The following is a 230,686-nucleotide window of genomic DNA, read 5'->3' on the forward strand; positions in this document are numbered from 1 at the left end:
GCGGTGCACGGGTACGATTCGCCCGCGCACGGCCCCGACGAGGACAACACGAACCTCCGGGGTGAGGACCGCTTCACCTTCACGCCGCGGCTGGTGCTGGGGCTGAAGGCGGCGTTCGGCAACCTGATTCCGCCGCCGCCCGCGCCGATCCTTCCGCCGCCGCCGCCGGTCATCGTCGATCAGACGCCGCCGCCGCCGCCGCCGGTCGCGAACCCCAACCGCGACATCCAGGTGTGCGTGGTCGAGGGTGGTGCGCTGCGCAACGTCACGGCGACGTACAACACGCAGACGTCCGACACCACGTACCAGGGCCGCCGCTTCAACGAGGCGTTCCCCGCCACCACCGGCTACGCCGGCGGCGCGACGTGGTACATCAACACCGAGCCGATCATGATCAACGGCCGGCGCTACGTGAAGTACGGCCTGCCGCGGGTGCTCGGTGTCACCGAGGTCACGCGCACGGCCGAGTATCAGGGTGTCAGCGTGTTCGCCGAGGCGGGCGCCACGGGCACTCCGGAAGTGGTGTACGTGCCGGTGCGGACGGGCTGCGAGTTCCAGCCGTACCAGCTCGAGGTGAAGGCCGGCGCGGTGCGCGGCGAGGAGTAATCCTCCCCCGCACGGCTCCAAACGGGAGGGGCGCCTACGGGCGCCCCTCCTTTTTTGTCGTACCCGGGCGCGGCTTCGCACTTGCATCTCCGGGGCGGGAACGCGGATCGGCAGGGCGCCGCGGGCTGCAACCCCACCATCCACCCGCTCACGATGAACAAGTGGCTCCGCATCGCACTCCTGGCGCTGGCCGCATGGGTCGTGCTTTCCATCGTCTTCAAGATCCTGAACGCCGTGATCCACCTGGTGGTGATCGGGGTGATCCTGTTCCTGGTGTACACGGCCATCCAGCGCGGCGGGATCGGCCGCGGGGTGCGCTGAGCACGCCCGGGCGGGGCCCGCGCAGGGGCACGGTGGAATCGCCGAGTCGCGCGGTGCCGCGGACGGCGATGCTCCTGGCGGGGCTGGCGCTGCTGGCGGGCGCGCCCGCCGCCGCGCAGGACACGACGGTGGTGGCCGGGCCGCGGTACGGCGCCGGCCCGCTCCATCGCACGCTCTGGGGCGGGGCCTACCGCGACCTGTGGACCACCCCCGTGCGCGTTCCCGTGCTGAACCCCGACACCTTCGCCGGCGGGCTGCGCGTGCTGGAGGCGGGGGGCGGCCTGGCGACCGAGTCGCTTCGCATGCGCGGCGCCGACGGGCGGGAGTACACGTTCCGCTCGGTAGACAAGACCCCCGAACGCGGCCTTCCCCCGGATCTGCGCGACGGGCCCGTCGAATCCATCGCGCAGGACCAGGTGGCCAACAAGCATCCCGCGGCCGCCCTGGTCGTCGAGCCGCTGCTGACCGCCGTGGGGCTGCTTCATCCCCGGCCGGCGCTGTACGTGATGCCCGCCCACCCCTTCCTGGGCGAGTTCCGGCGCTTCGCCGGGCGGCTGGGGCAGGTGGAGGTGCGGCCGGAAGACGCGGAGGAGGGGGGAACCGCGTTCGCCGGTGCGGACCGGGTGGTGGGAACGGAGCGGCTGCTGGAGCGGCTGGAAGAGTCGCCCGCCGAGCGGCTGGACGCGCGCGAGTACCTGACGGCGCGGCTGATGGACGTGCTGCTGGGCGACTGGGACCGGCACGCCGACCAGTGGCGGTGGGCCGGGTACCAGAGCGGAAACCGCTGGCGCTGGCGCACCGTGCCGCGCGACCGCGACAACGCGTTCAACGACAACCGGGGGCTGCTGCTGGCCCCGGTGCGCGCCGCCTTTCCGCAGCTGACCCGCTTCGGCCCGCGGTACGACGACGTGTTCGGCCTGGTGATCCACGCCTCGGACCTGGACCGGCGGCTGCTGTCGGAACTGGAGTGGCCGGCGTGGGACTCGGCCGCGCGCTTCATCCAGCAGCGGGTGACGGACGAGGCGATCGCCGGGGCCGTCCGCCGCATGCCCCCCGAGTACCAGCCGCTGAGCGCCCCCGGCCTCTCTGCCATCCTGCGGGCCCGGCGCGACAGCCTGCACTCTGCCGCGCGCAGCTTCTACGAGATCCTGGCGAGCGACGTCGACGTGCACGCCACCGACGAGGCCGAGCGCGCCGAGGTGGACCGGCGCGCCGACGGCTCGGTGGAGCTGCGCCTGTATCCCTCCCCCGGCTCGAACGCCCCCTATTTCCGCCGCCGCTTCCTCCCGGACGAGACGCGCGAGGTGCGCGTGTTCCTGCACGGCGGCGACGACCGTGCGTCGGCGCGGGGAACCGCGGCGGCGCGTTCCATCCAGGTGCGGCTGATCGGCGGCGGGGGCGACGACGTGCTCGCCGACTCGTCCAGCGCCGGGGCGCGGATGACGGTGCTTCACGACCATGGGGATGACGACCGGCTGCTGCGGGGTCAGGGGACGGCGGTCGACACGCGGGAGTACGATCCCGATCCCCCGCGGTCGATGTTCGGCAACCCGCCGGCGCCGCGCGACTGGGGCTCGTCCTTCGCCCCGGTGGCGCCCTGGGCGGGGTGGGTGACCAACGTGGGGCCCATCCTGGGCGCCGGCCCCGTGTGGACCCGCTACGGGTTCCGCCGCCAGCCCTACGCGCGTCAGGTGGCGGTGCGGGGGCTGTACGCGCCGCTGGAGAGCGGGGTGGGGGTGGAGGCGCTGGCCGACTTCCGCCGGACGTCGCTTCCCGGCACGGGCCTCCGCCTGCGGGCGGGTGCCCGGACCTTCGAGGTGATCCGCTTCCACGGACTGGGCAGCGGCTCGCCGGACGCCGAGGAGGTGGACTACGAGGCCGCCCACGACGAGCTGATCGCCGAGGCCGCGTCGTACGGCCGGATGGGGCGGCGCGCGTCGTACTCGCTGGGGCCGGTGGTGAGGTGGCGCGACCCGCGTGGCGGCCATCCCCTGCTGGCGGACGTCCGCGGCGGGGATGGACTGACGCAGGCGGGCGCGGCGGGGCACGTGGTGGTGGACGGGCGCGACACGCTCCCCGTCACCCATCGCGGCTGGTGGATGCGCGCCGGGGCCGCGGCCTACGGCGCCAACGTGGGCACCTTCGGCGGGGTGGACGCCGAGGCGCGGGCCTACCTGCCGCTGGGGCCCGGCCCCATCCTGGCGCTGCGGGCGGGGGGCGAGGTGATCGCCGGGCGGGTGCCCTTCCAGGAGGCGGCGTTCCTGGGGGGATACGGGTCGCTGCGGGGCTACCCCTTCCAGCGGTTCGCCGGCGACGCGGCCGTCTTCGGCACGGCCGAGCTGCGGCAGCCGCTGGGCCAGGTGCGGGTGCTGGTCCGCGGCCGGCTGGGCGTGTTCGGCTTCGGCGAGGCGGGGCGCGTGTACGTGGACGGCCACTCGCCGGGGGACTGGAACCCCTCGGTGGGCGGGGGGCTGTGGTTCGAATCGCTGGGCCGCGTGGCTACCGTGACGTGGGCGGTCGGGGACGGCACCCAGGTCTACGCCGGGCTCGGGCTGCCGTTCTAGGCGGCCGTGTCCGCTCCGGCCGATCCGCCCCCGGGCCGGAGCGGGGCGCCGCCCGCGTTCGGGAACGGCGCCCGCCATCGCGTGTACGCGTGCGGGGCTCCCCACGCCCGCGACATCCACCCCCGCGGAACCTGAATGGATCACTCCCGCCAAGACCTGCCCGACGACGCCCCCCGCCCGGCCCCGGCCCAGCCGCCCCGCGCGGCGGCCCAGGCCGAGCACGCCATGAGCACGGGGCGCTGGGTGTGGGAGTGGACCAAGGCCATCAGCACGGCCATCCTGCTCTTCCTGGCCGTGCGCACCTTTGCCGTGGAGGCCTTCAAGATCCCCACGGGGTCGATGGAGGGAACGCTGCTGATCGGCGACTTCCTGCTGGTGAACAAGGCCGTGTACGGGGCCGAGATTCCCCTGACGGACCGGCGCCTGCCGGCCTTCGCCGACCCCACCCGCGGCGACGTGGTGGTGTTCCTGCCCCCGCACGATCCCCACAAGAACTACGTCAAGCGCATCGTGGGGATGCCGGGCGACACGCTGGAGATGCGCCACAAGGTGCTGTACCGCAACGGCCAGCCGCAGGACGAGCCGTTCGCGCGGCACACCGACCCGCTGGGCGACCCGGCGGACCCGCGCATGGAGTGGCAGCTGGAGTTCCTGACCGATCCCGGCCAGACCTACCGCACCTACCGCCCCTCGCGCGACAACTGGGGCCCGCTCTGGGTTCCGCCCGGAAAGTTCTTTGCCCTGGGCGACAACCGCGACCGGTCGGAAGACTCTCGCTACTGGGGGTTCCTGGACGCCACGTCCATCAAGGGCCGTCCCATGTTCGTGTACTACTCGTTCCAGGACGACATCGCCGAGCAGTTCGACTGGCTGACCGGCGTTCGCTGGGCGCGCATCGGCGAGGTCATCCGCTAGGGGGCCGGCCGGCGTACCCTTCCCGTCACGTTCGACAAAAAGTTTCCCGGAGGGGTTGACAGTTTCGGGCCGCCTTTCCATGTTCCGTAGCAGCCCCGCGACCCCGCGGGACCGCACGCCTCTCCGCAGTGCCGCTCTCAAATGCGCGTTTCCCGGGCCCGCCCTCACGGCCCGCCGCTTCCGTCTCCCGGAGCACGCCGATGTCGTTCAGCCCCGCCAAGAAACTCCAGGCCGAATCCGAATCGCTGGACCAGTACCTCCGCGAGATCAGCGCCTTTCCGCTGATCGACCGCGACGAGGAGTGCCGGCTGGCGCGCCGCATTCGCGACGGCGAGCCCGACGCCATGGAAGGGCTGGTCCGCTCCAACCTGCGGTTCGTGGTGGCGGTGGCCAAGAAGTACCAGAACCAGGGCGTGTCGCTGGCCGACCTGATCAACGAGGGCAACATCGGGCTGATGCGCGCCGCGCGGAAGTTCGACGAGACCAAGGGCATCAAGTTCATCTCCTACGCCGTCTGGTGGATCCGCCAGGCCATCCTGCAGGCCCTGGCCGAGCAGTCGCGCATCGTGCGCGTGCCGCTGAGCCGCGCGGGGGCGGTGCACCGCATCGGCAAGCGCAGCTCGGCGCTCACGCAGGAGTTGGGGCGCGAGCCCACGCTGCAGGAGATCGCCTCGGAGCTGGAGGTGCCCGAGGACGAGATCAGCCACGCGCTGGCCATGTCGCAGGTGTACCTTTCACTCGACGCGCCCCTGGTGCCGGGCGAGGACGGCCAGCTGCTGGACTACCTGCAGGACAGCCTGTCGCCCGGGCCCGACGACGAGGTGTACGAATCGGCGCTCAAGCGCAGCATCGACGACGCGCTGGGCACGCTGACGGAGCGCGAGGCCAAGGTGCTGCGCCTGTACTTCGGGCTGGGCGACACCGACCCGATGACGCTGGAGCAGATCGGCGAAAACTTCGGCATCACGCGCGAGCGGGTGCGGCAGATCAAGGAAAAGGCGCTGCTCCGCCTTCGGCACCAGTCGCGCGCGCGGTTCCTGGAAACCTTCCTGGCCTGAGCGGCGGGCGCGGCGAGTTTGGGGCGGGGGCGCACCGGGGCGCGCCCCCGCCCTCGTTTTTCGTCCGCCGCCACGGGTTGACAGGACGCCGCGGATTGTGTATCGTAGCGGTCTGTCCCGACCACGCCACTCCGCCTCGGGCCGGTGCCGGAGGCGGGATTTTTGTCTGTCAAACAACCAGTCGCCGCCCGGATCAGCCCGAGTGCTCCCGGCGCGCAAGTGAGTACGATGAAGACGTATTCCGTTAAGGCGGGGGAAATCGAGCACAAGTGGTTCGTCGTCGACGCGGGGGGCAAGATCCTCGGCCGCGTGGCGACGGAGATCGCGCGAGTGCTGCGCGGCAAGCACAAGCCGATTTTCACCCCGCACCTGGACACCGGCGACTACGTCGTGGTCATCAACGCGGACAAGGTCCGGCTGAGCGGCAACAAGGCCGACCAGAAGACCTACTTCAAGCACACCGGCTACATGGGCGGGGAAAAGTTCATCCCCTTCCGTGAAATGCTGGACAAGCACCCCGAGCGGGTGATCGAGCTTGCGGTGAAGGGCATGCTGCCCAAGAACGCGCTGGGCAAGCAGCTTCGCAAGAAGCTGAAGGTGTACGCCGGCGCGGAGCATCCGCACCAGGCCCAGAATCCCGAGCCCCTCACTTTCTGACCATCATGGCGACGGAACAGTTCAACGCAGTCGGACGCCGCAAGACCTCGGTGGCGCGCGTGTACCTGCGTCCCGGAAGCGGCACGTGGGACGTCAACGGCCGCACGCTGGAGGCGCACCTGCCCCGCCACGTGCTGCGCCAGTCGGCCACCCGCCCGCTGGTGGCCACGCAGACCGAGGGCCAGTACGACGTGAAGGTGACGGTGGTGGGCGGCGGCGTCCGCGGCCAGGCCGACGCCATTCGCCTGGGAGTGGCCCGCGCGCTGCTCAAGATCAACGAGGACTTCCGCCGCACGCTGCGCGCCGAGGGCCTGCTGACCCGCGACCCGCGCGAGGTGGAGCGCAAGAAGCCCGGACGTCCGGGCGCCCGCAAGCGCTTCCAGTTCTCCAAGCGCTGATCGGGAGCGCCGGCATGCGGTGCCGGGGTGGCCATGGGCCGTCCCGGCACGCGCGTTTGCCGAAATCCCGGTTCATCAAGCACACCGCCCGACGCCCACGTCCGGGTGCCGCCCCGTAAGAGGAGCGGTCGGACGGGCGAACGACGGCGGTGGAAGCCCGGGCCCCGGGGTGGGGCCGCAGGGAAAACCGCATACCGTCAGGACGAAAACCGATGGCCGTACCCCAGATCCAGGAACTTCTCGAGGCCGGTGTCCATTTCGGGCACCAGACCAGCCGCTGGAACCCGAAGATGCGCAAGTTCATCTTCGCGGAGCGCAACGGCATCTACATCATCGACCTCAAGAAGACGGTCCGCCAGATCGAGCTTGCGCAGGAGCTGGTGCGCACCGTGGTTTCGCGCGGCGACCGCATCCTGTTCGTCTGCACCAAGAAGCAGCTGAAGGCCGTGGTGGAGAGCGTGGCCGAGCGCAGCGGCTCGTTCTACGTGACCGAGCGCTGGCTTGGCGGCATGCTCACCAACTTCACGACGGTCAAGAAGCAGATCCGCCGCCTCCGCGAACTGGAGCGCGGGGTGGACGAGGGCGCCTTCGAGCACTACACGAAGAAGGAGCGCCTGATGCTGGACCGGGAGCGCGAGCGCCTGGAGAAGTACCTGAACGGCGTGAAGGACATGGCCCGGCTTCCCGGCGCCCTGTTCGTGGTCGACAGCAAGCGCGAGCACATCGCCATCTCCGAGGCCCGCAAGCTGGGCATTCCGGTGATCGCCATCGCCGACACCAACGCCGACCCGGACCTGCTGACGGTGCCCATCGCGGGCAACGACGACGCCATCCGCTCGGTCGAGGTGATCAGCAACGCCCTCGCCGACGCCGTGATCGAGGCCCGCGCGGCCATGCCGGCCGACGACCGCCGGCGCGCCGAAGAGCCCGAGGCCACCACGTACAGCAGCGAGACGGGCGCCAGCCAGCCCGCCGACCGCGGCGACGACCGGGGCCAGAAGCGCCGCCCGCGCCGCAAGCGCCGGCCGCGCACCGACGCCATTGCCGGGGTGATCGGCGGGGGCTCCGACGAGGGCGGCGACGCCGAGTAGCCACCGCGCCGACGGCGGAAGGTTTGCAGGGGGCCCCGGCGCGCGTTTGCCGGCGCCCCCTTTTGTTTCCGCGCCGCGTGCGGCGCGTTTTGCCCGGCGGGGTTGCGCTCGCGCCCCGCAGGCCCGAAAATCCGGCGCCCCGGCTTTCGTCCGCGGGCCACTGACCTACACGACCAATCCTTCGGGACGGAAAGACGACGATGTCCAACGCGATCAGCGCACAGGCGGTCAAGGAGCTCCGCGACCGCACCGCGGCCGGGATGATGGAGTGCAAGAACGCGCTCATGGAGTCGGGCGGCGACATGGAGGCGGCCATCGACATCCTGCGCGCGCGCGGCGCGGCCAAGGCGGCCAAGCGCGCCGACCGCGAGGCCCGCGACGGCGTGATCGGCAGCTACATCCACATGGGCGGCAAGATCGGCGTGCTGGTGGAGGTGAACTGCGAGACCGACTTCGTGGCCAAGACCGACGCCTTCCAGCAGCTGGTGCGCGACGTGGCCATGCACATCGCCGCGGCCAACCCGGTGGCCATCCGCCGCGAGGACTTTCCCCAGGAGCTGGTGGAGCGCGAGCGCGGCGTGTACCGCGAGCAGATGCGCGAGTCGGGCAAGCCCGAGAAGATCTGGGACAAGATCGTGGACGGCAAGCTGGAGAAGTTCTTCGCCGACCAGGCGCTGCTGGAGCAGCCCTTCGTGAAGAACCCCGACCAGACGGTGGGGCAGCTGATCACCGAGGTGTCGGGGAAGACCGGCGAAAAGATCGACGTGCGCCGGTTCACCCGCTACGCGCTGGGCGAGTGATGGCCGACACCGGCGGGGCCGGGCAGGGCGGGGAGCTGTTCTACCGCCGCGTTCTCCTGAAGATTTCCGGCGAGGCGCTGGCCGGGGAGCAGAAGTTCGGCATCAGCCCGCCGGTGGTGGACCGCCTGGTGGAGGAGATCCGCGTGGTCCACGAGATGGGCGTCGCGCTGGGGCTGGTGGTGGGCGGCGGCAACATCGTCCGCGGCACCACCGCCAGCGCCGCGGGGATGGACCGGGTGAGCGCCGACTACATGGGCATGCTGGCCACGGTCATCAACGCCCTCGCCCTGCAGAACTCGCTGGAGCGCCGGGGCATCCACTCGCGCGTGCTGACGGCCATCCGCATGGAGCAGCTGGCCGAGCCGTACATCCGGCGCCGGGCCATCAGCCACCTGGAAAAAGGCCGCGTGGTGCTCTTTGCCGGCGGCACCGGCAACCCGTACTTTTCCACCGACACGGCGGCGGTGCTGCGCGGCATCGAGATGAACGCCGACGTGATCGTCAAGGCCACCAAGGTGGACGGCATCTACTCGGCGGACCCCAAGAAGGACTCGAGCGCCGAGTTCATCCCCGACATCACTTACATGCAGGCGCTTTCGCGCGAGCTGGGGGTGATGGACGCCGCGGCGCTGTCGCTGTGCAAGGACAACGACATTCCCATCGTGGTGCTGAACCTCGATGACGAGGGCGCGGTGGCCCGCCTGGTGCGCGGCGAGCGGATCGGCACGCTGGTTCACTCGTAGCCGCCGGCCTCCGCGCGGTTTTCACGAACTTTTGCATCCCCGGACGGACACGACATGTCGAGCCAGCAGAAAGCCAAGCAGCGGATGGAGGGCGCCCTGGAGGCGCTGCGCCGCGAGTTCGCCAACGTGCGCACCGGCAAGGCCAGCCCGGCGCTGCTGGACAGCGTGCGGGTGGAGGCGTACGGCTCGATGGTGCCGCTGAACCAGGTGGGCACGGTGAGCGCCCCGGAGCCGCGCATGCTGACGGTTCAACCCTGGGACAAGGGCCTCATCAAGAAGATCGAGTACGCCATCCGCGAGTCGGACATGGGGTACAACCCCTCCAACGACGGCAACCTGATCCGCGTGCCCGTGCCGGCGCTTACCGAGGAGCGGCGCAAGGAGTACGTGAAGCTGCTCCACAAGCTGGCCGAGGAGGGCCGCGTTTCCATCCGCCAGGTGCGCAAGGACGCGAACGACGAGGTCAAGGCGCGCCAGAAGAAGGAGGGGCTGTCGGAGGACGACATCCGCCGCGAGCAGGGCGAGGTGCAGAAGCTGACCGACCAGTACATCGCCAAGGTCGAGGAACTGCTGAAGCACAAGGAAGCCGACGTGATGGAGGTCTGATCCGGGTCCACGGACCGGGTTCGACGGCGGGGGCGCACGGGTGATCGTGCGCCCCCGTTTGCGTCGTGAGGCCCGGACGGTTGAACTGGCGCGCCGTCCGCACTATCGTGGGCTGTGATCAACCCTTGGCGGAACATTCTCGTCGGAGGCTGACATGGGCGCGATCCGCGCTGTGCGTAGTACCCTGATCGGCATCTTCGTTCTCTGCTTCGCCGCGCCGGCGGCGGGCCAGTCGGCCGATGGGCCGGACCCCAGGCCCTTGGGTGTCTCGATCACCGACACGGCCGCCTCGACGGGCTCACGCGTCTCGCTCCTCCCGTACGGATGCCTGACCTGCGACGTGTCTACGCGCTCACTCGCGCCGCCAATCCGCCACGAACTCGGTTCCGAGGCCCTGCCCAGGGGCGCGGCTCCGGTGATCGGGGGTGTGGTGGGCGCGGTCGTCGGATTCGTGGCGGTGCAGATCGCGTGCGCGGACCGGTTTTGCGAGATGGCCGAACTGGGTGGGATTCTCGGGGGCGCGGTCTTTGGCGTGGCGATCGGACACACCATCGCGGGCACGCTGCCGCCTTCGCCGAGGTGACGCGCTCGCGCGCAGGCTGATCTGATCCGCGGGTGGACGGGGGCGCACGGGTGATCGTGCGTCCCCGTCAGCATTTCCGCGCGCTTGCCGTTCGGTAGTTTCGCGGTCTATCCTGTCGTCCCGTGCGCCGCGATCCAGAGACACCTTCCACGCCTCCTGATGTCGATTTCCGTTCCGCCGATCTCCTCTCCCTCCGTGCCCACACCGGCGAACTCGGCGTTGCCGGTGGACGCCGGGGTGCCGGGGCTGGAGCCGTCGCGCATCATCGAGACGGTACGGGCGCTGGGCGACCGGGTGAGCGAACGATTTCCGGGCAGCGGGCTGTCGCGCCTGGCGCTGCAGATGCTGGGGATCGCGCAGCGGACGGTGGAGAACGTGCGCTGGGTGCAGGAGCCCATCCTGTGGGTGCGTGTCGCTGTGGGGCTGGTGATCCTGCTGCTGATGGCGCTGCTGGCAGGCATCGCCATGCGGCTGGACGTGCGCGCCGAGGGGGTGGGGACGCTGGACCTGCTGCAGGCCACGGAAGCCATCATCAACGAGTTGATCCTGCTGGGCGCGGCCGTCCTGTTCCTGGTCACCGTCGAGGGGCGGATCAAGCGGCGGCGCGCGCTGCAGGCGCTGCGGGAGCTTCGCGCGCTGGCGCACATCGTCGACATGCACCAGCTGACCAAGGACCCCGACCGCCACCTGCGCGGCAGCCCCGCCCAGGACACCCCGTCGTCGCCCACCCGCACGCTGACGCGGTTCGAATTGGCCCGGTACCTGGATTACTGCAGCGAGATGCTGGCGCTGAACAGCAAGCTGGCGGCGCTGTACGCGCAGACGCTGGACGACCCCGTGGTGCTGGCGGCGGTGGACGAGGTGGAAATGCTCACCACCGGCCTGTGCGCCAAGATCTGGCAGAAGCTGGTGATCGTGAACCAGGCGCCTCCCTGAGAGTGCGGGAGTGCGGGAGTGCGGGAGTGTGGGAGTGTGCGGGAGTGCGGAATGAGGCGAGACCCCGGGCGGCGCGGCCGTCCGGGGTCTCGTCGTCTCGTTCGTCGTCGTCAGGGGCGGGCGTCCGGCGCAAGCAGGAAGCGGGGATGCGCCATGCTGCGCACGAACGGGGGAACGGATTGCAGCCACGGCCCCGGTCCCTCGGCATCCAGCCGCGCGTCGGCGCTCACCAGCCGGCGGTGAAGCACGAGCGTGGGGAGCACGCGGTCGCCGCCCGGGCCGTGCTGCACGGCATCGCGCAGCACCACGAACGACTGGTCGCCGTGCAGCTTGGCGTGCAGCCCGTGCGACATCCCCGACAGCACGTGCCCCTCGGAGGTGCGGAACAGGTGGCACTCGGGGGTGTGGTTGCCAGGAAGGCGCCCGCGGTCTACCGAGGGGTTCGCCGTGCGGAAGTCGAACGCGTAGTCCACCGAGTCAACGTCCAGGAACATCGACCGGGGCGTCTCGCCGGCCTGCATCCGCGCCTGGAACTCGGGGATGGTTTCGTCAGCCGACGGCATCAGGAGCTCCACCAGGTGCGAGGGCCGCGCGATCCGCGACAGCCCCAGGTCCTTGGGCGGCGCGCACAGGTAGTGGCACAGCGACCGGCGCGCGTGCGGCTGCCCCGCGGCGGCCTGCCGGGCGAAGCGCACCGCGGACACCAGCAGGTGGGGGAGTCCCCGGACCCGTAGCCCGACCAGTTCCCAGAACGCGTCTTCCTCCTCGCGCACCAGGAAGAGCGAAGGCGACCCGGGTCGCGCGGCGGCGCCCTGCTCGCGGTGCTGTGCCAGGACGCGAAGCAGGGTGGCCACGTGCGCCAGGTGCCGTCCCCCCGGCGGAGGCGGCGCGGCGATGGCGGGCTGGTCGCGCACCAGCGTCAGGCGCGGTGGGGACAAGGTCACCTGCGCATGCGACGGAGGCGCGGACTTCACGGCGGCGGCGTACATGATGGGCATCCAGGCAGGGGAGGCGGGGCGTGTGGCCTCTCCCTGTGCGAGCCGGGTGCCGCGGCGGGACGATGACGTAAACCGTTGCTGGGGTACAGGTTGGTGGATTTTCGGCGCGTGATGGGCTTGCCGGTCTGCGTCCGGTTTCCGTACGGCGAATCCAGTGATCCGCCGAAACGCCGCGCCGTCCCTCCCTAATTCCGCCTGTCCGGATTCCGGACGCCGCTCGGAAGCGGGTCGGGCCCGAGGCGGGCACGCGTCAGTCGAACAATCCCATCTGCCCGGCCGGGCGGCCGGTGGAAGGCCGCCGCGGACAGGGGAGGCAGCTCTTCGGTGAGCCCCGACTTGCGGCAGGCCGTGGCGAACAGCGCCCCCATCTGCACCGCGAAGATTCCCTCGCCGCGCATTCGCCTCCATCCCGGACGAAAAGCCCAAGGCCTCTTGCGTGGGCGGGCGAAGCAGTGAACGCGGCCGTGCTCGCAGCCACGGTCCGGGTCCAGGCTGTCCATCGAACGGCACATCGGGTTGCAACGCGCTTCTTTCAACGGGTGGCGGCGATCCACGCCGCCGCCGCCACGGCGCGCGCGATCGCTGCGGCATATTCGGCGTCGATGGTGCGATCTGTGCTTCTGTGATACGCCCCGTTGCGGTCCAGCGGCTCCGGTTTATGCCCCGGACCTCCGAAGAAGTGCTCGGTCACGAGGCACGCCGGAACCCCGACCTGATGGAAGCTCGTGTGGTCGCTGCGGCCGTCTGCGGGGTCCCTTTCGTTCGCCGTCCCGATATGGACACGTGGAACGAGCGGACGTGGCCCTGCAAGGAGCGCCGCAGTCTTCTCTACCAGCTTCGCCAAGTCGTGCGAGCGCGACTGCACGTCCCCGTTCTGCCCCCCCGTGTAGCCGGCGTGCAGTTCGAAAACGGAGTTCTTGTCGCCGTCGTGCCCGATCATATCCATCTGGAATACCACCATGCCCAGCTTGTCGGTGTTTGCCAGGTTGTTCGCGTAGAACGCGCTCCCCTCCCGAGAGTACTCCTCGGCGTTGAACAGCACGAACCTGATCTCCCGATGGGGGACGCCGGTGCCGCTGAGTTCGAGGATCGCTCGCGCGGCGCAGAGCACGGCAGCCATGCCGCTGGCGTCGTCGTCGGCGCCGGGCGCATTGTCCTTCTGGGGGGTGTACCGCGGCTCGTGGATATCATCCACCATGGAATCGAGGTGAGCGCTCACGACGACGGTGCCTGTCCGGATGCCGGGGAGAGTCGCGGTTACGTTCCACAGGATGCCTGCGCTCTTGAATTCCTGGCGTTCGACCCGCAAACGGTTACCCGGCATCGCCTCGAGGGACGCCACCAAGGTCGAGACCGCGAGCGCGTTGTGCTTATGGCGGATGTGGCGGCTGTTGATCGTCTGGCCGTTGCCGAGTGTCCGTGCCCCGGAGTACAGGTCCACCTCTTCCTGCATCCGACGCGCCGTGATGTGAGTCTCGAAGACGCTCTTCCCTTCCAGTTCATGCGGGTCAGACAGCTCCCATTCGCGCGGGGAGAACAGCGCGGGAGCATCGGGCCCTGCGAGGTTTTGCGGGCCGAGGAGGGGCGCCCGCGAGGGGAGCAGCCGCAGGGCGTCGACGTGCCGCTCGAACAAGTCCTCGAGCGAGCCGCCCGCCGGCACCGCCACGAGTGTCCCTTCGCTGGTCGAGTCGACGGCGCCCCGCCCTTCGCGGCAACGCCGTGCAGCCCGAGCTTTGCGCGGTCGCGCCGCGCGCTCATGCTCGTCTTCCGGGAATACGAGGTGAAGGTCGGTGGACTGGGGCTCATCTTCCTCTCCGAGCCTGTCGACGGCGATGTCCTGCGCTCCGAGGGCGGTGGCCGTCGCGGCGTCGGCGATCGCGTAGAGGACCTGCGGCCGGTCGCCGAGACCCCCCGAGGCGTGCAAGGGGACGAGCGGGAACGCGCGGAGGCGCTCTCGCCAGCCGTCCTCCGCGCGGTGCGGCGGCCGGTGGATGCGGAGGTACCAGAGGGGCCCGGTCCCCCTCAGCACCGGAAGCGCGAGCTCCGGATGCGGAGCGGTCGGAAAGCCGGCGCCGCGCGCCAGGATGCGGTCGCTCGCGTTCACGCCGACGAACAGCCCCGGGCACGCGTCTCCTGTCTCCGACGTGCGCAGGCCCAGTGCGCGGGCGGCTGCGTCAGTCAGAAGGGGGGCCAGCCCGCCGGGCCCGGCGACGATCAGGCTGCTGTCGAGGTGCTCCATCAACCCCGCCGTTCGCAGCGCTGCCTCAACGGCGTCCGGCGGCAGTTCCGTCTCCATGACGATCCCGAGCCGTGCGCCCGCCCCCCGCAGGCTCTGCAGCGTGCGGCCGGTCTCCAGGTAGGGAATGACCTCCATGCCGCCGTCGGCCGAGGAGCCGAGCTTCACCAGGGCAAGCATGTTGCCCAGCTCGAAGAAGATCGTCGGGCAGAACGCAACGGGGTTCATGGGAAGATCCATGATGGACGGTGCGGAGTCCGGTGGGCCGCTGGCCGGGAGGGGCCCACCGGTACTCTGGATGCGGTCGGATCAGGTCTGCGGCACCGCCGTCGCCCGCGGCCCGATGCAGGAGGCATCGCTGCCGCCGGCGGCCGCCAGCTCGGCGTCGGCAGGGGCTTCTCCGGCCTCGGCGTGTTCACGGTGTTCTCCGCTCCCACCCGCTGTTTCGCCCGTGTCGGTTCCCTCGTACACGGGGATCGGACCGCCGAGCAGCGAATAGAAGGCGTTGAAATGAAGGGCATCCTTCTGCTCCGGAGGTCCTGGGATCCGCTCGACCGGCACCTTCGTCGGGATCTGCCTGTCCGGACTGTGGACGAGCCAGAGATGAATCTTCTTCGGACCGGACGGATAGCTGATCGGGTAGAGGGTCAGCGGATTGAAGCTGTGCGGATGGTTGCCGTTCAACCCGTCGAACACCAGCGTCAGCGAAGATCCCTTCACGTTCGGGATCGTCCAGTCGACCGCGACAGCCATGTGTTGGGCTGCCCTGTCGCCGATCCTCCACTGGACGCCCGAATCGCCGCCTGATACCGCACCCTTCCCCACCGTCACGCGGGAGACCACCATCCCGCCCGTCTCGAACTCGTCGAGCCACGGCCGCGGGACCTGGCCGATCTCAGGACGCGCCGAGCGCGATCCGACGAAGGTGCTCAGGTCGAAGACGGAGTACCGGTCCATCTCCGCCTGCAGGGTAGGGGTGAATGCGGCATCCGTGTCCACGTCGGAGAGGTCGAGCGCGCGGTTCTCCATCTCGATCCGTGTTGCGTGGTGCTTCCGCGGCGTCCCGTCGTCCACCGTACCCTCCTTTTCATGCCGGGCGTCGTAGAGCAGGCGCGCGAGGTGCGCATGGACATGGCCCGGCACGCCGTGGCCGCCCCCGCCGGTGCGAGGCATCAGTACGTGCAGTAGCTTCGCGCCGTCCTTGCGGACCAGATCGTCGACGAAGAGGCACAGCCCGGTGAAGGTGATGTGCAGGTCGAAGGTGCTCTGCTCTGCGGCCTTTCCCTCTGATGCTTCCAAGGCCTTGTCAGTGGGTCGGTCCATGGGGCTCTCCATGATGGTGAAGGGTAATCAGTTCCCGTCGTAGCGGAACCCGGCCCACGCGGCCGGGGACCGGAGCGCAGGATCGGTCGAGCTCAGCAGCTTGAGTTGGGCCGCACGCAACGCTCCCGGCGCGTCGTCGGAGCGGGCGTACTCTTCGTGAAAGGCCACCATCAGCTCCCGCGTCAGCTGATCGTCTACCCGCCAGAGGCTGCCCACCGTCCCCCCGGCCCCCGCGGCGAGCAGCGCGCTGGAGAACCCGGCGAACCCTCCCGACCGCCCGGCGTGCCCCCGGAGCGTCTGGCAGGCCGAGAGCACCACTAGGCGGACGTGCCGCAGGTCGACCGTTTCGAGCTCGGCTGCAGTCAGCTTTCCTGGGCCGCCGCGCTGCGCTGCCGTAACCAGATACGACTGCTCCGGCCGCTCGTCGTCGAACACCGCGTGTCCGGCGAAGTGGAGGATCCCGGCGCGCCCCAGCGCCCCCCGGAGAGCATTGTGGGTGGCCTTGTCGCGGGCGAGCACCTCCGCGTCCGGATAGAAGGCGCGGATCCAGCGAACCTCCTCGCCCGCACCCGGCAGCAGCCCCAGCTCCAAGTGCACCCGGCGGTCGAACGCGGGATCCGCCACCAACAGCGCCCGGAATGGTCTGCCACGGGGACGGCTGCTCTTGTCGCGCGTGCCGCCGCCAAAGCGGAGCGGACGATCCTGCACCAGGTAGCGCCCCCGAGCGGAGTCGTAGAGGGCCGCGAAGGGAACGCCCGCCAGTTCGCCTTCGGCAAGGAGCGCCAGCACCGTGCTGTCGGTTGCGAGCCGGTCCCGCACCGGCCGGATCAGCCGGTCGTACAGCTCCGTGAGATCAGGGCGGGCGGCGGCGTCCGCCCGCAGTTCCAGCAGCGAGCGAGCCCGCTCGGCGACCTGCGCCAGGTGCGCGCGGCTCACGGTGATGCGCGTGAGGCGGCGGCCTGCTTCGGTCGCGGTCGAGATCAGGAGCGTGTCGCCGATCAGCGCGTAGGCGACGGCGGCCTCGCGCCGTCGCCCCCACTCCCGCTCTCCCAGATCCACCGGGTCCTGTTCCGCGGACGAGGCGAACGAGGCGCGGCTCCGGTCCAGGTATGCCAGGGCCGCCGCGGTATCGCCTGCGGAAAGCCGCAACATGATCAGCCGGTCAAACATCGCCCGGCCGGCATCGAGCAGCGACGCACGGAGCGGCGCGCGCAGAATAGCGGCGCGCTGGCGCTCGATGACGCCCGCCGCACCGTCAAGGTCAGCCGTTGCCCCTGCCTCGTCACCGAGTGCCAGCCGCGCCTCGGCGCGCCCGAGAAGGGCGCGGAGCATCCGGATGGGGATCAGCGTGTCATTGCGGCGCTCCAACACGGAATCCAGCACCGCGGCCGATTGCGCGGGGGCATTGTGGCGCAGTGAGGCCGCCCGCGCGAGCCTCAAGTCCACGATGATCCAGGTCCGGATGAACTCCGGCTTGATCCTCTCCGCGAGGCCCTCACCCTCCTGGACGTCGGCGGCAGCCGCCGCGTCGTCGCCCAAGGCGCTGAGCACCTGCGCCCGCGCAAGTCGGGCCTCGGCCCTGTACAGCGGATGCCCGTTGCGCTCAGCCACGGCCACACGTTCGTCCTGAAACCGCTTGGAGGCCCGCACGAAGCCGTCTGTGGCTGCCGTCCTCGCAGCTACCGAGAGCAGGTTGCACTGCCACACGGACCGGCGGTAGGGCCTCAGGATCATCAGCGCTCGAAGGATTGCGACGTATCCCGCGGACGGTGCGCCAAGAGCGAAATGGACGTCTGCTTCGACGTACAGTGCGCCCCCCAGATGCTCCGTCTCCCCCGTTCTCTCAAGCAGTCGAACCGCTCCCTGAACTGCGTCAAGAGCGTCCTCCAGCCGCCCTGTACGGAGGAGAGTGGTCGCCATTGCTGCGCGGCCGCGGCCGGCGAGCGCCGCATGCCGAACCGTGTCGGCGCGCTCGGACAAGGACTCCAGGATTGCCTCCGCTTCCGCGAGGCGCCCATCGTACACCAGCGTTGCGGACCGGAACATCAGGGCCCAGTCGAGCAGAGGCGCCGACGGCGGGCGGAGCGCAAGCACAGCGGCGAACCTCGCGTCGGCGGCTTCGTAGTCTACGTCCAAAAATGCCTTGCGGCCCGCTGCGAATTCGTGGTGAGCTTGCGCGAGTGCCCGCGTGGCTGTCGAGGAGCTGGCGTGGGCGCGGATGGCCCGTACCGCATCGCCCAGCGTCGCATCACCCCCTCTGGTTTCGAGCTCCCCAGCCAGCGCCTCCGCGAGGCGGAGCGGTTCCTCCGCGCCTGCGGAGTCGTCGCGCAGGACGGCAGTTCCCCACGCGCCGAGCAGACGATCCCATCCGAGAAGCCGTGCCTCCTGCGGGGTCTGCGCCGCATACGCCGCCGCTGCGCTCTGTCCCGCATCCGCCGCCGGGAACTCCGGACGGGCGGGTGGCCGCTCCAGCGCGTGCACCCGCCGCCTCGCCTCCGCCGCCCACCCCGAAGTCGAATCCAGCATCAGGAACTCCCTCCAGGTATTCGCCGCCTGGTGGTCCAGGCCTAGTCGGTCCAGCGCAAGCCCGAGATTGAAGCGGGCGGCCGCGTTCCGCGGCTCAAGGGTGGCGGCGCGCTCGGCGGCTTCCGCGGCTTCGAGCAGATCCCTTGCATTCTGCGTTTGCTCGGCCCTCACAAGGTACGCGGCCGCGAGGTCCGCGAGCGCGGGTGCCGGGCGATCCGTCAGGGTTGCGACCGTCTGCAGGTATGTGATGGACCGTTGCAGAGAAATTCCCTCATCGTCCGCCCAGAGGACGTCAATCAGCGCGACGGCGTGCATTGCCTCGCGATCACCGGTTGACCGGATTGCCGCCAGAGCACGGCTCGTGATCGTGGTGACACGATCCGAGGACGGGTCCAGGCCGGTCGCGCAATCAGTACGCGAAATCAGCGCGTCCGGTGCGGTGCGCGGGATGCATGTCCCGTATCGGAGCGGCACCGACAGGAGAGGCTGGATCCGCCTCGCGATTCCGGCACGAGCGAGTTCATGCACGGGGCCACTGGTGTGGTTCCCTCCATCCGTCCACGGTTCGCAGGCGGATGTGCTCGTGCCCAACACCATGAAGATCGCGGCGTGCGCCGCTAGCCTGCGCGCGAGCGAGAGGCGGCGGGCCCAGCCGCGGATCGGGAGGCTGTCATGCATGTGAGTGTCCGCGTGCTGGACCCATGGGGAGGGGAGGAGGGGCAAGACATCAGGCGGCCGAGCCGATCCGCAGGAATCGACGGAGTTCCGGAGGCGATGCTTGCGGGTGTGACATGAGATCCGTATCCCCGCCGCACTTGCGGGAGAATCCTCCGAAGTCAGCCTCTCCGCCTTGCATCCCGACCGCCTGGAGCAACTCCGTCACCTCTGGGTGGAACCCCGCTCGCGTCAGGGCGTCTCGCCAGCTACCGAGCTGTGCAGATCCGTCCGACCGGTGAGGTATTCGCTTGGGGTGGAGAGATTCTGAAAGGCGGTGCAACGCCCGCCCGGGTTCATACACGCGCTTGTAGCATTGGTCCGAGGGCACGGCGCCGAGTGCGTGAAAGCGAGTGAGGTCCAACCTACTTCGCTCGCCGCTCCGCATCAACAGATCGGTGCTTCCAGCGAGCTTTTCCCGCTATGAAGTTGGGCAGCGTTCGAGCTTCCCGCCGGGCCGCGATCGGCAGAACGGCGTTCCGATACATCAAGAAAACGTGGGAACCAGGGTTTCGTGTTTTCGGGCCGGGCCAGTACTCCGCGCAGCCATCCCTGGACCCTCGAAATTGCCCCGCCGCACGGTCGTGCGGCTGCGAAATTGTGAGGGAGCAGCCGTGCTCGCAGGCGCGGGGCGGGTTCACCGTCGAACGGCACTTCGGGGCTGTCGTGTACGCGCGACATTGGCGCGCGGTTGGACGCGCGTCAGTTGAGAGGTCTGAACGCGGTCGACCAGGAACGGAAGCGCATCTCGCGCGAGTTGCACGCCGGGAGTGCTCATGCTTCAGATCGCCCCGAACAATCCGAGTTGCCCACGCGAATCGTGCGGCCGGTGGAAGGCGGCCGTGGACAGGGGAGGCAGCTCTTCCGTCAGCCCCGACTTGCGGCAGGCCGTGGCGAACAGCGCCCCCATCTGCACCGCGAAGATTCCCTCGCCCCGCATGCGCGTGCCCCACTGCGGATCGTACAGCTTGCCGCCGCGGATGGCGCGGATGCGGTTGAGCACCTTGTCCTTGCGATCCGGGAAGTGCGTGGCCAGCCAGGTTTCGAACAATTCCTTGAGCGCGAACGGCAGGCGCAGCGGGATGTATCCTGCGGCCGTGGCGCCTGCCTCCGCCGCGGCGGCGGCAATGGCCGGCATCTCGTGGTCCGTGAGCCCCGGGACGACGGGCGCGATCAGCACGCGCACGGGTATGCCGGCGGCGGAGAGCACGCGGATGGCCTCCAGCCGGCGCGCCGGAGTGCTGGCGCGCGGCTCCATCACCCGCTGCAGCTTTTCGTCGAGCGTGGTCACGGAGATGTTGACGACGCCGGCGCCGTACGACGCCAACTCGCCCAGCAGGTCGGCGTCGCGAGTGACCAGGTGGTTCTTGGTGACGATGCCCACCGGGTTGCGGAACTCGGCCAGCACCTCCAGGCACTGGCGGGTGATGCCCAGCTTGCGCTCCGCCGGCTGGTACGGGTCGGTGACGCCGCTGATGGCAATGGGCTGCGGCTTCCACCGGGGCGACTGCAGCTCCTTGCGCAGCAGCTCGGGCGCGTCGTGCTTCACCAGGATCTTCGTCTCGAAGTCCAGGCCCGACGAGAAGCCCAGGTACTCGTGCGTGGGCCGCGCGAAGCAGTACACGCAGCCGTGCTCGCAGCCGCGGTACGGGTTCACGCTGGCGTCGAACGGGATGTCGGGGCTGTCGTTGCGCGTGATGATGCCGCGCGTGTGATCGCGCATCAACTGCGTGCGCGGGCCGGGCTCGTCCGGGTCGAATGCCTCGTCGTCGGGGACGTACTCGGCCGATTCGAACCGGTTCTTGGGATTGTGCGCGGTGCCGCGCCCGCGGAGCTGAACCAGCTGCATCTCGGGACCCGTCCGGCTGGTGTGGGGGAGCTTCTTCCGCACACAATGTACACCGAACGGATGCCGAAAGCAATCCCCTGGCCACGTGCCCGCCATTGTGCTGGGGCGCGGCGCGCGTGAGTATCAGGACGCCGCCGGTTCCGTCCCACCCCCCTCGCCATCGATCGACATGGAAGCACTTTCCGCCGCCGCGCTGGGCCTGGTGCTGGCCGCCTGCGCGGGGCTGCGTGCCTTTCTTCCCATCTTCAGCGCCAGCGTGGCCGCCTGGATGTCGGAGATGCCGCTGCCGCCCGCGATGGAGTGGCTGGACCGGCCCCAGACGATGGTGATCTTCGGCGTCGCGACGCTGCTGGAGATTTTGGGCGACAAGGTGCCGCTGGTGGACCACGTGCTGGACTCGGTGCAGGTGGTGAGCAAGCCCGTGCTGGCCGCACTCGCCGCGACGCCGTTCCTGTACCAGGTGTCGCCGGAGTTCGCGGTGGGCATCGGCATCGTGCTGGGCGCTCCCCTGGCGCTGGGGGTGCACGGGGCCAAGGCGACGGCCCGCGTGGGAAGTACCGCGACCACGGGCGGGCTGGGGAACCCCGTGCTGAGCGTGCTGGAGGACATCGCGGCAGTGGCCGCGATCGTGCTCGCGTTCCTGGCGCCGCTGCTGGCGCTGGTGCTGGTGGCGGTGCTGCTCGTCGTCCTCTTCCGCTTCGCGCTCCGGATCCGCCGGTTGACGCGCCGCCAGCCGGGCTGATCCGCCCCGGTTCCGCATCGACGGAAGCCGCGGGCGCTCGGGATCGGCCCTTCCCCGGGCCCACCTCTTTTAGGCCTCCTGGTGCGTTCTACCCATGCCGGGCAGGGTGTCGGCGAGCAGATTCATCACACGCTCACACGACATCGGACAGAACCCGTACAGGAGATCGCCGGCCATGGTTGCGACGGACGTGCTGCCCCCCACCATCGCCGCCGCGCCGCGGCCGCTCCCCGCCTCGTGCGACTCCTGCGCCGACGCCGCGATGATCCGCGCGATGTACGACGCCTACGCGCGCCGCGACCTGCTGGACGTGTTCTCGTGCTTTGCGCCGGACGTCGTCATCCGCCAGAGCACGCACCTTCCCTGGGGCGGCACCTTCCGCGGGCTGGACGAGGCGCGTGGGTTCTTCGACACCCTGATGGAACACGTGGATTCGCGCTTCGAGATGCAGGCGGTGCTGCCCGCGGGGGAACGGGTGATCGTCAGCGGGCGCACGCGGGGGATTGCCCGGCGCACGGGCGCGGCGTTCGACCTGGGCGCCACGCACGTGTACGAGTTTCGCCGCGGGAAGGTGGTCCGCATGGAGTCGTACGTCGACACGCCGGGGATGATCGCGGTGCTGTGACGCCGTGGGTTGAGCGCGCGGCCCGAGTGCCCTATCTTTGGGGCGCGGGTCGGTAGCTCAGTTGGTAGAGCACTCGGCTTTTAACCGATTGGTCCTGGGTTCGAGTCCCAGCCGACCCATGTCGTTCCCGAACGCGTCTGCGGCAGAAAGGGCACCTCTTGCGGGGTGCCCTTTTCCGTGCTCCCGTTCACGGTCTCGCCGGAGTTCATCATCCCAATCGAAAATCCGATGCTTTCGTATCGTGCCGCCCTCGTCACCGCTCTCGCCGCATGGTTCGCCACGGCGGCGTGCGGCGAGCCGCCGACCCGGCGCCAGGACATTGCCATCCGCGGTGCCGGCGTTCCGCTCGCGGGCACCGTCGTGGGGCCGGCGGCGGGCGGGCGCCACCCCGCGGTGGTGCTGCTGCACGGCTCCGGTCCGGACGGCCGCGAGAATCCGTACTACGGGATGCTGGCCGACGCGTTCGTCCGGCGCGGGTTCGTGGTGCTGGTCTACGACAAGCGGGGGAGCGGTGGATCGGGCGGGGACTGGCGGCGCAGTCCGTTCAGCGCGGTCATCGACGACGCCGCGGCCGCCGCGCGGGAGCTTCGCCGGCACCCGTGGGTGGACTCGGGGCGCGTGGGCGTGTGGGGGGGAAGCGAGGGGGCGGTGATCGCGCCGGAGGTGGCGCTGCGCGAGGGGCTGGCGTTCGTGGCGATGCAGTCCGGGCCGGGGGTAACGTTCGCGGAGCAGAACCTTCACCAGACGAGCCTGCAGGTGCGCGCGATGACGGCGGACCCGGAGCAGCGGCGCGCCGCCATGCGCCTGCAGCGGCTGAAGCACCGCTACGCGCGGAGTGCCGAGGGGTGGGCGGAGTACCAGGCGGCGCTCCGCTCGGCGGCGGGGACCCCGTATGCCGGGCTGGCCGGGCCCACCTCGCCCGACGACTGGTGGTGGGGCTGGTATCGGACGAAGATGGACTACACCCCCGTTCCCGCGCTGGAGCGGCTGGGCGTTGCGGTGCTCGCGGTCTGGGGCGGCGAGGACGTCCTGGTGCCGGTGGAGGCGAGCCGGGCCGCCGTCGCAGCGGCGCGCAGCCGTGTGGACCATCCCGGCGACTCGCTCCTCGTCGTCGACGGCGCGGACCACGGGCTGCAGGTGAACGGGCTTCGCGGCGTGTTCCGGCGCGGGCTGCGCAACCGCCCCGTGAGCCTGGGGCTGACGGCGGACTGGGCGGCGCGCCAGGTGACGTACCCGCTCGTGCGCATGCAGGCGCCGGCTGGCGGTCCGCGCGCCGTTCCGCGGGTCGATGCCCTGGATTCCGCCGGGCCGGGGATGCGGGCGCGCGTCCCCGGCTCCCCCCCCTGAACCGAGCTAGTTGCCCGTCTTCGGCTCGGCGTGGAAGATCTTGTTCATGATCTTCCACTCGCCATCGATCTTCAGCAGGGTGAAGTAGTCCGTCAGGCGCGTCGTGGGATAGTCCAGGACGATCTTGGCCACCGCGGCGTTTCCGGTGACGTCCACGCTTTCGATCCACCGGCGGCGCTGCGCCTCGTCCGCCGCGGGACGGCCGCTGGTGCCCGCGATGTACTCCGCGCTGGTGCGCTGGGTCAGCTGCCCGTCGCGGATGAACATCATCTTCATGTCGGGGTGCATCACCGCCGCGAACTCCGAGCCCTGTCCCGTCGCGTGGCCGTTCAGGTAGTGCTGCAGCGCGGCGCGCACCTCCGCCTCCTCGGCCGACACGGCGCGGGCGGGAGCGGGATGGGCGGTGTGCGTCGTGTGCCCCGCGTGCGCGTGTGCGGGAGCCTGCGCGGCGGCGGGCGTGGCGATCACCGCCGCGGCGGCGGCAAGCATCAGCAGGTTCTTCATCGATCTCTCCTGTGGGATTCGCGCGCGGAAATGCGGCGCACCGCGGGGCGACAAGCCGTGCTGGAGACGATACAATCCAGGCGTCTCGTCTACAATGCGGCTGCGCCGCCCCGGCGATTAGCGTCCGGTTAGGGCTGATGCGATGTGGTGCATCACCCGGTTTGAATGCACCTCGCAGCCTGTCATCCTGAGGCCCAGGCGCGCCAAACCGGCCCGCACACGCCTCTGTGCGGGCCGAAGGATCCAGCCGCGGACGCGTAAAAGCCTGGGCGCGGCAGCGGGGCCACCGAAGCCGGGGCCTCGGCTGCCGTGGGGCCCTCACCCGGCCGCGCTGACACGCGTGCCACCCTCTCCCACAAACAGCGTGGGAGAGGGGGTACACTTCAGGCTGCGGTGCGCCTCGATGAGTGCGTCGCGACGGCCAGCGCCCCCCATCCCCAACCCTTCCCCCGCAAACTGCGCCGGGGGAAGGGAGCCAGTGTAGTGCTCCACCCAAGCCGGGGGACCCCACAGCCTGTCATCTTGAGGCCTAGGCGCGCCGAGCCGGCCCGCACACGCCTCTGTGGGGGCCGAAGGATCTAGCCGCGGCCACGTACAAGCCTGGGCGCGGGAGCGGTCATCGAAGCCGAGGCCTCGGGCTCCGTCAGCTTCCCGACCTCTGGTTCCGAGGATCTTCTGCATTGTAGGAAATCGCTCCTGCGCCGCGTATCTTTATCTTCCCCGCGTGTCTCCATCCACCCGCCGCCGCTTTCGAATCATGGCCGAACTTTTCGACAGGGACGAATTCTTCGATGCATTCGTGCAGGCCATGGGCAGGCCGCGCCGGCCGCTGGCGCTGCTGGGAGCCGGCACCAGCGTAGACGCCGGGTACCCGGACTGGAACGGGCTGCTGGCGGCCCTGAAGGAGAAGGCGAAGGGGATGATCCCCCACAAGCACGAAATCTTCGTAGAGAATCTGAAAGATCCCGCGTGGGAGGCGGAGGAGTACCGGCGCATCATCGGCGAAGATGCGTTCTGCGACGTGATCGGCTCGATGTTCTCGCCACGGGGTCAGGTCGGGAACGTGTTGCGGGTGATCTCGCAGATGGGGTTCCGGCACATCCTCACCACCAACTACGACTCGTGCATCGAGCAGGCGTTCAACAACCGGCTGCGAGTGGTGGAATGGACCCATGAGGCCGATCTTCGCGAGTTCTTCGTCGACCTTTCCGCAGACCCGGAGATCCCCTACCTGTTGTATCTGCACGGCCGCTACGACGATCCGGCCAAGGTGATCCTGACGGAAAGCTCGTACGCGGCGCGGTACGTGAGGTCCGACGAGGCACGGAGCAAGCTGCTCGCCTTGTTCCTCACCCAGCCGGTGGTGTTCATCGGGTTTTCCGTGACCGACCCCGACATCAACCACCTGATGCGGGAGGTGAACGCCAAGCTGGGCACGGGCAAGCCCCAGCACTTCGCGCTAATCGGATACGACCGTCCCGATGAGAAGGAGTTCATCCGCAATCGGTTCCAGGGCAAGTTCGGAATCGCGCCCGTGTTCTACCACATCACCAAGGGGCCGGGGAGCCACCGAGGGCTAGTGGACCTGCTCTCCGCCGTGCACCAGGTCATTCACGGACGGGCGCTTGAACTGGGCGCGGACGCGATCGATGTGGCGGCCGTGGCGGACCTGGCCGGCGCGGACGCGGTCGCGCCGCTACACGACCCGCTCGACCAGCAGAAGGGGCGGTGGGGCGGAAGGCCCGATCAGAATGGCCGCGTCCTGCGCGTGGCCAACGCCCAGCCGCATCCGCAGGGGGAGAAGCAGCTCGACGTGCTCGAATTCGATTTGATCGTCGAGGCGGAGTCCAAAGATGGCAAGCCGCTGGAAGGTGAAGTGACGTTCCACCTGCACCAGACCTTCCATCCATCCGTGTGGCCCGTCCCGGTGGAAGACGGCCGGGCAGTGCTCCGCGTCGACGAGGCGTATGGGGCGTTCACAGTAGGTGCCCAGACGGACGGCGGAGCGACCACGCTGGAGCTGGACCTGGCACACGAGGAATCCCTGCCGCAGTGGTTCCGCGAACGGTAGCCGGGGGTCTGCGCCAAGTACACGACGAAACCGCTCCGGGGCACCTGCCCCGGAGCGGTTTCGTCATGCCTGCGCTCTCGTCAGACCGCGGCGAGCGCCTGCTCCAGGTCGGCGATCAGGTCCTGCACGTCTTCCACGCCGCAGGAAAGCCGCACCAGGCCGTCGGTGAGGCCCATGGCGTAGCGGCGGTCGCGGGGGATGGACGCGTGCGTCATCTTCGCCGGATGGCCGATCAGGCTTTCCACCCCGCCCAGCGACTCGGCCAGCGCAAAGATGCGCACGCCGTTCACGAACGCCGCCGCGCGCTCCAGCGACCCCATCTCGATGCTGATCATTCCCGTGAACCCGCGCATCTGCCGACGGGCGAGCTCGTGCTGCGGGTGCGCGGGAAGCCCGGGGTAGTACACCTGCTCCACCTTGGCATGCGCATCCAGCCACTCCGCGATCTGCTGCCCGTTTGTGTTGTGAGCCGCCATGCGCAGGTGAATCGTCTTGGTGCCGCGCAGCGCCAGCCAGCAGTCCCACGGGCCGGGCACCGCGCCCGCCGCGTTCTGCAGAAAGCGCAGCCGGTCGTGCAGCTCGTCGCTGCGCACCACGATGATGCCGCCCACCATGTCGCTGTGCCCGTTGACGTACTTGGTCACCGAGTGCAGCACGATGTCGGCGCCCAGCTCCAGCGGGCGCTGGTTGTACGGCGACGCGAAGGTGTTGTCGACGCTCAGCAGCGCCCCCGCCGCCTTCGCGATCTCCGCCGCCTCGGCGATGTCGCTCAGCCGCATCATGGGGTTGGTGGGCGTTTCCAGGTGGATCAGCCGCGTGTTGGGCTTCACCGCCGCGCGCAGGGCCGCCGGATCGCTGCTGTCGACGAAGCTGAACTCGATGCCCAGCCGCGAGATCACCTTGTCGAACAGCCGGTAGGTGCCGCCGTACACCCCCTCGCCGCAGACCACGTGGTCGCCGGCGCTCAGCAGCTTCATCATCGTGTCGGTCGCCGCCAAGCCGGACGAGAACGCGATGCCATGCGCCCCGTTCTCCAGCGCGGCCACGTTGCGCTCGTACGCCTCGCGCGTGGGGTTGTGGGTGCGCGCGTACTCGTAGCCCAGGTGGCGCCCCAGCTCGGGCTGCACGTACGTGGACGTCTGGTACACCGGCATCATGATGGCGCCGGTGGTGGGGTCGGGCCGCTGGCCGGCGTGGATGGCGATGGTGCCCAGCCCCAGCCCCGCCATGTTCATCTCGTCTTTCATCGGTCTCGTGATCTCGTGTTGTCCAGACGCCGCGGCGGCGCCAACATAGCCCACGCCCGAAGCCGGCGGCAACCGCCCGTCCCTCTCCGCACAGACGGAACCAATCGTTCGGCGCGGCACGCGCTCTGCTGAACGACCGGACGTTGACGGAGCATTCTGGCGGAAGTATCGTCAGTGCAGAAGGAGAACGCAAGAATGGTAGACGACATCGACCGGCAGATCCTGGCCATTCTCCAGGACAACGCCCGCATCTCCAACGCCGAGATCGCGCGGCAGGTGGGGATGGCGCCCTCGGCCATCCTGGAGCGGATCCGCAAGCTGGAGGAGCGCGGGGTGATCGAGGGCTACACGGCCCGCATCAACCCCGAGGCGCTGGGGCTGAAGCTGACGGCGTACGTGTTCGTGCGCGCCGACGAGCGGGCCGGCGCCATCACCACCGCCGAGCGGCTGGCGCAGATTCCCGAGGTGCTGGAAGTGCACCACGTGGCGGGCGAGGACTGCTTTCTCACCAAGCTGCGGGTGGCGGGAACGCGCGAGCTGGGCGAGCTGCTGCGCGAGCGGTTCGGCGCCATCGACACCATCCGCTCCACCCGCTCCACCATCGTGATGGACACGGTGAAGGAGACCACGGCCATCCATCCGCCCCGCGCGGGAGGCCCCGCATGAGCGAGTCCCGGGCTCCCGCCATGGGGTGGGTGATCGCGGCCTTCGCCGCCGTGTACCTGCTGTGGGGCAGCACCTACCTGGCCATCCGTTTCGCCATCGAGACCCTTCCCCCGCTCCTGATGGCGGGGGTCCGATTCCTGCTTGCGGGCGGGGTGCTGTACGCATTCATGCGTTTGCGCGGGGAGCCCGCGCCCACGCGGCGGCACTGGACGAGCGCCGCCGTCATCGGGGCGCTGCTGCTGGTGTGCGGCAACGGCGGGGTGACGCTGGCCGAGCGCACGGTGCCCTCGGGGGTGGCGGCGCTGCTGGTGGCGATGGTGCCGCTGTGGATGGTGCTGCTGGAGTGGCTACGCCCGGGCGGCACGCGGCCCACGGGGCGGGTGGCGGCGGGGCTGACCGTGGGGTTCGCGGGGATGGTGATCCTGGTGGGCCCCTCGCAGCTGGCCGGCACCGGCGCGGTGGATTTCGGCGGGGCGGCGCTGGTGCTGTGCGCCTCGCTCGCCTGGTCCATCGGCTCCATCCATGCCCGCGGGGCCACGCTCCCGGCCAACGCCTTCGTGGCGACGGGGATGGAGATGCTGTGCGGCGGCGTGCTGCTGCTGGTGGCGGGCGCCGCGCGCGGCGAGCTGGCGGGGCTGAACCCGGCGGCGTTCACCGGCCGGTCGCTGGCGGCCCTGGCCTACCTGGTGGTGTTCGGCTCGCTGGTGGGCTTCAGCGCGTACATCTGGCTGCTGGGGGTCAGCTCGCCGGCGCGCGTGTCCACCTACGCCTACGTGAACCCGGTGGTGGCCGTGTTCCTGGGATGGGCGATGGCGGGCGAGGCGGTGACGGCGCGGGTGCTGGTCGCCGCGGCGGTGATCGTGGCGGCGGTGGCGGTGATCACCACCGGCCCGCGGCCGCGGGCCCAGCCGGGAGCCTTGGACAAGGACGCGGTCCCGCCGGGCGCGAAGACCGCTTCCAGGCGCCGCCGCCAGGCTGCTTGACGGCTTTGTTCGCGGGCGTGACATTGGCGCCCCCGCCGGGCTACGCCCCGGCGCTCCGACGACGTACCGCAAACCCGGGCTGCCCGTGATCGATACCTCCAACCTGATGGTGAGCGTCTCCGGCGTGCGGGGGCGCGTGGCCGAGGGGCTGACCCCCGAAGTGATCGCCCGCTTCGCGGCGGCGTTCGGCGCGTACGCCATCAAGCGCGGCCCGGGCAAGACGGTGGTGCTGGGCCGCGACTCGCGCGTGTCGGGCCCCATGTTCGCGCGGGCGGCCACGGCGGGGCTGCAGTCCGTGGGGTGCGACGTGGTGGACGTGGGTATCGCGCCCACCCCCACGGTGCAGCTGGCGGTGGAAGACCTGAAGGCGGCGGGGGGGCTGGCGGTGACGGCCAGCCACAACCCCATCGAGTGGAACGCGCTGAAGTTCATCGGCCCCACGGGGATGTTCCTGGACGCCGACGAAGGCGCCGAGATGCGCGCCTTCCTGGACGGCGAGATCCCCCGGGCCATCTGGAGCGACCTGGGCGGCTACAGCCAGGACGAGGGCGCGGTGGAGCGCCACCTGCAGCGCATCCTCGCCATTTCCTTCGTGGACGTGGAGCTCATTCGCTCGCGGAACTTCCACGTGGCGCTGGACTGCGTCCGCGGCGCGGGCGGCCGCATCTTTCCGCAGCTGCTGGAGGCGCTGGGGTGCCGGGTGAGCGCGATCAACATGGAAACGGACGGCCTCTTTCCGCGCGAGCCGGAGCCCGTGGCCGAGAACCTGGGCGAGCTGGAGGCGCTGGTTCGCTCCAGCGGCGCCGACCTGGGATTGGCGACGGACCCCGACGTGGACCGGCTCTCGCTGGTGTCGGGGGAGGGAAGCGCCATCGGCGAGGACTACACGCTGGCGCTGGCTTCCATGCTGGTGCTGCGCCACCGCCCGGGACCGCTGGTGACCAACCTGTCGACCAGCCGGGTGATGGACGACGTGGCCGAGCGCGCCGGCGTGCCTATCGTCCGCGCGGCGGTGGGCGAGATCAACGTGGCGCGCCGGATGCAAGCGGAGAACGCCACCATCGGCGGCGAGGGGAACGGCGGGGTGATCCTTCCCGACGTGCACCTGACGCGCGACGCGCCGGTGGCGGCCGCGCTGGTCCTTCAGCTGCTGGCCGAAACGGGGAAGCCCCTTCACCAGCTGGCGGCAGAGATCGGGCGGTACGAGATCGTCAAGGAAAAGGTGCCGCGCCCCGCGCAGCCGCTGGACGCCGTCTACGACGCGCTGGCGAAGCACTTTCCCGAGGCGCACGCCGACCGGCAGGACGGGCTGCGGCTTTCGTGGGCCGCGGAAAAGCGCTGGGCCCACCTGCGGCCGTCGGGGACGGAGCCCATCGTGCGCATCATCTGCGAGGCGCCCACGCGCGCGGATGCCTCGGCGCTGGTGGAAACGCTGCGGGCGGCGCTTCCCTGAACCGCGGGCAGCGGCGGGAACGAAAAGTGGGACGGCAACAACGGGCGGACGGTCGTTCACGGACGCCCCCGATCTGATCACACACGCGCGACCTGAAGAGCCATGTGCGGAATCGTCGGATACATCGGTGAGCAGCAGGTGACCCCCATGCTCATCCAGGGGCTGAAGCGGCTGGAGTACCGCGGCTACGACTCGGCCGGGATCGTCGTGTCGAACAACGGCCACCTGGAGGTGCGCAAGGAGGCCGGCAAGATCGCCGAGCTGGAGAAGCTGCTGGTGCAGGAGCCCGCCGAGGGCTGGTACGGCATCGGCCATACGCGCTGGGCCACGCACGGCCCGCCCACCACCCGCAACGCCCACCCGCACCTGTCGGAAAAGGGCGACTTCGCCGTGGTGCACAACGGCATCATCGAGAACGCCGGGACGCTGCGGAAGGTGCTGCAGGAGCGCGGGCACGTGTTCAGCTCCGAGACCGACACCGAGGTGCTGGTGCACCTGATCGAGGAGATCTACAACTCCGGCACCGGCCGCGCGGGCGAGTCGCTGGAGCGCGCCGTGGAAATCGCGCTCACCCAGGTGGAGGGCACCTACGGCATCGCCGTGGTGTCGACGCGCGACCCCGGCAAGATCGTCGCGGCCCGGCTGGGCAGCCCCCTGCTGATCGGCGTGGGCGAGAACGGCGAAACGTTCGTGGCCAGCGACGCGGCGGCGGTGATCGCCCACACGCGCGACGTCATCTACCTGGACGACGGCGACATGGCCACCATCACCAAGTCCGGGTACGTGGTCCATCGCCCCAAGCAGGGCCCGGTGGACCGCCCCGTGAACCGCGTGGACTGGGACCTCAGCGAGGTGGAGCGCGGCGGCTACGCGCACTTCATGCTCAAGGAGATCACGGAGCAGCCCACCACCCTGCGCGAAACCATGCGCGGGCGCCTGCTGGAGGACGAGGGCGCGGTGAAGCTGGGCGGCCTGACGGGGATGGACGACGAGCTTCGCGCGGCGACGCGCGTGGTGATCCTGGGCTGCGGCACCAGCTGGCACAGCGGGGTGATCGGCGAGTACCTGCTGGAGGACATCGCCCGCATTCCCACCGAGGTGGAGTACGCGTCGGAGTTCCGCTACCGCCGCGCCGTGGTGGAGCCGGGCACCATCGCCATCCCCATCTCGCAGTCGGGCGAAACGGCCGACACGCTGTGGGCCATGCGCGAGGCCAAGCAGCAGGGCGCCACCACGCTGGGCATCGTCAACGCGGTGGGCTCAACCATCGCGCGCGAAACCGACGCGGGCGTGTACCTGCACGCCGGCCCGGAGATCGGCGTGGCGTCGACCAAGGCTTTCACCAGCCAGGTGGTGGTGCTGGCCATGATCACCATTCACCTGGGCCGGCTGCGGGGCACGCTCAGCCAGTCGCGGGCGCGCGAGATCGTGCGCGCGCTGCGGCAGCTGCCGGAGCAGGTGTCGGAGATCCTGAAGACCGAGGAAGAGATCCGGAAGCTGGCCGAGCAGTACAAGGACAGCCGCAACTTCCTGTACCTGGGGCGCGGCTACAACTTCCCGGCGGCGCTGGAGGGGGCGCTCAAGCTCAAGGAGATCAGCTACATCCACGCCGAGGGCTACCCCGCGGCCGAGATGAAGCACGGGCCCATCGCGCTGATCGACGAGAACATGCCCGTGGTGGTCATCGCGCCCAAGGACGCGGTGTACGACAAGGTGCGCAGCAACATCGACGAGGTAAAGGCGCGCGGCGGCTGCATCATCGCCGTCGTCAGCCAGGACGACACCGAGCTGGAGGAGGTCGTCGACCACGTGATCCGCATCCCGCGCACGCACGACGCGCTGACGCCCATTTTGGCCAGCGTGCCGCTGCAGCTGCTGGCGTACCACATCGCCGTGCTGCGCGGCACCAACGTGGACCAGCCGCGGAACCTGGCGAAGAGCGTTACGGTGGAGTAAGGCTTAGACTGCCCAAACGGCAGGCGGCGGCGGCCCTGGCGCCGTCGTCGCATCGTCGGCGTATCGTCGCCGGCTCGTTGCGAAGACGCCGCCGCTCGCCAGAGCGGCGGCGTCTTGCGTTGTAGCTCGGATGCGGGGGCGCGTCAGTGGACGACCCGCTTCGCCTCCTCTACCGCCTCGAAGAGCTGATCGAAGGATTCCGTCACGAACAGCACGTCCTGAAAGCGGTCGATCTCGAAGTGCTGCTCCATCACCGCCTCCAGCGAGAAGGGCCGCCGGTCGCAGTTGGGTCCCAGCGCGTTCGCCGCCTCGCCGTGCGAGGAGATGAGGCCGCTGCCGTACACCTTTACCTCGCCATCCTCGCGCACCAGCCCGAACTCCACCGTAAACCAGAAGAGCCGCGCCATTCGGCGCATGCCCTCTTCCGACCGGACGCGCGCCGCCACCTGGCCGAACTCCTGGAGGAAGTTGGCGAAGACGGGGTCCGCGTGCAGCGGGACGTGGCCGAAGACGTCGTGGAAGATGTCGGGCTCCGGCAGGTAGTCCAGCTGGTCGCGGGGACGCACGGACACGGTGGTCGGAAAGCGGCGTTCCGCCAGCTGCCCGAAGAAGCTGCGAGCGGGAATGAAGCCCACCACCGGGACCGCCGCCCACCCGGTGAGCGCCGCCAGCCGGCGGTTCACGTCGTCCAGGTCGGGGACGGATTCGGCCTGCAGCCCGATCGCGGCCGCGCCCTCCAGGAAGACGCGGCTCCCCGTCCGCTGGAGATCGCGCATCCGCCGCGCGTACAGCAACTCCCAGACGTCGTGGTTCTCCGGGGTGTAGAGGTGCCAGTTCTGCTCCGTGAAGATCGATGGTTCGGCGGTGGCCAGCATGCTCTTCTCCTCTGTGGAAGGAAGGCGGATCGCGTGCGTCGGGGGCCGCGGGCGCGGCAACGCAGAGGGCGTCCGGGGTGCCCACATCATTTAGGACTGGATTTGGGAAGTAACCATGTCCGCGCAAAACGCGCAAGTCCCTCTCTTCCATTGTCACCAGGGGCGCGCTCAACAGCGGGATCGGGCCGAGCACGGGCCCGCGGCGGGCAGCGTACCGCCCGCCACCGGGGGACGCAGCAGGAACGCTGGTTCCGAGAGGGCTGCATTTCCAGACAGGACGATCCGTTCTCATGAGACCAGCCAACCGATCCAGTGATGGGAGTGGGCAGCCAAGGGCCAGGACGGGAACCAGGGGCCGGAACCCGGTGGTACGAAGGGGCGGGCAGGCAGCGGACGGCGTGCCTGCCCGCTTCCGGGTGTGACCTCCCCCATCGCCCGCGCAGGGCTCAACCCGCGGCGAAACGCGGTATCGCCGGAGCGCACCGGGCGCTTACTTTCCGCGCACGGCTTCCGGCTCGTCAGCTGCTCGGACGGCTTCGCCCCCCCGCGATCGTGAAGGCCGCGGCCGGGGCCGGTGCCGCCTCGTTCATCCCGCCCTTCCCGGGCTCCACCTGGATCTCCCTCATCGCTCATGCAAGCATCGACCGCCGGCCAGCGCGCATTCGTATCCTTCGCCGGGTGGCGCCCATTCGTACTGGTGCTGGGCGGGTGGAGTACCGTGGGAGTGCTTTACCTGGTGCAACAGGCGCTCGCGACAGGCCTGAGCGGGCCCATGGTGTTCCGGCGGCTCCTGGGGCCCTACACCGCCGCCGTCCTCACCCCGGCCGTGGTGTACCTTGCGCGCCGGTTTCCACTGGGAACCGGCCGCACCGGCCGAAACCTGGCGGTTCACGCGGCGGCCGGTGCCTCGATCAGTGTGGGCGCGCTCAGCATCATCTACCTGCTCGACGTGGCGGTGGGAGCCCTGGAACCGATTCCTCTCTCGCGGTGGCTGGCATCCACGTTTCACGAGGGACTCACGAACTACGTGGTGATCGTGGGCGCGGCACACCTGCTGGATGCCCGCCGGCTTTCCAGCGCGCACGCGGCGCGCGCCCACCAGGCGGAGTCGCTTCGCGAAGATTGGGCTGCGCGGCTGCGGGCACGGTTCAGGGCGGCCCTCCGCCGCGCCCGGAACCGCCAGGCCAGGGCACTGGCGGCCCGGCCTTCGGCTCCCGGGCACCTGATGCTGAAGCTTGCGGACCGTACCGTCTTCGTGTCACCCGCCGAGGTGCGCTGGATCCAGGCGGACGGCCATTACGTCCTCGTCCACACCACCGGGGGGCAGACGCACATGGTCCGTGAGACCCTGCGCGCCATGGAGGGGCGGCTGGGTCCCGCCGGGTTCGTTCGCATCCACAGGTCTACGCTGGTGAACCTGGAGCAGGTGCGGGAACTGCGCCCCTGGTTCGCCGGCGATTCGCTGGTGCTGCTGCGCGACGGAACAGAGCTGCGGATGAGCAGGCGGTACGGAGAACGGCTGCACCGGGTGCTGGGCGCCGCATAGCCGCCGCTCGCGCCACGCCCCCGGCCGGTCGCGCCGTATCGGCCGCCGGTGGCACCGAAGGCGTTGTCCGTCCGGGGTGCACGCGGCGAAACTTGGGGGCAGGGCCATCGAAATCTTCGCGGTCCCTTCCCGCCAAACGACGCGCACCGGTGCCAGATGCTCCGCTCTTCAAAATCTCGTTCGCTCGCCATCCTCGGGGCGGGCGCGCTCGCCGGGCTGGTGGCATCCGCCGCCTGCGCCCCGGGAGCGGCCACTCGGCCCGGCTTCGCGCCCTCCTCCCGCACCGGGCTCGAGGCGGCTCTCGACTCGGTGATCGTCGACGAGATGGCGCGATCGCACATCCCCGGCGCGGTGGTCGTCGTGGTGCGCGGCGGCGAGGTGTATCTCGGGAAGGGGTACGGCTACGCCGACCTGCGGGACAGCGTTCCCGTCGATCCCGAGCGAACGATTTTCCGCATCGGGTCGATCTCGAAGGTGTTCACGGCGACGGCGCTGGTGCAGCTGGCCGACCGCGGACGCCTTCGCCTGGACGAGGACGTGAACGCGTACCTGCCCGGATGGAAGGTCCCGGCGCCGTACGGCCGCCCGGTGACCTCCGAGCACCTGCTCGGCCATACGGCCGGCTTCGACGAGATCAGCCCCGGCCGCAAGGCAGCCCGCCCCCAGGACGTTCTTCCCCTCTCGCAATTCCTGCGAGAACGGCTGGTGCCGCGTTTCGCGCCAGGCGAGCACATCAGCTACTCCACCTACGGTATCGCGCTGGCGGGGCACCTGGTCGAGCAGGTATCCGGCGCCAGGCTGTCCGCCTACATGGAGCGGGAGATCTTCACGCCGCTCGGGATGCACGGGAGCAGCGTGGGCCTGGTGCCGGATGCGCTGCGCGGGGATGCGGCCGTGGGATACGCATACGGCCCGGGCGGGTACGCCCCTGAAGAGTGGGAGCACTTTCACACGTATCCCGCCTCGGACGTGAACGCCACAGGGGCCGACATGGCGAAGTTCATGATCGCCCACCTGCAGGGCGGGCGCTATGGCCGCGCACGCATCCTCTCGGATTCGGCCGCGGCCCGGATGCACCGCACCCACTTCCGAAACCATCCGCGGCTGCTCGGAACGGCGTACGGCTTCTTCGAGGCGCGCCTGAACGGGCACCCGGCCCTCTATCATTCCGGGAGCATGAACGGCTATGCCGCCTCCATGTGGCTGTGGCCGGAGCAGGGCACGGGGGTGTTCATCGCGGCAAACCGGGAAGTCGCCAGCCTGGAGCAGCGGGTGGTGCGCCGGGTCGCCGCGCGGATGCTGCCGCGGGTGGAGGGGCTGGAGACGGAGGACACCCCCTGGACCCGTCCGCGGGTGCGCGACGACGTGGGCCGGTTCGCCGGCCGCTACCGGTGGGACGCATGGTGCCATAGCTGCACCGGTGAACGGGGCTACGTTCCGCGGACGCTCGACGTCACCGTCGCCGACGACAGCACGATCGCGTTCTGGGGCGGTGAGTGGGGGCAGGTGGAACCGCTGCTGTTCCGGCTGATGAACGGGCAACTGGACTACGGTGAGCTGTACGTGGCCTTCCGCGCCGATTCCGCCGGGCGGATCGTGGGGATGGTCCAGGGCCCCTTCTGGCACGAGCGAGTGGCGGACGCGGGCGCCGCCGCGGTCCCGAGCGGGGACGTGCAGGTGGACGAGCGGGTTCTGGCCGCCTACACGGGAAGGTACAGGCTGCCCGATGGAATGGTGGTCACCGTCACCCGGGAGGGAGGCACGCTCTTCGGTGAAGCGCCCGGGTTGAGCCGCCTGGTGCTGCGGGCGCGGACGCCCACCGTGTTCGCGGCCCCGGAGCTGGAGGCGGAACTGGTCTTTTCCGCGAACACCGGCCAGCAGGCATCGCAGTTCCTGCTCCGGAGGGCCGGGCAGCCGGACGTCGTGGCACAGCGCATCGAGTGACCGGGGTGGGGCGATCCACGATGGATGCGGATGATAGGAGGGGACCGGCGCCGGCGCCGGCCCCCTCCTTTCGTACCAACCTCCTTCGGATCAGCGGACCCACGGAGCCGCCGCGCCGATCACCGCGCAGGGCGCCTCGGCCGGGGAGCGCTTGTGGATGAACGGTGGTTTCCCGACGGTGAGAAACCTTCCCCCTTGCCGTGGTTCGCAGTAGGATGCATCGTCCGTCCGCGGCGCCTCCCGACTCTCGCCCGCCCTCGCGGAAACCCCGTCCACAGGAACGACACCGATGAACCGAGCATCTCGTTGTATGGTGCTGCTGATTGCGGCGCTGGCCGGGCTCGCAGCACCCGATGCGGCATGGGCCCAGGTCACCACCGGCTCGCTCAGCGGCACGGTGACCTCGAGCGCCGGCGAGCCCGTGGCGGGCGCCAGCGTGACCGCCGTCCATCAGCCCTCCGGAACCCGGTACTCGGGCGCCACCCGGGCCGACGGACGGTTCCAGCTTCCGGGAATGCGCGTCGGCGGGCCGTACACCGTCACCGTGGCGCGCGTGGGGCTGGGCACGCAGAGCCGCCAGGGGATCACCGTGAACCTGGGTTCCACCACCGACCTTTCGTTCCGCATGGCGGAGGCGACCCTGGTCCTGGAAGAGGTGACGGTGCAGGGGCAGCGCGCGGGCGCGGTGTTCAGCCCCGACCGCACGGGGGCGGCGACGACGGTGGCGCGCGAGCAGATCGACGCCATGCCCACGGTCAGCCGCCGCATCGAGGACTTCGCGCGGCTGACGCCCCAGGCGAGCGGCGGGCTCTCGTTCGCGGGCACCGACAACCGGCTGAACAACATCACGGTCGACGGCTCGTACTTCAACAACTCGTTCGGGCTGGCGGGCGCGCCGGGGCAGCGGACGGGGGTGGCGCCCATCTCCCTGGACGCCATCGAGCAGGTGCAGGTGAACGTGGCGCCCTTCGACGTGCGCCAGGGCAACTTCGTCGGCGCGGGGGTGAACACCGTCACCCGCAGCGGCACCAACGAGCTGCACGGCGCGCTGCGGTTCGACTTCCGCGACGAGGGGCTGGTGGGCGACCAGGCCGGCGCCACCCCGTTCACGCCGGGCCAGTTCGACTTCCGGCAGTTCGGCGCCTGGCTCTCGGGCCCCATCGTCAAGAACCGCCTGTTCTTCTTCGTGAACCTGGAGCGCGAGTCGCTGACGGAGCCGGGCACCACCTTCCGGGCGAACACCGGGGCCGAGGCCGCCGAGGGGAGCACCACGCGCGTCTTGGAGTCGGACCTGACCGCCCTGAGCAGCTTCTTGGGCAGCAACTTCAACTACCAGACGGGCCCGTTCCAGGGCTATGAGCACGCGGTTCCCGGCACCCGGTTCCTGGCCAAGCTGGACTACAACATCAACGACGGAAACCGGCTCAGCCTGCGGTACAACCACCTGGATTCCGAGGCCGACGTCCTGCTTTCGAACTCGTCGTCGCTGGGCTTCGGAACCCGCCGCACCAACCTGAGCGCCCTGAACTTCCAGGGCTCCAACTACAGCATCAAGGAGAACATCCGCTCGCTGGTGGGGGAGTGGAACTCGCAGTTCCGGGGGAACTGGGCCAACAACATGATCCTGGGCTACACCTTCCAGGACGAGAGCCGCGGGACCACCGGCGAGCTGTTCCCCTTCGTCGACATCCTGAACGGGGGAAGCGTGTACACCTCGTTCGGTACGGAGCCCTTCACCCCCAACAACGAGCTTCGCTACAGCAGCCTGCAGTTTCAGAACAACGTCACCCGGTTCGGCACCTACCACACGCAGACCTTCGGGATCAGCGCCGAGCGGTACGAGTCGGAGAACGTGTTCTTCCCGGGGTCGCAGAGCGTGTACGTGTACAACTCGCTCGCCGACTTCTACGCCGACGCCAACGGCTACCTGGCCAACCCCAACCGCACCACGTCGCCGGTGACCCTGCGGCGCTTCCAGGTGCGCTGGGCCAACATCCCGGGGCAGGAAAAGCCGGTGCAGCCCCTGGAGGTGTTCTACACCGGGGCCTACGCCCAGAACGAGTGGCGCCCCAACGGTCGGTTCACCCTCACCACCGGGCTGCGCGTGGACATGCCGGTGTTCGGCAACACGGCGTACGCCAACGAGGCGGCCGACCTGCTGACCTTCCGTGACGAGAACGGCCAGGACGTGCGGTACAGCACGGGCAAGCTGCCGGACCCGGCGCCCCTGTTCTCGCCCCGCCTGGGCTTCAACTGGGACGTGCTGGGCACCCGCTCCACGCAGGTTCGCGGCGGTACCGGCGTGTTCACCGGGCGTCCGGCGTTCGTGTGGATCAGCAACCAGATCGGCACCACCGGCGTGCTGACGGGCTTCGAGCAGCTCGACAACACCACCGCCCGCCCGTTCAACCCCGATCCGAACACCTACAAGCCCAAGACCGTCACCGGCGCCCCGGCCTCGAGCTACGAGCTGGCGCTGACCGACCCCGACTTCCGCTTCCCGCAGGTGTGGCGCACCAACCTGGCCGTGGACCAGCGCCTTCCGCTGGGGCTGGTGGCCACGGTGGAATACCTGCACGGCCGCGACCTGAACGGCGTGTACTACATCAACGCCAACCTGGCGCCGGCCAACACCGCCTTCACCGGGCCCGACACCCGGCCGCGCTGGACGGCGGCCAGCGGCCGCTGCCCCACCGTTTCGGGCGGGTTCAACCGCCTGAACTGCAACGTGGCGAACGCGGTGGTGCTGAAGAACGGCGACGAGGGCCGGTCGTGGAACCTGTCGGCCTCGCTGGAGCGCCCCTTCGCGCGCGGGGTGTTCGCCAAGGTGGCGTACAGCTACGGCGAAGCCAAGAACACGGTGGACGCCGGCTCCATCGCGTTCGGGTCGTGGAACAACAACCCGCACGCGGGCGACCCCAACAACCCGGGGCTGGGCTTTTCGGCGAACTCGCCGGGGCACCGGGTGTTCGCGGCGCTGTCCGCGCGCCGCGACCTGTTCGGCTTCGGCGCGACCACGGTGTCGCTCTTCTGGGAGGGCCGCAACGGCGGCAACACCAGCTACGTGTACGGCGGCGACCTGAACGGCGACGGCGGCACCAGCAACGACCTGCTCTACGTGCCGCGCGACGCCTCGGAGATGAACTTCCAGCAGTACACGCAGACCGTGGGCTCCGGCTCGACCGCCAAGACGTTCACGTACACGGCCGCGCAGCAGGCCGAGGCCTTCGAGGCGTTCATCCAGCAGGACCGCTACCTGCGGGAGCACCGCGGCGAGTACGTGGAGCGCAACGCCGTGTTCCTGCCCATGGTGTACCGGATGGACTTTTCGGTGTCGCAGCAGCTCGCCTCGCGCATCGGCGGCCGGCGGCACGGCCTGGAGCTGCGCGCCGACGTGCTGAACTTCGCCAACCTGCTGAGCAGCGACTACGGGACGGGGTTCGCGTTCGTCACCACGCAGCCGGTGCTGCCGGCGGGGACCAACGCCGCGGGCCAGCCCCAGTTCCGCCTGCGGAACATCAACGGGGAGCTGATCACCGAAACGTTCACGCGGACCGCCGCGACCGCCGACGTATACCGCGTGCAGCTGGGCCTGCGGTACCTGTTCTAGGCGGCGGCCAGGACCATCGCGCAGAAACGCCGCCGCTCCCCGGAGCGGCGGCGTTTTGGCGTCCGCCCCGCGTCCAGCCAGGGAGGTTCATGCCCCTCTGGCACTGCACGTGCGCCAGTGGCACCCATGCGTTTCTCCCCCGGAACCCGGCCATGAGCGAAATCACGCCTCCCGAAGTGCTGCGAGCCTCGTCGGGAATCGAAGGGTTGGACCGAATTCTCGGCGGGGGCTATCCCGCCCACGAGATCTACCTGATCGAGGGGGAGCCCGGGACCGGCAAGTCGCTCGCGGGACTGCACTTCCTGCGGGCCGGCGCGGAGCGCGGCGAGAAGTGCCTGCTGATCACCATGAGCCAGAGCAGGGAGGTCATCGGCCGGCTGGCCGCGTCCCATGGCTGGACGCTGGAGGGAGTGGAGGTCTACGAGATTTCCCCGGACAACGTGGTCCCCGAGCTCGGCGCGGAGCAGGTGCTCTTCCATACGGCCGACGTGGAGCTGGGCGAGATGATGCAGTCCATCCGCTCGGTGATCGACGAGATCCAGCCGACCCGCGTGGTGTTCGACGCCGTTTCCGAGCTTCGCCTGCTTTCCAACGACGCGGGCCGCTACCAGCGCCAGCTGTTCATTCTCAAGGAGCTGTTCGCCAACCGGGGCGCGACGGTGCTGTTCCTGGACAACCACCCGGTGATGCCCGGCCACAGCGAGCTCCAGCACCTGGCCTTCGGCGTGATCCTCCTGAACCATACGCCCACCTCGTACGGCAACGAGCGCCGCCAGCTGCGCGTGCTGAAGGTGCGGGGGATCCGCTACGACGACGGCGTGCACGACTTCCGCATCTGCACGGGAGGGCTGAAGGTGTTCCCGCGGCTCCGGACCGGCGAACGGCTGCACAACGCCTGGCGGGCCCACGAGAGCGGCATCGAGGAGATCGACAAGATGCTGGGCGGCGGGCTGGCCGAGGGGAGCTCCACGCTCTTCCTGGGCCCGTCCGGCACGGGGAAGAGCTCCCTGGCCTCGCACTACGCCTTCGCGGCGGCGGAGCGGGGGGAGCGCTCCATCTTCTTCCTGTTCGACGAGCGCCCCGAAACGTTCATCCACCGGACGGAGGGGATCGGGATGAACATCCGCCCGCACCTGGACTCGGGGATGATCACCCTTCGCGAGATCGACACGGGCGAGGTGTCGCCGGGCGAGTTCGCGGACCTGGTGCGGTCGCAGGTGCAGGAGCGCGCGGTGCGGATGGTGGTCATCGACAGCCTGACCGGCTACATGAGCGCCATGCCCGACGAGCGGATGCTGATCACGCAGATGCACGAGCTGCTCACCTACCTGAGCAGCCAGACCGTGCTCTCCATTCTGATCGTGGCGCAGCACGGGGTGCTGGGGCCCACCCTCGGCGGCCCGGTGGATGTAAGCTACCTGGCCGACACGGTCCTCCTCCTGCGCCACTTCGAGGCGGACGGCGCCATCCGGCGGGCGATCAGCGTGTTCAAGAAGCGGTACGGCGGGCACGGTCACGGGATCCGCGAGTTCCAGATCACCCCCAACGGCATGGAAGTGGGCGAGCCCCTCACGGGCTTCCGGGGCGTGCTCTCGGGGAGCCCGTCGTTCGAGGGGCCGGATGCCACCCTGATGGACCTGGCCGATGCCCCACCCGCCAACTGAGGAGGCCCACCGCCTCGGGGCCACCCTCCAGGGCCTGGGGGCGAACCCGGACTTCGGCGCGCCCGGGTTCCGCATCCTGGTCTTCGCCCCGGTGGGCCGCACCGCGGAGCTGGCGAAGCAGGCGCTGGGGCGGGCCGGGTTCGCCTGCACCGTGTGCGCGGCGATGGACGAGTTCTGCGCGGCGTTCCGGGAGGGCGCGGGCGCGGCGCTGCTGGTGGAGGAGGCGCTCTCCTCGGCCGCCTCGGTGCGGCTGCTGGTGGATGCGCTCACCGAGCAGCCGGTGTGGTCCGACTGCCCCGTGCAGGTGTTCGTGGCGAACTCGGAGAAGCCCTCGCCTCCCCTCGCCACCCTGGCGCGGCTCTGCGCCGGGCGGAGCGTGCTGCTCCTGGACCGCCCCGTGACTCCCGGCTCGCTGATCTCCGTGATGCGGGCGGCGCTCCAGAACCGCGCCCGCCAGTACGCGCTGCGCGACCTGCTGGCCCAGTACGACGAGGCCCGCGCCGAGGCAGACTCGGCCAACCGCGCGAAGGGGGAGTTCCTTTCGGTGATGAGCCACGAGCTGAGGACGCCGCTCAACGCCATCGGCGGCTACACCGAGCTGATCGAGATGGGAATCCGCGGGCCCGTGACCCCGGAGCAGCGGACGGACCTGGAACGCATCCGGATGAGCCAGAAGCACCTGCTGGGGCTGGTGAACGAGGTGCTCAACTACACCAAGCTGGAGACGGGCACCGTGGAGTACGACATCGCCGACGTTCCCGTGCGGGAGGCGTTCGCTTCCGCGGAGGCGCTGGTGATGCCGCAGGCGAGGGCGAAGGGGCTGGAGCTGGTCATCGGCGAAACCGAGCGCGCGATGGCCGTACGCGCGGATGCCGACAAGCTGCGGCAGATCCTGGTGAACCTGCTGACCAACGCGGTGAAGTTCACCCATCCCAAGGGCCGGATCTACCTCGATTGCGAGCGCGAAGGGGAGTGCATCTGCTTCACCGTCCGCGACACGGGGATCGGCATTCCCGAAGACCGGCTCGCGGCGGTGTTCGAGCCGTTCGTGCAGGTGCGCTCCGACCTCACGCGCACCCAGGAGGGAACCGGGCTGGGGCTCGCCATCAGCCGCCAGCTGGCGCGCGGGATGGGGGGCAACCTCGTGGTGGTGAGCGCGCCCGGCGTGGGAAGCACCTTCACCCTGAAGCTTCCCGCCTGACGACGATCACACCACGCCCACGCCCTGGCGTGCCCGCGCGCCACGCCGCACGCAAATTGCACCGGGCGGCGCACCCGGCGCCGCCGATTCCCCGGCGGCGCGCCTCGATCCGCATACCTGAAAGGCTGTGAATTCCACCCCTCTCCTCGACGAAGACCACGCGCGCTTCCGATCCGTCGTCGAGCAGTTTCCCTCCGCGGCCGCCGTATACGAAGGGGCGGACCACGTCGTGGTTGCCGCCTCCGCCGCGTACCGCCGCATCGTCGGGGGACGCGACCTGGTCGGGCGCCCGTTCCGCGAGGCGCTTCCCGAGCTGCACGCGCAGGGCTTTACCGCCCTGCTGGACCGTGCCTTCGCGACGGGGGAGCCCGTCGAGGGCGCCGGGGTCGTCGCCGAGTGGGACGACGACGGCGACGGCCACGTGGAGTCGCACGTCGTGGACTTCACCTATCAGCCGCTCACCGACGCCACGGGCCGGGTGTGGGGGATCGTCGCCCACGTGCTGGACGTCACCCCGCGCCACCGCGCCGAGGCCGCGCTCCGCCGCAGCGAGGCCCTGTTCCGCGCCACCTTCGAGCATGCAGGCATCGGCATCGCGCTCGGAGGGCTGGACCGGGTGCCGGCGGCGATCAATCCCGCCCTGTCGCGGATGCTCCGCTACTCGCTGCAGGAGCTGCGGGACACCGGGTTCCACGGCATCACGCATCCAGAGGACCGGGACCGGAACCGCGCGCTCTACGAGGCGCTGATTGCCGGGGAGAGCGACAGCTACCGGGCCGAAACGCGCTACATCCGCAAGGGCGGGGGCGTCGTCTGGGCGGACCTGGTCGTTTCGCTCGTCCGGGGCGATGACGGGGCGCCGCTCCACACCGTGGGGATGGTGCTCGACAGCACCGAGCGCAAGCGGGTCGAAGCGCTGCTCCAGGAGCAGGCGGTCGAGCTGGAGCAGCAGGTGGAGGAAGCGCACTCGCTCAACGAGCAGCTGGAGGCCACCAACCAGGAGCTGCGCGCCGCCACCGAAGACGCGCAGGCGGGACAGGAGCGGCTGGCGTTCCTGTCGCACGCCAGCGAGATCCTGGGCTCGTCGCTGGACTACGAGGCCACGCTGCGGAGCGTAGCGAAGCTGGCGGTGGAGCGGCTGGCGGACTGGTGCGTGGTGGAGATGGCCGAGGGACCGCGGCGGATCCGGTCCGTGGCGCACCGGGAGCCGGCGAAAGTGGCCTGGGCGGAGGAGATCACCCGCCGGTACCCCCCGGACCCGGAGGCGGCGACGGGGATCCCGGCCGTGCTGCGTAGCGGCCGGTCCGAGTTCTACGAGCACATCCCCGACGAGATGCTCGTGGCCGCGGCTCGCGACGAGACGCACCTCGCGCTGCTGCGGCAGATCGGCTTCACGTCGGCCCTCACCGTGCCGCTGACGGTGAGGGAACGGCAGGTGGGCGCCCTGATGCTGGTGTCGGCCGAGACGGGGCGCCGCTTCACCCCCGCGGACCTCGCCGTCGCCGAGGACCTGGGCCGGCGGGCGGCGACCGCGGTGGAGAACGCGCAGCTGCTCCGGGCCAGCGAACGCGCGGCGAACCGGTCGCGCCTTCTCCAGGCGTTCGCCGCGGCGCTCAACGAGTCGTCCGGCATCGCCCAGGTGGCACGCGCCTGCGTGGAGTACGGCATGGAGGTCCTGGGGGCGAGCGCCGGATCGCTGGGACTCCTGTCCGGCGGGGGAAGCGAGTTCCAGATCCTGCACTCGCGCGGCTACGCCGCCGATGTGGCCGCGCGCTGGGCCCGTTTTCCGCTCACCCCCGGGCGTCCGCTGTCCGACGCGGTCCGGGAGGGCCAGCCGCGCATCATGGGCAGCCGCGCGGAGGTCGAGGCGCGCTACCCGGGGATGGCCGCCGAGTTCGGCCGGGCAGGCACCGAGGCCTACATCGCCATCCCCGTCGGCGCGCGCGGCCAGGTGATCGGTGGGCTCTCCTTCAGCTTTTCCGAGGAGCAGCACTTCGACGACGCCGAGCTCGCCGTTCTCCTGACCCTCGGCGAGCAGGCGGCCCAGGCGCTGGAGCGGGCCCGGGCGCTGGAAGCCGAGCAGCGGCTTCGCGAGCGGGCGGAGGTTCTCGCCGAGTCGGGAGCGGTGCTCGCCGAGTCGCTGGACATCGAAGCCACCCTCGGGGCGCTCGCGCGGCTGGTGGTGCCGCGCGTGGCGGACTGGTGCTTCGTGGAGCTGGTCACCGACGACGGCCGCATCGAGCCGGCCGCCATTCACCACGGCGACCCGGAGCGGGTGGCGTGGGCCGGGAAGCTTCTCGCCAGGTACCCCATCGACCCCGCCGCGCCGTATGGCACCGCCCAGGTGGTGCGCTCGGGAGCACCGGAGCTGGTGCCGGAGATCCCCGAGGGCGTGTTCGAGGCGGTGGCGGAGGACGAGGAGCACCTGGCCGCTCTCCGCCAGACGGGATTCCGGTCGCACCTGTCGCTTCCCCTCACCGTGCGCGGGCGCACCATCGGGGCCCTCTCGCTCGTCCAGGCCGAGTCCGCGCGGCGGTTCGGGCCGGAGGACCTTGCCTTCGGGGAGGACCTGGCGCGGCGCGCGGCCGTGGCGATCGAAAACGCGCGGCTCTTCGCGGCGGAGCGGCAGGCGAGGGAGGTGGCGGAAGCGGCGAACCGCGGCAAGAGCGAGTTCCTGTCGGTGATGAGCCACGAGCTGCGCACCCCGCTGAACGCCATCGGCGGCTACACCGAGCTCATCGACATGGGCGTGCACGGGCCCGTGACCGCGGAGCAGCGCCAGGCGCTCGAGCGCATCCAGCGCAGCACCAAGCACCTGCTGGGGCTCATCAACGACGTGCTCAACTTTGCGCGCAGCGAATCGGCGGCCCCGCAGTACTTTCCCGAGCACGCACCCGTCGCCGAGATGATCGCCGCCGCGGAGGCGCTGGTCCTTCCGCAGCTCGTGGCCAAGGGGCTGGTCCGCGTCCCCGGGGATTGCGACCCGGCCCTCACCGTGTACGCCGACCCGGCGAAGGTCCAGCAGATCCTGCTCAACCTGCTCAGCAACGCCGTCAAGTTCACACCGCCGGGTGGGCGCATCGGCGTGGGCTGCGCGGCCGAGACCCACGCGGTCACGATCTCCGTCTCGGACACGGGGATCGGCATTTCGGACGAGGGGCTGCGCAGGGTGTTCGAGCCCTTCTTCCAGGTGGACGCCCGCCTCACGCGCACCGAGGGCGGGGTAGGGCTGGGGCTGGCGATCAGCCGTGACCTCGCCCGCAGCATGGGGGGAGACCTGACCGCGGAGTCCACGGAGGGCTCGGGGAGCACCTTCCGGCTTCGCCTTCCGCGCCATGCAGATGGATAGGCGCAGGTACGTGCCGCCAGTGCGGATGCTGCTGGTCGTCCCCAAACTCGCGGTACTCTTGCGGGGGGACGAGGGCGCGCGCCCTTCAATTTCCGGCCGTCCAGTTCAGCAGGACCGACGGCTGGGCGTCACGGCACGATCCGCGGGTCTCCACCTGCCGTGGCGCCACGCACCAGCTCGGCGTCTCGCCGCGGTGGCTGACCGAAGAGCCGGGCGTACTCCCGGCTGAACTGCGATGCGCTGGCGTACCCCACCTCGTACGCGACCGCTTCCGCGGTCGGCCCTCCCGAGAGAAGGCGGCGGCGTGCCTCCTGCAGCCGCAGCCGCTTCTGGTACTGGAGCGGACTCATCGCCGTCGCCGCCTTGAAGTGGTGATGCAGCGCCGAAGGGCTCATGTGGACCTGATGGGCGAGCGCCTCGACCTGCAGTGGTTCCGCGAAGTGCTCCTTAATCCAGGCGATCGCCCCTGAAACGCGCCGCAGGCGGCCGTCTCCGATCGCCATCTGGGCCAGACGCCCGAACTGCTCGCTCTGCAGAAGCCGGTAATCGATCTCCCGCAGGATGAGCGGCGCCAGCACCGGGATGTCTTCCGGCGTATCGAGGAGCCGCACCAGCCGAAGAAATCCCTCCAGGAGGGACGCCCGCAGGGGCGTCACGTACAGCGCCCGCCCATCGTGATCGTCGCGCGGAACCTGCCGATGCGTCTCCACGATCAATTCCGCGAGCTCGCGCGGGTCTACGGTGAGCGTCATGCAGAGGTAGGGCTCGTCCGGGCTCGCCTCCAGGACGTGGCTGACGACCGGCAGCTCCATCGAAACCGCCAGGTACCGGGAGCGGTCATAGACATAGGTGGTATCGCCGAGCGTCACCTGCTTCCGCCCCTGGACCACCACGTACACCGCGGGGTCCTGAAGCGCGTGTGCCGGCTCCGTCGGATGCGAGAACCGGTAGAGCTTCAGGGCCGGGATGGCTGTCGAATGCATCCCGTCCGAGCCCGTTCGCAGGTCGAGAAGCCGCGCGAGCTCCCCGCGGAGCGCTTCCTCGCCGATGTCCTCCGAACCCGCTTCCGCAGGCTGAGCCGATTTTCCCGTGTACGGTGCCATGCGTTTCGCCCCCCCCTGCTGAGTAGACCATCTCCCGCCGCTCCGACGATACACCCGCGCCCCCCGTGGTTCCAGCACCGTGGAGGAATAGGCAAGCATCGTCCACGATCAGGCACGGTCAAGCGAAGCGAGCGCGGCTACATTTCTCGCCGTGGGAGGGCCCGGGATCAGGGCCATCAAGCGGGGCAGGAGCATGAGCCCCCAGCCTGCTTCACGAACGCTATTCGACAGGGATAATCAACATGAACAGCAGGAAGACCTGGTTCATTACCGGCGCGGGACGCGGCATGGGCGTCGAGTTCGCGAAGGCGGCGCTGGCGGCTGGCCACAGCGTCGTGGCGACCGGCCGCAACCCCGCTGCCGTCGCGAAGGCGGTCGGCGACGCTGACGATCTGCTCGCGGTGAAGCTCGACGTCACCAGCCGTGAGGATGCCGAGGCGGCGGTCAAGGCCGCCGTCGAGCGGTTCGGACGCATCGACGTGCTGGTCAACAACGCGGCGATCTTCGAAGCGGGGTTCTTCGAGGAGCTGGCACCGGAGCAGATCGAGCGGACGCTCAACGCGAACCTCGTCGGCCAGATGCTCGTCACCCGGGCCGTGCTGCCCGTGATGCGCGCGCAGGGCGCGGGGCACGTCGTAACGATCTCGTCGACCGCCGGGCTCGCCTCGGGCGTCGAGTTCACGAGCGCCTACGCCGCGTCGAAGTTCGGCCTCGAGGGGTGGATGGAGGCGCTCCGCGTAGAGATCGCGCCATTCGGCATCCACACCACCATCGTCAACCCGGGCTTCTTTCGCACGGAGCTCCTGTCGGAACAGTCGACGCGCTACGCCGAGCCGTCCATCGCGGACTACGACGCGCGCCGCGGGCCGTTGATGGCCACATGGACGGCGACGCACGGGCAGCAGGCCGGCGACCCGGAAAAGCTCGCGCAGGCGCTGCTCACCATTGCCATGCAGCAGCCGCCGCCGCGCCGCTTCCTCGCTGGTGCCGACGCCATCAGCACGGCCGAGCAGAAGATCGCCGACCTGCAGGCGGACATCCAGTCCAACCTGCAGCTCTCGACCTCGCTCGCGTTCGACGCCTCAGGGACCTGAAGGCGACCAGCTCGGCCGGCGTGGGGTCGAGCTTCTAACTCCATCACCCGGCCGGCGATCGCGCCGGAGTGGGGCAGGGCGCGCGGCGTTCGGTCAGGCGGTCTGCGCGTCCACGCGGATGGCGTCGTCCAGGGCTCCCGCTTCGGCCGTGACCGCCGGGAGCCACAGGACGAAACGTGAGCCCCGTCCCTCGCTGCTGGTCGCGGTGAGGTCGCCCCCCATCAAGCGGGCCAGCTGCCGGCTGATGGTGAGCCCCAGCCCCGTTCCGCCCTTCGTCCGCGTGTGCCCTTCCTCGGCCTGGATGAAGGGCTGGAAGATGCGCGGCAGCTGGCCGGCCGGGATGCCGATCCCGGTGTCCTCGACCGCCAGGAACGTCCACGGGCCCGCGCCCGCGAGCTCGGCGTCCGCGTCCGGCCGGCCGGTGGTACCGCAGCGGATGGTCACCCGCCCTCCGGCCGTCGTGAACTTCAGCGCGTTGGAGAGCAGGTTCACGACGATCTGGCGCACCCGGTCGCGGTCGCCCACGTAGACGGCCCGCGACTCCGGGCATTCGTCCCGGAGGGTGAGTGCCCCCGCCTGGGCCTGCAGCCCGACCAGCGCGACCGCCTCCGCGACCACGTCGGCCACGGGTTCGCGGGTGTGCTCCACCGTCATGTGCCCGGCCTCGACCTTGGCCACGTCCAGGATGTCGTTGATCAGCGTGAGCAGGTGGGCGCTGCTTGCCCGGATCCGTTCCAGCTGCGCCTGCTGCTCCGGCGTAACCGGCCCGGTGACGCCCATGGCCAGGAGCTCCGCATAGCCGATCACCGCGTTGATCGGCGTGCGGAGCTCGTGGCTCATGTTGGCCAGGAACGACGACTTCGCCCGGTTTGCCTCGTCGGCCTCGGCGCGGGCGCGCTCCGCCTCTTCCGCGCGCATCCCGAGCTCGTCGTTGAGCACTTCGAGCTCCACCGCCTGGTCCTGCAGCTGTTCCGCGTGGGCCTGCAGCTCCGTCGCCAGCGCCTCGGCCTCTTCCGCCCGCTGCCCGGCCTGCGCCCGCGCCGCGCCGGCTTCGGCGAGCGCTTCTTCCAGGCGCCCGCGCAGCTCCTGCAGCGTGTTCGTAAGCGCCCGCTCCCGTTCGGCGGCTTCGCGCGCCGCCCGCAGGCGCACCTCGTCGGCGATCACCTGCCGCTCGGACTGGAAGTACGCCGACAGCAGGGGCAGGAGCGGGCGAAGCAGCCCGGGCCCGGGCGCGCCGGGGGCAGGCCGCACCAGCACCGCGGCGGTGCCGTCCGCCAGCGCGCAGCCCTGCGCCGGCTCGGGCCCGTCCGCGCCGGGCACCGTCCCCTCGAAGCCGCCGTCGCGCGCCGACGCCTCGATGAAGGCCCGCCACGCCGCGGCCCCCCGCAGCACCTGCGGAAAGCCGGGCGCGGGGAGCACCACGCCCAGCTCGGGGTCCGGGGCAAAGAGCAGCAGGCGCTGGCCGCCGAGCAGGCGGGCGAGCGCGGCGGCGGCCTCGGGGCGCCGCTCCGGGGTGGCGAGCTCGCCGACCCGCTCGAGGAGCCCGGCGGGCGGCGCGTTCATGGTTACCGGGGGATCGTGCAAACGACCGCCGTGCAGTTGTGGAAGCCGCTGAACTGGCCCTCGGCCTGGGCGATCTGGCCATAGGTGTTGAAGCCCGCCATGGGGGTGCTGCCCAGCTCGCGCTGCACCGCCGCCAGCTCGGCCCCGAACTCCTGCCCCAGCCGCAGCCGGGTGGCGACGCAGTCGAACACCAGCGCCACCGCGGGCTCGTTGCCGTCCATCTGCGCCAGCGCGGCGCGCGTGGCTTCGGCCGCGGCGTCGGCGGCGGACGCGGCGGTCGTCGTCATGATGCAGGCGGAGGCACCGGAGGGCACGTCGGCCGCGCACCCCACCGATCCGTCCTCGCTTACCGACAGCGGAACGCGCAGCCGGTATCCCTCCGGCGACTCCACGCCCAGGACGTTGTGCAGGAAGAAGGGAACGGGCTCGCCGCGGTCGAAGCGCTGGCCGGTGGACGCGGCGTGCGTTTCGAAGACCTCGGCCGTGGATACGGCGTTCAGGCTTCCCACCCGCACTCCCTCCGCCTCGGTGACGCGCATGCGCTCCCCGCCCGGCGCCCATCCGTGGCGCACGCCGATGCCGATGCGCTTGTTCGAGAGGATCTCCAGCGCCACCGCGGCGTCGGTGGCCACCTCGGTGCCGCAGAACACCACGGTGTGCTCGAAGCGCGCGTCGTCACCGGCGCCGCCGCCGAAGAAGCGGTAGACGCCCCCGGTGAGCAGGGTCAGTCGGTCCACCAGGTCATCGGCGAAGCCGGCCAGCGCGTCGGTGAACACGAGCGCCGCGTGGTGGCGGTACCCGGGCGTGTGCCGGCCGCGGAACCCGGAGGCCAGCGCCTCGGCCGCGGCCGCGCGGTCTTCCCGCAGGCCGCGGCCGATGGCGGCGGCGAACCGCATCTCGGGCGCGGCGAGGCCCACCGCGCAGGTCATTCCCACGCCGGCCTCGTCGCTGGTGAACTCGCCCGCCGAGGAGCAGCCCACCAGCACGCCGGGGCGGCACGAGGCGGTGAGCGCCCGGAGAAGCCCCTCGTGGTCCTGGCCGGGCGAGGCGAAAACGATGAGGGCATCCGGGGATTCGCCTCCCAGCTGCTGCAGCACGGCCGCGCCCAGCTCCTCGCCCGCCGCAGAGCCGGAACTGCGCGAAATCGCGATCGCGGCCTTGGTCATTTTTGCACCTGTTCCAGGTTCGTGGAGCGGAGGAGCGGCATCGGGACGGGATGATGCGCGCGCGCCGGGTCCGGCGCTTTCCCGCAATGGCGCACGGTCCCGCTGCACAGGCTCGCCGCTGACGGAAGCGGCTGCGCCGGTGCATCGCACCCTGCCACGGTGGACCCTGCAACATCCATTCTTCGGCCGCCCGGGGACCGGCCGGCCGGGGCTGGGAGCGTTTGATGCATGCTGGCAGGGAAGGGGGGGCGCCGCCTCCCGGTCTCCGTGCTCCGGCCGCCGATGCGCCGGGACTTTCCCGTGTCGAGATTTTCTGTGACTCCACTCCAGGCCGGCAGCTCACTCTTCCACGAGCGCGACCTCTCCTACCTGGTCGAGGCCACTCGCCTGCTGGCTGATTCGCTGGACGTGGAAACCACCCTCGCGGCGGTCGCGCGGCTCGCCCTTCCGGACCTGGGCTCCTGGTGCATGGTGGACCTGGTGGAGGGCGACCACATGCGGCGGCTCGCCATCATCCACCCCGATCCGCACAAGCAGGCCCTGGCGGAGCAGCTGCTGCAGGGGTGGCCGCCGCTGCGCGACGATCCGCTCGGCATCCCCTCCGCCATCCGCACCCGGCAAACGCAGGTCGTCTTTCCGGTGACGGACGACATGCTCGTCGCGGCGGCCCACTCCCCGGGCAACCTGGAGCTGCTGCGCGCGCTCGAAATCGGCTCGTTCATGACCATTCCCCTGCTGGCGCGGGGCGAGATCCTGGGGGCCATCACCTACGTCAGCCCCAACCACGACGACCCGTTCACCCGCGAAGACCGGGTGCTCGGAGAAGATCTCGCCGCCCGCGCCGCCATCGCCATCGACAACTCGCGGCTGATGCGGCAGGCGCAGCGTGCCCAGGCGGCCGCCGAAATCTCGGAGAAGCGCTTCTCGGGGATCATCAACATCGCCGCGGAGGCCATCATCTCGGTAGACGAGGCCCAGCGCATCGTGCTGTTCAACGAGGGGGCGGAGCACATCTTCGGGTACGGCATGGACGAGGTGATGGGCCAGCCTCTCACCATCCTGCTGCCGGAGAGCGCGCGGGGGGTGCACGAGAAGCACGTGCGGACCTTCGGCGACTCGCCCCAGGTGGCGCGGCGCATGGGACAGCGGCGGCAGATCTCCGGCCGCCGCAAGAACGGGGTGGAGTTTCCGGCCGAAGCGTCCATCTCCAAGCTGGAGCTCGGGGGGGAGCGGGTGTACACGGTCGTCCTGCGCGACATCACCGAGGCGCGGAACGCCGTGCTGGCCCAGGAAGCGCTGCTGCTCGCCGTGACGCGGGCCATGGAGGCGCGGACCCGGCTGCTCCGGGGTGTGACCCACGACGTGAAGAACCCCCTGGGCGCGGCGGATGGATACGCGCAGCTCCTGGAGCTGGAGCTGCAGGGAACCCTTCTCCCGGAACAGGTGAAGTGGGTCGCGGGCGTGCGCCGGGGGATCGGCCGCGCGCTGGCCCTGATCACCGACCTCCTGGACCTGTCGCTCGCCGAGAGCGGTGGGCTGCCCATCGTCCGCGAAACGGCCGACCTGAGGCTGCTGGTGGTGGAAGTGCTGGAGGAGCACCGGGGGATCGCCGAAGCCGCCGGACACGTGCTCACCTGCGAATGCAACGAGCGCGTGCCGATCGAAACGGACCCCGAACGGGTGCGCCAGGTGCTCGGCAACCTCGTCACCAACGCGCTCAAGTACACGCCCCCGCCGGGACGCGTCACCCTGTGGATCGAGCGGGATGCGCAGGGCGGGCCCAAGCGGTCCGGGCCCTGGGTGGCGGCCCACGTGAGCGACAGCGGCCCCGGGATTCCGCCCGCCGAACGGGAGAGCATCTTCGGCGAGTTCCACCGGCTGCACACCGCCGAGCAGGCGAGCGGCCACGGGCTGGGACTGGCGATCAGCCGGTTGATCGCACGCCTTCTGGACGGCGACCTCACCGTGTCGGGCAAGCCGAACGAAGGCGCCACCTTCTCGCTCTGGCTCCCCGCCAGCCCCGTCGACCTGAACGCGCCTTCGCCCGCGAGCTGATCGCCGGCGTGGCCCGACGTTCCGGCGAAGTTCCTCCCGCGGCACCCCGAACGCTCTTCGGGATCTCCCCCTCCGCCCAGCCCGCACGCGCACGCACCAGTCGGTGGCATCCCGAACGGGGGCTCCCGATCCGCGATCCCCGTGCCCGCCGGTAAGCACCTGCGCGGGTTCTACTTGACCAAGTGGTAAATAAGTAGTACCTTGTATTGTACATATGGTTAATATCGCTGCCCAGCCGTGGGCGATCATCGGCGGAGCAGGGAAGCGTTCCACCTTTTGGAGAGGAACAGTCATGGCGAGAGACAGTTTGGCCATCCGCGCGATCACGGCCGCGGTGATGGTGTCGTGCTTCAGCGTGCCCGTGGCGGCGCAGGCCGGGGCACCGCGCGCCGGGACCATCGAGATCGGCGCCTTCGGGCAGTGGACCGCGTTCGACGCGAACGCGGGCCGCCCCAACGTGGTTCCCGAGGACGGGTTCGGGTACGGGGCGCGGCTGGGCGTGTTCTTCACCCCGCGCCTTCAGCTGGAAGCCGATGGCTACCTTTCGCCGCAGGACCGCGATCCCGACGAAACGTTCTGCTGCACGGGGGCGCAGCCGACCCAGGTAGACGTTTCGGCGTTCGCGCTTCGCCTGAACTACAACTTCCCCCTCGCCAGCCTCACGCACTTCATCGTCGGGGCCGGCGCCGTCCGCACGAACTACGCGTTCGGCGGGGGCACCGGGCCCGAAGCCGACAGCGCCAGCTTCGGCGTTTCCGGCCTTGCGGGCCTGCGCATGGCACTGGCCGGCCCGCTGGCCATTCGCGTGGACGGCGTGGCCGACTACATGCCCGGCCACGAGCCCGAGGCCAACCTGAACCTGCACGCCCGTGCCGGGCTGAGCCTGCTGCTGGGCACCGCCCGCCCCATGGCGATGATGGTTCCGCCGCCCCCGCCGCTCCCCGAGCCCGTCGCCGTGCAGCCCCCGCCCGCGCCTCCCGCCGCCCCGATGGCGAGGACGATCGACGTGTGCGTGGTGGAGAACGGCGCGCTGCGCACCGTGCAGGCGCAGTACACCCAGGCCACGGGCGACACCACGGTCGCGGGCCGGCCCTTCGCGCAGGCCTACCCGGCCACCGCGGCGCAGTACGCCGCGGGTGCGGCGTGGTACATCCAGAACGAGCAGATCACCGTGCAGGGACGGCGCTACGTGAGGTTCGGCCTGCCGCGCGTGCTGGGCACCGGCGAGGTGGCGCGGATCGCCGATCACCAGGGCGTTCCGGTGTTCGCCCAGGCGGGTGCGGCGCGTCCGGAGGTGGTCTACCTGCCGGTGCGGCCCGGGTGCGAGTTCCAGCCGTACCAGACCGAGGTCAAGTCCGGCGCCGTCCGCGGCGAGTAGCGGAACGGCGGGGCGCCCCCCGGGGCGCCCCGGGGATCGAGCATCTTCGAGAAATTTCCGTTCGACATGCGCGCGTCCGCGCGCAGTCGCGGTCACTCGCATCAGGTCGGGGGATTGGATGAACATCTTCATGAAAAGCCGCACCGGGCCAGCACGGGCCCGGCGCGGAGGGATCGGCCGGGCACTCCTGGCGCTGGCGTTCGCCGGGCTGGCCACGGCGGCGTGCGGCGACTCCACGGGTACGCAGAACCTGGCCTCGCTCACCGTTTCGCCGCCCACCGCGACCGTCGCGGTGAACGGCACGGTGCAGCTCTCCGTGGCCGGCACGCGCGTCGGCTTCTCCGAGACGCGCATCGAGGGCGAGACCTGGACCGTCGCCGGCGGCGGCACGGTCAACGACGAGGGGCTGTTCACCGCCGGCGCCACGCCGGGCACCAGCACGGTGACGGTCTCCTGCGGCGGCCTGACGAGCACCGCGACGATCACGGTGACCGCCGGCCCGCTGGCGACCATCACCGTTACGCCCAACCCCGCGACGCTGGCGATCGGCGCCCAGCAGCAGTTCACCGCGGTGGGCAGGGACGCGGGCGGCAACGTCGTCGCCATCACCCCCGTCTGGTCCACGACCAACCCGCCGGGCACCATCGTCGCCGGCACGGGGCTCTTCACCGCGGGGAGCACGGTCGGCACCTTCGCCAACAGCGTACGGGCCACGTCGGGCTCCATCTTCGGCACGGCCACGGTCGTCGTGACCCCCGGGCCGCTGGCCCTGATCACGGTTTCGCCCAACCCGGACACGCTGGCCATCGCCACGCAGCAGCAGTTCACGGCGGTGGGCACCGACGCCGCGGGCAACGTGGTGGCCATCACACCGGTCTGGTCCACCACCAACCCGCCGGGCACCATCGGCGCCAGCACGGGGCTCTTCACCGCGGGCAACGTCCCGGGCACCTTCGTCAACAGCGTCAGGGCCACCTCGGGCGCGCTCTTCGGCACGGCGACGGTCATCGTGACCACCGGGCCGCTGGCCAGCATCACCGTCACGCCCAACCCGGTAACGCTGGCAACCGGTGAGCAGCAGACGTTCACGGCCGTGGGCAGGGACGCGGGCCTCAACGTGGTCGCCATCAACCCCACGTGGTCCGTCACCAACGGCGGCGGCACCATCCCGGCAGGCACCAGGGGGCAGACCGCGCTCTTCACGGCGGGGAACACGGCCGGCACCTTCACCAACACGGTGCGGGCCACCGAGGGCTCCATGTTCGGTACGGCGACGGTCACCGTGACCACGCCGCCGCCGCCCCCGCCCCCGCCGCCACCACCGCCGCCGCCTCCGCCGCCGCCGCCTCCCCCGCCGCCGCCGCCGCCGCCGCCCCCCCCACCCCCGCCGCCGGTCGTCGGCTTCCGGGTGCTCGCGAACGTGGCCGTGGCCTGCACCAACGGCAGCATCAGCGGCGACGTGGGCACCTTCCAGGCGAGCCCCACCGGCTCGTTCACGCCGGTCAACTGCCCGGTCACGGGGGGCACGGCCCAGGTGGGAACCGCGGCTTCCGTCCAGGCCTACAACAACTTCGTCGCCGCGTACAACCAGCGGGAGACCGTGCCCTGCGGCACGGTGCTGACGGGCTCGCTGGCCGGGGTCACCCTGGCCCCCGGCGTGTACTGCTTCTCGAACGCGGCGTCCCTGACCGGTACGCTGACGCTCAACGGACCCTCCGACGGCACCTGGCTGATCAAGGTGGGCACCAGCGGAGTGGGCGCGTTGACGGCCACCAACTTCTCGGTGGTGATGGCCGGGGGCGCTTCGGCCTGCAACGTGACGTGGTGGGTGGAGGACGCCGCCACGACGACGGACACCAGCATGCGCGGAGCCATCCTGGCGGGCGGGGACCTCACCTCCACCCGCGGCACCCTGAACGGGAACGCCTGGTCGCAGGGCGACGTGACCATCACGGGCACGACGCTCTCCGGCTGCTAGCCGTGATGAGGCGGGAAGGGGACGCGCACCGCGGCTGAGCCGTGGCGCACGTCCGACGAGCGGGAGCCGGCGACGGCTCCCGCTCGTCGTCTATGCCATCGAAAGCCAGTGGACCTGGAGCAGGCAGGCGGCTTGCCCGGCGTGGAGGGCGGGGGCGTGCGGCCCCGCCCCTCCCGTCAGCGCCGGCTGCCCGCCCCCGAATTCTCGCCGCCCCGGCCGGTGCGGACGGCTGCGGGCGCGGGGTAACCAGCTGCGGCGCGGCGAGGGGGCGGTTCGTGGTGGTGGGTCGCTCGCCCCGCAGCATCGCCTGGCCGATGCGCACGTGGTTCAGCGCCAGCGCCAGCGTCCGGGCGGCCTCCTGGTCCGCATGGAACCCCATGGAGTTCTCCGCCTCCACGAAGTCGATCAGGAACTGCGCGCGGCGCTGGTACACCCGGGCCGAGTCCAGCCGCGCCGCGGGGGTGCCGGCGCGCGCGGCGCCGATGGCGCGCGTAAGGTCCAGCACCGCGTCCAGGGCGATGTTGCGCATCTGGTAGGTGCGGTCCTGGATGATGTGCACCCGCTCCCGCAGCTCGTCCTCGCTGGTGCGGTGGCAGGTCTGGCAGGAGCGCGCGATGTTCAGCAGCGGGCTGCGCACGTGGTGGTCGCTGATCTTCATGGCGCCCACCCGCTCGTACGGCATGTGGCAGTCGGCGCATGCCACGCCGGCGCGCGCGTGGATGCCCTGGCTGAACATCTCGAACTCGGGGTGCTGCGCCTTGAGCACGGGGGCGCCGCTCACCGGGTGCGTCCAGTCCTTGTGCCCCGTGCTGTCGTAGTAGGCCAGGATCTGGTCGGACCGCAGGCCGTTGGCCCAGGGATAGGTCAGCCGCTTTTCCGGGCCCTTGAAGTAGTATTCCACGTGGCACTGGCCGCACACGTACGTCCGCATCTCCTGGCGGGTGGCGTCGCGGTTCACGTCGTAGCCGTGGGCGCCCTGGCTGGCCCGGAGCGCCCGCATCCCCTCGATGAACCCGGGCCGCGTGATCCGCAGCTGCATGGTCTCCGGGTCGTGGCAGTCGATGCACGACACGGGGTGCCGCACCTGCTTGCGTGCCTCCGCGTAGGGCATCTGGTTCATCCGCTCGAACCCGGCGATCAGGTCGCCGTTCCCGGCGCGCAGGTACGGAACGTAGACGGAGCCGTGGCAGTGAAGGCAGGTGCCGGGCTGCCGGGCCACCTGCTGGCGCCCGGTGAACTCCTGGTCCGCGAGCATGTACGCGTGCCCGCGCTCTTCGCGGAAGTCGTGCGAGAACGCGTACCCCGCCCAGAACTCGCGCAGGCGCGGATCCTCCTCCAGCCGGCTCTGCGCCACCGTCGAGCGCGGATCGCCGGCGGTGGGGTCGCGGGGCAGGGCCTCGCTGCCGCCGTAGCGGGTGCGGCTCTGGTCTACCGTGCGGCGGTAGGCGTCGTAGTGAAGGGGAAAGTTTTGCCCCCACACGGCCGGGTCGGTGATGGTGTCGTTCAGCTCCACCACGCGGTAGAACGGGTTCCGCGCCTCGGCCTTGCGCTCGAAGATGTTGGTGAGCAGCGACGCCACGCCCAGCGTGGCCACTGCCGCGCCGCCCACGATGGCGAGCAGCCACCACCGGCTGCGCCGGCGCGGGGGCTCGTGAACCGGCTCGGAATCGGGGGAGATCGCCATCGTCCGTGTCCGCGTCGTACGAGGATGAGGTGCGGCCCGCGTTCAGCGGACCAGGTGGCCCACGTCGTCGTGGCACCGCGCGCAGCGCATTGCACCCCCGGCGTCGCCCTCGCGTGCTCCCACGCCGTGCTCGATGGCGTCGGTGACCTCGGTGTGGCAGTAGCGGCAGGCGTGCTCGGTGACGCGGCGGTTGCTTTCGGTGATGCGCAGCGGGTCGGGGTAGCGGCCCGTGGTGAAGTAGAACGAGTGCCAGAAGCCGTTCTTTGCCTTGACGGTGTACTTGCCCACCAGGTCATGGGGGGTGTGGCAGTCGTTGCAGGTGGCCACGGCCCTGTGGCTGCTCTTCTGCCATGCCGAGTAGTGCTCGGACATGATGTGGCAGTTGGCGCAGGCGGAGGGGTCGTTGGTCAGGTACGAGGCGCCCTTGGCGTACACGAACGTGAACGCGCCCAGCCCCATCGCCGTCCCGGCGAGCACCGCCGCCGCCAGCCCGATCATCTGGCCCCTGGTCATGGCCTGGAGTGCGGGGTTCCGTCGCGCCCCGGAGGGGAGCGGCGCGCTGCTGGACGGCGGATGCAATCGGGATACCGGCGTCTTCACACGAGGGCGCTCACCGCTGGCCGAGCAGGGGCGACGGGCGCGGCGGCGCGACCCGGACGCGCGCATCCACGACCGCCGCTTCGGCGGGATGGACGATGATGGGGTTGAGATCGAGCTCCACCACCTGGGGAAGGTCGTCGACGAGTGCCGCCACGCGGAGCACGGCGTCCACGAGTGCGCCGACGTCGCAGGGCGGGGCGCCCCGGTAGCCGGTGAGCAGCGGGTACGTTTTGAGCTCACGTACCATCTCCTCCGCGTCCGCGCGCGAGAGGGGGGTCAGGCGGACGGAAACGTCCTTCAGGAGCTCCATCACCACTCCCCCCGCGCCGCAGGCGACCACGGGTCCGAACCGCGGGTCGTGCACCACCCCCACGATCATCTCTACCCCCTCCGGCGCCATTGGCTGGACCTCGTCGCCGGTCGCCGGGGCCAGGCACGACAGGCCGTAGCACCGGAGCAGCTGTGCGGCCTCCTCGGGAGAGAGCCATTCGGCGCCGCGGCTCACCGCGCCCGCCACGATCGCGAGTGCCTCCTTGCGGCGCACGCCCTCCAGGTGGGGCGCGTCGGAAGCGGGTTCCGCCAGCCACTCGCCGTAGCGTGCCACCTTCGCGAGCGAGCGGGCGGCGTCCTCCGGCTGGGCGTACACGGGTGGATGCCTCTCCCCGGAACGAGGGATCATCGGCTGGGGCGCCGGCTGCATCACGACGGCAAGCACCGGGATCCTGCCGGCCAGCTGGTGCGCGCCGGCGGAGACTTCCCCGAGGGTGTCCTCCGCCGGCGCGGAATGCGTCGGCGCCAGGATCACGATCAGGGCATCGACGCCAGGATCCCGCCCGGCGATCTCGATGGCGCGGCGGTAGAGGATGGGCGTCGCGGCCGCGCCGAGGTCGACCGGGTTGGCGGGGTCGCCGTGCGCCGGGAGAACCGGGCGCAGGGCTTCCAGGGTGGAGCCGGCCAGCCGCGGGATCTCCAGTCCCTCGCCCTGGCAGGCGTCTGCGCACAGGATGGCGGGTCCCCCCGCGTTGGTGATGAGGGCGACGCGCCGGCCCCGGGGTGCCGGCTGTGTCGCGAGGAGCGACGCGATGTCGAACATCTCGCGCAGCGTGTCGGCCCGAATGACGCCCGCGTGGCGGAAGAGCGCATCGACGGTCAGGTCCGACGCGCCCAGCAACGCGCCGGTATGGGAGCCGGCGGCATGGGCGCCCGCCGGCGACCGGCCGCTCTTCACGGCCACGATCGGCTTGCCGCGCGCCACCTGGCGGGCGATGCGGGAGAACTTCCGCGGATTGCCGAACGATTCCAGGTACAGCAGGATCACGTCCGTGCCCGCGTCCTGCGCCCAGTAGCGAACCAGGTCGTTGCCCGAGATGTCGGCCTTGTTTCCGACGGATACCAGGGTGGAGACGCCGAGCCCGCGCGCGCTCGCGTAGCCCATGATGGCCTGCCCCAGCGCCCCGCTCTGCGACATGAACGCGATCCGCCCCGCGACGGGAAGCACGGGCGCGATGGTGGCGTTCAGCTGCACCGCGGGATCGGAGTTGACGATCCCCATGCAATTCGGCCCGATGAGCCGCATTCCGCCCATCCGGCACACCTGGAGCAGCGCATCCTGCCGGCTCCGCCCCAGGGCACCGGACTCGGCGAACCCCGCGCTCACCACCACCAGCGCGCGAACCCCTTTCCGGGCGCACGCCTCCGCGGCTTCGACCACCGCTTCGGCCGGAACCGCGATCACCGCCAGGTCCACCGGGCCGGGGATCTCCTCGACGCCCGGATAGGCGGGGATGCCCTGAACGACCGGCGCGTCTGGATGGACGGGAAAGACCGGGCCCGCGAACGGGTAGGCCAGGAGGTTGTGCAGCAGCGCGCCGCCCACCGACTCTCGCCGGCGCGAGGCCCCGATCACGGCCACCGAGCGGGGCTCGAAGAAGGGGCGCATGGCGTTCACCGCCGCGGTCCACTCCCGCTCGTCGAACCGCCGCAGGGTTTCTCCCGTCACCTCGATGGGAAAGTCCACCCTGGCGTCGTCGCCATCCAAGGTGATCGTCACCGGAAAGCCCGATTCCTGGAACGCGTGGAGCATGCGCCGGTTGTGCGCGAGCACGTCGGCGGTAAAGCTTCGTACGCCGTGGCCGGCGGCGATCTGGGCAAGCTGGCCGAGCAGGATGGTCCCCAGCCCCTGTCCCTGGTGCTCGTCGGCGATCACCAGCGCGACCTCGGCGACCTCGCTGTGCACGCCCGTGAGGCCCACGAACATCGCATGGCCGATGATGCGGCCGGCACCGCCCACCGTCGCGACGAGTCCCAAAGCACCGTCCGCGGATCCGACCAGGCGTTCCGCCTCGCGCGGAAGCGCTTGCTCGCCGACCGCGCCGCAGAAGCGTAGCGCCCGCGAGCCGGGCGAAAGCGCGCGGAGGAACTCGGCGACGCGCGGCGCATCGCCGGCATCCGTCACCCGCACGCGGGCGGTGGAGCCGTCCCGCAGGACGACGTCGCACGGCACGTGGGCAGGCGGCGGGTTCTCTTCATCCGGCAGCGGAATCATCTGGACAACTCGTTGAGGTATGGAAGCTGTCCCCCACACCGCGGATGGCCGTGGCGTTGGATGTGCCGGGTGAGCACGCAGGGTCGAAGCCGAAGGCCAGTGGGGATGGCCGGTCAGCGAAATCCCCGTTGCCGCGCCGCGCGCGGGTCCGCCACGTCCACAGGGGTAAATGATGAGCTCCACGCCGAAGCCGCACATCCGAAGCCTGAGCCGCGAGGAGTGCGAGAGCATCCTCGCGCGCAACCACGTGGGGCGCCTGGCGTACTCGTGGAACGAGCACCTCGACATCGAGCCGCTCCACTACGTCTTCGACGGCGAGTGGCTGTACGGGCGCACGTCGCACGGGGCCAAGCTCACGGCGACCGGGGAGCTGTGGCGGCCCGTGGCGTTCGAGGTGGACGAGGTGGAGGGAATCTTCAGCTGGCGCAGCGTGGTCGTGCACGGCGGCTTGTACACGGTGACGGACGACGGCCCGGAGTGGCGCCAGGAGGCGTGGCGCACCGGGGTGGAGCTGCTCCGGTCGCTGATCCCGGAATCCTTTACCTCCGACGATCCCATGCCCGCGCGGTCCGTGATGTTCCGCATCGCCGCGCAGGACCTTACCGGGCGCGAGGCGACTCCCGCCGGTGGGGGCTCGCCGGTCTAGGCCCGCACCGCTCCCGGGCCCTCCCCCTCGACGGAAGTTTTCGGCGGTTACTTCGGTCGGGGGGGTACGAGGAGGACGTTGCATGGCGCGCGCCGGGTCACCTCGGCGCTCACGCTCCCGAGCAGCGCACGCCCCACCAAACCGCGATTCCGAGTGGAGAGTACCAGCAGGTCGGTGGCTTCCACCTCGGCGAACAGCAGGATCGACTGCACGACGTCGGTGCCGCGGAGGGCGAGACTGGCGGTCAACCGCCCCTCCTCGTCCCCCCGGGAGAGCGCGCCGCGAAGGGCCTCGTCCAGAACCGGTGGAGAGCCGCTGCGCGGGTCGTTCGTAACGTGGAGGACCGAAAGCTTCGGTGCACCCCCCGCTCCCTCCGCGCCTGCGAAGAGGAGGGCCCAGTGGATGGCGGCGTCGAGCACGGGCTCCAGGTCGTGCGCGGGATCCACCGCCACGACCACGTGGCTCGACGGCACGGCGAGCGGCGCGCGGACCACCAGGCAGGGAACTCCCGCGCCGCCGAGCACCCGCTCGGCCGTGCTGCCGAGGAGACGAGCGGGGCCTGCCCGGCGAACGTGCGGCCCCAGCACGATCAGGCCGGCGCCGGCCCGGTCGGCCCACTCCATGATGGCGCGCTCGGGGGGAAACCCCCCGACGTGGTGCTCCGCCGCTACCTCGGCGGGAACGTCACGGCCGATCAGTGCGTCCAGGAGGCGTTCCGCCTCGCGGACCTGCTCCTCGTGCGGCTCATTGCCCCCCCCGGCGGGCACGTCGATGGCGTGGACCACGTGAAGGGAGGCGGCCGACCGCGCCGCCACTTCGCCCGCTGCCCGGACGACCTCGTCCGAGCCGTCGGAGAGGTCGGTCGCGACCACGATGGACCGGAACGACGCTCGTCCGGCATCCGGACCCTGGTGTGTGCTCAGCATGTCCTGGTTCTCTCCTTGTGCGTTGGGCGTTGCGTCCAGCACGTTGCGGGCCTGCCCGGGGTCGAGGATGCCGGCCGGCCAGGCTGCGCGGGTGATGGGGAGGATCCTCTGGCGGCACCCGGCCGGGTGCTCCATCATCCCCGCCCGGCAGAGGCAATCATGGCCCGGCTTCTCCAGCCCCGCGCATGCGTACGCGGCCTGGAATGAGCCGGAGCACGGAACGGCCTGAACCCCCAGCCCCTCCTCCACCAACGACGTGCGCAACGAGATCGAAGCGGGACCGGACCCCGCGGAGCCGCCGGATGCCCGGACGGGCGGGGCACCCGGTGCCGTGGTGAACGAGCCGGCGCCGGCATCGACGCGGGTGCAGCGGATCGGCCTCCTGCTGGGTCCGGCGGCGTTCGCCGTCCTCGTGATGCTACCCGCCCCGCAGGGCCTGGACGCGCCCGGGTGGCGAGTGGCGGCCGTCGCCGCGTGGATGGGCGTGTGGTGGGTGACGGAGGCGCTCCCGCTCGCGATGACGGCGCTCCTCCCGCTCCTCCTCTTTCCCCTGGTGGGCGCGCGCGCCGTGGACGAGGCGGCGGCTCCGTACGCCGACCCGGTGGTGTTCCTGTTCCTCGCCGGCTTCATGCTCGCGGCCTCCATGCAGCGATGGGGGCTGCACCGGCGCATCGCGCTCGTGCTGGTGCGCGCCACGGGCACCCGTCCCACGGGGCTGGTGGCGGGGTTCATGATCGCCACGGCGTTCATCAGCATGTGGGTGAACAACACCGCCACGGTGCTGATGGTGCTTCCGATCGCGCTGTCGGTGATCGAGCTGGTGAAGCAGTGCGCCGCCGACGAGCCGAACTTTCCCCCGGCGGTGCTGCTGGGCGTCGTCTACGCCGCGGCCATCGGCGGGCTCGGCACGCTGATCGGAACACCGCCCAACGCGCTCCTGGCCGGATTTCTCGCCAAGACGTACGAGGTGGAGATCGGGTTCCTGCAGTGGATGCAGGTGGGCGTTCCCCTGGTGCTGGTCCTTCTCCCGCTCACCTGGCTTCTCCTCACCCGCGTGGTGCTTCCCCTGGGCCGCGCCGAGGTCGAGGGCGGCCGCGAGCTGATCGCCCGCGAAATCGCTTCGCTCGGGCCGGTTTCGCGGGCTGAATGGACGGTCGCGATCGTCTTTCTCCTCACCGACGCGTTGTGGATCGCGCGGCCGGCGCTCGGCCGCTGGGTGCCCGGGCTTTCCGACGCCGGGATCGCGGTGGCCGGCGCGGTGGTCCTCTTCGCCCTCCCCGCCGGGCGGGGTACGCGCGTGCTCGACTGGGACACCGTGGCGCGGCTTCCCTGGGACGTGCTCATTTTGTTCGGGGGAGGGCTGAGCCTGGCGGCGGGAATCGCCGGGACGGGGCTGGCCGGCTGGATCGGCGACGCCCTGTCCGGGGTGGGCGGGTGGCCGCCGCTGGCGGTGGCGGTTGCCGTGGCGGCCTTCCTGGTGGCGCTAAGCGAGGTGGCCAGCAACACGGCCGCCGCGGTCACCTTCCTGCCGGTGATCGCCGCCCTCGCCGTGGGCATCGGCGAGGGACCCGTGCTGCTGACGACGGTGGCGACGCTGGCGGCGAGCGGCGGCTTCATCCTTCCCGTGGCGTCGCCCCCCAACGCCATCGCCTACGGCACCGGCCACGTGACCACGGCCCAGATGGCCCGCGGCGGGGCGTGGATGGACGGGGTGTTCGCGTTCGTCGTCCCGCTGCTCGCGTACGCCCTCGTCGGCTGGTTCTTCCTTCCCTGAGGCGCGCCGAAGCCACGGCGTTCGACGGGGGGAAACGCTCACGCGGGGGGAATCACCAGGACGCTGCAGGGCGCATCGCGCACGATGGCCTCGGCCACGCTGCCCAGGAGCGCTCTCGCGGCACCGGTACGCCCGTGGCTTCCCACGACGACCAGTTCCGCGGCCCACTCCGCGGCCTCGGCGACCGCTTCGCGGGCGGGAGCGCCGGTCCGGATGGTCGACTCTACCTGGACTCCCTCGGGGAGCTCCGCGAGGAACGCGTCCAGGCGCTCCCGCGCCGCGCCCGCCAGACGGTCGTGGAGACCTGGAATGGGGAGGTCCAGCTCCAGTCCCACCACCAGGAGAACGCGAGCCTCCACCGCCTCCTTCGTGCAGAGGGCGCGGATCACCGCGAGTCCCCCTTCCACCATCCCCAGCGCCGCCGGCGAGGCCACGTCCACGCAGAAGAGCACGCGCGGACAGGCGGCGAGCTGGCCGTGCAGCACCAGGACCGGCGTTCGTGCGCCGTGGAGCACCCGCTGCGCCGTGGTGCCCAGGAGCGCCGCCCCCACGCGCCCGCGCCGCGTGGGGCCCACGACGAGGAGGCAGTCCCCGCCGCAGGTGGCTTCATGGAGAACGGCCGACGCTTGGCCGGGCTGGGCCCGGCAGTGGACCTCGCACTCACCCGCCAGGCCGCCGAGCTGTCCTTCCAGCCGCGCCTGCAGCCCCTCGGCGTAGTGCTTCAGCGGGTCGCCCGGGATCGTGGAAAAGCGGAGATAGGTATCCACGAACGGGTCCGACACGTCGAAGGCATGCACCACCTCCAGCGGGAGCCCGGCGCGCGTGGCCAGCGCGCCGGCGTCCGGAAGCACCGCGTCGGGCTCGTGAACGCCCCCGACCCCGACCACAAGTTTTCGAATGCTCATGAATCAGCCCGTGGTGTATGGCGAAGCGGTTGAACGAGATCGGAGTTACTAACCAGTTGGTCAATGCAAGAGCCGTGCGTGGCCGCGCAGGGGGGCGCAGAGCGATCACTCCGCCGCCGCTCCCCGATAGCTCTGCACGCTGAGCCCTTCCGCGTGCGTGACCGCTTCGGCGAGCACGCCGATCGCCGTCTCCAGCTCCGCCTCGCCGCAGGGATGCACCCGCCGCCGCACCGCCGCCGCGAGCTCCTCGCGCAGCACCTGGAACTCCCTCCTGATCTCCTCCTCCGTCCACCCCAGCCGCGCACGCTGCAGCCCGTGGCGCTCCGAGATCACGCGCTGGATCACGGTTTCCTCGCGGCGCGTCCCGGGCTGGGGCGCCAGATGCGTGGTGCCCATGGTCTGCGCCAGGTCGGAAAGGAAGCTCGCCAGGTGGTCCTCCAGCTCCGCCTCCGAAAGGCGGCGCGCGTGGGGTGTGCCCGGATCGCTCCGCAGGCGCGCGACGTACACGTGGAGGATGCGCTCCAGCTCGGAAAGAACGGCGGCCCGGATGGCCGTGAAGACGCCCCCTCCGTCGTCGTCCCCCGCGCAGGGCCCCGAATCGGCCTCCTCGTTCGCCGCGGCGGGAAGCCAGAGAAAGAAGGCCGATCCGACCCCCGGCTCGCTCCGCACGGTGAGGTCTCCACCCATCAGCCGCGCCAGGCGCCGGCTGATGTCCAGGCCCAGCCCCGCGCCCCCGAATCGCCGTGTGAAGCCCGTCTCCGCCTGCACGAAGGGCTCGAAGATGGCCTCCAGCCGCCCCGGTGGAATTCCCCGGCCCGTGTCCTCTACCCGGATGTAGATCCAGGGCCCGGGACCCTCCAGCCGGGTGTACGCCGGGGCATCGGCCGCCGCCTCGGCGCCGATGGTGATGCGCCCGCCCCGCTCGGTGAACTTGGCGGCGTTGTTCAGCAGGTTGAGCAGGATCTGCCGAACCCGCTCGCCGTCGCCCCAGCACTGCAGGTCCGAGGCGAACCCCGACATCGCGCTCACCAGCTCCACGCCCTGGGCACTGGCCTGCGGCTCTACGAGGACCATCGCCCGCGACACCACCGGCCCCAGCCGCAGCCGTGCGCGGGCGGCGGCCATGCGGCCCGACTCGATGCGGGCCAGGTCCAGCACGTCGTCGACCATTCCCATCAGGTGCTGGCTGCTCGCCCGGATCTTGGCGATCTGCTCGTGATGCGCCCGCGTGAGGGGGCCGCCCAGCTCCATGGCGAGGAGATCGGCGTAGCCCATCACCGCGTTGAGGGGGGTGCGGATCTCGTGGCTCATGGTGGCGATGAAGTGGCTCTTCACCCGGGCCGCTTCCTCCGCCGCTTCGAGCGCGGCCTTGCGGGCGGCCTCCGTGGCGCGCCGCGCGGTCAGGTCGCGCGTGAGCTTCGCGAACCCCAGCAGCGTACCGTCGGTGTCCCTCAGTGCGGTGAGCGTGACTCCGGCCCAGAAGGTCGAGCCATCCCTGCGGACGCGGCTTCCCTCGCCCCTGTACTCCCCGGTCTGGGCCGCGAGCAGCAGGTGATCCTCGGCCCCGCCATCGTCCGAGCCGCCGTCCGGGTACAGCAGGCGCAGGTGGGCGCCCTCGGCATCGGCTTTCGTCCACCCCTTGAGCAGCCGGGCGCCTTCGCCCCAGAAGGTGATGAAGCCGTCCGGGTCCATCAGGAAGATGCCGTAGTCCCGCACGTTCTCGGCGAGTGCCGAAAAGGCCTGGTGCACGACTCCCATCCCCGTCGTGTCGCCGGCCGGAACGCTGGAGGGGGCGGCGGGCTCCGCCGACGCATGGGCCCGGAGCTCCGCGCGCCGCCGCGCCGCCTCCCGCTCCCGGGTTTCACTCCCGGCGATGCCGCGGGACGCGTCCCCCGTTCCACCGGAGCCGGCCCCCGCGTTCCGGGTCTGTTCTTCGGCAGGTTTCTGGGGGCACATTGAGCTTGCGGATCACTGGTGCATGGAGGCCGTATCATCTGATGATACCGGTACATGCACGAGATACGCCGCTGGAAATCATTGACCGGGTTTTGCGGCGTGTGCAAGGATCGGTTTTGCAGCACATTCGCGGATGCGAAAAGCGGGAGGGGGATGACCTCCCGCTCCCGCCTGGTCGTCGCGTGCAGCCCGGATCCGCTCGCTCAGCGCGCCGCCTTCCGGCGTTCCGCGGGGGCGTGGCGCGGAAGGCAGACGGTAAAGGTGTTCCCGTGCACCTCCGACGACTTCGCGATGATGCTGCCGCCGTGCGCGCGCACGATCCGCTCGGCGATGTAAAGGCCCAGCCCCAGTCCCTCCCGCGGCTCCCGGGGGGAGCTCTCCCCGGCGGGGGCGGCGCCGCGCAGCTCGAAGAGCGTGTCCAGCTGCTCTCGGGGGATCGCCGTGCCGCGGTTGTGAACGGAGACGTACACGTCGTGCTCGTCGCCGTTCACGTGCACGGTGACGGGCGTACCCGCGGTGCCGTGCTGCACCGCATTTTCGATCAGGTTGTTCAGTGCCTGGCTGATTCGCGCAACGTCCCACTCTCCCCGCTCCTCCGTGCCCCCCTCCACGCTGAAGCGCCGCTCGGGATGCGCGGCCGCGATCCCCGCAGCCACGTCGTGCGCCAGCGTTCCCATGGATGCCTCGGAGCGGTGAATGGGGATCCCTTCCCCCAGGCGGCTCCGGGTGAAGTCCAGGAGGATGCCCACCGTGTGCGTGGTGCGATCGGCGGTTTCCGCGATTTGGGAGGCAAGCGTCACGGCGGTCTGCTCCAGGTGCCGCGTCTCCAGCAGGGCGCTCGCCGAGGCCTGGATGGCGGCGAGCCCCGCCCGGAGGTCGTGGCCCACGATGGCGACGGAAATCTCCTGGGCACGGTCCAGCTGCTCGGAATAGCGAACCACGGATTCGGCGAGCGACTGGTCGATGGCCTCGTTGAAGCGAGTCAGCTGCTCGATGTCCCCGGGTGCGAGCTCGCCCTGGTTCTCGGTCCAGAGCCGAATGACGCTGGCGCGAAGCGCCCGGTACTCGGCGACCATCTGTGCCACGGTGAAGCCGCTCTCGGCCCGGCCGGCACCGTGCTCCTCGGCCGCCGTCTCGTCGGGGGTGTCGTCGGCCGCGTTCCCCTTCGACTTCTTCGACTGCTCGGCCGCGTCCTGCGCCGTCTCCAGGTCCGCGGCGATCATGCTGAGAATCCCGTCCGCATGATCGCGGAGCTCCACGATTCCCATCCGGGCGCTGGAAGGCTCACAGGTGCGCGCGAACTCCTCCCACTCGGCGAGGATGGGCTTGCGGTTCGCCACGATGAACTCTGACAGGTGCACGCGATCGATCCGGGTTTGAAGGGGCTCACGCCGGCAGGCCGGGGGCATCGATGCCGCCCGTGCGGCCCGGCCCTGGGCCGCTCCGCGCAGAACGGAAAGAATTGCGCCACCAGCGAAGCCGGTTGGCCCCCGCGACCCGCTCGGCTGTCCGCTGGCCCCGGGTCCGGTCCGTCGTGTGTTCCGGGCGCGGCACACCGTTGGCGGCATGTCCCGCCCATGTACCCGAACGACGATATCTACGTCCGTCTGCGGCTCGCCATCCAGCGGAGCGAAGAGGCCATGGACGCAGCGAAGGCGTTGGTGCGGGAGGCGCGCGAGTTGTGCGAACGGGGCCCCGATCCGGTGGAACCGCCGTTCCTCGCTCCGCCGTGGCAGGACGCACCCCGGCACCCGGAACCCCACGAGCCGCCGCCGCTCAAGCGTGGGCGGAGGGCGGATTGATGGCGAAGGTCAGGTGCCGGAGGGCGGCGCTGCCCCGGCGCATGCCGGCAGCCAGAGCGTAAAGCACGACCCCACGCCGGGCTCGCTGCGGACCGTCAGGGTCTCCGATGCTGACGGCGAGATCGCGGGCGATGGAGAGGCCCAGCCTCGTTCCCCCGTTGCCTGCCATGCTTGTTGGAGGTTGGGCAGACATGTAACAGATACCACCTTCACCTCCGAACTGCCGCACCTTTCGCGACAGTACCGGGTACGGCTTTTGCTCGATCCGCGATCCGCGATCCGACCTCCGTATGGCAAAGTGGCTGTTCATCGAGCGGCCGGCGTGCAGGCGGGTGGAGTTGAAGATGGGTCATGCCTCCCCTGGGCAGAGGCAATGCCGCACCCGCACTAATCACAACGATCGGCCGTCATGGCGGACCACGGGGAGACGGAGCACGCAGATCCCGAGTGGGCCGACGCCTCCATTCGGCGGCGAGGTGCCTCGGCACGCACTCCCGTGGGCGCAGCCCGGACTCCGTGGCACTCCGCGCGCGAAACCGCCCCGGGGCCGGGCGCCGCCGTCCTGGTAAACGACATGGACCAGCGCCTCGTGGAACGCATCCAGGGCCGTGAGGAAGCCGCGCTGGCCGAGCTGTACGACCGCTGGTCGGACCGGGTGTACGCGGTCGCCCTTCACCTGGTGGGCGACCGCGACCACGCGGAAGAGGTGGTGGAAAAGGCGTTTTCGCAGGTCTGGGCCCAGGCGGACCGCTATCACGCTGGGTGGGGCTCGGTAGAGACGTGGATCATCCTGATCGCCCGCAGCCACGCGCGGGCCGGCCTCGCCCGTCGAGCAGAGGCAGTCCCCTCGCCCCACATCCCACACCGATGGCGATCATGACGCCCGACATGGAGAGGGCGCAAGGACATGCCGAATGGGCCGAAGCGTTGGCTCTTCGCATCCCTCTGGCGCGCGTGCAGCCTGAGCGGTGCGCAGAAGCCACCGAGCCGGTCCGGGCAGTGGCCAAGGACTTCGGGGCCCGATCGGAACGCGTCGCCTGCCGAGGATGAGTGGAATCCTGCAATGGCGGAAACCGCCGAAGCCCACCCGTTCGACAGCCGCCTTGCGAGCTCGTGGATGAACACGAAAACGGTGCTTGTCGTAGATGACCACGCGCCGACCCGTGAGGGGTATGCCGAGTTCCTTCGGACCTGCGGTTACCTGGTGGTGGAAGCGCGGCACGGAGGTGAGGCGATTCTCTGCGTGCAGGGGAAGCAACCCGACGTGGTGCTCATCGACATCGTGATGCCGGTGCTCGATGGCATCGAAACCGCCCAGTGGCTGCGGTGGCACCCGCCTTCGGCGCAGACGCCCATCCTCGCGGTTACGGCGTGCCAGTCGCCCGCGCAGCAGGAACGTATGCGCGCCGTCTGCGACGATCTGCTGTTGAAGCCGTGTGCCCTGGACGTGATCGCCGGGCGCATCCGCTCGCTCGTGAACCCCGCGACGAAGCGCTGGGAAGCCGGAGCGTAACGGCCGATCCCCTGCCGCGGCGAATGCCGACTCCCTCATCTCCGGCGCAATCCCCCATCCCCGTGTCCGCGAGTCGCGATAGAGATCCGCAAAGCGCCGACCGTGGGGAAGGATGGGCGGGAGCCAGCACAGCAAGGCGCTCCGGGAGTACGACATCACGAAGCACGGGTTCGAGATCGGCGAGGGCCTCGGCCGGAAGTGGACAAACTTGCGCGCAGGTTCACTTCCTGACTACCTTCGCCGCTCCGAAGCACGCAGGAACTCAGTTCAGCTACATCTTTCATGCTGCTGTCACCCAGGCCGGAGCCGGTGGGGGCACCGGCCCGGCGGGGCCGGCGGCCGATTCCGCCCCTTCCGGGCCTTGCTCCGCTTGCCGCGCTCGTCTGCCTGGAAGAGCTTCCCGGCCCGCTGGGTCTGGTGCTGTTCCGGAGCGCCGCGGACGTGGCGCTGTGGTCGGAATGCGAGCCGCCACACCGCCGCGGCCTGTTCCGGCCGGGGCAGCCGGAACCCGCCGAGGACCAACCGTCGGCGTTGAGGCCGGCCCTGGCGGCGCTCGCGCACGTGGTCCGGCAGCCCGAGGCCGCGCGGCCCGCCCACGTATCCCAGGCGTGCACGGCGATCGGCGAGTGGGCGCAGGGTGCCGGGCACGTGGGCACGGGCCTGCTGTTCGCCGAGCTGGCCGCCATGGCAGACCCCCACAACCCGGTGCCGGCCGTGGCCGCCGGGCGCGTGCTCCGGAACGCCTCGCGGTACGACAGGGCGCGGCGCTGGCTGGACCGGGCCGAGCGGGTGGCGCACGTCGCCGGCGATCACCAGACCCGGGCGGATGCGTTCCTGGCGCTGGGCGTGCTCGAAGAGCGGCAAGGGAAGCTCCGGCGAGCCATGCGGCTGATGGCCCGCAGCTATCGGCTCGCGGCAAAAGCCGGGTTTACCGACGTCGCCGCGCACGCCCGCACGAACGCGCTGGGGATCTGCGGCCTCACGCGCCGATTCGCGGAGGCGCAGGCCCACGCCGAAGCTGCCCTGACGCTGTACGGCCCGGGCCACTCGCACATTCCCTCTCTCGCCCAGGACATCGCGCATCTGTGGTCCCTGCAGGGCCACTACGACGTGGCGCTGCCGGTGCTGCAAGCGGCGCTCGCGGCCATCACCGAGCCGGATCAACGATACATCACGACCGCCAACGTGGCGCGCGCCGCAGCCGGTGCGGGCGACCGGGCTTTGTTCCTGAGAATGTGGCAGGACCTCGACCAGCAAGACGGGCCCAGGGCGCACCGCTTCAGCGCCGACGCCCTGGTGGGGCTGGGCGAAGGGGCGCTGATGCTGGGGTTCAGCGTAGCGGCCCGCGACCTGGGCGCGAAGGCCGTGGCAATCGCTCAGGAACGCGGGGACGTGCTGGCGGGACGGGACGCGGAGGACCTGTTGAGACGTGTGCCGGAAGGGCTGCCGGTCGCCCGGTGGGAGCCGCCGACGGATCGAGAAAGGCTGCTGGCCGGCCGACTGGTGAGGATGCTGAGAGACGCCGCCCCGGACTGACGCGGGGCGGCTTTTTCGTGCCGATCAGCCAGCGCCGATGAAACCGCCGCCCCGGCTGGTCCCCGTGGTGTCCGCGCCCGTCGTCGTCGTGGTGGTGGTCGTGGTCGTCTCCACTGAGTCCGATTCCAGGGCGTTGGATCTGGCCGCCCCGGCGTTCGCGTCCGGCGCCGTCGCCGACTGGGAGCAGCCGGCGACGACCGCGAGCGCCGCCACCAGCGTAAGGGCTCTACGAAGCATCGTATTTCTCCTGCCGTTTCCGGTGAATTGATGGCGTTGCGCGTCCAAGTTATATCGCCCGCCCACATTGCGCCACAGTAGGGAGACACCAGACGACACGCGTTCGCGCCGTGGCTGAACAGCGGGGCGCGGCATTCCGACGCACCCCGAAAGCACCGCTCCTATCCGGCAAGAAAAGTCGGAGGGGGCGGTGTTTTGGCGTGCGATTGTCCCGGTCGACACCGCCCTTTATGGTTCGACCGGTGATGGGAAAGCACACTAACCGCCAGTACGAATGCAGCCGGACGGGGAGCCGCGCGCCACCCTCTACACCGAAGCCTGGGCCGGTGCGGTCCTGCGCGTGGCGCATCTGCCATCAGGCCACCGGCAGGCGTTCGGGAGTCTTCTGGCGCTCGTCGAGAGTGCGTGGGAGCACCTTCGGCCGGCTCAGCTCTTCGTGGAGCGCCACACGCCCGACCCGGCCGCGCCCTGGAGCGTGCTCGTGCAGTTCCTGGACTCCGAAGTGATCGACCTGTTCAGGGGGCTGGCCTTCAGCCTGACCGAGTACATCCCCAACCCGCCGTGCTGGGACGACGACTCGGACCCTACGAACCTGGATGCGGATGCCGGGCTGTTCGGGCGCTACGTGGAAGTGCTCTACATGGCCACGGCCCGGCCGGACGTGCCGGAAGACTTCCGCGGGCTGGTGTGCAGCTGCCGAAACGGGCTGACGCGGTTCGTCGAAGAGTTCACGTCCGGCATTGCAGCCATCGAAACGCCGGCGGGGGGCTGCCCTGTCGCGCGCACCCTCATCCCCTGAATCAAGACAGCGCCATGCAAAGACACGACAACACCCTGAGCGCGTGCGGCGCGTTGCCGATCGTTGGGACCACGGCCGGCCCCATGTTCCGGGTGTCATGTGGCGTATGCGCGTCGCACGTGGGCATCGACGCATTCGACATCACGGAAGGGGGCGTGGTGCTGATGGAGTACACCTGCCCGGCGTGCGGCCCGGGCGTGGTGCAGCTCGACCGGGAGTCGTGGGAGAACGTGCTGCGCGTGCCGCTGAACATTTCCGGAATTCCGTTTCCACCCCCGCAGACATTCCCGCGACGGAGCGTCAATTGAGCAATGTGGAAAGCGCCGCGCGGAGTACAAAAGTCTCGGAGTTCGGCGAGCTCGGAGGGCGGCAAGCCCCCACTCGCCCGCCGTAGCAGGAGTGGGCATGACCCCGGCCTTACCTCCTTTGGTTGCAGTCCTGCCAACCGAAACGCAAACAAATCTGGCGGCGGGTGCGCACCGCCGCCGTTGCAACATCAGCGTCAGCATCGCTCCTGAGATGGCCCAACGCTTCTACGATGCCGCGAATCGTGGCCTCCTCGACGCGGCGTTCCCCGTTCCGCACCGTAATGTGGCTTACCCTGGGGAACATGGATATTGTGGATTCATTCTCCGGACGGAGTAGGTCAGGTACCGAGAGCAGGAATGCCGGCACAGCGTGCCCGGCAAGAACGCGAATGGCGTTGAGCCGGACGAGGCGCGGGAGCGCACGATTCTCCGCAACCTCGGTTACAGCATCCGTGATCCGTGCATCCCGAAGCAAATAGCTCGACATACAGGCGGTTGAGGTGTTCGGTCTCGGCTGCGCTACGCCAAAGCGCCGCCAGCACCGGCGCACCGGTTTCTTCGCACTTTGCGATGAACTCCAGTGCCCATTCGTAGTGCGGGGCGGGGTGGCCGGTTTCCAACACCTGGGCCGCGAGGCGGCAGTCGTTGCGGACGTGCCGGTCCTGCCCCTCGGATTGCGCTGCAAGCGACCGTCCCGGCGCCGTCGCCGCCGTGATGGTGAGAATGAGTGCGATGCCTTGGACGTGCAGTCGCATCTTAACGCCCCCCGTAGTTGAAGTGGAACCGGCACCACGTGGGCGCGTAGCCGTCGGCACGAGCGCTTGCAGCGACTGCCGAGTCCGTCTGCGCCCCAAGCGCACCATCCGAACGCCGACCCGGTGGACCCCCGACGAGTGGCGCAGCGTCGAGGACGCCGCGCGCGCTCCTTGTTTCCGAGCGAGCGTGCGTCCAAGTCCATTACATTCGTAGCTTTGAGAGGAATTTATTGAGTGTTCAGGCTGATTAGCAGGTACACGGCCAGAGTCCAGGGGATGATGGCGGCATAGAGGAACCGGGTGCCGGTTTTCACATGCTTGTACTTTTCACCGGCAATACAGGCATTCCTGTAGGTCTGGCGGGCAAGATCCAACTCGTACTGATCTGCCTTCAAGTTTTGCATTTCTACAACGAACTCCTCCTCTGTCCGCTGGGTGATGCCCCCGAAATAAATCAGAGATCCCACGGGGTCCCTGGTACGAGGTGACGTTGCGACGAGCAGGTGCAGCAAGCTCGCGCTGAGTGTCGCCAGAGCCAGGACAGTGAGGGTGATGCTCACCCCTGTCCAAACTTTTGGTCCGGGAGCAACGGCCGCCAGGACCCCGAACATCGCGATGTCTACGGTTGCCAGGGGAGAGACCTTCAAATCAGCCGCCGCGATCCATTGTAGTTGGCGGGAGAGCATAGTCTCGAGCAAAGCGTGCTTGTCCATGTATAATCATGTTTTGAATGTGAGAGATGAGATCGAGAGGTCTCGGGGGTCGCTGAGCCGCACCGTGTGGGACAAAGATGAGAGCGGCTGTTCGACCCTGCAAGCTTCTCGGGGTTCTACGGACGTCACCGACCAATCCGAGTTCGCCTGCTCCCTTTTCACATCGGCACCAAAACGATAACGTCTCTCCCGTCCGCCTGTCGCGATGTCGAACTCCCGCCCTCGCTCAGCTGAGCGAGTACCACCAGAGGCCCCGAGCATGACTGAATCACTCTTGCGCCGCGCCGGCATCGCGGCCGCGCTCACGCTGGCCTGCGCCGCGTGCGCCGGCGCACCGCAGGTGCCGGCCAGCACTCCGCCGGCGCCGGTGAGCACCCCGTCTGCACCGGAGACCAGCCCGTCCGCTGCGCAGCAAGGCGCCCGCCCCGTGTTCGCCGACGGCATGGCGCAGGTGGTTCCGGCGTTCACCGATCCGGCGCAGTGGATCCGCCAGAACCTGTGGGTGGAAACGGAGTTCGACTCCGACGGAGACGGCCGCAGGGACCGCGTGCACGTGGGGGTGACGCGGCCGCGCCAGACGGACACGGAGGGGCTGAAGGTGCCGGTGGTGTACGGCTCCAGCCCGTACTACGCCGGCGTCGCGCGCACCTTCGCCTTCTGGGACGTGCGCCAGGAGCTGGGCGAACCCTCGCCGCCGCGTGGCGCCATGCGCGGCCCCCCGCACGATTCCACGCGGACGCGCATCTCCAACCAGCTCGTGGGCACGTGGGTGCCGCGCGGCTTTGCGGTGGTGCACTCCGATGCGCCGGGAACGGGGCGGTCGCAGGGATGTGTGACCATCGGCGACACGCCGGAGCGCACGGCGATGAAGTCCGTCATCGACTGGCTGAACGGACGCGCGAAGGGGTATACCACGCCGAACGGCACCGCCGAGGTGTCGGCGACGTCGTGGTCCACCGGCAAGGTGGGGATGATCGGCACGTCGTACGAGGGCACGCTGCCCCTGGCCGCGGCGACGACGGGAGTCGCCGGGCTGGAGGTGGTGGTCCCGGTGGCCGCGAACACGTCGTACTACCACTACTACCGCTCCAACGGGCTGGTGCGGTCGCCGGGCGGGTACCTGGGCGAGGACGTGGACGTGCTCTACGACTTCGTCGCGAGCGGCCCGCCCGCGACGCGCGCCACCTGCGACCGCACGGTCAAGGGCGGCGTCTTCGCGGCGGGGCAGGACCGCGCGACCGGCGACTTCAATGCGTTCTGGGCCTCGCGCGAGCTGCTGCCGCACGTACGGAACATCCGGGCGGCGGTGCTGCTGGCGCACGGGCTGAACGACTACAACGTCATGCCGTCGCACACCGTGCGGATCTACGAAGAGATGAAGGAGCGCGGCCTGCCGGTTTCGATGTACCTTCACCAGGGCGGCCACGGCGGCGATCCGCCCGCCGAGATGGTGAACCGCTGGTTCACGCACTACCTGTACGGCGTGGACAACGGCGTCCGCAACGATCCGCCGGTCTGGATCGTCTCGAGCACCGCCGCGCGTACGTCGTCCGGGCGTGCTGCGCCGGTTCCGTTCGCGTCGTTCCCGGCGCCGGGTTCGGAGCCGGTGCGGCTGTATCCCACCCCCGGCGGCAACGGCATCGCGCCGCTCGCCCTCCGCCAAGCCCGGGGCACCGAGTCCATCACCGACGACGCGGCCGTCAGCGGCAGCGCGAACGCGAGCGCGGCACGCTCCACCCATCGCCTGCTCTTCGCCACGGCGCCGCTCACCGATTCGCTGCGCATCTCCGGGACGCCGCGCGTCACACTGCGTGTCTCCGTCGACCGGCCCGCGGCGAACCTCAGCGTGTGGATGGTGACGCTGCCCTACGACTCGGCGAAGCTCGGCGACGCGAGCCGCGTGGGCGTGGTCACGCGCGGGTGGGCCGACATCCAGAACCATGCGTCGCTCACGCGCGGCGGCGTCTACGCGTCCACGCGGCCCGGCGAGCGGCTCGTCCCGGGGCGGTTCTACGACCTGACCTTCGACCTGGAGCCGGACGACCAGGTGATCCCGGCGGGGAGGCAGCTCGCCGTCATGATCATGTCGAGCGACCCCGAGTTCACGCTCTCGCCGCGGGCCGGAGCGCGGCTGACGGTGGACCTCGCGGGAACGTCGTTCACGGTGCCCTTCGTGGGCGGCGGCGCGGCGTTCACACGGGCGGGCGGCGTGCGGACGAATCCCTGACGCGGGAGCCGGCGCACACCGCGCGCTAGACGGCGGCGGAGGAGACGCGGTCGAGCAGGTCGTCGGGCCCGAACGGCTTTTGCAGCACGTTGCCGCGCCGGAGCAGGGGAGTGAAGGCCGTCTCCTCGGGGGTGTAGCCCGAAATGTAGATCACCCCCAGGTGGGGCCGTCCCGGCCGGATGCGCTCCACCATCTCCGGGCCCGACATCCCGGGGAGCACGACGTCGGTAACCAGCACGTCCACGGGGCGATAGGGGTCGGCGAGCACGCTCAGCGCCTCGGCCGGGGTGGCGAAGTGCAGCACGTTCACCCCGCGGCGGCTCAGCACGTCCACCACGAAGTGGCGCACCGCATCCTCGTCCTCCACCACGACCACGGACTTGTCCTTCAGGTCGTGCCGGGTGGGCAATACCACGTCGGGGGCGCTCTCCTGGCGCTCGGCCGTGATCGGCAGGAGCACCGTGAAGACGGCCCCCGCGCCAGGCTCGCTCTCCACCCACACGTAGCCGCCGCCCTGCTTCACCATCCCGAACACCGTGGACAGCCCCAGCCCCGTGCCAAAGCCGCTGGGCTTGGTGGTGAAGAACGGCTCGAACGCCTGCGCCACCACCTCGGGCGTCATACCCGTCCCCGTGTCGGAGACGACGATCCGGGCATAGTGCCCCGGGCGAACGTATTCCGGCATGCGGTCGGCGTGGGCCGCCGCGTCCACGAAGCCCACGTCGACGGTGATGGTGCCCCCCGGCCCGGTGGCGTCGCGGGCGTTGACCACCAGGTTCATCAGCACCTGCTCTACCTGCACCGGGTCTACGTACACCGGCACGGGGCGGGGACCGGTGCGCACCTCGAAGTGCACGTCCTCGCGCAGCAGGAGGCGAAGCATGCGCTCCGTGGCCCGCGCCACCGCCCCCACGTCCACCACGCGGGGCTCCAGCACCTGCCGGCGGGAAAAGGCCAGCAGCTGGCGGGTGACCCCGCGGGCGCGCTCGGCGGCCAGGCGGATCTCCCCCACGTCGGCGGCGAGCGGGCTGTCTTCCGGCACGTCGTACAGGATGAGCTCGGAGTAGCCCAGGATGGCGGTGAGCAGGTTGTTGAAGTCGTGCGCCACGCCGCCCGCCAGCCGGCCGACGGCCTCCATCTTCTGCGCCTGGCGAAGCTGGTCGGCCAGGCGCATGCGTTCGGTCACGTCGCGGCTGGCGGCCAGCACGTGCGGCATCCCCCGGTAGTGCACCAGCGAGCCCGACGCCTCCAGCCACCGCCAGCCGCCGTCGGGGTTGGCGTGGCGATAGGTGGTCAGCGTGCGTTCCCCCTGCAGCGAGCGGCGCACCGCCTCCCGCACGGCGGGAAGGTCGTCCGGGTGCACGCCCGCGAACGGCTCGTCGGGCACCTCGCCCAGGACCCGCGGGGCCGACGGGCTGATGTACGCGCGGCGGCCATCCACGTCGTGAAGGGTGATCAGGTCGCTGGTGTTCTCGGCCAGGACGCGGTACAGCTCCTCGCTGTCGCGCAGCGCCGCGCTGGCCTCGGCCAGCTGCTGCGTCCGGGTCTGCACCCGCCGCTCGAGCTCGGTGTTCAGCCGCTGGATCTCGGCCTTGGCGGCGACGAGCTCCATGGTTTCCATCATTTCCCATTCGCCGAACCGCCGGGCGATGGTGAAGTCGTGGGTGGCCGCGAGGTCGAAGATCTCGCTTCCCGTGCTTCCGCCCAGCGGATAGGTGCAGAGCAGGAGCAGCCGCTTCCCCGCGAGCTCCTCGTCGATCAGCGCTTCGAACGCGGTGAACGCCTCGCGCGTGCTGCGGGTGAGCCAGGCCTCGTCGGCGTGCACCCGCAGCCCCGCGTGGCCCCGCGCCAGCGCGCGCTCGAGCCGGGCCAGCAGCCCGGCGATCACGCGGTCCGCGTCGAAGCCGCCGTCCTGCAGGAATACGTCGTAGCAGGAGACGATCTGCAGGGCGCCGGTGTTCACGTGCAGGTCCACCCCGGGAAGCGCCTGCTCCAGCGCCTCCCTCGCCGTTTCGACGTCCTCGGACGTCACCCACACGCACTGCTCGTCGTCCTCCAGCCCCGCGCGAAAGTACGGGACGACGGTGTCGAGCATGTCGGCGCGCGTTTCGTAGAAGCTGCAGAAGTGCGTGCCCCACGGCATGTCGCCGACCGCGTGGATCCCGGACCTCCTGGGCACCCCGTCCGTGGCGGAGGTCGAGACCTGCTCCGTCCCTGTCGTCATCGAATCCCCCCTGAGCCTGGGCTGTCGTGGGCCTGCCGGGATCGGCTGCATGTTGCAGACCGGTTGGGAGCCGTTCGCGACTCCCGTCGCGTGGCGGGTTCACGGGTACTCTCGCCCCGCCATTCTTCACGCGTTCGCTGGCACGGGGCTCTCTGCGGCGGTACCGCGGCTCTCTGGCCAGGGGCCAGGCGCCGGGACCATCTTTGTCGCCGGCTTCGTTTCATCCTCGCCACTTCCCGCTGCCCATGACCCCGCTCGCGCGAACCTTCGTCCTCGCCCTGGCCGCGCTGCTGGCCGGCTGCGCCACCGTTCCGGCTCCCCCGCCGGAGCGCGAGGTGACGGTGCTGGTCTACAACATCCGCGCGGGCAAGGACCTCGCGGGGGGCGAGAACCTGCCGCGCGTCGCGGAGCTGGTCCGCGGCACGGGGGCGGACCTGGTGCTGCTCCAGGAGGTGGACCGCAACACGCAGCGATCCGGCCCCGCGGACCAGCCCGCCGTGCTGGCGCGGCTCACGGGCTACTCGGTGGCGTTCGGGCGCACGATCGGCTTCCAGGGCGGCGACTACGGGGTGGCCGTGCTTTCCCGCTGGCCCATCCGCCGCGACACGCTGGTCCCCCTGCTGGTCACCGCGCCGTCGGGGCGAACGACGGAGAACCGGGAGCAGCGCGGGGTGCTGCTGGCGGTGGTGGACGCCCCGGGCGGGCCGATCGCGGTGCTCGACACCCACCTGGACCACACGGGTGACGACGTCTGGCGTTTGCAGGAGATCGCCACCGTGCTCCGCGTCGCGCGGACGGAGCCCGGGATGCCGGTGCTGATCGGCGGCGACCTCAACGCGCGCCCGGAGAGCGCCGTGCACGAGCAGCTGCGCGGCGCCGGCTTCCGCGATGCGTGGGAGGGATGCGGGGAAGGGGACGCGATGACCTTTCCCGCGAGCGCGCCGGACCGCAGGATCGACTACCTCTACGTCGACGGCGCCACCCGCTGCCAGAGCGCCCGGGTGCTGGCCAGCGACGCCTCCGATCACCGGCCGCTCGTCTTTCGGCTGCGGCTGCGCTGATCATCGGCCGGTACGTCGCGCCAGACGGACTTGGATCGACACCTCCACTCCGGGAACGCCGCGGGATCTGAACCACCGCTCCCTCCGTCCGGTTCGAGTGGAGCGAATGGCGTCGAGGCTTTGTCCAGCTCCGCGCGTCACTTGATTGCCCCGAAACAATCTGGTATCCTCCGATAACCCTCGCACGTCCGCCGCTCCTCGCCATGCCTTCCGCGGCGCCGCCGGCTGGTCCTTTCCATTGTCGGCAAAAGAAAAGGTTCATTATGCACGCACGGCGCTTCATCTCGCCCGGGACTGCATCTGCCCCCTGGCCGCGGTTGGTCAGGGCCGCGGCGCGCACCCTCACCGCGTTGCGCCGATGAGTGCGTACGCGGCGGCACCGGAGCGCCTGCCGGAGCTGATTTCGCGCCTGGGGGCCATTCTCCAGGAAATCGAGACCACCACCGGCGGACAGGTCGACGCCCTGGTAGACCCGCGCAGCCAGGTGACGTACCTGCTGCGCGGCGCCCAGGATGCACTGGTCGCGCAGGAGCAGCAGTTCCGCACCGTGACCGAGAACACCTCCGACGCCATCCTGCGCCTGGATGGCGACCTGCGCCTGCTGTACGCCAACCCGGCGGCGCTGCGGGTGCACGGCGGCGCGGTAGAGTCGGTGCGGGGGCTGGCCCTGGACGAATTCACCCGCCGGGCGCCGGGAACGCCGGAGTGCCTTGCCGCCATGCGCGAAGTGCTGCGCAGCGCCCAGCCCCACGAAGCGGAGTTCGTGCTGGGCGAGGGCGACGCGGCCCGCGTGTACAACGCGCGCATCAACCCCGAGTTCGGCCCGGACGGTGACGTCGTATCCGTGCTCGCGGTGCTGCGCGACACCACCGCCATCCATGCCTCCAGCCGGGAGCTGGCCGCGGCGCATGCGCGCATCAGCGGGATCCTGGAAAGCGTGACGGACGCCGTCATGTCCATCGATGCGGACTGGCGCTTCACGTACGTGAACCCCCGGGCCGAGCTTCAGCTGCGCCGCGGCAGGTCCGAAATCCTGGGGCGCGTCCTGTGGGAGGCCTTTCCGGCGACGCTGGGCAGCCGGTTCGAGACGGAGTACCGCCGGGTGGCGGCCGAGCGCAGCCCCCGCGTGTTCGAGGAATACTTTCGCCCCTTCGACAGCTGGTACGAAGTGCACGCCTATCCGGCGGAGGCTGGTGGAATCCACGTGTACTTCCGCGACATCTCCCAACGCAAGGCAAGGGAGCGCGAGGCCGCCGAGCTGGTGGAGCGCCTGGCGACCAAGCACGCCCTCCTGGAAGCCGTGGTGCGGCAGCTCCCGGTGGGCGTGGTGATCGCCGAAGCCCCGTCCGGGCAGCTCCTGATGGGCAACAAGGAGATCGACCGCATCTTCGGCCATGGGTACCGGCCCTCTGCCTCCGTTGGGGAGTACGAGGAATGGGTGGCGTTTCACCCCGACGGGCGCAGGGTGCAGGCCGACGAGTGGCCGCTGTCGCGGGCGCTCCGCACCGGCGAGCCCGCGGGGCCGGACGAGGTTCGCGTCGTGCGCGCCGATGGCAGCCCGGGCATCGCCCGCCTCTGCGCCACACCGGTGCTGGACGCGGAGGGATCCGTCATCGCGGGGGTGGTCGTCATCGACGACATCACGGAGCAGCGCGCGGCGCTCGACGCGCTGCGAGCAAGCGAAGAGCGGTACCACCTGGTGAGCCTGGCCACCAACGACATCATCTACGACTGGGATCTCGTCGAGGGCGGGATCACACGGAACAAGGCCATGGGCGTCCTGGGCTACTCACCCGCGGAGATCCCGTGCACGTTCGACTGGTTCGCGGAGCGCGTGCATCCCGAGGACGCTCCCCGGGTCGGGGGCAGCCTGGAGCGCTTTCTGGAGGGTGACGACCTCTTCTGGTCCGCGGACTACCGCTTCCGCCGGGCCGACGGCTCGTACGCCCGCATCTACGACCGTGCCCACCTGGTGCGCCGCGCAAATGGACGACCGGAGCGGATCATCGGGGCCATGCTCGACGTAAGCGAGCGCGAAGCCGCCGACGCCGCGCTGCACCACCAGGCGCTCCTGCTGGACACCGTGGAGCAGGCGGTGATCGCCACCGACCTGGAGGGCCGCATCACCTACTGGAACCGTTTCGCGGAACATCTCTACGGCTGGGCGCGGCACGAGGTGCTGGGCCGGCCGGTCCTGGAGGTGACGCCCTCGGAAGAGGCGGTGGCCGAGGCTGCGCGCGTGCTGAAGGCACTCATGGAGGGGGTCAGCTGGTCCGGGCAGTTCCGGGTCCGGAGAAAGGACGGAACGTCGTTCCTGGCCCAGGTCACCAACACCCCCATCCCGGGTCCCTCCGGGGAGCTGGTGGGGGTGGTGGGCGTGTCGTTCGACATCACCGAACGGCGGGAGCTGGAGGAGCAGCTGCGCCAGTCGCAGAAGATGGACGCGGTGGGGCAGCTGGCCGGGGGCGTGGCCCACGACTTCAACAACCTGCTGACGGTGATCTCGGGAACGGTGGAGCTGCTGAAGGCCGACCTGGCGGACCCCACCGTCCTCGAAGACATCGAGCAGATCGGCGAGGCGGCCGGGCGGGCCGCCGGGCTGACGCGCCAGCTGCTGGCCTTCAGCCGCAGGCAGATCCTCAAGCCGCGGGCGGTGAACCTGACGGCCCTGGTCGGCGGCATGCTGCCCATGCTCAAGCGGCTGATCGGCGAAGACGTGGAGCTGCGGTTCAAGGCCAACGCCGCGGAGGCGCAGGTAGAGGCAGATCCCGGGCAGCTGGAGCAGGTGCTGCTGAACCTGGTGGTGAATGCCCGCGACGCCATCGCGGGGACCCATGGGCGGGTGGTGATGGAAACGCACCAGGCGGAGGTCGGCCGCGGGGACGAAGGGCTGGACGGGGCGCTGCCGCCGGGGCGGTACGCCGTGATAGCGGTGAGCGACACCGGGATGGGGATGCCGGAAGAGGTGCGGCAGCGCGTCTTCGAGCCGTTCTTCACCACCAAGCCGCCGGGCGCCGGCACGGGGCTGGGACTCAGCACCGTCTACGGCATCGTCAGGCAGAGTGAGGGATTCATCTTCGTCGACAGCGCCCCGGGTGCCGGCACCGAGGTGCGGGTGTACCTGCCGCTGCTGGAATCGGCGGAGCATCCCGCGGCGGCGGCGCCTCCGCCCCTTCCGGGGGGGAACGAAACCATCCTGCTGATCGAGGACGAGGGGGCGGTGCGCTCCCTGACGCGCCGGGTGCTGACGCGCCAGGGCTACACGGTCGTCGACGCACGCGACGGCGCCGAGGCGCTGGCGCTGGCGCGGCGCGAGGATGCGGACTTCGACCTGGTGATCACCGACGTGGTGATGCCGGGAATGAGCGGCCCGGCGGTGGCGGAGGAGCTCCGCGCGCTCATCGGCGGCGTTCCCGTGCTGTACATGTCGGGCTACACCGACGACGAGATGCTGAGGCGCGGAATCCACACCTCCGACACGCACTTCCTCCAAAAGCCCTTCACCCCTGGCAGCATCCTCACGCAGGTGCGGGCCGTGCTCGACGACCCGCGCGCCAGGCCGCCCGCACGAACCTGACGCTCAGAGCCGAGGTGGAGATACAGAGGCTGCCCGGAGCCCGGGCTTCGGGCACGCGTCGACCACGGCGCTACCCGCGGACTGTGTGGCGGATCCTTCAGTCGCTGCGGAGCGCGGTGCGGCGCGGGTTCGGGGTGGCCGCTCCTTCAGGATGACAGCCAAGGCTTCTTCGCACGTGTAATCCGCCTTCAAAAAGACATTGCGGATCGCTCCTTAGGGATTATTATTACCTGCGGATCTGAAAGGCGCCCGTTCCCGGTGCGTCCCCTTCCAGTCCGGTTCGGGCTGCCCGTTCGAGATCGCCTGGGGTCCTGACCCCTGGCGTGGCGGCCTCCTGCCTCCGGCACATCGCCGGGACGTAGTTTCACTCCGCCGGTGCCGGGATGCTCCATCCTCGCAGCGCGTGGCCCAGGGCCTCAATGCGACTCTGCACGACTCCCGCGCCATGACCGGGCCAGCCGCCGCCCCGGGCCAGCCGATCCGCGTTCTCCTGGTGGAGGACGACGAAGACGACTTCGTGATCACCCGCGGCTTGCTGGCGGAGGTGACCGGGGCCGCCTTCGACGTGGTATGGGCCGCCACCTGCACAGAAGGGCTGCGCACCCTGGCGGGTGGGGAGTTCGACGTGGTGCTGCTGGACTACCGCCTGGGCAGGCACACCGCGCTGGATTTTCTGGGCCGCATGCCCCTGGCGGAGACCACGCCCCCCGTGATCCTGCTCACCGGCGCCGACGACACCGGCACCGACGTGGCCGCCATGCGCGCGGGTGCCGTCGACTTCCTGGCCAAGGCCGGGCTCAACGCGACGATGCTGGAGCGCTCCATCCGGTACGCCGTCGAGCGGCACGGGGCGCAGGTGGCACGGCATTCCGCCGAGCGGAAGTTCGAGATGCTCCTGGAGTCGGTCGGCGCCATCGTGTGGCAGGGCGATCCCGACACCCTGCAGTTCACCTACGTGAGCCAGGAGGCCGAGGTCCTGCTGGGGTATCCGCTGGAGATGTGGACGCGCGACCCGGGCTTCTGGTCCGCGCACATCCACGAAGCCGACCGCGCCTGGGCGGTGGCGCTGTGCAGGGAAGCGGCAAGGAACAACGTACCGCGCACCTGCGACTACCGGATGATCGCCGCCGACGGGCGCACCGTCTGGCTGCGCGACATCGTGAAGGTGGTGAACGTGGGGGGAAGGCGCGAGCTGGCGGGGGTGATGGTCGACGTGACGCAGGCGAAGTCCGTGGAGCAGGACCTGAGGCTGCGCGACCGCGCCATCGCGGCCGTCGAGGAAGGGATCATCATCACCGATCCGCACCAGCCCGACGACCCCATCGTGTACGTGAACCCGGGGTTCGAGCGCATGACGGGCTACCCGGCCGCCGACGTCGTGGGCATGAACTGCCGGTTCCTGCAGGGCGCCGGCACCGACCCGGCCGCGGTGGCCGGCATCCGCCGGGCGCTTCAGGCCGCCGAGCCCATCCGCACCGAGCTGCTCAACTACCGCCACGACGGAACGCCCTTCTGGAACCGCCTCTCCATCACCCCCGTCCAGGACGAGCTCGGGTCGCTCACCCATTTCGTGGGGGTGCAGCGGGACGTCACCGCCGACCGGTCGCGCGAGCAGAAGGTGCACCTGCTGGCCAGCGCCCTCGAAGGCCTCGACGAGCAGGGCGTCAGCATCGTCACCGCCGAGGGCGAGTGGGTGTTCTCCAACCGGACGCACGGCCGGCTGCTGGGCTACGATGCCGGCGCCGACCCGGCTCCCACCGTGGACGCGTTCCTTCCCGACGACGACGCGCGACGCGAGTTCGAGCACATGCTGGCCACCGTGCGGAACACCGGGAGCTGGAGCGGGCGCGTGCGCAGGCGGCGCCTTTCCGACGGCGCGATCATCGTTCTCGATACCTTTGCCGGCGGGGTCGAAGAGCAGGGCCGCACCCTCTTCTTCACCATCATCCAGGACGCCAGCGAAGCCATCGCCCACGAGAGGCACCTTCGCCGCGCCGAGCGGCTGGCGGGGATCGGCACGCTGGTGGCGGGCGTGGCCCACGAGCTGAACAATCCGCTGAGCGCGGTCCTCGGCTTTGCGCAGATGCTGCTCCTGGATGCGCGCACGGAGTCCGAGCGCGACGACCTGCGCACGATCATCCGCGAGGCGGAGCGGATGGCGAACATCGTCTCGGACCTGCGGGCCGTCGCGCGCGACACGCAGGAAGAAACCGGCACGCGCGAGCCGATCGACCTGAACGACGTGGTTCGCCACGTGCTGAAGACCCGGGCGTACTCGCTCACCACGCGGAACGTGGAAACGAGCGAGGACCTGGCCGACGGGCTCCCCATCGTCTCGGCCGACCGCGGCCAGCTGGAGCAGGTGCTGCTGAACCTGGTGGTCAACGCGGAGCAGGCCATGGACGAAAGCGGTGGCGACCGCCGCCTGGCCGTGCGCACGCGCCCCGCGCCGATGGGCGTTTCGGTGGAGATCATCGACACGGGCACGGGGATCCCCGCCCACCACCTGGACCGCATCTTCGACCCGTTCTTCACCACCAAGGCACCCGGGCACGGGACGGGGCTGGGCCTTTCCCTCGTCCACAGCATCGTCACCGAGCACGGGGGCGAGATCCGGGTGGACAGCGAGGCGGGGCGGGGCACCACCTTCCGGATCGACCTCCCGGGGAGTACCGCCGCCCCGGCGCCCGTGCCGGGACCTGCGCCGGAGCGTACCGACGAGCTGCCCGGCTCTCCGCTCCGCGTGCTGGTGGTGGACGACGAAGATGCCGTGCGGCGGGTGCTCGTCCGCATTTTGCGCCGCCGCGGCCACCACGCCGACGAGGCGGCGGAAGGCGGGCAGGCCCTCCAGGTCCTGGAATCGGACGAGCGGGGATACGACGTGATCGTTTCCGACCTGCGCATGCCCGGGCTGGATGGCGAGGAGCTGCTGAAGCGGCTGCAGGCGCGGGGCGAAGGGCTGGAGCGGCGGGTGCTCTTCCTCACGGGAGACATCGCCAGCGCCCAGGCGGCCCGTACGCTGGCCGAGGCCCGCGTGCCCGCGCTCGCGAAGCCCGTATCGGCCGCGGAGTTCCTGGCCGCGGTGGAAAAGATCGGGTACGGGGCGGGATCAGGCCCGTGACGCGGGGATCGGCGCCGGAGACCCGGCGCCGATGCGGTCCATGCGGCCGTCGCGGGGCGCGGGGAGCCCCAGGAAGAAGGTGCTGCCCACCCCCGGCGCGCTTTCCACCCACATCCGGCCCCGGTGCAGGCCGGCGATGCGCCGGCAGATGGCGAGGCCCAGCCCGGTGCCGCCCTTCTCGCGGCTGTCCATCATCTCCACCTGCTCGAAGGGCTCGAAGATGGCCGACAGCTTCTCGGCCGGGATGCCGCGCCCCTGGTCGCGGATGGAGAAGACGACCTCCGTCCCCGCCTCTTCCACCCCCAGCCACACCGTGGCGCCGGCGGGCGAGAACTTCACCGCGTTGGCCACCAGGTTGATCAGCACCTGCACGATGCGGTCGGGGTCGCACCAGACCCGCGTCTTCGCCGAGTGGGCGATCAGCCACACGCCCGCCGCCTCCGCCGCGGGCCGCACCACCTCCAGCGCCTGCGCGATCAGCTCGTCCGCCGGGTACCAGCGCGCCTCCACCGACACGTGGCCGGCGTTCAGGCGCTCCATGTCCAGCAGGTCGCCCACCAGCCGGAGCAGCCGCTCGGTGTTGCGCACGGCCATGTCCAGCATCTCCCGGCCGCGCTCGGGGCGTGCCGTCATGAGCCCGCCGGCCAGCAGCCCCAGCGAGCCGCGCAGGGCGGTGAGCGGGGTGCGCAGCTCGTGGCAGACGATGGCCGGGATCTGCTCCTTGAGCCGCTCGATCTCCTTCCGTTCGCCGATGTCGCGGTAGATGCCGTAGACGCCCACCTGCCCCCGCTCCACCTCGATGGGTGCGCCCAGGACGGACACGCTGAGCGGCGTGCCGTCCTTGCGCCGCCGCGTGACCTCCGCCGCCACCCGCTTGCCGGACGCGACCCGGCTGGTGAGCTTGGTGGCGTCGTCCTGGCCGTCCTCGGGAACGATCAGCGAGTTGATGGTCCTGCCCACCACCTCTTCTTGCGAGTAGCCGAACATCCGCGTGAACTCGGGGTTCACGCGCAGCACCCGGTCGTGCGGGTCCAGCAGCACCAGCCCGTCGGGGGCGCTGGTGAAGAGCTGTTCCAGGCACGCGCGCTCCAGCTCCAGCGCGGCCTCGGAACGGCTGCGCCTCAGGAGCTCGCGGCGAAGGTCGATCTCGCTGGCGGCGGAGCTCGCCAGGTCCGAGAGCAGCGCCACGTCGCGCTCCGTCCACTCGCGGGCGACCGCGTCCACCACGCACAGGCTGCCGATGGGGTGGCCGTCGTGCGTGATCAGCGGAATCCCCAGGTACGACCCGATCTCCCCACGGATGACGGCGGGGTGCCTGCTCACCCGCGGATCGAGCCGCGCATCCGGGATGACCACGGGCCGTTTGGACACCACCGCATGAAGGCAGAAGGAGCGCTCCAGCGGACTGCTCTGGCCGGCGGCGTACGGTCCTGCGCCGCAGAACGCGCTCTTGCAGAACTCGCGTTCGTCGTCCAGCAGGTTCACCAGGGCGGCGGGCGTTCCCAGCAGGCCGGCCGCCAGCCGCGTGAGGCGGTCCAGGCACTCCTCCGCCGGCGTGTCCAGCATCTCCGCCTCGTGAAGGGCGGAGACGCGGCCCGGCGCGGAGGCGCGGGGGAGCCATGGGTGAGTGCTGCCGTACATCGCGACCTCCTGGAAAATGCGCCAGATCGGCGTCCGGATTACCCGTTCGGTTGCCCACAGCCGGCCCAGGGTAGGCGAACGCCGCGCCACATCTGTCCGCATCCGCTAAATGCTTGTCCTGTATGTCTTTGTGGATAATAGCACAATCGGGGCGCACCGTGGCGAAGTGACCGATTCCCGAGCACCCGGCCGGCGAGGCCCGTGAGAAACGGCCCAGCGGGGGCGGATTTGCTCCCCCTGTCCGAAATGGCTACAGGTGAGCGGCGGAACCGGCTGCGCGAGGGCGCAAAGCACGCGGTGGGAAGAGCTTGGCGGGCAGGGAACGGGAGTGATGGAGCGCCGCACGTCGCTCACAGGTAGCTGAACCACCACTCCGTGCGCCGCTGCTTGATCGCCGCGTACCAACGGCAGAGCGGGTAAAGGAGCGCCACGCCGACGGCCCAGGCCAGGTAGGTGATGCCCAGTCCGAACCCGGCGCCGGGCTGCGGCGGGGTGCCGCCGGGAAAGCCGAACAGGTGGGCCGTGGGCCTGCCCGTCGCCAGCGACAGCCCCAGCCCCATGGCGTGCGCCACGAACCACTGCAGCACGTAGAAGAAGAGGGGAACGCGGCCGAACGTCACCAGCATCCGCCCCACGCGGCCGCGGGGCACGCGCTCCAGCCACGCCAGCGCGAGCAGCGCCGGCCCCAGCGTCATCAGCACGAACAGGAGCGACGGCGGGTACTTGTTCGTGTTCAGGAAGGAGAGGACGGTGAACGCCGCGTCCTTCTGCACCGCGAACGGAGCGGGATTGCCGTACACGTTGGTGGCGCGCAGCAGCACGAATTGCACGATCATCGCCACGCCCAGCCGGGCGAGAAAGCGCTGGCGCCGCTCCGGCTCCCACCCGTAGACGCCACCGAGCGCGTACCCCGCCAGCATCACGCCCAGCCACGGAACCAGGGGATAGGCCACCAGCGCGGGCGCGCCGAAGAGCAGGATGAAGCCGGGCTGGTGAAGCACCATCCACAGCGCGCCGAGCGCACCGGGCCCCGGCGTGCCCGGACCGGCCCACCCCTGCACCACGATGGGATCCGCCAGGTTGTGCAGCACGATGATCGCCACGCCCACCGCGCCGGTCGCCACCACGGGCAGGTGGACGAACGCGGCGAGCACGATCATCGAAACCCCGATCGCCCAGATCACCTGCAGCATCCCGGGGAACGCGCCGTAGTCCAGGTCGAACGCGATCCCGAAGCGCACGATGGTGAACTCCAGCACGATAAGCCAGAAGCCGCGCGAGACCAGGAAGCGCGAGAGGTCCGCCTTCGACTTTCCGCGCCGCAGCTGCAGCGCCACGCCCGTCCCGGCCAGCAACACGAAGATGGGCGCGCAGAAGTGCGTGACCCAGCGGGTGAAGAAGAGCGCGACGGTGGTGCGGTCCAGGTTGGCGGCGTCGAACAGCGGCGCGTCGCGGTGAACGAACTCGCGCGTGTGGTCCAGCAGCATCAGCACCATCACCAGCCCGCGCAGCACGTCTACCGCGTCCACCCGCTTCTTCGGGGTGGCGGCGGGTCCGTGCGCGGGATCGGCGGAGTGCGGCGCCGAAGCGCGGGTCGTCTGCATGATGATCGGGGCGTGGCGAAGAGTGATGATCCGCGGCTACGATCCGCTCGTTGCGGTCGCGCGGGTGGCGAGTCCCTGTGCCTGCAGCCAGAAGTAGAACACGTCTACCCAGTGGTCGCTGCTCGTCCCCTGCTTGCGGGTGCCGAAGCCGTGGCCGCCCGTGGCGAACACGTGCACCTCGGGCTGGATGCCCGCGGCGAGCAGCGCGTCGTGAAAGCGGACCACCCGCCCCCGCGACACGCGGTCGTCCTGGGCCCACGCCAGGAAGGTGGGGGGCAGCCGGGCGGGGATCGCGGGGATCACGCCCAGCGGCCCGCCGTAGACCATCGCCGCGAAGCTGGGGCGCGCCGCGCTGTCCGGCTGCAGCAGCGCGCCGCTGGTGACCATCGCGCCGGCGGAAAAGCCGATCATCCCCACGCGGTCGGGAGAAATCCCCCACTCCGCCGCGTGCCTCCGCACCACGCGCAGGGCCTGGATTCCGTCCGCGATGCCGTATCGCCCGGCGGTGTCCATGTCCATCTGCGGAATGCCCTCGCCCTTTTGCTCCACCGTGCGGTACTTGAGCACGAACGCGGCGATCCCCCGCTGCTGAAGCCAGCGCGCCAGGTCGGCGCCCTCCAGGCTGACCGTGAGCGCGATGAACGCGCCGCCCGGGGCGATGATCACCCCCGTGCCAGTCGCATTCGACGAGTCCGGAAGGAACGCCGTCAGCGTGGGCGTAACCACGTTCTGGATGACCGTGCCGACCGGCGTATCCTCGTAGACCTTCTCCTGGTGCGTCCAGTTCTCCGAGCCGGGCGCCACACCGGGCCAGAGGTTCACCACCTGCGCGTTCGCCTCACCCAGCGCGAGGCCCACAGCCGCCGCGCTGATCAAGATCGTCCTGAACATGATCGTCCTTCGATGTGTGGCTTGGGGAGATGCGGAGCAGGGCCGCCTGCTACGCATGTGTGCCCGCTCCGGAGGCGCCGACGAGCCCGGGAAGGTAGCGCTCGCGGAGGATCGCGCCGTGGTGAAGCTCGTGCCCGGCGATGATCCACGCCAGTGCGCGCACCGAGCACTCCGCGCCGCTGGCGATTCCGCGGCGGTCGAGCGCTTCGGCGGACAGCGGGCGGAAGAGCGCGATCGTGGCGAGGCGCACGTGTTCGAGCTCTTCGCCCAAGTCCGCGATCGTGCGGGCATCGGAGCCGGCGCCCGCCACGAACCGGTCCTGGTCCATCGACGGCAGCGGCGCCGTGTCGCCCCGGGCAAAGTGGAGCGCGCGATACGCCATCACCCGCTCCGTGTCGATCACGTGCCCCAGCACCTGGCGGATGCTCCACTTCCCGGGAAGATAACGGTACCCACCATCCGCCTCGTCCATGCCTCGCGTCGATTCCAGCGTGCCGGCCAGCTGGGACCGCAGCGTGAGCAGCACGTCGCCCTCCGGGACGAGGTCCACGTAGCGGCTGAAGTACGGGGGATGCTCGGATGGATCGGGGCGCGGAATCATGGGCGGCGTGCTTAGTGGGGGTGCTTGCATCGGTCGGTAGCTGCTCTCATAATAAACGAGAACGGTCCGGCGGGAAGGGTCGTTATCCACGTATCGGCAGGACCATTGCCAGAGAGGGACGGCGTGCCGAAGAAGCCCGGCGGAGTGGGACTGGAGGTGCTGGAGCTTCAGCGGAACGGCGCGCCGCTCAATCTGCAGATCTATCGCTCCCTGCGCGGCGCCATTCTCGCCCGCCGCCTGGTGCCGGGGGTGCGCCTCCCCTCCACGCGGTCGCTCGCCTCCGACCTGGCGGTTTCGCGCAACACGGTGGAAGAGGCGTTCTCCCGCCTGCGCGCCGAGGGGTTCATCGAGCGGCGCACGGGCGATGGGACGTACGTGGCCATCATCGACCGGGTGCTGCAGCCCGAGCCTTCGGCGCGGACCGCGCTCCCCTCCGCGCCGCGCCGCCTCGCCGCCCGCGCTGCCGCCTTCAATCCGTCGTCGTTCTCGGCGGACCCCCCCGTGCCGCGCGCCTTTTCGGGGGGCTCGGCCGCCGTGGAAGCCTTTCCGCTCGACATCTGGCGGGGCCTCGTTTCCCGCGGCATGCGGCGGCTGGGGCGGCGCAGCCTTGGGTACGGCGATCCGGCGGGATACGGGCCACTGCGCGAGGCGATCGCGTCGTACGTGGCCACGTCGCGCGGCGTGATGTGCGAGCCGGAGCAGGTGATCGTTCTCACGAGCTCGCAGCAGGCGCTGGACGTGGCCATCCGCGTGCTTACGGACCCCGGGGACGCGGTGTGGCTGGAGGAGCCGGGCTATCCCGGGGCGCGAGCCGCGTTCACCCTCAACGGCGCGCGCATCGTCCCCGTGCCGGTGGATGACGACGGGCTGCAGGTGAGCGAGGGGGTGCGTGCCGCGCCGGACGCGCGGCTGGCCTACGTGACGCCCTCGCACCAGTATCCGCTGGGCGTAACGATGAGCCTGGAAAGGCGGCTGGAGCTGCTGGACTGGGCGCGGGGGGCCGGCGCCTGGATCATCGAGGACGACTACGACGGCGAGTTCCGCTTCGATGGACGCTCCCCGGCGGCCATCCAGGGCATCGACCAGGACGCGCGGGTGGTCTACACGGGCACCTTCAGCAAGGTGCTGTTTCCGTCCATCCGCCTGGCCTACGCCGTGGTCCCCGCGGACCTGGTGGCGCCCTTCACCATCGCGCGCGGGCTGCTGGATGGGCACACGGCGCTCCTTCACCAGGTGGCGCTTGCAGAGTTCTTCGCGGAGGGACATTTCGGCGTGCACGTCCGCCGGCTCCGCGGCCTGTACCGCGAGCGGCGGGACGTGCTGGTGGACGAAGTGGACCGCACGCTGGCGGGGCGGATGCACCTGGGTCCGGCGGATGGCGGGATGCACGTCGTCGGCTACCTGCCGGACCCTGCGGACGATATCCGGGCCGCCGCCCGGGCCGCGGAGGAAGAGGTGGACGTGCACCCGCTCGCCCGCTATTACGTGGGCGCTCCCGCGGCGCGGGGCCTGGTGCTCGGCTACGGTGCGCTCGCCCCCGACGCCATCCGTGCCGGCGTGCAGGCGCTCGCCCGGTGCCTGTAGCGGCGGCGTACGAGAATGAACGCGACCTGACACCCTGACGATCGGAATCGAGATGAGACGTGCAATCGCGGTGGCCGCACTCTGCCTCGGCGGTGCCTGCACCACGCCCGCGCAGGTCGCGCCCGGCCCGGTGCAGGCCGCGCCGGTTCCCGCGCAGGCCGAGGCCGGACCGCTCACCATCGGCGAGACGTTCACGATGCCGTCGGCGGCGCTGAACGAGACGCGGCGCATCAACGTGTATCTGCCGCCCGGATACCAGGAAGCCGCGGCCGACCGCTTTCCCGTGCTGTACATGCCCGACGGCGGGATGGCGGAAGATTTTCTGCACGTGGCGGGGCTGGTGCAGGTGGGCGTCGGCAACGGGACGATGCGCCCGTTCATCCTGGTGGGGATCGAGAACACCCAGCGCCGCCGCGACATGACCGGGCCGACGACCGTCGAGGCGGACAAGCGGATTGCGCCGCGCGTCGGTGGCTCGGGGGCGTTCCGCACGTTCATCCGCACGGAGTTGATGCCGCGCATCCGCGAGCGCTACCGGACCACTGAAGAGACGGCCATCGTGGGCGAATCGCTGGCCGGCCTGTTCGTGATGGAAACCTTCCTGCTGGAGCCCGCGCTCTTCGACACCTACATCGCCTTCGACCCCAGCCTCTGGTGGAACGACCAGGCGCTGGTGCGCGGCGCGGCCGAACGGCTCCGCGCGCAGCCCGTCGCGGGGAAGACGGTGTACCTGGCCAGCAGCGGGGACGGCGGGCTGGAGGAGGCCATCGGCAGGCTGGCGGCGGACCTCCGGGCCAGCGAAGCACGCGGCCTGCGCTGGTTCCACGTGCCGATGCCGGAGGAGAAGCACGCGACCATCTACCACCCCGCGGCGCTGCGCGCCTTCCGCACCGTGTTCAAGCCGGCCCCGGCACCCTGACGGGTCGCCCGCAACGATCATGTAACGGGCGCCGGAGCCCGACACTTTCGCGGCGGAAAGCCCGTACGGATGCGCGCCGGGCGGGCTGGTCCCGCTCCCGGCCGGCGGGTAGATTGGCCGCGCACCGCCCGCCGTTCCACGCCGCCCGCGAGACGGAACCGGAATGCCCCGAAGCTACGACGACCTGCAGCCGGAGGAGCTGCCCGAGGTGCTGCGCGAGGCCGTCCGCCGCCAGGACGTGGACGAACGCGAGCGCGAGCTGCGGATGGACCGCGAGAGCTACGAGCAGGCCGCGCAGGAGATGGGCATCTCGCGCGTGGAGCTGGACCGCGCCGCCGCCGCCTCGCACGCCGCCACCGTGGCGCGCATCCGCCGCGGCCGGCGCATCCGCACCACCGTCGCGGGCGCGGCGCTGGCCCTCCTCGCGGCGGCCGGCGTGTACCGCGTCGCCAACCCGCCCGAGCCGGAGCCCGCCGCCTGGACCTTCGAAAGCACCGCGCAGGCGTGGTCCGGCGACTTCAACCCGCGCTCCACCGGCCGGGCGGGGCAGGAGGGCGGGCGCGGGGTGATCCAGGTGGACCGCTTCGTGGCGGAGGATGACGGGCGCTACTGGGCCAACCTCAACACCGCCTCCGTCCCGCCCTCGCTGAAGGGTCACGAGACCATCACCCTGCGCATCCGCGGCGACGGCGGGCTGGGCCGCGCGCGCCTCTTCGTGGAGAACGGCGCCACGGAACGCTGGCGCTCTCCCGACATCCCCGTGCGCGCGGAGTGGCGCACCGTCACCATCCGCATGGACCAGCTGGAGCACCAGACCCGCCCCGACTCGCGCAGTCCGTGGCGCGGGGAGCGCGGCGGCGCACCCGGCGCGGTGACGGGCGTTTCCCTCAAGGTAGGCCACCCCTTCAATCCCACGGATGCCCGAGGCCGCGTCGAAGTGGACGATCTCCGGATCGACTAGCGCGCTCGCGCGAGCCGTTCCGGACGAAGCGCCCGATCCCTTCGGCGTGCAGCCCATGTACGCGCTCACGCTCGGCGAGCGCACGCACACGGCCGCCGATCCGCGTGTGCTGCGCCGTCTGCCGGGTGCGCCGCGCGGCGTGGATCCGGGCGCGCTGCACGGCTACCTCTGCTTTTCCCATCCCCCCGGACCGAAGACGCTGTTCGACGGCGTCTCACGACGGCCGGAGCCGGCGCCCTGGCGCGAGCGTCCCGCGCCGGTGGACGAGGATTCCGCCGTCCGCACCCTGCGCGCGCTGCTCGCCGCGTCGGTGCAGCGGATGCTGGGCACGGAGCGCGACGTGGGCGTCTACCTGTCCGGCGGGCTGGACAGCAGCCTGGTCGCCGCGCTGCTGGCCCGCGCCGGCGCCCGCGTGCACCTCTTCTCGCTGGACTTCGGGCCGCCGTGGGACACGGAGCTGGAGCACGCGCAGGCCGTGGCCGCGCACCTGGGCCGACCGCTGCACCGCGTCCGCGCCCGTCCGCGCGACCTGAGCCGCGCGCTCCAGCCCACGGCCGCCGCGCTCCACCAGCCGTTCGGTGACCCGGTGACCGTGCCGCTGTACCTGCTGGGCCAGGCGGCGCGCCAGTCCGTCTCCACCGTCTTCAACGGCGAGGGCGGCGACCAGCTCTTCGGCGGCTGGGCGACGAAGCCGATGCTGGCCGCGGAAGCGTACGGCGGCGCGGGATACAGCCGCGAGGCCGCCTACCTGGCCACCTACCACCGCTTCCACGGCGCGGAGGCGCAGCTGCTCACGCCGGCGGCCATGGAGGCGATCGGGACGATGGACGCGGGGGCGTGGCTGCGGCCGGCGCTGGACGCAGATGGCCTGCCGACGCTCCTCCATCGCCTGCGCGCGGCCAACATCCGGCTGAAGGGCGCCCAGAACATCGCCCCGCGGATGACGCAGCTGGCGGCGGCGCACGGGCTGCAGGCGCGCGCGCCCTTCATGGACCGCGCGCTGGCGGAGTGGACGTTCACGCTTCCCGCGGACTTCTTCCTGCGCGGCGCCAGCGAAAAGCACCTGCTGAAGCGCGCCGCCGAGGGGCTGCTTCCCCCCGCGCTGATCGACCGCCCCAAGCGGGGGATGGGCGTGCCCGCGACGGAGTGGCTGCGCGGGTGGATCAGTCCGCTGCGGTGGGAGGCGGCACGGCGCCTGTCACCCCGGCGGCTGCGGCGGGACGGGTGGTTCCGGCCCGAGTACGTGGCCGCCCTGCGCCGCGGCGACGACGATCCGGGCGAGACGCGCCGCCGCCGCGCCGGCGAAAAGCTGTGGGCGCTGCTGATGCTGCACCTGTGGATGGACGCGCAGGATCCGCCGCTGGACTGGGGGATTTCGTGACGCGCCTCCATCCGCCGCGTTCATCCCCCGACCTGGCGACTGCATGAAGTGCATTTACTGCGGGACGGATTCGAAGCTGCGCCAGCGGACGGAGGGGCGGTGTCCCGGGTGCCGTCACCCCTTCGCCTTCGAGCCGACCAGGGACCCGTACAAGGTCACGGACGGCCAGTTCGAGAACGCCATGGAGCGCGTCTCGGGGAACGGCAAGGTGCTGTTCACGGAGCGGCACCTGTGGTACGAGTTCAACCGCCGGTGGATGAAGCCCGGCTTCTGGCGCAGCCTGTACGGCAAGCTTGCGTTCGCGGGCGCTGCGCAGCCGCCCCGGCCGCCGCGCATCGCCTTTCCGGAGTGGGAGCGGCGGTACCTGCGGCGGTGGAAGGAGGTGCACGGCGACGTCGCCGCGCTGCTCCCCGTGCGCCAGGTGGCGGCACCCGCCCTGCCGCGCGAGGTGCCGGCGGACGTGGCCGCCTTCTCGTTCGACCGCGCGGTGGTGACGGACCAGTGGGAGACGGCGCAGGTGCTGGTGGCCAACCGCTTTCACTTCGAGCACAACTGCGCCGTGCTCAGCCGCGACGGCTATCCGGACGGGATCGCCGGCACGGTCAAGGAGATGCTGCGCCGCAACCCGCGCCTGACCGTCTTTGCGCTGCACGACGCCAGCCCCGGCGGATGCCTGCTCCCGCTGACGCTGCGGGAGCAGGAGTGGTTTCCCAACCCGGCCGTGCGCATCGTGGACCTGGGGCTGCGGCCGCAGACGGTGCGGCGGCTGCGCATTCCCGCGCTGGCCGGCTCCCCGCGCAAGCTTCCGCCGCGGCTGGGCGAGGTCCTGCCGCCCGACGACGTGGCGTGGCTGGCCAGGGGGCACACGGGAGAATTGGCCGCCCTGCACCCCGCGCAGGTGCTGCGCGCCGCCTACCAGGGCATCGTCGCCGCGGGGCCCAACGACGGCTCCGCGCCCAGCGGGGGTGACGGTGGCGGCGGGGGCGACACGTACTACGGCGGCGGGGTGATCTGGGTGGGCGACCTCGGCGGCGGCACCGACACCGCCGCGGTGGACGGGTTCGGATGAGGGCGACGGCATGAAGTGCGTTCATTGCGGAAGGATCTCCCGGCTGCGCGAGCGGGAGGACGGGCGCTGTCCCGGGTGCCAGCACCGGTTCGCGTTCGACCCGGGGACCCGGCCGGCAGCGAATACCGACGCCGAGTTCCAGGCCGCCATCGACCGCGTCTCCGCCGGCGGGCAGCTGTGGTTCACCACCCGCCAGCTGTGGCTCGCCGTGCACGGAAAATCGACGATGCCGCCCTTCCCGCCCGCCACCGAAGGGTTCATCGTGCTGCCCGCGCTGGGTTTCGCCCTGCCGGGGGTTTTCATGGCGGCGTTTGCCGAGCCGGGAATGCTGATCCTGGCCGTCGTGGGCGGCATGATGGGGGCGGCGTTGGGCTGGGGCGCTGCCCAGACCGCGAGGGAGCGGTACGCGGACCAGCTCAGGCCTCGCCTTCCGTTCGAGGTCTTTCTGAGTAGCCAGCTCCGGCCGTGGGTGGAGGTGCACGGCAAGATCCCCGGCCTGCTGTCGCCGCACGGCACGGACGCCGCCATCGCGCCGCCGCAGGTGCCGGCGGACGTGGCCTCTTGGAACCGCGCCGTGGTGACGGACCGGCGGGAGACGGCGAAGATGCTGGTCGCCAACGGCTTCGACATCGAGCACGAGTGCGCCGTCCTGAGCCTGGACGGCTACCCTGACGGCGCTGCGGACGCGATCAGGGAGGTGCTGCGCCGCACCCCGGGCCTGACCGTGTTCGCGCTGCACGACGCCAGCCCCGGCGGATGCCAGCTCCCGATGGACCTCCGCGAGCCGGAGTGGTTTCCGCAGCCGTCGGTGCGCGTGGTAGACCTGGGGCTGCGGCCGGAGACGGTCAGGCGCCTCGAGCTGCCGTGGATCCCGGGCACGCCCGTGCAGTGGTCGTCGTGGCCCCCGGAGTTCATCGAGCTGCTCTCGTACGAGGATCGGCGGTGGCTGGCCGCGGGGAACGTCTACGAGCTGGCCGCCCTGCCCTCCGCGCACCTGATGCGGGCGGCGTACGAGGGGATCGTGGCCGCGGGGCCCAACGACGGCTCCGACCCGGACCCGGCGTACGACGACGCCCCCTGGACCCGCGTCGCGGCCTGGTTCAAGTCCCTGACCGGCGGCGGCGCGGACACGGCCGGGGTGGACGGCTTAGGATGACGGCGTTCGCGGGGGTGTTCGGCGGGTCAGATCCGGCCGCTGCGCTCCGGCGTCGGGGATTCGACCCGGCGTGGAGCGAGGGCGAGGCCGCCTTTGCCGGGTCCATCGAGAGAGCGCCGGACGGTGGATGGATCGCGTGCGGCGACGTGGTCGTGGACAACGCGGACGAGCTGCGTTCGATGCTCGGTCTGCCCGGCGCGTCGCCGCTGACCCTCCTGGCGGAGCTGGTCCGCGCGCACGGCCCGGACGCCGGACGGCACGCGCTGGGGATGTATGCCGCCGCCGTGTGGCTCCCCGCCGAGCGCCGGCTCTGGCTGCTGCGCGACGGGGCGGGGGCGCGCACGCTGTACTGGACGGGGGATGAGTCGCGCGGATGGAGCTTCGCCTCGTCGCCGCGCCCGCTGCGGCGCGGGACCGGCGTCTCAGGCGACCTCGACTTGGTGGCTCTGCGCGACTATCTGACCTGCGCCTTCGTCCCCGGCGAACGGACGATGTGGCGCGGCATATCCGAACTGCGCCCCGGGACGGCGCTCCCGCTTCCGGACGTGCGCCCGCACGAGTTTTGGGAACCCACGGAGCGCATCGACGACGCGGACGCGCCGCTGGAGGTGCACGCGGCGCGGCTGCGCGAACTGATCGACGAGGCCGTGCGGGTGCGCCTCCCCGCATCCGGCCCCGTGGGCGTATACCTTTCGGGCGGCGTGGACAGCAGCCTCGTGACGGCGCTGGCGGCGCGGATGGCGCCGGGGCCCGTGCACACCTTTTCGCTGCACTTCGGCGGGGGGTACGCCAACGAGCTGGAGTGGTCGTCGCGGGTGGCGCGGCACTGCGGCACCCGGCACCACGTGCTGGACTTTCCCGCGTCCATCATCCAGAAGCACCTGTCGGAAAGCCTGGCCGTGCTCGACGACCCCATCGGGGATCCGCTCACCACGCCCAACCTGCTCATCGGGCGGGCGGCCGCGGCGGTGACGGGCACCATCCTGAACGGCGAGGGCGGCGACCCCAGCTTTGGCGGCCCCAAGAACACCCCGATGCTGCTGCACGCGCTCTACGGCGGGGCGGACGACCTGACCACGGCCTACCTGCGCTCCTTCGGCAAGTGCTGGGACGACCTTCCCTCGCTGCTGACGGACGATGTGCAGGCGACGCTGCGCGACGAGCCGCCGGCCGGGTGGTGGTTCGCGCCGCGGCTGGTGGACGGGGGGATGCGGCACTTTCTCAACCGGCTGCTGGACGTGAACGTGCGCTTCAAGGGCGCGGACCACATCCTCACCAAGGTGGCCAACCTGACGGCGGCCAACGGGCTGGTGGGCCGCTCTCCGCTGGCGGACCGGCGGGTGATCGAGGCCAGCTTCGCCATTCCGCCCGAGCACAAGCTGGCGGGCACGGTGGAAAAGGCCGTGCTCAAGGCCGCCGTGGCCGACCTGCTTCCGGCGGAGGTGGTGCACCGTCCCAAGAGCGGGATGCTGGTTCCCGTGCAGGCCTGGTTCCAGAACGAGCTGCGCCCGTACGCCCGAGCCATGCTCCTGGACCGGAACGCGCGGACGAGGCCGTACTTCGATCCGCGGACGGTCAAGGAATGGCTCGACACGCCCAAGGTGCCCAGGCGGGGTGTGAAGATCTGGCTGCTGCTGACGATGGAAGTGTGGCTGCGGGCGAACGAGTGAGAGGTTCGGCACGGCTGGGGCGACTGAAGTCGCGGCAACAAGAGCCCGAAGTCCGCCTTCGCGGACTGCACGCATAGTCGAGTGCGCGGGGCATGCCGAAGCGCAATCGAATTCTCCCCTCTCCCGCTTGCGGGAGAGGGGCCGGGGGAGAGGGCAGCCGAGGCTGCGCCGGCGCAATTCGAAACGCCCCGATGTCGCGGCCTCTGCACGGGTGACCGCTGCCGCGCCCGGGCTGGGAAGTGCCCCAGGTTAGATCCTTCGCCCCGCGACGCATGGTGTGCGGGCCGGCACCGTGCGCCTGGGGCTCAGGATGACAGGGTTGGTCGCCCGCCCCGGGCTCCGGGTACGCACCGGGCTGGCTCCTTCCCCCGCGCAGTTTGCGGGGGAAGGGCTGGGGATGGGCGGCGGCAGCGGCGTGCGAACCACCCAGCCTCATCCGGTGAAGTTGTCCTTCCCCTGAGATCCGCATGACGATGAGCACGACGAGCGACTTCGTTCCCCTGGAGATCCGAGACGGCCTGCTGGTGGACCTCGCGGACGACGCGTATCCCACCCGCGTCTATGGCTGGCGGGCGGACGCGCTGGCGCTGGAGTCTGATGCGACGCACTACGGGATGGCGATCGAGGATGGCTGCGCGGTGGAGACTGAGACCGGGCGCTTTTCACTGCGCGCGGGGATGTTCTTCGTGGCGCCCGGCGCGGCGAGGGTACACGGCGGGGCGGGGATGGTGATCTCGCGGCTGGGGTACCGCGGCCTCTTTTCGCTCGGCGGGCCGGTGGAGGCCGCCGGGCGACTGCGCTACATCGACGGCTGCTCCGACACCCTGCTGGTGTGCCCGCCGGTGCTGGGCGAGCCCTGCCTGAATCACCTGCACATGCCGCCGGGGACGGACCAGACGGCGCACACGCACCCGTCCGAGCGCATCGGCGTGATCGTGCGCGGCACGGGCGAGTGCCGCACGCCGGGCGGCACCTTCGCGCTGCGTCCGGGGATGGGGTGGCGCATTCCCACCGGCACCCTGCACTCGTTCTTTACCCGCGGCGAGGCGCTAGACGTGCTCGCGTGGCATCCGGACAGCGACTTCGGCCCCACGCACGACCATCACCCCATGGTGAACCGCACGATGGTCGACGGGGTCTCCGCCGCTGGCATCGACGAGATCCGCACGGCGGAGACGTGACTCCGCAATGAAAACGCCGCCGCTCGGAAGTAAGCGGCGGCGTTTTTCGTGTGTTGATGACGAGCTTAGGTTCGGTCAGCCGGGGATCAGCAGCGGATCGCCGGGACCGGCAAGATGTGGCGCGGGCGGGGCGCCGAGGAGCGCCGCGGCGCGCACCGCGATCACCTCCATCTGCGATTCGCGCTCCTGCGCCCAGCCCGGCAGGCGGAGCGCGTTCCAAGCCAGCGCGCCGCCTCCCATCATCGACAGCATCACGGGGCCCAGCATCTCCTCGGCCAGCGCGCCGCTGACGTAGAGCACGACGACCGTGACCAGCGCCATCATCAGGCTGACGGCGCCCATGCGGTTGAGCGCCACGCCGTTGGACTTGGTGGTCGCCAGCCTCAGCCGGTACCCCGTGGGAGTGGGCTCCACGAATGCGTTCAGGTTGCCGTTGGTCCACTCGCGCACCTCGCCGCGCGAGCCCGTGCGCCCCTTGGCGCCAAAGGTCTCGCGCAGGTCGGCGACCAGCATCTCCCACTCGCGGTCCGTGGGTGCGCGCGGCAGGTCTACCGTGCGGCCGACCGCGATCGGCATCCCCAGTTCGCTGCGGCGCAGCGCGCCGCGACGCAGGTCCACCGCGGCGGCCGCCTGGGCCACGCGCTCCGGCGCCAGCCCCACCTCGCCCCCGATGGACTGCAGCTCCGCCAGCGTGAACCCGTTCACGGGTGCCAGCGCGGTGCCTCCGGTGGCATTCCGGGCCTCGGCGGCGATGCGGAAGATCTCCGCGACCTCCTCCTCGCCGTACGTTCGCTCGTCGGGCATGTTCTCAGTCTCGGGGGTGGACTTGCGGGGGTGCACGGCAGTCGAATCATGGGGTCCCGCGCCGGTGGCGTCAAACCGTCGCGCAGGCTCGGCCCTATGCCACTACGAGACGAGCGCGGAAGAAGATTCCGCCCGGGCCGCTCCGCGGCCACTTTCCTGCAGGAGCGCCACGCATCCGGTGGTACCACCTCTCCACGCCGTGTGCAGGCCGGCCGACTTGACCGACATCCAATCCGCCCCTCGCGCATCCCAGGTGAGGGGCGCCGCGCTGGGGATCGCGCGGGCGCTGGCCCGCTTCGTTCGTGCGCGCTGGCAGCGCCTTCTCGAGTTGTTTGCGCTGGTGGGCCTGCCGCTGGCCATCTTCGGCACGCTGGCCGAGGACGTGTGGGACGACGGCGGGCTGGCGTGGGACACCCCGATCCTGCACTGGGCGCGTACCCAGCACACCCCGGGGCGCGATGCCGCAATGGCGTTCATCAGCGACATCGGGCACGCGTACGGGGTGCTTCCCCTGGCGGCCGTGATCTTTGTCGCGCTGCTGGTGGTGCGCCGCCGCGGCAACGCGCTGTTCTTCGCGGTCGCCATGTGCGGGGCGGGCGCGCTGAACCAGGGTGCCAAGCTCTTCTTCCGCCGCGACCGGCCGGACCTGTGGCTTTCTCCGTCCCCCGCGCCCGAGCACACCTACAGCTTTCCCAGCGGGCACGCGATGGGGAGCATGGCGCTCGTCGCCGCGCTGGCGGTGCTCGCGTGGCCCACGCGGTGGCGCTGGTGGGCCATCATCCTGGGGGGCGCCTTCACCTTCCTGGTGGGGTTCTCGCGCGTCTACCTGGGCGTCCACTATCCCTCTGACGTGGCGGCGGGATGGTGCGCGTCGCTGGGATGGGTGCTGGGGGTCAGCCAGATCGCGTACGGCCGGGCAGGGAAGCCGTCCCCCCGCGCTACCCCCGCGGCCTCCGGCCCCGACCCCGTGGAGGAGCCGAACCTGCGGGCGGGCGCTGCTGGAGGCGACTGAAGTCGCGGCAACCACGGCCCGAAGTCCGCCTGCGCGGACTGCACGCGCAGTCGAGCGCGCGAGGCCTGCCGAAGCGCGATCGAATTCTCCCCTCTCCCGCTTGCGGGAGAGGGGTCGGGGGAGAGGGCAGCCGAGGCATGCGCCGGCTCGTTTCGAAACGCTCCAAAGTCGCGGCCTCTGCCCGGGTGACCGCTGCCGCGCCCAGGCTGTTGCGTGCCCAATGTTGGATCCTTGCGCCCCGCGAAGCACGGTGCGCGGGATGGTTCAGCGCGCCTGGGGCTCAGGATGACAGGTCGTGGTGCGGCACAGAGTTAAAAGCGCGCACCGGGCTGGCTCCCTTCCCCCGCGCGGTTTGCGGGGGAAGGGCTGGGGATGGGGGGCGCCCGCCGCATGCGCACCACTCAGCCTCCACCCGGTATGAAGTTCTCCCCTCTCCGCATGCGCAGCATGCGGGGAGGGGCCGGGGGAGGGGCCAGCCGAGGCATGCGAAGAGCCCTATCGAACCTCGTCGTCCAACTCGCGCGTCATCTCGATCATCGTCGGCCGGAAGCCGGCGTGCGCGAACAGGCGCTGTGCGGATTCGTTTTGCACCGCGGTAAAGAGCACGGCCTGGCGAACGCCCCGGGCCCGGAGCGCCGCGATCGTCGCATCCACCAGCATGCGGCCGATGCCGTGCGCGCGATGGGCGGGATCGACGGCGAGGTCGTGCAGCACGCCGGCCGGGCCCCGCAGCGCCAGGAAGTCGGTGCCCTCGATCGCCGCGTACGTGTAGCCGACCACGCTACCATCCCGCTCCGCCACCAGGACGACGGCGTCCGGATCGTCGAGCAGCGCGCCCAGGAACGCGGCGTACGCATCCTCGATGTCCGGCGGCGGCACAATGAAGCGCGCCGCGTCGAACGCGTGGTGCACGTAGACGAGAAGTGCGCCGAGCCGCCCCAGGGCAGGGACGTCCGCGGGAGTCGCGGGGCGGACGATTGCGGCCGGAGCGTCGGATGGCTGCATGGGATGGACTGCCATCGGCTTTACCGCGGCTCAACGCGGTAGCGCAGCCAGAGGACGTCGTCCGCGCGCCGCTCCACGGAGTCGATCGCCAGCCGGTACCGCCGCGCCTCGTCCTCGTCGAAGTCGAAGAGCGCCGGCGTTCCCATCCGCCCGTCCACCACCGGCGCGAGAAGGACGCTCACCTCGTCGACCAGCCCCGCCCGCAGCATCCCGCCGTTGATCGTGCCGCCGCCCTCCAGCATCAGCGTCCGCACGCCGAAACCGGAGGCGATCTTCTCCAGCGCGACGGAGAGATCCACCTGGCGCTCCCCGGCCAGGATGTACGAGACGCCGCGCTCGCGGAGGAACGCCAGGTACTCATCGGACACGCGCTCCGAGAGGATGGCCACCACGTGGTCGCCGTCGATGTCGTTGGTGTCCCACGCCAGGCGCCCGCTGGAATCCACCGCGAAGGCGAACGACTCGTGCTCGCCCGGCGCGCGGAAGTCCTCCCGCGGCGCGCCGTCGTGCTCGCGCGCGATCTCGGCGTCGGAGCGTACACCTTGGGAAAAGTGCGCCTCCATCGTCACGCGGCCGCAGAGCCACGCATCCGGCTCGTAGCTTTTGTGCACCACCTCGTACTGGCGCCGCCCCTCGTCGGATTGCGGCCAGCCGTCGGTGAGAATGCGCCCATCCACCGAGGCCATCATGTGGCAGATCACGCGCGGCCGCGATGCCGCCGCGCCCGTCATGGGCCCACCTGCGCCTGCTCGGCCGTGCGGAACCAGTCGACGATCGCGGGCATGTTCGCCTCGAATCCGCCGGGGATGAACACGTTCAGCGCCCCCGCGCGGGTGGCGGTGCGGTTCTCGAAATCGTGAGTCACGCCGGCTGGAATGCGCAGAAAGGTGCCCGCGGTGGCGTCCACGTGCTGGTCGCCCACGCGAAAGGTCATCGTTCCCTCGATTACGTAGAACAGTTCTTCGTTGGCCTCGTGCGAGTGGGCGCCGGGCCCGGGCCGCCCCGCGTCTACCCACCAGATGGATACGGAGTACCGGTCGCCGGGCTCCTCGCCATCGGCCAGGAAGACGCTGTGCATGGGGCCGCAGGGATAGCGGCGGCCCTCCCCCGGCGGAAGCACGATGGCGCCCGCGGGAAGCGCGTTGGTGATCATCGACATTGCGATGTTCTCCGGTTCGAGTGGTGGGACGTCAGCGGTCGACCATCTTTTGTGAGTTTTCGGAGTACCGCTCGCCCTGCACGGCAATGTGGGCCGCGGCGTTCTCGATCTCCCGCAGGTCGTCGGGCGTCAGCTCCACGGAGGCGCCTCGCAGGTTCTCTTCCAAGCGATGCAGCTTGGTGGTGCCGGGAATCGGCACGATCCACGGCTTCTGCGCCAGCAGCCAGGCGAGCGCCACCTGCGCGGGCGTGGCCTGCTTCTCCCCCGCGATCCTCGCGAGGAGGTCCACCACCGCCTGGTTCGCCTTGCGGTTCTCGGGAGAGAAGCGCGGGACGGTGTTGCGGAAATCGTTGCTGTCGAACGTGGTGCTCTCGTCGATCTTTCCCGTCAGGAAGCCCCTGCCCAGCGGGCTGAAGGGAACGAAGCCGATCCCCAGCTCCTCCAGCACGGGCAGGATCTCCTCCTCGGGCTCGCGCCACCACAGCGAGTACTCGCTCTGCAGCGCCGTGACGGGCTGAACGGCGTGCGCGCGGTGGATGGTGCGCACGCCCGCCTCCGACAGGCCGAAGTGCCGCACCTTTCCCTCTGCGATCAACTCCCTGACCGTTCTCGCGACCTCCTCGATGGGCACCTGCGGGTCCACCCGGTGCTGGTAGAGCAGGTCGATGGTCTCCACGCGCAGCCGCCGGAGCGAATCCTCGGTCGTGCGGCGGATGCTCGCGGGCTGGCTGTTGAGCGCGCCGGTCGGCTTGCCATCCGCGTCGAAATCGAAGCCGAACTTGGTGGCGATCACCACCTGCTCGCGGACGGGAGCCAGGGCCTCGCCCACGACGTCCTCGTTCGTGAACGGGCCGTAGACCTGCGCGGTATCGAAGAACGTCACGCCGCGCTCCACCGCCGCGCGGATCAGCGCGATCGCCTGCTGCCTCTCCACCGCGGGGCCCATGGCGAAGCTCAGCCCCATGCAGCCCAGGCCCAGCGCGGAAACCTCCAGGCCGCTGCGCCCCAGCGTGCGCGTTTGCATCGTCACAGATCCTGCCGCGTGGGGCGGAACAGGATTTCATTGATGTCCACGTCCTCGGGCTGGCTCATCGCGAACGCCACGGCCCGCGCGAACGAGTCGGCGGAAATCGCGACCGCCGCGTAGAACTGGCCGACCCCCGCGGCGATCTCCGGCTCAGTGACGCTCTGCGGCAGCTCCGTCGCGACGGCGCCGGGCGAGATGATGGTCGTGCGGATGTTCCACGGCTTCACCTCCTGCCGTAGCCCCTCGGTGATCACGCGCACGGCGGTCTTCGATGCCGAGTACACCGCGCCGCCCGGGCCCACCTTGTGGCCGGCGACGGAGGAGACGTTGATGATCTGCCCCGCCTGCTGCCGCTGCATGTGCGGGAGTGCGGCGGCGATGCCGTAGAGCACGCCCTTGATGTTGACGTCGATCGTCCGGTCCCAGTCGTCCAGCTTTCGCATGGCCAGCGGCGAGAGCGGCATCAGCCCCGCGTTGTTGATGATGACGTCGATCCGCCCGAATCGCTCGACCGCGGCATCCACCAGCGCCTGCACCTGCGCGGCGTCCGTCACGTCCGTGGCCAGCGCGAACGCCTGCCCACCCTTGCCGGTGATCTCGCCGGCCAGCGCCTGGATGCGATCGGCGCGGCGCGCGCCCAGCACGACCGTCGCGCCGCGCTCGGCAAGGTACCGGGCCGTCGCCTCGCCCAGGCCGCTGCTGGCGCCGGTGATGACGACGACCTTGCCGGTGATGTTCGTATTTTCCGTATCCACCGTCGGTTCTCTTCCTCTGGATTGGACCTGCTGGCGCCGCTTATTGCAGCGGCACGAACGCAAGGCCGTTGTTCGGGTTCATGGGAATCACGAGCTGGTTCGCGCCCGCGTCGTAGCACATGGACGCGGCGCTCGGAATGTTGCGGGCGATGAGCTCTGCGGGCGTGCCCGGGCGGATGCGGGAAACGCCTCCCAGGGTGACGCTGCTCAGGTACTTCGTGCCGTCCGGCATGATGACGAGGCCATCGCTGCCGGCCTGCGCCGCGTTCTCCGTTTTCACCAGCCGCCCAGCCGGAGAGAACGTCAGCACCTCGTCGTTGCCCATGTTGGCGACGACGATGTTGCCTTGGGGATCGATCGCGACGCCGTTGGGCTGGCGGAGCGGCGCCCCCTGCGCGAAGACCGACGCCGTGCCGTCCGGCGCGATCTTCCACACCCGCCACGTGGCCGGGTCGGGGGTGTCGCCGAAGTCGCCCGTCTGCGTGGCGTAGACCGCGCCGTCGTCCGCCACCTCGATGTCGTTCAGCCAGGGCGCGCCCTCCACGCGCATTTCGCCAGCCGGCACGCCGGTGCGCAGGTCGAAGCGGCGGATGACGGCGGCGCTCGGCTCGTCCGCACGGGTGCCGCCGTCGCGGTCGGCCACGTACAGCATGCCGCGCGCGATGTCGCTGCCGAACGGCTCGTTCAGCACCAGCGGCGTCGTCAGCCTCGGGCGCTCGGCCGGGCCCTGCACCCCGATCCACCGGGCGGTGTGCACCGACCCGTCGTGGTTGATGAACGAGACCCAGGCGTCGTTCGCCCGAACGTTCTGCGGAACGCCACGGTTGGGCACCACGATCACCCCACGCTCCGCGTCGTACGAGCAGCTTTCGGCGGAGAAGATGGCGCCGAAGACCTTCACGTTCGACGAGATCGCTTCGAACTCCCGCCCGGGCGTGACGGTGGCCGGCAGGCCGAGCGGATTGCCCACGGAGTAGGGCCGTGGACCCTCCGGCTGCTGCGCGGCCACCGGGGCGGCGAGAAGGCTGATGGCCAGGCCGGCTGCCCGGCCGAGGGAAACTGCTCGCAGCATGTTCGATCTCCTGATGTGGTCTTCGCTGTTTCTGCCGCTCAGCGTAGAGCCGGACCCTGCGCGGCGCAACCTCCGGCAGCTCTCCACAATCCATGACCGAGTACATCTCACCGTCTTCCAACGCCGTGTCTCCCAAATAGAGGGCACAGGGTGATTTGGGGCACGTTGAACGTGCCATTCGCGATTTGGGCGGAACGACGCCAGCAGTCGTAGCAGACTTCACCACGGCTGCTGCATCCGGAGTCCTTCAGTCACGCTGCAAGCCGCTGCACCACCTCCACCGCCGCGCGCTTGTAGACGGCAACGCACACCAGCTCGCCCCGCGAATCGCGCACCTCCCCCCAGCGGTGCTTCTCGCGCTTAACGACGTTGTACACGGGCAGCGCGGCGGGTGCGGGGCGTTGTCCTGCTGCTTTCTGGGCACATGACCTCCGATCCAACTCGAGCCCATCACCTACCCGCCCAAGGTAGAACTTCCTTGACGGGGACCCGAGCGCCGTTTAATGGTACGACTGTTCATCGATTTAGAGGGGCACGTCATCCCAGGAGCCAGTCTCATGAAACAGGTACTTACGCACGACCGCGAGGCGCTGAAGAGTCGGATTTGGGCGCTTGATCTTGACCCGATTGTGGTGAAGCTCACGCACGCGGATGGCGGCACCGGCTGGACCCGTGAACGCGCTCTCCAAGGCGCAGAGGAATACAGACGCTTCCTCTTCCTGACTGTGGCGCGTCCGGAGACGATCGTGCCGACGGAGTTTATCGACGAGGTGTGGCATACACACATTCTCGATACGATGAAGTACGCCGAGGATTGCGACCGAGCGTTCGGGTTCTTCTTGCACCATTTCCCGTACTTCGGGATTCGCGGTGACGACGATCAGGCGCTCCTGCAGTCAACCTTTCGCGCCACCGCCGGGATCTATGAGAGCGAGTTCGGATCGACGTATTTCGTTGGTTTGGACAGCGCCGGTGATTGCAGCGGTGGGGGAGGTTGCGCGCATACAGCGCCGTATGCTGCCGGTGATTGCAGCGGTGGAGGAGGCTGCGCGCATCCCGGCTACATCGTCGAGGACGTCGTTCGTTCCAATCTTCGGCCGTCACTGGCGGCCGCGTAGTGATCGCCGGCTCTCCCCCGCCCTGTAGGGGTCCGGTACGAGGGACGACCAACGTCATTGCAATGCCAAGCAGCAGCCGAGGTATTCCTCACCGCGGCTGCTGCACTCTGCCCTGCCTCACGCCGAGAGCCGCAGCAACACCTCTACCGCGCCGCGCTTGTAGACTGTCACGCACACCAACTCGCCCCGCCGATCGCGCACCTCCCACCAGCGGTCCTTCTCGCACTTGACGACCTTGTACGCGGGCTGCGCGACGGGTACGGGCGCGTTGTCCTGCTGCTTCCTGGCCATCGTGACATCCGATCCTCTTGACCCTAGGCCGTCCAGCAGCGCCGAGGAAGATCACCGATGCACTACGTTCACGACGGTACTTCGGTACGAAGTCACCCAGATTTCCTGCTCATTGATGCCGACGATGTCGGTGACATTACCGACAACGTAGCCAAACACAAAGAACAGTACGTCCTCACCCCACGCGATTTTTTCTTTGAGGATCCCCCGAACCACCTGCTCATTAACTCCAGCCTTCCGAAGGTCCTTGCCCTCCAGAAATACATTAACCGTAGATTCGTCTACCAAGGAAACCGGTAGTTGCCCAAACTCGCGAAGCAGATTCATCACGTAGTAGCGTTGTCGTTGATTGCTCCATTCCTTTCCGATTAGTTCATAGAGATGCTTGGGGCGAAACAGGAGCTTTATGACTTGAACCCGTTCCTCTACAATCGGCTCTGGAGAACCCATCGCGAATGCGCCATCCACCTCGTACATCGAAAAACCTCCATAAACAGGCTGAATGGCCTTCAGACGATCAATGAGATCGTGCTGATGTTTAATCCGCAACTTTCCTGGCAACAACTTTTCGATTCGCTCCCGAGCTGTCTCCGTTGGTGGAGTCAAATAAGCGACCACCTCTTGCGGGGTCAGGCCGCGCTTCAATGCATCATAAACCCGTCCTTGGTAACTCATTTTTTTGGGGAGGAAAACCTCGAATAATAGCCCTGGTTCAGCTTGCTCTGCAGTGTAGTCGTCGGCAAGTCCCAACGAAGATCGAACCTCCTCTACGGAGTGGACGACGGAGGGTTTTAGCTTATTTATCGCGAGTTTTGCTTGCTCGGCGAAATCAAGGCTACTCACTTCCCCCACTACCTGATCTAGTTCATGCCGAAAATTATCGACGAGACCGTAGAGATGTTCGAGGAATTCTTTCTTCGTCATCGTGATTCCTTTCAGGCTTTTCGTGGCCGAACGGCAAGAGCGTCAAAGATGCGTGGCCTGCGGAACAGCGTAACGTGTGGTGCCGCTCGATAAGTCTAATTAGGCCGAGTTCTGATCAAGCGCAAGCACTTGGCAACGCTCGGGCCAAGGCTAGAAGGTTCCCAGCCACTGGGAACTGGCGCAAAAGCCGAAAACTGAAGCAGCCGCGGCAAGGCCGCCACGGCTGCTTCGAGTGTGACTCCTTGGGTCAGGTCGCGAGCCGGCGCACCACCTCGACCGCGCCGCGCTTGTAGACCGTCACGCACACCAGCTCGTCCTGCAGATCGCGCACCTCCCACCAGCGGTCCTTCTCGCGCTTGACGACCTTATACGCGGCCTGCGCGGCGGGTGCGGGCGCGCTGTCCTGCTGCTTCCTTGCCATCGTGACCTCCGATCCTCTTGACCCCGGCCGCCCAGCAGGGCAACTTTGGTGAGCGGGCGGCCTTCGGGTCGGTTCGCGAGTGCAAGGCTGATCGTGTCTCTTTGCGGAGGAGCGATCAGCCTCGTTCTTGTGCCCTCTGGTTAATAATGTCGTTAACCGTAGGGTTTGTCAATAGAGAGTTTAACCGCCGCCGACGAAGATCGTGGACTACAAGGAAGCTACTGACAGGCTGTTCGAACGGATCACCGCTGAGGATCTGGCAGCAGAACTCGGCCTGTCGCAGAATGCTATCGCCAGGGCACGCCTTGACCCTGCTACCCGCGGATACCGGCCACCGCCGGCCGCCTGGGAGGCTGCTGTCGCAAAAGTCGCAGAGAGGCGAGGCAGGGACTTGCTGGACCTCAGCCGTGAACTGACGAAGCTTCTATAATTGTTCGCGATTCGCTAACCTGCGAAGGGAAGGTCGGAAATGCCACAAGGTCAACAAAGTGGAGCCGCAGCTGCCAAATGGGGCCTAGCAACTGGCCGCAAGCTTGCGGAACAACTGGGGGCCACCTTAGTCAGCCACAGATCAAATGAGTGTCTGCTGCGCGGCGAGCGGATCGTCATAAAATGCGCAAAGCAGGAGACAGACAGTGTAGGAGTGACGTTTCGAATGCTTGAACGATTGTCCCGTGTCTTTGGTGCCTTTCAACAGCAAGACGGGAGCTTTGATGTCTGGGCCGTGCCCGCATCTGCTTTCGGGCAGAGCATGCGCGACAGCCAGAGTGGACGCCAGCGGGGTGCCACGCCGAAGGTGGGCCTCGTCCGTCGAAGCACGTTCATGGATTCCGGCACACACGTCGGGAATTTCCGCCTTCCGTGAACCCTCAATCGATTTTCCCTGGAGACAGAAAATGGCTCTGCAAGACGCATCAGAACTCAGGGATGTACTCGGGCTTGACCAATTTGAAAAACAATTGATCAAGGCTTTTTTGCAAGGCGCCGTTTACTGCTGGGTGAAGAACCGAAGGGGTGAAGAATTTGCCGCCCGGGACTTGGTCGGCGGTGAAAACGCCGACTGGCGGGGAACACCTCTCCAAGCCCTGTACGCGAAGCATATCGACCACGGAAAGGATCACGAATCCGCGGTCGAAGCTGCCGCGAAGGATCTAGGTTGGCTCTTGAAGTCTGTGTTAGCTGAGGACAAGCGGGAGTTTGCAACAGGAAAGTCTGGCTTAGTTAACGCCTATCGCTGGATTGAGGAAGGGAAGTGAGTCGTGCGTGCGTGTTTGGAATTATGTCGGTTGAGAATGGGTGGCCCGGAACCTTGACCGGGAGGAGCGAATGGGCCACCCTGGGATCTCAGTTCACTGCTTGTACTCTCTCAATGCTTTCCGCGTAGCGGGTGGCCTCCGCGATGAGACGTTCCACGAGATTCGGCAAATACTCCAAAGCCGCAATCCGGACAGCACGCGGAGCCTGAGACAGCGGAGTTGGAGCGGCGGCCAGGAACTCCTGGTGGTAGGGACATGCTGTATTGCCTTCAAAGAACCCGCTTACGAAACGCGTGGACTTAACTGCCAAGCACCAACTTCCATTCACTTTAGCGAACCCAAGGAACTGCGAGATCCACGACATCTCACCTGGATTCGGTTCTACCGCGTCAGTGGAGTTCAGAGCTTCCGACAGCCAGACCTCAATCCCGATGTTAGCAGAAACTAGCCGAGCTTCGACACTCGAGATTATGGTATTGGCTGTGTCCGAGGCTCGATTGAGGCGCTCGGCTGCGTTGGTAAGGCCGGGTAGCAGGTTGGTCAGTTCGGCTTCCGCCATAAGATTCCTCTCTTTCGTTTCGGCTCCTTCCGGAGCCCATGTTGAACCGGTCAAGATTCTGCCCGCAGGATAGCCGAATGCGCTGCTGGCGTCAACCTACTCGCGCCCCTCACATACTCGCGCCCCCTCACATACTCGCGCCCCCTCACCCGCCTGCCTCCTGCCGTCGACAAGCCCGGCTCGAAAAATCGAAGCGAGCGCCGCAACGGCGAAACCCCCGGGCAGGGGCGAAGCAAATCCAACCGGTAGGATGAACGCCGCCGAAGTCCCGCCCGCCGACGTGGTGGGCACTGGCGGCTCGCGGCTTCCCCCGTAGCTTTCACGTGCCCCAGCGGACAACCGTCCCCTGGCCGCCTTGGGCCAGGTGGCACGATCCATTTCCTCGCACCCAGCTACGCACATGCGCAGACTCCATCTGTCTCTCCTGCTGCTCCCCCTGCTCGCCGCCTGCCAGCCGCAGACGTCTTCCGCGCCGTCGCCCGCGCCCTCGTCCATCCCGGCGGCCGCCCAGGCCGGTGCGCGCGAAACGACGCAGCAGGAGCAGGCGGCGGTGCTCGCGGCCATCCAGAGCTTCATGGACGCGCTGCGGGCCAAGGACGTGGCCGCGATGAACCAGCACGTGGACTCGCTCACGCGCCTCACGCTCATCCGGCCGACGCGGGACGGGGGAACGCGCGTGGTGGTGATGACCGGCGCCCAGTTCATCACCGCGGTGACGCAGCCGAACCAGCCCGGGATCGACGAGCCCATCCGCAACCCGGTGGTGCACGTGAGCGGCGACCTGGCCACCGTCTGGGCCGAATACCAGGTGCGGCGCGACACCACCGTCACGCACTGCGGCTTCGACGCCTTTCACCTGGTGCGCAGCGGCGGACGCTGGAAGCTCCTGAACATCAGCGACACCTACCAGGCCGCGGGGTGTGGCCCCGCCTGGCCGAACTGACACCGTTCCAGGGCCAGGCGCCGCTGAGACGGTGCACGGGGGTGCCCGGCCACCCACCGCGATCCCCGCACCCTCGAGGTCTCCCATGCGCTACCCGATCCTGGGCTGGGCAGGCGTGCTCGCCACCGCCGTCGCCTGCACCCGCGCCACACCACCGGCTCCCGCTCCGGCGGGCGGCGGGACGGTTCTCGCAGCCGATCAGGGCGAGCTGTACTACCTGGGCCGGCGCCAGTCTCCCACGCTGATCAAGGTCGATCCGAAGGTCGCGGGGTCCCGGCACCTCTTCATGCTCACCGAGGTGCTGCCCCCGGGCACGGGCGTGCCGGTGCATCGGCACACGCACGACGAGGAAATCCTGTTCATCCATGCAGGAACGGTCACGGTAACGCTGGGCGACCGGCAGACCGAGGCGCGAGCCGGTGCCACGGTGTTCATTCCACCCAATACCTGGATCGGTGTCCAGAACACCGGGAGCGAGCCCGCCACGTTCCTCGCCATCTTCGCGGATCCATCCACGGGCGACTACTTCCGGGGGATCGGACGCGCCCCGGGCGACCCCCGGCCCCCGCCCACGGACGAGGAGTTCGCCGCGCTGAATCGCCGTCACCACATGGAGTACAGGTGAGTCTGGGTAGCGTGGCGGGGAGCGTCTTTTGCTCCGCGCCCGTTCAGGCGTAGCCGAACGCTGGATCCCTTCCGTCCAGACGGACACACACACCATCACCACCGGGACAACGAGATGCTCAAGCGCAGAGGCAGTGCGGTATGGAACGGCACCGGGGCCGAGGGCTCCGGAACGATCAGCACGTTCAGCGGGGCGCTGAAGGACCAGCCGTATTCCACCTCCATGCGGTTCCAGAGCGAGGACGGCCGCGCGGGCACCAATCCCGAGGAGCTGATCGCCGCGGCGCACGCGGCCTGCTTCAACATGGCGCTCAGCTTTCAGCTCACCGGCGCCGGCTTTCCCCCCGAGGAGCTGAGCACGCAGGCGGTCCTGACGATGGAGAGCGAGGGCGTGCACTGGACCATCACCGCCGTGCGCCTTGAGCTTCGCGGCAAGGTTCCGGACATCTCCGCGGAACAGTTCCAGGAGCTCGCCCTCGCGGCGAAGGCGGGCTGCCCCGTATCCAAGGTGCTGAACGCCGAGATCACCCTCGACGCCCAGCTCGCGTCCTGACCGTGCGGCAGACGATCGGATCGGCGCTCCTCCGCGCCGATCCGATCGCCTCCATCCCACGCTCCTCCTCTCCCACTCTCCCCACACGATGCGCGCTGTCGCGTGCGACGCATCATGGCGCACATCCGGCGAGCGCGGGGCGTGTCGCGAGCCCGCGGCTTCCCACCGCGATGGCGAGCGCGGCGACGATCAGCATCCCCGCGACTGCGAAGGTGATGCGCATTCCGGTGGATACGGCCGCGGGATCCGCCGTCGCGATGTCGGGCGACGCGGAGGCGAGGGCGAACACGGCGCCCATCACCGATGCACCCGTGATCAGCCCCAGGTTGCGCGACAGGTTGAGCATCCCCGAGACGACGCCTCGCTGCCCCGCGCGGATGTCGGCCATTACGGCGGTGTTGTTGGCCGTCTGGAACAGCGCGTAGCCCGCGGTCAGGATGGCGATCGGGACGACGTAGCCGCTCACGCCGAAGCTCGCCGGCAGCATCGACAGGGTGAAGCAGCCCGCCGCCACGCCGAGGAGCCCCGCGATGGACAGGCGTCGTGCACCCAGGTGGTCCACCAGGCGGCCGGCGGGCGCACCGGTCAGCGCGGCGACGAACGGGCCGATGGACAGGACCACACCGACCAGCGCCGCCTCCAGCCCCAGCGCCCGAGAGAGATAGAACGGTCCCACCACCAGCGTCGCCATCATTACCGTCGAGACGAGCGCGGTCGTGGCGAGCCCCGTCCGGAGCACGGGATCGTGGAGCATCGCCAGCCGGATCAGGGGCGACGCCGCTCTCCTCTCCGCGAGCACGAAGAGGCCTGCCCCGAGCCCAGCCGCCAGCAGCAGGGCCACGTTGAGCGTACCGAACCGGCCGCGCCCCATCGTCATCGCCAGCGCATACGCCGCCAGCGTGAGCGCGAGCAGCAGCGTACCCACCGCGTCGAACCCGGCCCGATTCGTCGACGCACCCGGCCGGTCGGCGGGGAGGTGGCGATGCGCCAGGAGCAGCGCCGCGATGCCCAGCGGCACCGTGACGAGGAAGATGGCCCGCCAGCCGAGCCCGGCGATCAGCACGCCGCCGAGCGAAGGGCCCAGCGCCGTGCCGACGGCGGACATCGTGCCGAGCAGGCCCATGGCGCTCCCCGTTCGTTCCCGCGGCACCGTCTCGCCGACGAACGCCATGGTGAGCACCATCATGGCCGCCGCCCCCAGGCCCTGCGCCGCCCGCGCCGCGATCAGCATCCAGAGCGTGGGCGCGACGCCGCACAGGGCCGACGCCACGGTGAACAGGAGGATCCCGGACAGCAGCAGCCGCTTGCGTCCCACGACGTCCCCGAGCCGCCCCACGCTGACGATCAGGGTGGTGATGGCCAGCAGGTACGCCAGGACAATCCACTGAACTTCCTGGAACGAGGCGGTGAACGCCCGCGCCAGCGTCGGAAGGGCGACGTTGGCGATGCTGGTGCCCAGCGACGACAGCAGCACGGCGAGCGAAAGGCTGGCGAGCGCCCACCGGGCCGAGGACGTGCGTCCCATTTTTCCAGCGACTGGCCCATCCCGTTCCGCGGTGGCGTTCTTCATCGTGGACTCCCGTTCTGATGGCTCTTCTATGGCCGATCAGAAACGTAGTCCCGCTGAGGGATGGCGGAAGACGCATGGATTGCATTTTATTCGTGCGTTCAACGCCACGTCACACCGTCCTGCGAGGGGTGCATGTCGAAGCCAGATCTCAACCTGCTCGTCACGCTGGACGTGCTGCTCGCGGAGGGCAGCGTCGCGCGTGCGGCCGAACGCCTACGGCTCAGCCCGTCGGCCATGAGCCGGGCGCTGGCGCGGCTGCGGGAAGCGACGGGTGATCCGCTGCTGGTGCGGGCCGGACGCGGTCTGGTTCCCACGCCTCGCGCGACGGAACTGCGCGAGCGAGTCAGCCAGCTCGTGCAGGATGCGGAGGCGGTCCTGCGTCCGGCGGAGATGCTGGATCGCGCGCGGCTACAGCGGACCTTTGCGCTGCGGGCCAGCGAGGGGTTCGTGGAGAACTTCGGAGCGGAACTCGTCGCCCGGGTCGCGGCGGAGGCTCCCGGCGTGCGGCTGCGGTTCGTGCAGAAGTCCAGCAAGGACAGCGCGCCCCTTCGCGACGGGAGCATCGACCTGGACGTCGGCGTCGTCGGCGCGGGGGCTGCGCCGGAACTGCGGGCGCAGTCGTTGTTCCGGGACCGGTTCGTGGGCGTCGTGCGGGCGGGCCACGCGTTGAGTGAGGGCGAGGTCACCCCCGCCCGCTACGCCGCGGGCAGGCACGTCGGTGTATCGCGGCGGAGTGGGGACGGCGGGGGACCGATCGACGACGCGCTGAGGGCGGTGGGACTGGAACGGGAGATCGCCACCATCGTCGGCGGGTTTTCGGCGGCGCTGGCGTTGGCGCGGGCGTCGGACCTGATCGCGAGCGTTCCCGAGCGGCACACCGGCAACCTGCGCGCGGGGATGCACACCTTTCCGCTCCCGTTCGCCACGCCGGGGATCACCGTTTCCTTGCTCTGGCACCCGCGGCAGAGCGCCGATCCGGCGCATCGCTGGCTGCGCGGATGCATCCGGGAGATCTGCGCCGCGCCCGCCGAGTCACGCTAGCCGGCAGACGAGGCGCGCCACTCCGCTGCCCTGCGGTCGATCTCCTTGATGAAACCGTCCTTGCCATCCACGTACCCGTCCATGTCCCACGGGTATTCCTCCGCCAGCTTGCGCTTCAGATCGCTGTACCTCTGCGCATCCGCGGGATGGGCGATCATGTAGTCGCGGAACGCCAGGTGTCGCACCACTTCCGCCGAGCCGGCCTGGAACGCGTGGACCTGGTGCGTCCGAGTACCGTGCTGGTCATCCTTGCGAAAGTACCGGCGGCCCGGCATGCCGAACTCGCCCATCACTTCGTAGCCGATCGCCTCCATCGCGGAGCTTCGCTGGTCGATCGCCTCGATGTCATCGACCTCCATCAGCAGGTCGATGACGGGCTTCGCGTGGATGCCGGGGATCGCCGTGCTGCCGATGTGGTGGATGGCGATCAGGTGGGCGCCCAGCGCGGCCGCGATGTGCGTCGCCTCCGCCTGGAAGGAATCTCGCCACCGAGGATCGTGCGGAACGACTTCGACTTTCTTCATGATCAGGGATCTCACGTGTAGCTCGTTCACGGCAGCGGATTGAACCAAGCGCGGGGCGCGCCCTGTTCCGGAACCCACACGACCGCGCGCCCGCCGCCCTTCCAAGGGCGGGTAAACCCGCGGCTGGAACAGCGGAAAGCCCCGACTCGGACCGCTGTCGCGTCCCGCTCGGGGCTTCACCGGCATGCACACCGCAGTTGCCGGCGCGCACCTGTCATCCCGACGGAGCGGCCACGGGCACCTGCCGCCACACCGTACTCCGCAGCGTCGTTGCCGCGAATTCATTCGCCCCAGGAGGCCTGGGGCTCCCCGCCAGGAAAGGCCGAGGCCCGGGCTTCCGTGCCGCTGCCGCGCTCAGGCGGGGACGTGTCCGCGGCTGGATCCCACGGCCGTGCGCCGCATGTACTGCGGGCCGGTTCAGTGCGCCCGGGCCTCTGGATGACAGAATTGGCCTCGCGATGCAAGAGCGCGACATTCACCCTAGGACGCTCGAGGCATTCCCGCGTGGAAAGGCCGAGGCCCGGGCTTCCGTGCCGCTGCCGCGCCCAGGCTGGGAAGTGTCCGCGGCTGGATCCCACGGCCCTGCGAAGCGTGTACTGGGGGCTGGTGCAGTGCGCTCGGGCCTCTGGATGACAGATTGGCTGCAAGAGGCGTGGGATGACGCGCGAAGCCGATTGCAACCGAACGGGCGCTAGTCCGGTCCATCGTAAGGTAGCCCGGCAGGCCGATGTGCGGCCGGCGGGCAGAACCTTTCGCGGGACGAACAACCATGAAGTGCCATTCCGGCCGACGCACGGCCCTGCTCATTTTTCTGATCCTCGCTGGCTGCGCCCCCGCCACGCCGCCGACCGTGGCGCCGCCCGCGCCGCTGACCGTCGCCGACGTGCTCGAGCGCGTGCGGCGGGCGCAGGGCAGCGCCGCGGCGGGCGTGGTGCTCACCGAAGCGCCGGCCGGCGCCCCGGCGGACACCAGCGTGCGCGCCTTCGGGGCGGACGGCCGGGTGCGGAGCGGAAACACCCTTGGCTTCGACGGGGAATTCGCCTTTCAGATCGACCGCACCGGGATGGCGACGCCGGTTCCGCAGCGGCTGCGCGAGAAGCTCGCCATTCCCCTCTGGGTGCGCGGCGGCTGGTGGGCGGAGCGGGCGGGCCGTTCGAGCGGCGCCTTGCCCCGGAGCTGTCGGACGACTCCACGGTGGCCGTGAGCTTTCGGGCCCGCGACGGCCTGGTGCCCGCCACCGCGTTCGTGGACCGGCGCACGTGGCGGGTGCGCAGGCTGGTCGTGGAGTACGAACGGGGCCCCTACACCGTGGACTACGGCGACTGGCGCCCTGTCGCGGGGCGGCACTACGCGTTCGCGACCCGCACCGCGTACCGCGATATCGCGGAGCACCGGGTGGTGCGCGCCACGCCGCTCGCCCCGGGCGACTCGGTTCGCTTCACCGTGCCGCCGCTGCCGGCGGACCACGAGTTCGACGCGTCCGTTGCGGCCGAGGTCCCGACGCGCCGCGGGGTTCCGTTCGGCCCCGACTCGCCCGGCCACTACTACGTGCAGCCGGAGATCGACGGGGAGCAGGCGGGGTGGTTCCACTTCGACTCCGGCTCCGACGGCATGCAGATCGACGTGGCCCTGGCGGACCGGCTGGGCATGCCGGTCATTGGGCGCACGCGGTCCATGGGCGCGGACGGGCGGGTGCGCGAGGGCACCCTCCGGCGCGGCAAGACTTTCCGCCTGGGGCGCCTGACCTTTCGCGACCCGGTGTATCTGGCCCTGGACCTGTCCGAGAACAACGCGCCTCCGGGAGCGGCTATCCCGTGTTCGCGCGCGCCGTGGTGGAGTTCGCGCGCGACGGCGAGCACATCGCCCTGTTCGATCCTCGCGGCTACGCCCTGTCGCCCGGCGCGCAGTGGCAGCCCATGAGCTACATCGACCTGACGCCCGCCGTGTACACCCGCATCGAGGGCGGCCGCACGGGGCTGTACCAGCTCGACACGGGACACAGCGGCAGCCTGACGCTGTATGGCCCCTACATCCGCCAGGAGAACCTGCTGCAGGGCCGCGACACCATCGCGGTGACCACGTCGGGAGCGGGCGGCAGCTACCGCGAGCACGTCGGTACGGTGCAATGGATCGAGCTGGGGGGACGCCGCTTCGAGAACGTTCGCTCGGGGTTCCGCCTGGAGGGGCTGAGCCGCGAGGGCGGGGCAGGAAACATCGGACGGAAGCTGATGGCGCCGTTCACCGTGGTCTTCGACTATCCACACCGGCGCGTCGCCTTCGTGCCGCTGCCCGCCGGCTGATGCGGCCGCACGGGCGTCGACGGCTTCCGGCGGATCAGCCCAGCTCGATGCCCATCCGCAGCGTGCGGCCGGGCTGGGGGAGGCCGCACTGGTCGTAGAGGGCCGCGTCCGTGGCGTTCTCCACGTCCAGCGTCAGCCGGATCCTGCCCGCGAGCCCGCGGCCGCGCCTCCACTCGCGCTCCACGCCGCCGTCCACCCGCGTCCCGTCCTTCAGGCGGACCATCCGTTCCTCTTCGGCGTGCAGGCACCACTGCGCGCCCACGTACAGCGCGCGGCTCTGGGCGCGCAGGTTCCACGGCAGGTCCAGACGCGCGTCGAGCCCGGCGCGTGCGGAGGGAATGTTCTCCGGCCGCCGCTGCCCCTGGGGCGCGGTGGGGCCGTGGATGTGCACCCGCTGCAGCATCAGGTCGGCGGAAAGGGCGAGGGCGCGATGGCGGGTGGTGGCGAGCAGTTCCACGCCCGTGCTCTGCATCCGGTCGCGGTTCTCGCGCCGGAACCGCCCGTCGCCCACCGCCGTGCGGACGATGGCGTCCGACAGGTCGTGGCGGAACGCGACGCCCTGCACCTCCACGGGCCCCACCGCCGCCGTCAGGCCCGCCTCGGCGCCCAGCAGCCGTTCCGGGCGCAGCCCCGGGTTGGGCTCGAACCGCCCGAGCGACCCCGAGTAGAGCTCGCGGAGCGACGGGATGCGGGCGCGGCTGCTGACGGAGGCGTGAAGGCGCACGGAGCCGCCCGGCCGCGCGCTCACGCCGGCGCGCATTCCCGCCGCCCGCAGGGGGCGCAGGGCCGGCTTGTCTCCCGATTCCGGGGTGTCGGCCGCGTCCATCACCGCGCCGCCGCTCAGCTGAACGGCGCCCAGCGCCACCTCGCCCTCGGCGCCCAGGCTCCACAGGCGCTGGCGATACCGTGCGAACGGATCGTCGTCCACGCGCTCCCGGTGCCGGATGTCGGCATGGGTGAACGCGTACCGGAGGGTGGCGTGCGCCCCGGCTGCATGCTCCGCCGTCGTCCGCAGCGTCACCGTGCCATCCCGCCACCGCTCCCGCGCCTCGACGGCGTCGTACGACAGGTCGCCGTACTGCTCCAGCTCCGTCGCGGCGGCATCCACGCCCACGCTCGCCTCCACCCGCGCGGGCCAGGTGGCCGGGCCGCCCGCGGACAGGGCCAGCAGCGAGCGCGAGGTGGCCGGGTAGCGCCACAGCCGCGGCTCGCGCAGGTGCAGCTCCGGCGGAACGCCGCGCGACCCGCGCAGCACGCTCAGCGAGGCGCCGGCCCACGCGCCCGCGCCGCCCTCCGCCCGCGCGCCGACGTACGCCTGCGCCTGCTCGAAGTCGCTGTTGGCGCGCAGCCCGCCCGCGGCGCCCGAGTCGCTCACGGGGGAGGGGAGCGGCTGCCCCGGCCGCCGCCGCACGCCGGCGGAGGACGAGAGCGACAGCCTGCCGCCGCGCACCGCCGTCGACACGCCCGCCTGTCCGGAAGCCGACACCCCGCCCGCGTGGTCCGCGCCCATGCGCAGCGTGGGCGGCGCGCCGCCGATGGGAGAGCGCACCTGGACCACGCCGCCGAGCGTGTTGGGTCCGTGCAGCAGCGACGCCAGCCCCCGCACCAGCACCAGCCGCCCCGCCGCGGGGACCAGCGACGGGTCCGCCCGCCCGTCCCACGTCAGCGAGATGGGGACGCCGTCCATCACCACGGCTACCTGGCGCGACTCGGAGCCGCGCACCGACAGCTCCACCTCGCCGCGCGAGTTCTCGCGCACGCCGACGAAGGGAATCCGGCGCAGCGCCTGCGCCAGCGTGGGGGCGGCCGGCAGCGCGAGCGAGTCCGCATTTGCGACGATCGCGCTGGCGCCGCCCACCACGGAGGCCGCCGCCGGCACGGAGACGACCACGGCCTTCAGCCCGACCGTGGCCGCGGTGTCGGGACGCTCCTGGGCCGCCGCGGCGCCTGCTCGAAGCCCGGCGAGCACCGCGGCCATGCGCATCGCGAGCAGGGCGAGGCGCCGCCGGGCGGCGGGTGCACGGGGCACGATGGGAACGGAACCAGGGACGCGGTGCATGGGGCGCAGCGGGGTGAAACGAGCGGTTCGAACCACGCGTAGACCATCGCGCGAATCCCGCGCCAGAGGACGGTGCACGGCGCGGGCGTGATCTCGTTCGCGGCAGCGGAGTGAAATAGCTTCGGACGCGCTTCGTTGTAGAGGCCACGCCACAGCAGGCCGGTCCACGCAGGTGGACTTCGTGTGGTCGTTCCGCGAATTCATCCGCCCCAGGAGGGCTGCGGCTCCCTACCCGGGCAGGCCGAGACCCGGGGTTCCGTGCCGCTGCCGCGCCCAGGCGGGGACGTGTCCGCAGTCAGATCCCACGGCCCTGCAGAGTCTGCACTGCGGGCAGGTCCGGTGCGCTCGGGCCTCTGGATGACAAATTTGGCCTCGCGATGCAAGAGCGCGGCATTCGCCTGGAACTCCCGCCAGGGAAGTCCGCGAGGCCCGGGGTTCCGTGCCGCTGCCGCGCCCAGGCGGGGACGTGTCCGCAGTCAGATCCCACGGCCCTGCATCGTCTGCCCTGCGGGCGGGTTCGGTGTGCTCGGGCCTCTGGATGACAGATTTGGCCTCGCGATGCAAGAGCGCGGCATTCGCCTGGGGCTCCCGCCAGGCGAAGTCCGAGGCCCGGGTTTCCGTGCCGCTGCCGCGCCCAGGCGGGGACGTGTCCGCAGCCAGATCCCACGGCCCTGCATAGTCTGCACTGCGGGCCGGTCCGGTGCGCTCGGGCCTCTGGATCACAGAATGGGCCTCGCGATGCAAGAGCGCGCGATCCCTGCGCCAGAGCTCGCTCTTCCGCATCGAGCCCGCCGTAGAAGGCTCATGATCCAGGGATCTCGCGTGCAGCGCGTCCGGGGCAGCGGAGTGAAACAAACGCGGGGGGCCCGCCGTTGTGGAATCCACTCGCATCACGGCGCCGATGCAGTGCGACGGATGAATTGCCGAAGTGCGCGGTCCCTGTTATCCTACCGCGCCGGGCGGGCATCGACACGTTTTCCGCCTGACATCTCCGTCGTACGTTCTCCCCGCCGTCCGCGTTCCCAACCTTTCTTCTTCGCCTCCCTTCGATGCATCGAGCATCTGCTTTCCGCCGGCCCGTGGCCGGGCTGGCCGTGGGGCTCGCCCTCGCGTGGCAGCCGGGTGCCGTGGCCCTGCCCCCCGCCCCGTCCACGCCGCCCCAGGGGGTGTCCATTCCCGTCACGGGGGTGGGCTTTACGGCTGACGGGACGATCGCGGGGAACGCCAAGGAGCGCGCGGTGCTGCTGCGGGCGGGCTCGGTGCGCTTCCTGGGCGTCGGTGAACGGGGTGAGCCCAGCGAAGTGCGGGCCGTAAGCCGCTCGGGAAACGTCGTGGGGACCATCGGCCACCTGGGGAGCGTGCGCGGCTTCGTCCGCATGCGCGACGGGGCCCTGCACACGCTGCCCGCCGGGTTCATGCCCGTGGCCGTGAACGACGCCGGTGAGGTGGTGGGCCTGCTGTACCCCGAAGAGGGGCGCCGCCGCTCGGCGGTCTGGCGCGCGGGCGAGGCGCTGGCCCTGATCCCGGAAACGGACGAGATGCCCTTCGAGGCGGCCGGCATCAACGACCGGGGCGAGGTCGTCGCCTCGCACCCCGCGGCGGGCGTGTGGTCCCGGCGGGGCATGCGCCGTTTGCCGAAAACGCTGCGGGGGGAGGAGATCGCCTGGCACAGCTCCGTCGACATCAACAACCGGGGGGAAATCCTCGCCAACGGCTACGATTACCGGGAAGGCTCCACCCCGTTCATCTGGTCGGGCGGTGCGGCCCGCACCCTGCCGAACCCGGGCTCCACCGGCAGCTACGGGACGGCCCACGCTACGGCCATGAACGACCATGGAGAGGTGGTCGGCTGGTTCACGGCCCTCGACGAGGCCGGAGTGCCCGAGCGGTTCGCGGTCCTGTGGGGGCGGCAGGGCGTCCGGGTGCTCGGGGGGGTTCCCGGCACCCGCTCGTGCGTGGCTTCGGCCATCGACGGCGCGGGCACGGTGCTCGGTGTCTGCGAGTTCGGCGCGGCGTGGCGCATCGGCGAGCGCCCCGTCCCCGTCGAGGTGCCCGTGGTGTGGGAGAACGGCGTGGCGCGGCTCCTGTGCGGCGGCGGGGCTCCGCCGCGGGGCCGGGAGCACCCGTGCGATCCCGCGGCGTACGTGGCCGAGCCGCCGCGAGCGGTTTTCACGGCCCGCATCCATCCGGGCCTTCCACGCTACCGGTTCGAGTTCGTGGTGGACCACGGCGTCCCGGTGTCGGTGACGGCCCGTCCCGAGGACGGCAGCCGCGAGCCCCAGTATTTCGAACTCGGGGACGGCACCTCCACGGGCACGCCCATCCAGCTGACGGACCTGAACTTCGACGGATACCGTGACCTGTCGGTTCTCACGATGGGCGGCGGGCACAACGAGAGCTTCGAGTACTACCTCTTCGACCCGGCGACCGCGGCGTTCGTCTTCTTCCGCGCGGACAACCAGCTCATCCCCGAGCGGGCACGGCGCGAGGTGACCCAGTTCATCCACGGCAGCTGCTGCGCCGGGGAGCTGCGGACCTTCCGCTGGCTGGGAACGAAGCTGGTGCTGGTGCGCAACGAGGTGTGGGAGCCCTGGTCCCGGGACCAGACCCGGACGCTGCGCGTGGTCAGCGAGCGGAGGAACGGGCGGATGGTGGAGGTGTCGCGGCGGGTAGAGGTGCCGAAGCCGGACCCCCAATGAACGACGGGCCGGACTTTCGCTCCATGCTGGAGAAGGCGGACCGCGTGGTGCTCGGCGCGGTCCTGGGGTTCGTCGCCTACTACGTGGTGTGCATGATCTTCCTGTTCACCATGCTGATCGTCCAGGGCGGCGGGGCCCCGTGCGATCCGGAGGCGGGGCGGTGCTCCGATTCGCCCGACGTGCTCGTGTCGATGATGTCGGTGCTGGTGGCACTCACGGCGGGGATCCCGGCCGGGATATGCGCGGTGGTGCCGCGCTGGCGCGTGAACGTGCGGCCCGCGCTCGCAGCCATGGGGGTGACCTTTGCCCTGTCGGCGGTGCTGGAGGCGAGCGGCGCGGGGGGCACCGACGGGGGGTTCCTGGCCGTCGCCCTGATGGGGCCGCTGCAAGTCGCCGCGGCGCTGGCCGCCTGGCGCATGCGCAGGCCGTCCTGCTCGATGGAAGGGCTGTGAGATGATGAGTCCCAAGGCCAAACGCCTGGCGCTCGCGGCCGTGTGCCTGGCGGGGCTGGCGCTGCTGTACCTGTGGAGATGGGGAATCCCGTCCGATGACGCGGACTGGAGCCCCAACCGGCGGTACTACGTCCAGCGCTACAGCAACCTGAACTCCCGGATGTTCGAGATGCGGCCGCCGGGCGACGGCTCCAACTCCGACGGCTTCGTGCGCGTGTACGACCGCCGCGGAAGGCTGCTCCGCGAGCTGTACTACCGCGACAACCTGTACGTGCGGCCCCTGTGGTCCGGAGCGACCCTGTGGCTGAACGAAGATTCGGTGGCGCTCCCCACGACCTCGGAGTGAACCTTGTTGCGAAGAATGCGGCTTGCGAGGGCGCTGCTGGCGGCCGCCGCGCTGTTCGCGCCGAGCGCCGCCCGGGCGCAGGCTAGCCCCATGCAGACGGCGGAGGCGTTCCTGGACGCGCTGCGCACGCGGCGGTGGGAGGCCGCCGCGGCGCTCCTGGATCCGCGCGACGCCGCGCAATACCAGGAGCGTGAGCTGTCCTTCGCCGCGAGCGAGGCCGATCGCAGGCGAACGGGCGAGCTCCCCGCCGACACCAGCCCCGTGTGGACGATGGCATCGGCGCGGCTGCCGGTGTACGACACCGCGGCTGCCGGGCTGTTTCCGGGCTACCGCACCATCGGTGAGCACGCCGCGCTCCCGCCGACGCGGTTCGTGGCGCTCGCCTTACGGGCCTGGGCCGACAACCCGTACGTGGAATTGCTCACCGGCCCCACCAACCGCATCGTGGGCGAGGTGATGGAGGACGACTCCACCGCGCACGTGCTCATGCGCCGCGAGCGCGAGGCCTGGGACGTCCAGGACGCGGACGGGCCCGATGAGATGGACGTGCTGAGCCTGTACCGCGTGGACGGCCGCTGGCGCGTAGGCGCGAACCCGGACCTGCTTCGGTCCGTCCGCGAACTCCCCCGCCAGGAACCCGATGGTGACCTCGATGCCGCGCCGTGACCTCCGCGGCGCCATGCCACGGCTCGCGCGGACGCTGCTGGCCGCGGCCGCCGTGCTCCTGGCGCCCGCCGCCGCCCCGGCGCAGGGGAGCCCCGCGCAGACCGTGCAGGCCCTGTTCGACGCGATGGCCGCGCGGCAGTGGGATTCCGCGGCGGCGCTGTTCACACCGGAATCCGCGGCGTGGTACCAGCGCGAGCAGCTCGGCCTGAACCCTCGGCCCGCGGGGGACGATGAGCCCGGCAGCCGCGAGCTCCGGCTGCCCGACCCCGAGAGCGTGACGCGGGACGACTCCATCGCCCTCGGGCTGATCCCCGGCCTTGGCCCGGCCGCCGAACTGGCCGATCTCCCGCCCGCACGATTCGTGGCGCTCGCCCTTCGGGTGTGGGGAGGCACGCTGGGCTTCGAGACCGCCACGGCGCCGGGCGCGCGAACGGTGATCGGCCAGGTAGTGGAGAACGACTCCGTGGCGCACGTTCTCTATCGGGTGAGCCCGGAAGCGTACATGGACGGCCTCCCGTCGGCGGTCCGCGTGGTGCGCCTGGATGGAGTGGACGGGCGATGGCTCGTTCGCATCAACCGCGCGCTGTTCCGTTCCTTTGGAATGATGGAGCTGTACGCCGCGTGGAAGCCGCCGCTGGCCGTCACGGCGACGATCGAGGTGTACGCGGGCAGCGCGGCGGGCGCGTGCGATCCGGCGTCGTACCGTGAGCCTCGCCGCGGCCAGGAAGATCCAGTAGCGCTCCCCCACCTCGCCGGAGTGAGCCCATGACTTCGCACCGGTCCCCCGGCCGCCTGAACCGCTGGCTTGCCGCCGCCGCGGCCGCGAGCTGCGTGGCCGGCTGCCGCGCGGCCGCCCCGGATCTGGAGGCGGCCTCGTTCGACCCCCGCGCCGTACCCGGAGACACGGCCGTGGCGCAGGTGAGCGCCGCGGACGCCGCAGGAGGCGTGGCCGTGATGCCGGTGAGCGCGGCCGACACCCCTGCAGACACGGCGGGGGTGCAGGGGAGCGACACCGACGCCATCATGATCGTCTCGAACCGGGACTGGTGGCGGCCCTTCCCGCTAGCCGACTACGTGAAGCACCTGGACCCCCCCGGCCGCAAGATGCTCGACCGGCGGTGGGGCCCCGATGGGCGGCTCTACCTCCTGGTCCGCTCGATAGAGGCGTCGCGGTGGGACCCCAAGATCGCCTTCTGCGGCTCGGGCCAGGAGATGGACCTCGTCTGGCTCGCCGCCGATTCCGCGATGCGGGTGGTGAAGGAAGCCAGGGTCCGCGTGGCTTCGTGCCTCACGGGCCTCGAGCTGGAACGCGAGTCCCTGAAGGGGATGGCGGCGCCGTGGTACGTTCGCTTCCGCATGGCGGGCGACAGCCTGGGGACGGTGGAATACGATCCGCGGCATCCCGAGCGCGGCCTTCGCATGACCACGGTGCTGGACACGCTGCGCATGTAGTCCCGGGCGAGTGGTCCGGCGGAGCGCGCTTCGCCCGGTCCACGCCCCCGTCCGGCGCGCCGCCTCCTGTTTCCGCGGGAACCGTCGCGCACTATCTTCTACTTACCCGTCGTCGGTCCCACTTCCCGCCTCTCCTCTCCCCATGCGCCGCGTATCTGCCCTCCTGGCCGCGCTCGTCGGCTTTGCCGGCGTGTTCGTGCTCCGCGCCGAGTCCGCAGACCAGACCGGCCCCGTGCTGGGCGTGCTGCGCACGGCGCCGGACTCCGCCGCACAGCCCGGCGACGTGGTCACCATCACCTTCGACCGGCCCGTCGCGGGCGGGCTGGAGGAGATGGTCAGCGCCGAATCGCTCTTCCGCATCGAGCCGGCCGTTCCAGGCAAGGCCGAGTGGCGCGACCCGGTGACGCTGCGCTTTACCCCCGCCGCGCCGCTGCGCCCCGGCGCCACGTACACCGTCACCATCGCCAACGACTTCGCGGCCATGGACGGCGCGCGCCTGCCGCGCCCCCACCGCTTTTCCTTTCGCGTGCGGGGGCAGGCGGTCCTCACCGGCTACCCCGTGGGCCCGCATACGGCGCCGCAGTTCCTGGAGCGGGAGCCCCGCTTCTTCGTGCTGGTGAGCAGCGCCGTGGAGCCCGGCGTGCTGGCCGCCGCCGGCCACGTGGCGATGGCCACGCCGTGCGGCGGCGTGTCGCGCGTGGCCCTGCGCGGCGTGGGCGCGCGGCCCATCGGCGAGCAGGACCCGGAGTGGCTGCGGTACTTCGGCGCCACGGGCAGCCCCGCCACCGACGACCTGCGACGCGTGGTGGAGCTTGCCCCCGCGCAGCCCCTTCCGCCCGGGTGCTCGGCGTCGCTGGTGCTTCCGGCGGGAATGGACGAGCTCGGGGGCGACGACCTGCGCTGGCCCTTCGCCACCTACGGGCCCCTCCGCGTGGTAGAGGGCGGCTGCCCCGAACACGACTGCCACTACGGTCCCGCCGTCATCGAGTTCTCCACCCCCGTACGCGGCGCCGACGTGCTGCGCCACGTGCGCCTGGACCGCGACCGGCCGTTCACCGTAAGCGACACCACCGCCGAACAGGCCAGCTGGGTGCTGGAGGGACGGCTGCAGCCCCGCCGCAACTACACCATCACCGTCGACCCGGCGCTCACCGACATCTTCGGACAGCGGCTGGGCACGCCGGCGCGCATCGCCTTCGCCACCCCCGCGGTGCCCCCCTCCGTCGTGCATCCGCACGGCAAGCTGGTCATCGAGCGCGAGGGCTTCCGCACGCTGGCCGTGCAGCACGTGAACGTCGACACGCTGGAGGTCACCGTCGTTCCCGTTCCCGACTCGCTGGAGGGACGCCTGCTGAGCCGCGGCTGGGGCGGGTGGAACGAGGTGTGGTCCCAGCTGCGGCCCCGCGCGGCGCGCCGCCGCATTCCCGTGCGCAACGAGCGCGACCGCAGCTCCGTCACCGGGGTGGCGCTGGCCGCCCCCGACGCGCGGCGGGGCCCCGGCGGCACGCTGATGCTGGTGGAGGTGGGCGGCGCGGGGGTGGATACCGCGGGCGGCGGGCACCCGCTGGCGCTGGTGCAGGTGACGGACCTGGCGGTGCACGCCCGCGTGGGCGTGGACCAGGCGGTGGTGTGGGTGACCGGGGTGGGCGACGGCAACGCGCGGGGCGGGGTGGAGGTGGCCTTTCACGACGGCTCCGGCGCCGTGCGCGCCACGGGCCGCACCGACGAGCGGGGGGTGGCCACGCTCACCGGCTTCCGTCCCGTTCCGCCGCCGCGCGACACCGCCTGCACGGGCGGCGAGGAGTGCCGCTGGGTGCCGCCGATCGAGGGCTACGTCGCCGCGCGGCTGGGGGCCGACCGCGCCCTGGTGGGGATCAGCGAGTACGATCCGGACCTTTCGCCCTACCGCTTTGGCCTGTACGGCGCCTGGGGAGAGGAGCGTGCCCCCGCGGCCGGCGCCGTCTTCACCGAGCGCGGCATCTACCGCCCCGGCGAGCCCGTGTACGCCAAGGCCATCATCCGCCACGGGCCGCTGGGCTCGCTCGCCCCGCCCGCGCCGGGCGACTCCATCCGCTGGCGCTTTACGGACCGCCAGGGCGAGCCTCTGCGCGAGCGGACGGTTCCCCTCAGCCGCTTCGGCACGGCGGACCACACCTTCCGCCTTCCCGCCGACGCCGCCCTGGGCGACTACGGCGTGCAGATCCTGCTGCACCGCGACCGCGAGTGGCGGCAGGTAGGCTTCGCCAGCTACCAGGTGGCCGAGTACCGTCCGCCGGAGTTCCTGGTGGAGGTGGCCACGACCCCCGAGCCGCGCTTCGCCGGGCAGCGCCTGCGCGCCACCGTGGGCGGGCGCTACCTGTTCGGCGCGCCCATGGGCCGGGCGCCGGTGCGCTGGTCTGCCCGGCAGGAGCCCGCCTCCCCGTGGGAGCTGGAGATTCCCGGCACCGAGGGGTGGTACCTGGGCGACGCGGGCGAGTGGTGGGAAGAGGAGCCGGAAGGCACCGTGGTGCTGGCCGGTGGCGTCGACACGCTGGATGCGCGCGGCTACCGCGAGCTCGACGTGGCGCTCCCCCCGCTGCCCGAGGGCCGCCCCGTGCGCGTGAGCGTCGTCGCCGAAGTGGCCGACGCCAACCGGCAGGTGGTCGCGGGGGTGGCCTCCGTCCTCGTCCATCCGGCGGAGTTCTACGTGGGCGCCCGCCCCGAGGGCGCGGGCTACTTCTGGTCGGCCGGCACCCCCGTTCGCGTGGGCGTCAACGCCGTCCGTCCCGACGGGCGCACCGTCGCCGGCGTCGCGGTCACGGGCGCGGTGGTGCGCCGCGAGTGGCACCGCGTGCGCCGCAGCCGGGGCGGGATGTACGACGAGGTGGGGGAGTGGGTGTCGGACACGGTGGGCACGTGCGTGGTGAGGACCCCGGGCACCTGCGCCTTCACCCCGCGCGCCGGCGGCACCTACACCGTCTCGCTCACCGCGACGGACGCGCAGGGACGGCAGGCGCGCACCACGTTCACCCGCTGGGCCGTGGGCGGCGACTGGGTGCCCTGGAACGACGAGGGCAAGTTCGCGATGGACGTGGTCGCCGACAAGGAGCGCTACTCGGTGGGCGACACGGCCACCATCCTGGTCGCCTCACCCTTCACCGAGGCGGAGGCGTGGGTGACGGTGGAGCGCGAGCGGGTGCTGGAGCAGCGCCGCATCCGCATCACCTCCGGTACGCACACGCTCAAGATTCCCATCACCGAGGGGTTCGCGCCCAACGCCTTCGTCTCGGTGATCGTGGTGCGCGGGCGCAGCGCGCCGCCGGGGACGGTGGACGATCCCGGGCGGCCGACGCTGCGCGTGGGCTACGCCGAGCTGCGGGTGACGCCCGAGGTCAAGCGGCTGGCGGTGGAGGTGACGCCGCTGCAGCCCGAGTACCGCCCGGGCGACAGCGCCCGCATCCGCGTCCGCGTGCGCGACGGCGCCGGGCGCGGGCAGGTGAGCGAGGTGACGCTGTGGGCGGTGGACGAGGGCGTGCTTTCCCTCACCGGCTACAAGACGCCGGACCCGCTGGAGCTGCTGTACCAGCCGCGCGGCGTGGGAATGCGGCTCGGCAGCAACCTGGTGGCGGTGGCGCCGCAGGTGCCCGAGGGGCAGAAGGGAACGCGCAACCCCGGCGGCTCCGGCGGGCAGGACCTCACCGGCATCCTGCGCTCCCGCTTTCGTCCCACCGCGTTCTTCGTGGGATCGGTGGTGACCGACGCCAACGGCGAGGCCGTGGTCGCCGGCGGGCTGCCGGACAACGTCACCACCTTCCGGGTGATGGCCGTGGCCGTCACCGCGGGCGACCGCTACGGGGCGGGGCAGTCGCCGCTGCTGGCGACGCGCCCGCTGATCGCCCGTCCCGCGCTGCCGCGCTTCCTGCGCGAGGGCGACGACTTCACCGCCGGCGTGGTGGTGAACCACCGCTTCGGCCGGTCCGTGAACGCGCGGGTGACCGTGCAGGCCACCGGCGTGACGATGTCGGGCGTGGCCCAGCGCGACGTGACGCTGGTGGCCGGGCGGGGCGCGGAGGCGCGCTTCGGGTTCCAGGCACCCGTGGTGGGGGACAGCGCCACCTTCCGCTTCGGGGTGACCGGGGGCCGGGAGGCCGATGCGGTGCAGGTGCGCATTCCCATCCTCCCCGCCAACCGCCCCGTCGTGCAGACGGCGTCGGGGGTGCTGCGCGACACGGCCACGGTGGAGTTCATCCTCGCCGCCGAGGCCGATCCCGCCCGCTCGCGGGTGGAGCTGGGCTTCGGCACCTCGCCGCTGTCGCTGGTGCGGGCGTACGGGCGGCGGCTGGACCTGTATCCGTACGAGTGCACCGAGCAGCTTTCCAGCGGCGTGCTTCCGCTGATCGGCCTGTACCGCGCGCGCGCCGAGCTGGGCGACGGCGCCGTGCCGGCGGACGCGCACCGGCGGATCGCGGCGGTGGTGGCGATTCTCGGACGACGGCAGCGGGCGGACGGCGGCATCGGGCTGTGGGACGCGCGGGGATGGACGTCGCCCTGGCTGACCGCGTACGCGGGGCGGGTGATGCTGGAGGCGCGCGGGGCCGGCGTGGAGGTGAGCGATTCCGTGATCGCGCGGATGGGCCGCTACCTGGAGGCGAGCCTTCGCGAGCCGGAGATGCTGCGCGCCGTGCTGGACCCCGGGCAGCAGGGGCTGGACTGGGTGCTGGGCGAGCGGCTGGCCGCGGCGGACTTCCTCAGCCGCCTGGGCCAGCCGAACGTGGCCGCCGAAAACCAGCTGCTGGGGCAGGCCGCGCGCCTGCCGTGGGAAGACCGCCTGGGGCTGGCGGAGATGCTGATGCGGCGCGGGGCCACGGTGCCCGCCCGGCAGCTGGTGACGGCGGCGTGGGACGGCGTGCAGATCCGCGGCACGCGCGCCGTGCTGCCGGCCTCGGCGTACCGCCGCGACTTCTACTTCGCCAGCCGCGTGCGCCCCGCCGCCCGGCTGCTGACGGCCACGCTGGCCGTGCAGCCGGAGCACCCGGGGATCGGCGCGCTGGTGGAGACGGTGGTGCAGGAGGGCCGCGCCGACGCGCGCGAGCCGTGGAACACGCAGGACTACGGCGCCGCCGTCCTGGCGCTGCTCCGCTTCCAGGAAACGCAGCGTGGCGCGCCGGAGCGCACGGTTCGCCTGCGCGTGGGCGAGCGGACGCTGGTGGAAACCCGCGCGCGCCACGGCGAGCGCGGCGACACGGTGCCGGACCTGGCCGGGCTGCTCACGACGCTGCCGGACGGACGCCGGTCGCTGCGCCTGTCGCTGGACGCGCCCGGCGGCGGTCCGCCGGTCTACTATCACGTTTCCGTGCGCGAGGTGGTGTCGCGCCCCGCGGCCACGCCGCTGGACCGGGGCATCGCCGTGGAGCGCTGGTACGAGACGCTGGACACCCGCCGCGCAATCACCACCGTGGTGGAGGGCCAGGTGGTGCGCGTGCGGCTGCGGCTGACCGTTCCGGACGACCGGCAGATGGTGATCCTGGACGATCCGCTCCCCGCCGGCCTGGAGGCGGTGGACCTGAGCCTGCGCACCGTCAGCCCGTTTGCGATCGATGCCTTTGGCGAGGACGGCGGCGAGGAGGAGGACGAAGGCCTGCAGTCGGCGTGGTCGTACGGCAGCTGGGACGCGGGGCTGTGGTCGGCGTTCGACCACCGGGAAATCCGCGACGACCGCGTGCTCTTCTTCGCGCGCCGGCTGTGGAAGGGATCGTACTCGGCCACGTACCTGGCGCGCGCGACCACGGCCGGACGCTTCACCATGGCCCCGGCGCACGCGGAAGAGATGTACAACCCCGGCGTGCACGGCCGCAGCGGCGGCGGCGCGTTCGTCATCACCCCCGCCGCCCCGTGACGCGGCGCGCGCGGTGGATGGCGGGTGCCGCGGCGGCGCTCGCCGCGGTGCTGGCGGTGGCGGGGTGGATCGCGCGCCCGCTGCCGGCGGAGTTCGCGCGCCCGGCCCCGGTGCCCGCGCTGGCCATCCAGGACCGCGGGGGGATGCTGCTGCGGGCCACCCGCTCGGCGGACGGCAGCCGCGGGGGATGGACGGGGATGGGCGAGGTGGATCCCCGGCTGGTGCAGGCCTTCCTGGCGGCGGAGGACCACCGCTTCTTCGCGCACCCCGGCGTGGACGCGCGGGCGGTGGGCCGCGCGATGCGCGACAACCTCCGCGGGCGGCGGCGCGCGGGGGCGTCGACGCTGACCATGCAGACCGTGCGGCTGCTGCGTCCGCTCCCCCGCAGCTGGGGGGGCAAGGCGCGGCAGGCGGCATGGGCGCTGCGGCTGGACGCGCACCTGGAAAAGCGCGCCATCCTGGAGCAGTACCTGAACCGCGTTCCCCTGGGGCAGGCGGCCGTGGGCGTTTCCGCCGCGTCGTCGCTGTACTTCGGTGCCTCCGCCCGCGAGCTGAGCCTGGGGCAGGCGGCGCTCCTGGCCGGCATCGCCCGCGCCCCCTCACGTGACAACCCGCTGGTCTCGCCCGAGCGGGCGCGGGGGCGGCGCAACGTGGTGCTGCAGCGGATGCGTGCGCTGGGCTACGCCACGGGGGACGAGGTGGCCCGGGCGCGGGAAGAGCCCGTGCTCCCCGTGGGCCGGGCGGCGCCGTTCCTGGCGCCGCACTTCACCACCCGCGTGCTGCAGATGGCGGAAGCGGAGGGCCGGCCGCTGGACGGCGCCTGGCGCACGTCGCTCGACGCGGAGCTGCAGGCGCTGCTGGAGGCGGAGGTGCGCCACAGCGTCCGCGCGCTGGCGGACCGGGGCGCGCGGCAGGCGGCGGCGGTGGTGCTGCACAACGAGACGGGCGAGGTGCTGGCCTGGGTGGGCTCGCCCGACTTCTGGGAGGCGGGGGCGGGGCAGGTGGACATGGTGGTCTCGCCGCGCCAGCCCGGCTCGGCGCTCAAGCCGTTCCTGTACGCGCTCGCCTTCGACCGCGGGCACACGGCGGCGACCGTGCTGCCGGACGTGCCGCGCAGCTATTCGACCAGCCTGGGGCCGTACAAGCCGCAGAACTACGACCGCCGCTTTCGCGGGCCGGTGCGCATGCGCGAGGCGCTGGCCAGCTCGTACAACGTGCCCGCGGTGGAATTGGCGGACCGGCTGGGGGTGGACCCCGTGCTGCGGACCCTTCACCGCGCCGGCTTCGCGTCCCTCTCCCGCGGTGCCTCGCACTACGGGCTGGGATTGGCGCTGGGCAACGGCGACGTGACGCTGCTGGAGCTGGCCAACGGCTACCGCGCCCTGGCCCGCGGCGGCGAGTGGACCCCCTGGCGTTGGCGCCCCGCCGCCCCGGGCGAGCCCGGGGGCGTGCGCGAGCGGGTGGTGTCGGCGCGGGCGGCGGCGCTGGTGCTGGACGTGCTTTCCGACGCCGAGGCGCGCACGCCGGGCTTCGGCGTGGAGACGCCCTTCGACTTTCCCTTTCCCGCGGCGGCCAAGACGGGCACCAGCCGGCACTTCACCGACAACTGGGCCGTGGGGGTCACGCAGGGGTTCACGGTGGCCGTGTGGGTGGGCAACTTCAGCGGCCGGCCGATGGAGGGCGTCAGCGGGGTCACCGGCGCCGGGCCGCTGCTGTACCGCGCCGTCCTGGCCACCGCCAGCCGCTACGCGCCGGGCGCGCTCGCCACGCCGGAAGAGGCGGGGCTGGTGCCGGTGCGCGTCTGCCGCCTTTCGGGGCTGCGCGCCACCCCCGGCTGCGTCTCCAAGGTGGAGTGGTTCATCCCCGGCACCGAGCCCGCGCGCGCCGACGACTGGGAGCGGGGCGGCCGCGTGGCCCTGCCGGCCGAGTACGCTGAGTGGGCGGCGGGTGAGCAGGGGCGGCTGGGGGTGATGGCGTCGCTGGCGGGTGACGAGCCGTTCCGCATCCTGGCCCCGCGCGACGGCGACCGCTACGCGGTGCCCGTGGGCGTCGATGCGCGCTACGCCACCGTCGCGCTGCACGCGGCAGGCGGGGGAGGGCCCGTGCGCTGGTTCGTGGACGGCCGCGAGCTGCCGCGCGAGCGCTGGCGCCTGGTGCCCGGCCCGCACACCATCCGCGCCATCGCCCCCTCCGGCGACTGGGACGAGGTGCGCGTGATGGTGGAGGGGAGCTAGCCCGGGTCGATGAAGTGCACGACCGACGTGCCCGGGCCGAGACCATCCGGTCCGGGCAAGCCTCGCGGGATGGGTAAATCTCCTTATCCGACTTGTTTTAGTGCATCCGAACGTGCTGATGCACAATTCTGGTTCGCCATCTACCGCGTAAACTTATTATAACTGGATATCTGCCAATAGGTTAGAGAAAAACGGATTGCGGTACTCAGCTTGCCTCTCCGGTGGGGCACATCCCGAACAGGCCTCGAGCTGTAGCGCTCCGGCCATCCGTCCCCATCTCCAGGAGATTGCATGTTCGTTCGTCCCGTAGTCCTGTCCGCAGGAATCGCCCTTGCCGTCGCCGCCTGTTCCGGCGATGCACGCGCACCGCTCTCGCCGGAAGCCGCGCCGCTGGCTTCGGCCAACGTGCAGGCCGGCAACATCCAGGACCAGTACATCGTGGTGTTCAAGGCCGGCGCTTCCGCGAATGCCGCCGCGGCCGCCGTGGGCGCCAGGCCGCTGCACGTGTACCGCGCCGCGCTCAACGGCTTTGCGGCCAAGCTGAACGCGGCCCAGCTGGCGGCGCTGCGCAACAACCCGCAGGTAGACTACATCGCGCCGGACCAGGTGGTCACGGCCAGCGGCACCCAGTCATATCCCACGTGGGGGCTGGACCGCATCGACCAGCGCTACCGCCCGCTGGACTACTCGTACACCTACAACCGCACGGGCGCCGGGGTGAAGGTGTACGTCCTCGACACCGGCATCCGCTACTCGCACACCGAGTTCGGGGGGCGCGCCGTGGCCGGCTACGACGTGTTCGGCGGCAACGGCAGCGACTGCAACGGGCACGGAACGCACGTGGCCGGCACCGTCGGCGGCGCCACGTACGGCGTGGCCAAGGGCGCCACCCTGGTTTCCGTGCGCGTGCTGGACTGCTACGGCAACGGCAGCACCAGCGGCGTGATCGCGGGCGTGGACTGGGTGACGTACAACCGCGTCGGGCTGTCCGTGGCCAACATGAGCCTGGGCGGCGCGGCCAACTACGCGCTCGACAACGCCGTGCAGAACTCCATCAACTCCGGCGTGACCTACGTGATCGCCGCGGGCAACAACAACGCGAACGCGTGCAACTACTCGCCGGCCCGCGTGACGGACGCGCTGATCGTCGGCAACACCAACTCCAGCGACACCCGTAACTCCACCTCGAACTACGGCCTGTGCCTGGACCTGTTCGCGCCGGGTACCGGCATCACCTCGGCCTGGTACGGCAGCGACACGGGCACCACCAGCATGACCGGCACCTCCATGGCGGCCCCGCACGTGGCGGGCATCGCGGCCATGTACCTGGAGTACAACCCGGGCGCGCTCCCGGTGGACGTTCAGTACGCCATCGACCAGAACGGCACGTGGGACGTGGTGAGCAACAAGGGCAACAACTCGCCCAACCGCATCGTGTACTCGGGCTTCATCCCGGCGGCCTCGACCGGCGGCGGCGGCGGCACGCCTTCCACCCTCTCCGTCGCGGTGTACTGCGACGATGCCAGCGGGTACTGTGACGCCACGGCGTCGGGCGGCAGCGGGGCGGGGTACAGCTTCGTCTGGACCAAGGCGTCGGAGCAGTACGACGCCGACGGGTACAGCTACGCCTATCCGCTCTGCGGAACCACCAGCCGGGTGCTTGTGTCCGCCACCGTCACCGACAGCAACGGCGCCACGGCCACGGGCTCGGCGAGCTACTACTGTGGCGGGGGCGGCGGCATCGAGCCCTGAGCCTTCGCATCTGCCGGTCAGGACAGGCCCCGCCGCGCTCGTGCGCGGCGGGGCCTTTTTTGGCGGTTCGCACCTGGTCCCGGCGAAGCCCAGGCGTCCGGTGCCGGCGCGCGGGCGCGAACTTCCGGCCGCGTGTCCTTCCAATCCACCGTGGGCCAACTCCGGCCGTCCTGGTCCCCTTCCAACCGAAAGGCTGAACATGCGAGTGAAAATGGTGCTGGCATTGGCAGTCGTCGCGTTCCATTGCGGCTCGTGGCGATACGCCGCCGCGCAGGGGCCGGGAGCGAGCCCCGGCCCGACGACACCGGTCCTGGCCGAGACCGCGCGGGGCCCCCTTCCAGCCGCGCCCGCGCCCCCGACCCCGTGGGACATCTTCCTCGCTTGCCGTGCCGAGCCCCTTCCGGCTTCGGTAAAGACGTTGTGCGAGCTTCGCCTGCCGGTGATCGGGCGCGACTTCACGCGAACGGAACTCAACGAATGGGCAGCAGCCGTCGCGAGCGCGCCCCCGGTCGGCGCGATCGATGCCGCGCGCACCCAAGCCGAACAGAGTCTCGTCGAGACAGCGAAGAACGTCAGCCGCGCCATCGCCGGAAACCACGAGTTCTCGTTCGCCGAAGGCGCCGACACGTTGGGGACGGAGTTGCAGCAGCACATGCGGCGCCATGCGGCCGCGGCGGCGGCGGCCTTTGCCGCGGACTCGCAGCCGATCGAGGTGCTGGGCTTTGCGGACTATGCCCAGGACACGCCCGACCCGAACAACCGGGCCCTCGCCGAGCGGCGGGCCCACCACGTGGCCGCGTTCTTCCGGGGCGCGGGCATTCCGAGCGACAGCATTCGCGTGAAGGCGGTGCTGGTCAGGAACCCTTCCGGCAGCGACGCGGTGGGCCAGCCGTACCGGAAGGTCGCCATCGGGGGCACGCTGTCGACGCTGGCGCCCAGTCCGGCCCCCGGCGACGGGATTTCGGGGCTCTCACCGGCCGAGCTGATGGCCGGCGCATCCGACTTCCTGATCGAGCGGGCGAAGGAAGAGCTGCAGACGTACATCATGCGTGTCGGCGTAGATCGCATCTGTGCGGGGGCGGGGACCACCTGGAAGACGATGCTTCCCGCCACCTGCGCGCTCCTGCCGGTAAGCGGCGATACCTCCCGCTACATCCCAGGACCGACGACGCTTCAGGAGGCGCTGCGGACGGACCTCCGCCAGATGCCGTACAGCATCGCGGAGGAAACGCTGGGTTCCCTGGCCGCAAGCGTGGGGGGCACCTCTGGTTCCAGGATCACCGCGGCGCTGGTGCTCGTCCGCTACCTGCGCTCCGTCGCGGAGGGCGCGGAGCCGCTGGCCACGCTGGCAACGTGGCAGACCGCCCGTTTCAGGTTCGGCGCCCACGACCTGTCCATCCCCGAAACCATTCAGAAGGTGGGAACCGTGGCCGACCTGGCCCGTAGCGCCAGGGCGGACCTCGGCGCGCAGGTCTCAGGAGCGGCGCTCGGAGACTCGGTAGCCCTGTACGTGCTGAGGGCGCTGGTCGTTCGTGGCGGCCCCGAGTTCTCGGGAAGTGTGTGGAGCGGGTGGGCGTCAGGCGCAAACGTCCCGCGGATCAACTCGGCGCTGCACGCGGTGCGCACCGCCCAGTACGTGGCGAAGGAGGTGGAGGAGGGGTGGACCGCGCTGCGGAACACGGCGGACGATTCGGCCGCCGCCGACGCGCGGGCCGCGGTGGTCGCGGAGGTGGTTTCCGCCGCCACCAGCCTGTTCGCCGTGAATCTCGGCAGCGGAACGCACGGGTCGGCGGTGCTGGGGGACTCGCTCCTGGAACCGGCGCGCGACATGGTCCTCTCCCTCACCCGCGGGAACTCGCGTGCCGCGCTCACCAGCCTGGTGCGGCTGGTGCAGGTCGGCGCCGACAACCGATCGGCCCGGCTTTCCAGCGACTACACGCGCCTCCTGGGATTCGTGAACGACGCGTCCCAGGCACGCACCGTCGACGAGTTCAGCGGCGCCCTGGAAAGCCTGGTGGGAGTGCAGGGCGGCTATCTGAGCAAACGCGAGAGCCGGACCCGCCGGTACGCCCGCCTGAACGCGTACGTCGGCGGAAACGTGGGGGTGGAAGGCGCGGAGAGCGACGGTGCCGGGCTCGCGCTGGGGCTCTCCGTTCCCGTTGGTGTCGAATTTGGAAGGTCTACCTCTGTCCGGTCCTCGAATGGGGTGTTCCTGCAGTTCATCGACCTGGGGGCCGTCGCATCCACACGCTTGGGGGGGAACGGGGAGGTGGAGAGTCTTCCCGAGTTCAGCCCCGGATCCGTGATCGGCCCGGGAATCTTCTGGACGCACGGGCTGAAAGACTCTCCGCTGGCGGCGGCGCTCGGGATCGCGTACTTCCCACAGGGGCGCGAGCGCGAAGACGGCGAACGCATCGGGGCGGTACGCACGACGTTGATGTTGGCCATCGACATTCCCCTGTTCCCCTGACATACCGGATGCCAGAAGCGAACGCCGTCGCTCGGAAGAGCGGCGGCGTTCTTATGTCGGCCTCCACGGTTGCACGCCGCAGTTCAGCCTCACTCTGCTCGCCGCGCCGCCTGTTCTGAGCAGGTTGCTTCCGACGAAACTCTGGGTGCGTCGCGGGTGCGCACGAGCCGGTCCAAGCGCACGTGCTTGCGAGCGTCACGCCGCTGAAGTAGACTGTGTGCGCGGACCGCACAAACGCCGAAGATAGAAGCTGTCCCTCATCCACTCCACTGCCAGAGGCCACTACATGTCCACCGCTCCCGAAACCGCCGCCGTCATCTCGCCCGAAGCGCTGCTGGAGCACTGGCAGGGGCACCGCCGCCTGACGCGCCGGGTGATCGACGCCTTTCCCGAGGACCAGCTCTTCACCTTCACGCTTGGCGGGATGCGGTCCTTCGGCACGATGGCGCTGGAGATGCTCACCATGGCGGCGCCCATGGTGCGCGGCGTGGTGACCGAGGAGTGGACGACGTCCTGGGGCCGGGATGCCATCCCAAAGGCCGAGATTCTGCGGGGGTGGGACGAGGCGACGGAGGAGATGAACGCGCTCTGGGCGCAGATCCCGCTGGAGCGGTTCCAGGAGACCACCACGGCCTTCGGGATGTACCCGGGCAAGGTGCACGACCTTCTCCTGTACGTGATCGACAACGAGGTGCACCACCGTGGGCAGGGCTACGTCTACCTGCGCGCCCTGGGCATCGAGCCGCCGCCGTTCTACGAGCGCACCTGATAGACTAACAACCGGAAGCGGCGCCACGGCCACGGGCTCTTGGAGCGAGAACTCAATATCAGTCTTTGCGGCTCCGGATCAGGAGTGGCCCGCTGCGCTCGTGCGCGGCGTACCTTCTCGCCGCCACCCGGGATGTACGCATCGAGACCATCGCGCGCAGACCCGAATCGTCTTGCCTGGAAATTGGTGTGTACGTATATTTTCACGTACACCTCATAGGGAGGATATCCTGATGCCCTACACCGTACGCCCAACCACCACGGGGAACCAAGACGCTCTGGCGTTCCCGAAGGATTTCAGCCGGGAGTATCCGGACGTGTTCCGGGGTCGATGCGACGTGCACCCGCTTTCCGCCGACACCTTTCTGCTCACGACTCAGGTGGCGGCGGAGCCCGGGGCCGACGAGGACGACCCGGTCTTCGGGGCATTCCTCGGCTTTCTGGAGCAGCAGATGCAGGCACGGCCGGACCTGATCACGCCCCTGACGCAGGCAGACGTGGCAGGGCTCGATGATCTCTTGCGGGATGTGCCCAGCGGGGACGAGGTGGACTGGGAGGCATTCCGCCTCCCGTGACCAGCGAACGGAATGCCTCCTCGGCGGGGCAGAACGACCGGGCCATGGAGCCGGTTGAACGCAACGGCTGGCGCATCTATGTGTGGAGCGAATTCCGGAGTACGTGGACCACGCTTCGGCAGGAAGTCGAGGAACTGGCGCGGAAGAGCCCTGACACATACCGTCAGCATCCAAAGACCATCTTCCTCCGAGACGTGAGAGACCTCATCCTCTCGCAGGTGCCGGCCGATCCCGGGGCAGACCGGTATCAGCATGGATCGAAGCTCGGGGCCAAGTACCGCCACTGGCGGCGAGCAAAGTTCCGGGGCCGCTTCCGCTTGTTTTTTCGATACAGCAGCGCGCACAAGACGATCATCTACGTGTGGCTCAACGACAAGGACTCGTTGCGCAAAGAGGGAAGCCGTTCGGACCCGTACTTCGTTTTCCGCTCCATGCTGGAGCGGCACCGCCCTCCGACGGATTGGAACGCACTGCTTGCCGAGTGCATCGCCTTGCCGGCCGCAGAGGCTGGCTGATACGGCCATCGCGACGAGCGGACGGCGCCGAGAAAGATTGCTCCGTGCCGCTCGGCTTCTGGAACTGTTCCGCGGCTTACCGTTCGACGCCCGCTCCCCGATTCTTCGCTACCCGCCAAACCCGCCCCGCCGCGTGCGGGGACGCACCAGAACGGTGCGGCCCGAATCGCTCCGATTGGTTCACCACGTTCGCTTGCCAATGATGGGGAATCCGGTGCATCCGGATCAGCCGCAACGGCTTGCGCGGATGGGCCCTACGCCAGTCAGGACCTGATCGGGACGCGGATCGCTCCTTGCCGTACGGACGGGTTCCAGCCGTACACACCCAACACCCGGAGAATCCCTGATGCGGACAATTTACACGTCGGCCCTCTTGGCCGGCGCGGCGCTGCTTCTTGCCGCCTGCGCCGACAACCCCGCCTCCGGACGGGATGCGGCGGATCCGGAGATCGCGGTGCCCTCGCAGGCGCGCCTGGACAAGGTGTTCGCCGAGGCAGGGGCCGAGTTCAACGTCCCCGCGTCGCTGCTCAAGGCCATCGGCTACCACGCCACCGAGCTGCAGATGATCCGCAGCGAAGAGGAGTTCCCGGGCCAGGGACGCGCGTACGGCGTGATGGCGCTTCGCGGGGCGCAGCTCGCGCGCGGCGCGTCGCTGGCGGGCGTGTCCGTGGTGGCCGCGCAGAGCGACGTGCGCGCCAACGTGCGGGCGGCCGCCGCGCTCCTGGGGGCGCAGGCCGGCGAGCTGAGCATCGATCGTGACGACGTGAGCGCCTGGGCGCCGGCGGTGGCCCGCTACAGCGGCATCGCCAGCGCCGAGATCCGCGCCATGTACGTGCAGAACGGCGTGTACGGCGTTCTTCGCAACGGCGCGGTGGCGCGCGACGAGCGCGGGGCGGTGACGGCCACCATCCCGCAGGAGATGGTGAAGGTGGACGTGCAGGCGGCGGCGGCGGTGGAGTGCGCGCCGGACTTCTGCGTTTCGGGCGCCCTGTGGCGGGCCAACCCCAACTACAACGCCCGCCCCGCCGTGCCCACCAACACGTCGCATCCGTACAAGCAGCAGATGATCATCCTGCACACCTGCGAGGGCGACTACTGGAACGGGTGCCTGCAGACGCTGCTGGACCGCGGGCTGAGCGCGCACTACGTGGTCAGCCGCCCGGTGGACATGGCCGACGGCTCCATCCAGATTTCGCAGCTGGTGCGCGAGTCCAACCGCGCCTGGCACATCGGCGCGTACTACGACGCCACGCGCAACGGCAGCACGCACACCTACCTCAACGGCGTGCAGTCCAACGACTTCACCGTGGGCATCGAGCACGCCGGGTACGCGTCGCAGACCACCTGGAGCGACACGCAGCTCAACTTCTCGGCGCGGCTCAGCTGCGACATCACCAGGGCGTACGCCATCCCGCGCGACCGCTACCACCTGAAGGGCCATGGCGAGCTGCAGAGCGGCAAGAGCGATCCCGGCTCGGCTTTCTGGACCTATGGCGTAGATTACGTCGTCCGGGTGCAGAACTACTGCGCGTAACCGCCACGCGGGTCGTCCCGCGGGGGGACGGCCGGCACGGACGGCAGGGTTCAGGCGCAGGGACATGGAGAACCGGTCTCCGGGTCCCTGCGCCTCATCCGTGAGGCTCGATTCTCGTTTGCGCACCAGACACTCGTGATGATGAACCACCGTTCGCGCTTCCGTGCCCCGCGCACCGCACTGTGCCTGGCGGCCTGGACCTTGGCGGCCTGCGGGGGCGAGCCGCGGCGCCCCGATGGAGTTCGCGCGGCGGCGGACACGCTCTCGCTCGCGGAGCGGCGTCGGATCCCCGGGACGATCGCGTACGTGGCCGAGCGGGACGGCAACAAGGAGGTGTACGTGGTGCGCGCGTCCGGCGAAGGCGAGCGGCGGCTTACCCGCACCCTGCTGGACAGCTACATCACGAGCATCGCCCCCGACGGGTCGGGGGTGCTGGGCATCGAGGTAGAGGAGGCGGGGGGAAACCGGTTCGAGCAGCTCGTCTTTCATCCCGTGCCCCGCGGAACGGCGCGGCCCGTGGGCGGGCGGCACCCGTACTCGCGCAGCGCCGCGTGGAGCGCGGACGGGGAGTGGATCGTCTTCGAGTCGGCGCAGGCCAGCTTTCGCGACCTGTACCGCATTCGCCTGGATGGAACGGGGGAGCAGCGGCTGACCGACAACCGCGAGGGCAACTTCGAGCCCGTGATTTCGCCGGATGGCGCGTGGGTGGCGTTCGGCAGCAGCCGCGACCAGAACGCGGAGATCTACCGGATGCGCCTGGACGGCTCCGAGGAAACGCGGCTGACCACCGTTCCCCGGCACGACGACTTCTTTCCCCAGTGGTCGCCGGATGGCGCCTACCTGGCCTTCGCCAGCACCCGCGACGGCGACGAGCGCATCTTCGTCATGCAGTCCGATGGCCAGGCGCAGCGGCGGCTCACCCGGCCAGACACCCTCTCCGACATCGCCGAGCAGCAGCCCGCCTGGTCGCCCGACGGGCGGAGGATCGCCTACATCGTGCGGCAGCGCGGCCGGGGATCACGCGTGAGGATCACCGAGGTGGCGTCGGGCGCCACGCTCGAGGTTCCAGGCGGAACCGAGGGGGGCGAAAGCGAGCCGCAGTGGTCGGCGGACGGGCGGTACCTGGCGTTTGCCTCCAGCCGCGACGGCGACCACGAGATCTACCTGGCGCGCGCGGACGGCTCGCGCGCCACGCGGCTGACGCACGCGCCGGCGGACGACTGGCACCCCCGCTGGATCCCCGCGCGAGCGCCCGCGGCCGACAGCATGCGGACGTCCGCGCCGTAGCGGCGCTACTTGGACACCAGCTGGTGGGCGCCGTCCCACTCGGCGGGGGGAGGCGCGGCGGCGTGGCCATGGCAGCGCTCCAGGTACACCGCCGCGGGCCCATCTTCCGGAAAGCGGTCCACGAGCGCCTGGAACGCATCCAGCGCCTCGCCGAAGCGGCGCTCGCAGTAGAGCGTCCGGGCGTGCGCGAATCCGTCCAGCAGCGCCGCCGTGTCCGCATCCACTCCGTCTTCCCGCGTGGCGACCAGTTCGTGGACCCCCACCAGCCCCTCACGCCCCACCACCCGCACGCAGTCGATCTCCCGCCCCACGAAGTGCGCCTGCACCTGGGCCCAGGTGAACTCCGAGACGACGATCTCGGTGCCGTAGTCCTTGTTCAGCCCCTCCAGGCGCGACGCCAGGTTCACGTGGTCGCCCATGCAGGTGTAGTCCATCATGCGGTGGCTGCCCAGGTTGCCCACCAGCACCGCCCCGGTGTTGATGCCGGTGCGGGCGTGCAGGGCGGGGAGCCCGCGGCCGCGCCAGTCCGCGCGCAGGCGCCGCAGCTCGTCGCGCATGCGCAGGGCGGCGCGGCAGGCGTGCACGGGGTGGCCATCCAGCGGCACCGGCACGCCGAACTCCGCCATCAGGCAGTCACCGATGTACTTGTCGACGATGCCGCCGTGCCGCACCACCACGTCGGTCATGGCAGTCAGGTACTCGTTCAGCAGCGCCACCAGCTCGGCCGGGGCCAGCCGCTCCGCGATGGCGCTGAAGCCGCGCACGTCGCTGAACAGCACCGTGGCAACGCGCTCCTCGCCGCCCAGCGCCAGCAGCTCCGGGCGGCGGATGAGCTCGCGCACCACGGCGGGGGGCACGTACTGCTGGAACATGCCCCGGATACGCGCGCGCTCCCGCGCCTCGTCGGCCCACAGCACCGCCGCGGAGCCGCCGGACGCCAGCCCCACCGCCAGCAGGGGCGCCACCGTCCACAGCCAGGCGCCCCCCGTGAACAGCAGCCCCGCCGCCGTGGGCGCAAGCACCGCCAGCGCGCCCGCCGCCGCCACGCCGCGCCAGCCGCGCAGCCGCGACAGCGCCAGGACCGCCGCCGCCGCCAGGAGCACCGCCCAGGCGTACTGCGCGGGCCGCGGCACGGGTTTCACGTGGCGCCCCGCCAGCAGCGCGGCGGCGGCCTGTGCGTGGATCTCCACGCCGGGCATCCCCACGGCCCCGGCCGCCCCGTCCGCGTCGCGCACGGAGGTGGGATGAAGGTCCTGGTGCTCGGGCACGGTGGTGCCGACAAGGACGATGCGGCCACGGAATACGCCGTCCCGCGCCAGGTCCTCGAACGAGTCCAGGTCCCACTCGCCCAGGTCGGTGACCGCGTCGTCCACCACCGTCGCGTACGAGTAGGTGGAGACGGAGCCGGCGGGGCCCGCCCAGTCCACCAGCATCGCCCCGCCCGGGCCCGCGGGCACGGCGCGGCCGCCCAGGCGCCACCCGTCCGCCGCCTGGCGCAGCGAGTCGGCGGGTAGGCGCAGGAACCGGAGCACCGCCTGCGCCCCCAACTGGGGAACGGCGCGATCGGGGTAGGTGTGGAGCAGCGGGTACTCGCGCACGACGCCATCTACCGCGTCGGGCTGCACGTCGACGATCCCCATCGGGGCGCCGCGCAGCACCCCGGCGGGCTCCTCCAGCCGGAACCCGCGCGCGCCGCGGCGCAGGACGACATCCGTCTTGGCGCCGAGCACCGCGATGCCGGTCTCGTCGATCGCGGCGCGGAAAGCCGTGTCGGCCCGCGGAAAGGCGTCGGCGAACGTGAGGTCGAAGGCCACCACGCGGGCGCCGGCCCGGTGCAGGTTGCGGAGAAGGCGCGCGTGCCACTCGCGCCCCCAGGGATACCGGCCCAGCGACGCCTCGGAATCGGTGTCGATGGCCACGATCACCACGTCCGCGGGGCGGGGGAGGGTGCCGCGCATGGTGAACCAGCCGTCGTACACGCGCCGCTCCAGCGCGCGCCCCACCCGCGCCTCGGCGACGGCCAGCGCCAGCAACGGCGCCAGCAGCGCGACGGCCGCGAGCAGCAACGTGCGGCGCTGGGGGTGATTCAGCTTCATTCCCTGACCCGAGGAAAAACGAGGCCTTCCGTTGCGGAGCCGGTCAGAACGCGCGGCTCAGGCGAATGCGCATCACCAGCTCGCGGGTGTCCAGGCCGGGGATTCGCCGGTCGGTGTAGTCCACCACGCCCGCCGTAAAGGAGAGCAGCGCATCCGGGCGCCACGCGAACTCGCCGCCGCCCAGCGCCTCCGCGCGGGTGTAGCGCGGGCCGGCCACCCCGGCGGATTCGGGGCTGCGCGCGGCGGTGAGCCCGCCGTCGAACCGCGCCGCCCAGCGCTCCGTCAATTGCCGCCGCCCGTACGCCGTCAGCCGGTCGAACGTAGTGCTGCCGTCGGGCAGGCCGGGGAACTCGGCGCGGTTCTGCCCGGCCATCAGCGAAAAGCTGGTGCCGCGCGACTCCGTTTCTCCCTGCACGCCGGCCAGCACGTACAGGTCGCGCGTGGCGGAGAGCGGATTGGCGGGATCGCTCCGCTCCACCCACGTTCCGTTGAGGCTCACCCGCGTACGGAACGCCGCCAGCAGCCCCACGGGCACCAGCACCCCGCCCGACGCGGCCAGGGTGGATTCGTCCAGCGCGCCGGGGGTGCCCGCCGCCAGGCCGTTGGCGCGGGTGGCCAGGCGCAGCGAGCCCGTGAGCAGCAGGTCGCGCGGTGCCTGCCAGGTGACCGAGGCGAACCCGCCCTGGCCGCGCCGGGTAGCCGGGGCGGAGCCGTCCAGGTTGTCGCGGTCCTGCTCGTAGCCGGCCGTCACGAAGAGCGCGTCCAGAAGGGAGAACGAGTCGCGCACCCGCAGCCCCTGCCAGTCGCGCTGCAGGCCGGGGTGGCCCATCGTCTGGTAGTCCATCCCCACCGACCGCCACTCCGCCGAGAACAGGTGCCCGCCCGCGCGCACGCTGGCCCGGGCCTGGTGCGCCGTGCTGGTGAGCTCGCGCGGGTCCAGCGGCAGCAGCGACGCGTTCAGGATGAAGAAGCGGTCCCAGCTGGCGGGGTCCAGCCCCGGCGGATCCGCACCCGCGGCCACGAAGATGGAATCCAGCTCCCGCTGCGTCCGCGGCCGGAAGCTGATGTCGCGGGCCAGCAGCGAGGCCGCGTTCTCGTACTGCAGGACGATGCGGTCGCGCGCCAGGCGCAGCGACACGTCCAGCCCCGCCACCAGGTTGTCCCGCGGGGCGGGGATGGCGGAAAAGGTGCCCGAGTCCGCGGCGGCGGAAGCGGTTCGCAGGGCGGGGATGGAGCCCACGTCGTCGCGGGCGTGCATCACCGTCAACCCCATTCGAAAACCGCCCAGCCGCAGCGACGGGCGCACGGCCAGCAGGTCCTGCTCGTAGGTGCCGCGCCGCTCGATGCGCGCCGGGTTCAACGGGTCCAGCGCGCCCGGGATGGCCCGCACGGTCTGCCCCGCGACGACGCTCAGCCCCGCGAAGCCGGCGCGCAGGTCCAGCTGCCCCCCGCGCACCCGGCGCCCGGACAGGATCACGTCGTGAAGCACGGGGTTCACGTCGCCCACGGCCAGCGACAACCCGGGGATGTGCAGGTCCGCGCGGAGGCGGTTCACCGGCTGGCGGGTGGCGGTCTCGTACCCGCTCAGGTGTCCGCGCACGCTGTAGCGCCACCCCGGCCGCAGCTGCCCGCCCGCGTTCACCCACATCCGCGGGGCGAAGTCGTCCTCCCGGCGAAAGGCGCCGCCTGGGCCGCTGACGGAGTTGCCGCCCCCCTCCATCACCACGCTGCCGTGCGGCCGGGCGGGCGAGGGCCGGGGGCGCTGCACGCCGGTGGGCCCCGCCAGCCGCGGTCCCGGAGCCACGGTGAAGGTCCACTCCACCGGCGCGCCCCCGCCGCGCGCGGCGACGACCACGCGATGCGGCCCGGGGGCCAGCGGCTCCCGCGGACGCCAGGTGACCACGCCGCCCGAGCGCTCCACCTCGGCGCTCACGTCCCGCGATCCCAACCGCACGGTGACGGCCAGCGAGTCCGCCGTCCGCGGCAGCGACACGGCCACCAGCACCTGGTCCGCCGGGACGCGCTCCCCCGGCTCGGGCGAAAGGATCAACGCGCCGGGCGCCGGCCGCTCCTGCGCGGCGGCCCGTCCAGGGAGCGCCGCCGCGGCCAGGGCGGCGGCGAGCAGAAGTCGCATTCTCATGGCGTCCCCTGTACGCGCCCGCGGAGCGCCTCGGCGGGCACCTGCATCATCAGCGTGCGCACGCGCCCGTCGGCGTGCTGGAGCTGCACCTCCACCCACGTCGCCCTCCCGCCATCCGCGGCATCCTCGCCCCCCACCTCCTCCGCGCGGCGCAGCTCCTCGCGCGTCGCCCGCCTGGCCTCCGGCGCATCCGACTGCGATCCCGCCGACGCCATCTGCCCCGCGCCCACGTCCGTCCGCCCCGCCTCGTTGAAGAACTCCACCACGCCTTCCAGCGTGATGACGACCGTCCCCCCCGCGGAGTCGATGCGCACCAGGAACTCCGTCCCCTTCACCGCGGCCACGCCGGCCGGGGTCTGGATGCGGAACTCGGAGCCGTTGCGGCGGTTGACGCGCGCCCACACCTCGCCGAACTCCAGCTGGAGGGTGCGCACCACCGCGCCGCGCTCGTCCCCCGTGGTCAGGCGCACCTGCGAGCCCGGGTTGATCCGCAGGATGGAGCCGTCGTCCGTGAACCGCAGCGCCGCGCGGGTGTTCGCGGACGTGGCGACCACGTCGCGGTTGCGCAGGCGGTCGCCCAGCTGCGCCCGGCGCTCCCCGCCCGCCGCGGGATTGATCACCATCTGCCCTTCCTGCAGCAGCCGGTACACCAGCGCCACCTCCGCCTGCTGGGCCAGGGCACGCCCGGGCACCGCGCCGACGGCGAGGATCGCCGCCGCGGCGGCCAAAATGGATCTGCGCATGGCGGCCCTCACTGGACGCGGACGGAAAGGAGGGGGACGTCCCCCGCGGCGATGGCGGCCAGCAGCGCCTGCAACTCCGGCAGCGGAATCGTGCGGCCGTCCTGCAGCCGCGCGCTCACCGGAACGAAGCCGTCCAGCTGGGGAGAAAACCCGAGGGCCCGCAGCAGGATGGCGAACGAGGGATCGCCGGCGTCCGCCGCGGCTCCCCCGCCGCCGACGCGGAACCAGTAGATGGGGCTCTCGATGGGCTCGTCGCCCCCCGACGTGGCCACCTCCCGCGTCACCTGCCAGGCGTAGGTGCCCCCCGGCTCCAGCCGTACGGCCTGCACCGAGGCGGGATACAGCGCCGAGGTGGCCGAAGTGGACGTTTCCCACACGGGGAAGCCGCCCTGGATGGCCTCGACCGCCGATCCCTCGCCGTCCACCCGTGCCACGCGCAGCCGGTACCGGGCCCCGGGGGCGTCGCCGTCCGCGCTCCACAGGAAGCGCGGCGTGGGTCCGGGCACCATCGGCGGCGGGCCCGCGTCCGCCGGAATGCCGGGGGAGAGCAGGTCCACCCGCGCCGAGTAGCCCAGCGTGATCCGCAGCTCGTCGCTGTCCAGGACGGCGCCCTGCGTGGAGCGCACGGTGACCGTGAACAGGTACGTCCCCGCCGGCAGCCGGCCGCTTTGCAGCCCGGCCTCGTCCAGCAGGTTCTCGTTGACCGAAAAGTCGGTGAGGGCGAACTCGCCGCCGTCCGTCGCCAGGTCGCGCGTCGTCAGGTGCCGCACGGGAGCGCCGGGAACGAACGGGTCCGTCGTTCCGCGGAACAGCTCCAGCGGCGACGGGGATTCCCGCGCCACCACCACCTCCATCACCACGGGGCGCGACGCGTCCTGGCTGATGAGGGTGATGCCGAACAGGTCCGGCCGCACCCCGGGGCTGCCGGGGAGAAGGTCGGAGACGAAGATGGCCTCCACCGGCGCGAGGCGGCGGATGGACACCTGCACCTGTGCCGAGCCGGCCGCGGGGGCCAGGCCCGCCCAGCCGGTCGCGAGCACCAGCGCGGCAAGGGCGCGAACGAAGACACGCATGAATGGCGACGGAGCGAGAGGAAGGTCCAGCGAAGGGAGGAACGAGCGGCGGGCCGTGCTGCTTCGACGGCGCGTTGCAGCGATAGGATAGTCGGCACCCCGCCCGGAGCCAAGGCTTTTCTTCCGAGCGTCGAACGGTCTCGTCCCCGTTCCGCTCTCTCGCGAAGCCTCCATCGTTGCACCCGGCCCAGCGCGCGCCTACCTTGCGCGGCGGATGCGGTCCACCCCATCTCGCCCTCCACGCCCACTTCCCCGCTCCCCATGAGCCCTCCGCCCGGCCTGACCGCCACCTGCTGGGGCACCCGCGGCTCCATTCCCGCGCCGGGGCCGGACACCGTGCGCTACGGCGGCAACACCCCCTGCCTGGAAGTGCAGGCGGAAGGCCGCCGCTACATCTTCGACGCGGGAACGGGAATCCGCGCGCTCAGCCGTGCGCTGCAGCCGGAGGAGCCGGTGGAGGCGGAGCTGTTCCTGACGCACTTCCACTGGGACCACGTGCAGGGCTTTCCCTTCTGCGGCCAGCTCTACCACGCCGACAGCCGCATCCGCGTCCACGGTCCCCCGCAGGACGGTGCGGGCGTCGCCAGCGTGCTCGCCGGGATCATGGCGCCCGCGTACTTCCCCGTGCCGCTGGACGCGCTGGCCGCCGGGGTGGAGTTCGTGGACGTGGACACCGCCCCGTGGACGGATGGAGCGGTGGAGGTGGATGCGCTGCGGGTCTGGCATCCCGGGTTCACCTGCGGCTACCGTCTGCGGACCGGCGGCGCCTCGATGGCGTACGTTCCCGACAACGAGCTGCGCGAGGCCGGCGACGCGCAGTACCGGCGGATGGTGGAGTGGGCCGCGGGGGTGGACCTGCTGGTGCACGACGCCATGTGGCGCGACGACGAGTACGCGCGCTACCGCGGCTGGGGGCACGGCAGCGTGGGCGATGCGGTGCGGCTGGCGGAGGACGCCGGCGCGCGGCGGCTCCTGCTCTTCCATTACGCGCCCGAGCGGAGTGACGACGAGCTGGACGACATCGTAGACGACGTGCGGCGCGGCCTGGCGGAGCGGGGGTCGGCGCTGCGCGTGGACCCGGGGTGCGAGGGCGTGGCCGTCCACCTGTGCCGGGGGGACGCATGAGCACCCTGCTTCCGGAGTCCGCCGCGGCCGGGCCGCTGCCGCCGCGCGTCGCCATGACGCCGCACCCCCTGCTCCTCCACTCCGCGGCGTGGACCCCGCCGGCCGCCCTCGCCGCCGCGCTGGAGACGCGGGCCATCGGCTCGATTATGAACGTCGAGGAGCCCGATGCGCCGACGGTGCTGGTGCTGGACCAGGCGCTCGCCGCGGGGGTGGACGACCTGGATGCGGCGCTGCGGGCGCTTCCGGACGCCGTGATCGTCGTTCCCGCGGACGAGGAGACGGATGCCGTCGCGCGCTGGAGCGAGCGCGTGCTGCTGACGCTCCCCGGGGGGGACGAGCCGGCGGCGCGGGCCATCCGCGGCGCCCTGCGCCTTTCCGCCGCGCGGCTGTCGCAGGCGCGGCTGGAGCGCGAGCTGGCCGGTGCGCGCAGCCAGCTGCGCGAGTTGGTCGGCGTGGGCATGGCGCTGATGACGGAGCGCGATCCGGACCGCCTGCTGAACACCATCCTCTCCAAGGCCCGCCAGCTCACCGCCAGCGACGCGGGGAGCCTGTACCTGGTGGAAGAGGAAGACGGCGAGCGCCGCCTGTGCTTCACGCTGGCGCAGAACGATTCCATCGACGCACCGTTCCGCGCCTTCACCCTGCCGCTGGACACCACCAGCGTGGCGGGGTACGCCGCCACCACGGGCGAGACGCTGCGCATCGCGGACTCCTACGACCTGCCGGATGACGCCCCGTATCGCCTGAACCGCAGCTTCGACGAGCGGTTCGGCTATCGCACCTGCTCCATGCTCGTCGTCCCGATGGTGGACCACCGCGGCGGCGTGGTGGGCGTGCTGCAGCTCATCAACCACAAGCGCGATCCCGCCGCGCGCATCGACGGCCCGGAGGCCGCGGCGCAGTGGGTGACGCCCTACCGGCCGCGGGAAATGGAGGTGTTGCAGGCGCTGGCGGGGCAGGCGGCCGTGTCCATCGAAAACTCCCGCCTCTACCGGCAGGTGGAGAACCTGTTCGAGAGCTTCGTGAAGGCCGCCGTCGTCGCGGTGGACCAGCGCGACCCCGCCACCTCCGGCCACAGCGTGCGCGTGGCCACGCTGACGTGCGACCTGGCCGTGGCGCTGGAGCGGGGCGGGCGCGGGCCGTACGCGGGAATGCGCTTCACCAGCGAGCAGATGCGCGAGCTGCGCTACGCCTCCCTCCTCCACGACTTCGGCAAGGTGGCGGTGCGCGAGGAGGTGCTGGTGAAGCCCAAGAAGCTGCCGCCGCTGCTGATGGAACGCGTGCAGGGCCGCTTCGCCTTCATCCGGCGCACGCTGGAGATGGAGCACTACCGCGCCCGCGCCGTGGCCGCCGAGCGGGGCGAGCGGCTGGCCGACGCGGCGATGGAGGCGCGGATGGCGGAGCTGGAGCGCGTGCGCACGCTCGTCCTTTCCGCCAACGAGCCGACGATCCTGCCGGAGAAGGCCGCGGCGGAGCTGGACGGGTTGTCGGCGCTCACCTTCGCCGGGCCGGAGGGCGTGCCGCTGCCGTACCTGACGGAAGAGGAGCTGGCGTACCTGCGCATTCCCAAGGGCTCGCTCACGGAGGAGGAGCGCAAGGAGATCGAGAGCCACGTGGAGCAGACGTACCGGTTCCTGGTGCAGATCCCGTGGACGGGCGACCTGGGCAACGTGGCCGCGATCGCCTACGGGCACCACGAAAAGCTGAACGGCAGGGGCTATCCGCGCGGCGTGTCGGCGGACGGCATTCCCCCGCAGACGCGGATGATGAGCGTCGCCGACATCTTCGACGCGCTCACGGCCAGCGACCGTCCCTACAAGCGCGCCGTGAGCGCCGAGAAAGCCATCGACATCCTGCACATGGAGGCGCGCGACGGCCTGCTGGACACCGCCCTGGTGGAGACGATGGTGGAAAGCGGCGTCTACCGCCGCATCCTGGAGGTGGACTGGCGGGCGCTGTAACGCGATATCCATCCCTCCGGTCCCGCCGCCCCGGGCCCCCGAGCACACCGCTCGCGGGGCCCGGGGTTTTTCCGCCCACAGGCCCCGCACGGACGCGTAGCGGACTGAAACCTGCAATGGCCGCGGCTCCGATCGGCGCGGGCCCGGTCCCGCTCCGGCGGGCCAAGGCCGCACACGTCATGGACTTCTGAACGGCGGGGCAGATCGAAATGGACCAGCAGCAGACCAAGACCCGCGGGGTCGCCGACATCGTGTTCCTGATCGACATCTCCGGGAGCATGGCGCCCGCCATCGACGCCCTCAAGGCGAACATCGGCACCTTCGTGGCATCGCTGAGCGGCGGCGAAGGCAACAACATCTCGCCCGTCCGCGACTGGCGCGCCAAGGCCGTGGGCTACAGCGACTTCGACGAAGACCCGCAGCCGTTCGTCGACAACCCGTTCGTGAGCGACGTCGAGGCGCTGCGGGGGCAGCTGGCCGGCCTGGTGGCCGGGGGCGGCGGCGACGAGCCCGAGTCGCTGCTCGACGCGCTGTACAAGGTGTCCACCATGCCGCAGACCGAGAAGGGCGCGCAGAGCCTGGACGCGACCAAGTGGCGCTACCGCAGCGACGCGGCCCGCGTGGTGGTGGTGTTCACCGACGCCTCGTTCAAGCCCACCATGTCCATCCCCGAGGCCAAGGGCGGCGGCATCCAGGACGTGATGAACGCGGTGATCAACAACCGCGTGATCCTCAGCCTGTTCGCGCCCGACATGCCCGGCTACGACGAGCTCAGCCAGATCGACAAGTCCGAGTGGGAGGCCATCTCGTACCCGGGGCTGAACCCGCAGGACGCGCTGGCCAAGTTCACGTCGGACCAGGCCAACTTCAAGAACACCCTTCGGCAGCTGGCGGCCAGCGTGTCGAAGTCGGCCGAGACCGTGGCGCTCTGACCGGGGATGGCCAAGAAGCTCAAGGTGGGCGACGCCATCAACGGGTACCAGATCGACAAGGTGTTTGGGCCCGGGGCCATGGCCATCTCGTACGCGGCGCGCAAGTCGTCGGGGCAGCGGGTGTTCTTCAAGCAGTACAAGTCGCCCTCCGTCACCGTGGCCTGGTACCGCGACTACGTGCGCTACCAGAAGGAGCTCAACCGGCGGATCGAGGTGAGCCCCGCGCGCAACTTCTGCGTGCGGGCCATCGACTCGTTCGAGGCGGTGTGGGGCGGGCGCACGTACTTCCAGGTGTTCGAGCTGGTGGAGAACGGCGCCGACCTGGGCGGCATCTTCGAGCGCGAGGCCGAGGCGAACGGCGGGCACACGTTCGCCGTTCCCTTCACGGACGCGCGGCTGTGGGAGCAGCACGTGATCTGGGCCAAGGTGCTGATGTCGGGCATCAACACCCTTCACGCGGCCAACGTGGCCCACGCCGACCTGAAGCCCGACAACGCGTTCCTGATCGAGGACCCGTCCATCGCGGCGGGCTTCCAGCTGAAGCTGATCGACCTTGATTTCTCGGTGCTCACCGACCAGACGGCGCCCTGGCACGGGCACCAGGGGTACGTGGGCACCGACAACTACCGCTCGCCCGAGCACTTTACGGCGGGCGCCAAGCCGGGGGCCGCCTCGGACGTGTTCACCTGCGGGCTGATCCTGTACCAGCTGCTCGCGGGACGGCACCCGTACTGGGCCGAGGACCAGTCGGAGTACGCGCGGATGGCGCTGGCGCACGCGGCCGAGCGCCCGGTGCTGGGCGGCACCATGCCGGCCCCGGCGACCAACGAGGCCGTCTCCGAAATCCTCTGGCGCTGCCTGTCGCCGCGCCCGGCGGATCGCCCCACCGCCGCCGAAGTGCGCGACGTGCTCACGGGACGCAGCGGTGGGAAGACGGCCAGCGCCGCGTCCGGTGCTGCCGCGTCAGGTGCCGCCGCAGCGCCGGTTGCCGCTCCGAAGGCGACTCCTGCTCCGGCTCCGACGCCGGCTCCGGCTGCGCCGACACCGACGCCGGTCGCACCGGCACCGGCGGCAGCTGCGCCCACTCCGCCACCGATCGTCCCACCGCCGCCAGCCACTCCGCGTGCGCCGGCTCCGCCCGCTCCGGCTCCGGCTCCGGCTCCAGCCGCGCGGCCCGCCGCGGCCGGTGGCGCGCCGCTGACGTCGGCTCGCATCCAGCTGGCGGGTGAGTCGGGGCAGGTGATGACCATCGGGGTGCGCACGCCGCTGGGCAAACACGCGGTCCGCCAGTTCGGGGACGACTTCGCGGTGTGGGACGCGGAGCAGTGCGCACTGGAGCGCGGGAACGACGGCGCGTGGCAGATCGTCCCCAGGGCGGGGACGACGAACGAAACGCTGCTGAACGGCGCCGCCATCACCGCGCCCCAGCCGCTGCGCGAGGGAGACGTGATCGCGGTGGGCCGCGAGGCGAAGGGAATCGCGAAGCTGCCGCTGACCGTGCGCGCGGCCTGATCGACAAAGAAGGAGGGCGCGATGATCGCCATCGCGCCGACCAGCAGAGACCGTACGTGGGAGAGCAACCGTGACCGAAGAGCAGAAGCAGCCTGAGGGGGAAGCGACGGCTCCTGGAACGCCGGGCTCGGGGGCGGGCGGGGAACCCGTCACTCCCGGATCGACCACGCCTGCACCGGAAGCGCCGGGAGCGGAGCCGCCCATCCCCGGATCGATCACGCCCGCGCCGGAAACGCCGGGAGCCGCGCCCGTCGCGACGCCGAGCGACCAGGGCGACGGCGCCGGAGCGCGGATCGACCCCGCGCCCGACCCGTCCGGCACCCCGGCCGAAGCGGGTGCCGTCACCGACGCGACGACGCCCACGGACGCGGCTTCGGGCGGATCGTCTGCGCCCGCTGATGCCGCTGCCACGACGGACGCCGCTTCGGCCACGGATTCGGACGTTACGCTGGAATCGCCCGCGGCTCCCTCCGGGGATGCCGGGGCGGGGGACGGATGGTCGACGGGCGCGACGGAGGGCGATGCCGCCTCCTCGACCGGCACGGCGGACGCCTCCGCGGAGGCTACCACGCCGGTCGATCCCGCCACCGCCGAGCCGGTCGAACCGGCGGACGTTGCCGCGCCCGAGGTCGGGGCGTCGGTGACGGACACGACCGCCGCCGACGTGACCGCCAGCGGCGAGGCCCCGCTCGATGCCCCCGCGGCGGCTCCCTCCACCGATCCGGCGGCCGGGGCGGCGGCGGCACCCGGCGGCGCGCTTTCGGCGGACCGCATTCAGCTCGTCGGCGAGTCGGGGCAGGCGCTGACGCTGGGCGTACGCACGCCGCTGGGCAAGCACGCGGTCCGCCAGTTCGGCGACGACTTCAACGTGTGGGACACGGAGCAGTGCGTCATCGAGCGCGGAGCCGACGGCGCCTGGCAGATCGTTCCCGGCGCGGCCACGACGAACGAGACTCTGCTCAACGGCGAGCGCATCACCGCGCCGGCTCCGCTCCACGACGGCGACGTCGTTTCCGTGGGCCGCGCGGAAAAGGGCATCTCCAAGCTGCCGCTCACCGTCCGCACGGCCTGAGATGGCGTGGAAGTGCCCGCAGTGCGGCTTCGTGCACGAGGACGATGCCACCCGCCGGTGCGAGGCCTGCGGGCACACCCGCGCCGGCACGCTGGCGCTGGTGTCGGAGGCGACGACGAAGCGGCTGAGCGTGGGGGTAGACACGGCCATCGGCAAGCACCTGCTGCAGACGTTTGCCGGTGACGACCACGTGTACGCGGCGGAGCCCCAGTTCCTCCTGGCCCGCGACCTGGTGCACGGGGGCTGGAGCATCGCCCCCGCGCCCGGGGCCAAGAACCCGACTTTTCTGAACGGCGCGGCGCTGGGCGATGCACCCGCCCCGCTCCCCGAGGGCGCGGTGATCACCATCGGCCCCACCCGCCTGCGACTGCGCGTGGAGAACGAGCTTTGATGGACAACGAGGAACATCCCCGGGTCGGGCACGAGGAACCCGCGTCCGCCGACGCCCCGGCCGAAGGCTCGGACGCGGTGACGGCCCCGTTCGAGGAAACGGAAGGGATCGGCGGACAGCCCGACGTGGCGCCATCCGGGGAGTCGGCCGCCGCGACCCCGGCCGATCCACCGCCGCCCGAGCCTGAATCCTCGACGCCCCCCGCGGCACCCGTCGCCTCGGCCGAGGCCGCTTCGGTGAACGTGCTGGAGGTGCGGTCGCTGGACTGGAACGCGGTGCGTGCGGCGGTGGCGAATCCGCCGTCCGGCGAGCGGGCCGAGCGCATCATCGCGGCGATGGAGGAGCGGCTGGCCGGGGGCGGGCCGCTGGGCACCGCCTTCGAGGAGTACGCCGCCGGCCCCGACGACCAGGCCATCCACATCGGCGACGACTGGCCGCTGGGCGAGGTATGGTTCGTGGGCGACGTGCACGGCGACCTGCTGGCGCTGGAGGCCGCGCTGCAGCACGTGGACCGCAGCGGCGGCGGCGCGGACGCCCGCCTCGTCTTCCTGGGCGACCTCTTCGACGACGGCGGGCACGCGGCCGAGGTGGTGCTGCGCATCTTCGAGCTGATGCTGCAGGGGCCCATGCGCGTGGTGGTGCTCGCGGGCAACCACGACGAGGCGCTGTCGTACGGCGACGGGCGCTTCCAGTCGTCCGTGCTTCCGTCGGACTTCACCGGCTGGCTGAACGAGCAGTGCGCCGCCGGGCACCCCTGGGCCGAGCGCCTGGGCAAGCTGATCATCCGCTTCTTCCGCCGTGCGCCGCGGGCCCTGTTCTTTCCCGACGGGCTGCTGGTGGCGCACGCGGGCATTCCCCACACCGACCTGCACCCCGAGCTGGCGGAGAGCGGGAACTGGAACGATCCGCGGGTGCTGACCGACTTCGTGTGGCTGCGGGCGCACCCGCGCGCACGGAAGCGCATTCCCAACCGCACCACGCGCGGAAGCGAGTTCGGGCGCGAGGACTTCGCCGCGTTCTGCGAACTGGCGACGCGTCTCGGTCGCCCCATCGGCCGCATGCTGCGCGGGCACGACCACGTCGAGGAGCGCTTTGCCGTGTTCCCGGCCTGGGCCGCGCACCCCGTGCTGACCATCAACACCCTTTCGCACCGCCTGCCGCGCGAGGTGTTCGGGCCGTACGAGCGGGTGCCCGTGGTCGCGCGCTGGGTGCGCGGCGAGCTGCCGGAGGTGCGGCGCCTGTTCATTCCGCCGGAGCTGGTGCGCGAGGTGTATCCCGAGCCGGTGGATGCGTCCACGGGGGAGGGCGGGTGAAGCGCGTCATCGAGCGGTGTCCCAACTGCGGGGTGGAGCACGACGAGGCGGTAGGCGGGGAATGCGAGGTCTGCGGCACCCCGCTTCGCTTCTGGTGCCGCGTGCACGGCAAGGAAATCGGCTTCCTCTCCTCCGCCGAGTGCCCCCGCTGCGTGGCGGAGGAGCAGGCCCGCCGCTCGCGCCCCGTCCCGCCGCGCGCTCCGGCGCCCACCCGGCGCGAGGCGCCGCGTGCGCCCGTCGAAGCGGCGCCGCGCCGCCCGCGCAGGCCCGTCGTCTTCGACTCGCCCCCGCCGCCATACGCCGGGCGCGATCCGCGCGAGATGGCCGAGGACATGCGGCCGTACGTGGCGGCGGGAGCCGACTTCGCGGTGCTGATGATGCGCGCGCTCTTCGCCCTGGTCCGGCACGTGATCGGGTGGGGCGTGCTGGGTGGCATCGCGGGCGGGGTGCTCGGATTCCAGCAGGGCGGCGATCCCATCTGGTCGGCGATGTTCGGGGTGATGGTGGGCGGCGGCGCGGGACTGTTCTTCGGGGCCATCTCCGCGCTGCGCATTCTCTTCGGCGCGCGGCGGCGAGAGCACTAGCGCGGCCGCGCCAGGACCATCCGGGTGCGACAGGTACGATCAACGGCCGAGCCTTGGCCCCTTTCGGGAGTTGCAGATGAATACTGAGGGGAATGGGCCCGTCAGACGGCTCAGCGAACTGAACGGTCCCGTCGCGGACGGACACGCCGACTCGCGCGGGTGGGAAGTGCACACGGCCGACGGCACCCTGGCCGGCACGGTGGAAGACCTGCTCGTGGAGCCGGGGTCCATGGCGGTGCACTTCATCCTGGTGCAGGTGGTGAAGGAGCTCGCGCCGAATGAAACGATGCGGACGCTGCGCGTGCCCATCGGCCATGCGGACCTGGACGCCAAGCACCGCCGCGTGAACCTGAAGACGCTCTCCCACTCGGACCTGGGGCTGCTTCCGGTAGATCGCGCCGGCGTGGGCGCCGCCGGGGCAGGCAGCCAGCCCGCCGCGCAGCCCGGTGGCGAGGACGTGCGGGTGGTCCTTTCGCACGAGGAGCTCGACGTCAACACGCGGTGGGTGGAGGCGGGCGAGGTGGGGATCACCAAGCGCGTGGAGACGGAGCAGGTGCGCAAGCTCGTTCCGGTGGAGCGCGAAGACGTCTCCATCGAGCGCCGCCCCGTTCCGGCAGACATTACCGACTTCAGCCCGCGCACCGAGGGTGACGTCACCTACATCCCCATCCTGGTGGAAGAGCTGGTGATCCAGAAGCGGCTGGTGGCGCACGAGGAGCTGGTGATCCGCAAGACGCGGGTGACGGAGGAGCAGGTGGTGGAGGAGGAGCTTCGCCGCGAAGTGCCCGTAATCCGCGGCCCGGACGGACCCGTGGAGGTGGGCGCGGAAGGCGGCCGGACCCAGGGCTGATACACGCCTGATACGCCGTCCCGGGGGTACGGGAGTTGCTAAGTCCCCCGCCCACACGGTGGGAATCGGGAACCAGAAAACAGGAGCACGAGCATGCTGGAAAACCTGGGCGGAAGCCACAACCGGAACGACCGCGATCTGGGCGGCCGCGACCGCGACGCGCTGGTCCGCGAGCGCATGCAGGCGCAGGGGATCACCGAGGAAGAGGCGACCCGCATCGTCCTGTCCGAGGAGCAGCTCGCCGTGGGCAAGCGCGAGGTGCAGACGGGCGAGGTGGGCATCCACAAGCGGGTGGAAACCGAGCACGCGCACGCCGACGTGGCCCTGCGCCACGAGGAAGTCGACATCGAGCGCCGGCCCATCGAGGGTGGCTACTCGGCGGCCGGCGCGACGGGCGCCACCATCGGCAGCGACGAGGAGATCCGGGTGCAGCTGCACGCCGAGGAAGCCGTCGTCGAGAAGCGCGTGGTGCCCACCGAGGAGATCCTGGTGCGCAAGCGCGAGGTGGTGGAGAACGAGTCCATCGACACGGAGCTCCGCCGCGAGCACGCCGAGGTGGACCGCACCAACGTCTCCACGGACCGCGGCGTCCGCGACGACCGCCTGGACGGCCGGATGTAACCTGGCGGGTTCCCGGTAACGGGAGACCCAGCCGGATGATGAAGGAGGCTCCGCGGGCACGATGCCCGCGGAGCCTCGTCGTTTCGGGGTGCCCCTCCCCCGGCCCCTCCCCGCACGAACTACGTGCGGAGAGGGGGGAACTTCAGTTGCCGGTTGGCAGATATCCGTGCAGGCCGCGGCGCCCCCCATCCCCAGCCCTTCCCCCGCAAACCGCGCGGGGGAAGGGAGCCAGCCCGGTGCGTCACCCCACCTCCGTGCCGGCACCCCCCCAGCGCCTGTCATCCTGAGGCCCAGGCGCGCCAAACTGGCCCGTAGCACAGCCATCGCGGGCCGAAGGATCTAGCCCGGCGCCACTTCTCACTATGGACGCGACAGCGCCACGGATGCCGGAATCGCCTCGCTCCCCGGCGGCGGGGCGCGCGAAGGCTGGCGGAAAATCGGAGTGCTTCGGCAGCTCCGGCGCATTCCGCCGGCTGCCCTCTCTCCCCGGCCCTCTCCCCCGCAAGCGGGGGAAAGGGGGAATTCGACTGCGCTTCGGCTCGCCCCGCGCGCGACGCTGGTGTGTACACCCTCTCCCGCTTGCGGTCGCTTGCGGAGAGGTGGCACGCGTGTCAGCGCGGCCGGGTGAGGGCCCCAGCGGCGCCGAGGTCCAGACATCCGTGACCGCTGCCGCGCCCATACTTGTACGGTTCCGCCGCTAGATCCTTCGGCCCGCGTACGATGGCGTGCGGGCGGGAACGGTGCGCCTGGGCCTCAGGATGACACGCTGTTGCGCGGCAGGACTTGCATGCACCTGGACGCGTGTCGGCGCGGCCGTTGAAAAGCAGTCCGCGAAGGCGGACTTTGGGCCGTCGTTGCCGCGAATTCATTCGCCCCAGCGGAGCCGAGGGCCTCAGCAGAGCCGAGGGCCCCAGCAGAGCCGAGGGCGCCAGCGGCGCCGAGGCCGCTTCACTCGGCGGCGGCCGCCTGCACGGTGGCTTCGGTCGCACCGCCCTCCACCTGCTGCACCTGCGCCAGCACGTCCAGAAAGTCGTCGGCCAAAATTACCAGCAGGTCGTCCTGCTGCATCAGCTCCAGCGCGCGGGCCACCGCCTCGGGCTCGGGGTACACGGCCTCGATGTTCTCGGCCGCCAGGCCGCCCGCCTGCAGCCCTTCGCCAATCAGCCGGGCCACGTCGCCCGCCGGCCGGCCGCGCCGGTACTTCTCGTGCTCCTTCACCACCGCGTAGTCCAGCACCGAGCAGATCTGCCCCAGCTCGCGCAGGTCCTCGTCGCGCCGGTCGCCGGGCATGGTGATCACCCCGATCCGCCGCGCCGCCGGCATCCGCCCCACGAACTCCATCAGCCCACGCACCGCGGCGGGGTTGTGCGCGTAGTCCACGATCACCGTGCCGCGCGCCGTCTGCAGCACGTTCATCCGCCCCGGCGTGGCCGTTCCCGAGGGCAGGAAGGTGCGCAGCCCCTGGGCGATCGTCTCCACCGGCACCTCCTGCAGGTACGCCGCCGCCACCGCCGCCATCAGGTTGTGCAGCTGAAAGCGGGCGGCGCCCCCCATGGCCAGCGGCACCTCGTCGACGGCGACCACGGGAACGCGCGCGCCGCCCTTGGCGCCGCGGATGACCAGCGACTCGCGCCCGCCCTCGTCCTCCACCATCACCGCCATGTGGCCGAACGCCAGGTGCTCGGCCAGTGCCGGGTTGTCGGCCTTGCCCAGCACCGAGGTGTACACCACCCCGCCCGGCGTCCGCTCCGCCATCCCCACCACCAGGGGATCGTCGGCGTTCAGCACCGCGAATCCGTCCTCCTTGACCACGGAGGGGATCACGGCCTTCACCTCGGCCAGGTCTTCGACGGTGTGGATGCCGCGCAGCCCCAGGTGGTCGGCCGTGACGTTCAGCACGATGCCCACGTCGCACTCGTCGAAGCCCAGCCCCGAGCGCAGGATGCCGCCGCGCGCCGTCTCGATCACCGCCACGTCCACCTTGGGGTTGGCCAGCACCACGCCCGCCGCGAAGGGGCCGGTGAAGTCGCCCTCCATCTGCAAGTGTTCCTGGTAGTAGATGCCATCCGTGGTGGTGAACCCCACGCGCACCCCCGTCTGCCGGAAGATGTGGGCGATCAATCGCGTGGTCGTCGTTTTTCCGTTGGTGCCGGTGATGGCGATGACGGGAATGGTGGAGGCCGCCCCCGGCGGATAGAGCATGTCGAGGATGGCGCCGGGGACGTCGCGCGGCGTTCCCACGTCGGGATCGGTGTGCATCCGCAACCCGGGGGAGGCGTTCACCTCCAGGATCGTCGCGCCGTTCTCGTCGAAGGGAACCCCGATGTCGTCCGTCAGCACGTCGATCCCCGCGATGTCCAGCCCCACGGCGGCGACGGCCAGCTCGCAGAGCAGGGCGTTCCGGGGATGGATCTCGTCCGTGCGGTCCACGGAGGTCCCACCGGTGGAGATGTTGGCCGTGGGGCGCAGGCAGACCGTCTCGCCAGCGGCGGGAACGGTGTCCATCGTCCGCCCTTCGCGCGCCAGGAACTCCTCCGTCTGCTCGTCCAGCGGAATGCGGACCAGCGTGGGGTTGGGATGGAGCGGGTCGCGCTTGGGATCCTGGTTCACCTCTTCCGCCAGCTCCCGCACCGTCCGCCGCCCATCACCCACCACGTGCGCGGGAACGCGCTCCGACACGCCGACCACCTTGCCGTCCACGACGATGACGCGGTGGTCGCGCCCCTGCGCGAAGCGCTCCACGACCACCTTGGGATGCTCCGCCAGGGCGATGGGCCACGCCGCGCGCACCTCGTCGTCGCTGTCCAGCCGGCCGGAGATGCCGCGCCCGTCGTTGGCGTCCAGCGGCTTCAGCAGCACGGGAAAGCCGATACGGTGGGCGATCTCCAGCGCCTCCTTGGCCGTCTCGGCCACGCCGCCCTCGGGAACGGGAAGGCCGTTGCGGGCCAGGATGCGCTTGGTGCGGTCCTTGTCGGAGGTCATGTCCGTGGCGATGACGCTGGTGAAGTCCGTCATCGCGCCGTCCATCCGCCGCAGGTTGCGCCCCAGGCCCAGCTGGAAGACGGGGTCGCCCGCAAAGCGCCGCACGGGAATGCCGCGGCGCCGTGCCTCCTTGATCAGCACCAGCGAAGTCGCCCGCGGCCGCGCGTCGTGGAACACCTCGCGCAGGGCAATCACCGACGCATCCAGGCCCAACTCGTCCCCGCGCAGGGCGCGCAGAAGCAGCGTTTCGGCCGTGTACAGGCTCTCGACACCCACCTCGGCCTCGGCGTAGCCCACCGCCAGCTGCGGCGGCTCGCCGTGCGCGCCGGGGATCACACGGTTGAACATCGTGGGCGCGCCCGCCAGCAGCTGCAGCGCCACCGCCACGCGGCCGACCAGCTGCGCCCACGCCGCCTCCTCGCGCCCAATGCCGAACGCCACCGCGTCGGGCGAAAGCCCGGGAAGCGCCGCGGCCAGCTGCTCCATCAGCCCGGGAACCGCCTCGGGGGGCCGCGCCGCCAGCGGCGGCGCGATCCACACCTCGCAGGCGGCCACGGGGTGGGTGGCCCAGATGCTGGGGCCGCGCAGCGGCCGCACCGAGCGCAGGCGGATGGGGTCTTCGCTTCCCGTCTCCATCGCTTCGTCCGTCAAGCGTGCTCTCCCTTGGTGGAACTCTCGCCGGCCTTCGTGCCGCCCTCCGGCGCCGCGGCGGGGCGGGGCGCGCAGTCGATCCGGCGCGCGTAGGTGTGCGGTTCGCGCGGCGACGCCGCGACGGGCTTGTCGCCCGGGGTCCGGTCCTGCTTTGCTGGGGTCATGAACCTGCACATGAAAGGGGAACGCGGCCCTCCGAAGCCCAGCCACGCGCCCTCCTGGAACCGGAGGGCGCGCGAGCCGTGCCGCAGGGCCGCGTTCTGCAAATTCCTGCCCGCGTGGCGCACCACCATCCCGCTGTAGGGAGGGGCACCGAGCGGGTGCGCCTGCCCAAGCGCTCTTATCGCGCGCCGAGTCTCTGCAGCAGCCAGGCGATCCGCTCGTCGCGCGCGTCGGACGACTTCAGGTAGTGATCGCCGTCGTACCACCGCACCTCCTTGGGCTCCGCTCCCGCGGCGGCGTACCGAAGGAACGTGGCCTCGGCGAAGTACTGTTCCTGCCGGGGGAACTGGAACAGAATCGGCCGCGACGCCGCTCGCCCGACGTGGTTCACGGGATCGATCGGCGCCATCTCCCGCGCGTAACGGTCGCGCGCCTCTCCCATGAGCTCCGGGTTGTTCACCGCGGCGATTTCGGTGAAGCTGGACGGCCCCGCGATCAGCACGGCCGCCCGGATGCGCGGCTCCGCTCCCACCAACGCCCCGCCGAACGCGGCTCCGAAGCTGTGCCCCACGTACCCGATCCGCGCCGCGTCCACCTCGGGCCGGGCGGCGAGCACGTCTACCGCGCGGCGCAATCCCACCACCACGCCCGTGTAGCGTTCCAGGTCCGCCGCCCCGTCCTTGAACAGCGGCAGCCAGAAGGCTTCCCTGGACCACGGCGCGTCCAGCACGAGGGAGGCGACGCCGCGGCGCCCCATCTCCACGGCCTCGTCCAGGTACGTGGTGCGGCTGCCCGGCGCCGGGTGCGTGTAGATCACCCCCGCGGCGCGGCCTCCCGTCCCGGGAATCACCAGGTACGCGCGGACCGGCTGGCCATCGGGGCCGGCATATTCCACGTCGTGGATGGAGACGCCGTCCTGCGTCTCGGTACCGGCGATCCGCACGGTCGGCACTTGGCGAGCGTCATAGTCGAAGGCGCCGCGCATGCCGGCCGCGGGTCCGCGGGCCGCTTGGCCGCAGGCACCGAGCAGGAGCGGGAGCAGCGCTAGGTCCCTCATCTTCATCCGTTGGGCAGAGACATTCATTCGGGCTCCCGGATCAGGGGTGCCAGGCACGGCTTCGTGCTCCGGATGAACACGAGCCCAGGAATCGATGACGCGGAGTGCGCGCGAACGTTACGCCCGAACGGCACGATGCGCACCTGGAAATCAGGCCCCCGGGTCGATGGACGGGGTCGGCCCCGGCGGCACCGACCGTGCACTGTGCTCACCTCGAATGGTGCAACGAACCCTGGATCGGGAGTATGGCTATGGCGGAGAACGAACGCGAGACGAAGGAATACTCGCTGGAGGAGCGCCGGTACATCGGCGACGATGGCAAGGTGCATCACCACACCAACAAGTGGATGGCGGAGCACGAGGGCGAGTCGAAGAGCGGCGAATCGCAGTCCGCCCGCGGCAAGGGTTCGGAGTCGGGCGAGAGCAAGGGCTCAGGGTCGAAGAGCGGCGGATCGCAGGCGAAGAGCAAGGGCTCGGAGTCCAAGGGCGGCGAATCGCAGTCGAAGAGCAAGACGTCGGAGTCCAACGGCGGCGAATCGCAGTCGAAGAGCAAGGCGTCGGAATCCAAGGGCGGCGAATCGCAGTCGGCTCGCGGCAAGGGTTCGGAACGGGCAGAGGCAAAGGGCTCGGAGTCCAAGAGCGGCGAGTCGCAGTCCGCCCGCGGAAAGAGTTCGGGGTCGGCGGAAGGCAAGACTTCGCGTTCGGGCAAGGGTGAGGAGAGCTCCGGCGGCGCGCGCCGTACTTCCGAGGAGTCCGAAGAGTCGAAGGAGGGCGGCGGGCTGGCGAAGGGGCTGATGGCCGCGGCTGCGCTGGGCGTGGCCGGAGTAGCCGCGGCCGCGGTGGTCGCCGCCCGCACCAGCGGCGAGCGTGAGGTAGACACCGTCGAAATCCGCGAGACGGGCGACCGCACCCCCGACGCAAACCAGACCGGGCGTACCGGCACCGAGGGCGGAGTGCACTGAACGCTGCCGGTCGTGTGGGACTTGGCCGAGGCTCCGCGAGCTACATGCTCTCGGAGCCTTCGGCTTGATATGTCATCATGTTGACGATGGCTGCTATCCCAGCAGCGCGATCAGCGCCGCGCCGCTGGTGACGAGCAGCGCTCCGGCGGCGCGGGTGCGGACGGCGGAGCGCTCGCCCAGGAAGCCGATGCCCAGCGCCGTCGCGATCAGGATGCTGGTGCTGGCCACGGCCATCACGTAGCCGGCCTGCGCAAGCCGGAACGCCAACTGAAGCCCCGCCACCTGCACGGCGAAGGTGGTTCCCGTCAGCACCACCAGCCAGGCCCACGGCATCATCCGCGCGGGCAGGCCGAGGCCGGGCTGCTCCCTCCACGCCATCCACGGCAGCCCCGCCGCCAGCACCGCCGCCGACCCCAGCGACAGTGCGGCGCCCCACGGAAACGGCCCCACCTCGGCGATCCCCACCTTGTGCACGAGCGTGGCAAAGCTGAACGCCACCAACGATCCCACGGCGTACCAGCTGGCGCGGGAGGCCGCGAGGGAGCGAATGGGGCCCAGCGCCGAGCCGCCCGGCCGCAGGCCGATGCAGTAGATGCCCAGCGTGACCATCGCCACCCCCGCCGCCGCGAAAGGCGTGGGCACCTCGCCCAGGAAGGCGAAGCCGCCCAGCATCACCAGCGGCGGCAGCAGCCCGCTCAGCGGCTGGATGACGGACAGCTCGCCGCCGCGCAGGGCAAGCGCCATCAGCACCATCCCCAGCACCTCCGGAACCAGCACCATCCCCATGGCACGCCAGAAGCCCGGGGTCAGCGGCGGCCATCCGCCGGTAAGTGACACGGCCGCGCACAGCAGCGCGCCGCCCACCAGCCGGTACGCCACCGTCGAGACCACCACGCCGCCGCGCGCCGCGGTAAGCTTGAGCGAAAAGCTGTGCGCGGCCGTCCCGATGGCGGCTACGAGCGCGAAGACAATCCACATCCGCGGCTCAGCGCGGCGGAGGGGCAGCCAGCCGGACGGCCTCGGCACGTCCCTGCGCGCCGGGCTTCCCGCCGCACCCGATCTCCCCTGTCCCCCCTCCCACGCCGCCCACGTCGCGCTTGTCCACGAACCGTCTTCCCTCGTCCAATTGAGCATCCGTGTTCCCGGCGACCCCGCCGCCGCGGCCCCTTCAGCAAGCAGCGTGCGGGGTGCCCCCAGCGGTTGCCGATTGGGCTCGGACGGGCGACCTATGCTCGGCCGCGCGAACCTTCTCGCGAATCCGCCGGACGTCTTCGTCCACCATCAGGCGGGGAGCTTTGCCGTACGAGGGGGCGGAATGGGGATCGGCGGCGAAGAAGAGGCTCTTGATCTCGCTCACGATGGGTTCCTGCGACGAAGGGGTACGGCCGCCCGAGTCTCCTCCCGCCGCGGCGCCCCAACGTGCGCCACCAAGATCGACGTGCCGCTATCAAGGCGGCAACGGTCGGGTCGGCGCGCCGCCATGTGACCTGACCAGTCGCACTCGAAGGCCGCCCGGCGCCCGTTCGAATATCGCGCAACGACCGACCCCTCCCCCGAACCTCGGGCGAGGGGTCGTTCCTTGTCGACTGCGCGGACGGCCCGCCGGCCGCGAAAAACGGGCGGAAGCGGGCGGGCGGGTGCCAGGTTCGCTCCGACGCCGCCGCATCCGCGCCGCCCGAACCACACCCCGGGGCGGCGAACGGAGCGGCCGATTGGGTGCGCAACCTGTTCTCCCGCGCGTTCTTACGTTATCTTACGGGGTTCGCGAGACCTTCGCGCACACCCCCTGTTCCCGCCACGGAGACTACCACATGCGTCCTGCCCGTTTCCTTCCCGCGCTCGCGCTGCTCGCGCTTTCCGCGGCCGCGTGCGAGCGCGCCCCGGCCAGCTCGGTGAACGCGCCCGAAATGGCCAGCATGACCATTGTGTCCGGCGACAACCAGGCCGTGCTGCCCGGGCGCGAGCTGCCGGACCCGCTGGTCGTGAAGGTGGTGAACGCGAGCGGGCAGCCGGTGCAGGGGCAGGCGGTGGTGTTCCGCGTGTCGTCGGGTGGCGGGCGGGTGTTCGCGGGGATCGCCGTGAGCAACGCCCAGGGACTGGCGCGCGAGCGGTGGACGGTGGGCACGAGCCAGGCCGACAGCCAGCGGGTGCAGGCGCTCGGCATCGACAACGCCACGGGCGAGGCCCGCATCTTCGCCACGTTCAGGGCGACGCTGCTCACCGCGGCACCTGCCCAGATGCAGAAGCTCTCCGGAGACAACCAGCTGGTCGAGGCGGGCGCGCGAACCGACAGCATGCTCAAGGTCGTGGTCAGGGACGCCAGCGGAAACCCGTCTCCGTCGGTGAGCGTGACCTTCACCTCCGACCGCGGGGGGACGTTCTACTTCTACAACCCGAGCGTCACGGGCAAGGCCGGCGTGGGGGGCATCTTCTTCACCCCGAAGTTCGGGGGGTCCACCCGGGTGACGGCCACCGCCCCGGGACTGCAGCCGGTCCATTTCACGGTGACCTCGCGGTGGGGCGTGGTCTCGGTCCGGCAGACGCCCAGGACGCTGGCGCTCGCGGTGGGCCAGACCGGCCAGGTGCAGGCGACCGCGTACAATGCGCAGGGCTCGCCCATTCCCGACGCGCCGATCCGGTACTTCAGCAACTCGCCCGGCATTGCGGCGGTCGACTCGGTGGGCAAGGTGACCGCCAAGGCCCCCGGCACCACGCCCGTGTTCTCCCAGAGCGAGCGCGGCGTCACGAGCGACACCACCTGGGTCACGGTGACCTCGGCCTCCGCGAGCGTGGCTTCGCGGCCCTGAGCCGCACCCCGCGGGCGGACGGATGAGTGAAGGGGCGGAGCCGGCTGGCCCCGCCCCTTCGCGCTCCCGCCGCATGCACCGGCAGCCCGTCGACCCCCACCCGAACTTCCCCCCTCTCCGCACGTAGTTTGTGCGGGGAGGGGCCGGGGGAGGGGCCCCCACCAGCCGCCACAACCCGCCACGGCTCGCACACCCAAGTCCCGCAATCCAGAGAAGATGCACCTGCGCGGGACCGCAACTTGCCGTCCCGCGCGGCGAACCGTTCGACACTGACCTGGAGAGCATGACAAGAATCATCACGGCCGCCGCGGCCGCCGCGGCGGCCGCGCTGGCATTCGGCGCGGCGGCGCGGCCCGCCTGCGCGCAGACCGACTACTACAACACCGACCGCGGCCGACCCGTGCAGATCGAGGACGCCGCGCCGGTCGAGCGATACGCCTTCGAGCTGCAGCTGGCCCCCGTGCGCCTGGAGCACGAGAACGGCGGCGCGTACAACTGGGAGATCGCCCCGGAGATCGCCTATGGAATCCTGCCCCGCACGCAGCTGGAGGTGGGCTTTCCGGTATCGTTCCTGGACGACGGCGACCACGACCACGTGCAGGGGCTGGCGGGCATCGAGATCGCCGGGCTCCACAACCTGAACGTCGAAACGCGCACGCTCCCGGCGTTCGCCGTCGCCGTCGAGACGCTGCTTCCCGTGGGAGGGCTGGCCCCGGACCGCGCCTTCACCTCGCTGAAGGGAATCGCCACGCGCACCTTCACCGGCGCGCGCTTTCACCTGAACGGCCAGTACACGCTCGGTTCGGAAGGGGGCGACGTGGGCGATGCGTCGCGGTGGATGGCGGGCATCGCCGTCGATCGCGCCTTTCCGCTGCGCGGCCTGCTGGCGATCGCCGGCCTGTTCGCGGAGCAGCCGTTGGACGACGACGAACGGCTGGGGTGGACCGCGGAAGCCGGACTCCGGTATCAGACGAGCCCGCAGTTCAACGTGGACTTGGGGCTCGGCCGCCGGTTCGCGGGCGATGAGCAGGGCTGGTCGTTCACCTTTGGAGCGGCGCACGCCTTCGCGGTGCGCGGCCTGCTCCCGGTCCGCTGAAAGCGCGCGACGGCCGGCGGCAGCGCCGGCCTGACCGATAGAGGAGAAGTGATGACGACGAAGTTTACCGCACGAGCCGTCCTCGGCGCCGCGGTCCTGGGCATGGCGCTCGGCGCGTCGGCCGAGCCCGCACGCGCGCAGTTCACGCGGCAGCACGAGCAGTTCTACATGCCCGCCGAGCACAACTGGGTGTTCCGGCGCAACTATCCCGGTGCCGACCGCCTGTTCAACGCGTTCGACTACGGGCACGCCATCCTGTACGAAAAGCTCTACACCCGGCCGGGCGCGCCCGTATCGGAGCTGGAAGAGCGCGAGTACGACTTCATCACGCGGCGCCTGCTGTTGAGCCCGCCGCGGATGCCGCTGGAAGAAGCCGCCATCGAGATCGAATACGTGAAGCTCGCCCCCGAGGCGAAGCTCATGTTCGAATGGGCGCACCTCCTTCACCGGCAGATGTACGACGTGCTGGGCGACGACCGGCTGTCGCAGGAACAGAAGGACGCCGAGATCGCGAGCCTGCTGCGCTACTACAAGAGCCGCCCGGACGTGGCCTTCAGCTCCGTTCCCAAGAACATGGAGCTGATGGAGGGCCAGTACTACGCAACGGCGTTCCGCGACAACTATCCCAAGTTCAACGGGCTGATCTGGGGCTACCACTGGCTGCAGGTGGGGCTGTACGAGCCGCTCGTGGTCGGCCGCACCCCCGAAGAGCGGCAGACCGGGGTGACGGCCACGGTCGCGCGCTTCCGGCAGATGCTGCAGGACGCGCCCCGCAACATGCCCCGCCTGATGCCGATGACGGCGGCGGTGGCGCCCCGGTTCGCGGCGCGGTACCCGGAAGCGGCGATCATCTTCGACAACCTGCACGGCATGCACGACGTGATCTCCGACATCCTGGCGTCGCCCAGGGTGCCGCGGGAGAAGAAGCGGGAGGAGATCCTGCTGGCGGCGGAGCGGTACCGCGACAACACGTCGTTCGTGATGACGCAGGCCGAGTGGCTGGCGATGAGCCACGCGATGGGCGTGCAGAACATGGGCGGACCGGTCGTGGGCCTGCTCCCCGGCTTTCCGGAGCCCACGGTCGAGCGCGGCGCCGTGATGGCCCACGGGGGGATGCAGCACGGTGCCGCCGGCGGCTCCGGGACCGATCACGCCGCCATGGGCCACGCCCCGCCCTCCGCCGCGGCGCCGCAGGGGACGGATCACTCGGCCCACGCCGCCACGCCCCCGTCCGCCGCGATGCCGGCGGCGGACCACTCCGCGCACGCAACGCAGGCCCCTTCCGCCTCCGCAAAGGGCGGGAGCGGGTCGCCGAGTCCGGCGCTGATCGCGGAACTGCACGCGCGGTTGATGGCGGATCCCGTCATCCGCGAGCGAGTGGCCACCGATCCCGTGCTGCAGCGCCTGATCGCCGAGATGCAGGCCGCGCACGGGATGGATGACGGGGCGATGCGGGCGGGCGTGGCGGCCTCGGACAGCGCGCAGGCGATCGACTTCGCGGTGCGTCTGCTCTCCAACCCCGAGGTGGAGGCGCGCATCCATTCCGATCCGCGCCTGCACCAGCTGTGGAGCGATCCCGAGGTGCAGCGCCGCCTGGCCGAGCTGCGCCGCGCCCAGCCCGCCGCGCCCGCCGCCGATGCGCACCGGCACTGAAACGGCGCGGCGATCCGCGTCCACGACCCAGGTGATGGCGATGTTCGGAAAGTACGGTGCAAGCCTCGCGGCGGCGCTGGTGATGGCCGGGTGCTCGGGCGAGCCCGACACGGCCGAGCGCCCGCTGGAGGCCAGGCGAGACACGGTTGCGCCCGCCCCTGCCCCCCACGCGATGCACGACTCGGTCGCCACAGATTCGGCTGCGGGGATGGCAGGGATGGACCATTCCGCCATGGGCCACGCAACTAGCGATGGAACACCGGCAGCGGCAACGGATCACTCGGCCCATGGCGGCACCGGCACGGCATCCAACACGGCGCCGGGTGTGGACCACGCGGCGCACGGGGGCAGCGCCGGACGCGCCACGGCCGGAACGGCGCACACGGGCGGGCACGCAGGGACTGGCGGAACTCGGCACGCATCCACGGGCGCGGCGGGGCACGCGGGCGCTCACGGTCGTGCGTCCACGGAGGGGGCAAGCGCGAGCCACGCGGGGATGAATCACGCCACCGCGCGCACCTCGTCCGCGGCGACACACGCAGGCCACACCCCGCAGTCTGGAGGCACGTCGCACGCCGGGACGAATCACACCCGCGGGACGGGGGCGTCGAGCGCGCACGGCAGCCATGCGTCGCACGCCAGCGCGCATGTGGCGGGCGGAGCCGCGACTGCGCACGCCGGGATGAACCACGGGGGGAGCGGACACGCGATGCCCACGCTGGCGGCGGGGCCGGTCGACGAGGGGACGCGGAAGCTCCTGGACCTCGCGGGCGAACTGGTGCGGGACCCGGCGGTGCAGCGCGAGATTCAGCAGGACCCGGCGCTGCGTGAAGCCTGGTCCGACCCCGCCGTACGCCGCGTGGTGACGAAGCAGCCGTAAGCGTCGGCACCAGCCCGCACGTGCAGGTGAAGCCCCGAACGGGACGCGCGAGCGGCCCGTGTCGGGGCTTTCCGCTTTCCAAGCGCCGGGTTCACCCGCTCACGCGGGGGCCGGGTGCATCCTCCGGCGGACCCCTCCGCGGGCCCCTCCCCCGGCAAACTGCGCTGGGAGAGAGGGGAACTTCGATCGGGATTCGATAGGCTGCCTCGCATGCCGCGGAAGCCCCCTCCCCCCGGCCCCCGTCCCCCGCTGCGCAGGGGAGGGGGAGACCTGAATCGCGCTTCGGCTGGCCTCGCGCACTCGACTGCGCGTGCAATCCGCGAAGGCGGACTTTGGGCCTTTGTTGCCGCGACTTCAGTCGGCCCAGCACGGTGGAGGCCTCGGTTTTCCAGCCGAGGCATCTTCCCAACCTCGCTACAGCGTAGAATTTCCTTGGCTATGTTGTCCACCCGGGTTACACTGCGCGACGCGGCATCCGTCCGGAGCCGCCGAACACGTGCCGGAGATCGCCCATGACCGAGGACCGACAGTCCGCCCCGAGTGCAGGCGACGTAGTCCTGTTGGTAGGCACCATGAAGGGCGCGTTCGTGCTCACGTCCAACGCGGACAGGCGCGAGTGGCGCACGGAAGGCCCGTTCTTCCGGGGCGAGACGGTGTACTCGCTCGCGTTCGACCAGCGGGGCGGCCGCAACCGCATCCTGGCGGGCACGCAGAGCTGGCACTGGGGCAGCGTGGTGCGCACCAGCGACGACTTCGGTGCCACGTGGACGTCACCCGAGCGGCAGAACGTGAAGTTCCCCGAAGACTCCGGCCTGGCGCTCGCCAACATCTGGCAGATCCGCCCCGGCCCGGTGAGTGAGCCGGACCTGGTATACTGCGGCGTAGAGCCCGCGGCGCTCTTCCAGTCGCGCGACGCGGGCGACACGTGGAGCGCGGTCGATGGAGTGCTGAATCACGAGCACCGCCCGCGCTGGCAGCCAGGCGGCGGCGGCCTGTGCCTTCACACCATCGTCCTGGACGCGGCCGAGCCCCGGCGGATGGGCGTCGCCATCTCCACGGCTGGCTTCTACCGCACCGACGACGGCGGGCAGAGCTGGCAGGCGCGCAACCACGGCGTGCGTGCGGAGTTCCTCCCCGACAAGCACCCGGAGTTCGGTCAGTGCGTGCACAAGGTGGTCAACCACCCGTCGCGACCCGAGCGGCTGTACCTGCAGAACCACTGGGGGCTGTACCGCAGCGACGACTGGGGCGACACCTGGCACGACATTGCCAACGGGGTGCCGTCGGACTTCGGGTTTGCCATCGAGGTGCACCCGCACGAGCCCGACACCGTCTACATCATCCCGCTGGAATCCGACCAGTTTCGCATCGTGCCCGAAGCCAAGCTGCGCGTGTACCGGACGCGCGAAGCCGGCGAGACGTGGCATCCGCTGAGCGAGGGGCTTCCGCAGGAGGGCGCGTACGAAACGGTGCTGCGCGACGGGCTGTGCACGGACGGTCACGCACGGGCTGGCATCTACTTCGGGACGCGCGGGGGCAAGCTGTTCGGATCGGCGGACGCGGGCGACACGTGGAACGAGATCAGCGCCACGCTGCCGCCCATCGTCTGCGTGAAGGCGGGTGTGGTGGGAGGCGCGGCGTGACCCAGCCGCGTGACGGCGCCATCGTCGTCGAGCTTCCCAGCATGCTGCAGCCCTACGCAGCGGGGCGCGCGGAGATCCGCCTGGGCACGCCGTGCCGCACGGTGGGCGACGCGCTCGCGGCCGTCGCCACGCTGCACGGCGGAGTGACGGACCGGGTGATGGACGAGCGCGGCATCGTCCGGCAGCACGTGAACGTCTTCGTAGACGGCGAGAACATCCGCTTCACCGCGGGCCTGGAGACGCCGGTGGACCCCGGAAGCACCATCGTCATCGTCCCCGCCGTCAGCGGGGGCTAGCCTCTACCTTGACGGCCGGAGCCAACGCCTGTCATCCCGAGGAGCGGCCACTCCGAACCCGCAGCCGCTCCAGAACCAGCAGCGACCGAGGGATCCGCCACACACTTGGCGCACCGCTTCGCTCTCTCAGCCTGCTCCGAAGTGGTTCCAGGGCCGTTCCGGCCCGAAAGGAACAGGCTCAACGCATCCCGGATAGCGAGCGACACCCCGGCTGTGTGGCGGATCCCTCAGTCGCTGCAAAGTATGGCGTAGGGCCAGGGTACACCGTGGCCGCTCCATCGGGATGACATCGGTGCGCGTCGGCAGGCGAGGTGGGCGTGCGGGTGAAGCCCCGAACGTGACGCGCCAGCGGCCCGTGTCGGGGCTTTCCGCTGTCCCAGCGGCGGGTTCACCCGCTCACGCGGCAGTGGCCTCGGCTCCGTCGGGCGTATGAATTCGCTGCAACAACCATACGATGTCCGCCTGCGCGGACTGGCCGGTTGCCGTGTGAGGAGAACCGTGTAGCGCGCCCGGAGTGTGTGGCGGATCCCTCAGTCGCTGCAAAGTGTGGAGTACGGGCAGGGTACACCGGGGCCGCTCCATCGGGATGACATCGATGCGCGTCGGCAGGCGAGGTGGGCGTGCGGGTGAAGCCCCGAACGGGACGCGCCAGCGGCCCGTGTCGGGGCTTTCCGCTGTCCGAGCGGCGGGTTCACCCGCTCAGGGCGCGTCGGGGCTTTGCCTTCTCGCTGAGGATTCACCCGCTCGGGCGCGCCCGGCCATCACACGGATGCGGGTGCCCACGTGGCCCGTGTGGACGGAAGGTGCGCGATTTGCGCCTGCGCGCCGGCAATGAGCCCGCATTCCGCGCGATCGGCCAGTCGCTACCTGCCCATCGAGGACCACGGCGTCATCGGCGACCTCCACACGGTGGCGCTGGTGGGGCTGGACGGCTCCATCGACTTCCTCTGCGCCCCGCGCTTCGATTCGCCTTCCATCTTCGCCTCGCTGCTGGACGCGAAGCGCGGCGGATCGTACCGCATCGACCCGCAGCTGGGCGAGGCCCGCCGCAAGCAGCTGTACCTGCCCGACACCAACGTCCTGCTCACCCGCACGCTCTCCCCGGACGGCGTGGCCGAGGTGTCGGACTTCATGCCCGTGGGCGAAACGGCCGGCGTGCGCCGCGTGGTGCGCCGCGTGAAGGCGGTGCGGGGAACCGTGCGCTTTCGCCTGCGCTGCGCGCCCAGGTTCGGCTACGCGCTCGTGGAGCACCGGGTGACGGAAGATGAGAACGGCATCCTCTTCGTCCCCGACGATGCCGGGCGCGCCGGGCTGGCCTACCTGCGCCTGCGCGGGTCGGTGCCGCTGCGCATCGCGGAAGGCGACTGCGTGGCCGAGTTCGAGCTGCAGCCCGAGCAGACGGCCACCTTCGTCCTGGAGGCCGCCGCCGAGCGGCACGATGCGGCGCCCGCCACGCACGACTACGCGTCCGAAGCCTTCAAGCGCACCACCAACTACTGGCGGACGTGGATCGGCAGGTCCACCTACCGCGGCCGCTGGCGCGACGAGGTGCACCGCTCGGCGCTCGTCCTCAAGATGCTGTTCAGCCATCCGCACGGCTCGCTGGTGGCCGCGCCGACGTTCGGCCTGCCGGAGGCACTGGGCGGCGCGCGCAACTGGGACTACCGCTACACCTGGGTGCGCGACGCCGCGTTCACCCTGTACGCGCTGATCCGCCTGGGGCTGACGGACGAGACCGGCCCCTTCATGCAGTGGATCGCCGAGCGCTGCGCCGAGGAGGGCGACGGCATTCCCCTGCAGCCGCTGTACGGCATCGACGGCGCGCACGAGCTCCCCGAATCCACCCTCCACCACCTGGAAGGCTACCGCGGATCGCGCCCGGTGCGGATCGGCAACGGGGCGGTCGGGCAGCTGCAGCTGGACATCTTCGGCGCGCTGATGGACTCCGTCTACCTGTACGACAAGTACTCCGAGCCCTTGTCGTACGACCTGTGGCAGTCGCTGACGAAGATGGTGGACTGGGTGTGCGCGAACTGGCGGTTGCCCGACCACGGCATCTGGGAGATCCGCCGCGCCACGCGCCCCAACCTCAGCTCGCGCGTCCTGAGCTGGGTGGCGATGGACCGCGCGGTGCGCCTGGCCCGCCACCGCTCGCTGCCGGCGCCCGAGGCACGGTGGATGGAGGCGCGCGACACCATCTACCACAGCGTGTTCGACGACTTCTGGCACCCCGGCCGCCGCGCCTTCGTGCAGTCGCCGGGCGAGGGATCGCTGGACGCGGCGTGCCTGCTGATGCCGCTGCTGCGCTTCATCAGCCCCACCGACCCGCGCTGGGTGAGCACCATGGAGGCGGTGAAGAAGGACCTGGTGGAAGACTCGCTCGTCCGCCGCTACGCCGTGCGCGGCGGCGAGGCCGACGGCTTCCAGGACGAGGAGGGCACCTTCTCCATCTGCTCGTTCTGGTACGCCGAGTGCCTGTCGCGCGGAGGAGACCCGCAGCAGGCGCGCTTCGTCTTCGAAAAGATCCTCAGCTACGCCAACCACGTGGGGCTGTTCGCCGAGGAGCTGGGCCCCAGCGGCGAGCACCTGGGCAACTTTCCCCAGGCGTTCACGCACCTGGCCCTGATCAGCGCCGCGTACGACATCGACCGCCGCCTGGACGGCGTCCGCGGCGACGGCCCCGCGCGCATGGCGTAGAGGCGCGGACGCCCCGGCTCGCGCACACCGATGTCCAAGCGGTGTATGGGACGAACGCTGGGAGGGACGGGACGCGCGGGAGCCCGTCCGCGCCCTCCTCCCCGGCCGCCGTTCCGGCCGTTCGGTTGACAGGAAGCGTTTTTCCCTGTACTTTTGCGGTTTATGCTGAAAGTGAACCTCGCGGCGCTGGACCGCGGAGAAGTGCACGTTCGCGAGCAGGTTGCCGCGGACGACCCGATGTGGGGCGACGTCCGCGTGGAGCTGGCGGCACCGCTGGACGTGGACCTCACCGCCCGCTTCGTGGGCGAGGGCGTGTTCCTGCGCGGCCGGCTCCGCACCGCGGTGCGGCTTGCCTGCCGCCGCTGCCTTACGCCGGTGGAGCAGGAGATCGACGACACCGTCGACCTCCTTTTCGAGCCGCTGACGGAAGAAGACGAGGGCGTGGACGGCGAGGTGTATCCTCTCCCCGCGCGGGGCGACGAGCTGGACCTGCGCGACGTGGTTCGCGAGCAGGTGCTGCTGCGGGCGCCCGAGTTCGCCCTGTGCGGCGAGGACTGCCGCGGGCTGTGCCCGCAGTGCGGAACCGACCTGAACACGGCGGGCTGTGATTGCGTTCCCGCGCAGCTACCCAGCGCCTGGGACGTGCTGAAGAACGTCAAGTTCGACGACTGACCACTTACCGATAGCAGAGCAGGGGGCACCGATGGCCGTACCGAAGCGTCGCCAGTCCAAGCAGCGCCAGCGCAAGCGCCGCACGCACGTCAAGGCGGCCATGCCGTCGTTCAGCGCGTGCCCGCAGTGCGGAGATCCGCACATCCAGCACCGCGTCTGCCCGAACTGCGGCTACTACCGCAAGGAGCAGCGTATCGAGGCCGACGAGTTCTAAACGAACCCGTCACCCCGAAACCACGCATGCGGATCGCGCTGGACGCGATGGGCTCCGACCGTGCCCCGGCCGTAGAGGTCGAGGGCGCGGTCGGAGCTTTGCTTGACCTGGACGCCGGCGCCAGCGTGGTGCTGGTGGGCGACCGGGACCGGATCGAAGCCGAGCTGGCGCGGTGGCCCGACGCGCCGCGCGACCGGCTGGCGATCGTCCATGCGTCAGAAGTCATCGAGATGCACGAGGCGCCCGCGACGGCCATCCGCCGCAAGCGCGACTCGTCCATCGTCGTGGGCGTGCGCCTGCTGCAGGCGGGCGAAGTCGACGCGTTCATCAGCGCCGGGAGCACCGGCGCCGTGATGGCCGCGTCGCTCGTCATTCTGCGCACCCTGCAGGGCGTCGACCGCCCGCCGGTGGGTGCGCGCATCCCAACCTCCACCGGGCGCTGCCTGGCGCTGGACGTGGGCGCCAACGTCGACACCAAGCCCCACCAGCTGGTGCAGTTCGCCCAGCTCGGGAGCGTGTACGCCGAGGACATGCTCGGGATCGACCGTCCCCGCATCGGCCTGCTGAACATCGGCTCCGAGCCCGAAAAGGGGAACGAGGTGGTGCTAGAGGCCCACCAGCTCCTGGCCGCGCTTCCCGACATCAACTTCGTGGGCAACATCGAGGGGCGCGACATCGTCACGGGCAAGTGCGACGTGCTGGTGGCCGACGGCTTCGTGGGCAACGTCCTGCTCAAGTTCTACGAGTCCGTGGCGGGGCTCATCACCTCCATGCTGCGGCGCGAGTTCGCCGAGCAGGGGGTGCAGATGGACTTCGACCGCGTGTTCCGCAGCCTGGACTACACCGGCGTCGGCGGCGCCCCGTTGCTGGGCGTCAACGGGGTCGTCATCATCTGCCACGGGGGGTCTCCGCCCCACGCCATCCGCAACGCCATCGGCGTCGCCGCGCAGTCGGTGAACCGCCGCATGGTGGAGCACATGGCCGCCCGCCTTTCGCAGGCGCCGGCCGAGGAAGCGCAGCCATGATCCAGCCCATCCCCACCGCTCCCCGCGCGCGCCTGGTTTCCACCGGCCGCTTCAACCCGGAGCGGGTGGTGACCAACGCCGAGATGGCTACCATCGTCGAGACCAACGACGAGTGGATCACCAGCCGCACGGGAATCCGCGAGCGCCGCATCGCCAGCAAGGAGACGGGCGCCGCCGACATGGCCGCCGCCGCGGCGCGGGTGGCCATGGAGCGCGCGGGCGTCGGGCCGCTGGACCTGGACATGATCCTGCTGTCGACGGCCACGCCCGACCGGCTCCTGCCATCGACAGCGTGCGACGTGCAGGCCCTGCTGGGCGCCCGCAACGCCGCCGCGTACGATTTCGCCACGGCGTGCTCGGGCTTCCTGTACGGGCTGTCCATGGCAGAGGCGCACATCGCGTCGGGGCAGGCGGAAACCATCCTGGTCTGCGCGACGGAAAAGATGTCGTCCATCGTCGACTGGACGGACCGCACCACCTGCGTGCTCTTCGGCGACGGCGCCGGGGCGGCGGTGGTGCAGCGGGCCACGGACGGGCGCGGCATCCTGTCGACGTACATGAAGAGCGACGGCACCCTGGCCGAGCTGCTGTGGCGCCCCGGTGGCGGCGCGCGCATGCCGCTGGACCTGTCGGTGCTCGACGATCGGTCGCACTACGTGAAGATGGCCGGGCCCGAGGTGTTCAAGTCCGCCGTGCGCGCCATGTGCGAAGCGGCCGAGACGGCCCTGGTGCGCGCGGGCGTCACGTCGGACCAGATCGACCTGATGGTGCCCCACCAGGCCAACGTGCGCATCATCGAAAGCACCGCCAAGTACGCGAAGATGCCGATGGACCGCGTGTACGTGAACGTAGACCGCTACGGCAACATGTCGTCCGCCTCCATCCCGGTGGCGCTGGACGAGGCTGTGGAAAAGGGCCTCGCCGGGCCGGGCTCGCTGGTGCTGATGGTGGCCTTCGGCGCCGGGTTCACCTGGGCTTCCAACGTGGTGCGGCTGTGATGGGGGGCGAACGCATCGCCCTGCTCTTTCCCGGGCAGGGCTCGCAGGTGGTGGGGATGGGCAAGGACCTGGCTGAGCGCTTTCCCGAGGCGCGCGCCGTCTTCCAGGAGGCCGATGAGGCGCTGGGGTTCGCCCTGTCCACGCTGATGTGGGAGGGCCCCGCCGACGAGCTGACGCTGACGGTGAACGCGCAGCCGGCCCTGCTCACCCACAGCGCCGCCGTCTGGGCCGTCCTCAGGGCCGCCGACATCGACGTCGTAGCCGCGGCCGGGCACTCGCTGGGCGAGTTCAGCGCCTACCACGCCGCCGGCTCGCTGGGCTTCGCCGACGCGGTGAGGACGGTGCGCCGCCGCGGCGAGCTGATGCTGGAAAGCGGCAACGCGCGGCCGGGCACCATGGCCGCGGTGCTGGGGCTGGACGACGAGGTGGTGGAAGGCGTCTGCCACGAGGCGTCGACGGAGGATTCCGTGGTGGTCCCCGCCAACTTCAACACCCCGGGCCAGGTGGTCGTATCCGGCGACGTGGCCGCGGTGGAGCGGGTGGGGCCCATGCTGGTTTCCGCCGGCGCCAAGAAGGTGCAGCCGCTGGCGGTGTCCGGCGCCTTCCACTCGCCGCTGATGCGCGTGGCCGAGGCGGGGCTGCAGGCGCAATTGGACGCGGTAGCCTTCGCCGACCCCGCGTTCGCGGTAGTCAGCAACGTCAGCGCGCAGCCGGTGACGGACGGGGCGGAGGCGCGGCGGCTGCTGGTTGACCAGCTGACCTCGACGGTGCGCTGGACGCACTCGGTGCGCACCATGCTGCAGATGGGCGCCGAGCGGTTCCTGGAGGTGGGAGCCGGCAAGGTGCTCACGGGCATGCTCAAGCGCATCGACAGGGCGGCCGAGGGACGCGGGGTGGCGCTGGGGACGGCGGAGCAGGTGGAAGCGTTCTTGAACGGTGCATCGTGACGGGAGGTGGCGAGGTGCAGGAGCTCCAGGGACAGGTGGCGCTGGTGACCGGCGGATCGCGCGGCATCGGCCTGGCGATTGCGCGGGAGCTGGCGCAGGCGGGGGCGCGGCTGGCGCTGGTGGCGCGCGACGGCGCGCGGGCAGAGGCGGCCGCGGCGGAGCTGCCGGGCGAGGGGCACCGCGGCTACGCCTGCGACGTGGCCGACCCGGAGGCGTGCGCCGCGCTCGTCAAGCAGGTGGAGGGCGACTTCGGCCAGTTGGACGTGCTGGTGAACAACGCCGGCGTCACGCGCGACAACGTGCTGATGCGGATCAAGGACGACGACTGGAACGCCGTTCTCGACACCAACCTGCGCGGCGCCTTCAACCTGATGCGGGCGGCCTCGCGCGGGATGATGAAGCGCCGCAGCGGGCGGATCATCAACATCACCTCGGTGGTGGGGATCATCGGCAACGCGGGGCAGGCCAACTACGCCGCGAGCAAGGCGGGGCTCATCGGGCTGACCAAGTCGGTGGCCAAGGAGCTCGCCGGGCGCGGAGTTCTGGTCAACGCCGTGGCGCCGGGGTACATTGAAACGGACATGACGTCGGACCTTCCCGAGGCCGCGCGCACGGCGCTGATGAGCAACATCGCGCTGGGGCGGCTGGGGCGGCCCGAGGACATCGCCCCGGCGGTGCGGTTCCTGGCCGGCCCGGGCGCCGCGTACATCACCGGCCAGACGCTGGTGGTGGACGGCGGAATGGTCATGTAGGATTGTGCGAAGGGCAGGGCCCGCGTCCCCGGGGCGCGGGACTCACGGGATCAAAAAAACAACGACAGGGAGACGGACATGGCGGACATCGAGGCGAAGGTCAAGGAAATCATCATCAACGAGCTGGGCGTGGACGCCGAGAAGGTGACCCCCGAGGCCTCGTTCGTGGAGGACCTTGGCGCTGACTCGCTCGACACGGTGGAGCTGGTGATGGCCTTCGAGGAAGAGTTCGGGATGGAGATCCCCGACGAAGAGGCCGAGAAGCTGCGCACGGTGGGCGACGCCATCAACTACATCACGAGCAACGCCAGCAACGGCTGAGCGCCCCGGCGCTTGCCACCGCGGCCTTTCGATAGGGCCGCCCCCCGGGGCGGCCCTGCATACGTCCCGAACCCGTCCCGGAGCGGCTGATGAACCGCCGAGTCGTGATCACCGGGACCGGCCTCGTCACGCCCGTCGGGCTGGAGGTCCAGGACTCCTGGGCGGCCCTGCTCGGCGGGCGTAGCGGTGCCGGCCCCATCACCCAGTTCGACGCATCCGGCCATGCCGTGCGCTTTGCGTGCGAGGCCAAGGACTTCGACCCGGGGCAGTACATCGAGCGCAAGGAAGTGAAGCGCACCGACCGCTTCAGCCAGTTCGCCATCGCCACGGCCGTGCAGGCCATGCGCGAGGCGGGGCTCGACGACAAGTTCGACACGCTGGATTCCGAGCGCTTCGGCGTGATCGTGGGCAGCGGCATAGGGGGCATCCACACCTTTGAGGAGCAGCACGCCCGCCTGCTGGAGAAGGGCCCCGGCCGCGTGTCGCCCTTCTTCGTGCCGATGTTCATCTCCGACATCGCCGCGGGGCTGGTGTCCATCCGCTACAACGCCAAGGGCCCCAACTACTGCACGGTGTCGGCGTGCGCGTCGGGCGCCCACGCGGTGGGCAACGCCTTCCGCAGCATCAAGCACGGCGAGGCCGACGTGATGCTGGCGGGTGGCACCGAGGCCAGCATCACGGGGCTGACGGTGGCGGGCTTCGCCAGCATGACGGCGCTCAGCACCCGCAACGACTCGCCGGAAACGGCCAGCCGCCCGTTCGACGCCACCCGCGACGGCTTCGTGCTGGGTGAGGGCGCGGGGATGGTGGTGCTGGAGGAGCTGGAGCACGCCCGCGCGCGCGGCGCCACCATCATCGCCGAGATCGTGGGCTACGGCCAGACGGCGGACGCGTACCACATCACCGCCCCCGCCGAGGGCGGCGAGGGCGCCGTCCGCGCCATGCGCGCGGCGCTGCGCGAGGCCGGCGCCGGGCCGGAGGCGGTGGGCTACGTGAACGCGCACGGCACCAGCACGCCGGCCAACGACAAGAACGAGTCGGCGGCCATCCGCACGGTGCTGGGCGACCGCGCGCGCGACGTGATCGTGGGCTCCACCAAGAGCATGACGGGGCACACGCTGGGTGCGGCCGGGGGTGTGGAGGCGGTGATCAGCGCCCTGGTTTGCCGGCACGGCCAGATCCCGCCGACCATCAACTACACCACGCCCGACCCCGACTGCGACCTGAACTACGGGACTGACGGGGCGACTGAGCGGCCGGTGGAGCTGGCGCTCAGCAACTCCTTCGGCTTCGGTGGCCACAACGTCTGCCTGGCGTTCCGCCGCTTCGACGGCTGATCCCAGGAAAGACGAGCACGACGAGAACGGCCCCGGCGCATCAGCGCCGGGGCCGTTCTTTTCGCACCCCAGCCGCCCCATCGCACCAATCTGTCACTCGAAAGCCCGCCGCAAAACAGTCATCCAGAGGCCCGCGCCGCAACCTGTCATCCAGAGGCCCGGCCGCACGGAACCGGCCCGCAGTGAATACCATGCAGGGCCGTGGGATCTTGCTGCGGAGGCCACTTCGCTTAGGCGCGGCAGCGGCACGGAACCCTCAGCCTCGGTCCGCGGTCGTCGCTTGGGGAAGCGGGCCCAAGACTCCCCGGGCGAATGAATTCGCTGCAACGACCACACGATGCTCACCTTCGTGGACTGGCCTGCTGTCGTGTGGCTTCTCTGCTGGGGCGCGCCCCGGCGCCACCATTCGCTACCGCGTCGCGGCGAGCAGGTGCGCCTCGTTTTCCCACGGCTTGTCCTGGTCGGGCACCACCATGTTGAGCCCGCTCAGAAGGACCACGGCCGACCCGAAGTCTAGGTATCGATAAAGGCCCCGGAGGGGCGGAACCTGGGACGCGATCCAGCTCTCGGCGGGCTCACCCAAGGTCACCGAAGCAAAGTCGTACTGCGCCACGTGCACCCGTTCGTGCGCCAGCGCCTTGGGGAACTGCCGCTCCGATTCGCTGACCAGGACCACGCCGGCCAAGTGCGCGGCGCGGTGTCCCCACTCCGGCGACACGCGGAAGACCGGGGCACCGGACGAGAGGCTCGACGACACGTCCAGCCTCGCACCCGGCCGTGTGGCGCCCCACGCGATCGCCGCTACGCCGGCCACGTCCAGCTTGGCGCGCGCACGGCCGGCGGCGGGCTCGGCGTAGACGCGCACGGGACCCAGGGGGAAGGCGAGGCGCGACAGGGCAGGGCGGCCCGCCGCGGCGTTGCTCACCGCGGAGCTGCCGATCGCCGCGACCTGGCGCCCGGCCACTCCGGCGCCGGTGAAGCGGGCGGCGGTCATCTGCTTGCCGGCGAACACCAGCCCGCCGCCCACGGCGCCCCGCCTGAATCCCTGCCAGAACGATCCGCCGTTCCACCGTTGGGCCACCCCACCCGTCAACCCGCCGATCAGCACGTTCGCGCCGATGTCGATTGCGTAGCCGGCCTCGCGGCTCATTCGCTCGGACTGGCTGGGTTCGCCACAGGGCCAGTACGGGCAGTCCTGGGCATGGCCGGGCGCCGGAAGCGCCGCGAGCACGAGTGCCGCACCAACGAGCCAGCGCCTCGGCGTACTGCTGGTGGAGTTTCGACGCATTCGGCTCCGAGTCACTGCGGGGATCGATGCTGGGCACAAGTGGACAGGCGACGCCGGAGTGGGCTCTCGCTGCCACGTTCGTTACGGCCTGCCGCCAGTTGATGAAAATACCTATTGCCAGCAGCGTTGTCACCCGCGTTGATCAGGGCCGCCGACCAGCGTTGGCTCTATCGGCTTCCCCTTCCGTCGGCGATCGTAGTCGATCCCAAAGACAATCCTTGCGCATCGCATATGGGCGGCCGTCCGCCGCCGACCGGGGTGCGGATCCCGCAGCGGCCGGCACCCGCGCGAGCTGATCAGCGGACGTGCACAACAGAACGGCCCCTGCGCATCCGCGCCGGGGCCGTTCTTATCGCACACCAGCCGCGCGATCGCGCAATCTGTCATCCAGAGGCCCGGGCGCACCGAACCGGCCCGCAACGCCTACCACGCAGGGCCGCGGGATCTTGCCGCGGAAGCCACTTCGCCCGGACGCGGCAGCGACACGGAACTCCGGGCCTCGGCGTCCTGGTACTCCTTGACGACACTATGTGACTTCAATTATAGTGGATTAGATAGCGCTCCTTATATGTCCTAATCCGTCCCCGACGAGCCTGGTCCTGCCAGCCCTTCCACCAGGAACGACGCATGTTGAAGAAAACCAAAGCTTTAGGAGTGGCATCCATCCTGGCGTTCGCTGCCGCCTGTGATATGCCGACCGAACCAGACGTCCTCATGCAGGTCGCCAGGTGGAACGGGAACGTAATGAGCTCGCCCGTAGGGTACGACTTCGACATTGAGGTAGTGTTGAAGCAGGACATCGACGCAGCAACATCCGAGACTGCAGGGGTAATCCTCGCTGTGTGGCAGGTGGCCGGAGCAGGGAACTGGATGGGCCGCTGTGTGAGCCCAGGGACTGACATCATCACGATTTTCTTCCCTGACAACACGCGGGGTACCTACCTGGTTGAATGTGGAACGGTGGAGACCCTCACGGGCCTCCTGGCGAGGCCCAGGAATATCGGCGCGTACTTGGGCGAACCGACCAGTACAGTACAGTTCGTGGCTGGTGCGCAGGAACTCTGGCGTCGGATTGTCGATGGTCAGACCGAGGTTACCTGCACCGAACTGGGCATCTACCAATATATTATGGTCACGGCCCCGGATGGCGCGCACACCTGGTATCAGTACGAATGTGTAGAGGGAATCCCTTTGCCTGTTCCCCCCCCGAGGGTGCTGGTCGTCACCAACCTTTCAGAGGCATTCCGGGCGCAAGGGCGGGCGTTACAGGCCGTTCAGGTCTGGCCGAGTGACCTCGCAACCGGGGTCGTGATAAACAACATGGTGGCCCCGTCCGTTGCTGCGCCACCCGCGCAGTCCACAGCGCCTCGCGCTTCAACCGGGGTTGCCGATGACGTCGGGCTTAGGTGCGAGCGCACCGGAAGAGGGACGATCACGCTGACTTTCGCGGGTAGCGCGCCTGGCACCGCCGATTATGCCCTGACCTGCCATCCCGTGCATGAGCAGGGGAGCGGGGGATGATCCCCCGGCGCGACGGGTGGAGTGGACGGGCGGGCACGATCAGCGTCGCAGAGGATCGGTGGCCGGATGGTGAGTGTGCGCGTGCGGCTGCTGAAGGAAGGGCGCCACCTCTCCCCGCTGGCCGTCGGCAGGCAACCGAATGCCGGCGCGCCTGGGGCCGGTGCACGGGCGCGCCATCGTGGCCGCGCTCCAGGACCTGAAGGGCCTTTCCGGTGGGGTGAGCTAGACTTCGCACTCCACGCGACGGAACGAACGGACGCATGGCATTCCGCCGTGCGCCCGTTCTGCGTGTGCCCAGGCAAGAGCAGTGAACCCTTGCCTTTCCGCATCGGTCCCTTCCGTCTCCGGCGCCCGCGTTTTCCATAACACGATCCTTGCGCAACGTTTATAGACTGAAATGTTGATTGCCCGTCCTTGTCGAACAGCCTTTTTGATGAGAGTCAGCAACCAGACATGCGCCACCATCATTCACAGTCGGTTCTCATTTTTTCCGAATACGGATGGTATCGGGCTCTGTCGTGCCTGGGTTCGCGGACGTTCGCTCGTTCGTGTAATCCCTGGCCATCGCACCGCGCACCGCGCACCGCGTCCCGGCCGTGCCGCCCCACGCGGGGAGGCGCGGCCGATCTGCAGGTGACGCGGCGCGTTTCCGTTTCTCCGCACCCCATCACCCCGTCCTGCACCGACCACCCGAGGAGAACCCTATGAAGGGCCGTCGAGAGCTTCCGCACAACTGGCAGCCCGGCCGACGCGCGCGGCACCGTCAACGCGCACATCCCGCCCCCGCCCTACACCGAGGGTCGGGAGTGCTATACCTTCGAGTGCCCCGGCACGGCGGAGACGGAATGCGGCACCTGCGCCGGCAGCGAGTGCGGCTCATGCGCTACCGTGTGCTACGAGGACTCCTACTGCGCCTCCTGCGCGACCCAGTACGGCGACCGCACCTGCTCTCCGTACTGCTGATGCAGCTGCAGTTGCTGCTGGTGGCCGCGCGGAGGCCGTCCGCCGCCGACCGGGGTGCGGATCCCGCAGCGGCCGGCACCCGCGCGAGCTGATCAGCGGACGTGCACAACAGAACGGCCCCGGCGCAACCGCGCCGGGGCCGTTCTTTTCGCACTCCAGCCACGCGAACGCCCGCGCGGAATCTGTCATCCAGAGGCCCGGGCGCACCGAACCGGCCCGCGGTGCATACCACGCAGGGCCGTGGGATCTGGCTGCGGAAGGCACTTCGCCCGGACGCGGCAACGACACGGAACTCCAGGCCTCGATATCCCGGTCCTGGCCTCCCCGGGCGAATGAATTTCGCTGCAACGACCACACGAAGTCCACCTTCGTGGACTTGCCTGCTGTCGTGTGGCCTCCAAGATGGGGCGCGCCCCGGCTTAGCGAGTTGCGCCGACGCATCGCGAACGGCACCTTGCCGCCCGTCCCGAGCACGATGCTTTCCTCCAGGCCCCGATCGTATGTCCGAGTTCTACCTTCCCCCTGTCGACCGCCTGCTGAAGCTGGGCGCGGAGCCCGCCCGGCGCCGCACGTGGCCCGACTACCGCAACCTGGGACTGGAGGACCACCACGTCCCGGCGCTGATCCGCATGGCCACCGACCCCGCGCTGCACGCGGCCGAGGAGCGCTCGGCCGCGGGGTGGGCGCCCATCCACGCGTGGCGCGCCCTCGCCCAGCTTCGCGCCCCCGCCGCCGCGGAGCCGCTCCTGGCGCTGCTGCAGCGGGAGATGGACAGCACCTGGGTGTTCGAGGAGTTGCCCGTTGTGCTGGGGATGATCGGCCCGGCGGCGCTGCCCGGGGCCACGCTGCTGCTCTTCGACGAGGGCAAGGACGAGGACCTGCGCTTCGCCGCCTGCGGGGTGATCCTGAACGTGGCGCACGAGTATCCCGAGCGACGCGACGAGGCCGCCGGCGTACTGGCGAAGCAGCTGGAAGACTGGCGAGACCAGAGCCCGCAGATGAACGCGATCCTCGTCTCGTACCTGATGGAACTGAACGACACGGCCGCGGCGCCGGTGATGGAAGAGGCTTTCGCCGCCGGGCGGGTCGATGTGACCATCACCGGACCGTGGGAAGACGTGCAGGTGGATCTGGGCCTGCTGCCGGAGTCCGAAGCGGGGCGTGCGCCCATCGACCACGGCTTTCCGCCGCCGGACGGCCCGCCGCGCCCGTCCGTGACCAAGCCGGGGAAGTCGAAGGCGCAGCGCAAGGCCGAGAAGGAGGCGCGGAAGCGCAACCGCAAGAAGAAGTGATCGCTCGCCCGACCGGGGTCGTGATCGGTGAAAACAAGAAGAGCCCCGGCGCGCATCGGCGCCAGGGCTCTTTCTGTCGCTCCAACCCGGGATCAGCCCCGGCGGGAGGTGCTCTTTCCGACGCTGGCGTTGGCCCAGCGGTCTTCCTGCATCCAGGTGCGGTCCAGCGGCGAGAACAGGAACACCAGGCCGCCGCGGGCGATCTTGGGCAGCAGCGTGCGGGCGCGGCCCTGCTCCATGGCGGGGCAGCCCTCGCTGCGGCCGGCGCGGTCGCGCGTTACGTACGGGGCGCCGTGCGCCACCACGCCGCGGGCGCGGGCCGAGCTGTTGTACTTGCCCGACAGGCCCTGCAGGCGCAGCCCCACCGAGGTGTAGCGCTGGCCGCTGGAGGTGCCGGAGAACCCGTACGTCTCCTGCGCCAGGTACAGCCCCAGCGAGGTGGCGTTGCTCCCCTGGCGGTTGGAGAACCGCGTGGGGCGCCCCGCGGTGGGCGAGGCCGAGCCGCGGCCGTGCGCCACGGTGAACGGGCCGTCCACCACCTTCAGCGACTCCATGTCGAACACGTAGCCGCGCGGGGTGCGGTTGTCCAGCCCGTAGTCCACGTAGTACAGGTACGGCTTGCGCACCTTGCCCGGGTTCTCGGCCTTGTAGGCGTAGTACGCCTGGAAGGCCATCCGCAGCGCCTTGGGGTGGCTCTGGCGGCGGACGCGCTTGCCCAGCGCGTCGAGCGCCACGTCCACGCGCGTCTTCTCGGCTCCGCTCTCCACGCCCACGCCGCTCAGCACCGCGCGCGCGGCCTGCAGCGCCACCGGCTGCGGGGCACGGGCGGGCGCCGGCGCGGGGCGGGGGGCCTGTACGGCGGGCCTCACCACCATCTTGGCCGCGACCGTCGCCCGGGGCGCGGGCGTGGGCTGCGGGCGTTCCGATCGGTCGATCAGGGCACCGGTGGCGCCAATGCACGCGGCAACGGTGGCGATGGTCAGCAGATTGGATCGCATGGCTCTCGGGATTGTACGGGCGGATGAATCGCCCGGAAGTTCTTCGATCTGATCGAGGCGCTCCCCTACGTGCGGGAGCGCTCGTCTCCAGGATGGGTCCGGATCTGCGGCGCGGGAACTAGGGTTGATTTCCCAATCTACCCGCATGCCGTGGCCTCCGTCCAGTGCGGCGGACCCTGACGGGGCAAGGAGCCCGGGGCCTTCCGCGTGCAATCAATCTACAAAAATGCTAAGTCGTTGTCAACGTGTAGGATAGGCGTTGCGGCCGTTTTGGGCGGTCGCGGCGGAGCCACGGCTGATGGTCACGGGGATGGGCATCGCCCCTCTTCGTTCACCCCATCACCGCGACTAGCGGGGGCCGAATTGGGCGACACGTTTGACGCGATCTCGATCAGATGTATATAGGAACAACGGGCGGCATCTTAGTGCCCACCAGAGCCGCTCGTCTGCACGGCCGACCTGCCGCGCAAGGCGCGCACGAGCGAGCTTCAGGTCTCCCCCTCCCCTGCGAAGCGGGGACGGGGGGAGGGGGCTCCCACTGCATGCATTGCACCCTGTCGAACCCCGCTCGAAGTGCTCCCCTCTCCCGCGCTGTTTGCGGGGGAGGGTTGGGGGAGGGGGAACCCCGTCCACGGCGGAATCGATCGATCAAGCGCTCTGCCGCAACTCTTCGCGGAGCACGCGTCGAAGCGTCTCTTCCAGCGGTTCTGCTGCGTGGCGCACGTGGTCCCGCAGGACCGAGTTGATGAGGCTCTGGTAGTTGCCGCCACCCGCCGCATCCACCTGCGCACGAAACCAATCCAGCACCTCGTTGTCCAGCCGGATGGTGATTCGTGTCTTTCCCGCAGGAGCGGGGTCGATCGCGCCTCGCCGCCCCGCACTGAAATCGTACTCGTCTTTCATCGGTTACCTCGATCATAGAGAAGTCGCTCTGTCCGCGACGCCCGGCGGGCGGAAATCAAGCGCACCGTTCCTATTCCTCGCCACGTGTAAACCACCACGACGATTCGGCCCAGGCTATCAGTGCCGATCGTCGCGTAGCGCTCCTCCTCTGGATGTGGGTCCTCCACCGTAATCGCGTCCTCGTCTTGCAGCACAGCTACCGCATCGGCAAACCGAACTCCATGCTTCGCAGCGTTGGTACGTGCCTTCTGCGGATCCCATTCATATCGCATCGTAGTGTATGCACGTTTGTGCAGCCGGTCAAGGACAAAGGGAGAAGCGCCGTCCTGACTGGGACGGCGCTTGGGCGAATTGTGTAGCGAGCCGGTGTACAGCTGATGGGACAAGCTACGCCAGTGGAAGCCCCGACGTGGCGCGCGTCTGCTCGTCGTGGAGCGCGCGGAGAGGAGCGATGTCGGGGTGTTCTACACCGCTGCCCAGCTCCTCCACGAACAGGCAGGTCGCGCGGCCGCCCGAGGCTGCGTCGTAGCGCCGCTCCCATTCGCGCATCGACTGCTCGTCCGCGCCCGTCTCGTATGGGAAGGTGACGGGCGGGTTCTCGGTGCCCACGCGCCACGGCTTGGGCGTCAGCCGCGCGCGAAAGCTTTTTTGCACCTGGCAGAGGCGGATGTACTGCGGGTCCGCCCCCAGCGCCGTCATGGTGGCCTGCACCTCGGCATCTGTGGGCGAAAACGGCGCGTGCGTAACCAGGTAGCGCATTCCCGAGTGCGTACGGTACACGCGTACCCGCCAGTCCGGATGCGACGCGATCCAGTTGCGCAGCCGGGCCAGGGGTGCGGTGGGCGGGTCCCCGGGTGTCCACCCGCCCGGGGACGGAGCGGGCGGGGGCGCGGCTGGGGCCGGACTCCGCGGGCCGAGGAAGGTCTCGGCGATGGACCTGAGGCCGGGTGGCACCGGTAGCGCATCCACCAGCCCCCATAGCGGATGCGAGGTCGCCGGCGGCGTGGCGGGCCGCGACGTGGGCGGGGTGTCCGCGGCGGGAACGTCGACGTCGATGAAGAACGCCCGCGCGGCGTTCAGCACCAGCGCGCCGTACGAGTTGCGGGTGATGGCCGCGTCCGGCGGGTCGGCCGAGGCGGCGGCGGGAAACTCGCGCACCACCTCTTCCCGCAGCGGGCGGTCGCCGTACGTGTAGCGCTCGGGAAAGCCCGCGCCCGCCTGGATGCGCGCCGCCACGCGTCCCACCGCCTCCTGCGCCAGCGACTGCGCCTCGGCCGGGCTGCTTCGCGAGCCGCGCCAGACGTGGAACCGCACCGGCTTGCCGGCCGGGGTGACGGCCTGGGATTCTGCGCGCGACCAGTAGCGGGGAATCAACATCGGTGGCCTCCGGACGGTTGGACGGGCAACGAATGGGGAGCGTGCGGTGCGTTCAGTATCGGCGCCGCCCGGCCCGGCCGCAAGCTCCCTGCGAGCGTCCATCGTGCTCCGCTTCTAACCGACGCGCATGGCCGCGGTTGTCCCGCCCGGCGCTCGCACGTACTTTCCGCATCCGGCAGCCTCAGCACTCGCCTTCCCCAGGCTCGCCGCCCCGTCCCGCCGCACGTAATCCACTCCACCGTACCCATCCGATGACCGAAACCGAAAGGCTGGACCCCGACCGCTGGGCAACCTGCGTGAAGCTCGCCCGCACCCTGCTGATGGTGGGCGACGACGACAGCGACCTGGTGCTGAAGTACCTGGACGTCCTGATCGACCGCGGGCTGACGAAGACCGACAAGCCCAAGAAGGTGCTGGTGGTGGGGGCGGGGATCGCGGGGCTGGTTTCTGCGTGGTTGCTGAAGGAGGCGGGCCACCACGTGACCATCATCGAGGCAAACGGCAACCGCGTGGGCGGGCGGCTGAAGACCTTTCGCTACGACCAGTGGCGCCCGGACCTGCCGGCGCCCTTCCGCGATCCGCGCCAGTACGCCGAGGCCGGCGCCATGCGGCTCCCCAACTTCCACCCGCTCGTCCTTGCGCTGGTAGACAAGCTGGGGCTGAAGCGCCGCCTGTTCTACAACGTCGACGTAAAGCCCGGCACCGGCAGCGGCACCGTGCCCCCGGTGGTCTACACGTCGTTCACGGGGGCCGAGTGGCGCAACGGCCCCGAGGTTCCCTTCACCCCGCCCGACAAGGTGAACAACGCCTGGATCCGCGTGAACGGAATGCAGGTTCGCAAGAGCGAGTACGAGAAGGACCCGCGCGCCGTCAACGCCACCTTCGGCATGCCCGAAGATCTCCGCGGCAAGACGACGAACCAGCTGGTGAACGACGTGGTCGACAAGGTGCGCGACTACTACTCCGTGGTGGACCCCGCGACAGGCGTGCGGAAGAGCAAGCCGTTCGAGGAGTGGGTGGAGGGCTGGGCGCGGGTGATCTACGACTTCGACCAGTACTCCATGTGGAGCTTCCTCAAGGAGCACGGCAAGTTCGCGGACGGCACCATCGAGGCGGTGGGGACCATCGAAAACCTCACTTCGCGCCTGCCGCTGTCGTTCTTCCACAGCTTCCTCGGACGCAGCGACATCAACCCCAAGGCCACGTACTGGGAGATCGAGGGCGGAAGCTGGCGGCTGCCGTACGCCTTCCTCTCCTTCCTGCGCGACGAGATCGTCATGGGGCGCCGCCTGGTGCAGATGGAGTACTGGCACCCGGACCGCGACTGCTCGGCGTGCACGCACGTGGGGCCAGACGGCCCGGCCGTGTGGATCAAGACGGTGGACGAGCACGCCGACGAGGACCGCGGTGGGAGCCGGCCCCCGCCGGAGTTCCAGGAGTTCACCGGCGACGTCGCCATCATCACCATTCCCTTCAGCAGCCTGCGCCACGTGATCGTGGACCCGCTGTTCAGCTACAAGAAGGGCAGGGCGGTGATCGAGCTTCACTACGACTCGGCCACCAAGGTGCTGCTGGAGTTCAGCAAGCGCTGGTGGGAGTTCACCGAGGCCGACTGGAAGCGCGAGATGAACGCCATCCGCCCGGGGCTGTACGAGGAGCACGCCAGTGAAAGCCAGGCGAAGGGAACGGCGCTGCTGGGCGCGGACCCCGACGTGGACGAAACCCGCATCGCAAAACGTGAAAAGGCGTTCTACGCCGAGCTTCGCCACCAGGAGGCGCCCGACCGCGAGGCCACGCACGTGTTCGGCGGCGGGTCCATCACCGACAACCCCAACCGCTTCATGTACTACCCGTCGCACCCGGTGCCGGGCAGCGACGGCGGCGTGGTGCTGGCCAGCTACAGCTGGGCCGACGACGCGGCGCGGTGGGACTCCATGTCCGACGACGAGCGGTACGCCTTTGCCCTGCGCGGCCTGCAGTCGCTGCACGGCCGGCGCATCGAGGTGTTCTACACCGGCAAGGGGCAGACGCAGAGCTGGCTGCGCAACCGCTACGCCTTTGGCGAGGCGGCGGTGTTCACCCCCGGGCAGGTCACGCAGCTTCACCTTCACATCCCCACGCCCGAGGGGCCGGTGCACTTTGCCGGCGAGCACACCTCGCTGAAGCACGCCTGGATCGAGGGCTCGCTGGAGTCCGCCGTCCGCGTGGCGCTCGAGGTGAATGGCGAGGTGAAGGCATGAGCGTTCCCGTAGACGGTCGATGGACGGTGGCGCGCTACCTGTCGGCGCGCCTGGCGGAGCTGGGCGTCACCGACCTGTTCGGCGTTCCGGGCAACCACCTGGGCCCCTTTCTACCCGTGGCGCGCCAGGCCGGCATCCGCTGGGTGGGCAACTGCAACGAGATCAACGGGGGCTACGCAGCAGACGGCTACGCGCGGGCGACGGGCCGGCTGGGCGCCGTGGCGGTCACCTACGGCGTGGGCGCGCTGTCCGTCATTCAGCCCGTGGGCGGCGCGTACGTGGAGCAGATTCCGCTCGTCGTCATCACCGGCGCGCCGACCTACGAGCAGTGGCAGAACCTGAAGGCCATCGGCCTGCTGACCAGCCACATGAGCCCCAACACGCGCAGCAACGTCGACGCCTTCCGGCAGGTGACGGTGGATGCGCAGGTGGTCACCAGCAGCCGCATGGCGCCCGTGCAGATCGACGGCGTGCTGACCGCGTGCCTGACGGAGCGGCGCCCCGTGTACCTGGAGGTGTGGGAGAACGTGTGGGACGGGGAGTGCGACGCGCCCGCCGGCCCCATCGTGGCGCGCCCCCGGCCGACGTCGGCCGCCATGGACCGTATGCGTACGGCGGCGGTGGACGAGGCGGTGGCGCTGATGGAAAAGCTGGGGTGTCCCATCCTCTGGGGCGGCGAAGAGATCGACCGCTACGGGCTGCGCGCCGAGTTCGAGTCGCTGGTCGACGCCACCGGGCTGCCCTTCTGCACCACCATCGGCGGCAAGTCGGCGGTGTCGGAGAACCACCCCCTGTTCCACGGCGTGTACAACGGCAAAGCCAGCCTGCCGGAGATCTACCGGATGTTCCAGGACGTGGCCGGGTGCCGCGTGGGGCTGGGCTCGTGGGCCACCTCCAAGAACCTGGGGGGCACCCGCTCCGTGGGCGACGACTGGATCGTGGCGGCGCACCAGGGCGTCAGCGTGGGCCCGCGCTACTTCCCCGACATCAAGCTGGGCGAGTTCATCACCAGCCTTCGCGATGCCCTGGTGCAGCGTCGGATCACCGCGGAGAGCGCGGATGCCCCGGCGGACTACTACAGTGCAACCGAGGGCTCGCGCGAAGTGGCCGTCGGCGAGCCGGCCGCCGCGCCGCCCGCGGACGCGGGGCTGACCTACGATGGCTTCTTCGCGCGGATCAGCGCCTTTCTGGACGCGTCCGCCTCCGGCGAGGGCACCGCGGCCACGTCGCCGTACGTGGTGGTCTCCGACGCCGGCTTTTCGCTGCTGGGCTCGCAGAACCTGAAGATGCCGCAGCCGCGCACCTACTTCTGCCAGGGCTCGTGGCTGGCCATCGGCTACTCTGTGGGCGCGGTGACGGGGGTGAAGGCCGCGCTGCCGGAGAAGCGCGCGCTGGTGTTCGTGGGCGACGGATCGTTCCAGGAAACCTGCCAGGAGCTTTCCACCCACACGCGGCTGCGGCAGGACAACGTGGTCTTCGTGATGAACAACGACGACTTCTACGGCATCGAGCAGATGCTGGTGCACCCGTGCTTCTACGATCCCGCCTCCGGCGAGGAACCCGGCTTCTACAACGTGCTCCACAAGTGGAAGTACAGCCGGCTGGCGCAGGTGTTCTCCGGCCCCGACACGCCGATGGCGGGCGTGGTGGTGGGCACGCACGGCGAGCTGGATGCGCTGCTCGGCCGGCTGGGGGACGGGGACGACGCGATCAACGCCGGCCCCGTGCTGGTGCAGGTGCGCCTGCCGCGGGAAGACTACCCGCGCGCCATCCACTACGAGGTCAAAAAGAACTGCGGCTCCGGCAAGCACTGACGGAAGTCGATGGAAAGAAGAGCCGCGGAGGGCACCGAACCCCTCCGCTGCTCCAGCCGGTCGGGCGAATGAATTCGCTGCAACAACCACACGAAGTCCGCCTGCGCGGACTGGCTGGTTCTCGTGTGGAGAAGCCCGTGTGGCGCGCCCGGAACGTGTGGCGGATCCCTCAGTCGCTGCGGAGTACGGCGGATGGGCAGGTTCGCCGGGGCCGCTCCATCGGGATGACATCGCGCTCGTCTGCAGGCGTGGCGCGCGTGCAGGTGAAGCCCCGAACGGGACGCGCCAGCGACCCGTGTCGGGGCTTTCCGCTGTTCCAGCCGCGGGTTCACCCGCCCCTGGATCCCGCCCCGGGATCTCGTCACCCGGGATCTCGCCCTGGGACTTCACCCCTCGAATCTCTGGCCGACCGTCACGGATAAACGTAGACGTCCTCGTCCCCCGTCATGCGCTCCACGAGTAGTGGAACGCGGAGTAGATGGTGTCGTCCTCCAGCTTTACGAACAGCTCGTCGTTCAGGTAGTTGGCCGAGTGCGAAAGGTTGTGCGAGCCGGTGGCGCTGTGCCGGAGGCACTCCCATCTTACCTCGGCGCCGTCCTCGCCTCACCGCCACACCCATGAACCCGCTCACCGCGCACTGCATGGCCCTGCGACGCATTCTCCTTGTCGCCCTGATGCTCCTCGGCTCGCCGCTGGCGGGGCAGACCCAGGGTGCCGGGCCGAGGGCGAGAATGCGGGAATTCGTGGAGGCGCTCCAAGGTGATCGGGCGCAGCTCGAAGACTTCTTCCCCCGGCGCGACCCGTGGGCCTGGATCGTCACGACGCGCTCCCTCAGCGGGCGGGTGACCGTGGAGCGCCGGGAGTTCCTGGGTTCGGAAACGCTCGCGGCGATGGAGCACCCCGGTCCGCTGTGCGAGACGTTCGCCTTCGGCGGCGACGTGGGGAGCGTGGAAAGCTTGATGCACCGGCTGCGGATGGATCCCCTGCGGTGGCGCCTGGTGGATGGACGCCGCTTCGTGCCGCCGCGCGCGTCGCCGCGCTCCGCGACCTTCGTGGAGTGGCGGCGCGAGGACCGCCGCTGGGTGGTCTCGGCGATCGGCGAGGAGCGGACGGCGGCTCCCCGGCTGCTCGGCAGGCCCGTGAATCGGCTGGTCCGCGATTCCACGCCGGGCGAAGCCGTCACGCTGCCGCTGCCGGCGGATGCTGCCGTCGCGGCCGGGACCCGCTGGTTCGCGGAGTACGCGCCGATCATCGCCGGCAACATGATGCTGACCGCCTACGGGCTGCCGCGCGCGGTTCCCGCCGAGTTCCTGACCCGCATCGGCACGGTGAACGGGGTAGCCGCGTACGTTGAGACCGGGGCGGGGCTCGAGGTGGTCTACATTCCGGTGACGCGCGACGGCAGCTTCCAGATGTACCAGTTCATGACCAGCTCAGGCTGCCCCTGACCTGCGCCGACGTGTGGCGGGCTGGCGAACAGGCTTGCGTCCGACGACGCCGCCGACGAAGATCCCGCACGCTTTTCAAAGCCCGGTCACATCCGCCTTCTTGGAACGGAATCGCCATGCCCGACTCCCGCATGATCTTCGTGAACCTGGCCGTACGCGACCTCGAACGCTCCGTGGAGTTCTTCACGAAGCTCGGCTTCACCTTCAACCCGCAGTTCACCGACGAGTCCGCCACCTGCATGATCATCAGCGACAAGGCGTTCGTCATGCTGCTGGTGCACGGCCGCTTTCAGGATTTCACGAAGAAGCAGATCGTGGATTCCACCACGCAGACGGAGGTGCTCGTCGCGCTCTCCGCCGAAAGCAGGGAAGCCGTGGACGCGATGGTCCACACGGCGCTGGCGTCCGGCGGCTCGCCCGCGAACCATCCGCAGGACCACGGATTCATGTACGGCTGGAGCTTCCAGGACCCGGACGGACACATCTGGGAAGTGGTCTGGATGGATCCCGCGCACGTCCAGGGCTGATCGCCCGCGGGGCGGCGGCCCGGGCATCGTGCCCGGCGCCGCGCCCCGCTCGGGCCCGGTCCCAACATCCACTCTGAAACCTGCCGCTCACACCATCGTAGTCGCTGCGTGCCGCCGATGCGCGGCCGCGGGTAATGCTCATCCTCCTTACCTGACAACTACGATGCGTATTCTTGTCGCGGCCTCGTGCGCCGCTTTTGGTGCAGCCGTTCCCGCCGTTGGCCAGGCGGCCGCCGATCCCATCGCCGCCTGCGCGGATCGGCTTGTCCCGTACGCCGACCGCGCCCCGGCGGCGGATGGCCTTCCGCCGTTGGAGATTGCGTCCGCGAGCGGCCACCTCAGCTATTTCGGCGCGTCGCATTCGCGCGATCCCGAGAACCCGCAGTTCGCCGCGATTCGCCAGCTGTGGGAGCAGCGCCGGCCCACGGTGGCGTTCTACGAGGGTCCCGCACGCCCCGTCGCCCGGACGGGTGACGAGACCATCCGCCAGTACGGCGAGTCCGGGTACGTCCGCTTTCTCGCACAGCAGGCGGGTGCGCGCGTGGAGCGCCTGGAGCCCTCGCCCCAGGCCGAGGTGGCGGCGATGCTGGAGCGCTTTCCGCAGGACCAGGTAAAGCTCTTCTACCTCCTTCGGGAGACGGCGCGCCTTCGCGAGCGGCAGGGCTTCGGGGAGACGGAGCTGAAGACTGGCGTCGCGCGGCTGCTGCAGCAGGCGAACGCCATGTTCGGCGAGCAGGTCGGGGAGGCGTGGACGATCGACGACCTCGACGCGGCCTACCGGCGCTACTGGACGGAGCCGGCGGCATGGTGGCAGGCGCCGACGCAGTGGTTCGATCCGCTGAAGACGTTCACGGAGACGGGTGGCATCTTCACCAACGACGTGAACCGCGCCTCCAGCGAGTTCCGCAACCGTCACATGTACACCGTCCTGGCCACCGCCGCCGCGCGCGGTGACCGCGTGTTCGCCGTCGTGGGCCGCGACCACGTTCCCGCGCAGGCCGCCGCGCTGCAGTGCGCGCTCGCGGGGGCCCGATGAGCGCCGCCGCCACAGTGCCGAGGGACACGACGGCCACGCGGATGGGCCTGCGCTGGCTGGCCGCGTTCTGCATCCTGATCCTGGCGGTGCACGAGGCGCACGAGCTGGCGCACACGGTTACGGGCCGTCTGATGTGCGGAGAGTGGGCCACGCGCGACTTCAACGAGTGGAACCTGTCCGCCGGCTGCACGACGTCCGCCCCCACCGCGGCCGGCCCGCTGTTCAGCTACCTGGTGATCGCCATCGGCATCGTGCTCACGCGCCGGGCGGATTGGAACGCCAGGTGGATGGGGCTGGCGCTGATCTTCGCCGCGAACCCGCTGGCCCGGATCATCACGGTGGGAATGCGTGGCGGCGATGAGCTGGTCGTCGCGCGCACGCTTTCCGGCGGGCAGACGATCAGCCCTACGGTCTACTGGATGACGATGGCACTTGTCACGCTCATCTGCGGGGCGGGAATCGTGGCTGGATGGAGGGCGACGCGCGGAATCCGCTGGCGCGCCGCCACGTTCGCGGCGATCCTCCTGCTGCCGATGGTGTTGACCGGAACGCTGCTGTTCGTGCTCTTCAACGGGCTGCTGCGCGACGGCTTCCTGGCCCAGCCGATCGTCGCTGGCTCCCCCGTGTTCATCACGATCGTCACCGCCATCGTCGGCGTGCTGCTGATCGCGACGGCAGGCTGGCTGCGGAATCCATCGTCACGAGTCGTGTAGCTGCGCGTCGTGGCGATGACAATGTGGCCGGCGATCTCACCAGATCGCCGGCCACGTTGCTGTTGCGCCAACGATTTCGCCTGCCTCAGGGCTTCTGGATCCCCCCGGCCAGCCAGAGCTTGTCCGGGCAGCCCGGCGGCAGGTCATTCCGCAGGTGCCCGGCGTCAGGAGTCGAGCCCGGGGCTTCGCCACCGCTCAGACGGACCGGCCCGTCCACCTTCACCATGACCCCGGTCTGCCGGTCGCGGACGGCCCTGCCGCGTGGTTCCAGGGCAAGGTCCACGTGCGGTGGCCAGAGCACCGCGTACCGCTCGTCCGTGCCCGTGCGAACCACCAGGCAGCCGTTCTCCACCACCAGGGTTCCCGCCACGAGCGCTTCCTGCACCTCGCCGCCGTCACCCGGCTGCCACCGTGGGAGCGAGGCAACGGCGCCCGATGAAGCAGGAGGCGCAGCGGCGGGCGCAGTCGCCGGAGCGGCGTCCGACGCGGCGGGCGGGGGATCGCTCTTCTGGCAGGCAGCCAGGGCGAAAAGGTACAGCGGCAAGCAGATCGATCGCATCTGGCACACGTTCACGAGTGGGCGTGAGTATCCTCGGGGCAACTGAGGGTCGACGGAGCAGGCAAATTCGGCTCCGAACCATTGTGATTGCGATTGCACGGTGAAGCGGCGTTGGTGCGAACAGGCAGATGCGTTTACCTTATATTCGGGATGTCCGGGATATCCCGGATGTCCGGAACATCCGAGATGTGCGGGATTTTCGGCATAGCCGGGATGTTCAGTGGTTTTGGTGTGGATTCGGGGTCCTCGCCTGGTCTCAAAGCGGAGCGGAACATGGGTGAGCGTGCTTTCGACATCGGTAGCGAGTCGCGCCTGTTGGAGTTCATTCGCCAAGCGGGCGGAGGGGAAGACGTGATCCTCACGAACGGCGGGGAGCCGATAGCCAAGGTCATCCCGATCACGCGTGCAAAAGGTCAACGCGAGTTCGGCAGCGCCAAGGGTCTGATCCACATGGCCGATGATTTCGACGCGCCGCTCGACGACTTCAGTGACTACATGTGATTCGTCCGATGCCGACTTGTGCATTGCTCGACACCCATGCCTTCGTCTGGTTCATCAGCGGCGACCAGCGCCTCAGCCGAGCCGCACGGAAACTGCTCGATGATCGCGAGAACGAGATCCTCATCAGCGTTGCGAGCCTGTGGGAGATCGCGATCAAGCACAGTCTGGGCAAACTCACGCTCGAACGCCCCTTCGCGGAGTTCATTCCTGAACAGCTGGACCGACAGCAGATCGAAATTCTGCCGATCACGCTCACTCACCTCGCGGAGGTCGACCGCCTCCCGTTCCATCATCGTGATCCGTTCGACCGCGTGATCGCTGCGCAGGCCCTTTCCGAAGGCATACCCGTCGTCAGCTTGGACGCCGCGTTGGACCCGTACGGCGTGAACCGGATCTGGTAAGTCACCGTTGATCGTGTAGTTGAAGCCCCGGACGGCGGCGCAGCCGCTGGGCCGGGGCTTACCGCTTCCCGAGCGGCGGGTTCGCCTGCCTGCGAGTCGCTCTTCCACCTCGTTTGCCGTTCGCGATGCCCCGCCGTATACTCCCGTGACGACACGAAATGCGCTGTATCACACCCCGGGAGGAGCCATGCCGCAACGTTTCGGTAGGCGGGTCCGCGCGCTGTACGTCGCCCTTGGACTGAGCGCCATCCACGCGGGGTGTGAGGAGGTGAGCGGCCCGGCGCCACGGCTGATCGAGCCGGGCGCCGGGCCGTCGCAGTCGGTGGCCATCAGCTACCGCAATCCCATCATCCGTCCGGATGCGCCCGATCCGCACGTGGCGCAGTTCGAGGGCAAGTACTGGATCTATCCCACCTCCGAAGGCGGGCAGCGGTTCCACGCTTGGTCGTCCACCGACCTGGTGAACTGGGTGGACGAGGGCATGGTGCTGGACCTGGGCCCCGGCGTGAGCTGGACGGACCGCAACGGCTGGGCGCCCGCCATCGCCTTCCGCAACGGCAACTACTACTTCTACTACAGCGCCAACGGGCCGCATCCGGACAGCAAGATCGGCGTGGCCGTGGGCACCTCGCCACGGGGGCCGTTCACCGACATCGGCAAGCCGCTGGTGCACAGCGACGCCGCGGTGCCGCTGGAGGCCATCGACCCCATGGTGTTCATCGACGGCGACGGGCAGGCGTACCTGTACTACGGCGGGTCGGCGGGGAGGGGCAACATGGCCGTCCACCGCCTGAACGCCGACATGACCTCGCTCAGCGGCTCGCGGATCGTGCAGAAGCCCTCGTACTTCACCGAGGGGCCGTTCGTGCACAAGCGCAACGGCATCTACTACCTCAGCTACAGCAACGGCGGCTGGAACACGGTGGACTACAACGTCCGCTACGCCACCAGCTCGTCGCCCACCGGCCCGTGGACGTACGGCGCGCAGATCCTGTCCAAGGACTTCAACTACACCGGCCCCGGCCACCACGCCATCCTGAACCGCGGCGGAGACGACTGGTACATCGTCTACCACCGCTACGAGGACGGCACCGAGTTCAACGCCAAGCGCCGCGCCACGGCCATCGACAGGCTTACGTACAGCGGCAGCACCATCCAGCGCGTGACGATGACCGGCGCCGTGCCCAACGGCCGCTACAAGCTGTTCGCGCGGCACAACGGCAACGCGCTCGACGTGGGCGGCTGCTCCGCGGCCGACGGCGCCGACGTCATCAGCTGGCCGTACTCGGGCGCGGGGTGCCAGCAGTGGGACTTCGCGCGGCAGACGGACGGGCACTACAAGATCACGGCCGCGCACAGCGGCAAGGCGCTGGACGTGGGCGGCTGCTCCACGGCCGACGGCGCCGACGTGATCCAGTGGCCCTGGAGCGGCGCCGACTGCCAGCGCTGGCAGGTGGTGAAGACGGGCCCCGACGCCTTCAAGCTGGTCGCCAAGCACAGCGGCAAGGCGCTGGACGTGGCGGGGTGCAGCACCGCGAACGGCGCCGACGTGATCGTCTGGACGTACACGGGCCTGCTCTGCCAGCAGTGGACCATCCGGCAGACGGCCGTCGTCGTCCCCAATGGACGCTACAAGCTGCTGGCCCGGCACAGCGGGCAGGCGCTGGACGTGGCCGGGTGCTCCACGGCCGACGGGGCCGATGCCATCACCTGGCCTTACTGGGGCGGCACCTGCCAGCAGTGGAACTTCGAGCGGCAGACCGACGGCTTCTACAAGATCACCACGGCGCACAGCGGCAAGGCGCTGGACGTAGGCGGCTGCTCCACGGCGGAGGGCGCGAACGTGATCACCTGGCCGTGGGCAGCCACCGACTGCCAGAAGTGGGACGTGGTGGACGTGGGCGGCGACTACTACCGCATCACCGCCAAGCACAGCGGCAAGTCGCTGGACGTCGCCAGCTGCTCCACCGGCAGCGGCGCCGACGCCATCGTCCGCACCTACACCGGCGCGGATTGCCAGAGGTGGCGCATCGAGACGACGCCGTGAGCAGGTAACTTACTTCGCATTTCTTACCAATGAACAGATACCGGCACATGCTCTCGTTCACCTGGGGGTCACCTCCGGCGACATGAGAGTCACGCGCGCGCTTCTTGCGATCACAATCATGTGATGGTCGAACTCGCGATCAGGTACGAGCAATCGCGGCTCCCTGCCGAGGAGGCACCATGGTCAAGGCGCGCTCTGTGGTACAACGAATTCACCTGCTGCAACTGGCACTTCAGATCACATTCCGTCGGACGCCACTCGGTGTCGGGATGCAGAATGAGTGCTGGGGTGCGGTGGCTGCCGAACTCGCCCGTTTGCGGGGGGAGACCGTTGTTGCCTACTATGGGATTTCTCTTCGGGAATTCAGGGAGCTTATAAAGGGGAACAAGCTCACCCCAGCAGTCATGCGGAACCGCGTGATGGGGTTCCGAACTCTTCGCTTCGCAGTTGAAGTATAGTGCCGCTCGGAAGAGTGCATGGCGCCCTCCCCGGGGACGCGCTTCATACTCGAGGGACCAGTCTCACGAACACCGTCTCATGGGGCTTCTGATCCCGAGTTACGGGTTTGAATCCATGTTGTCTGGCCAAACGCAGACCTTCTTCTGTAACAGGCCGCGTGTATATGCACTCCACGTGCGAAGCCAAAGCAGCTAAGAAGCCTTTTAGGGCCATGAGCGTGTTCTCACGAGCCCTCCAACCTTTCGCTCCGATTGCGCTGACATACAGAGCGGCAGGTGCTTCTCTGGGACCAACAATGTGCTTCGGTTCGATACGAAACCCGCGCAGTTCATTCTTTTCTAATTCTTGTTTGGCTTTCATTGTGACGGGTACCACAGTAAAGAAGCCAACTAGTTCACGCGTCGTGCGAAACATTCCTGCCGTAACTTTGAAGACTAACTGGTGGCAATCGGGCCGTCGCTTCTGCCACGCCCGCAATGCGTGCACCGATAAAAGCTCAGCGTCAATGATCGTTTGAGCAAAATTCCGCAGGACGGGAAGATCTTTAGGTCGGGCGGGTACGCAGATGTAGATCGGGCGTCGAGGCACTCGCACCCGTGCAGTGGCCACCAACGCGCCCCCTAGACACACGGCGATCATCCCTAACACAGCACCGGTTGTGTACACAAAAGGTGGTAGATCCAGCGCTCTTTCGAGCTGGGATTGTGCGCTTGCCAAGCCGACCAATACGCCGCCGACGGTCACCAGCGTGGCCGCGACCCGGTTCAACGATTTCGCTTTCATTGTATTCTCAATCCGGCTCGGGCTGATCCAGAATCGCCATCGCTTTGATTCGCCAGGCGCGTAGCTCCAGAATTATATTTACGTCGCCCGCAAACAACGTGCGGGGCTCGAGTGGGATCAACGCCCGCCGTGCTTACCCCCTTCGCATCGCAGTCCTTCTCACAGAGAAACGTGCGTAAGCAAGGTGTGGAGGAACGGAGCCGCAGCAGGCGCGGCTTCCGTTCCTCGTTATTCAGTTTCAAAGGGCAAGCCGCCGCACTACCTCTTCCGCGCCGCGCTTGTACACCGTCAGGCACACCAGCGCCCCGGCGGGATCGACCACGGCCCAGTACCGATGTCCCTTGTACCGCCCGATCCTGTAGCCGGTCTGCTCCGGCGTGGTGGTGCCCTCGGTCTGCTGCTGAGAGTTCATCTCGGCCTCCAATCCTCTTGACCCCGGCCGCGCAGCAGGGCTATCGTTGGCGAGCGGGCGGCCTTCGGGTCGGTTCGCGATTGAGGCTGGCCGATTCTTCTTGGTGGGAGAGCGGCCAGCCTTGCTTTTCCGCCCTGCTGTTTACAATGTAGTACACGTAGTCTTGTTTGTCAACCTAGATGTAAACAGAATGAGTGACGATTTTCGCGAAGTCACGGACCGATTAATCGCATCGGTAACGCTGGCGGACTTGGCGCGGGGCCTCGGGGTGTCACATGGGCTTTTGCGGCAGGCCCGCCTTGATTCGTCAGCATCCTCGTACCGCGTTCCACCGAGAGATTGGAAGGCGGGGGTGGCCAGACTTGCGCGGCAACGCGCGGCCGAATTGTTGGCCTTGGCGAGCGAGATCGAACCCTAAGGTTACGATGAGTTAGCGCATTGCTTTTAGTTCTTCGAGCATCCTCCGCGTCTCCGCGAGCTCCTTCTGACATTCGACTGACGATAGCTCTTCTCTAAGGACGACGGATGATCCTTCTGATTCTGCGAACCTCAACTGGAAGATCCGGAGTTTCTGCGAAAATCCCTTGGGCTTCAGCGTGCCTGCTAGTCTCCACCGGCTCCGGCTCCCGGACGCATCGACGAAGCTCTGCGAGGTTAGTATTGTATTGGGTAGTGCTTGGCCAACAATGCGGGCGCAGCGGTCCACCACGGTGCCTTGGGGGTCACCAATCATGGCCGATCCGTTCTGCCCGAGATCTGGGAACGTCAGGAATGAGGCTTTCCCCAGATCTAGTCCGATCTTCACCTGAAAATTCATATCGCCTGACCGCAAGCAGAAGGAGACGATTAGCTCTGCTGCATGCTCGGCGTGCAGGACAGCATCGCTGGCCTCGAATACTGCCATCACTTCGTCGCCGATGTACTTCACGACCCGCCCGTGTGCCGAGACGATTTCCGTCACAGCCGTCAGGAAGGCGGCGAGGCGTGCTAACCACACCTCCTCTGCCGGATTTTGCTCCTTGTAAGCCGTAGAGCCCACGAGGTCGACGAACATTACGACGCATACGGATGTCCGCCGGAGATCCGCTAATCCCTCACGAACTGCTCGAGAAGAGGCGAGTATTTCGTCGAGGGTACGATAGTTTTTGTCCATGTACTCTCCTACTTCACCATGTTGGGTACGTTGTGAGCGTTGGGTGCGTTGGGGACGCGGTGCGACTCGGCTAATGCGTCCTGAACTGCGCGTCGCAGTTCAGCGGTTCGTTGCTCCAGACGTTTCTCGCCTATCAAGTCGCGCACGTCTGGAGCAACAAAGATTCGAATTGTCCGAGACAGCGCCGCGAATTGCTCGCGTAATTGTAAAATGAACGGCGAATTGATGAAGTACTCCGGGCGGCCGTCCGGTGTAAGTTTGACAACATGCGTTTGACCTATCTGCTCATCTAGAGAGCGTCCAGGCACGTCGAGAAGGAGGTCGTCCGCATCTAACTTTCTCTCGCCGAGTTCCTCTTTGAACAAATCTTCCAGTCTATCGCGAAGATTGCTTAGAAAGGTCTCCCTATGTTGAACAGATATACGTGAGAGTTCATTGAAGAGCCGCGTGCTTTCGCCGGAAGGCGCGCCTTCCCCCCGCTCCCATGCGGCATTGATACTGATGATTCGCCGATACATGCGATTGCGTCGACTGCCCAAGTCTGCCGTGATTGCTGGCTTCCGAAATTTCTCTCTATGCATCGCATTCAGCAACTCGAGCGCGCCGGTTTCCGAGCGTCCGATCGTTTCTCGAATAAATGTCTCGTAACTGGCAGACCCGTCGCCAAACACCCGACTGATCACATGTAAGATCATGGAACTGATAGCACGGTTACTGTGGTGCCAGTATATCTGCCGAAAGTTCCAGAAGCGAGCCATCAGCAACGACTCGACTGCGGACCTCGCACCTGGACCGAAGCACAAGTGATACCGGATCGGTGCTGTTGTGGCTTCCTCATCGGGTCGCCGCCCCTCTGGATCGGAACTTCGAATGCGTGCTATGTCCGCATGTTCGAACAAGGCGTCATAGTCCACGCCTTGTCCGAAGGGGACCCCAGTGTGGCGGGCGTCATCCCTAACATATGTCATTTTATCAACGTCGACGCCTCCATCGATTATTGATCGTATGACTTGCATCTGTGGATCCGTTAGTGCTTCCTCATCTCCGAAAAGGATCGCTCTGAGGTATGTTGGATCCATTCCTTCTCCGGCGACCAACTCATATACGGATGGCGAGTCCCCCGTCGCCTCACCGGCGCAAAACAAGTTCAAGAAGTCGATTTGCTTTAGGGCAGGATCATTCAATTCTTGGAAGTAATGAAGAAACGGGAAGTGGTTAACGTCGTGCAGAAGACATACTAGAAGAAGTTTTGTAACCCCCGCCTCATCGAAGAGAATCCGAAATCGGGGCGATCTCGCCAGCGAGTCGACGAGGCGTGTCGCAGTGACGTAAACCCCGAGAGAATGCTCGAAGCGGGTCTGGCTCGCACCAGGATAAATCATGTTGACGAACGATAACTGATTGAGGAGTTGCAGCCTCCGCATCGCACGCGTATTGAGCAACTTCTCCACAGTGGGCGTAAGATCAAGTCCACCAGTCGGTAGAGCTATATGTTTGTCGACCCCCGGTGAAGTGGCATGTCCGGGCGACCGCAGGCTAAGAAGCATCTTCTTGAGTTGCCCAGCGACCTCACCGGCATTGGATTCCTTTGCCGTCCTCCAATCCCGCAGGCGTCGTGTGATCAGATGCAGGAAATCTCGATCGAACGATGAAAGAATTCGGCTTACTCCCGGTATCTGAATAAGATCCTCCAAAAGCTTCCCGAGATTGTGCAGATCCAAGCCCGGGAACACCAAGCGTCGAAGCTCATCGCGATTCACGACGTTGCTCCCAGTTGTCCGGACAAGTTCCCGAATGTCCTTGACTAGAGCCTCTGGCATGTTCTCAGGCATGTAGCGGATCTGGGTCGCGGTATCGGCGAGTGCCGGGTCAAAGCAGTGCGCGTACCCGAAATCTATCACAACCGGCCGCTCCGATGCGCTATGTACAATGATGTTGTCCGCGCGCAAATCAGAGTGCTGATAGCGCCGCTCTTGGTGGATGTAGTGGAGGGTTTCAGCCACGTCGTGGATGACCCTGCATATGGCCTGTCTAGCCTCTCGATCGGATATACGGTTGGCTATATCCTTTGTGTCTAAGCGTCCAACAGTTCTGATAACCCAGTCCCTCAGCCGTGGTCCGTCAATGAAACGGCTAATCAGAAATCTTACTTTCCCGTTGTCGGGCAGCAGTATGCCCGGCCGGTGACCGAAGTAGAGGCGAGCGTCGTCCAAAATGCCGTAGGAGATGAGTTCTTGGACTCCGGGGTGTCGAGTTTGTTTGAGAAAATGAAACTCGGTGTCGAACACCCCCTCGTCCTCCGGCAAGATCAGCGCTCGGAAGGTTGTCTCGTTCAGAAATGAAGCTTGGGCGGAAATGACGTAGAACTTCACTGCGACAGAAATGGTTGCATCACTAGCCTTATGTCCGCGATAGACGATTCCTGTTCCACCCGAATCAAGCTCGGAGTCGAGAATGTATGTATCCTTCAAAAAGTCTTTAACTTGCGTCAGTTTCCGGGGCCGACGAACCGTCTTTTTTTCGGCAACCATATAGAAGCCTAACTTTCTCAGGGTAAGTGCGATGGTCACGACACATCTATGTTAGTAGCACCACAGGGAGTGAACAAGGAAGTCGTGGAAACCGGGCTAAGAAGAGCGTCAGGATTGTTGAGCTACCCACAAAAGCCGTACACCCGCGACCTCGAAACTATATATCCCATCTCATGGATCTCTCCCACTGAATTAGCGGGACGTTTCATTCCCGCCCACCGTCTCACCCGTCAGCCCCTGCTGGGCGTCGGCTCGCTCACCTGGGTCAGGCCGCGGCGCTTTGTGATGACATCGGCATCAGGTGCCCGAAGTCGTGGGTGAACCGATCGTAGCGCGTAGAGAGCGTGCTGACTTCTGCTCGTTTCTTCGCGGGGATTAAGTCTAAATCACAGAGACCGTGGATCCGCAATCAGGGACGAACGATGTCGCAAACGGTTGAAGCGGTGGTCGAGCCGAATGGGCAGGTCCGGCTTTGGACCCGATCATAGTCGCCGAGAGTCGGCGCGCTCAGGTAACTGTGCTTGCCGAACCTGCTGACGTAGTAGCGAACGAGGCGGCGCTCCTCAGTGAGGCGGCGTTGGCGAACTAGAGATCGGAAGAGGAAGATGCTGCGTGACCGCACCTGCAGTAGGCTCCGTCGTCTCGTCACGTTCCCGTCCGGCTTTCAGAGGAGGGAAGCGGTAGCTCGGCATCTCGGGAAAAGTAGGTTGCACAACAAACACGACCGGCGATCCGCAACGGGACCGCCGGTCGATTTTGCTCACCTTCAAGGCGCGTCGGCCTCCAGCCGCTCCTTCACCAGCCTGCTGACAAGCTCCGGATTGGCGCTGCCGCCGCTCTGGCGCATCACCTGGCCTACGAAGAAGCCCAGGAGCCCCGTCTTGCCCTGGCGGTACTCGTCGGCCTTCTTTGCGTTCGCGTCGATCACCTCGTCCACGATGGGGCCGATGGCGCCGGGGTCGCTCACCTGGCGCAGCCCGCGGCGCTCCACGATGTCGTCGGGGGCGCCGCCGCCGCGCACCATTTCCGCGAGCACCGCCTTGCCGCCGCCGCTGGAAATCATCCCGTCGTCCACCAGCTCGATCAGGCGGTGGAACTCCGCCGGGGTGAACGCGATCTCGTTGATGCCGCGCTCCTTGGTTTCCAGCAGCACCACGTTCACGATCCAGCTCGCCACGCTCTTCGGCCGCGCGCCCAGGTCGACGGTCGACTCGAAGAGGTTCGCTATGCCGACGTCGCGGGTCAGGATGTCGGCCTCGGTGGCGGAGAGGGCTAGCTCGTCGGCGTAGCGCACGCGGCGCTCCTCCATCTCCGGCGTCCGCTGCACCTCGGCGGCGGGCGCCTTGGCGCGCTTCTCACCATCCGACGCGGCGCTCTTCTTCGGCTTCTTCTCCGCCTTCGGCGCCGGCGCCGACTGCGTGGACTTGGCCGCCCAGGTGTCGCGCAGGGTGACGGTGCGGTTGAAGACGAGCGCGCCCGGCTTGGAATCCACCACGTCCGCGCAGAAGTATCCCAGCCGCTCGAACTGGAAGCGGCTCCCCGGCTCCGCGTCGCGGATGCTGGGCTCGACGATCGCACCGGGGATCACGACGAGCGACTCGGGGTTCAGGTGGTCCTTGAAGTCGCCCTCGCCCGCATCCGGATCCGGCACGCTGAACAGGCGGTCGTACAGCCGCACCTCGGCGGGGACCCCGTGCTCCGCGCTCACCCAGTGGATGGTGCCCTTCACCTGCCGCCCGTCCGGGGTGTTGCCGCCGCGCGTGGCCGGATCGTACGAGCAGCGCAGCTCCACGATCTCCCCCGCCTCGTCCTTGACCACCTCGTCGCAGCGGATGACGTACGCGTACCGCAGCCGCACCTCGCCGCCGGGCTGCAGGCGATGGAAGCCCTTCGGCGGGTTCTCGGCGAAGTCGTCGTGCTCGATGAACAGCGTGCCCGAGAGGGGCAGGGGACGCGAGCCCTCGTTGGGCACGTCGTGCGGCCAGAGCGGCGCGTCCAGTTCCTCCGTCTGCCCCTCGGGATAGTTGGTGATGGTCACCTTCAGCGGCCGCAGCACGCATAGGACGCGCGGCGCCTTCGTGTTCAGGTCTTCGCGGATGGCCCACTCCAGCTTGCCGACCTCCGCGCGCGTGCTGGCCTTGGTGACGCCCATCCGCTCCCAGAAGGCGCGCACCGCCTCGGCCGTGGCGCCGCGGCGGCGAATGCCGGCCAGCGTGGGCATGCGCGGATCGTCCCAGCCGCTCACGAAGCCGCCCTTCACCAGCTCCAGCAGCTTGCGCTTGCTCATCACCGTGTAGTCGATGTTGCCGCGCGCGAACTCGTACTGGTGCGGCCGGGCCGGCGTGCCGCCCTCGGATCGCACGAAGTCCTGCCAGTGGTCCACCGTCCAGTCGTAGATGGCGCGGTTGTTCTCGAACTCCAGGGTGCAGAGCGAGTGCGTGATCCCCTCGATGGCGTCTTCGATGGGGTGCGCGTAGTCGTACAGCGGGTAGATGCACCACCGGTGGCCCGTGCGGTAGTGATGCGCGTGGCGGATGCGGTACAGCAGCGGGTCGCGCAGCAGCATGTTGGGCGACGACAGGTCGATCTTCGCCCGCAGCACGTGGGAGCCGTCGGGAAACTCGCCCGCCTTCATCCGCCGGAAGAGATCGAGGTTCTCCTCCACGGAACGTTCGCGGAACGCCGTCGGCCGCCCCGGCTCGGTGACGGTGCCGCGCGCCTCGCGGATCTCCTCGTCCGACGAGCTGTCCACGTACGCCAGCCCGCGCGTCACCAGGAACTCGGCGAACCGGTACATCTGATCGAAGTAGTCCGCCGCGTGAAGCACCTCGTCGCGGAAGTCCGCGCCCAGCCAGCGCACGGTGTCGACGATGGACTCGACGTAGCTGACGTCCTCGGTCTCCGGATTGGTGTCGTCGAAGCGCAGGTTGAAGCGCCCGCCCGTCTCCCGCGCGATCCCGTAGTTCAGGACGATGGACTTGGCGTGGCCGATGTGCAGGTAGCCGTTGGGCTCCGGCGGAAAGCGCGTGACGATGGCCTGGTACTTCCCCGCGCGGATGTCGTCCGCCACGATGGAACGGATGAAGTCCAGCCCTTCGCGCGCGGCGAACGCCTCCGCCGGCGAACGCCCGTCTGCGCCGCTCTCGCTGCTGATGTCGGTCACGTGAAGCTCGGTTGATCCAGAGAAACCCGCATGCGGGCGCGAAACCGCGTCGGACGGCGGATCCACAAGGCAAAAGCTCGCGACAGAATAGCGCTCCCGCGGCCGATCTTCAACATGCCGCCGCACCCTTCGTCGAACAGGGCCGAAGTGCGCGCCCGCGAACTCCGCCGACGATCGGAATAGCCACAGAATTCGCCTTCCTGTATCACGTAGCGTCGTATAACGTGATTACAGCGGCAGGGCCTCCTGCCGCTGCGGCTACTTCATCCAGGAGGGACCCATGTCGTGTGTGGAAGAGCGATACCCATGTGATGTGCCGGAGTACGCGCTGACGGGACCGCAGGTGGAGCCCGAGGCGAGCTTCTGGAACCACTGCCCGCAGCTGCGGCTGGTTTCCATCGAGGAGCTCACCACCATCACCGACGACCCCAAGCACTCAGGGTACTTTCCCCCATACCCCGACTACTGCACCGACGAGGGGCAGCACGAGATCAAGAAGGAATTCGAGGAGCTGCTGGACCTGGCCAAGCGCCGTGACGATCCCTGCTCGCTGGAAGCACCCGGCGACGGCTGCCCGGTGCTCACGGAGTGGCCGTGCGAGCCCCGGTACGACCTGCCGAAGGCGTTCGGCTGCCGCGCCCCCATCAGCCGGCTCTTCGACCTGATGCCCCCGCCCATCGGCGCGGTGCAGGCCAACCGCCTGCCGGGGCAGCGGGTGATCCGCACCGGGCGCGGGCTTGCCCGTGCGCTGGAGAACGAAACCCCGGGGCTGCACTACCGCCACACGCTCAACTACCTGATCACCACGCGCGGCGCCTGGTCGCCGCCGCGGCAGGCGCTGGTGTGGGCGGCGCTGGACGTGGCCATCGCCAGCGCCCTGCAGGCGGCGTGGTATTACAAGTGGCTGAGCCCCCGCCAGTTCACCTCGCGCCGGCCCCGTCCCATCGAGTACGGCGGACTGGACGTGCTGTACGACCGGCCCGACGAGCTGAACCCCATGTACATCACCTGTCCCGACGCGCGGCCGTGCTCCCGCAACCCGGGCTTCAGCCCCGGCACGCCGCGCCACCCGGCGTACCCGTCGGGGCACAGCACCTACGCGGGCGCGGCCAGCACGGTGCTGGCGTACTTCTTCGGCAACGATCGCACGCCCAACGCCCTGACGCTGGGGCTGTCCACCAGCACCATCGGCGAGGAGCTGCGCAACATGGCCGACAACATCGGCGTGGCGCGCATGTGGGCCGGCATCCACTGGCGCAGCGACCACGAGGCCGGGCTCAAGCTGGGCCAGGTGGTGGGCTGCCTGGTGCTGCGGCAGCTGGCCAGCATCTGCGGCGGCAACTTCGAGCTCTGCCGCCCGGTGGCCCCCGCGGCCAGCCAGTGCGATTGCAGCGAGCGCGTCATCTGCTCCAACGATGAGCCGCCGCCGTGTGAGAAGCTCAAGGAGATGGCGTGGCGCTGCAAGGAAGGCTGCCCGCCCTGCGGAACCAGCTTCGACCGCCTTCCCGAGCCGTGCTCGCCGGCTCCGCAGCCGGACGGGGCGACCGCCGAGGATCTGGATACGCGGAGTGTGCAGCAGAGCGCCTGATTTCACCCTCTGCCTGATCGAAAGCGCCCGGACGGCCTCGCCGGCCGGGCGCTTCCCGTCGCCGGAACAGGCAGGGGTGCCGCGCGCCTCCGGATTGTGTTAAATTACATCGTCACAACCACATACGGTGCACGTCGACTTCCCGGACCCGAAGGAAAGGAGCCCGAATGAAGATCATGCGCGTTCTTTCCGCGGCCGCGGTGGCCGGCACGCTCGCCGCCGCCCCGGCCCACGCGGTGGAGCCCACGCTGCGCGGCTCGCCCTCGTCCATGGTGCGCCAGCACGAGGTGGCCAAGGCCAGCGACTACTCGTTCCTGCGCGACGCGGCCGAGGTCAAGCGCCTTGCCGAGGCGGGGTACCTGCAGCGCGTGAAGCCGACGGACGACTTTCGCCTGGCCAACGTGTCGCACCCGTACGCCCGGCCCGAGGTGGTCACCTTCATCGAGCGGCTGAGCGCGCAGTACCGCGAGGCCTGCAACGAGCGCCTGGTGGTCACCAGCCTCACGCGGCCCGTGGGCAACCAGCCCAGCAACGCGCACAAGCTGTCGGTGCACCCGGCGGGGATGGCGGTAGACCTGCGGATCAGCCGCGACGCCGACTGCCGCGCCTGGCTGGAAGGCACCCTGCTGGCGCTGGAAAGCCGCAGCGTGCTCGACGTGACGCGCGAGCGCAACCCGCCGCACTACCACATCGCGGTGTTCCCGGGCGCCTACTCGGCCTACCTGGCGCGGGTCGGCGGAACCAGCGCCCCGGCCCAGTTCGCCAGCGCCCCCAGGCCTCGTCGGGCGAGCCTGGAGGAGGAGCCCGCTTCCACGCGCATCCCGCCCACGCGGTCGAAGCCGGCCGCCGCCGCGGCGCGCATGGTGGCCACGCCGGGCGGTGACGACGACAGCGGGGTGCTGGCGGTGCTCACCGTGTGCGTGCTGGTGTCCATCGCCTTCGCGGGACGCAAGCGGCGGGCGCGCCGGGCCTGAGCCGCGGCCCGCCCCCCGAGATCATCCCACGCGCGCCCTGGCCGGAAGAACGGCCGGGGCGTCTGGCCATACGCGCAGTCCCAGGCACGAAAGCGCCAGGTCTACGGCCAACTCCGCCGTCAGGTTCCGCTGGTCCAGGATGGGGTTCACCTCCACCACGTCCAGCCCCCGCACCTTGCCGCTGCTGCCCAGCATCTCCATGGCCAGGTGCGCCTCGCGCACCGTCAGCCCGCCGGGAACCGGCGTGCCCACGCCGGGCGCGAACTGCGGGTCCAGCACGTCCATGTCGAAGCTGACGTGGATGCCTTCCGTCCCCTCCGTCGCCACCGCCAGCGCCGCCTCCATGACCGCGGCGATTCCGTAGCGGTCGATGGACTCCATCGAGAACACCGTCACCCCCGCCTCGCGCATCAGCGCGCGCTCACCGGCGTCCAGGTCGCGCGTGCCCACGAACGCCACGTTCCGCGGGTCGATGCTGCGCACGGCCGGGTCGCCCGACCCCAGCCCGGTCAGCCGCGGATCGCCGTAGCCGCAGAGCGCCGCCATCGGCATCCCGTGGATGTTGCCGGATGGCGTGGTTTCGGGCGTGTTCCAGTCGCCGTGCGTATCCACCCACACCACGCCCACCTTGCGGACGCGGGCGTGCCCGCCGATGGAGCCCAGCGCCACCGAGTGGTCCCCGCCCACGACGACGGGAAACCCGCCCGACTTAACGCTCTGCTCCACCGCGTCCGAAAGGGATGCCAGCACGGGAAGGATGGCGTCCACGAAGCGCAGCGTGGGCTCCGCCACCTTCACGTTCTCGCGCAGGGGAACGAAGACGTTGCCGCGGTCGTTCACGTCGTGCCCCAGCTTGCGAAGCCGGTCGAAGAGCCCCGCGTGCCGCACCGCCGCCGGCCCCATGTCCACGCCGCGCCGCCCGGCGCCGTAGTCCAGCGGCACTCCGATCACATCGATCTGCATACCCTGTTCATTGCTGGTTTCGCCACCGCGCGGTCGTTTGGACGCGGCGGGCATCGTGCGGAACACCGGGCCGTCCGCCGGGTTCTGTCGCGCGAGGCCGAAGTCATGCATCTTCGCCCGGCCGGATATATCGCATCGAGCACCCGAGCAACAGACCCGAATGACCGTTCGAACCTTTCTTCCGCTGGCCGCCGCCGCGCTGCTGGCCGGCGCGTGCGTTCCCGGGGGAACGCGCTCCACGCCCCAGCCCTTGTGCGGCCCCAACGACGTGCCGCCCCAGCCGTCGCCCGAGGTGCCGCCCATGGCCCTGCAGCCGCTGGTGCGCGACATCCACTCGTTCGCGCAGCCCAACGAGGCGCGGGTGCGGCACGTGGTGCTGGACCTGCGCGCCGACTTCGCCGCGAAAACGCTGTCAGGCACCGCCACGCTCGACGTGGACGCGGCGGCCGGGGCGGACGACGTGGTGCTCGACACCAGGGGGCTCGCCATCCACTCGGTGACGGACCGCGCCGGCCAGCCCCTCCGCTGGGCTCTGGGCGCGGCGGACAGCATCCTGGGCCAGCCGCTGACGGTACAGCTGCCGGGCGGGGGCGACCACGTGCTGGTCATCCGCTACCAGACCAGCCCCACGGCCAGCGCGCTGCAGTGGCTGACGCCGGAGCAGACGGCCGGCAAGCGCCATCCGTACCTGTTCTCGCAGGGCCAGGCCATCCTCACGCGCACGTGGATTCCCACGCAGGACAGCCCGGGGATCCGCCAGACGTACAGCGCCCGCATCACCGTCCCCGCCGAGCTGAAGGCGGTGATGAGCGCCGAGATGCTGACGCCCGAGGGCGAGCCGGTGTCCGGCGGCCGCGCCTTCCGCTTCCGGATGGGCGAAGCCGTTCCGCCGTACCTGATCGCCCTGGCCGTGGGCGACCTGGCGTTCCGTCCGCTGGGCCCGCGCACGGGCGTCTACACCGAGCCTGGCATGCTGGAGCGTAGCGCCAACGAGCTGGCGGAGCTGGAGAAGTTCGTCGATGCGGCGGAGTCGCTGTACGGGCCGTACCGCTGGGGCCGCTACGACGTGCTGGTGCTGCCGCCGTCGTTCCCCTTCGGCGGGATGGAAAACCCGCGCCTGACCTTCGCCACGCCCACCATCCTGGCGGGCGACCGCTCGCTGGTGTCGCTGATCGCGCACGAGCTGGCGCACTCGTGGTCGGGCAACCTGGTGACGAACGCCACCTGGGCTGGCTTCTGGCTGAACGAGGGGTTCACCACCTACTTCGAAAACCGCATCATGGAGGCGCTGTACGGCCCGGAGCGCGCCGCCATGCTGGCGAGCCTGGGCTGGCGCGGCCTGCAGTCGGCGGTGGTGGACGCGGGCGGCCCCACCGGCGCCGACACGCGGCTCCACATCGACCTGGCCGGCCGCGACCCCGACGCCGGGATGACGGACATCGCGTACGAAAAGGGCGCCGCGTTCCTGCGGACCATCGAGCAGGTCGTCGGCCGCGAGCGCTGGGACGCGTACCTGCGCTCGTACTTCGACCGCCACGCCTTTCAGCCGATGACCACGGAGACGTTCCTGGCCGACCTGCGCGCCAACCTCATCCGCGGCGACGCGGAGCTGGAGCGGCGGATCGGGCTGGAGCAGTGGGCGTACCAGCCCGGCGTGCCGGCCAACGCGGTGCAGCCGCAGTCGGGCGCTTTCGCCCGCGTGGAAGCGCAGGCGCGCGCCTTTGGGCAGGGGACGGCGGCGGCGCGGCTGCAGACGAGCGGGTGGAGCACGCAGGAGTGGCAGCACTTCCTGGGATCGCTGCCGCAGCGGCTGACGCGGGCGCAGCTGGCGGACCTGGACCGCGCGTTCGGGCTGTCGCGGCAGGGGAACAGCGAGATCCTGTTCGGATGGCTGACCATCGCGGTGCGCAACCGGTACGAGCCGGCGCTCCCGGCGCTGGAGCAGTTCCTGACCAGCCAGGGCCGCCGCAAGTTCGTCCGCCCGCTCTTCGCGGCGCTGATGGAGCAAGGCGAGTGGGGCAGGGGCCACGCCCGCCGCATCTACGCCATCGCGCGCCCGGGCTACCACCCGGTGACCTCGGGCTCGGTGGACGTGATCGTGAAGTAGTGGCCCTCACCCGGCCGCGCTGACACGCGTGCCACCCTCTCCCACAAACAGCGTGGGAGAGGGGGTACACTTCAGATGTCGGTGCGGGCAAGGGGGGAGCGTCCAGCCAGGGCCGTCCCGGCGGTTGAAACCGCGTCTGGAACGTCACGAAGTCCGCCTTCGCGGACTGCACGCGTAGTCGAGTGCGCCAAGCCGGCCGAAGCGCGATCGGATTCTCCCTTTCCCCCGCTTCCGGGGCAGAGGGCCGGGGAGAGAGGGCTGCCAGGGGAATGCGCAGGGATAGGTCGAAGCGCACCCCGCCCCTCCCACACCCGAAGTTCCCCCCTCTCCGCACGCAGTTTGTGCGGGGAGGGGCCGGGGGAGGGGCCCCCGCGTCTAGTCCCGCGCCGCCCGCCTCCCTACATTCCCACCGAATCGACAAGTCCCGAACGCAGCCGCGGTCGTGGCCCGTACCGTCGTGACCGTCTCGGCCGCAGTTGCCGTCGTTGCCGTAGTTACCCGAAATCACATCATGTCCGACCAGATCCGCGTCCGCTTCGCCCCCAGCCCCACCGGCTACCTGCACGTGGGCGGCGCCCGCACGGCGCTCTTCAACTGGCTGCTCGCCCGCCGCACGGGAGGCGTGTTCGTGCTGCGCATCGAGGACACCGACCGCGAGCGCAGCAGCGGCGAAATGACGCAGGCCATCCTCGACGGCATGACCTGGCTGGGCCTTACCTGGGACGAGGGCCCGTTCCACCAGGCCGACGGGCTGGATCGGCACAAAGGCGACGTAGCGCGGCTGCTGGAGCAGGACGCCGCCTACCGCTGCTTCTGCACCCCCGAGGAATTGAACGCCAAGCGCGAGCAATTGAAGGAGGAGTACCGCTACGACCGCGCGTGCTACCACATCCCGCGCGACGAGTCCGAGCGGCGCGCCGCCGCGGGCGAGCCGTTCGCCGTGCGCTTTCGCGTACCCGAGGGCGAGACGGCGTGGGACGACGAGGTGCACGGCGACACGCGCTTCAGGAACGAGAGCATCGACGACTTCATCGTCCTGCGCACCGACGGCACGCCCATCTACAACCTGGCCGTGGTGTCGGACGACATCCACATGCGCATCACCCACGTGATCCGCGGCGACGACCACATCGCCAACACGCCCAAGCAGATCCTGCTGTACCAGGCCATGGGCGCCGCCGTCCCCCGCTTCGCCCACCTGCCCATGATCCTGGGGCCGGACGGCAAGCGGCTCAGCAAGCGCCACGGCGCCACCGCGGTGGGCCAGTACGCCGAGCAGGGCATCCTTCCCCAGGCGATGAACAACTTCCTCGCGCTGCTGGGATGGAACCCCGGCGGCGACGTGGAGGTGATGGGGATGGACGAACTGGCCGAGCGGTTCTCGCTGGAGCGCGTCAACAAGAAGAGCGCGGTGTTCGACACGGCCAAGCTGGAGTGGATGAACGGCCAGCACATCGCCCTCACCCCCGCCGAGGAGCTGCTTCCCCTGGTGGCCCCCGTGCTGGTGCGCGACGGACTGATCGCGGAGGCGGAGGTCGACACGCGGCGCGAGTGGCTGCTCCGCCTGGTCGAGGAGTTGAAGATCCGGGGGCGCACCATCCACGAGATCGCCGGCCACGCGCGCACCTACCTGGTGGACGAGGTAGAGGAGTACGACGAGGCCTCCGTCGCCAAGCACTGGAAGAACGCCGCCGACGTGGACCAGCGGCTGGCCGACGTGCGCGAGGGCCTCTCGGGGGTGGACCCGTGGACGCCCGAAGGCATCGACGCCGCCCTGCGCGCCGCCGCCGACAAGGCGGGGGTGGGGTTCGGAAAGCTGGCGCAGCCGCTGCGCGTGGCTCTCGTGGGGCAGGCCGCCAGCCCGGGCATCGACTTCGTGGTGCACACGCTGGGACGCGAGGGCGCGCTGCGGCGCATCGACCGCGCGCGCGAGAAGCTGGCCGCCATGCAGGGCCCGTGAGGCTTCGCGACACGTGATTGTTGACTTCCGGACACTCTGCTCCTAAGTTGCGCCCCAAGGCCAGGTAAGGCGGAAACATCCCGCGCTCCCCACCGCCCGCGCCACGGAAACGTATCGCGCGGCACGGAAACAACTTGGGATGCCGGAGGGTGGGCGCACGGCACCGTCGCGCCATCCCGTTTTGCTTTTTCTGACCTGAAGTGTGATAGGCGGATTCATGAAGAGTCCGGACCCTTGGAGGGAAGTACCCACCCACGTTTCATCCCCGCGGAGGCCGCCATGCCTGAAGCGCTGACCAAAATCGAGCGCCGGATCCTGAACTACCTTGTGGATTACCTCAAGGAGAACACGTATCAGCCGAGCATCCGCGAAATCGGCAAGCGTTTCGGGATCAAGAGCACCAAGACGGTCTCGGAGCACCTCCAGTCGCTGGCCGACAAGAACTTCATCGAGCGCGACGCCTCCCGTTCGCGCGGCGTGAAGATCCTGGGGATGAACCTGTCGCCGGGCGTAGCCAGCGTGCCGCTCTACGGGCAGATCGCCGCCGGCGTTCCCACCCTCCTTCGCGAGGACGTGGTGGAGGAGTTCGAGCTCGACCGCAAGCTGGCCGGCAGCGCCGACGCCTTCCTGCTGGCCGTCACGGGTGACAGCATGACGGGCATGGGCATCGTCGAGGGCGACATGGTGCTGGTGGAGCCGACGGACGAGGCCGACATCCAGAACGGCGAGATCATCGCCGCGCGGGTGGATGGCAAGGCCACGGTCAAGCGCTACTTCGCCAACAAGGGCCAGGTGGTGCTCGAGGCGGCCAACACCAGCTACGCGCCCATCCTGGTGCACGAGCACAACGACTTTACTGTCCTGGGCCGCGTGACGGGGCTGTACCGCCGCTTCACCCGCGCCCACACCGAGGCCATCGTCACCGGCGCGCCCTGAGCGCTGGCGCCATTTCAGGCGGGGGACCCCGGCGCTTCGCCGGGGTCCCCTTTCGTTTTTATCCGTGCGGGATGCCAAAAGATGGGCGAAGAGGCGCGGCGCGAGGAGGACGAAAAGTGGATGCGGCTGGCGCTGGAGCAGGCGGCGCTGGCCGAGGCCCTGGGCGAGGTGCCCGTGGGCGCGGTGGTGGTGCGCGGCGGGCAGCTGGTCGCCACGGGGCACAACCTCACGCACACCCTTCAGGACCCCAGCACCCACGCCGAGATGGTGGCCATCCGCCGCGCCGCCCAGGTGCTGGGCGAATGGCGGCTGCTGGAGTGCACGCTGTACGTGACGCTGGAGCCGTGCGCCATGTGCTCCGGGGCCATCGTGCTGGCGCGCATCCCGCGGCTGGTCTTCGCCGCGCACGATCCCAAGGCCGGCATGTCGGGCTCGCTCGCCAACCTGGTGCAGCACCCCCTCCTGAACCACCGCGTCCATCTCACCACGGGCGTCCTGGCCGACGAATCCGGCGACGTCCTGCGCGCCTTCTTCCGCGCGCGGCGCCGCGGCAAGGCCGCCGCGACCAGCGAAGGCAGCCCACCCCAGGGCGTGAGCGGCTGAATCCGCCGCAACATTGCGGGGGTTCAGCCGCTCTTCAGCACTCGCGTCAGCCCCAGGCTCAGTCCGCCACCCGCGCTCGGATCACCCGGCCCACACGATCGGCCGGGCCTCCTTCTCCCGCAGCATCCCCAGGATCCGTTCCAGCCACCGCTGGTCGACCTCGTCGAACGCCGCCGGGATGGTGCTGTCCACGTCGAATACGGCGATCAGCTCTCCGCGGGCGTCGAAGACGGGCAGCACGATCTCCGACGCCGACGCCGAGTCGCAGGCGATGTGTCCCGGGAAGGCATGCACGTCCGGAACGATCACCGTCTCGCGCCGCTCCGCCGCCGCGCCGCACACCCCACGTCCGAACTCGATGGACAGGCACCCCATCGTCCCCTGGTATGGCCCCACCAGCAGCCGCGTGGGGCCGACGCGGCGGTAGAAGCCGGTCCAGAAGTAGTAGGGCAGGGCATTGTGAAGCAGGCACACCGCCGTCACCATCGCCGCGACGAGGTCCGGCTCCCCTTCCAGCACCGCCTCGATCTGCTGCGTCACCTCGGCGTAGCGCTCTTCCTTGGCTGCCGCGTCCAGCCTCAGTTCCCCCGTCCTGTCCGCCACCAGCGTATATTCGGCCATCGACTGCCTCGACTCCGTGGTGATGTGCCTCGATTCCCCTCGATCGCCGGGCCTGCCCGGGATGCGCCCGCATACACCGCCGCCTCGCATCGGTGCGAGGCGGCAATGAGCGGCGTGTGAGATCGTCGAGGGAAGGAGCAGAACGGGCGGTGAGCACGGTGGTGCGCGATGCGAGCGGTACTCGCGGGGCGCAGTCCGCGAAGGCAGACTTCGGGCAGTGGTTGCCGCGACTTCAGTGGCCCCTGCGCGGCCGGGTTAGAGCCCCGCGGCCCGTCAGCGGGGTCCGGTCCGCAGGAGCATCCCCGTCTCCATCAGCTGCTTGAAGCGGCGCAGGTCGTCCCGCAGCATCACCTCGGGCAGTTCGTGAAGGGCGCTGGCGATTGCCTGGCCCACGATGCCGCCCGGCGGATCGAAATCCAGCGCGTGGTGGACGATGGTCTCGCCCGCGCGCGCGCCGGGCGTGAACTCCACGAACCCGCGATGCGGCAGGTCCGAGCCGGGCAGCGTCATCCACGAGAAGCGGCCGGGCCGGTCGTCCGTCAACTCCGACATCCATTCGATGGTCCGGCCGCGCAGCCCCTCGGCGGTCCACTTGGAGCGCTGGCCGCCCTCGAGCACGTCGACGCGGATGATGCGGTGCATGAACTTCGGCGCGTTGGTGAAATCCCTCCAGAACGCGTACAACTCGTCGGGCGCGCGGTTGACGGTGACGGACGCCTGGACGCGGGTGCCCCCGTCCTCGGCCGCAGGCATCGCGTCCGGCGGATCCACCGTCTCGCGCGACGTGTCGACGCCCACCGCCGAATACAGGTGGCAGTGCCCGGCGACGCCCCGGTGCAGAAGCGCCGCGCCAAGGGTGGCGAGCAGCGCGCCGGGCACGCCGCGGCGCCGGGCTCCGGCCAGCGCGAGCGCACCCCCGCCGAGGGTGGAAACCAGGCGCTCCGTTCTGCCGACGTTCACCTCTCCGCCGAGCGCGTGCGCAAGCGTTGCCGCCACGTTGGCCACGGTCTACTCCTCGTCTCTCGTTCGTCAGCAACCGCCGAATCGGGCGGGGGAGGGGTGCAAGAGGTATTCCGGGGTGGGGTGGGCAACTTCGCACCGGATGAGGCAAGCTGCCTTGCATGCCGCGGCAGCCCCCTCTCCCCGGCCCTCTCCCCCGCTTCGCAGGGGAGAGGGAGAATTCGAGCGCGCCACTAGCCAAGCACGGTGCGTATCGCACGGTGTGTGGCGGATCCCTCGGTCGCTGCGAAGTTCGGCGTGTGGGCAGGTAGGCCGGGGCCGCTCCGTCGGGATGACAGCACCGGGCGGGGGCGCGTCGGGTGCGCGCGCCTGGATTCTATACGGTGCACCTCAAGCTTGCAGGCGCATCCGAGCCTGGATCCGGGTCTCCCCCTCCCCTGCGCAGCGGGGGAAGGGGGCCGGGGGGAGGGGGCTCCCGCGGGATGAGCGGCAGCCTGTCGAGCCGGGTGGACCTCAGCGTTTAGAGCGCCGCCGGCTCCGGCAATCGGGATCGCGCGGTCTCCTCCACGTGGCCGTGCGGATTGCGCTCCGCGAGCGCCGATGCGGCGGTAAGGACCAGGGCGATCCACAGCGCGTCGGCCAGCAGCAGGTGAACGATCTGCATCCACACGGGAACGAGCAGCACCACGTTCACCATCCCCGCGACGATCTGCAGTCCGAACATCCACGCCAGCATCCGCGAAAACCGCACGGTGGACGGGTCCGGCCGCATCCTGCGCACCGCCGCACCCGAGAGGACCACGAACACTCCCGTCGCGATGGCGATGGCGGGGTGCACCACGCGCAGGCGCTCCAGGAAGTGCGCCGTGGGCGACAGGTTCAGCCCCACGGAGGTCTTGGGGAACAGGGTGTCGCCCAGGGCGGTGATGGCGCCCGTCACGCCGACGATCAGCGTCAGCACGATGGCGGAAAGCATCAGCGCCGCCGCGGCGCCCTGGCCGCGGAGGCGGACGCGCGGGGCCCCGGCGCCCCACCAGGCGGTGAGGGTGATGGCCCCGAGGAGGAAGAAGGTGTTCACCAGGTGAAGCGCCATCATGAACGCCCGCCACCCCGACGAGTTGGCGCCCACCAGCTCCAGCAGCACCAGACCGGCACCCACCGCCGCCTCGGTGAGCATCAGCACCACCGAGGCGACCGCACCGGCGCGCGCGGGTGCGCCCTTGGGCAGGCGGCGGAAGCCGTAGAGGAGCAGCGCCACGACGGCCAGCAGCGCCAGGCCGCTGGTGGCACGGTGGGTGAACTCGATGATCGTTTCGGCCGAGGGGCTGCGCGGGATCGTCTGCCCGTTGCAGCGCGGCCAGTGACGCCCGCACCCCGCGCCGGACCCCGTGGCGCGCACGTACGCGCCCCACAGCACCACGGCCACGGTATACGCCAGCACCAGCTGCGCGGCGCGGGCAAAGCCCTTGTGGGCGTTGGGGTTGATGGACATCCGGAGGCGCGCGGGTGATGGGCGGTGACGGCGCACCACGGTACAGGGCCGGGGCGCGCGCGCGCAAGTGGTTGAACGCTTTGGGCTTGGCGGGCGTGGGGCAATCTCCCGCGGGCGTGTCGGGAATCACCCGCGCAGGGTGGCGCTCCGGGGCCGCCGGCGTATATTTGGGCCACCCTGCACCCGGAACGACCAGGTTGATGTCCGACGCGATCGCCGCCATTCCTACCGAGCCCCTGAGCGCCCCCCGCCCCGCGCCTCCGCGCGACGGGGCCGATGCGCAGATGACCACGGCCACGCAGCGGGCCGGGATGGCCGCCGCGCGCACCGGCTCGGGGGGCGTGGCGCAGCGGCTGCGCGACTACGTGACGCTCACCAAGCCGCGCATCATCTCGCTGCTGCTGGTGACCACGGCCGCGCCCATGTTCATCGCGCTGGGCCGCATGCCGGCCGCGGGCGTGCTGCTGTGGACGCTGCTGGGCGGATACCTGATGGCGGGCGGGGCCAACGCCATCAACATGTTCATGGACCGCGACATCGACGCGCACATGCCGCGGACGAAGCTGCGGCCCATCCCCAGCGGCCGCATGTCGCCGGGGCACGTGCTGGCGTTCGGCATTACGCTGGGCGCGGCGGCGTTCGCGCTGTTCGCGTTCAAGGTCAACCTGATCAGCGGCATCCTCGCGCTGGCCGGGCTGCTCTTCTACGTCTTCGTCTACACGCGCTGGCTGAAGCGCACCTCGCCGCAGAACATCGTCATCGGCGGGGCGGCGGGCGCGTTTCCGCCGCTGGTGGGGTGGGCGGCGGCCACCGGCGAGATCTCGCTGACGGCCGTCTACCTGTTCATGATCGTGTTCTTCTGGACGCCGCCGCACTTCTGGGCGCTGGCGCTGGTCAAGCAGAAGGACTACGGCCGCGCGGGCGTGCCCATGGCCCCCAACGTGTGGGGCGAGCGCGAGACCATGAAGCAGATGCTGCTGTATACGCTGATCCTGGTGCCGCTGTCGCTCGGCCCGGTGACGTACGGCGGGCTGGGCGCCTTCTACGGGGTGATGGCCGCCATCCTGGGGCTGTGGTTCCTGCGCGACGTGGTGCGGGTGATGCGCGCGGCGGACTTCGTGAAGCCGGCGTGGGCGCTGTACCGCAACTCGCTGCTGTATCTGGCCCTGCTCTTCGCCGCGATGGCCATCGACGGCGTGGTTTCGGCCGAGGGCGAGCGCTCGCCGGGCGTGGTGTTCGTGCGCTCGTCGCCCGTGGCCGTTGCCGCCGAGCCGTGAGCAGGGAAGCCAACATCGGCTTTCAGGCCAGGAGCCCGTCGGGGGACGAGGGCTACGTCATCATGCTCTTTCCCCCGGACGCCGACGGAACGGTGCGCTACCGCGAGTGGCCCTGCGACCAGGACCCGGAGCTTCCCGGGCACGACCGGCAGGCGCTGGCTTCCGACCTGATCCGCCGCGTGGAGGAATGGCGCCGCGCCGGGTGGAAGTTCACCGAATCGCCCATCCGCATCACCCACTGGCTGACCGAAGGCCGCTGACCGGCGGCCTTTTCCCATCCCTCCCCACCTTCCGCACCCATGCCCGCGACCGTGCCGCGTACCGACGCGCGCTGGCGTTCGGCCCTCGAAGAGCACCACGTGGCGCTCGCCAGCTACCTGGATGCCGCCGCCGCGCTCTCCGCCGACGCCTGGACCACGCCCTGGCAGCCCGGCAAGTGGACCCCCGCCGAGATCACGGAGCACCTGGCGCTCACGTATCGCGTGTTCATCGGCGAGGCGACGACCGGGGCGACCATGAAGCTGAAGCTGACGCCCTTTCGCCGGCGCATGCTGAAGCTGCTCCTGCTGCCGCACATGCTCTTCCACCGCAAGTTTCCCAAGGGCGCCCGCGCCCCGCGCGAGGTGCGGCCCCACACACCCGGCGGAACCCGCGAAGGGGCGCTGGCGCAGCTGCGGACGCTCGCCGAGCAGTTCGAGCGCGCGGCGGAGGCGGCCCGCGGGGCCGGGAGGCCGGGGCTCACGCATCCCTACTTCGGCCTCATCGACTGGAACCGCGGCATGCGCTTCGCCGCGCTGCACATCGAGCATCATCGCGGGCAGATCGCGCGGAAGGGCAGTGCGAGAGTGCGTTAGTGCGGTAGTGCGGTAGTGCGTTAGTGCGTTAGTGCGTTAGTGCGTTAGTGCGTGAGTGCGTGAGTGCGCATAGGCCCTGGACGCCGCGAGGTCTGTCATCCAGAGGCCCAAGCGCACCCCATCAACCCGTAGCACACGCCTCGCGGGCCGAAGGATCCAGCCAGGCGGCACTTCCAAGCCCGGGCGCGGCAGCGGCACGAAATCCCGAGCCGCGCCCTCACCTCCTTGACCGATGCTGATCCCTCCCGCGGAGAACTTCCGCTCCGAATCGGGCAGCGACATCCCGATGCGCTGCTGGGCGGCCCTTCCCGAAACCGGATACGATCTCGCCGTTCCCGTCGGCGTGGAATGGGAGCCCGAGGCCCGCTCGCTCGCGCTTGCCGAAACCGTGGTTCCCGTGGTCGATTCGATCCTGGACGAAGCCATCGGCCACGTGCGCAAGTACGCGGACGCACAGCGGCTCGGCATGGCCGGCAGCCGGCCGGAGTTGTTGTGCGTTTTCTGCGACGCTGAACGGGAACTCGTGGAAGTGAGCTTCTTTTGGGAAGTACAGCTTTACATCCACTGGACTGTCGCGTTCGCATGGAGCGGCACCGGCGCCCGCAGTCCGGTGGAGCTGTCGATCAGGCCCCGCTGAAGAATTTCCCTCGCAACCAGCCCTTCAAGCGCAATGATGCATCCAAAACATCTCCTGCTCGCGACCCTTCTGCTCGCCGCCTGCGGATCGGAGCCGTCCCGAGACGCCGCCGCCGGCGCTTCTCCCGATTCTATCGCCGAGGCTCCGGCTGCCGCGATCCGGGACACGGCGGATACCGTTGCGAGCGGCCCAGAACGCGGCGCTGCGTCCATCGTGCTCGCGCCGGACGGGTTGACGCTCGGCGCGGGCGCCCCGAAGCGGCTCGTGTTCGGGGCCCCGCAGGCCGGCGTGCTCGCGGATGTCAACGCCGCTCTTGGCGAGCCGAAGGAGCAGGGAAACCAGGAGGAGTGCCCGGCCGGACCCCTGTACCAAGCATCGTACGAGCCGGGCCTGCAGGTGGTGTTTCAGGACGGCGCGTTCGTGGGATGGTTCGCGCGGGAGGGCTCCCGCTTTCGCACCGCGCAGGGCATCGGCCCCGGCTCCACGGTGGGCGAGCTGAAGAAGGCGTACCCGTCGACTACGGTGGAGGAAAGCTCGCTGGGCCACGAGTTCGCGGCCGGCGAGCTGTACGGCGTGGTCACGGGCCCGTCCGACACCGCCACGGTGGAAGTGATGTTCGCAGGCACGAACTGCATCTTCCGGTGACGCGCCCGCCGCAGATCGTCGTCGTTCGAAACACGACGGCAGCCGCGGAACGGGGGTTCCGCGGCTACCGCTGCGACCATGGTGGAGTGTAGCCGAGCGATCAGACTGGAGCGGGCGCGTCGGTGATGATGTGTCCCGGTACGTGAACCTGCTTGCCCACCGCGGTGGTCGCTTCCGGGCCCGCCTTACCCTGGACCGCTGCGTTCACCGCTTCCTTCTTCAGGTCCTTCACGGCCTTGGTGTATCCCAGGAAGTTGTTCCAGAACGCCGACCCGCCGCTCGCCAGCAGTCCCACCACCAGCACAGGCAGCTTCACGTCGTCGGTGAGCGTGACACTTCCCGTGAACCAGTTGGTAGCCGGACCCTCGACCATGGCGGCGGTGGCGCAGCAGAAGGCGAACGTGAACGCCTGGATGATCAGCGGTCGCACCCGTTGGTTCCAGGCGCTGTTCGGGTCGCCCTGCTCCGCCAGGGCCGGGACGACGGTCTTCAGGATGGTGACCATGCGCTCGGAGGCGAGGCTGATCGTGAGCAGGAAGGCGATGATGAGTTCGATGTTTCCCACGGGAGACTCCGGATGAGGGGGGGATGCGGGGTCCGCAATTCCGCGTACACGGCGGTCGCGATGGGTGCCATGCCTGCGGGCAGTGTTAATAGATGGACAGCGGTTTTCGAATTCCGGCCCGATCGGGATTGAAGGAGGCACCGGGGCGAAGTCGCCCTCGACGGGGGAGAGGGAGCCAGGAACCCGAGCCGCCCCACGGCGAAGCAGAATGCCTGTCCACGATCGATCGCTGATCCTCCCCGATTCGTGGCGCCAGCCCGCACGCCAGGCACCCCGGCTTTGCGCCGCTCCTGCCGGGCATCCAGAATACCTGGTTCCCGCTCGCTGAAGTGCTACTTCACCGGCATGCAGATTGCCGCTGCGACAGGTGTTTCTCCGGATCCTCCATCCCTGGGTGACAGCTCTGAATCCCTCGACCCGCCTCTCAGCCCTGGACGGCGCGGCTCCGGCCGGCGCCAGTTCCTCCCGCGGCGCGGCTTCGCGGCTGCCGCTGTCGGTACCCGCGCTGCTGCTCGCAGCCGCCATGCTGCTACCCTTCGGCATGCCGTGGCTGGCCG

General features: G+C 70.1%; 189 protein-coding genes, 1 tRNA gene and 1 pseudogene (1 of these 191 cut by a window edge). 126 read left to right on the plus strand and 65 right to left on the minus strand.

Annotated elements, in window-relative coordinates:
• The 13 genes and pseudogenes from VGB24_RS04670 to VGB24_RS04730 all read left to right on the plus strand — a co-directional run.
• Positions 1-606: pseudogene (locus VGB24_RS04670) on the plus strand (hypothetical protein); the annotation flags it as partial.
• Positions 607-759: 153 nt separating this feature from the next.
• Complete coding sequence (locus VGB24_RS04675; RefSeq protein WP_331071800.1) at positions 760-927, plus strand: hypothetical protein; 168 nt, start codon at positions 760-762, stop codon at positions 925-927.
• A 32-nt stretch (positions 928-959) separates the two neighbouring features.
• Positions 960-3,491, plus strand: coding sequence for a BamA/TamA family outer membrane protein (locus VGB24_RS04680; protein ID WP_331071801.1), 2,532 nt, complete (start codon positions 960-962; stop codon positions 3,489-3,491).
• Positions 3,492-3,626: 135 nt separating this feature from the next.
• Positions 3,627-4,406, plus strand: coding sequence for a signal peptidase I (lepB, locus tag VGB24_RS04685; protein WP_331071802.1), 780 nt, complete (start codon positions 3,627-3,629; stop codon positions 4,404-4,406).
• Between the two features lie 200 nt (positions 4,407-4,606).
• Complete coding sequence (locus VGB24_RS04690; RefSeq protein WP_331023577.1) at positions 4,607-5,464, plus strand: RNA polymerase sigma factor RpoD/SigA; 858 nt, start codon at positions 4,607-4,609, stop codon at positions 5,462-5,464.
• A gap of 228 nt (positions 5,465-5,692) precedes the next feature.
• Positions 5,693-6,121, plus strand: a complete 429-nt coding sequence (rplM, locus tag VGB24_RS04695; protein WP_331023578.1) for a 50S ribosomal protein L13 — start codon at positions 5,693-5,695, stop codon at positions 6,119-6,121.
• A 5-nt stretch (positions 6,122-6,126) separates the two neighbouring features.
• Entirely contained in the window at positions 6,127-6,519 is a 393-nt protein-coding gene (gene rpsI, locus VGB24_RS04700) for a 30S ribosomal protein S9 (RefSeq protein WP_331071803.1), read from the plus strand.
• Between the two features lie 212 nt (positions 6,520-6,731).
• Positions 6,732-7,610, plus strand: a complete 879-nt coding sequence (gene rpsB / locus VGB24_RS04705; RefSeq protein WP_331071804.1) for a 30S ribosomal protein S2 — start codon at positions 6,732-6,734, stop codon at positions 7,608-7,610.
• 200 nt (positions 7,611-7,810) lie between these two features.
• Positions 7,811-8,410, plus strand: coding sequence for a translation elongation factor Ts (gene tsf, locus VGB24_RS04710; RefSeq protein ID WP_331071805.1), 600 nt, complete (start codon positions 7,811-7,813; stop codon positions 8,408-8,410).
• Entirely contained in the window at positions 8,410-9,153 is a 744-nt protein-coding gene (gene pyrH / locus VGB24_RS04715) for a UMP kinase (protein WP_331072161.1), read from the plus strand. Before tsf ends, pyrH begins: the two co-directional genes overlap by 1 nt.
• A gap of 54 nt (positions 9,154-9,207) precedes the next feature.
• Positions 9,208-9,759: a ribosome recycling factor gene (gene frr / locus VGB24_RS04720; RefSeq protein WP_331071806.1), complete on the plus strand. Its 552-nt coding sequence runs from the start codon at positions 9,208-9,210 to the stop codon at positions 9,757-9,759.
• A 154-nt stretch (positions 9,760-9,913) separates the two neighbouring features.
• Positions 9,914-10,342, plus strand: coding sequence for a hypothetical protein (locus tag VGB24_RS04725; protein ID WP_331071807.1), 429 nt, complete (start codon positions 9,914-9,916; stop codon positions 10,340-10,342).
• A 159-nt stretch (positions 10,343-10,501) separates the two neighbouring features.
• Positions 10,502-11,278: a hypothetical protein gene (locus VGB24_RS04730; RefSeq protein ID WP_331071808.1), complete on the plus strand. Its 777-nt coding sequence runs from the start codon at positions 10,502-10,504 to the stop codon at positions 11,276-11,278.
• Positions 11,279-11,388: 110 nt separating this feature from the next.
• On the opposite strand, the gene VGB24_RS04735 is transcribed toward VGB24_RS04730, so the two are convergent.
• The 5 genes from VGB24_RS04735 to VGB24_RS04755 all read right to left on the minus strand — a co-directional run bounded on the left by VGB24_RS04735 (position 11,389) and on the right by VGB24_RS04755 (position 20,924).
• Entirely contained in the window at positions 11,389-12,276 is an 888-nt protein-coding gene (locus tag VGB24_RS04735; RefSeq protein WP_331071809.1) for a hypothetical protein, read from the minus strand.
• A gap of 532 nt (positions 12,277-12,808) precedes the next feature.
• On the minus strand, positions 12,809-14,752 hold the full coding sequence (locus VGB24_RS04740; RefSeq protein WP_331071810.1) for a M20/M25/M40 family metallo-hydrolase: 1,944 nt from the start codon (positions 14,750-14,752) through the stop codon (positions 12,809-12,811).
• A gap of 69 nt (positions 14,753-14,821) precedes the next feature.
• Complete coding sequence (locus VGB24_RS04745) at positions 14,822-15,835, minus strand: hypothetical protein (RefSeq protein WP_331071811.1); 1,014 nt, start codon at positions 15,833-15,835, stop codon at positions 14,822-14,824.
• A gap of 27 nt (positions 15,836-15,862) precedes the next feature.
• Positions 15,863-19,039 carry a CHAT domain-containing protein gene (locus VGB24_RS04750; RefSeq protein WP_331071812.1) on the minus strand — a complete coding sequence of 1,059 codons (3,177 nt, stop codon included), beginning with the start codon at positions 19,037-19,039 and terminating at the stop codon, positions 15,863-15,865.
• An 817-nt stretch (positions 19,040-19,856) separates the two neighbouring features.
• Positions 19,857-20,924: a PA0069 family radical SAM protein gene (locus VGB24_RS04755; RefSeq protein ID WP_331071813.1), complete on the minus strand. Its 1,068-nt coding sequence runs from the start codon at positions 20,922-20,924 to the stop codon at positions 19,857-19,859.
• Positions 20,925-21,093: 169 nt separating this feature from the next.
• Here VGB24_RS04755 and VGB24_RS04760 point away from each other — a divergent pair, with 169 nt between their 5' ends.
• From VGB24_RS04760 to VGB24_RS04775, 4 genes are all read left to right on the plus strand, one after another.
• Entirely contained in the window at positions 21,094-21,666 is a 573-nt protein-coding gene (locus tag VGB24_RS04760; protein WP_331071814.1) for a DUF4126 domain-containing protein, read from the plus strand.
• Positions 21,667-21,841: 175 nt separating this feature from the next.
• On the plus strand, positions 21,842-22,291 hold the full coding sequence (locus VGB24_RS04765) for a nuclear transport factor 2 family protein (RefSeq protein WP_331071815.1): 450 nt from the start codon (positions 21,842-21,844) through the stop codon (positions 22,289-22,291).
• A 46-nt stretch (positions 22,292-22,337) separates the two neighbouring features.
• Positions 22,338-22,410 (plus strand) — tRNA-Lys (locus VGB24_RS04770).
• A 109-nt stretch (positions 22,411-22,519) separates the two neighbouring features.
• Positions 22,520-23,638, plus strand: coding sequence for an alpha/beta hydrolase family protein (locus VGB24_RS04775; RefSeq protein WP_331071816.1), 1,119 nt, complete (start codon positions 22,520-22,522; stop codon positions 23,636-23,638).
• A gap of 6 nt (positions 23,639-23,644) precedes the next feature.
• Here VGB24_RS04775 and VGB24_RS04780 read toward each other — a convergent pair whose 3' ends face one another.
• Positions 23,645-24,142 (minus strand): nuclear transport factor 2 family protein, encoded by a 498-nt coding sequence (locus tag VGB24_RS04780; protein WP_331071817.1) that lies wholly within the window; start codon positions 24,140-24,142, stop codon positions 23,645-23,647.
• A gap of 757 nt (positions 24,143-24,899) precedes the next feature.
• On the opposite strand from VGB24_RS04780, the gene VGB24_RS04785 reads away from it, so the two are divergent.
• Complete coding sequence (locus VGB24_RS04785) at positions 24,900-26,213, plus strand: SIR2 family protein (protein WP_331071818.1); 1,314 nt, start codon at positions 24,900-24,902, stop codon at positions 26,211-26,213.
• Positions 26,214-26,293: 80 nt separating this feature from the next.
• Here VGB24_RS04785 and VGB24_RS04790 read toward each other — a convergent pair whose 3' ends face one another.
• Complete coding sequence (locus VGB24_RS04790) at positions 26,294-27,460, minus strand: cystathionine gamma-synthase (RefSeq protein WP_331071819.1); 1,167 nt, start codon at positions 27,458-27,460, stop codon at positions 26,294-26,296.
• A 195-nt stretch (positions 27,461-27,655) separates the two neighbouring features.
• Here VGB24_RS04790 and VGB24_RS04795 point away from each other — a divergent pair, with 195 nt between their 5' ends.
• The 4 genes from VGB24_RS04795 to glmS all read left to right on the plus strand — a co-directional run bounded on the left by VGB24_RS04795 (position 27,656) and on the right by glmS (position 32,518).
• The gene (locus VGB24_RS04795) at positions 27,656-28,126 is read left to right on the plus strand and encodes an Lrp/AsnC family transcriptional regulator (protein ID WP_331071820.1); all 471 of its coding nucleotides are present in this window, start codon (positions 27,656-27,658) and stop codon (positions 28,124-28,126) included.
• The gene (gene yedA, locus VGB24_RS04800; protein WP_331071821.1) at positions 28,123-29,109 is read left to right on the plus strand and encodes a drug/metabolite exporter YedA; all 987 of its coding nucleotides are present in this window, start codon (positions 28,123-28,125) and stop codon (positions 29,107-29,109) included. Before VGB24_RS04795 ends, yedA begins: the two co-directional genes overlap by 4 nt.
• 85 nt (positions 29,110-29,194) lie before the next feature.
• Entirely contained in the window at positions 29,195-30,562 is a 1,368-nt protein-coding gene (gene glmM, locus VGB24_RS04805; RefSeq protein ID WP_331071822.1) for a phosphoglucosamine mutase, read from the plus strand.
• Between the two features lie 102 nt (positions 30,563-30,664).
• On the plus strand, positions 30,665-32,518 hold the full coding sequence (gene glmS, locus VGB24_RS04810; RefSeq protein ID WP_331071823.1) for a glutamine--fructose-6-phosphate transaminase (isomerizing): 1,854 nt from the start codon (positions 30,665-30,667) through the stop codon (positions 32,516-32,518).
• A gap of 143 nt (positions 32,519-32,661) precedes the next feature.
• On the opposite strand, the gene VGB24_RS04815 is transcribed toward glmS, so the two are convergent.
• Positions 32,662-33,393 (minus strand): phenylalanine 4-monooxygenase, encoded by a 732-nt coding sequence (locus VGB24_RS04815; protein ID WP_331071824.1) that lies wholly within the window; start codon positions 33,391-33,393, stop codon positions 32,662-32,664.
• Between the two features lie 631 nt (positions 33,394-34,024).
• On the opposite strand from VGB24_RS04815, the gene VGB24_RS04820 reads away from it, so the two are divergent.
• The 6 genes from VGB24_RS04820 to VGB24_RS04845 all read left to right on the plus strand — a co-directional run bounded on the left by VGB24_RS04820 (position 34,025) and on the right by VGB24_RS04845 (position 46,707).
• Positions 34,025-34,939, plus strand: coding sequence for a LytTR family DNA-binding domain-containing protein (locus tag VGB24_RS04820; RefSeq protein WP_331071825.1), 915 nt, complete (start codon positions 34,025-34,027; stop codon positions 34,937-34,939).
• A gap of 156 nt (positions 34,940-35,095) precedes the next feature.
• A complete protein-coding gene (locus VGB24_RS04825) occupies positions 35,096-36,883 on the plus strand; it encodes a serine hydrolase (RefSeq protein WP_331071826.1) in 1,788 nt (595 codons plus the stop codon).
• Between the two features lie 289 nt (positions 36,884-37,172).
• The gene (locus VGB24_RS04830; RefSeq protein WP_331071827.1) at positions 37,173-40,493 is read left to right on the plus strand and encodes a TonB-dependent receptor; all 3,321 of its coding nucleotides are present in this window, start codon (positions 37,173-37,175) and stop codon (positions 40,491-40,493) included.
• Between the two features lie 152 nt (positions 40,494-40,645).
• Positions 40,646-42,157: an ATPase domain-containing protein gene (locus VGB24_RS04835; RefSeq protein WP_331071828.1), complete on the plus strand. Its 1,512-nt coding sequence runs from the start codon at positions 40,646-40,648 to the stop codon at positions 42,155-42,157.
• On the plus strand, positions 42,138-43,358 hold the full coding sequence (locus VGB24_RS04840) for a HAMP domain-containing sensor histidine kinase (protein ID WP_331071829.1): 1,221 nt from the start codon (positions 42,138-42,140) through the stop codon (positions 43,356-43,358). Before VGB24_RS04835 ends, VGB24_RS04840 begins: the two co-directional genes overlap by 20 nt.
• A 127-nt stretch (positions 43,359-43,485) precedes the next feature.
• Positions 43,486-46,707 carry a GAF domain-containing protein gene (locus VGB24_RS04845; protein WP_331071830.1) on the plus strand — a complete coding sequence of 1,074 codons (3,222 nt, stop codon included), beginning with the start codon at positions 43,486-43,488 and terminating at the stop codon, positions 46,705-46,707.
• 128 nt (positions 46,708-46,835) lie between these two features.
• On the opposite strand, the gene VGB24_RS04850 is transcribed toward VGB24_RS04845, so the two are convergent.
• Positions 46,836-47,810: an AraC family transcriptional regulator gene (locus VGB24_RS04850; protein ID WP_331071831.1), complete on the minus strand. Its 975-nt coding sequence runs from the start codon at positions 47,808-47,810 to the stop codon at positions 46,836-46,838.
• A 242-nt stretch (positions 47,811-48,052) separates the two neighbouring features.
• Between VGB24_RS04850 and VGB24_RS04855 the strand changes: the two genes are divergently transcribed.
• Positions 48,053-48,904, plus strand: a complete 852-nt coding sequence (locus tag VGB24_RS04855; RefSeq protein ID WP_331071832.1) for an SDR family NAD(P)-dependent oxidoreductase — start codon at positions 48,053-48,055, stop codon at positions 48,902-48,904.
• Positions 48,905-48,997: 93 nt separating this feature from the next.
• On the opposite strand, the gene VGB24_RS04860 is transcribed toward VGB24_RS04855, so the two are convergent.
• The gene (locus VGB24_RS04860; protein WP_331071833.1) at positions 48,998-50,467 is read right to left on the minus strand and encodes a sensor histidine kinase; all 1,470 of its coding nucleotides are present in this window, start codon (positions 50,465-50,467) and stop codon (positions 48,998-49,000) included.
• Positions 50,468-50,469: 2 nt separating this feature from the next.
• Positions 50,470-51,633, minus strand: a complete 1,164-nt coding sequence (locus tag VGB24_RS04865; RefSeq protein ID WP_331071834.1) for an FIST signal transduction protein — start codon at positions 51,631-51,633, stop codon at positions 50,470-50,472.
• A 315-nt stretch (positions 51,634-51,948) separates the two neighbouring features.
• Between VGB24_RS04865 and VGB24_RS04870 the strand changes: the two genes are divergently transcribed.
• The 3 genes from VGB24_RS04870 (at position 51,949) to VGB24_RS04880 (ending at position 57,044) form a co-directional block, all read left to right on the plus strand.
• The gene (locus tag VGB24_RS04870) at positions 51,949-53,688 is read left to right on the plus strand and encodes a sensor histidine kinase (protein WP_331071835.1); all 1,740 of its coding nucleotides are present in this window, start codon (positions 51,949-51,951) and stop codon (positions 53,686-53,688) included.
• 292 nt (positions 53,689-53,980) lie between these two features.
• Positions 53,981-55,066 (plus strand): outer membrane beta-barrel protein, encoded by a 1,086-nt coding sequence (locus VGB24_RS04875; protein WP_331071836.1) that lies wholly within the window; start codon positions 53,981-53,983, stop codon positions 55,064-55,066.
• A 130-nt stretch (positions 55,067-55,196) separates the two neighbouring features.
• A complete protein-coding gene (locus VGB24_RS04880) occupies positions 55,197-57,044 on the plus strand; it encodes an ice-binding family protein (RefSeq protein WP_331071837.1) in 1,848 nt (615 codons plus the stop codon).
• Here the strand turns inward: VGB24_RS04880 and VGB24_RS04885 are convergent.
• The 3 genes from VGB24_RS04885 to VGB24_RS04895 all read right to left on the minus strand — a co-directional run bounded on the left by VGB24_RS04885 (position 57,016) and on the right by VGB24_RS04895 (position 61,873).
• Positions 57,016-58,728 (minus strand): ammonia-forming cytochrome c nitrite reductase subunit c552, encoded by a 1,713-nt coding sequence (locus tag VGB24_RS04885; RefSeq protein WP_331071838.1) that lies wholly within the window; start codon positions 58,726-58,728, stop codon positions 57,016-57,018. The genes VGB24_RS04880 and VGB24_RS04885 overlap by 29 nt on opposite strands.
• 42 nt (positions 58,729-58,770) lie before the next feature.
• Positions 58,771-59,241, minus strand: coding sequence for a cytochrome c nitrite reductase small subunit (gene nrfH, locus VGB24_RS04890; RefSeq protein ID WP_331071839.1), 471 nt, complete (start codon positions 59,239-59,241; stop codon positions 58,771-58,773).
• A gap of 97 nt (positions 59,242-59,338) precedes the next feature.
• On the minus strand, positions 59,339-61,873 hold the full coding sequence (locus VGB24_RS04895) for a GNAT family N-acetyltransferase (RefSeq protein WP_331071840.1): 2,535 nt from the start codon (positions 61,871-61,873) through the stop codon (positions 59,339-59,341).
• A 169-nt stretch (positions 61,874-62,042) separates the two neighbouring features.
• Between VGB24_RS04895 and VGB24_RS04900 the strand changes: the two genes are divergently transcribed.
• Positions 62,043-62,519, plus strand: coding sequence for a pyridoxamine 5'-phosphate oxidase family protein (locus VGB24_RS04900; RefSeq protein WP_331071841.1), 477 nt, complete (start codon positions 62,043-62,045; stop codon positions 62,517-62,519).
• Between the two features lie 47 nt (positions 62,520-62,566).
• On the opposite strand, the gene VGB24_RS04905 is transcribed toward VGB24_RS04900, so the two are convergent.
• The gene (locus tag VGB24_RS04905) at positions 62,567-63,709 is read right to left on the minus strand and encodes a universal stress protein (protein ID WP_331071842.1); all 1,143 of its coding nucleotides are present in this window, start codon (positions 63,707-63,709) and stop codon (positions 62,567-62,569) included.
• On the opposite strand from VGB24_RS04905, the gene VGB24_RS04910 reads away from it, so the two are divergent.
• Complete coding sequence (locus VGB24_RS04910) at positions 63,702-65,219, plus strand: DASS family sodium-coupled anion symporter (protein ID WP_331071843.1); 1,518 nt, start codon at positions 63,702-63,704, stop codon at positions 65,217-65,219. The genes VGB24_RS04905 and VGB24_RS04910 overlap by 8 nt on opposite strands.
• Before the next feature lie 38 nt (positions 65,220-65,257).
• On the opposite strand, the gene VGB24_RS04915 is transcribed toward VGB24_RS04910, so the two are convergent.
• The 3 genes from VGB24_RS04915 to VGB24_RS04925 all read right to left on the minus strand — a co-directional run bounded on the left by VGB24_RS04915 (position 65,258) and on the right by VGB24_RS04925 (position 69,441).
• Positions 65,258-66,124, minus strand: coding sequence for a universal stress protein (locus tag VGB24_RS04915; RefSeq protein WP_331071844.1), 867 nt, complete (start codon positions 66,122-66,124; stop codon positions 65,258-65,260).
• A 105-nt stretch (positions 66,125-66,229) separates the two neighbouring features.
• Positions 66,230-67,873, minus strand: coding sequence for an ATP-binding protein (locus VGB24_RS04920; protein ID WP_331071845.1), 1,644 nt, complete (start codon positions 67,871-67,873; stop codon positions 66,230-66,232).
• 410 nt (positions 67,874-68,283) lie between these two features.
• Positions 68,284-69,441, minus strand: a complete 1,158-nt coding sequence (locus VGB24_RS04925) for a sensor histidine kinase (protein ID WP_331071846.1) — start codon at positions 69,439-69,441, stop codon at positions 68,284-68,286.
• 1,015 nt (positions 69,442-70,456) lie between these two features.
• On the opposite strand from VGB24_RS04925, the gene VGB24_RS04930 reads away from it, so the two are divergent.
• The 3 genes from VGB24_RS04930 (at position 70,457) to VGB24_RS04940 (ending at position 72,931) form a co-directional block, all read left to right on the plus strand.
• Positions 70,457-70,762 carry an RNA polymerase sigma factor gene (locus tag VGB24_RS04930; RefSeq protein WP_331071847.1) on the plus strand — a complete coding sequence of 102 codons (306 nt, stop codon included), beginning with the start codon at positions 70,457-70,459 and terminating at the stop codon, positions 70,760-70,762.
• Between the two features lie 183 nt (positions 70,763-70,945).
• Positions 70,946-71,395, plus strand: coding sequence for a response regulator (locus VGB24_RS04935; protein ID WP_331071848.1), 450 nt, complete (start codon positions 70,946-70,948; stop codon positions 71,393-71,395).
• A gap of 282 nt (positions 71,396-71,677) precedes the next feature.
• A complete protein-coding gene (locus VGB24_RS04940; protein WP_331071849.1) occupies positions 71,678-72,931 on the plus strand; it encodes a tetratricopeptide repeat protein in 1,254 nt (417 codons plus the stop codon).
• Positions 72,932-72,955: 24 nt separating this feature from the next.
• Here the strand turns inward: VGB24_RS04940 and VGB24_RS04945 are convergent, their stop codons facing one another.
• Positions 72,956-73,168, minus strand: coding sequence for a hypothetical protein (locus VGB24_RS04945; RefSeq protein WP_331071850.1), 213 nt, complete (start codon positions 73,166-73,168; stop codon positions 72,956-72,958).
• 274 nt (positions 73,169-73,442) lie between these two features.
• Between VGB24_RS04945 and VGB24_RS04950 the strand changes: the two genes are divergently transcribed.
• Complete coding sequence (locus tag VGB24_RS04950; RefSeq protein ID WP_331071851.1) at positions 73,443-73,967, plus strand: hypothetical protein; 525 nt, start codon at positions 73,443-73,445, stop codon at positions 73,965-73,967.
• 14 nt (positions 73,968-73,981) lie between these two features.
• Positions 73,982-74,275 (plus strand): hypothetical protein, encoded by a 294-nt coding sequence (locus VGB24_RS04955; RefSeq protein ID WP_331071852.1) that lies wholly within the window; start codon positions 73,982-73,984, stop codon positions 74,273-74,275.
• A gap of 982 nt (positions 74,276-75,257) precedes the next feature.
• On the opposite strand, the gene VGB24_RS04960 is transcribed toward VGB24_RS04955, so the two are convergent.
• A complete protein-coding gene (locus VGB24_RS04960) occupies positions 75,258-75,743 on the minus strand; it encodes a Pycsar system effector family protein (RefSeq protein ID WP_331071853.1) in 486 nt (161 codons plus the stop codon).
• 259 nt (positions 75,744-76,002) lie between these two features.
• Here VGB24_RS04960 and VGB24_RS04965 point away from each other — a divergent pair, with 259 nt between their 5' ends.
• The gene (locus tag VGB24_RS04965) at positions 76,003-77,970 is read left to right on the plus strand and encodes a Xaa-Pro dipeptidyl-peptidase (protein WP_331071854.1); all 1,968 of its coding nucleotides are present in this window, start codon (positions 76,003-76,005) and stop codon (positions 77,968-77,970) included.
• Between the two features lie 25 nt (positions 77,971-77,995).
• Here the strand turns inward: VGB24_RS04965 and VGB24_RS04970 are convergent, their stop codons facing one another.
• On the minus strand, positions 77,996-80,194 hold the full coding sequence (locus tag VGB24_RS04970) for an MEDS domain-containing protein (protein ID WP_331071855.1): 2,199 nt from the start codon (positions 80,192-80,194) through the stop codon (positions 77,996-77,998).
• 245 nt (positions 80,195-80,439) lie between these two features.
• On the opposite strand from VGB24_RS04970, the gene VGB24_RS04975 reads away from it, so the two are divergent.
• From VGB24_RS04975 to VGB24_RS04985, 3 genes are all read left to right on the plus strand, one after another.
• Positions 80,440-81,255, plus strand: coding sequence for an endonuclease/exonuclease/phosphatase family protein (locus VGB24_RS04975; RefSeq protein ID WP_331071856.1), 816 nt, complete (start codon positions 80,440-80,442; stop codon positions 81,253-81,255).
• A 358-nt stretch (positions 81,256-81,613) separates the two neighbouring features.
• Positions 81,614-84,832 carry a PAS domain-containing protein gene (locus VGB24_RS04980; protein WP_331071857.1) on the plus strand — a complete coding sequence of 1,073 codons (3,219 nt, stop codon included), beginning with the start codon at positions 81,614-81,616 and terminating at the stop codon, positions 84,830-84,832.
• Between the two features lie 445 nt (positions 84,833-85,277).
• Positions 85,278-87,953 (plus strand): response regulator, encoded by a 2,676-nt coding sequence (locus VGB24_RS04985; protein ID WP_331071858.1) that lies wholly within the window; start codon positions 85,278-85,280, stop codon positions 87,951-87,953.
• On the opposite strand, the gene VGB24_RS04990 is transcribed toward VGB24_RS04985, so the two are convergent.
• The 4 genes from VGB24_RS04990 to VGB24_RS05005 form a co-directional block, all read right to left on the minus strand.
• Positions 87,942-89,594, minus strand: a complete 1,653-nt coding sequence (locus VGB24_RS04990) for an ATP-binding protein (protein WP_331071859.1) — start codon at positions 89,592-89,594, stop codon at positions 87,942-87,944. The two genes, VGB24_RS04985 and VGB24_RS04990, sit on opposite strands and share 12 nt — an antisense overlap.
• Positions 89,595-89,944: 350 nt before the next feature.
• Entirely contained in the window at positions 89,945-91,198 is a 1,254-nt protein-coding gene (locus tag VGB24_RS04995; protein WP_331071860.1) for a DUF1624 domain-containing protein, read from the minus strand.
• Positions 91,199-91,234: 36 nt separating this feature from the next.
• Positions 91,235-92,089, minus strand: a complete 855-nt coding sequence (locus tag VGB24_RS05000) for an alpha/beta hydrolase (protein ID WP_331071861.1) — start codon at positions 92,087-92,089, stop codon at positions 91,235-91,237.
• Positions 92,090-92,138: 49 nt separating this feature from the next.
• Positions 92,139-92,690, minus strand: a complete 552-nt coding sequence (locus VGB24_RS05005; RefSeq protein WP_331071862.1) for a DinB family protein — start codon at positions 92,688-92,690, stop codon at positions 92,139-92,141.
• 123 nt (positions 92,691-92,813) lie between these two features.
• Between VGB24_RS05005 and VGB24_RS05010 the strand changes: the two genes are divergently transcribed.
• From VGB24_RS05010 to VGB24_RS05045, 8 genes are all read left to right on the plus strand, one after another.
• On the plus strand, positions 92,814-94,274 hold the full coding sequence (locus tag VGB24_RS05010) for a PLP-dependent aminotransferase family protein (protein WP_331071863.1): 1,461 nt from the start codon (positions 92,814-92,816) through the stop codon (positions 94,272-94,274).
• A gap of 52 nt (positions 94,275-94,326) precedes the next feature.
• Positions 94,327-95,193: an alpha/beta hydrolase gene (locus VGB24_RS05015; RefSeq protein ID WP_331071864.1), complete on the plus strand. Its 867-nt coding sequence runs from the start codon at positions 94,327-94,329 to the stop codon at positions 95,191-95,193.
• A gap of 163 nt (positions 95,194-95,356) precedes the next feature.
• Entirely contained in the window at positions 95,357-96,154 is a 798-nt protein-coding gene (locus tag VGB24_RS05020; RefSeq protein ID WP_331071865.1) for a hypothetical protein, read from the plus strand.
• Positions 96,111-97,535 carry an asparagine synthetase B family protein gene (locus tag VGB24_RS05025; RefSeq protein WP_331071866.1) on the plus strand — a complete coding sequence of 475 codons (1,425 nt, stop codon included), beginning with the start codon at positions 96,111-96,113 and terminating at the stop codon, positions 97,533-97,535. Before VGB24_RS05020 ends, VGB24_RS05025 begins: the two co-directional genes overlap by 44 nt.
• A gap of 43 nt (positions 97,536-97,578) precedes the next feature.
• Positions 97,579-98,604 (plus strand): hypothetical protein, encoded by a 1,026-nt coding sequence (locus VGB24_RS05030; protein WP_331071867.1) that lies wholly within the window; start codon positions 97,579-97,581, stop codon positions 98,602-98,604.
• Positions 98,605-98,614: 10 nt separating this feature from the next.
• Positions 98,615-99,760 carry a hypothetical protein gene (locus tag VGB24_RS05035; protein ID WP_331071868.1) on the plus strand — a complete coding sequence of 382 codons (1,146 nt, stop codon included), beginning with the start codon at positions 98,615-98,617 and terminating at the stop codon, positions 99,758-99,760.
• A complete protein-coding gene (locus VGB24_RS05040; protein WP_331071869.1) occupies positions 99,757-101,430 on the plus strand; it encodes an asparagine synthase C-terminal domain-containing protein in 1,674 nt (557 codons plus the stop codon). Before VGB24_RS05035 ends, VGB24_RS05040 begins: the two co-directional genes overlap by 4 nt.
• A gap of 473 nt (positions 101,431-101,903) precedes the next feature.
• Positions 101,904-102,611: a cupin domain-containing protein gene (locus VGB24_RS05045; protein ID WP_331071870.1), complete on the plus strand. Its 708-nt coding sequence runs from the start codon at positions 101,904-101,906 to the stop codon at positions 102,609-102,611.
• Positions 102,612-102,686: 75 nt separating this feature from the next.
• On the opposite strand, the gene VGB24_RS05050 is transcribed toward VGB24_RS05045, so the two are convergent.
• On the minus strand, positions 102,687-103,415 hold the full coding sequence (locus VGB24_RS05050) for a hypothetical protein (protein ID WP_331071871.1): 729 nt from the start codon (positions 103,413-103,415) through the stop codon (positions 102,687-102,689).
• Positions 103,416-103,632: 217 nt separating this feature from the next.
• Between VGB24_RS05050 and VGB24_RS05055 the strand changes: the two genes are divergently transcribed.
• Complete coding sequence (locus VGB24_RS05055; RefSeq protein ID WP_331071872.1) at positions 103,633-104,427, plus strand: phosphatase PAP2 family protein; 795 nt, start codon at positions 103,633-103,635, stop codon at positions 104,425-104,427.
• 495 nt (positions 104,428-104,922) lie between these two features.
• On the opposite strand, the gene VGB24_RS05060 is transcribed toward VGB24_RS05055, so the two are convergent.
• The 7 genes from VGB24_RS05060 to VGB24_RS05090 form a co-directional block, all read right to left on the minus strand.
• Positions 104,923-105,432: a GNAT family N-acetyltransferase gene (locus VGB24_RS05060; RefSeq protein WP_331071873.1), complete on the minus strand. Its 510-nt coding sequence runs from the start codon at positions 105,430-105,432 to the stop codon at positions 104,923-104,925.
• Between the two features lie 20 nt (positions 105,433-105,452).
• Positions 105,453-106,163: a RibD family protein gene (locus VGB24_RS05065; protein ID WP_331071874.1), complete on the minus strand. Its 711-nt coding sequence runs from the start codon at positions 106,161-106,163 to the stop codon at positions 105,453-105,455.
• Positions 106,160-106,591 carry a cupin domain-containing protein gene (locus VGB24_RS05070; RefSeq protein WP_331071875.1) on the minus strand — a complete coding sequence of 144 codons (432 nt, stop codon included), beginning with the start codon at positions 106,589-106,591 and terminating at the stop codon, positions 106,160-106,162. The genes VGB24_RS05065 and VGB24_RS05070 overlap by 4 nt, the downstream gene beginning before the upstream one ends.
• 31 nt (positions 106,592-106,622) lie before the next feature.
• Positions 106,623-107,615 (minus strand): aldo/keto reductase, encoded by a 993-nt coding sequence (locus tag VGB24_RS05075; RefSeq protein ID WP_331071876.1) that lies wholly within the window; start codon positions 107,613-107,615, stop codon positions 106,623-106,625.
• A gap of 2 nt (positions 107,616-107,617) precedes the next feature.
• On the minus strand, positions 107,618-108,373 hold the full coding sequence (locus tag VGB24_RS05080; RefSeq protein ID WP_331071877.1) for an SDR family oxidoreductase: 756 nt from the start codon (positions 108,371-108,373) through the stop codon (positions 107,618-107,620).
• A 40-nt stretch (positions 108,374-108,413) separates the two neighbouring features.
• Entirely contained in the window at positions 108,414-109,445 is a 1,032-nt protein-coding gene (locus tag VGB24_RS05085; RefSeq protein ID WP_331071878.1) for a hypothetical protein, read from the minus strand.
• Positions 109,446-109,696: 251 nt separating this feature from the next.
• On the minus strand, positions 109,697-109,822 hold the full coding sequence (locus VGB24_RS05090; protein WP_331071879.1) for a hypothetical protein: 126 nt from the start codon (positions 109,820-109,822) through the stop codon (positions 109,697-109,699).
• 180 nt (positions 109,823-110,002) lie between these two features.
• On the opposite strand from VGB24_RS05090, the gene VGB24_RS05095 reads away from it, so the two are divergent.
• Positions 110,003-110,563 carry a hypothetical protein gene (locus VGB24_RS05095; protein WP_331071880.1) on the plus strand — a complete coding sequence of 187 codons (561 nt, stop codon included), beginning with the start codon at positions 110,003-110,005 and terminating at the stop codon, positions 110,561-110,563.
• Positions 110,564-110,680: 117 nt separating this feature from the next.
• Here VGB24_RS05095 and VGB24_RS05100 read toward each other — a convergent pair whose 3' ends face one another.
• The 3 genes from VGB24_RS05100 to VGB24_RS05110 all read right to left on the minus strand — a co-directional run bounded on the left by VGB24_RS05100 (position 110,681) and on the right by VGB24_RS05110 (position 112,199).
• On the minus strand, positions 110,681-110,854 hold the full coding sequence (locus tag VGB24_RS05100) for a hypothetical protein (protein WP_331071881.1): 174 nt from the start codon (positions 110,852-110,854) through the stop codon (positions 110,681-110,683).
• A gap of 51 nt (positions 110,855-110,905) precedes the next feature.
• Positions 110,906-111,778: a hypothetical protein gene (locus tag VGB24_RS05105; RefSeq protein ID WP_331071882.1), complete on the minus strand. Its 873-nt coding sequence runs from the start codon at positions 111,776-111,778 to the stop codon at positions 110,906-110,908.
• 247 nt (positions 111,779-112,025) lie between these two features.
• Positions 112,026-112,199, minus strand: coding sequence for a hypothetical protein (locus VGB24_RS05110; protein WP_331071883.1), 174 nt, complete (start codon positions 112,197-112,199; stop codon positions 112,026-112,028).
• A gap of 896 nt (positions 112,200-113,095) precedes the next feature.
• On the opposite strand from VGB24_RS05110, the gene VGB24_RS05115 reads away from it, so the two are divergent.
• Positions 113,096-113,455 carry a hypothetical protein gene (locus tag VGB24_RS05115; protein ID WP_331071884.1) on the plus strand — a complete coding sequence of 120 codons (360 nt, stop codon included), beginning with the start codon at positions 113,096-113,098 and terminating at the stop codon, positions 113,453-113,455.
• A gap of 88 nt (positions 113,456-113,543) precedes the next feature.
• On the opposite strand, the gene VGB24_RS05120 is transcribed toward VGB24_RS05115, so the two are convergent.
• Complete coding sequence (locus VGB24_RS05120) at positions 113,544-114,014, minus strand: hypothetical protein (RefSeq protein ID WP_331071885.1); 471 nt, start codon at positions 114,012-114,014, stop codon at positions 113,544-113,546.
• 400 nt (positions 114,015-114,414) lie between these two features.
• Here VGB24_RS05120 and VGB24_RS05125 point away from each other — a divergent pair, with 400 nt between their 5' ends.
• From VGB24_RS05125 to VGB24_RS05135, 3 genes are all read left to right on the plus strand, one after another.
• Positions 114,415-114,957, plus strand: coding sequence for a nuclear transport factor 2 family protein (locus tag VGB24_RS05125; protein WP_331071886.1), 543 nt, complete (start codon positions 114,415-114,417; stop codon positions 114,955-114,957).
• An 85-nt stretch (positions 114,958-115,042) separates the two neighbouring features.
• Positions 115,043-115,582: a cupin domain-containing protein gene (locus VGB24_RS05130; protein ID WP_331071887.1), complete on the plus strand. Its 540-nt coding sequence runs from the start codon at positions 115,043-115,045 to the stop codon at positions 115,580-115,582.
• A gap of 114 nt (positions 115,583-115,696) precedes the next feature.
• Positions 115,697-116,134 carry an OsmC family protein gene (locus VGB24_RS05135; RefSeq protein WP_331071888.1) on the plus strand — a complete coding sequence of 146 codons (438 nt, stop codon included), beginning with the start codon at positions 115,697-115,699 and terminating at the stop codon, positions 116,132-116,134.
• A 112-nt stretch (positions 116,135-116,246) separates the two neighbouring features.
• Here VGB24_RS05135 and VGB24_RS05140 read toward each other — a convergent pair whose 3' ends face one another.
• Positions 116,247-117,704 carry an MFS transporter gene (locus tag VGB24_RS05140; protein WP_349263894.1) on the minus strand — a complete coding sequence of 486 codons (1,458 nt, stop codon included), beginning with the start codon at positions 117,702-117,704 and terminating at the stop codon, positions 116,247-116,249.
• Positions 117,705-117,836: 132 nt separating this feature from the next.
• Here VGB24_RS05140 and VGB24_RS05145 point away from each other — a divergent pair, with 132 nt between their 5' ends.
• On the plus strand, positions 117,837-118,745 hold the full coding sequence (locus VGB24_RS05145; protein ID WP_331071890.1) for a LysR family transcriptional regulator: 909 nt from the start codon (positions 117,837-117,839) through the stop codon (positions 118,743-118,745).
• Here the strand turns inward: VGB24_RS05145 and VGB24_RS05150 are convergent.
• On the minus strand, positions 118,742-119,269 hold the full coding sequence (locus VGB24_RS05150; RefSeq protein WP_331071891.1) for a GrpB family protein: 528 nt from the start codon (positions 119,267-119,269) through the stop codon (positions 118,742-118,744). The genes VGB24_RS05145 and VGB24_RS05150 overlap by 4 nt on opposite strands.
• 769 nt (positions 119,270-120,038) lie before the next feature.
• Between VGB24_RS05150 and VGB24_RS05155 the strand changes: the two genes are divergently transcribed.
• From VGB24_RS05155 to VGB24_RS05165, 3 genes are read left to right on the plus strand one after another with little or no spacing between them, the layout of a single operon-like run.
• A complete protein-coding gene (locus VGB24_RS05155; RefSeq protein WP_331071892.1) occupies positions 120,039-120,473 on the plus strand; it encodes a hypothetical protein in 435 nt (144 codons plus the stop codon).
• Positions 120,470-121,189, plus strand: coding sequence for a retropepsin-like aspartic protease (locus VGB24_RS05160; protein ID WP_331071893.1), 720 nt, complete (start codon positions 120,470-120,472; stop codon positions 121,187-121,189). The genes VGB24_RS05155 and VGB24_RS05160 overlap by 4 nt, the downstream gene beginning before the upstream one ends.
• Positions 121,186-121,569, plus strand: coding sequence for a hypothetical protein (locus tag VGB24_RS05165; protein WP_331071894.1), 384 nt, complete (start codon positions 121,186-121,188; stop codon positions 121,567-121,569). Before VGB24_RS05160 ends, VGB24_RS05165 begins: the two co-directional genes overlap by 4 nt.
• 34 nt (positions 121,570-121,603) lie before the next feature.
• Here the strand turns inward: VGB24_RS05165 and VGB24_RS05170 are convergent, their stop codons facing one another.
• Positions 121,604-123,628: a TonB-dependent receptor plug domain-containing protein gene (locus tag VGB24_RS05170; protein WP_331071895.1), complete on the minus strand. Its 2,025-nt coding sequence runs from the start codon at positions 123,626-123,628 to the stop codon at positions 121,604-121,606.
• 1,049 nt (positions 123,629-124,677) lie between these two features.
• Between VGB24_RS05170 and VGB24_RS05175 the strand changes: the two genes are divergently transcribed.
• The 15 genes from VGB24_RS05175 to VGB24_RS05245 all read left to right on the plus strand — a co-directional run bounded on the left by VGB24_RS05175 (position 124,678) and on the right by VGB24_RS05245 (position 146,253).
• Positions 124,678-126,327, plus strand: a complete 1,650-nt coding sequence (locus VGB24_RS05175) for an XAC2610-related protein (protein ID WP_331071896.1) — start codon at positions 124,678-124,680, stop codon at positions 126,325-126,327.
• Entirely contained in the window at positions 126,324-126,779 is a 456-nt protein-coding gene (locus VGB24_RS05180) for a hypothetical protein (RefSeq protein WP_331071897.1), read from the plus strand. The genes VGB24_RS05175 and VGB24_RS05180 overlap by 4 nt, the downstream gene beginning before the upstream one ends.
• Position 126,780: 1 nt before the next feature.
• A complete protein-coding gene (locus VGB24_RS05185) occupies positions 126,781-127,125 on the plus strand; it encodes a hypothetical protein (RefSeq protein WP_331071898.1) in 345 nt (114 codons plus the stop codon).
• Positions 127,126-127,128: 3 nt separating this feature from the next.
• On the plus strand, positions 127,129-127,791 hold the full coding sequence (locus tag VGB24_RS05190) for a hypothetical protein (RefSeq protein ID WP_331071899.1): 663 nt from the start codon (positions 127,129-127,131) through the stop codon (positions 127,789-127,791).
• The gene (locus tag VGB24_RS05195; protein WP_331071900.1) at positions 127,778-128,560 is read left to right on the plus strand and encodes a hypothetical protein; all 783 of its coding nucleotides are present in this window, start codon (positions 127,778-127,780) and stop codon (positions 128,558-128,560) included. The genes VGB24_RS05190 and VGB24_RS05195 overlap by 14 nt, the downstream gene beginning before the upstream one ends.
• Positions 128,557-129,243 (plus strand): hypothetical protein, encoded by a 687-nt coding sequence (locus VGB24_RS05200; protein ID WP_331071901.1) that lies wholly within the window; start codon positions 128,557-128,559, stop codon positions 129,241-129,243. The genes VGB24_RS05195 and VGB24_RS05200 overlap by 4 nt, the downstream gene beginning before the upstream one ends.
• Before the next feature lie 142 nt (positions 129,244-129,385).
• Positions 129,386-135,118 (plus strand): MG2 domain-containing protein, encoded by a 5,733-nt coding sequence (locus VGB24_RS05205; protein WP_331071902.1) that lies wholly within the window; start codon positions 129,386-129,388, stop codon positions 135,116-135,118.
• Complete coding sequence (gene pbpC / locus VGB24_RS05210) at positions 135,115-137,352, plus strand: penicillin-binding protein 1C (protein WP_331071903.1); 2,238 nt, start codon at positions 135,115-135,117, stop codon at positions 137,350-137,352. Before VGB24_RS05205 ends, pbpC begins: the two co-directional genes overlap by 4 nt.
• A 291-nt stretch (positions 137,353-137,643) precedes the next feature.
• Positions 137,644-139,104, plus strand: a complete 1,461-nt coding sequence (locus VGB24_RS05215) for a S8 family peptidase (RefSeq protein ID WP_331071904.1) — start codon at positions 137,644-137,646, stop codon at positions 139,102-139,104.
• Positions 139,105-139,522: 418 nt separating this feature from the next.
• The gene (locus tag VGB24_RS05220; protein WP_331071905.1) at positions 139,523-141,574 is read left to right on the plus strand and encodes a hypothetical protein; all 2,052 of its coding nucleotides are present in this window, start codon (positions 139,523-139,525) and stop codon (positions 141,572-141,574) included.
• 286 nt (positions 141,575-141,860) lie between these two features.
• Complete coding sequence (locus VGB24_RS05225) at positions 141,861-142,343, plus strand: DinB family protein (protein WP_331071906.1); 483 nt, start codon at positions 141,861-141,863, stop codon at positions 142,341-142,343.
• Positions 142,344-142,575: 232 nt separating this feature from the next.
• Positions 142,576-142,917, plus strand: a complete 342-nt coding sequence (locus VGB24_RS05230) for a hypothetical protein (protein ID WP_331071907.1) — start codon at positions 142,576-142,578, stop codon at positions 142,915-142,917.
• The gene (locus VGB24_RS05235) at positions 142,914-143,432 is read left to right on the plus strand and encodes a type II toxin-antitoxin system YhaV family toxin (protein WP_331071908.1); all 519 of its coding nucleotides are present in this window, start codon (positions 142,914-142,916) and stop codon (positions 143,430-143,432) included. The genes VGB24_RS05230 and VGB24_RS05235 overlap by 4 nt, the downstream gene beginning before the upstream one ends.
• A gap of 346 nt (positions 143,433-143,778) precedes the next feature.
• Positions 143,779-144,966, plus strand: coding sequence for a peptidoglycan recognition family protein (locus VGB24_RS05240; protein ID WP_331071909.1), 1,188 nt, complete (start codon positions 143,779-143,781; stop codon positions 144,964-144,966).
• Positions 144,967-145,104: 138 nt separating this feature from the next.
• Positions 145,105-146,253, plus strand: coding sequence for a hypothetical protein (locus VGB24_RS05245; RefSeq protein WP_331071910.1), 1,149 nt, complete (start codon positions 145,105-145,107; stop codon positions 146,251-146,253).
• Positions 146,254-146,258: 5 nt separating this feature from the next.
• Here VGB24_RS05245 and VGB24_RS05250 read toward each other — a convergent pair whose 3' ends face one another.
• From VGB24_RS05250 to VGB24_RS05265, 4 genes are read right to left on the minus strand one after another with little or no spacing between them, the layout of a single operon-like run.
• Positions 146,259-148,349: an adenylate/guanylate cyclase domain-containing protein gene (locus tag VGB24_RS05250; protein ID WP_331071911.1), complete on the minus strand. Its 2,091-nt coding sequence runs from the start codon at positions 148,347-148,349 to the stop codon at positions 146,259-146,261.
• 43 nt (positions 148,350-148,392) lie between these two features.
• Positions 148,393-150,489, minus strand: coding sequence for a hypothetical protein (locus VGB24_RS05255; protein ID WP_331071912.1), 2,097 nt, complete (start codon positions 150,487-150,489; stop codon positions 148,393-148,395).
• Positions 150,486-151,232, minus strand: a complete 747-nt coding sequence (locus tag VGB24_RS05260) for a FecR family protein (RefSeq protein WP_331071913.1) — start codon at positions 151,230-151,232, stop codon at positions 150,486-150,488. The genes VGB24_RS05255 and VGB24_RS05260 overlap by 4 nt, the downstream gene beginning before the upstream one ends.
• Positions 151,233-151,240: 8 nt before the next feature.
• Positions 151,241-152,305, minus strand: a complete 1,065-nt coding sequence (locus VGB24_RS05265; protein WP_331071914.1) for a hypothetical protein — start codon at positions 152,303-152,305, stop codon at positions 151,241-151,243.
• A gap of 261 nt (positions 152,306-152,566) precedes the next feature.
• Between VGB24_RS05265 and VGB24_RS05270 the strand changes: the two genes are divergently transcribed.
• The 10 genes from VGB24_RS05270 to VGB24_RS05315 all read left to right on the plus strand — a co-directional run bounded on the left by VGB24_RS05270 (position 152,567) and on the right by VGB24_RS05315 (position 162,666).
• Positions 152,567-153,430, plus strand: coding sequence for an MBL fold metallo-hydrolase (locus tag VGB24_RS05270; protein WP_331071915.1), 864 nt, complete (start codon positions 152,567-152,569; stop codon positions 153,428-153,430).
• Positions 153,427-155,391 carry an HD domain-containing phosphohydrolase gene (locus VGB24_RS05275; protein WP_331071916.1) on the plus strand — a complete coding sequence of 655 codons (1,965 nt, stop codon included), beginning with the start codon at positions 153,427-153,429 and terminating at the stop codon, positions 155,389-155,391. Before VGB24_RS05270 ends, VGB24_RS05275 begins: the two co-directional genes overlap by 4 nt.
• 209 nt (positions 155,392-155,600) lie before the next feature.
• Positions 155,601-156,323 (plus strand): vWA domain-containing protein, encoded by a 723-nt coding sequence (locus VGB24_RS05280; RefSeq protein WP_331071917.1) that lies wholly within the window; start codon positions 155,601-155,603, stop codon positions 156,321-156,323.
• 6 nt (positions 156,324-156,329) lie between these two features.
• The gene (locus tag VGB24_RS05285) at positions 156,330-157,835 is read left to right on the plus strand and encodes a protein kinase domain-containing protein (RefSeq protein WP_331071918.1); all 1,506 of its coding nucleotides are present in this window, start codon (positions 156,330-156,332) and stop codon (positions 157,833-157,835) included.
• Between the two features lie 70 nt (positions 157,836-157,905).
• A complete protein-coding gene (locus tag VGB24_RS05290) occupies positions 157,906-158,907 on the plus strand; it encodes an FHA domain-containing protein (RefSeq protein ID WP_331071919.1) in 1,002 nt (333 codons plus the stop codon).
• Position 158,908: 1 nt separating this feature from the next.
• On the plus strand, positions 158,909-159,298 hold the full coding sequence (locus VGB24_RS05295; protein ID WP_331071920.1) for a hypothetical protein: 390 nt from the start codon (positions 158,909-158,911) through the stop codon (positions 159,296-159,298).
• Complete coding sequence (locus VGB24_RS05300; RefSeq protein WP_331071921.1) at positions 159,298-160,611, plus strand: metallophosphoesterase family protein; 1,314 nt, start codon at positions 159,298-159,300, stop codon at positions 160,609-160,611. The genes VGB24_RS05295 and VGB24_RS05300 overlap by 1 nt, the downstream gene beginning before the upstream one ends.
• Positions 160,608-161,195, plus strand: a complete 588-nt coding sequence (locus VGB24_RS05305; protein WP_331071922.1) for a hypothetical protein — start codon at positions 160,608-160,610, stop codon at positions 161,193-161,195. The genes VGB24_RS05300 and VGB24_RS05305 overlap by 4 nt, the downstream gene beginning before the upstream one ends.
• A 76-nt stretch (positions 161,196-161,271) precedes the next feature.
• Positions 161,272-162,045, plus strand: coding sequence for a DUF2382 domain-containing protein (locus VGB24_RS05310; protein WP_331071923.1), 774 nt, complete (start codon positions 161,272-161,274; stop codon positions 162,043-162,045).
• Positions 162,046-162,138: 93 nt separating this feature from the next.
• Positions 162,139-162,666, plus strand: a complete 528-nt coding sequence (locus tag VGB24_RS05315; RefSeq protein ID WP_331071924.1) for a YsnF/AvaK domain-containing protein — start codon at positions 162,139-162,141, stop codon at positions 162,664-162,666.
• 948 nt (positions 162,667-163,614) lie between these two features.
• On the opposite strand, the gene cphA is transcribed toward VGB24_RS05315, so the two are convergent.
• From cphA to VGB24_RS05330, 3 genes are all read right to left on the minus strand, one after another.
• A complete protein-coding gene (gene cphA / locus VGB24_RS05320) occupies positions 163,615-166,299 on the minus strand; it encodes a cyanophycin synthetase (RefSeq protein WP_331071925.1) in 2,685 nt (894 codons plus the stop codon).
• Positions 166,296-166,463, minus strand: coding sequence for a hypothetical protein (locus tag VGB24_RS05325; protein WP_331071926.1), 168 nt, complete (start codon positions 166,461-166,463; stop codon positions 166,296-166,298). The genes cphA and VGB24_RS05325 overlap by 4 nt, the downstream gene beginning before the upstream one ends.
• Before the next feature lie 176 nt (positions 166,464-166,639).
• Positions 166,640-167,518, minus strand: coding sequence for an alpha/beta hydrolase family protein (locus VGB24_RS05330; protein WP_331071927.1), 879 nt, complete (start codon positions 167,516-167,518; stop codon positions 166,640-166,642).
• 251 nt (positions 167,519-167,769) lie between these two features.
• On the opposite strand from VGB24_RS05330, the gene VGB24_RS05335 reads away from it, so the two are divergent.
• A complete protein-coding gene (locus VGB24_RS05335) occupies positions 167,770-168,480 on the plus strand; it encodes a hypothetical protein (protein ID WP_331071928.1) in 711 nt (236 codons plus the stop codon).
• 93 nt (positions 168,481-168,573) lie between these two features.
• On the opposite strand, the gene VGB24_RS05340 is transcribed toward VGB24_RS05335, so the two are convergent.
• A complete protein-coding gene (locus VGB24_RS05340; RefSeq protein ID WP_331071929.1) occupies positions 168,574-169,458 on the minus strand; it encodes a DMT family transporter in 885 nt (294 codons plus the stop codon).
• 190 nt (positions 169,459-169,648) lie between these two features.
• Positions 169,649-169,837 carry a hypothetical protein gene (locus VGB24_RS05345; protein ID WP_331071930.1) on the minus strand — a complete coding sequence of 63 codons (189 nt, stop codon included), beginning with the start codon at positions 169,835-169,837 and terminating at the stop codon, positions 169,649-169,651.
• Positions 169,838-170,291: 454 nt separating this feature from the next.
• On the opposite strand from VGB24_RS05345, the gene VGB24_RS05350 reads away from it, so the two are divergent.
• The 15 genes from VGB24_RS05350 (at position 170,292) to fabF (ending at position 185,818) form a co-directional block, all read left to right on the plus strand.
• Complete coding sequence (locus VGB24_RS05350) at positions 170,292-171,287, plus strand: Ig-like domain-containing protein (protein WP_331071931.1); 996 nt, start codon at positions 170,292-170,294, stop codon at positions 171,285-171,287.
• A gap of 283 nt (positions 171,288-171,570) precedes the next feature.
• Complete coding sequence (locus VGB24_RS05355) at positions 171,571-172,383, plus strand: hypothetical protein (RefSeq protein WP_331071932.1); 813 nt, start codon at positions 171,571-171,573, stop codon at positions 172,381-172,383.
• Positions 172,384-172,434: 51 nt separating this feature from the next.
• The gene (locus tag VGB24_RS05360) at positions 172,435-174,036 is read left to right on the plus strand and encodes a hypothetical protein (protein WP_331071933.1); all 1,602 of its coding nucleotides are present in this window, start codon (positions 172,435-172,437) and stop codon (positions 174,034-174,036) included.
• A 709-nt stretch (positions 174,037-174,745) separates the two neighbouring features.
• Complete coding sequence (locus tag VGB24_RS05365; protein ID WP_331071934.1) at positions 174,746-174,916, plus strand: hypothetical protein; 171 nt, start codon at positions 174,746-174,748, stop codon at positions 174,914-174,916.
• 512 nt (positions 174,917-175,428) lie between these two features.
• Positions 175,429-176,559 carry a hypothetical protein gene (locus VGB24_RS05370; protein ID WP_331071935.1) on the plus strand — a complete coding sequence of 377 codons (1,131 nt, stop codon included), beginning with the start codon at positions 175,429-175,431 and terminating at the stop codon, positions 176,557-176,559.
• On the plus strand, positions 176,556-176,855 hold the full coding sequence (locus tag VGB24_RS05375; RefSeq protein WP_331071936.1) for a MoaD/ThiS family protein: 300 nt from the start codon (positions 176,556-176,558) through the stop codon (positions 176,853-176,855). The genes VGB24_RS05370 and VGB24_RS05375 overlap by 4 nt, the downstream gene beginning before the upstream one ends.
• Positions 176,856-177,686: 831 nt before the next feature.
• Positions 177,687-179,552, plus strand: coding sequence for a glycoside hydrolase family 15 protein (locus VGB24_RS05380; RefSeq protein ID WP_331071937.1), 1,866 nt, complete (start codon positions 177,687-177,689; stop codon positions 179,550-179,552).
• Positions 179,553-179,714: 162 nt separating this feature from the next.
• A complete protein-coding gene (locus VGB24_RS05385; protein ID WP_331071938.1) occupies positions 179,715-180,224 on the plus strand; it encodes a DUF177 domain-containing protein in 510 nt (169 codons plus the stop codon).
• A gap of 31 nt (positions 180,225-180,255) precedes the next feature.
• Positions 180,256-180,438: a 50S ribosomal protein L32 gene (gene rpmF / locus VGB24_RS05390; RefSeq protein WP_331025830.1), complete on the plus strand. Its 183-nt coding sequence runs from the start codon at positions 180,256-180,258 to the stop codon at positions 180,436-180,438.
• Between the two features lie 26 nt (positions 180,439-180,464).
• Positions 180,465-181,463 carry a phosphate acyltransferase PlsX gene (gene plsX / locus VGB24_RS05395; protein ID WP_331071939.1) on the plus strand — a complete coding sequence of 333 codons (999 nt, stop codon included), beginning with the start codon at positions 180,465-180,467 and terminating at the stop codon, positions 181,461-181,463.
• Positions 181,460-182,461 carry a beta-ketoacyl-ACP synthase III gene (locus tag VGB24_RS05400; protein WP_331071940.1) on the plus strand — a complete coding sequence of 334 codons (1,002 nt, stop codon included), beginning with the start codon at positions 181,460-181,462 and terminating at the stop codon, positions 182,459-182,461. Before plsX ends, VGB24_RS05400 begins: the two co-directional genes overlap by 4 nt.
• A complete protein-coding gene (fabD, locus tag VGB24_RS05405; protein WP_331071941.1) occupies positions 182,461-183,408 on the plus strand; it encodes an ACP S-malonyltransferase in 948 nt (315 codons plus the stop codon). Before VGB24_RS05400 ends, fabD begins: the two co-directional genes overlap by 1 nt.
• 14 nt (positions 183,409-183,422) lie before the next feature.
• Positions 183,423-184,160 carry a 3-oxoacyl-ACP reductase FabG gene (fabG, locus tag VGB24_RS05410; protein ID WP_331071942.1) on the plus strand — a complete coding sequence of 246 codons (738 nt, stop codon included), beginning with the start codon at positions 183,423-183,425 and terminating at the stop codon, positions 184,158-184,160.
• 78 nt (positions 184,161-184,238) lie between these two features.
• Positions 184,239-184,481 carry an acyl carrier protein gene (locus VGB24_RS05415; protein WP_331025834.1) on the plus strand — a complete coding sequence of 81 codons (243 nt, stop codon included), beginning with the start codon at positions 184,239-184,241 and terminating at the stop codon, positions 184,479-184,481.
• A gap of 89 nt (positions 184,482-184,570) precedes the next feature.
• Positions 184,571-185,818 carry a beta-ketoacyl-ACP synthase II gene (gene fabF, locus VGB24_RS05420; RefSeq protein WP_331071943.1) on the plus strand — a complete coding sequence of 416 codons (1,248 nt, stop codon included), beginning with the start codon at positions 184,571-184,573 and terminating at the stop codon, positions 185,816-185,818.
• Between the two features lie 409 nt (positions 185,819-186,227).
• Here fabF and VGB24_RS05425 read toward each other — a convergent pair whose 3' ends face one another.
• Complete coding sequence (locus tag VGB24_RS05425; protein WP_331071944.1) at positions 186,228-186,968, minus strand: hypothetical protein; 741 nt, start codon at positions 186,966-186,968, stop codon at positions 186,228-186,230.
• A gap of 765 nt (positions 186,969-187,733) precedes the next feature.
• Between VGB24_RS05425 and VGB24_RS05430 the strand changes: the two genes are divergently transcribed.
• Together VGB24_RS05430 and VGB24_RS05435 are read left to right on the plus strand one after the other, a co-directional pair.
• Positions 187,734-188,627, plus strand: a complete 894-nt coding sequence (locus tag VGB24_RS05430) for a hypothetical protein (RefSeq protein WP_331071945.1) — start codon at positions 187,734-187,736, stop codon at positions 188,625-188,627.
• A gap of 1,463 nt (positions 188,628-190,090) precedes the next feature.
• On the plus strand, positions 190,091-190,882 hold the full coding sequence (locus tag VGB24_RS05435) for a hypothetical protein (protein WP_331071946.1): 792 nt from the start codon (positions 190,091-190,093) through the stop codon (positions 190,880-190,882).
• A gap of 92 nt (positions 190,883-190,974) precedes the next feature.
• On the opposite strand, the gene VGB24_RS05440 is transcribed toward VGB24_RS05435, so the two are convergent.
• The 4 genes from VGB24_RS05440 to VGB24_RS05450 form a co-directional block, all read right to left on the minus strand.
• Complete coding sequence (locus tag VGB24_RS05440; protein WP_331071947.1) at positions 190,975-191,880, minus strand: murein L,D-transpeptidase catalytic domain-containing protein; 906 nt, start codon at positions 191,878-191,880, stop codon at positions 190,975-190,977.
• A 648-nt stretch (positions 191,881-192,528) separates the two neighbouring features.
• On the minus strand, positions 192,529-192,783 hold the full coding sequence (locus VGB24_RS05445) for a BrnA antitoxin family protein (RefSeq protein ID WP_331071948.1): 255 nt from the start codon (positions 192,781-192,783) through the stop codon (positions 192,529-192,531).
• A complete protein-coding gene (locus tag VGB24_RS25310) occupies positions 192,780-193,055 on the minus strand; it encodes a BrnT family toxin (protein WP_349263895.1) in 276 nt (91 codons plus the stop codon). The genes VGB24_RS05445 and VGB24_RS25310 overlap by 4 nt, the downstream gene beginning before the upstream one ends.
• 115 nt (positions 193,056-193,170) lie before the next feature.
• Positions 193,171-194,160, minus strand: coding sequence for a hypothetical protein (locus VGB24_RS05450; RefSeq protein WP_331071949.1), 990 nt, complete (start codon positions 194,158-194,160; stop codon positions 193,171-193,173).
• Between the two features lie 251 nt (positions 194,161-194,411).
• Between VGB24_RS05450 and VGB24_RS05455 the strand changes: the two genes are divergently transcribed.
• The 6 genes from VGB24_RS05455 (at position 194,412) to VGB24_RS05480 (ending at position 201,938) form a co-directional block, all read left to right on the plus strand.
• Positions 194,412-196,400: a flavin monoamine oxidase family protein gene (locus VGB24_RS05455; protein ID WP_331071950.1), complete on the plus strand. Its 1,989-nt coding sequence runs from the start codon at positions 194,412-194,414 to the stop codon at positions 196,398-196,400.
• Positions 196,397-198,214 carry an alpha-keto acid decarboxylase family protein gene (locus tag VGB24_RS05460; protein WP_331071951.1) on the plus strand — a complete coding sequence of 606 codons (1,818 nt, stop codon included), beginning with the start codon at positions 196,397-196,399 and terminating at the stop codon, positions 198,212-198,214. The genes VGB24_RS05455 and VGB24_RS05460 overlap by 4 nt, the downstream gene beginning before the upstream one ends.
• Positions 198,215-198,831: 617 nt before the next feature.
• Positions 198,832-199,662, plus strand: coding sequence for a hypothetical protein (locus tag VGB24_RS05465; RefSeq protein ID WP_331071952.1), 831 nt, complete (start codon positions 198,832-198,834; stop codon positions 199,660-199,662).
• 116 nt (positions 199,663-199,778) lie between these two features.
• The gene (locus VGB24_RS05470; RefSeq protein WP_331071953.1) at positions 199,779-200,189 is read left to right on the plus strand and encodes a VOC family protein; all 411 of its coding nucleotides are present in this window, start codon (positions 199,779-199,781) and stop codon (positions 200,187-200,189) included.
• 163 nt (positions 200,190-200,352) lie between these two features.
• Positions 200,353-201,225, plus strand: coding sequence for a hypothetical protein (locus VGB24_RS05475; protein WP_331071954.1), 873 nt, complete (start codon positions 200,353-200,355; stop codon positions 201,223-201,225).
• A complete protein-coding gene (locus tag VGB24_RS05480; protein ID WP_331071955.1) occupies positions 201,222-201,938 on the plus strand; it encodes a hypothetical protein in 717 nt (238 codons plus the stop codon). Before VGB24_RS05475 ends, VGB24_RS05480 begins: the two co-directional genes overlap by 4 nt.
• An 85-nt stretch (positions 201,939-202,023) precedes the next feature.
• On the opposite strand, the gene VGB24_RS05485 is transcribed toward VGB24_RS05480, so the two are convergent.
• A complete protein-coding gene (locus VGB24_RS05485) occupies positions 202,024-202,497 on the minus strand; it encodes a hypothetical protein (RefSeq protein WP_331071956.1) in 474 nt (157 codons plus the stop codon).
• Between the two features lie 168 nt (positions 202,498-202,665).
• Here VGB24_RS05485 and VGB24_RS05490 point away from each other — a divergent pair, with 168 nt between their 5' ends.
• The 4 genes from VGB24_RS05490 (at position 202,666) to VGB24_RS05505 (ending at position 205,904) form a co-directional block, all read left to right on the plus strand.
• Entirely contained in the window at positions 202,666-202,998 is a 333-nt protein-coding gene (locus VGB24_RS05490; protein ID WP_331071957.1) for a type II toxin-antitoxin system Phd/YefM family antitoxin, read from the plus strand.
• Positions 202,995-203,399 (plus strand): type II toxin-antitoxin system VapC family toxin, encoded by a 405-nt coding sequence (locus VGB24_RS05495; RefSeq protein ID WP_331071958.1) that lies wholly within the window; start codon positions 202,995-202,997, stop codon positions 203,397-203,399. Before VGB24_RS05490 ends, VGB24_RS05495 begins: the two co-directional genes overlap by 4 nt.
• Before the next feature lie 187 nt (positions 203,400-203,586).
• Positions 203,587-205,446: an RICIN domain-containing protein gene (locus VGB24_RS05500; RefSeq protein WP_331071959.1), complete on the plus strand. Its 1,860-nt coding sequence runs from the start codon at positions 203,587-203,589 to the stop codon at positions 205,444-205,446.
• Positions 205,447-205,625: 179 nt separating this feature from the next.
• Entirely contained in the window at positions 205,626-205,904 is a 279-nt protein-coding gene (locus VGB24_RS05505) for a hypothetical protein (protein ID WP_331071960.1), read from the plus strand.
• 43 nt (positions 205,905-205,947) lie between these two features.
• On the opposite strand, the gene VGB24_RS05510 is transcribed toward VGB24_RS05505, so the two are convergent.
• The 5 genes from VGB24_RS05510 to VGB24_RS05530 all read right to left on the minus strand — a co-directional run bounded on the left by VGB24_RS05510 (position 205,948) and on the right by VGB24_RS05530 (position 213,947).
• On the minus strand, positions 205,948-206,688 hold the full coding sequence (locus VGB24_RS05510; RefSeq protein ID WP_331071961.1) for a hypothetical protein: 741 nt from the start codon (positions 206,686-206,688) through the stop codon (positions 205,948-205,950).
• A gap of 238 nt (positions 206,689-206,926) precedes the next feature.
• The gene (locus tag VGB24_RS05515; protein WP_331071962.1) at positions 206,927-207,100 is read right to left on the minus strand and encodes a hypothetical protein; all 174 of its coding nucleotides are present in this window, start codon (positions 207,098-207,100) and stop codon (positions 206,927-206,929) included.
• Between the two features lie 430 nt (positions 207,101-207,530).
• Entirely contained in the window at positions 207,531-208,253 is a 723-nt protein-coding gene (locus VGB24_RS05520; protein ID WP_331071963.1) for an adenylate/guanylate cyclase domain-containing protein, read from the minus strand.
• An 8-nt stretch (positions 208,254-208,261) separates the two neighbouring features.
• On the minus strand, positions 208,262-210,823 hold the full coding sequence (locus VGB24_RS05525; protein ID WP_331071964.1) for an HD domain-containing protein: 2,562 nt from the start codon (positions 210,821-210,823) through the stop codon (positions 208,262-208,264).
• A gap of 727 nt (positions 210,824-211,550) precedes the next feature.
• Positions 211,551-213,947, minus strand: coding sequence for a glutamine--tRNA ligase/YqeY domain fusion protein (locus tag VGB24_RS05530; protein WP_331071965.1), 2,397 nt, complete (start codon positions 213,945-213,947; stop codon positions 211,551-211,553).
• A 280-nt stretch (positions 213,948-214,227) separates the two neighbouring features.
• Here VGB24_RS05530 and VGB24_RS05535 point away from each other — a divergent pair, with 280 nt between their 5' ends.
• Positions 214,228-215,535, plus strand: coding sequence for a vanadium-dependent haloperoxidase (locus VGB24_RS05535; protein WP_331071966.1), 1,308 nt, complete (start codon positions 214,228-214,230; stop codon positions 215,533-215,535).
• Positions 215,536-215,702: 167 nt separating this feature from the next.
• Positions 215,703-216,509, plus strand: coding sequence for a DUF5715 family protein (locus VGB24_RS05540; RefSeq protein WP_331071967.1), 807 nt, complete (start codon positions 215,703-215,705; stop codon positions 216,507-216,509).
• Between the two features lie 21 nt (positions 216,510-216,530).
• Here the strand turns inward: VGB24_RS05540 and rocF are convergent, their stop codons facing one another.
• Positions 216,531-217,472, minus strand: coding sequence for an arginase (gene rocF / locus VGB24_RS05545; protein ID WP_331071968.1), 942 nt, complete (start codon positions 217,470-217,472; stop codon positions 216,531-216,533).
• Positions 217,473-217,632: 160 nt separating this feature from the next.
• Between rocF and VGB24_RS05550 the strand changes: the two genes are divergently transcribed.
• The 4 genes from VGB24_RS05550 (at position 217,633) to tadA (ending at position 223,078) form a co-directional block, all read left to right on the plus strand.
• Complete coding sequence (locus VGB24_RS05550) at positions 217,633-219,579, plus strand: M1 family metallopeptidase (protein WP_331071969.1); 1,947 nt, start codon at positions 217,633-217,635, stop codon at positions 219,577-219,579.
• A gap of 511 nt (positions 219,580-220,090) precedes the next feature.
• On the plus strand, positions 220,091-221,539 hold the full coding sequence (gene gltX / locus VGB24_RS05555; protein ID WP_331071970.1) for a glutamate--tRNA ligase: 1,449 nt from the start codon (positions 220,091-220,093) through the stop codon (positions 221,537-221,539).
• Between the two features lie 279 nt (positions 221,540-221,818).
• Complete coding sequence (lexA, locus tag VGB24_RS05560) at positions 221,819-222,475, plus strand: transcriptional repressor LexA (protein ID WP_331071971.1); 657 nt, start codon at positions 221,819-221,821, stop codon at positions 222,473-222,475.
• An 81-nt stretch (positions 222,476-222,556) separates the two neighbouring features.
• On the plus strand, positions 222,557-223,078 hold the full coding sequence (gene tadA, locus VGB24_RS05565; RefSeq protein WP_331071972.1) for a tRNA adenosine(34) deaminase TadA: 522 nt from the start codon (positions 222,557-222,559) through the stop codon (positions 223,076-223,078).
• Between the two features lie 81 nt (positions 223,079-223,159).
• On the opposite strand, the gene VGB24_RS05570 is transcribed toward tadA, so the two are convergent.
• From VGB24_RS05570 to VGB24_RS05580, 3 genes are all read right to left on the minus strand, one after another.
• Complete coding sequence (locus VGB24_RS05570; RefSeq protein WP_331071973.1) at positions 223,160-223,699, minus strand: GAF domain-containing protein; 540 nt, start codon at positions 223,697-223,699, stop codon at positions 223,160-223,162.
• 273 nt (positions 223,700-223,972) lie between these two features.
• On the minus strand, positions 223,973-224,704 hold the full coding sequence (locus tag VGB24_RS05575; RefSeq protein WP_331071974.1) for an SRPBCC family protein: 732 nt from the start codon (positions 224,702-224,704) through the stop codon (positions 223,973-223,975).
• A gap of 475 nt (positions 224,705-225,179) precedes the next feature.
• Positions 225,180-226,151: a COX15/CtaA family protein gene (locus VGB24_RS05580; RefSeq protein WP_331071975.1), complete on the minus strand. Its 972-nt coding sequence runs from the start codon at positions 226,149-226,151 to the stop codon at positions 225,180-225,182.
• Between the two features lie 200 nt (positions 226,152-226,351).
• Here VGB24_RS05580 and VGB24_RS05585 point away from each other — a divergent pair, with 200 nt between their 5' ends.
• The 5 genes from VGB24_RS05585 to VGB24_RS05605 all read left to right on the plus strand — a co-directional run bounded on the left by VGB24_RS05585 (position 226,352) and on the right by VGB24_RS05605 (position 229,564).
• Positions 226,352-227,428 (plus strand): heme o synthase, encoded by a 1,077-nt coding sequence (locus tag VGB24_RS05585; RefSeq protein WP_331071976.1) that lies wholly within the window; start codon positions 226,352-226,354, stop codon positions 227,426-227,428.
• The gene (locus tag VGB24_RS05590) at positions 227,425-227,688 is read left to right on the plus strand and encodes a hypothetical protein (protein ID WP_331071977.1); all 264 of its coding nucleotides are present in this window, start codon (positions 227,425-227,427) and stop codon (positions 227,686-227,688) included. The genes VGB24_RS05585 and VGB24_RS05590 overlap by 4 nt, the downstream gene beginning before the upstream one ends.
• A gap of 39 nt (positions 227,689-227,727) precedes the next feature.
• The gene (locus VGB24_RS05595; RefSeq protein ID WP_331071978.1) at positions 227,728-228,282 is read left to right on the plus strand and encodes a DinB family protein; all 555 of its coding nucleotides are present in this window, start codon (positions 227,728-227,730) and stop codon (positions 228,280-228,282) included.
• A gap of 232 nt (positions 228,283-228,514) precedes the next feature.
• The gene (locus tag VGB24_RS05600) at positions 228,515-228,919 is read left to right on the plus strand and encodes a hypothetical protein (protein WP_331071979.1); all 405 of its coding nucleotides are present in this window, start codon (positions 228,515-228,517) and stop codon (positions 228,917-228,919) included.
• Positions 228,920-229,132: 213 nt separating this feature from the next.
• Positions 229,133-229,564: a hypothetical protein gene (locus VGB24_RS05605; protein WP_331071980.1), complete on the plus strand. Its 432-nt coding sequence runs from the start codon at positions 229,133-229,135 to the stop codon at positions 229,562-229,564.
• Positions 229,565-229,664: 100 nt separating this feature from the next.
• On the opposite strand, the gene VGB24_RS05610 is transcribed toward VGB24_RS05605, so the two are convergent.
• Complete coding sequence (locus tag VGB24_RS05610) at positions 229,665-230,129, minus strand: hypothetical protein (protein ID WP_331071981.1); 465 nt, start codon at positions 230,127-230,129, stop codon at positions 229,665-229,667.
• 394 nt (positions 230,130-230,523) lie between these two features.
• On the opposite strand from VGB24_RS05610, the gene VGB24_RS05615 reads away from it, so the two are divergent.
• Positions 230,524-230,686: the start of a hypothetical protein gene (locus VGB24_RS05615; protein ID WP_331071982.1), read on the plus strand. The gene runs 569 nt beyond the window's last position; only the first 163 of its 732 coding nucleotides appear in the window; its start codon is at positions 230,524-230,526; its stop codon lies off the right edge, out of view.

The organism is Longimicrobium sp., assembly GCF_036399935.1.
Taxonomy (GTDB): Bacteria; Gemmatimonadota; Gemmatimonadetes; order Longimicrobiales; family Longimicrobiaceae; genus Longimicrobium.

Coding starts and splice junctions, on each gene's coding strand:
- VGB24_RS05170 (WP_331071895.1), bottom strand. CDS start 123,628: ATGCACCGCGTCCCTGGTTCCGTTCCCATCGTGCCCCGTGCACCCGCC.
- VGB24_RS04970 (WP_331071855.1), bottom strand. CDS start 80,194: ATGACGACAGGGACGGAGCAGGTCTCGACCTCCGCCACGGACGGGGTG.
- VGB24_RS05120 (WP_331071885.1), bottom strand. CDS start 114,014: ATGGCGGAAGCCGAACTGACCAACCTGCTACCCGGCCTTACCAACGCA.
- VGB24_RS05325 (WP_331071926.1), bottom strand. CDS start 166,463: ATGACCCCAGCAAAGCAGGACCGGACCCCGGGCGACAAGCCCGTCGCG.
- VGB24_RS05030 (WP_331071867.1), top strand. CDS start 97,579: ATGAAGTGCATTTACTGCGGGACGGATTCGAAGCTGCGCCAGCGGACG.
- VGB24_RS05315 (WP_331071924.1), top strand. CDS start 162,139: ATGCTGGAAAACCTGGGCGGAAGCCACAACCGGAACGACCGCGATCTG.
- fabF (WP_331071943.1), top strand. CDS start 184,571: ATGAACCGCCGAGTCGTGATCACCGGGACCGGCCTCGTCACGCCCGTC.
- VGB24_RS04730 (WP_331071808.1), top strand. CDS start 10,502: ATGTCGATTTCCGTTCCGCCGATCTCCTCTCCCTCCGTGCCCACACCG.
- VGB24_RS05265 (WP_331071914.1), bottom strand. CDS start 152,305: ATGCGTGTCTTCGTTCGCGCCCTTGCCGCGCTGGTGCTCGCGACCGGC.
- VGB24_RS04830 (WP_331071827.1), top strand. CDS start 37,173: ATGAACCGAGCATCTCGTTGTATGGTGCTGCTGATTGCGGCGCTGGCC.
- VGB24_RS05025 (WP_331071866.1), top strand. CDS start 96,111: ATGCCCGAGGCCGCGTCGAAGTGGACGATCTCCGGATCGACTAGCGCG.
- VGB24_RS04690 (WP_331023577.1), top strand. CDS start 4,607: ATGTCGTTCAGCCCCGCCAAGAAACTCCAGGCCGAATCCGAATCGCTG.
- VGB24_RS05440 (WP_331071947.1), bottom strand. CDS start 191,880: ATGCGATCCAATCTGCTGACCATCGCCACCGTTGCCGCGTGCATTGGC.
- VGB24_RS05205 (WP_331071902.1), top strand. CDS start 129,386: ATGCGCCGCGTATCTGCCCTCCTGGCCGCGCTCGTCGGCTTTGCCGGC.
- VGB24_RS05280 (WP_331071917.1), top strand. CDS start 155,601: ATGGACCAGCAGCAGACCAAGACCCGCGGGGTCGCCGACATCGTGTTC.
- VGB24_RS04775 (WP_331071816.1), top strand. CDS start 22,520: ATGCTTTCGTATCGTGCCGCCCTCGTCACCGCTCTCGCCGCATGGTTC.
- VGB24_RS05430 (WP_331071945.1), top strand. CDS start 187,734: ATGTTGAAGAAAACCAAAGCTTTAGGAGTGGCATCCATCCTGGCGTTC.
- lepB (WP_331071802.1), top strand. CDS start 3,627: ATGGATCACTCCCGCCAAGACCTGCCCGACGACGCCCCCCGCCCGGCC.
- VGB24_RS05585 (WP_331071976.1), top strand. CDS start 226,352: ATGTCCGACGCGATCGCCGCCATTCCTACCGAGCCCCTGAGCGCCCCC.
- rplM (WP_331023578.1), top strand. CDS start 5,693: ATGAAGACGTATTCCGTTAAGGCGGGGGAAATCGAGCACAAGTGGTTC.
- rpmF (WP_331025830.1), top strand. CDS start 180,256: ATGGCCGTACCGAAGCGTCGCCAGTCCAAGCAGCGCCAGCGCAAGCGC.
- VGB24_RS05230 (WP_331071907.1), top strand. CDS start 142,576: ATGCCCTACACCGTACGCCCAACCACCACGGGGAACCAAGACGCTCTG.
- VGB24_RS04815 (WP_331071824.1), bottom strand. CDS start 33,393: ATGCTGGCCACCGCCGAACCATCGATCTTCACGGAGCAGAACTGGCAC.
- VGB24_RS05425 (WP_331071944.1), bottom strand. CDS start 186,968: ATGAGCCGCGAGGCCGGCTACGCAATCGACATCGGCGCGAACGTGCTG.
- VGB24_RS05490 (WP_331071957.1), top strand. CDS start 202,666: ATGTCCGGAACATCCGAGATGTGCGGGATTTTCGGCATAGCCGGGATG.
- VGB24_RS05115 (WP_331071884.1), top strand. CDS start 113,096: ATGGCTCTGCAAGACGCATCAGAACTCAGGGATGTACTCGGGCTTGAC.
- VGB24_RS04745 (WP_331071811.1), bottom strand. CDS start 15,835: ATGGACCGACCCACTGACAAGGCCTTGGAAGCATCAGAGGGAAAGGCC.
- rpsB (WP_331071804.1), top strand. CDS start 6,732: ATGGCCGTACCCCAGATCCAGGAACTTCTCGAGGCCGGTGTCCATTTC.
- VGB24_RS04965 (WP_331071854.1), top strand. CDS start 76,003: ATGACTGAATCACTCTTGCGCCGCGCCGGCATCGCGGCCGCGCTCACG.
- VGB24_RS05035 (WP_331071868.1), top strand. CDS start 98,615: ATGAAGTGCGTTCATTGCGGAAGGATCTCCCGGCTGCGCGAGCGGGAG.
- VGB24_RS05370 (WP_331071935.1), top strand. CDS start 175,429: ATGACCGAGGACCGACAGTCCGCCCCGAGTGCAGGCGACGTAGTCCTG.
- tsf (WP_331071805.1), top strand. CDS start 7,811: ATGTCCAACGCGATCAGCGCACAGGCGGTCAAGGAGCTCCGCGACCGC.
- VGB24_RS05580 (WP_331071975.1), bottom strand. CDS start 226,151: ATGTCCATCAACCCCAACGCCCACAAGGGCTTTGCCCGCGCCGCGCAG.
- VGB24_RS05005 (WP_331071862.1), bottom strand. CDS start 92,690: ATGATTCCGCGCCCCGATCCATCCGAGCATCCCCCGTACTTCAGCCGC.
- VGB24_RS04820 (WP_331071825.1), top strand. CDS start 34,025: ATGCAAGCATCGACCGCCGGCCAGCGCGCATTCGTATCCTTCGCCGGG.
- VGB24_RS05475 (WP_331071954.1), top strand. CDS start 200,353: ATGCGTATTCTTGTCGCGGCCTCGTGCGCCGCTTTTGGTGCAGCCGTT.
- VGB24_RS05570 (WP_331071973.1), bottom strand. CDS start 223,699: ATGGCCGAATATACGCTGGTGGCGGACAGGACGGGGGAACTGAGGCTG.
- VGB24_RS04755 (WP_331071813.1), bottom strand. CDS start 20,924: ATGCAGCTGGTTCAGCTCCGCGGGCGCGGCACCGCGCACAATCCCAAG.
- VGB24_RS04790 (WP_331071819.1), bottom strand. CDS start 27,460: ATGAAAGACGAGATGAACATGGCGGGGCTGGGGCTGGGCACCATCGCC.
- VGB24_RS05240 (WP_331071909.1), top strand. CDS start 143,779: ATGCGGACAATTTACACGTCGGCCCTCTTGGCCGGCGCGGCGCTGCTT.
- VGB24_RS05070 (WP_331071875.1), bottom strand. CDS start 106,591: ATGTCGATGATCACCAACGCGCTTCCCGCGGGCGCCATCGTGCTTCCG.
- VGB24_RS04735 (WP_331071809.1), bottom strand. CDS start 12,276: ATGCCCATCATGTACGCCGCCGCCGTGAAGTCCGCGCCTCCGTCGCAT.
- VGB24_RS05355 (WP_331071932.1), top strand. CDS start 171,571: ATGACAAGAATCATCACGGCCGCCGCGGCCGCCGCGGCGGCCGCGCTG.
- VGB24_RS05200 (WP_331071901.1), top strand. CDS start 128,557: ATGACTTCGCACCGGTCCCCCGGCCGCCTGAACCGCTGGCTTGCCGCC.
- VGB24_RS05385 (WP_331071938.1), top strand. CDS start 179,715: ATGCTGAAAGTGAACCTCGCGGCGCTGGACCGCGGAGAAGTGCACGTT.
- VGB24_RS05155 (WP_331071892.1), top strand. CDS start 120,039: ATGAAGTGCCATTCCGGCCGACGCACGGCCCTGCTCATTTTTCTGATC.
- VGB24_RS04725 (WP_331071807.1), top strand. CDS start 9,914: ATGGGCGCGATCCGCGCTGTGCGTAGTACCCTGATCGGCATCTTCGTT.
- VGB24_RS05600 (WP_331071979.1), top strand. CDS start 228,515: ATGCTGATCCCTCCCGCGGAGAACTTCCGCTCCGAATCGGGCAGCGAC.
- VGB24_RS05505 (WP_331071960.1), top strand. CDS start 205,626: ATGGTCAAGGCGCGCTCTGTGGTACAACGAATTCACCTGCTGCAACTG.
- frr (WP_331071806.1), top strand. CDS start 9,208: ATGTCGAGCCAGCAGAAAGCCAAGCAGCGGATGGAGGGCGCCCTGGAG.
- VGB24_RS05350 (WP_331071931.1), top strand. CDS start 170,292: ATGCGTCCTGCCCGTTTCCTTCCCGCGCTCGCGCTGCTCGCGCTTTCC.
- VGB24_RS05165 (WP_331071894.1), top strand. CDS start 121,186: ATGAGCTACATCGACCTGACGCCCGCCGTGTACACCCGCATCGAGGGC.
- tadA (WP_331071972.1), top strand. CDS start 222,557: ATGGGCGAAGAGGCGCGGCGCGAGGAGGACGAAAAGTGGATGCGGCTG.
- VGB24_RS05310 (WP_331071923.1), top strand. CDS start 161,272: ATGAATACTGAGGGGAATGGGCCCGTCAGACGGCTCAGCGAACTGAAC.
- VGB24_RS05050 (WP_331071871.1), bottom strand. CDS start 103,415: ATGCCCGACGAGCGAACGTACGGCGAGGAGGAGGTCGCGGAGATCTTC.
- VGB24_RS05075 (WP_331071876.1), bottom strand. CDS start 107,615: ATGCAAACGCGCACGCTGGGGCGCAGCGGCCTGGAGGTTTCCGCGCTG.
- VGB24_RS05400 (WP_331071940.1), top strand. CDS start 181,460: ATGATCCAGCCCATCCCCACCGCTCCCCGCGCGCGCCTGGTTTCCACC.
- VGB24_RS05340 (WP_331071929.1), bottom strand. CDS start 169,458: ATGTGGATTGTCTTCGCGCTCGTAGCCGCCATCGGGACGGCCGCGCAC.
- VGB24_RS05255 (WP_331071912.1), bottom strand. CDS start 150,489: ATGAGAATGCGACTTCTGCTCGCCGCCGCCCTGGCCGCGGCGGCGCTC.
- VGB24_RS05485 (WP_331071956.1), bottom strand. CDS start 202,497: ATGCGATCGATCTGCTTGCCGCTGTACCTTTTCGCCCTGGCTGCCTGC.
- VGB24_RS04950 (WP_331071851.1), top strand. CDS start 73,443: ATGCAGCCGGACGGGGAGCCGCGCGCCACCCTCTACACCGAAGCCTGG.
- rocF (WP_331071968.1), bottom strand. CDS start 217,472: ATGCAGATCGATGTGATCGGAGTGCCGCTGGACTACGGCGCCGGGCGG.
- pyrH (WP_331072161.1), top strand. CDS start 8,410: ATGGCCGACACCGGCGGGGCCGGGCAGGGCGGGGAGCTGTTCTACCGC.
- VGB24_RS04940 (WP_331071849.1), top strand. CDS start 71,678: ATGCTGCTGTCACCCAGGCCGGAGCCGGTGGGGGCACCGGCCCGGCGG.
- VGB24_RS05275 (WP_331071916.1), top strand. CDS start 153,427: ATGAGCACCCTGCTTCCGGAGTCCGCCGCGGCCGGGCCGCTGCCGCCG.
- VGB24_RS04840 (WP_331071829.1), top strand. CDS start 42,138: ATGCCCCACCCGCCAACTGAGGAGGCCCACCGCCTCGGGGCCACCCTC.
- VGB24_RS05260 (WP_331071913.1), bottom strand. CDS start 151,232: ATGCGCAGATCCATTTTGGCCGCCGCGGCGGCGATCCTCGCCGTCGGC.
- VGB24_RS05130 (WP_331071887.1), top strand. CDS start 115,043: ATGCGCTACCCGATCCTGGGCTGGGCAGGCGTGCTCGCCACCGCCGTC.
- VGB24_RS05360 (WP_331071933.1), top strand. CDS start 172,435: ATGACGACGAAGTTTACCGCACGAGCCGTCCTCGGCGCCGCGGTCCTG.
- VGB24_RS05535 (WP_331071966.1), top strand. CDS start 214,228: ATGTCGTGTGTGGAAGAGCGATACCCATGTGATGTGCCGGAGTACGCG.
- VGB24_RS04765 (WP_331071815.1), top strand. CDS start 21,842: ATGGTTGCGACGGACGTGCTGCCCCCCACCATCGCCGCCGCGCCGCGG.
- VGB24_RS04865 (WP_331071834.1), bottom strand. CDS start 51,633: ATGACCAAGGCCGCGATCGCGATTTCGCGCAGTTCCGGCTCTGCGGCG.
- VGB24_RS05135 (WP_331071888.1), top strand. CDS start 115,697: ATGCTCAAGCGCAGAGGCAGTGCGGTATGGAACGGCACCGGGGCCGAG.
- VGB24_RS05510 (WP_331071961.1), bottom strand. CDS start 206,688: ATGAAAGCGAAATCGTTGAACCGGGTCGCGGCCACGCTGGTGACCGTC.
- VGB24_RS04885 (WP_331071838.1), bottom strand. CDS start 58,728: ATGGCGATCTCCCCCGATTCCGAGCCGGTTCACGAGCCCCCGCGCCGG.
- VGB24_RS04675 (WP_331071800.1), top strand. CDS start 760: ATGAACAAGTGGCTCCGCATCGCACTCCTGGCGCTGGCCGCATGGGTC.
- VGB24_RS05270 (WP_331071915.1), top strand. CDS start 152,567: ATGAGCCCTCCGCCCGGCCTGACCGCCACCTGCTGGGGCACCCGCGGC.
- VGB24_RS05195 (WP_331071900.1), top strand. CDS start 127,778: ATGCCGCGCCGTGACCTCCGCGGCGCCATGCCACGGCTCGCGCGGACG.
- VGB24_RS05295 (WP_331071920.1), top strand. CDS start 158,909: ATGGCGTGGAAGTGCCCGCAGTGCGGCTTCGTGCACGAGGACGATGCC.
- VGB24_RS05415 (WP_331025834.1), top strand. CDS start 184,239: ATGGCGGACATCGAGGCGAAGGTCAAGGAAATCATCATCAACGAGCTG.
- VGB24_RS04880 (WP_331071837.1), top strand. CDS start 55,197: ATGAAAAGCCGCACCGGGCCAGCACGGGCCCGGCGCGGAGGGATCGGC.
- VGB24_RS05435 (WP_331071946.1), top strand. CDS start 190,091: ATGTCCGAGTTCTACCTTCCCCCTGTCGACCGCCTGCTGAAGCTGGGC.
- rpsI (WP_331071803.1), top strand. CDS start 6,127: ATGGCGACGGAACAGTTCAACGCAGTCGGACGCCGCAAGACCTCGGTG.
- VGB24_RS05225 (WP_331071906.1), top strand. CDS start 141,861: ATGTCCACCGCTCCCGAAACCGCCGCCGTCATCTCGCCCGAAGCGCTG.
- VGB24_RS04990 (WP_331071859.1), bottom strand. CDS start 89,594: ATGTACGGCAGCACTCACCCATGGCTCCCCCGCGCCTCCGCGCCGGGC.
- VGB24_RS05015 (WP_331071864.1), top strand. CDS start 94,327: ATGAGACGTGCAATCGCGGTGGCCGCACTCTGCCTCGGCGGTGCCTGC.
- VGB24_RS04785 (WP_331071818.1), top strand. CDS start 24,900: ATGGCCGAACTTTTCGACAGGGACGAATTCTTCGATGCATTCGTGCAG.
- VGB24_RS05480 (WP_331071955.1), top strand. CDS start 201,222: ATGAGCGCCGCCGCCACAGTGCCGAGGGACACGACGGCCACGCGGATG.
- VGB24_RS05065 (WP_331071874.1), bottom strand. CDS start 106,163: ATGACGGGCGCGGCGGCATCGCGGCCGCGCGTGATCTGCCACATGATG.
- VGB24_RS04835 (WP_331071828.1), top strand. CDS start 40,646: ATGAGCGAAATCACGCCTCCCGAAGTGCTGCGAGCCTCGTCGGGAATC.
- VGB24_RS05515 (WP_331071962.1), bottom strand. CDS start 207,100: ATGAACTCTCAGCAGCAGACCGAGGGCACCACCACGCCGGAGCAGACC.
- nrfH (WP_331071839.1), bottom strand. CDS start 59,241: ATGACCAGGGGCCAGATGATCGGGCTGGCGGCGGCGGTGCTCGCCGGG.
- VGB24_RS25310 (WP_349263895.1), bottom strand. CDS start 193,055: ATGCGATATGAATGGGATCCGCAGAAGGCACGTACCAACGCTGCGAAG.
- VGB24_RS05045 (WP_331071870.1), top strand. CDS start 101,904: ATGAGCACGACGAGCGACTTCGTTCCCCTGGAGATCCGAGACGGCCTG.
- VGB24_RS04855 (WP_331071832.1), top strand. CDS start 48,053: ATGAACAGCAGGAAGACCTGGTTCATTACCGGCGCGGGACGCGGCATG.
- VGB24_RS05180 (WP_331071897.1), top strand. CDS start 126,324: ATGAACGACGGGCCGGACTTTCGCTCCATGCTGGAGAAGGCGGACCGC.
- VGB24_RS05380 (WP_331071937.1), top strand. CDS start 177,687: ATGAGCCCGCATTCCGCGCGATCGGCCAGTCGCTACCTGCCCATCGAG.
- VGB24_RS04980 (WP_331071857.1), top strand. CDS start 81,614: ATGAGTGCGTACGCGGCGGCACCGGAGCGCCTGCCGGAGCTGATTTCG.
- VGB24_RS04825 (WP_331071826.1), top strand. CDS start 35,096: ATGCTCCGCTCTTCAAAATCTCGTTCGCTCGCCATCCTCGGGGCGGGC.
- VGB24_RS04760 (WP_331071814.1), top strand. CDS start 21,094: ATGGAAGCACTTTCCGCCGCCGCGCTGGGCCTGGTGCTGGCCGCCTGC.
- VGB24_RS04915 (WP_331071844.1), bottom strand. CDS start 66,124: ATGAGCATTCGAAAACTTGTGGTCGGGGTCGGGGGCGTTCACGAGCCC.
- VGB24_RS04960 (WP_331071853.1), bottom strand. CDS start 75,743: ATGGACAAGCACGCTTTGCTCGAGACTATGCTCTCCCGCCAACTACAA.
- yedA (WP_331071821.1), top strand. CDS start 28,123: ATGAGCGAGTCCCGGGCTCCCGCCATGGGGTGGGTGATCGCGGCCTTC.
- VGB24_RS05450 (WP_331071949.1), bottom strand. CDS start 194,160: ATGTTGATTCCCCGCTACTGGTCGCGCGCAGAATCCCAGGCCGTCACC.
- VGB24_RS05250 (WP_331071911.1), bottom strand. CDS start 148,349: ATGAAGCTGAATCACCCCCAGCGCCGCACGTTGCTGCTCGCGGCCGTC.
- VGB24_RS05060 (WP_331071873.1), bottom strand. CDS start 105,432: ATGCAGCCATCCGACGCTCCGGCCGCAATCGTCCGCCCCGCGACTCCC.
- VGB24_RS04740 (WP_331071810.1), bottom strand. CDS start 14,752: ATGGATCTTCCCATGAACCCCGTTGCGTTCTGCCCGACGATCTTCTTC.
- VGB24_RS05460 (WP_331071951.1), top strand. CDS start 196,397: ATGAGCGTTCCCGTAGACGGTCGATGGACGGTGGCGCGCTACCTGTCG.
- VGB24_RS04945 (WP_331071850.1), bottom strand. CDS start 73,168: ATGCTTCGTAGAGCCCTTACGCTGGTGGCGGCGCTCGCGGTCGTCGCC.
- VGB24_RS05550 (WP_331071969.1), top strand. CDS start 217,633: ATGACCGTTCGAACCTTTCTTCCGCTGGCCGCCGCCGCGCTGCTGGCC.
- plsX (WP_331071939.1), top strand. CDS start 180,465: ATGCGGATCGCGCTGGACGCGATGGGCTCCGACCGTGCCCCGGCCGTA.
- VGB24_RS05595 (WP_331071978.1), top strand. CDS start 227,728: ATGCCCGCGACCGTGCCGCGTACCGACGCGCGCTGGCGTTCGGCCCTC.
- VGB24_RS05540 (WP_331071967.1), top strand. CDS start 215,703: ATGAAGATCATGCGCGTTCTTTCCGCGGCCGCGGTGGCCGGCACGCTC.
- VGB24_RS05520 (WP_331071963.1), bottom strand. CDS start 208,253: ATGGACAAAAACTATCGTACCCTCGACGAAATACTCGCCTCTTCTCGA.
- VGB24_RS05455 (WP_331071950.1), top strand. CDS start 194,412: ATGACCGAAACCGAAAGGCTGGACCCCGACCGCTGGGCAACCTGCGTG.
- lexA (WP_331071971.1), top strand. CDS start 221,819: ATGCCTGAAGCGCTGACCAAAATCGAGCGCCGGATCCTGAACTACCTT.
- VGB24_RS05245 (WP_331071910.1), top strand. CDS start 145,105: ATGATGAACCACCGTTCGCGCTTCCGTGCCCCGCGCACCGCACTGTGC.
- VGB24_RS05215 (WP_331071904.1), top strand. CDS start 137,644: ATGTTCGTTCGTCCCGTAGTCCTGTCCGCAGGAATCGCCCTTGCCGTC.
- VGB24_RS04930 (WP_331071847.1), top strand. CDS start 70,457: ATGGACCAGCGCCTCGTGGAACGCATCCAGGGCCGTGAGGAAGCCGCG.
- VGB24_RS04795 (WP_331071820.1), top strand. CDS start 27,656: ATGGTAGACGACATCGACCGGCAGATCCTGGCCATTCTCCAGGACAAC.
- VGB24_RS04985 (WP_331071858.1), top strand. CDS start 85,278: ATGACCGGGCCAGCCGCCGCCCCGGGCCAGCCGATCCGCGTTCTCCTG.
- VGB24_RS05365 (WP_331071934.1), top strand. CDS start 174,746: ATGCCCACGCTGGCGGCGGGGCCGGTCGACGAGGGGACGCGGAAGCTC.
- VGB24_RS04750 (WP_331071812.1), bottom strand. CDS start 19,039: ATGCATGACAGCCTCCCGATCCGCGGCTGGGCCCGCCGCCTCTCGCTC.
- VGB24_RS05140 (WP_349263894.1), bottom strand. CDS start 117,704: ATGAAGAACGCCACCGCGGAACGGGATGGGCCAGTCGCTGGAAAAATG.
- VGB24_RS05150 (WP_331071891.1), bottom strand. CDS start 119,269: ATGAAGAAAGTCGAAGTCGTTCCGCACGATCCTCGGTGGCGAGATTCC.
- VGB24_RS05285 (WP_331071918.1), top strand. CDS start 156,330: ATGGCCAAGAAGCTCAAGGTGGGCGACGCCATCAACGGGTACCAGATC.
- VGB24_RS05445 (WP_331071948.1), bottom strand. CDS start 192,783: ATGAAAGACGAGTACGATTTCAGTGCGGGGCGGCGAGGCGCGATCGAC.
- VGB24_RS04975 (WP_331071856.1), top strand. CDS start 80,440: ATGACCCCGCTCGCGCGAACCTTCGTCCTCGCCCTGGCCGCGCTGCTG.
- VGB24_RS04860 (WP_331071833.1), bottom strand. CDS start 50,467: ATGAACGCGCCGCCCGCCGGGCTCCTCGAGCGGGTCGGCGAGCTCGCC.
- VGB24_RS05185 (WP_331071898.1), top strand. CDS start 126,781: ATGATGAGTCCCAAGGCCAAACGCCTGGCGCTCGCGGCCGTGTGCCTG.
- VGB24_RS04900 (WP_331071841.1), top strand. CDS start 62,043: ATGATGAGCTCCACGCCGAAGCCGCACATCCGAAGCCTGAGCCGCGAG.
- VGB24_RS05175 (WP_331071896.1), top strand. CDS start 124,678: ATGCATCGAGCATCTGCTTTCCGCCGGCCCGTGGCCGGGCTGGCCGTG.
- VGB24_RS05105 (WP_331071882.1), bottom strand. CDS start 111,778: ATGACGAAGAAAGAATTCCTCGAACATCTCTACGGTCTCGTCGATAAT.
- VGB24_RS05040 (WP_331071869.1), top strand. CDS start 99,757: ATGACGGCGTTCGCGGGGGTGTTCGGCGGGTCAGATCCGGCCGCTGCG.
- VGB24_RS05000 (WP_331071861.1), bottom strand. CDS start 92,089: ATGTTCAGGACGATCTTGATCAGCGCGGCGGCTGTGGGCCTCGCGCTG.
- VGB24_RS05095 (WP_331071880.1), top strand. CDS start 110,003: ATGAAACAGGTACTTACGCACGACCGCGAGGCGCTGAAGAGTCGGATT.
- VGB24_RS04955 (WP_331071852.1), top strand. CDS start 73,982: ATGCAAAGACACGACAACACCCTGAGCGCGTGCGGCGCGTTGCCGATC.
- VGB24_RS05100 (WP_331071881.1), bottom strand. CDS start 110,854: ATGGCCAGGAAGCAGCAGGACAACGCGCCCGTACCCGTCGCGCAGCCC.
- VGB24_RS04780 (WP_331071817.1), bottom strand. CDS start 24,142: ATGAAGAACCTGCTGATGCTTGCCGCCGCCGCGGCGGTGATCGCCACG.
- VGB24_RS05330 (WP_331071927.1), bottom strand. CDS start 167,518: ATGAGGGACCTAGCGCTGCTCCCGCTCCTGCTCGGTGCCTGCGGCCAA.
- VGB24_RS04875 (WP_331071836.1), top strand. CDS start 53,981: ATGGCGAGAGACAGTTTGGCCATCCGCGCGATCACGGCCGCGGTGATG.
- gltX (WP_331071970.1), top strand. CDS start 220,091: ATGTCCGACCAGATCCGCGTCCGCTTCGCCCCCAGCCCCACCGGCTAC.
- VGB24_RS05110 (WP_331071883.1), bottom strand. CDS start 112,199: ATGGCAAGGAAGCAGCAGGACAGCGCGCCCGCACCCGCCGCGCAGGCC.
- VGB24_RS04850 (WP_331071831.1), bottom strand. CDS start 47,810: ATGGCACCGTACACGGGAAAATCGGCTCAGCCTGCGGAAGCGGGTTCG.
- VGB24_RS05500 (WP_331071959.1), top strand. CDS start 203,587: ATGCCGCAACGTTTCGGTAGGCGGGTCCGCGCGCTGTACGTCGCCCTT.
- VGB24_RS05125 (WP_331071886.1), top strand. CDS start 114,415: ATGCGCAGACTCCATCTGTCTCTCCTGCTGCTCCCCCTGCTCGCCGCC.
- VGB24_RS04995 (WP_331071860.1), bottom strand. CDS start 91,198: ATGCAGACGACCCGCGCTTCGGCGCCGCACTCCGCCGATCCCGCGCAC.
- VGB24_RS05470 (WP_331071953.1), top strand. CDS start 199,779: ATGCCCGACTCCCGCATGATCTTCGTGAACCTGGCCGTACGCGACCTC.
- VGB24_RS05145 (WP_331071890.1), top strand. CDS start 117,837: ATGTCGAAGCCAGATCTCAACCTGCTCGTCACGCTGGACGTGCTGCTC.
- fabD (WP_331071941.1), top strand. CDS start 182,461: ATGGGGGGCGAACGCATCGCCCTGCTCTTTCCCGGGCAGGGCTCGCAG.
- VGB24_RS05300 (WP_331071921.1), top strand. CDS start 159,298: ATGGACAACGAGGAACATCCCCGGGTCGGGCACGAGGAACCCGCGTCC.
- VGB24_RS04935 (WP_331071848.1), top strand. CDS start 70,946: ATGGCGGAAACCGCCGAAGCCCACCCGTTCGACAGCCGCCTTGCGAGC.
- VGB24_RS05335 (WP_331071928.1), top strand. CDS start 167,770: ATGGCGGAGAACGAACGCGAGACGAAGGAATACTCGCTGGAGGAGCGC.
- VGB24_RS05085 (WP_331071878.1), bottom strand. CDS start 109,445: ATGCTGCGAGCAGTTTCCCTCGGCCGGGCAGCCGGCCTGGCCATCAGC.
- VGB24_RS05020 (WP_331071865.1), top strand. CDS start 95,357: ATGCCCCGAAGCTACGACGACCTGCAGCCGGAGGAGCTGCCCGAGGTG.
- VGB24_RS04895 (WP_331071840.1), bottom strand. CDS start 61,873: ATGATTCCGCTGCCGGATGAAGAGAACCCGCCGCCTGCCCACGTGCCG.
- VGB24_RS05465 (WP_331071952.1), top strand. CDS start 198,832: ATGAACCCGCTCACCGCGCACTGCATGGCCCTGCGACGCATTCTCCTT.
- glmS (WP_331071823.1), top strand. CDS start 30,665: ATGTGCGGAATCGTCGGATACATCGGTGAGCAGCAGGTGACCCCCATG.